The following is a 182,500-nucleotide window of genomic DNA, read 5'->3' as shown; positions in this document are numbered from 1 at the left end:
GCTAATGCGACGCGGGTCCATCCATAAGTGACAGCCGAAGCCGCCTTTCAATTTCGAACCATGCAGTTCAAAATGTTATCCGGTATTAGCCCCGGTTTCCCGGAGTTATCCCAGTCTTATGGGCAGGTTACCCACGTGTTACTCACCCGTCCGCCGCTAACTTCTTGAGAGCAAGCTCTCAATCCATTCGCTCGACTTGCATGTATTAGGCACGCCGCCAGCGTTCATCCTGAGCCAGGATCAAACTCTCCAATAAAGTTAGTTTGTCTAGCATCTAAAAATAAAAATTGACGTTTCACGTTGTTTGTTTCGTTCAGTTTTCAAAGAACTACTTGGTCGCTCGTTTGCGACTTCCTTATGTTAACATCTTCGTTTTTCGATGTCAACTAAGTTTTTCAATTTCTTTTTTGTCGTTTTCTGCGTTTCCGCATCAGCGACGGTTATTAATATATCATGGTGAAAAATGAAATGCAACACCTTTTATAAACTTTTTTAAAAACTGCCCACATTTCTTTTTTAATATCATATACTTAAACGAAATATCTCTTTCATGTATGATTAATTCCTACATATATTTTATATAAAGTTACTCTATCAAAAAACGTTTCTTTCTATAATAAGCGTTTTATTCATATACCATATCATACAAGGAGGAATATATATGGACTATACCGATTTATTAATCAAACTAGGTCTCTCGGCTATTTTAGGATTTGCCATTGGTTTAGAACGCGAATTAAAACGGAAACCACTTGGTTTAAAAACGTGTTTAGTTATTTCTATTATTAGTTGCCTCCTAACAATTGTTTCTATTAAAGCAGCTTATAACTTACCACATACCGATCATATGAATATGGATCCACTTCGACTTGCCGCTCAAATTGTATCAGGAATTGGTTTTTTAGGTGCTGGCGTAATTTTAAGAAGAGGCAACGATAGCATTGCAGGACTCACGACTGCCGCTATGATTTGGGGTGCTTCTGGTATTGGTATTGCCGTTGGAGCTGGTTTCTATATCGAGGCAATTTTCGGAATGTGTTTTCTTATGATTAGTGTCGAACTTATACCATTGACAATGAAGTTTGTAGGTCCTAGATCATTTCGTCAACGTGATATTGCAGTGAAACTTGTTGTGCGAAATATGGACAATATCCCGGTTGTAATCGAGGAGATAAAAGAAATGGATATAAACGTTAAAAATATGAAGCTTAAAACGTTAGAAAACGGTTCTCACTATTTACATCTTAAACTGTCCATTGATCAAAAAAGACATACCGCTGATGTTTATTATACTCTCCAGCATCTTGAAAGTGTCCAACAAACTGAAGTGGAAAGTATGTAGCATAAAATAAACTCTCTTTAATTAGAGAGTTTTTCTTTTTTCTATAATGGTAACAATGAATGTAGTCCTGCAAAACAAGGAGGAATTTACTATTGAAATCCCGTCCGAATTTAGTAGATACATTTCGTGATTCCATTATTTTTCGTTTAATTTGTTTTATTATTGTACTCACTGCTTTTTCTGGTTTTCTTATACATAGATTAGAACCCTCTCATTTCACTACATGGTTTGACGGAATTTGGTGGTCAATTGTTACCATTTTTACAGTTGGATATGGCGACTTTGCTCCCCATACAACGATAGGAAAACTAATAGGTATAAGTATTATTTTATTAGGAACTGGCTTTTGTTCTTATTATATGGTTCTATTCGCTACTGAGATGATTAGTAAACAATACATGAAAGTTAAAGGTGAAGAAGCCGCTACCTCTAACGGTCATATGATTATCGTTGGCTGGAATGAGCGTACAAAACATGTTGTAAAGCAAATGCATGTACTACAACCAAACCTTGATATCGTTTTAATTGATGAAACACTTTCTTTACTCCCAAAACCCTTTCATCATTTAGAATTTATAAAAGGTTGTCCGCATCACGATCAAACTTTATTAAAGGCTAATATTGCAACGGCACACACCATATTAATAACAGCGGATAAAGAAAAGAACGAAAGCTTAGCAGATACACAGTCCATTTTAAATATTTTAACTGCGAAAGGACTCAATCCAAACATTCACTGCATCGCCGAACTACTTACTACTGAACAAATTCAAAATGCAACGAGAGCGGGCGCGTCAGAAATTATAGAAGGAAATAAATTAACGAGTTATGTATTTACCGCTTCTCTTTTATTCCCTTCTATTTCAGGTGTACTATTCTCACTTTACGATGAAATCTCTGATAACAAATTACAACTGATGGAGCTTTCTCCGTCCTGCACCGGACAAACCTTTGCAAATTGTAGCTATACCCTTCTAAAACAAAACATTCTCTTACTAGGTATAAAGCGTGATGATCAATATATGATTAATCCAGTCCATACCTTCATTCTTATCGAAAGCGACATACTCATTGTTATTCACCATTAATAAAATGACGCTCTAGTTCTTGCATGAGCACTTTCCCAATATTGATATATTTTCTTTTTACATCTCCATCTGGATCTTTCGGTTCAGCAAATTGATCCATCCCACTCGTTCCAGCGGTTAAAGTATTCACATTATCATCTAGTTCGTCTTGATATACGTGCGAAAGAATATACGGCGTTTCAAGACGGACTACTACACCAGGTACATCCAGTTCACCATCTACTGCTGTAAACGGCACTCGTAAAAATTGATACCCATCTTCTTCATCGATTTTGTAATCGAAGCATCCTTTATCATAATCCCAATTACCACCAATGCTATATCCAAGTGGTTTCATAATCTCTTCTAACTTAAATAGCGCATATGTACGTCCTTCTAAATTTGATTGAATTGGAATCAAGTCCATCCCTCCAAGACTTTTCCTTTAGCATACCCACTCTAGCTTGAATATACTGATGGACTTTTCGATAAAATAATAAAAAGCGACCGGAATCCGGTCGCTTTTTATTATTTTAAACGCTCTTCTAATTCTGCTTTTAATTCTTCAAATCCTGGTTTACCAAGTAAAGCAAACATGTTCTTCTTGTATGCTTCTACGCCAGGTTGGTCAAATGGATTTACCCCTAATAAGTAGCCGCTCATCGCACATGCTTTTTCGAAGAAGTATACAAGGTAACCGAATGTGTACTCATTTAATTCAGGAATATTGACGATTAAGTTTGGTACTCCCCCGTCGCTATGTGCAAGTAATGTACCTTCGTATGCTTTTGTGTTTACAAAGTCTACAGTTTCACCAGCAAGGTAATTTAATCCGTCTAAATCGTTTTCTTCTGATTCGATTGTTAGTTCATGTGTAGATTTACCTACTTTAAGAACTGTTTCAAATAAGTCACGACGACCTTCTTGAACGTATTGACCTAATGAGTGTAAGTCAGTTGAGAAGTTTGCTGAAGATGGGAAAATACCTTTTTGATCTTTTCCTTCACTTTCACCAAATAACTGTTTCCACCACTCAGCGAAGTATTGAAGTGCTGGCTCATAGTTAACAAGCATTTCAATTGTTTTTCCTTTATTGTATAAAGCGTTACGAACTACTGCATATTGGTAAGCTGGGTTTTCTTCTAGTTCTGATGTTCCGAAGTCATCATGACCAGCAGCTGCACCTTTCATCATCTCTTCAATATTTAAGCCACTTACTGCGATTGGTAATAAACCAACTGGCGTTAATACAGAGAAACGTCCTCCAACATCATCTGGAATAACAAATGTTTCGTAACCTTCGTTATCAGCTAATGTTTTTAATGCACCACGTGCTTTATCTGTAGTTGCATAAATACGTTTGCGAGCTTCTTCTTTTCCATACTTTTCTTCTAATAACTTACGGAAGATACGGAATGCTAGTGCTGGCTCTGTTGTTGTACCTGATTTGGAAATAACGTTAATAGAGAAGTCTTTACCTTCTAATACGTCCATTAAATCTTTCATGTAAGTGGAGCTAATGTTTTGTCCAACAAATAGCACTTGTGGAGTTTTACGTTGTTCTTTAGAAAGCGTGTTGTAGAAAGAATGGTTTAACATTTCGATTGCTGCGCGTGCCCCTAAGTAAGAACCACCAATACCTACAACAAGTAAAATGTCAGAGTCATTTTTAATTTTTTCTGCGCATTTTTGAATGCGAGCGAATTCCTCTTTGTCATATTGAAGCGGAAGGTCTACCCACCCAAGGAAATCGTTCCCAGCTCCAGTTTTTTCGTGGATTGCGTGATGTGTTACTTTCACTGCATCACGTAAATAAGTGATTTCATGTTCACCGATGAAGGATAACGCTTTAGAATAGTCGAACGTTACATGTGTACTCATCTTTTTCCCTCCAATTATGGATATGTATTTCTGTATTCACTTTAGCGAAACTGAAGTTGTAAATCAAGCGATTCAACCATTGTAAACGTAACCAATATATATTTTTTAGAAAAAGTTCATTTTTTGCATAAAAATTCGTATTTTTCGGTATAGATGTATATACATCATCTTTCGAACATTTTTTATGTATAAAAACAACATAACTACCCCATTCTATAAAAGAGTTAATTAACTCATCGCTTGCTCATGCTTCACAATTAAGGGGGGCTTTTTCATGAGTACTTTGCAACGTATCGCATTAGTCTTTACTGTAATTGGCGCTGTGAACTGGGGACTAATCGGATTTTTCCAGTTTGACTTAGTAGCAGCCATTTTCGGTGGACAAAATTCAGCTCTTGCACGTATTATTTACGGCATCGTTGGTATATCTGGGCTTATCAATCTTGGTTTACTGTTTAAACCATCTGAAAATCTTGGTACACACCCAGAAACAAACGAAATTCGATAGTCAGTATGTCCTTTCACCTCCGACATACGAATATGATTGCATGCAATCATATTTGCAAATATATATCATAAGATAAAGTAAAAGAGGAACGCTCATATGCGTTCCTCTTTTACTTTGTTAACTCGGACTCTTCAATCCATTCTGCCAACTTTTCTCGCAGCGTATTAAATCCGTTTTCAGATGGGTTCGGTATAAGAATCCTTCCTTGTTTTCTTTTCGCCGCTTTTAACGATAAACTCATTTTTCTGTGCTCTTCATCAATTGAAAGTACCTTTACTTCTACTGTATCGCCGACTTTTAAAAAGTCATGAATATCCTTTACATATCCATTTGTAATTTCAGATATATGCACAAGTCCTTGTGTTTCTGCATCTAACGCTACAAATGCACCGTAATCTTGAATTCCAGTCACTTTCCCTGTTACAACCACTCCTGTTGTATATTGTTCTGACATATGAAACACTCCCATACGTTTACCATTCTCTCTACAATTATAAAGAGCAAAGCAGATATATTTATTTTAAATATCCGATTGGTTAGTACGCATTCTAGATAACGTTATCTAGAATGCGTATACCTTATATTAGTAAATTATACCACTATGACAGAACTCATTCAAAATTCATGAAAAATTTCCCTTAAAGAAGTATAATTCTCCAATATTGGGATAGACTACTAACACATGGCTTTCTAGTATTCCCCCCCTTTTATGGACAAAACGTATTACGTTTTGTCCTTTTTTTATTTTCTACAAACCGTTCCATTCTCTTCATCGCTTCCATAAGTTGTTCAAGCGACGTTGCATATGAACAACGAATAAATCCTTCACCACTTTCGCCAAATACGCTACCAGGGACAACGGCCACTTTTTCTTCCAACAATAACTGTTCTGCAAATTCCGCTGAAGATAATCCGGTTGAAGATATAGCAGGAAAAACATAAAATGCTCCGCCCGGCACATGACACGTTAAGCCCATTTCATTGAAAGATGTCGTCATGAAGTTACGACGCTTCTTATAGCTATCTCTCATTCGAATTACTTCATCGTTCCCTGCGCGTAACGCCTCAAGTGCTGCAAACTGAGACATCGTCGGTGCACACATCATTGAATACTGATGGATTTTGAGCATTAATTCTGAAAATTGAACAGGAGCTGCAATCATACCGAGGCGCCATCCTGTCATCGCAAATCCTTTTGAAAATCCTGAAATTAAAATCGTATGCTCACGCATATTTTTAATACTCGCGAAACTTGTATATACTTCGTCGTATACAAGTTCTGCATAAATTTCATCAGATAATACGATTAGATTGTACTTCTCAACAATCACTGCTATTTCTTCAAGCTCGGATTTATTTAGCATTGCACCTGTCGGGTTATTTGGTGAACAAAGCAAAATTGCCTTTGTTTTCGCTGTAATAGCTGCTTCAATTTGTTCTGGTTGTACTTTAAACTCGTTTTCTAACGTAGTCGCCACAGGAACCGGAACTCCTCCAGCTAATGTCACAAGTGGTGCATAAGAAACGAAGCTCGGTTCAATAATGAGCACTTCATCATCAGGATTTATAATGGCGCGCATCGCTACATCTAACGCCTGGCTCGCTCCAACTGTAACAATGATTTCATCACTTGGATCATAAGATACTGCAAATTGTTTTTTTAGATACTTTGCTATTTCTTGACGGAGCTCCAATAATCCTGCATTTGCTGTATATGACGTATACCCTTGTTCCAAAGAACGAATACATGCTTGCCTTACATTCCAAGGTGTAACAAAATCCGGCTCTCCTACCCCGAGGGAAATAACACCTTTCATATTTGCTGCTAAATCAAAAAATTTTCGAATACCAGATGGTTTTAAAGATTCTGCTGATCTAGATAGTTCAAATTGCTTCATGGTGTCACCACAATTCGCTTATCATCATCGTCTTTTTCATAAATAACGCCCTCATGTTTATACTTCTTCAAAATGAAATGAGTAGTTGTAGAAACAACAGATTCAATTGTTGCTAATTTCTCAGAAACAAACATCGCTACTTCTCCCATCGTTTTCCCTTCTAATGTAATAGAAAGATCATATGTCCCTGACATTAAATAAACGGATTTCACTTCTGAATAACGATAAATTTGTTCAGCAACCGCATCAAACCCAACGCCATGCTTTGGCGTAACTTTCACATCGATCATTGCCGTTAAACCTGTATGTTCTTTCACCTTCGTCCAATCAATATGTGTTACATAATCCACAATAATCTTTTCATTTTCTAACCTCGCAACCATCTTCTTTACTTCTTCTACCTCTATATTTAACAGCTTCGCTAATGTATCTACAGATAATCGACTACTCTTTTCAAGACAAGCTAATAATTCTAATTCTTTTTCTGTCACCATATAAATCATCCTTCCTTTTCGTTTGTGTTTAAATTATACAAATACCCTTTCCAGTTTGAAAAGAAGATTTTTCTATTGAATTATGTCAAAATAAAGTGAAACTTTAATCAGCGAAATGCTTCACCCCACTGATTATCAGCCCACACCAATCGGGCTTTTACGGACAGTTGCTCTCCCACCTAACCTCTTTGCTTGAGCTGCTTTTTGAGGTGGGAGACTTACTGTCCGTTAATGCGGGGTAAAGTGAAACTTTAATCAGTGGAAAAATGCGTGATAAAGCGAAAGGGGATGGAATCGTGAAACCAAAAGTTTATATTGCTGAACCAGTTCCAACATTTGTAGAAAACTATTTATCAGAACACTGTGATTATGAAAAATGGGATCAAAATGAGAAAGTACCCCGTGATGTTCTATTAGAAAAAATACAAGATAAAGATGGGTTATTAAATTTCGGATCTGCTATTAATGAAGAATTACTGACAGTGGCTCCTAACTTAAAAGTAGTGAGCAACATTTCTGTCGGTTACGATAATTTTGATTTACAAGCGATGAAAAACCGAAATGTTATCGGAACGAATACACCATACGTATTAGATGATACAGTAGCTGATCTCGTTTTCGCCCTTATGTTATCTGCTGGGCGCCGTGTTTGCGAACTCGATTCTTATGTGAAAAATGGTGAATGGAACGCTGAAATTGGAAAAGAACACTTCGGACTAGATGTACACCATAGCACAATTGGTATTATCGGTATGGGCCGAATTGGAGAAGCCGTTGCAAAACGAGCAAAATTCGGATTTGATATGAATGTTCTTTACTATAACCGCCGTCGTAAAGAAGAAGCTGAACAAAAATTCGATGCTACATATTGTGATTTACAGACGCTACTGGAGCAGTCTGACTTTATTGTTCTTCTTACTCCATTAACAGATGAAACATATCACCTTATCGGAGAAAAGGAATTTTCATTAATGAAAGAAACAGCAATCTTCATTAATGCTTCTCGCGGGAAAACAGTAGATGAAGAAGCGTTAATCCATGCTTTAACAGAAAAGAAAATCTTTGCAGCAGGTATCGATACATTTACACAAGAGCCGATTCAAAAAGATAATCCACTCTTATCATTACAAAATGTTGTGACTTTACCACACATCGGATCTGCAACATTAAAAACTAGGCAGCAAATGGCTATGACCGCCGCTGAAAATTTAGTTGCAGGATTACAAGGAAAAACACCGCCTAATATTGTTCGCGGGTAATACTGAATAAACGAAAGGCAAGATGACATCGTCATCTTGCCTTTTTTTGTTAACATATTTTCTTCTTCCTTGGAGATGATATGAACAAAAATCAATGGAGTGACAAAAAATGAATCACGAATATACTTGTCCTTATTTCACTTTTTCCACTCGCGGCACTACTATTCATTACGAATTGTATGAACACGATAACAAAACAGAACGTCCTACTTTCGTACTCGTTCACGGCTTTTTATCTTCCTCATTTAGTTACCGTCGTCTCATTCCCTTACTATCGAAAGCAGGAACAGTGATTGCTCTTGATTTACCACCGTTCGGAAAAAGTGATAAGTCTCATCTGTTTAAGTATTCTTATCACAATTTAGCAACGATTATTATTGATTTAATTGAACATTTATCTCTCTCAAACATTGTATTAGTTGGGCACTCTATGGGTGGGCAAATTTCTCTCTATGTAAACCGTATACGTCCTGAACTCATTTCAAAAACGATTTTACTATGCAGCTCTAGCTATTTAGCACGCGCAACCTTACCTTTACTATACTCTTCTTATTTACCGTTCTTTCATTTATACGTAAAGAACTGGATTATTAGACGCGGTATTGTTCATAACTTAATGAATGTCGTTCATGATCACTCATTAATTGACGATGAAATGAAAAAAGGTTACTCCGCTCCTTTTTATGACGACCGTATATTTCCCGCTTTAACTCGCATGATACGAGACCGTGAAGGTGACTTATCTTCAACTGAATTACAAAAAATCGAAACACCTATCTTGCTCATTTGGGGTGAAAAAGACCGCGTCGTCCCTGTACATATAGGTCATCGTCTACACAAAGATTTACCGAATTCAAAATTTATTTCTTACGAAAATACAGGACATTTACTACCTGAAGAAAAGCCTAAACATGTTTATGAAGAAATTATCGCTTTTTCTGCGCAATAAAGTGAAACTTTAATCAGTCCCCACCTAACTTCTTTGCTTCCGCTGAATTTTGAGGTGGGGTCTTACTACCAAGCAAATAGCGGGATAATATAAAAAAGGCTGTCGGAAATTCCGACAGCCTATAATGAACAACTTCCGCCTTCTTTTATTACAAGTAATTCCACAGCTAACTTCTCACATTTTTCAAGCGCAGGTACTTCCTCAAAAGACATAAAGTATATATGTTGAATCTTCTTTGCGATGTATTTTGGATCATCAAACACACTTATGACGTTCACAACATCGCTCGCTTCTGTTTCATAAAACTCCGGTCCCATTTGAAACGGATCCCAATTCTTCACAACCTCTATCATCTTTTCATATGTACCCATTCGCTTCCCGCCTTTTCACTTTTTAATACTTTTCTTTATCCTATCACATCAGCTATTCTATAAGAAGAGAGAGAACTTTCGTAACTTATTGGTTTTACAGAAGAAGGGGGCAAACTTATGCAACTATTTCATAAAGCAATCAATCGACGTGGAACGCATAGTATAAAATGGGATACATATAAAAACGAAGAACTTATCCATGCTTGGATTGCTGATATGGATTTTGAAGTACCAAAACCAATTCAAACTGCCTTAAAACAACGGATCGAACATCCGATTTTTGGCTACACACTTCCCCCTGAAAATATTGGGGATATTATTTGTAACTGGACAAAACAACAATACGACTGGGACATTCAAAAAGAATGGATCGTCTTTAGTGCAGGGATCGTTCCAGCTCTTAGTACGAGCATACAGGCTTTTACAAAAGAAAACGAATCCGTTCTCGTACAACCACCTATTTATCCTCCATTTTTCGAAATGGTCACAACAAATAATAGGCAGTTATGCGTGAGTCCATTACAGAAACAAAATGATACATATGTGATAGACTTCGAGCATTTAGAAAAGCAGTTTCAGCAAGGCGTCAAACTCATGCTTCTTTGTAGCCCTCATAATCCAATCGGACGCGTTTGGACGAAAGAGGAACTTGTGCAGCTCGGATCGTTATGTACTAAATATAACGTAATCGTTGTCGCGGATGAAATTCATTCCGATATCATTTATGCAGACCATACACATACACCGTTCGCTTCCTTATCTGAAGAATTAGCAGAACGCACTATCACTTGTATGGCTCCAAGTAAAACATTTAATATCGCTGGATTACAAGCGTCGATTATTATCATTCCAAACGAAAAACTCCGTCACGCCTTTACAGCTATCCAATATAGACAAGGCTTCCACGGGTTAAATATCTTCGCCTACACAGCGATGCAAAGTGCCTATACAGAATGTAATGATTGGCTAAACGAAATTCGATTATATATAGAAGATAATGCTCAATTTGCTTATGAATATATCAAAACTCACATACCTGCTCTTTCCGTAACGAAGCCAGAAGGTAGCTTTTTATTATGGATTGATTGTTCTCGTCTAAAGCTTTCTCAAAACGAGCGTACTGCATTACTTGAGGAAAAAGGAAAAATCATCGTTGAACCTGGTGAGAAATACGGGTTAGGTGGGGAAGAACATATTCGAATTAACATCGGCTGTCCACGATCTGTTTTAGAAGAAATTTTGAACAGACTGCGTCATACGTTTTCATAATAAGAAAAGAGACTGTCATAAATCATTTTAGGACAACCTCCTTTATCCATATCTTTTCAATTACGTTTCACAAAAAAAGCTACCATGCACGGTAGCTTTTACTTTTTCTTCATATCCGATGCTTTTTTTACAATGACACCACAAGCAATTCGATCACCTGATTTACCTGTCGGTTGTGTCATACCATCATCAGCGTTTTCTGTAATAATAATAGACGCTCCATCTTTTCTATGAATCGTTGTTTTACCTTCTTCAAGCGTTATGTGCGGCGCGTCGATTTCTGCCTTGATCTTTCCAGAACCGTCTGCAATTACGTTCGGTAAATCACCGTTTTCTGCACCCTTCGGATTAAGAAGACCATGTTTTTTATCATCAGGATTAAAATGATTCCCGGATGATTCAAAACGAGGTGCCTTACACTCTCCGATTTCATGTACATGTAGTCCGTGTGGTCCTGGCGTGAAACCTTCCCCTTTAATCGTAATTTTCACTCCACTTGTTTGCTGAACTACTTTCGCAGTCCCTACTTCATCTCCTGAAGCATTATGTAATTTCACTTCAATTTCTTTCGGCTTTCCTTGGTCACAACCTGCCATCAGAAATAATAAACAACAACTGAAAAAAAGCCGTTTCTTCATTCCATTCCCTCCAAAATATATTCTGCCCTTAGATTGTCCGAGCATAGAGGGAAACATACAAAAATGCGTTACTGTTTCTTTTCAGCTAATAGTTTTTCTTCAACTTTCTGTAATCGCTCTGCTTCTCTTTTTGATATACGAATAAACATGCGCCACGTGGCAATAGCACCGATAATAAATAGAACGCACACAATCCCTGGAATAATATATTCTGTTTTATCTTCCGGAAAATATAAAGGCATCATAACGAACACTCCTTAATTATAGGATTCAAAAAAACATCAGAATTTTCTGTTATATATCTTTAAATTATAGTTGAACCAGTTCATATTCTCAAGGGGCGTTCCGAAAGTGAATGATTTCTTTGACTCCTCCTCCTACTTTCCTTACTATAAACTTGAGGTGAAAAATATGAGAGAAACATTTGAAATTGGTGAAATCGTTACTGGTATTTATAAAACAGGAAAATACATCGGCGAAATTACAAATAGCCGTCCTGGTAGTTATGTCGTAAAAGTATTAGCTGTTTTAAAACATCCGGTGCAAGGTGACTTACATAACGTAAAACAAGCTGACGTACCATTTTTCCATGAAAGACGCGCTTTAGCTTTTCGTGAGCAAACGAACATTCCACAGCAAATGGTAAAGAAATATGAAGGAGAAATTCCTGATTATACCGAGTCACTAAAATTAGCATTAGAAACTCAAATGAATTCATTTTCTGAAGATGATTCACCTTTTGCAGAGCGTAGTCTAGAAACATTAGAACAGTTAAAGAAGGACTACAAACTCTAAAAAAACAAAACGACCAAATTACATAATGTGCAATTTGGTCGTTACTGTGTGCTCACTTTCTTTAACACTTTTGAAAAATCAACGAGTTCTCCTAATGTTGGTGGTGCTGGTTTTACTAAATACTCTTTATCTTTTTCTACTAGTTTAAAAATATTGTACGTCGTCATCGCATCATCAAGCGCACAATGATGCTTCCCTGTCCCTACTTTTCCGTACGCCTCAATTGCTTTCCATAATCCTGTTTGATTTCTTTCCCCAAAAAACTTCTTATACTCAAGCGATAAATCACGACACTGCCCGAAGAATGGAAAAGCTATCCCTGCCATTTCACAATTATGCTTCAGCACTTTCATATCCATATTTCCCCACGTTACAATTGTCGGTTTACATTTCGTTTCGTATTCTGCAAGCTTCTTAACGAGTTCAGGAAATGAAATCCCTTTATCCACGACTTCTTGTTTTATTCCTAAAAACTTCTTACATCGATCCGTTAAGGAGGGAAATGTTTTCGGCCTGACATGTGATGAATACGTATCTTCCACCTTACAGCCAGCAACTGAAACGAGTCCTACCTCAATAATTTCCGGAAAAAATCCTTTCGGTTTTTTTCTATGCTGGGGCATCGTAAACTCAAAGTCTAAAAATAAAAATCGTTGTTCATCCATACGATCCCTTCCTTATCATTTTTGTCATTCCTTTCTATTTGACACTCCTACACGAACAAGCTCGAATGCTAATTCCATTTTAAATATTCAGATTGGATGTATCTTATATATATGTCAAATGCCCACAAATATTTTAAAAAATAAGAAAAAATGACCTATGCAGAAAATATGACAAAATCCCTCCTTTCATTTACATCCGCAGTTTTTCTACTTTATAATGACGTTATGTGTGTTTCATCTAGTTAATATTTGACACACTAAGAAAAATGAATGAAAGGAGATGAGATTTTTGCACGAAACAACGCAAGAACTCGCTAACTGGCAGTATTATTTTGCTATCGCAGTCTTTTTAATTACATATGCCATTATTATTTCTGAAAAAATTAATCGCGCTGTCATCGCACTTCTTGGTGCAGCACTCATGGTAATTGTGGGGGTCGTCGATTTACATAACGCCTTTACGAAACATATTGAATGGGGAACGATTACGCTACTCATCGGTATGATGATTTTGGTGAACATTACGAGTAAATCAGGTGTTTTCCAATACGTTGCCATTAAAGCAGCAAAAAGGGCACAAGGAAATCCAATTAAAATTTTAATTTCCCTTTCCCTACTTACTGCGCTTGGCTCCGCATTTTTAGATAACGTTACAACTGTACTTCTTGTTGTTCCAGTTACTTTATCTATTACGCGCATACTGCAAGTAAATCCTGTTCCTTATTTACTTTCTGAAATTATTTTTTCAAACATTGGGGGAACGGCAACATTAATTGGTGATCCACCTAACATTATGATTGGTTCTGCCAATAAACATTTAGACTTCAATGCTTTCCTATTGAATCTAGCACCAATCGTAATTATTATTATTGGAGTTACAGCAACAATACTTTACTTCATGTACCGCAAACAATTAATTGCCGATCCTGTACAAGTCAAAAAATTAATGAGCTTAGATGAAAAACAATACATTAAAGATCCAGTATTAATGAAAAAATCTTTAACGGTACTTGGACTTACAATTGTAGGTTTCATGACTCATTCTATTTTCCATATTGATGCGGCTATCATTGCCTTAACTGGTGCTACTGTACTTATGTTAATTGGTGTGAAAGAGCATGAAATTGAAGAAGTATTTGCAAGCGTAGAGTGGGTAACAATCTTCTTCTTCGCAGGGCTATTCGTACTTGTTGGAGGACTTATCGATATCGGTCTTATCAAAATGTTAGCTCAAAAAGTAATTGGTATAACAGGCGGAGATATTTCTTACGCATCCATCCTTATTTTATGGGTATCTGGTATCGCCTCTGCAACAATTGATAACATCCCATTTGTCGCAACAATGATTCCACTTATTAACGATATGGCAGTTGGGCTAGGCTTATCACCATCTGACACACAAATCGATGTATTATGGTGGGCATTAGCACTAGGTGCTTGTCTCGGCGGAAACGGAACATTAATCGGAGCTTCTGCTAACGTAATCGTTGCAGGTATCGCGAGCCGCGAAGGACATAAATTTAGTTACATGGAATTCCTAAAAGTCGGTTTCCCAATTATGATCGTTTCATTAATCATTTCTCACATTTATATTTATTTACGCTACCTTATGTAGTAGAAAAAGCACCCTGATAATCAGGGCGCTTTTTTACTTATATCTAAAATATATCGACTTATCAACAGAAACGAAAAATCTACTCTTTATATCTCACCGGTTCATTTCGAATAATAAATAAATGAATCGGTAAGAAAACCGAAAATGTGATTGTATGAATAATCGTAAACAATATAGAATTCGTTCCGTATCTATCTAAAATTGCGTAGATAAGATAAATAGACAGCACAATCGATACAGCTGTTGCTAATAAATATAGAATTGGTACGAAGTTAAAAATGAAACATGCGACATATATGCCGAATACTTTCCATCCCGCTTCTTCTTTTAAGAAATCCGGTAATTTGTCTTTTGCTAAATCACCCCATATCTTACTATTTAAAAAAGGAATAAACGCAAGAGCACCATCCGTTGCACCATCATTTTTCGCCATCGTATACAGTGCAAAAGCCGTTAATAAATACGCAATAATTGCCCAAATCAATACAACAAGAATAAACGCAAAACTAAGAGCAAAGAAACCTGCTAGTACGCCTTGATCCTCCATCTTATCCTCTCCTCTCTACTTTCAACATATTTCATTACATTGCAAGTTATGTTTTAAAATTTATCCAAACTCTTTGTATAATAAGAGAAGAAAGAGAATAAGAGAGGAGAAACACGTATGCATCCATTTGTAAAAGCATTACAAGAGCATTTTACAGCTCATCAAAATCCTGAAAAAGCAGAACCTATGACTCGTTATATGAAAAATCACTTCCCATTTCTAGGTATTCAAACACCGGAAAGGCGCCAATTATTAAAAGACGTCATTCAAATACATACTCTCCCAGATAAAAAAGACTTCCAAATTATTGTACGCGAGCTTTGGGACTTACCAGAACGTGAATTCCAAGCGGCCGCACTTGATATCATGCAAAAATATAAAAAGCATATAAACGAAACTCATATCCCCTTCTTAGAAGAACTTATTGTCACAAAATCTTGGTGGGACTCTGTCGATAGCATCGTCCCTACATTCTTAGGTACTATCTTTTTTAAACACCCAGAATTAATTTCTGCGTATATTCCAAAATGGATTGCATCAGATAACATATGGTTACAACGTGCCGCTATTTTATTCCAACTGAAATATAAACAAAAGATGGATGAAGAACTTCTTTTCTGGATTATTGGGCAACTACATTCTTCAAAAGAATTTTTCATTCAAAAAGCGATTGGCTGGGTCCTTCGTGAATATGCAAAAACAAATCCAGATGTAGTTTGGGAATACGTGCAAAACAATGAACTCGCTCCATTAATTAAGCGTGAAGCAATTAAGCATATTAAACAAAATTACGGAATAAATAATGAAAAAATAGGCGAGACTCTATCATAGATAGACACGTTCCTCTATTGAGATTTAAAAAAGAACGTGTTAGAATATGTTCATTATTATTAATATAAGTAGCGATGACGGACTTATAAGTACTTGCATAAAAAGCGATTCAGGGATAGTGAAAGCCTGAAGCCGCAAGGAAACGGCAGTCCCGAGCAATACATGATAAAGTGGATGCACCTTTTGTGTATCAACTAGGGTGGAACCGCGGGCAAACGCTCGTCCCTAGGCAAATAAGCCTTGGGATGAGCGTTTTTTTATGTTCTTTTTAGCATATACTGCTCGTTTCCAAAGTATCAGAGTATATCATCGCCAATACGTTAACTTTCAAAAGGAGGATTTTCTTATGTATTCAATGGAACAAGTTGTAAACTTAGCGAAACATCGCGGTTTTGTTTTCCCTGGTTCTGAAATTTACGGTGGTCTTGCAAACACTTGGGATTACGGTCCACTTGGAATCGAATTAAAAAATAACGTTAAAAAAGCTTGGTGGAAAAAATTCATTCAAGAATCTCCACACAACGTTGGTTTAGACGCAGCTATTTTAATGAATCCTAAAACTTGGATCGCTTCTGGTCACGTTGGTAACTTCAACGATCCAATGATCGACTGTAAAAAATGTAAAGCTCGTCACCGTGCTGACAAATTAATTGAGGATGCTTTAGATGCAAAAGGCATTGAAATGGTTGTTGACGGTCTTACTTTCGACCAAATGGCTGACTTAATGAAAGAACATGAAGTAAAATGTCCTGATTGCGGTAGTGAAGAATTCACTGAAATCCGTCAGTTCAACTTAATGTTCAAAACATTCCAAGGTGTTACAGAGTCTAGCACAAACGAAATTTTCCTTCGTCCTGAAACAGCACAAGGTATTTTCGTAAACTTCAAAAACGTTCAACGCTCTATGCGTAAAAAGCTTCCATTTGGTATTGGCCAAATCGGTAAGAGTTTCCGTAACGAAATCACGCCTGGTAACTTCACATTCCGTACACGTGAATTCGAACAAATGGAACTTGAATTCTTCTGTAAGCCTGGTGAAGATTTAGAGTGGTTCGCATTCTGGCGTGAAACTTGTAAAAACTGGTTACTTTCACTTGGTATGACTGAAGAGAGCATGCGTCTTCGTGACCACGGTGAAGAAGAGTTATCTCACTACAGTAATGCAACAACTGACATTGAATTCAAATTCCCATTCGGTTGGGGCGAACTTTGGGGCGTTGCATCTCGTACAGACTTCGACTTAAAACGTCACATGGAACACTCAAACGAAGACTTTAACTATATCGATCCACAAACGAATGAGCGTTACGTACCATACTGCATCGAGCCATCTTTAGGCGCAGACCGCGTAACATTAGCATTCTTATGTGATGCATATGAAGAAGAACAATTAGAAAACGATTCTCGTACAGTTCTTCGTTTCCACCCTGCTTTAGCACCATACAAAGCAGCTATCTTGCCATTATCTAAAAAGCTATCTGAAGGTGCTACTGAAGTATTTGCAGAATTAGCTAAAGACTTCATGGTAGACTTTGATGAAACTGGTTCTATCGGTAAACGTTACCGTCGTCAAGACGAAATCGGTACACCATTCTGTATCACATACGACTTCGACTCAGTTGAAGACAAAGCTGTTACAGTACGTGACCGTGACACAATGGAACAAGTTCGTATGCCAATTAGCGAACTAAAAGGTTTCTTAGAGAAGAAAATCCAGTTCTAATTATAAGAAAAAGAGGCTGCTCATAAGAGCGCCTCTTTTTTACTTTTCACGTTTTTCTTTAATTGCTACTGTACATCTTGATATACATAGTAAATCATCATTTTCATCAATAATGCGAACATCCCAAACCATTGTCGATTGTCCTCTATGTATCGGTGTCCCAATCGCTGTTACAATTCCATCTTTCTTTGAGCGAATGTGGTTTGCATTAATTTCTAATCCGAAACAAATACATTTTTCTTGATCAATTAAATTGTATGAACCAACACTTGCCACTGTTTCTGCTAATGCAACCGATGCACCACCATGTAAAAATCCAAACGGCTGATGCGTACGCTCATCAACAGGCATCGTAGCAACCACCTTTTCTTCTGTCATCTCTAACAACTCAATTCCAAGTGAATCCATTAAAGTTTTTGCCATATCGCTTCCTCCTTCTCTTACTTTAATTAAATGTATAATTTTACCTATTTATTTTCAAACTACTTATAACACTTATATAAGGAGGCTTCACCTAAATGAAACAGAAATTTTGTATATTACTGCTTATGTTCTCCTTGCTGACTATTGTACCAAATTGTGCAATAACAGCCAAAGCATCTAACCTGACAATCGATGTTAAGACTGTAACGCAAAAAGGTAAGAAACCTTATATAGAATATCAAATAAATAGGCCTTCTTTTCACAACTTTTCTGACTCTAAATTTCAAAATAAGCTCAATTTATATTACAAAAAATCCACTGACAAATTTAAAAACAAATTAGAAAAAGAAGCAAAAAAATATTATAAAGAGACAGAAGGATCTAGTACACCATTTCATCCGTACGTAGCAAATGTCGATTATAAAGTCTCATTAAACAAACCACCTTTTCTTAGCCTATATGTGAATTACTATCAATATACTGGCGGAGCACATGGTCTTTATACGTGGAAGGCAAATACATTTGATTTAAACGAAAAAAAGCTACTGCACTTAGACGATTTATTTCAACAAAAAGATAAATATAAAGATGTAATCCGTGCAGAGATTGTAAGACAAATTAAACAAAATGAAAGTATTTATTTTCCTGATGCAACTGAAAAGGTAATGAGTATGAAAAAGTTTCACTTCTTTTTAGAGCCAGACAATCTCGTCATTTATTTCCCTTTATATGAAATTGCTCCGTATTCAAGTGGAATTCCGCAATTTCGTATTCCATATACATTGCTAAGAGACTATTTAAAGCCTTCTTATCAAAATATTTTGATTGACAACAAGTAAATATTTTCGCTACGATAATGTTAACCTAAAAACAACAGGAGGTTAACATTATGAGGAGATTTCATGTTTTAGATTTAGCATTAGCTGCCATGTTCGTCGCTCTTATGGCCATTGGTGCAAATATTGTATCTTGGGCACCATTCCTGCAAGTAGCGGGCATCCCATTATCTATGCAACCATTTTTCGCAATTTTAGCAGGTCTTCTTCTTGGAAGTAGACTTGGTGCCTTATCCATGACTGTATATATGCTCGTTGGCGTAGCCGGCGCACCAATCTTTGCTAACTTCAAAGCTGGATTTGGAGCACTTTTAGATCCTACTGGTGGTTTTATTATCGCATTTATTATCGTTGCTTACGTATCGGGAAAACTAGTAGAACAAAAAGAAAGACCAACATTCATTACATTTGCTATTGCCTCTTTCACAGGAATTATTTTAACTTATATAATCGGTACTACTTACATGTACGGGGCAGTCAATCTCTTTATGGGCGGTAATATGAGTTATAAAGCTGCTTGGATGATTATGATGTGGTTCGCAGTAAAAGATATTGCATTTACAATTATCGGTGCTATTATCGCACCTCGCATATACTATGCTGTGCGTCGTTCTGCTTATCAGCATTCTCATTCGACGATTTCATAATAAAAAAAGAGTTATTTCAACAAGCTGAAATAACTCTTTTTTATATTAAGACTCTTGATTCGCTTGTTCTTCTAAAATTTTCTTCATCATCGCAACCATGTCATCACGTAATTCTGGGTGTTGCAGGGCCATTTCAATTGTCGTTTGAACGAATCCTAGCTTTTCACCTACATCGTAGCGCTTTCCTTCGAAATCGTAAGCAAATACACGTTGGATTTCATTTAAGCTTTGGATTGCATCTGTTAACTGAATTTCACCGCCAGCACCGACATGTTGCTGTTCTAAGAACATAAAGATTTCAGGCGTTAAAATGTAACGGCCCATAATCGCTAAGTTTGAAGGTGCTGTACCTTGTGCTGGTTTCTCAACGAAATTGCGAACTTGGTAACGACGACCTTCTTGTTCTAATGGATCGATAATTCCGTAACGGTGTGTTTCTGTTTCTGGAACAGTTTGTACACCAATAACAGAAGAAAGTGTTTTTTCATACTCATCCATTAATTGACGTAAACATGGTTTCTCAGCTTGGACAATATCATCACCTAGTAACACTGCAAATGGCTCATCACCAATGAATTTACGTGCACACCAAACAGCATGTCCTAGTCCCTTCGGCTCTTTTTGACGGATGTAATGAATATCTACCATTTTTGAAGAAGCTTGTACTTTTTCAAGCAACTCATATTTTTTCTTCTCTAATAAGTTTTGTTCTAGTTCAAATGCGTTATCAAAATGATCTTCGATAGAGCGCTTTGTTTTACCAGTAACGATAATAATATCTTCGATTCCCGATTTCACTGCTTCTTCTACAATGTATTGAATCGTTGGTTTATCTACTATCGGTAACATTTCTTTCGGCATTGCTTTCGTTGCTGGTAAAAAACGTGTTCCTAATCCAGCTGCTGGGATTATCGCTTTTCTTACTTTTTTCATCACAAAATACCCTCTCTCCTGTCGGAATTAATAGCAATCATTTCCTACATAAAACAAAAGGGAGATTTCGCTCCCTTTTGTTCCTTACTACTTAAAATTACTTTGTATTATAAACGATTCATAATGTCTTCTTTAATAGTAAGTAACTTTTGTTCACTATTTTGTAAAGAACTATCTTGTACACCGAAGTAGAACTTAATCTTCGGTTCAGTTCCAGATGGACGTAGGCAGAACCATGAACCATCCTCTAATTGATATTTTAACACATTTGATTTCGGTAAGTGAATCTCTTCTTTATGTCCATCTTGTAAAGATGTAATGATGCTTGCTTTATAATCTTCAACTGCTACGACTGTTAAGCCTGCTACTTCTTTCGGAGGATTCTCACGGAACGTCGCCATCATCTCTTGGATTTGTTCCGCTCCATCTTTTCCTTTTAACGTTAACGATACAAGGTCTTCACGGAAGAAACCATACTTCTCAAATACTTCTAATAGACCATCATATAACGTTTTCCCTTGTGATTTGTAGTATGCAGCTACTTCACATGCAAATAGGACAGATTGTACTGCATCTTTATCACGGCAGAATGGACGGATTAAATAACCATAGCTTTCCTCATAACCGAATTGGAATTCGTATTGTCCGCTTTCTTCATACTGTCTAATTTTCTCACCGATAAATTTAAATCCAGTTAACGTATCAACTGTATCTAAACCGTATGCTTTTGCAATTGTACGGCCAATTTCAGACGTTACGATTGTTTTTAATACGACACCGTTCTCTGGAAGTATTCCGTTTTCTTTCTTTTGAGATAGTAAGTAATCAAGCATTAATGCACCTGTTTGGTTTCCTGTTAATACTTGGAACTCACCATTATGATTACGAACAGCTACACCAAGGCGATCTGCGTCAGGATCAGTTGCGATTAATACATCTGCGCCTACCTTTTCACCGTCACGAATTGCATACTCAAACGCGGCGTGCTCTTCTGGGTTCGGTGATTTTACTGTAGAGAAGTTTGGATCTGGTAACTCTTGCTCTTTTACAACTGTTACATCTGTAAATCCAACTTCTTCTAAACCACGGCGTACAGAAATATTTGATGTTCCGTGTAATGGTGTAAAGACGATTTTTAAGTCTTTGCCGGCCTTTTCCACCATTTCTTTATTAATGATGACATTGTTCAATTCTGCAGCATATGCATCATCTACTTCTTGTCCAATAATATGTAATAAACCGTCAGCTTTTAATTGCTCTACATCAGCGACTTCAACTGTTAATTCATCTTCTATTGCATCTACGTAGCTAATTAACTCATCCGCTTCTTTTGGCGGCAACTGTCCACCATCTTCACCGTATACTTTGTATCCGTTATATTCAGGCGGATTATGGCTTGCCGTAAGAACGATTCCACTTACTGTATGTAAATGACGAACTGCGAAAGAAAGTACTGGCGTTGGACGTAAGCTTTCAAACACATATGTTGTGATACCACGTGCACCAAGTGTAGCAGCGACTTCCATTGCAAACTCAGGTGATTTATGACGAGAATCATAGGCTACAACAACACCTCGTTTTTTCGCTTCCTCACCTAACTTTTCAATAAAGCTTGCTAATCCTTTTGTTGCTTTACGAACTGTATATACGTTTAAACGGTTCGTACCAGCACCAAGTTCACCACGCATACCACCTGTGCCGAACTCTAGGTTTTTATAAAAGCTATCCTCGATTTTCTTCTCATCTTGCTTCATGTTTTCTAGCTGTTCTTTTAATTCTGCATCTAATTGTGCGTAAGAAAGCCAGCGACTAAATTCTTGTTTCCAATTCATTCTTCTCTCTCCTCTCGCTCGTCATACCTTTATTATATGAAAAAAACATGCCGTATCTCAATATTTTATAAAATCTAGCAGGATTTTACTAGGAATATTTGTATACACTATTGTTAAATACTCCACTAAAGGGAATGAGGATTATGCACGAATGGGGCTTGTCAGAAGAGCTCAAAATACAAACAAAGCAAATGATTGAAATTGCTGAAAGAGAACTATCGATTATGAGGAACGCAATCGATAAAGAAGATGAATGCATTTTATGCAAAATGGAAGATATTCATCATATGTTGGCAAATGTACAAACATTGGCAGCTACATACTATATTCAGGCATATTTATCACCTTATACGGAAAGTTCATCTTTTATTACAACAGCTATCCAACATTTAAGCGCCAGAAAACATGGTGCTCTTATCGTTGTGGAACGAAACGAGACGCTTGAAGCTTTCATTCAAACTGGAACGACATTAAACGCTCACTTAACTGCACCATTACTCGAATCAATATTTTATCCAGGTAACCCTCTTCATGACGGTGCCGTTCTCGTAAAAAATAATCATATTGTCTCAGCTGCTAATATTCTTCCTTTAACGAAAAGTACAGAAGTTGATCCTGAGCTGGGAACACGGCACAGAGCTGCAATTGGCTTATCAGAAAAGAGTGATGCACTTATATTAGTTGTCTCTGAAGAAACGGGCCGTACTTCTTTTTCCTTAAATGGGATTTTGTATACGATTTCTTTATAAAGTGAAACTTTAATCAGCCCTCACCAATCAAGAGTTTACGAGCAGCTCGATCCACACTTAACTTCTTTGCTTCCGCTGAATTTTTGAGGTGAGGGTCTTACTGCCCGGCAAATAGCTAGATAAACAAACCTATAAAAAAGAAGACTGTTCCAAAATATTGGAACAGTCTTCACTTATACTCTTATTCTTCTCCGAAACGCTCCACAAGTGTTGCAAGTGTACGTACCATTGCACCAGTTGCTCCAGCTGGACCTAAGTCGTGCGCGCCTTTTGTTTCTGATGTTCCAGCGATATCTAAGTGTACCCACGGTGTATCTTCAGCGAATTCGCCTAGGAATGTACCTGCCATAACCGCATGTCCTTCACGGCCTGGTGAGTTATTTAAATCAGCAAACTTACTGTTTCTCACACGTTCTTTATCACGATCAAAAATCGGTAGTTGCCAAATTGGCTCATCTGTTTCCATAGAAGCCTCTAGCACTTGCTCAAATAACTCTTCATTATTTGTCATTGCGCCTGTCGTATAGTTTCCAAGTGCAACAATTACACCGCCTGTTAATGTTGCAACATCAACAAGGTAGTTTGCACCAAGTTTTTTCGCATACGTAATACCATCAGCTAAAGCTAGACGACCTTCTGCATCCGTATTTAATACTTCAATTGTCTTTCCGCTCATAGATGTGATTACATCGTCTGGCTTAAATGCCGTACCACTTACAACGTTATCAGTTGAAGGAATAACAGCGATCACATTTTGTTCTGGGCGCAGTTCTCCGATAATTTCCATCGCACCTAATACAGCAGCTGCACCGCCCATATCACCTTTCATACCAACCATGCCTTCACGTGGTTTTAAAGAATAACCACCTGTATCGTATGTAATACCTTTTCCAACGAATCCAATGACATCCGTCCACTCTTCTTTTCCTTTATAAATAAGAGCGATCATTTTTGGTGGCTCTACACTACCTTGGTTTACTGCAAGTAACGCACCCATACCAAGATTTTCCATCTCTTCTTTCTCAAGAACTTTATAGTCCATATCATACTTCTCCGCTAACTCAACAGCATACTCAGCAAGCTTTGTCGCTGTTAATACGTTTGGCGGCATATTTACAAGTGTACGAGCCGAGTTTGTTGCACGTCCATGTACGTAGCCAACTGTTAATGCGGCTTCAATTTCTTGTGCATCTTCCGCTGTAATAGCCGTGAACTTCTCTAACTCTTCACGATCCTTTTTATCTGATTTATACGTTTGTAACTCATATGTACCAAGGCCTTGTACTTCTGCTGCAATATGAGCTACATCAATCGCATCTAATTTCTCTGTTACGAAAGAATCAAGTAAGATTGCTGCATCTTGTACTTTTGCTACTTGTAATGTTTTAAACGCTTTTCCAAGAGCCGCACGTAACGTTTCTGTCGTGTAAGACTCTTTCTTGCCTAAACCAACAAAGTAATAACGTTTCACATTTGTTTTTCCTAAGCTATGTACTTTCGAAATGGCCTTTTTCTTCGTAGATAATTCTTTCTCTTCTAGTAAAACTTGTAATTGTCCTTCAAACGCTTTGTCCAGTTCTTGTACAAAACTACTCATTTTCTCTTCTTCAAATAGAGCAACAATCACTACTTCATGACCTGCTAATTCTTTTTGTACTTGAAACATGTTCAGACCCCCTAAATTTCTCTACCACCATTATAACTTTATTTTCTATAAAATGCGACAATTCCAACTACAGTTATATGACGTGTAAAATCTCCTCTATTATGAAATAAGCCAAGAAAAAAAGTCTAGCGTAATTACAACTAGACTATCTTTGTTTTAAATATTGACCACGAAACACTTGCATCGTTTCGTCTTGATTTAACATCGTTAACTCTTCTTCTGTAAACTTACCATTTCCTACTTTTACTACATACACATTTACTTTTTTCTTACCCCATTGGCTATAAACATCTTTCACCGTATCATAATATAGATCAAGACGGTTTCCTTTTATTGCACCGCCCTTATCAGCTACTACACCATACCCGTAACCTGGCACGAAGAGAATCGTTCCAATCGGGAATACGCGTAAGTCCGCAGCAATTGTGGAATATAAATCCCTTTTCACTTTAACACCTGAATATGTAATACCATACTCTGGATGCCCTGGCCTCTTACCAGTTGACTCAATCCCCGATGTATAACCTGTTGCAGTCATTTCAATTGAACGATATTTAGACCAGTCGTTTGCCTGCTCTAAAGCATTTATCACTTCTTTACTCGGAGCAACATTTCTCTTAACTTCTGCTGCATGTACTTCTTTTGCACTCGTTCCCTCATATTTCTTTACAATCTCTAATAGAGAAACTCCTGTGAAAGCATTCCATGTTACGCATAATGCAATTGCAAGTAAACAAGTCATCATAATGCGAATACAATATCGTTTTAACATTTTTACATTCCACACTCCTTCATCGTTAATCATTCCCTATACGATGAAGGAATATGCAAAAAAAATAATCTCCAAATGAATTGGAGATTAAAACATTTGATATCCGCTTTTCCGAAGTTTCTTGATCACGACTCCTGCTAAAGCAGCCCCTACTAATCCAGTAGATAGAATAAATAAGTCTGCTTGTCCTAAGTGCGATACACTTGTCCCAAATGAAGAAAATGTTTCTTTCGGCTTTGAAAAATAATCCCACATACTCGCTTTATTAATAATAAGCATACAAACAATCGGATACACAATAACCATTACCCATGTAGCCCGCAAAATCATGTTGAGTAAAAATCCAATTCCAAAGAACAAAATAAAGAATAACATCATTGAAATAAGTAGTACCGGTATACTCACTCTTTTTCCCTCTCCTTCGCACGTGCCGTAAATACGTGATAAGCTGTATAACCAAATGATTCTCCTGGATTTAATGTTTTGTCCACTTCAAGATGTAGTTCTGATCTTCCTTCTAACAAATATTTAATAAGTACAGACGTATTCGGATCGTCCGCAATCTTATCTGGATGTAAGAACGCCACTTCAGACAATTCTTTCTCCTGTACAATAATATTTTCTCCTTCAGGCTCCAAAAGGAAAATAATCATATTATCACTAATTTCATCACGAATAACACCCGATCGAACACCAATGATCCCCTTCACATGAGCGACAATGCCTGTCTCTTCTAACACTTCGCGTTTCACAGCTTCATCAACTGTCTCACCTTCATTTACAAAACCAGCCGGTAAAGACCATTTCCCTTTTAATCCACTGTATTTCTTCTTAACGAATAGCCACCTGCCATCTTTTGTAGCTACTAGACCGCTAACAGCTAGCCATACCTTCCCTCGTTTCTCCATGATGTAATAACCTCCTCCATCATAACGGACAGAATATTCTTTCTTTTTTATATATTATACTATATTTTTAATATGAAAAAAGCAGAAACAGCGCTTAGCCGTTTCTGCTTTTTCTACTATATATTAAAAGAACTTTAATTTACCTTTTTTAAGAACTAATAAAGGTCCACCTAATAAGAACAGGTAGCGGTTATCGATTACTTTCTTCATGAAGGAAGCTTTCCAACCTGTTAACTTTTTACCCATAACAACACCCATTGCATCGTCATGACCTAAAGAACATACAGATCCTTTATTATCGAATGCGAATTTTTTCATTTCGCCCTTGCCACGAACTAATACAGTTAAGTTGTGTGCAATGTTGTAACCTTGTTGAATTGCAATTTGTGCTGTTGGTGGGTATGGACGGTTAATTTCTTCGTTAATAATTAACGCGGCATCACCAACCATGAATACCTCTTCGTATCCTGGAGCGTGCATGTACTCATCAACTTTTACACGTCCGCGCATTGCTTCAAAGCCAGACTCTTCTACAATACCATTACCACGAACACCTGCAGCCCAAACTACTGTTTCAGACTTAATTAATTCCGTATCATCGCCATTTGCAACGATAATTCCTTCTTCAGTTGCTTCTTTAATTGCTGTACCGATGCGGAATTCTACGCCTTTTTTCTCAAGTTGTTTTACAGCGTATTCTACTAATGCTGGATCGAAACCTGGAAGTGCTGTTGGAGCCGCTTCTACACAAATGATACGTGCTTTTTCACGTGGTACATTGTACTGTTTGCAAAGTTCAGGAACACGGTTTGCAAGCTCACCTACGTACTCGATACCAGTAAATCCAGCACCACCAACAACGATTGTTACTAACTCATCGCGCTTCTCATCTGCATATTTAGCGAAACTAGCTTCCATATGCTCACGAATTTCACGAGTTGCATTAATGTTAGCGATTGAGAATGCATGCTCTTTTAATCCTGTAATTCCGAATGTTTCTGATTCGAAACCAAGACCGATTACTAAATAGTCATACTCTAACTCGCCGTCTTTTAAGATAATACGTTTTTCAGCAGCTTTAATTTCTACTACTGTGTCTTGTACAAAGTTCACTTTATTTGTATCAATAACGTCTTGAATATCTAGACAGATTTTTTCATCTTGTAATGTACCAGCTGCGCTCTCGTGTAACCAAGTCGCTTGGTAGTGATAGCTGTTGTTGTTTACTAACGTAATTTCAGCTTCATTTACAGATAATGCTTTTTGCAGACGAACAGTCGTAATCATCCCGCCATAACCTGCACCTAAAACTACGATTTTTGGAGTCTTCACCAAATCACAACCCTTTTCTTTATATAATAGTAATGAGAAATAATACCAAGTACTAAAAACTCTATTTGTCAAGAATGTGGAATTTATCACATTCTATATCATAACAAAACGCAGTCAAAAAATCGTACGAATTTTGTCATAGAAATTTAACATAATACTTCCCTATATTAGTCGGTTTTATTCCAGAATTCAAGCATCTGGCGAATTATCAATATTTTAAAATAACATAGCGTTTTCAAGGGTTTTTCAGCCTTTTTTTCATGTATTTTCCTTTCTGTATATTTTATACAATAAAAAAGAACCTATGCGAAAACTTACACACAATTCAGTCGTTTTCAGAAGTATTATGAACTCAAATATGCTATCATTTATTTGAAAGTGTCATCATTTGCAGGATTTTCGTGTACATATGAACAATATATGAAATCAATATCAAAATTCCATCTATAGGGGGAATGAAAGTGGCAGAAAATCAAAAAGTTTACGACATAACAATTATTGGTGGTGGTCCAACGGGACTGTTCACAGCATTTTATGGCGGTATGAGACAAGCAAGTGTAAAAATCATTGAAAGCTTACCTCAACTTGGAGGACAATTATCCGCACTCTACCCTGAAAAATACATTTATGATGTGGCTGGATTTCCAAAAGTGCGTGCACAAGAATTAGTCGATAACTTAAAAGAGCAAATGAAGAAATTTGATCCAACCGTTTGCTTAGAAGAAGCGGTTGATACGCTTGAAAAACAAGCTGATGGTATATTTAAACTTGTTACGAATAAACAAACTCACTATTCTAAATCAGTCATCATTACTGCCGGCAATGGTGCTTTCCAACCACGCCGCTTAGAATTAGAAGGTACAGCAAAATACGAAAAGAAAAACTTACATTATTTCGTTGATGATATGAATAAATTTGCTGGCAAGCGCGTCGTAGTATTTGGCGGTGGCGACTCCGCAGTAGACTGGACGATGATGTTAGAACCGATTGCTGAAAAAGTTACAATCGTTCATCGCCGTGATAAATTCCGTGCACATGAACATAGCGTCGAAAACTTAATGAATTCTCGTGCAGAAGTAAGTACACCGTATGTTCCAGTTGAACTCATTGGTGATGACAAAATTGAACAAGTCGTTCTTCAGCACGTAAAAACTGAAGAAAAAGTTATCATCGATGTTGATGACGTAATTGTAAACTACGGCTTCGTTTCTTCTCTTGGTCCAATTAAAAACTGGGGCTTAGATATACAAAAAAATAGCATCCTTGTGAATTCAAAAATGGAAACGAATATTCCTGGCATTTACGCTGCTGGTGACATTTGTACATATGAAGGAAAAGTAAAACTTATCGCTTGTGGATTTGGCGAAGCACCGACAGCAGTAAACAATGCAAAAGCTTACTTCGATCCAAATGCAAAACTTCAACCGATGCATAGCTCAAGTATGTTTTAATATGCAAAAATAAAAGCTCCTTCCATAAGTGGAAGGAGCTTTCCTTTTATATACCACGAAAGCACACTGAGTTCCATAAACTATCGAACTCAGTGTGCTTTTCGTCTAAAAAAATTATTGTTTTCTTCTTCTACCTAATACGAATAATACTCCGCCAACTAAGAATGAAATTCCCGCACCAACTGACATTATCCATGAATGTGCTGCCCCTGTTTTCGGTAATTCTTTTTCTACTTTTACTTGCGGTTCTTTAATTAACTTTTCAAGTTTTACTTCCGGTTTCTCCGGTTTCACTTCTGGCTCCTTCGGTTCTTTCGGATCCTCCGGTTTCACTTCTGGCTCCTTCGGTTCTTTCGGATCCTCTGGTTTCACTTCTGGCTCCTTCGGTTCTTTCGGATCCTCTGGTTTCACTTCTGGCTCCTTCGGTTCTTTCGGTTCTTTCGGCTTCACTTCTGGTTCCTTCGGTTCTTTCGGCTCTTCCGGCTTCACTTCTGGTTCCTTCGGTTCTTTCGGCTCTTCCGGCTTCACTTCTGGTTCCTTCGGTTCTTTCGGCTCTTTCGGCTTCACTTCTGGTTCTTTCGGTTCTTTCGGCTCTTCCGGCTTCACTTCTGGTTCCTTCGGTTCTTTCGGCTCTTCCGGTTTCACTTCTGGTTCCTTCGGTTCTTTCGGCTCTTCCGGCTTCACTTCTGGTTCTTTCGGTTCTTTCGGCTCTTCCGGCTTCACTTCTGGTTCCTTCGGTTCTTTCGGCTCTTCCGGTTTCACTTCTGGTTCTTTCGGTATCTTAAAATCTTCTTTTGTTTTCGGTAAAATTGTAACTGTAGGCTCAAGTGGCGGATTTATTTTATCGTCCACTACTGCTTTATTTGTTATCCCTTTACTTGGTGCTGCTTTTACCTTCACTTTAAAAATAATACTACGTTCTTTCGTATCTGTAATTTCTAGATACTTCGCTATTACTTTTCCAAACTCCATTTTTAACTCTACTGGATTTGGCTCCGCCCCTTCAAATCTAATGCTATCTTGCACGTACTCTAAACCGGCTGGAATTTCATCTTCTACCTTTACCTCTGCTAGTTTACCGTTTTCTACCGTATTTTTGAAACTAATTCGGTATTCTACTTCTTCTCCTAGCTTCGGTTCTTTATTATTTACTATCTTCGTCGCTTTTAACTTACCATCTTTATATTCTGGCTTTATTGTCGCTGTCGGTTCCATAACTGGATGATCTGGATCATCTACATGAATGATCGCTTTATTTGTTATTTCCTCTCCAACTTTTACTGATTCTTTTACCTTTACTTTAAAGATGATACTTCTTTCTTTCGTATCCGTAATTTCTGGATACCTCACTGTTACTTTTCCATTCTCGACTTTAAGTTCTGTTGGTACAGGCTTATCACCTACGGCCTCCAGACTTTCTTTCACATACTCTAAACCAGACGGAATTTCATCTTCAATCTTTACATCAACTAACTTCCCGCCATCTACTGTGCCGTTAAAAGTAATTCGATATTCGATTTCTTCCCCTAGCTTTGGTTCATGGTTACTTACTTCTTTCCTTGCCTCTAGTTTCCCATCTTTATATTGAGGTGTAATTGGTATAAGTGACTCAACTGGTGGATTTGTCGGATTATTATCATCCACAACGGCCTTGTTTATAATTTCTTTTCCTACTTGTACCGTTTCTTGTACTTTCACTTTAAAGATGATACTTCTTTTTTTTGTATCCGTAATTTCTGGATACTTTGCTGTTACTTTTCCATTCTCAACTTTAAGTTCTACTGGATTTGGTTCCGGCCCATCAGACTTTATACTATCTTGTACGTATTCTAAACCAGGTGGAATTTCGTCCTCTACTTTTACCTCAGTTAGTCTGCCTTTTTCTACCGTATTTTCAAAACTAATTCGATATTCTACTTCTTCTCCTAACTTCGGTTCATGGTTACTCACTGTCTTTTCAGCTTGTAATACACCCTCTTTATGTTGAGGTTGTATCGCGACATTCGGTTTCTCTGGTGGATTTATAGTATCTTCCACAACCGCCGTATTCACAATCGCTTTGCCAATTTTAGCTTTTTCTTTCACTTTTGCTTTAAAGACGATACTTCTTTCTTTCGTATCCGTAATTTCTGGATATTCTGCGAGTACTATGCCGTTTTTCACTTTTACATGCAACGGTTTTGGATTATCCCCCTCAGCTCTTTCGCTACCTTCTACAAACTCTAAACTGTTTGGTAATTCATCCTTAATTTTCACCTTCGCTAATTTTCCGTGCTCTACTACGTTACGGAAAGTAATTCGATACTCTACTTCTTCTCCTAATTTTGGAGCTGGATTATTTACTGTTTTCTCAGCTTTTAGTTTTCCGTCCTTATACTCCGGCGTAATAATCGCTTCTGGTTTTTGCGGCGGATTCTTCGGATTATCATCATCTACAATTGCCGTATTCACGATTTTCTTACCGACTTTTACTGCTTCCGTTACTTTTACCTTAAAGCGAATACTACGCTCAGCTGTATCAGTAATATTTTCATACTTCGCACTAACCTTACCAGCTTCTTCTTTTAACTCTACTGGCGCTGGCTCATTACCTTCTGATTTTAAACTATCCTTCACATACTCTAATCCATTTGGTAGTTGATCCTCAATTTTCACTTCTGCTAGTTTTCCGTTTTCTACCGTATTTTTAAAACTAATTCGGTACTCTACTTCTTCTCCTAGTTTTGGATCTTTTTTACTTACCTTTTTATTAGCTTTAAATTTACCATCTTTATGCTGCGATGTAATATCTACTTCCGGTCGCTCTGGTGGATTTTTTGTATCATCAACAATTGCTTTATTTACAATTGCCTTGTCCACTTCAACGGAATCTTTCACCTTCACTTTAAAGATAATGCTTCTTTCTTTCATGTCAGTGATATTTTCATACTTCGCACTAACCTTACCAGCTTCTTCTTTCAATTCTACTGGGGCCGGCTTATCACCTTCTGCTTTTAGACTATCTTTCACATACTCTAAACCAAACGGAATTTCATCCTCAATTTTAACCTCTGCCAGTTTTCCATCTTTCACCGTATTATTAAATGAAATTCGATATTCGATTTCTTCTCCTATCTTCGGTTTATGATTATTCACCTTTTTATGAGCAGCAATTTTACCGTCTTTATATTGCGGTGTAATTTTTGCTGTCGGATTAATTACTGGATGGTTCGGATCATCAACATGGATAATCGCTTTATTTGTAATGTCCTTACCTACTGTAACCGAATCTTTTACCTTCGCTTTAAAGACAATACTTCTTTCTTTCGTATCCATAATCTCTGAATACTTTGCCATTACCTTACCATTTTCTACTTTTAACTCCACTGGTTTTGGCTCTTCACCTTCAGCCTTTTCGCTTCCTTCTACAAACTCTAATCCAGCTGGAATTTTATCTTCTATTTTTACCTCTGCTAGTTTTCCATATTTCACCGTATTATTAAAAATAATTCGATATTCGATTTCCTCGCCTAACTTCGGTTCATGATTACTTACTTCTTTTCTTGCCTCAATTTTTCCATCTTTATATTGTGGTGTAATCGGTACATAAGGCTCTTCTGGTAGATCCTTTGTATCATCTACAATTGCCTTATTTACGATTTCTTCTCCCACTTTGACGCTTTCTTTTACCTTCGCTTTAAAGACAATACTTCTTTCCTCTGTATCTGTAATTTCTGGATACTTTGCCATTACTTTATTATTTTTCACCTGTAGCTCTACTGGTTTCGGTTTAGAACCTTCTGCTGTGATGCTTCCTTCTACATACTCTAAACCATTTGGTAATGTATCCTTTATATTTACCTCTGCTAGTTTTCCGTTTTCTACCGTGTTTTTAAAACTAATCCGGTATTCTACTTCTTCTCCTAGTTTCGGTTTATGATTATTTGCTACTTTCTGCGCAATAATTTTACCATCTTTATATTGCGGAGTAATTTCCACATGAGGCTCTACTGGCTCATTTTTTGTATCTACTACAATCGCTTTATTAACAATCTCCTTGCCTATTTCTGCCTCTTCTTTTACTTTCACTTTAAAGATAATACTTCTTTCTTTTGTATCCGCAATTTCTAGATACTTTGCCATTACCTTGCCGTTTTCAAATTTTAATTCTACCGGACTAGGCTTAAATCCTTCTGCTTGTAAACTGTTCTCTACAAACTCTAATCCAGCTGGAATTTCATCTTCTACTTTAACCTCTACTAGTTTTCCGTTTTCTACCGTGTTTTTAAAACTAATTCGGTATTCTACTTCTTCTCCTAATTTCGGTTTTTTATTGTTTACAAATTTCTCTGCTTTAAGCTTACCGTCTTTATATTCTGGCGTAATTGTTACTTCTGAAGTTGTTGGATCTTTTGTATCATCAACAACTACTTTATTGACAATGCCTTCACCAACTTTAAATTCTTCTTTTACTTTCGCTTTAAAGACGATACTTCTTTCTTCTATATCCGTAATTTCTGGATATTTTGCGATTACTTTGCCATCTTTCACTTTCAGTTCTACCGGATTCGGCTTAGATCCTTCTGCTCGTAAACTATCTTTCACATACTCTAATCCATTTGGTAAATCGTCTTCTATTTTTACCTCTGCTAGCTTTCCGTTTTCTACCGTGTTTTTAAAACTAATTCGGTATTCTACTTCTTCTCCTAACTTCGGCGTTTCATTATTTACCGTTTTCTTCGCTTCTACTTTTCCATCTTTATGCTGTGGAGTAATTTCTGCCGTCGGTGTTTCTGGCTCATTTTTCGTATCATCAATAATTGCTTTATTGACGATTTTTTTACCGACTTTCACTTCATCTTTTACTTTCACTTTAAAAGTGATACTTCTTTCTTCTGTATCCGTAATCTCTGGATACTTCGCCATTACCTTACCATTTTCCACTTTCAATTCCACTGGATCCGGCTTAGAACCTTCTGCTTTCACACTGTTTTCTACGTACTCTAAACCTTCGGGTAAAGTATCTTCTATTTTCACCTCTGCTAGTTTTCCGTCTTCTACCGTGTTTTTAAAACTAATTCGGTATTCTACTTCTTCTCCTAACTTCGGCGTTTCATTATTTACCGTCTTCTTCGCTTTCACTTTTCCGTCTTTATGTTGCGGAATAATTTCTGCTGTCGGTGTTTCTGGCGGATATTTCGTATCGCTCACAATCGCTTCATTAACAATCGAATCGCTCACTTTACCTTTTACTTTCACTTTAAAGGTAATACTTCTCTCTTTTGTATCTATAATCTCAGGATACTTCGCCATTACCTTACCGTTTTCAAATTTCAATTCCACTGGAACTGGCTTAGAACCTTCTGCTTTTAAACTATCTTTCACATACTCTAATCCATTTGGTAAATCATCTTCTATTATTACCTCTGTTAACTTTCCATGTTCTACCGTATTTTTAAAGCTAATTCGGTATTCCACTTCTTCTCCTAACTTCGGCGTTTCATTATTTACCATCTTTTTCGCTTCAAGTTTTCCATCTTTATACTGAGGAATAATTTCCGCTGTCGGATTAACTGGCTTGTTTTGTGAATCATCAATAGTTGCTTTATTAATGATTTTTTTACCAACTGTTACTTCTTCTTTTACTTTCACTTTAAAAACGATACTTCTTTCTTCTGTATCCATAATTTCTGGATATTTTGCCATTACCTTACCGTTTTCAAATTTCAGCTCTACTAAATCTGTTCCGGCACCTTCTGCTTTCAAACTATTTTCTACATACTCTAAACCTTCTGGTAAAGTATCCTCTATTGTCACGTCTGTTAGCTTTCCGTTCTTTACCGTATTTTTCATACTAATTCGGTATTCTACTTCTTCTCCTAACTTCGGTGTTTCATTATTTACGATTTTCTTCGCTTTAATTTTTCCATCTTTGTGTAATGGTGTAATTTTCGCTTCTGGTTCTTTCGGATGCTTCATATCATCAACAATTGCCTTATTGATGATTTCCTTACCTACTTCCGCTTCTTCCTTCACCTTTACCTTAAAGACAATACTTCTTTCTTTCATATCCGTAATATTGTCGTATTCAGCAATGACTTTTCCATCTTTCACACTTAACTTTAATGGAGCTGGTTTATCACCTTCAGCCTTTTCACTGCCTTTTACATACTCTAAACCGTTAGGAATTGTATCCTCTATCGTTACCTTTTCTAGTTTTCCGTTTTCTACCGTATTTTGAAAGCTAATTCGGTATTCTACTTCTTCTCCTAGTTTTGGTGATGGATTATCTACTGTCTTCTTCGAATCAATTATTCCATCCTTATATTGCGGAGTAATTCTTTCCTCCGGCTCAATCGGTGGATTTTTCGTATCATCAACAATTGCTTTATTGACAATCTCTTTATCTACTTTTGCTTCTTCCTTCACCTTTACTTTAAAGACGATACTTCTTTCTTTCATATCCATAATATCGATATACTTAGCTTTGACTATTCCATTTTCAACAGCTAATTCTACTGGTCCAGGTGCTTCTCCTTCGGCCTTGATACTATTTTCTACATATTCAAGACCTTTTGGAATTGTATCTTCCACTCGCACCTCTTCTAGTTTTCCGTTCTCAACCGTATTATGAAAACTAATGCGGTACTCGATTTCTTCTCCTAACTTCGGTTTCTTATTATTAACTACCTTTGTAGCAGCAACTTCACCTTTTTTACTTTGCGGTGTAATAACAACCTTCGATTCAACAGGCTCATTTTTCGGATCTTTTGCAATTGCTTTATTTACAATTGCCTCCCCTACTTTTGCCGAATCTTTTACTTTCACTTTAAAGACAATACTTCTTTTTTCTGTATCCGTAATTTCTGGATACTTTGCCATTACTTTGCCGTCTTCCACTTTTAGTTCTACTGGCTCTGGTTTTATACCTTCAGCTTTCAAACTATCTTTCACGTATTCAACACCTTTAGGTAGTGTATCTTCTACTAGCACCTTTTCTAGTTTTCCGTTTTCTACCGTATTATAAAATGTAATTCGGTATTCCACTTCTTCTCCTAGTTTTGGTGTTTGATTCGTTACGCTTTTTTCAACATCCACTTTACCGTATTTATAATCCGGCGTAATCTTTTCTTCTGGATGCTCAGTTTGTCCATTTGGCTCACTCACAACCGCTTTATTAACAATTGTTTCTCCGGCTTTTGCCTCTTCTTTTACTTTCACTTTAAAGGCAATGCTTCGCTCTTTTGTATCCGTAATCTCTGGATATTTGGCGATTACCTTACCATTTGCTACTTTTAACTCTACTGGATTTGGTTCAACACCTTCAGCTCTCTCACTACCTTGAACAAATTCTAAGTTAGCTGGAATTTCATCTTCTATTGTAACTGCATCTAGTTTTCCATTTTCCACCGTATTTTTGAAGCTAATTTGATATTCAACTTCTTCTCCTAGCTTCGGCTTTTTATTTGTTGCTTTTTTCTTTGCAGCAATTTTACCGGCCTTATGCTGTGGTGTAATCTTCTCTTCTAAATCCTTTGGTGGATTTGTTTTATCACTAACGGTTGCTTTATTAACAATTTCTTCACCAATTTTTGCAGTTTCTTTTACTTTTGTTTTAAAGATGATACTTCTTTCTTCCATATCCATAATTTCTGGATACTTTGCAATTACTTTGCCATTTTCAAACTTCAGCTCTACTGGCTCTGGTTTTGCACCTTCTGCTTTCAAGCTATCTTTCACGTATTCAAGACTACTTGGTAATTCGTCTTCAATTGTCAATACATCTAGACGTCCATCTTTTGTCTTATTTTTAAATGTAATACGATACTCTACCTCGTCACTTAGCTTCGGTGTTTTATTAGAAGCTATTTTTCTTGCCTCTATTTCTCCCGGAACTTCTTTCGGAAGCGTAACCGTAACATTTGCATCATCTGTAGTTTCATAATTTACCTCGGTACTATCTTTTCCCTTTACAGCAACGATATTTTTTATTGTTGTATCTGATTGTACAGAAGCTTTCACTTTTACTTTAAATGTAATAATGGCACTTTCACCAGGTTTTAAAACACCGCCGTCTTTAGCATCTGCCCCTTCACCAATACGGAAATCAATTTGATTATTTACAAACTCTGCTTCATCATCGCTTACATTATCTGTTTTATTTCCTTTATTACTTCCAGAAATATATTGTATAGATTCCGGAACATACTCTAAACGATCATCTAATTTATCAAAACCTTTTACATTAGATACAGGTGCTTGATTATTTTTCGTATCATTTTTCACTTCAATTTGATACGTAAACTCTTCACCGGATTTAATTTCCTTAACTTCTTTACCAGCACCATCTAACGCCTTTTTATCAACTTGTAAGTTTGGAGCATTATGTTCTGTTACGAATGTAGCATTGTTTAATACGTAAATATCACCAGTACCACCATTTGCTCTAAAACGCATTTTTGCTTCTTTTAAATCATTTTTTACTTGAGTGGGCCCTTCAAAGTGATATGTATGAATGTCAGTACTGAATGAATTTGTCCAATCCGGGTTATATCCTGGATATTTTTTTGTAACAAACTCGTTAGTACCGTCTACTTGTACTTCTGTCATAGACGAATCATTCGCATCATTATCTTTACCGTTAATATTCTTTATCTTTATATATCCAGCACCAAAATCATATTCTCCATAATCATATGCATATCCATCTTTCTCAGCTGGATCACCTTGCGATGAAAAATAACTAAATTTCGCCTTAAAAGCACCTTCTTTTGGTGTGTTTATTTTATTAACACTAATATCTGTCCAGGCTGTACTTTTTTGAGAGACTAACCCTTCCCAAATCTTCATGTCTTTTACTGTTTCTTTATAGTTTTCATAAACTAATATAAGATTCCAGTTACCCCAGTAATAGCCGCCACCTGTTACATCTTTAATTTGTGGCACATTCGCAACTGTCAACGTTTGAGAAATACCTTGCTGTGCAATTACATTTGTTACATCTGCATACGCAACATATCCTGCGCCACTACCTGAGTAATTAGAAATATAAGGTAGGTAATCCGCTTTTCGTATGCTATCAGCACTTACCTCTGCATATTCTTTATTTCCCATTTTCATTTTGACTGGTTGTCGTACATCATTATCACTAACTCTTTGATTAACATTTGTACTAGTTACAGTTCCCATTGCAGCTGTCCAAAACAAATACGCCTTTTTCACTTTACTTCCGGCAGGGATGTTAGGAAATGCACCTGTTGACGAATTAAAAGTACTATCATCGTTATCAACGTCCACAGTCATTTTATTCGTTTTATAACCCATACTTTGTCTTCCATAATGATCCGTAGTCAAACCAAGCGTCACATTACCAGTCTGTACTAAATTACCAGAAGCAATTGTAGAATACAGTGGATCTCCAAACCCTTGTTTATCTCCTGTTTGGATTTGAACCTTCGAAGCATTTTCTGATGCAGCTTGTACTTCTGCATCACTCTGCTTTACTGCTAAAGGTGATTGCTTTTTCTCTTTTTCTAGTTGCTTCTCAGCTTCAGGTTGTTTTATCTTCTCTATTTCTGTTTTTCGTGCAAGTTTATTTTTATCCTCTGCAGATACTTTTGCATCCACTTCTTTAACTTTTGAATCAGTTGTTGATCCGATAGCTTTCTTACTACTGTCAGCCTCATCATCGGTATTAGCTTCTAAATTCTCTCCAGAAGGAAGCCCTTCAACATCTACAGACATGTTTCCTATTTGTAGTTGATCCTTTTGCACACTAATTTTTTGCTTATACTCTTTATTAAAATGTTGTGCACGACGAGCTTTTATTAACACAGTCATTTTTTCATGTGATTTTAAATCTTTAATTTTAAGATTAGAAGAAAGAATCTTTCCTCCCTTATCTTTTTCCTCTACATAGAAATCCGCTACCTTATTTTCAGGTAACTTCTCTCCGTTTACTTTCACAGATTGCGAAGGGAACGTAATTTCATTTTCATTATTTTGTTTAAGCACCAATTCTTGAATTGGTGTAGCTCCCGTATTTTCAATCGTATATTGAAATACGTGCTCCCTCTCCGCTACTTCTCCCTTATATATTTCAGCATTTACTTGCTCTGCCTTAATTTTCACATCATTTCCTTGTAACTCATCCCAGCTTTTTTTATTTATCTTTGTAGCAAAAGCACTGGGTGAAGGCAATATGATGGATAGGAGAAGTGTGATCATCGTTACGACATTAAAACACTTCAATACTTGCTTCATATTTTCTACCTTTCTCCTTTCTATATACTTGCTATCCGTCTACTTAATTTCGTAGCCGTATACATAGCAATATATATCCACTCGCAACAATCCGACCTACGAAAATGTATCGTTGAAATCCCAATGTCAACAATATAAATCTCATAGAATATTACTATTTTAATTTATCAAAAATAGCATATATACCAGACACTTATATAAACCTATAAAAACACCTGATAATATAGGTCTATATAACAGTTTAAGGATACATAAAAAGCTTAACATATCTCTTAATCTATTCATACATACAATAGAAATTCTACCATTTTTAGTCATTTCTGTTTGTTATTTATGATTAAAATTTTCAAAAAACAATAACCGTTACATGTAAAAATATGTTATATTATTAAAGAACATATGTTCTTATTTTAAAGGAGGAATTTGTAATGATAAACGAACCCATTATCGTAAAAAAAGAAGCTTTCCAAGCAATCGGCGTTTCGGTTACGACGACTAATGAAAAAGAAGCATCTACTGAAGGAAAAATTCCCGAGCTCTGGAACCGATACTTTCAAGAACAAATGATGCATCACATCCCAAATCAACAAACGAAAGAAACACTCGCTTTCTACTCCAACTACGAATCAGTTGAAACTGGTACATATACATTTACAATCGGTATGCCCGTTTCTTCACTAAAAGAAGTTCCTGAAAATATGACAACTTTAACAATACCCGCCGCTACGTATGCGGTATTTACAACGAGAAAGGGACCAGTTGCTGAAGTCGTTTGCGAAGCTTGGGAATATATTTGGAAATGGTCGAAAGAAAATAAACGTGCTTTTACAACAGACTTTGAGCTTTATGATGAAAAAGCAACAGATCCAACCAACGTACAATTGGATATTTATATTGCATTAGCCTGAACGACAAAAAAGAAGATACCATTTGGTATCTTCTTTTTTGTCGTTAAATAGCCACTGTGCAAATTCATTATTATTGTCTACAATGAGAAAGTGCAGTATAGAAATATTAGAAACTGTATAAAGTGAAACTATAATCAGCGAGGGACATCTCTCATTGAGTATTAGCCCTCACCAATCGGGCGTTTACTGTTTTTTTAGTTTAAATTTGTCACATAGAAAGGAAGCAATATGGAGGAACTACAACAAAATAAAACTGCTTTAGAAGGAAGCGGAAAACCGTTATTAAAAAATACGAATTTCCTTTTTCTTTGGGCAGCTACTCTTTTTTCAAGCTTTGCTTTAGCCTTTTTTACTTTTTCACAAACGTGGTACATAGCAAAAACATTAAACCTTGAAGCTTCACTCGGTGTTGTTTTCGTAGCTCTTAGTGTTCCAAGGCTTATTTTTATGATTATCGGCGGCGCTGTAGCTGATAAATTCCCGAAAAAAAACATTATGTTTTACTCCAATATTATTCGAGCGATTCTTGTTGCAACCATTCTCACATGGTTTATCGTTGGTGATGTAACACTATATACATTTGCTTTATTCGCTTTATTCTTTGGACTTGCCGATGCTTTCTTCTGGTCAGCAGATGGATCTATCTTACCGGAATTGGTAGAAAAAAGCCGGTTAACACAAGCGAATTCACTTACACAAATGACGAACCAAGCATCGGTCATCTTAGGCCCTGTACTTGGCGGAATTCTTATCAAATTCACAAACTACGAGACAATATTTTCTATTACAATTTTATTACTGATTGTCGCGGCCATACTCGTTCAAAAAATACAATTTACGATGCCAGAACTAAAAGATACGGATAAAGGTATGTTCACTTCCATTAAAGAAGGAATCTTATATGTAAAGGAATCACCATTCCTTTCAACTTTCCTTATTTGTAGCGCCTTTTTAAACTTATTTTTGATCGGCCCGATGCAAGTTGGTTTCCCGCTTTTTGTTAAAAACGTGCTGCATGGTGATTCACTCCAGTTTAGTTACTTAGAAGCATCTGTAGGCGGCGGAATGGCAATCGGTGCTGTCATTGTCGGTTTAAAAAATATTAATCGTAGGCGCGGTCTTTTTTGTATTATCATGATGCTATTGTCTGGTGTATTCTTCTTAGCCATCAACTTTAGCACCGTACTTTGGCAAGCACTATTAGCCGGCATGTTTTATGGTATTACAATTGCAATGGCTATCGTTCCGCTTATGGCGATGATTCAATCGACAGTAAAAGAGGAAATGATGGGACGCGTAATGAGCTTACTTATGCTATCATCAATGGGCTTTATCCCGCTCTCTTATGCATTCACATCAATCGCACTTGCACTGGGAATTCCAATCGTAACCGTTATGAAAAGCGGTGCAATTGCTGTTATCGTCTTCGTACTATTTGTAGCGATTCGTGTTCCAGTTGTAAGAAAGTTCGACTAGCTACTTGGAGTCATGTATTATACGCATGGCTCCTTTTTAAATGGATCAAATAACGCTATCCCCTTACTTCTTCTCAGTGCCGCTCCCCATTCTAATCCAACCTCTAAAAATAAATCTCGCACTGTACTATATAAAAGTGCCTTCACATTTTTACGGATTTCCCCGTATTTATAAGCTCTCACGACACTCTTCACTCGCCAAATGAAATTTCCATACACTTCTTCATCAGCTAATATTTGCTCTAGTAAAACACCTTGCTCTAGCAATCCGCTCTTTTTATATGCAAGTTCTACCTTACTCCAAAATATATTAATCTTCTTCGGATTACTCGTCATCGGCAGAAGTGCGTATATAAAAGGCTTCGGTATATCATGACGGCAATACGTCTCATCAAGCTCGTACGTTATTTTTCTTTTCTCTTTTATTTGTGGAATGTTTTTAGAAAGAATTGTTTCCCTCTCGTTTTTTTGTTCCTTTCCGCTACAGCCAGCTGCATAATCCTCACTTTTACAAGCGGACATTTTCATACGGTCATCCATGCGGTCAATTGCAGATATAAGAAAAATATATAAATTCGCACTATACCCGCCGCGCTTATGTCTTTCTTTTGTTGCAACACGCTTTATAATTCCTAGTCCCTCTAACTTTGCAATTGAACGGCGTACTGTACGAATACTCTTTCCAACATTCTTCGCAATCGTCTCCATTAACGGACAGGCGACTCCTACTGTTTTTTGTTTCTCATTCACCGCATACTTTCCTAAAAAATGAATAATGATAGAATCATTTTTATTCAATTGAAATCGGTAGCACTTCAAAACTTGTTTTTGATATGTATTAAACTCTTCTTTACTTCGAAATTCACTATATGGTTTCATTAAATTATATAAGCTTCCCATTTATATCACCTCATTTATAAGTAAGAGGCAGGAAGAGAATTTGGCGTGGAATTTAATATTTTTTTAATGGAGATGAAAATATGATCGTAATTAGCGCTTGTTTAGGTGGTATCGCTTGTCGATATGACGGAAATGACAATCTCGTTTCAAAAATAGAGGAGCTTCTGCAAAAAGAAGATACCGTCCTCATTTGTCCTGAAGTATTAGGGGGACTACCAACGCCTCGTCCTTCCGCTGAAATTATTGGCGGGAATGGCGACGACGTTTTGGACGGAAAAGCGAAAGTGATGACAAAAGATGGTGAAGATGTCACAGAAGCTTTCGTAAATGGCGCTTATAAAGCATTAGAACAAATTAAAAATTTACAACCAGAATATATTATTTTAAAGGAACGTAGTCCATCTTGTGGTAGTTCTACGATTTATACTGGAGAATTTAACGGTAATAAGCAAACTGGTTACGGGGTAACTACTGCTTTATTTAAAAGATACGGATTTAAAGTCTTTTCAGAAGAAGAATTTGAAAGCAAAAAAAGGAATTGACCCTGTTCGTCAATTCCTTTTCTATCTGTCTTATTTCACGCCTAATTTTTCTTTCACTTTCGCTGGAAGCTCGTCTTTCTTCACTTCTTCCCAAGCTGTTACACCTTTTTTATCTGAGTTGTATACGCGTAGGAATGCTTCTTTACGAAGGTTTTTTTGTGCTGTGAATTCCAATTCTTTTTCTTCTCCACCTTTATCGAATCCTTTTAATTTATACTCGAAATATTTATGTGGCTCTCCGTTATCAAATTTCTCATTTTTTTCAATTCCATCAGCTTTAATTTGAAGATAATACTCATCTTTTCCTAAACGATTAATATCACAACCAACTAACAGACTTGCAAATACAACTAAAATACTAAATAGTGCAATGTATCTTTTCATTTCCTTCACCTCATATGTTTTTCTTATATTCTTATCTTAAAGCGCAGAGCTTAAAGAAGAAATTCAAAAACATGACATGAACATTACACTTTTGTAAGATAATAATTATTTCTTCACTTTAGAAATCTTCATTCCATCACCAATTGGAACGAGTACAGATTCTAAATGCAAGTCGTTTTCTATTATTTCATTAAACTTCTTCATAACTTCTGTATAACGTTTTTGTTTCGCACACTCATCACCTACACTACCGCCAATAACGTCTTTCACGCCAATTTCGCCATTTATCACGTAATTTCCTTATACCGTTTATTACGCCTTCTATTATGCCCTCAATTATAATCTCTATTACAAGATATCTCACTAAACTAATAATAGGTTTAATTACGTATCTCCCTATGAATTCAAGAATATCCTCCATCATATTTTCCTCCTTATTTCAAAAGGAAGCTGCTACTACGCGTCCTCTTACGTTCAGTTACAACCGCTGTCCTACTGCGATATATACCAACAAGAATAATACGACAACAACATCCACAATAACGCTATTGAATTTGGAAGAAACTTCGGTAAATACTGATACTATAGTTAACATGGCTAATAAAAACACTTTCCATCTATATTCGGGTATGCTCCCAAAAACTTTATAAAATCAACGAAAACTTTACTACAACTCTTCCCGTAACTAATTTATTATCGTGGTAAACCGTCTTCCACTACATCCGTAACAGTTCCATTCGGTTCAAAGATTACACGTAATGATCCTTCTCCACCATAACCCGTATAGTCATATACTGAATAAGATTTATATTTCTCAATCACATGTGGCTGTCCAATTGCAGCTTTTACCTGATTCGCAGGCATACCTTTTTTGATTTTCAAATAGTGATTGTAACTTACTGCTGCCGAATTGTTATTTACATCTTTATACCACGGTACACGATCGTTTTTTTCTTCATATTCCTTTACAGGCTCTTCAATACGTTTCGTAGATACCCGATTCTCTTTACCTTTCTCTGTATCTTTCTCTGTATCTTTATCTGTATCTTTATCTGTATCCTTTATAGCAGTACGTTCAATATTCACAACGTAACCATATGTATTTAATTCAACCATAATTTCATATGTACCATCCGTATCTTTTTCAGTATAAAATACGCGTTTTTCATTGTTATTATAATGTTTTATGTTCTCACCACCGTAGTCAATCGTATTAAGAATATCCGTATACATCATACCTTCCTCAATCTTTTTAGATTCATCATGAGAAATGTAACGCTTCTGTGATGATGGAGCGTCCTCATTTTTAATACTTTCACGTTTACTCGTAGTCATAGGTGTTTTCTTCTGTTCTTTTAGTACGTCACCTTCCGCCTTCGCTGGTTGCTTTACTCCTACTTTTGTTAATACGTCTGTATCGCTAGAACAAGCTCCCAAAATCGATACTGTAGTCAACGCCATCCCTACTATAAGTACTCTCTTAAATGACTTCACTCTAATCCCCCCGGTATTTTTTAATATCTAGTAATCAACGTATTTTAATTAATACGGAACTATTCAGTTCTATACAATTTGCTATAGCCTTCTCCCTCATGCACCTTTTTTATATAAAGTGAAACTTTAATCAGCCCTCACCAATCGGGCTTTTATGGAATAAATCTACCTATTAGTCATAACCGATGCAGCTACAGCTAATCCAAACATGGTCACCAATCATCTTCGTTACAAATATTAACATTAAATATAACTAATAAATAGTATATTTCTCCTATTCATTTACATTTCTGTTGCATAATCTTATCTTAAAACGAACAATATGAAACTCGATTAATCATATATCCCATATATAATAACATTTAAATTAAATTCTAAAGTAACTTTACATGCATTTTCTGTTTTAACGCCAAAATAAAAGACCTTCCTAACGATTTTATTCTATCGCTAAAAAGGTCTTTCCTATTTTGGCTAAAAACTTAGCACTCTTCTGGCTTACCAGCATTCGTCGCTGTACGGAAAGATGATCCAAATCTGCATGATGCGATTGTGTTTAGATAATCAATCTTGAATTATGCGTTCAATTTAAAGCAGGTTAAAAAATAATAATTCCTTATTCAATTAACATATGCATTAGTTTAACAGCCTAATGCTGCTGTACCAACTGATAGTTTAGTTTTCAATATGTGAAAAGGGATTTCTAAATGATGAATTGAATATATATTTATTGTTTACTCGTTTTTGAGAGGTTCCTTTATGGGAAGATAAGCTTTACTATATTCCTGTACTTCACACAGTTCTATAATAACTAATAGTGATGCTGTGACGTGATTTTCTATTAGTGAGATAAAGTATTTTTCAATTCATTTATTATAAATTGCGACTCTCGTCCTCAAGAATTATTTCTTTTGGGTGAAAGTTTTTTTATGATATAAGTTTCATTCTGTCATAATTTAAAGGTTTCGAGAGGAGAAATAATATGAATCCTATTTTATTAGATGTTCCGTTACAAATAGAAACAGACAGACTCATTCTTCGAGCACCACTTCAAGCAGGTGAAGGGAATGTAGTACATGAAGCTATTAAAGATTCAATTCGTGAATTAAAGCCATGGTTGTCTTTATTCCAGTCCATTCCTATTGTTGAAGAAACGGAAATTCTCCTGAGAAATGCGCATATAGATTTTTTGAAAAGAGAAAGCTTTCGCTATCTTATCTACCATAAGGAGACGAATGATTTTGTTGGAACGGCTAGCCTTCATCGAATTAATTGGAAGGTTTCTAAATGCGAAATTGGATATTGGATTAACACGCAATTTAGTGGCAGTGGATATATGACAGAAACAGTAAGTGTGTTAACAAACCTTGGATTTCAGTTATTCAAATTTAGAAGGATTGAAATCCAATGTGAATCTAATAACACGAAAAGTCGTGCGATTCCTGAAAAACTAGGCTTTGAACTTGAAGGGATATTGCGTAATGAAGATTTTTCAGCTGGCGGTAAACAACTAGCTGATACATGCATCTATGCAAAGATAAAGTGAAACTTTAATTAGCCCGTACCAATCAGGATTTTACGGCAAAAGAAAAGACCTCCTTAACGATTTTATTTCATCGCTAAAAAGGTCTTTCTCTATTTCTGCTAAAAACTTAGCACTCTTCTGGCTTACCAGCATTCGTCGCTGTACGGAAAGATGATCCGCATCCGCATGATGCGATTGCGTTTGGATTGTCGATTGTGAATCCGCCGCCAAGCATCGATTGTTTATAATCAATTTTTACTCCTTTAACAATTGGAGCACTTTCTGTATCGATAACAAATTCAACACCGAAAAACTCAAGAACTGTGTCGTCTTCTTTTGGTTCTACTTCAAATCCTAAGCCGTAAGAAAGGCCAGTACATCCGCCGCCGTGTACAGCAAGGCGCACGTACTTCTCTCCATCTTCAGCATCTTTTAACATATCTTTAATTTGAAAAGCTGCTTGTTCTGTTACTTCAATCATGAAATACACCATCCTTTCTGTTCTCATTCTATTATACATCTTTACGCTTCTATCTTGTACTCATACACTCCGCGGCAAATTACTTCCGCAGGCCCTTTCATCAACACGTTTCCTTCTTCAGTCCATGCAATCATTAAATCGCCGCCAGCTAAATGGACTGTAATTTCCTTACCACGTTCCATCTTTCCATTTAAAATAGCAGCGACAACTGCAGCGCACGCTCCTGTTCCGCAAGCTTGCGTTACACCAGATCCACGTTCCCAAACGCGGAAATTCATCTCTGCATCATTCAAAATCTCGATGAATTCAACATTTACTCGCTCTGGGAACATTTCATGTGTCTCCAGGACTGGACCAAGTGTTGTAAGAGGTGCTTGCTCTACATCATCAACAAAAATAACCGCATGCGGATTCCCCATTGAAACAGCTGTAAATGCATAGCGATGATTATTGTATAAGAAGTTTTCACGAATAAATGGTGTTTCACCTTCACCAAGCATCGGTATTTCTGCACGTGTTAAACGCGGTGCTCCCATATCGATTTTCGCTAATGTAACTTTCCCTTCTTCTACCGTTACTTCCGCTGTTACAATACCAGCTAACGTTTCAATTGTGAAAACTGTTTCTTCTACTAGTTTATGCTCATACGCATATTTCGCTACGCATCGTAAACCGTTACCACAACTCTTTCCTTCTGAACCATCATTATTAAACATGCGCATTTTCACCGGAGCTACGTCAGATGGACAAATTAAAATCATCCCATCTGCTCCAATACCAGTATTAATATTTGAAACCTTTTCCGCCACAAGAACTAGATCTTCTTCAGGAATTTGTTCTTCAAACATATTTACATATATATAACTATTGCCAAGACCATGCATTTTTGTAAAAGAAAATTGGCTCATTTATATTCACTCCAAAAATAATTTGTTATTTTAAGTATAGAATGCATGCTTTTAGAACACAATATGAATGTCCCCCGTTTCTCATATTTGACAACGTTTGGCGATGAGCCACTCTTACACACATTGTGTAAGAAAAAAGCCCTTCTAAAAAGGGCCTTTTTTTATTTATCTATAGTATTAAACTACCCTACGAAATAACATTTTATCTAATGAAAAAGGTGCTGCTGATTGCAACACCTTAAAACATTGGATTTTCATCCAAATAATCATATACATTATTGACCAGTTCTTCTACTGTAGCACCTTGTACAACTTCACCATTTACAAGTGCAAACGGTCCTTCAAAACAAATGCCACAATATCCTAAACAACCATACTCCATTACATCTAAATTCGGATCTTTTTCTAATTTCTCTAAAGCTGCTTGTGAACCACTTGCAAGGTTACCTACACAAAATTCAATTAATGGTTTAATCAAAATTCTCCCCCCTGTACTACAAAACAAATTACCTTCTGACTTCATCTATAAGAAGAAAACTAAGCTGTCTCTTGTTGTTTTCGTTATACATCCTAAACTATTTAGTTACTTCACTATTTCACTTCAAAGTAGATGGTTTTATTTTATATAACATGCTACTTGCAATAAAATAGTAACTAAAAAGGCAAAACAGTTTACTTTACTTTTCTTCTTATTGTACAACAGAGTATTCATTCATGCATTGTTATTTGTTCACAAATTCGATATAATTTGATTGAGTAAAGTCAAAATATTTTATTAATATAAAATTTTATGATTAGGGGATATTTCAACAGAAAAGGGGTAATCCATCATGAAACACCTCGTAATACTAGGTGGCGGCTACGGTGGAATGAGAATTCTACAAAGGCTACTTCCAAGCAACCAACTTCCAGATGATGTACAAGTGACATTAATCGACAAAGTACCATATCATTGCTTCAAAACTGAATATTATGCATTAGTTGCGGGTACTATTTCAGAAACACATATTCGTATACCGTTTCCCGAGCACCCACGACTCAATATTCAATACGGCACAATAACAAATATTAATCTCGAAGAAAAAGCTGTTCATCTCGATGGCGGCGAAGCGATCCAATATGATGATTTAATTATCGGTCTTGGCTGTGAGGATAAATATCATAACGTTCCTGGGGCGAAAGAATATACACATAGCCTACAATCGATTGAACAAACACGTAAGACATATGAACAATTAAATAGCCTAGAACCAAATGCAACAGTAGCTGTCGTTGGCGCTGGCTTAAGTGGTGTGGAAGTTGCCAGTGAACTTCGCGAAAGTCGTTCTGATTTAAAAATCTATTTATTTGATCGAAAAGATAGAATTTTATTCCCGTATCCAGAGAAATTAAGTAGATACGTAGAAGAATGGTTCGTAAAACATAAAGTTACTATTATAAGAAACTCTAACATTACAAAAGTGGAACCAAATATTGTGTATAACCACGATGAACCACTTGAATGTGATGCAATCGTCTGGACAGCTGGTATTCAAGCAAATGAAGTTGTTCGAAACCTTCCAGTTGAACAAGATGGTAGCGGACGGGTTGTCTTAACTAAATATCATAATATTCCAAATAACGAGCACGTGTATGTTGTAGGAGATTGCGCAGCACTTCCACACGCTCCATCTGCCCAACTTGCTGAAGGTCAAGGAGAGCAAATTGTCAAAATATTATTAAAACGTTGGAACAATGAACCACTTCCTGACGAACTACCTGTAATCAAATTAAAAGGTGTTCTCGGCTCTCTTGGTAAGAAGCATGGCTTCGGTTTACTTGCAAACCAACCATTAATGGGACGTGTACCAAGATTATTAAAATCCGGTCTACTTTGGATGTACAAATATCATAAGGGTTAATATCTTACAGGCTGTCTACTATGTAGACAGCCTCTTTGCATCAGTTTTTAAAAATTATCAGACACATCTTTCTCAATATGTATAATGATTTATTTTTCATTTTTATATTAAAAACTATTGATAAACAGTGTATGCTATTTGTAAGTTGTCTTATTATTTCCTTTAAGACCGAATTCATTCGGTCTTATTTTTTATGTGATAAATACTTTTGTAGGAGGCATTACATTCAACTTATGAACTTATCGAAACTAAACAATCGAATAGAAGCGAAAAAGAAAGAGTTAATCTATCTCGTTGAACGATACGGATTAACTCATAATAAAGTGATTTCTTTCAGCCAAGAATTAGATCGTTTACTTAACTTATTAATAAAACTCAAGATGAAGAAAAAACGTTGCTCTTTATAACCCTTATCCTCCCTTTTTTGATACGATATAAATAGAATCAGAAAGGAGCGATTTATGTTTATATTAAAAGACGTTATATATAAAGATATCCTACACATTCCTTATTTACAGATTCAAAATGAAAAAATCACTTGCATTATCGGTGAAAGTGGAAGTGGAAAAAGCACATTGCTTCGCATGTTAAACGATTTACAATCTCCAACATCCGGTACAATTGAATATAACGGAAAGTTAATTTCTGATTATCCGCCTATTCAATTACGTCGTGACGTAGTTATGCTTGGGCAAACTCCACCTATTTTTGATGGAACCGTTAAAGAAAACCTATTAACGGGACTTCGTCTTTCTGAAAAACCATTTCCAAATGATGATGCCCTGCGGAGTGCATTACAAACCGTTAGCTTAGACAAGCAATTAGAAGATAGCGCCTCCTCATTATCCGGCGGTGAAAAACAAAGACTTGCCTTTGCTCGTATTGTACTTATGGATCCGCCTGTCTATTTATTAGATGAACCCACTTCAGCACTAGACAATGATACAGAACGCCGCGTTATGAAACAATTTACTGAACTAGCACGAAAAAAGAAAAAAACAGTTATCTTCATCACACACTCGCAACAACTTCCAAAAGAAATTGCAGACGACATTATTGAAATTAGTAAAACAAACGGTGCAACTAGAAAGGAAGTGCTCTCTATTGAAGGGCGTTATTGAACTCCAAATTTGGCAACTGGCGGCTACCTATATTTTTATCCTTATCTTAATTGGACTTGTAAAATTAAAAGGAATACCTCGTGAAAAACAAATCGCGCTCGCAACATTCCGTATGACGATTCAGCTCGTACTTGTTGCATATGTCCTTACATACGTATTTGAAAACAGTAATCCATTTTATACAATTGCTCTCATTACTTCTATTACTACCTTTGCAATTTTTAATATTTATAAACGAGTTAATATCCCAATGTCTAAAGAATTAAAACGAGTAGCCGCCCTTTCCATGGTCGCTGGATCAATTGGGCCACTTCTACTATTTATCTTTGTTATTATCGGTCATGACCCTTGGTATGCTCCGCAATACATCGTCCCTATTACGGGAATGTTAGTCGGTAATGCCATGACTGGTGTTTCTCTCGGCGCAAATACGTTCTTAAACAATATGAAATCGCAAAGAGGTCAAATTGAAGGTGCACTTATGCTCGGCGCAACACCGAAAGAAGCAGCTGCTCCGCTCATTCGAGACGCTTTTGATTCTGCTATTTTACCAACAATTAATTCTATGGTCGGAATGGGAATTATAAGCTTACCAGGCATGATGACTGGTCAAATATTATCCGGTGTATCACCATTCACAGCCATTCAATATCAAATCGCTATCATACTCGGTATTTCAGGAAGTACCGCTTTCGCTGTCATTATCTTTTTACAGCTTGGATATAAAACGTTCTTTAATAAGCGATGTCAGTTGAAAGAGGTTGACTATGATGCGAAGTGAATCGTAACTTTCGCTCAGTAAATGATGCCCTGTTCTCGGTGAGTGAAATTATATCAACGATTTTTTCAATATATCTATCATAACTTGCAATATATCAACGATTTTTCAAATATATCTATCATAACTTAGAATATATCAACGATTTTGCACGAAATATCGATTTACCGACAAAAAGTGACATAATAAAAAGAGGAGGCTATTCGCCCCCTCTTTTTATTGTCTTACGCCTTCTTAACGAACTGTGATTTTAACTTCATAGCTCCGAAACCGTCGATTTTACAATCGATATCGTGATCGCCATCAACTAGACGGATACTCTTTACTTTCGTACCGATCTTCACAACTGAAGAAGTTCCTTTTACTTTTAAATCTTTAATAACAGTAACAGCGTCGCCATCTTGAAGAACGTTTCCGTTCGCATCTTTTACAACTTTTGCACCATCATTATTTTCAGCTTCTGCGTCTTGGCCCCACTCATGAGCACATTCTGGACATACGAAAAGAACGCCATCCTCATACGTATATTCTGAATTACATTTTGGACAATTTGGTAAAGTAGCCATAAATTCATTTCCTCCGTTCATTATTTATACGTAAAAATCAAAATTGATGTTTACATCTCGATAAATAAAATTTGTATAGCATTTCTTTATAGTGCCATAGTCTCACGTTATTGACAACCCTACCTCAAATTCTCATTTTTTATTGTATTTTACAAAATTTCAATTCGTATGCCTTTTTTCCATTTGCTCTTCTACTAATTTTAAAAATCTTCGTTGTGCATTTTTATTTTTTACCAGCAATCGAACTCTCAGCTTACTTTGTAAATATGAGCGAACTTTGTAGTTCGTAATAAATAACTTTCGATACTTCTCGTCTTCATACATCATTCGAAACCACTCATACTGCTGCAAGTAAAGTATGTTAGCATCAATCTTTTTCGTGTGTAAACCCGTACTTAAACTAATAGATCCTATTAGAGCTTCTATTAATGCTGAAATCATTTCTCTCTCCCCTAATAAACAAAAGAAGAATCTTCACAAGATTCTTCTTTTCAAAATGAACGAGTTCCCTCTAGAAACCCCAATTATTTTCTTCAATATAAATTTGATATTCTTCTACTTCTTCTTCACTTAACTTCTTATTATTTTCATATACCTCTTGCCACTCGAAATAATCTTCATCGAAATAAACAGCAAATTTAATTTTCACATTTTTCTTCTCTGTATAATCATAACCAGTAAACTCTACTACGTCATACTCTTTTTCTTTCTTCACAAACTTCCAAGTTGGATTATCAGTCATAATCTCTAAAGTAACCCCTTCATCACTTGAACGAACAACGTTTTTAATATTCGGCTCAGTTGGTAAAAAGGACAGCCCTAACGCAGCTAAACCAAACACAATCCCGACTATAATCTGTAAACCAATCATACCAGCTACACTAACGCCGCCCTTTGATTGTAAGAAATACGCCTTCTCATGATCAGACGCATCTTCTCCCTTACGAAAAACACGAACAGCATGCTTATAATATAAACGGTTTCCTTGCCATCCAGTAAATATCATCATTCCTAATTGAAGAGCTAAACTAAATGTTATATAAATCCCATCTGGAATATCTATAAAAGGGGGTATAACTATACTAGGTATAGCCAATAACGCAAATATAATAAATAACTTATACGTTTTACGATAAGCTAACCAAAAAGTTGGGAAGAAAAAGGCTACCCAATTCCATGTATTCCCTTGCACAGGATTTTCTACTTTACCCCACTTAAAATCATAATAAGCTGTATTTTTTTGAACAACTTTATGTAATTCTTGCTGAGAAATTGTTTCTTGTAAAACAGTGTCCTTCACGTACATCATCCTTTTCTTATTTCTATATACATTTATTGTATATGTACAAAATAAAGGAATCTAACAAAAAGTACACATATTTCATAAAAATGAACGGAAATCGAATATATTCCGACAATTATCCGTTTCTTATTTCATTTTACTTTTAAATATATTAAAATAATCATGTATCATACCTTTAATACACTAAGTTAATTATTTTATATATTCACTACATTTCCTCCCTCTTAATCACGTTGAAATACTATTTTATTGCTCACACATTCCCCTTCACTTTCTCAATAATATCTTCTATACGTTCCGCTATACATTCCAGCTCCCATTCTCCCTCACCGTGCATAGCTGTATAAACTGGACAATTCTCATCATTACTATCTACAAAAATCGGGTCTCCAAGATATGAATCTATGCCGATTACAATCCATCCTTCTTCATCAAAGCTATAACCAAGTTGCCCTTCTTCTATTTCTTCACTATTAAACAATTCTATCGTCATAGGTTCAGATTCATACTCTAGCTCAATTTCATTATCCTCAGCACGATCTACATGTGCTAAAAGTTGTTTAATTTTATTATGGTTAATCATGATATCTTCTCCATTCTATCTTTTAAAAATCTAATTTTATTCATAATGAGCTGCCGCAAGTAACACCTGGGCAATAAACTTCCATGGAATATTTTCTAGAAGCTTCTCCCCTTGATTTATATAAACGCCTTCATAATCACCTAACCAAGCACTTAATGCCTCTAAATAAGTCTCTATCTCTACATTCTCCCATTCATCTTTGTTCACTTTAAAATCCTTTTGGAGGTATACAAGAAATTTTAATAAATCTTCTTTAGAATTTACGTGATCGAGGTATTCATACACATCCATACTCCGTCCCTCCCTCTATTGCGTGTTATCTAAACTAACTATAATATATGACATAAGATTCTTAAAACTATTATTTGAGGTGACCGAATATGAAGAGTACAATTTGGGCAGAAGATGACTATTTAAAACTAGCACCCATTAACGACGAACTAATCAAAAAAGCAGAAGAGGTACTGAACGTAAAGCTTCCAGAATCATACATAAACCTTCTAAAAGAACAAAATGGGGGAACTCTTCGTCTTGATACTCACCCTACTTCAAAGCCAAATTCTTGGGCAGACGATCACGTTAATGTATCTGGTTTATATGGTATTTCTTTTGATGAAAATGAATCTAGTATTTTAGAGAGTCGCTATTTAATTCGAGAATGGGAAATGCCTGAGAATATCGTACTTTTATCTGGTGATGGACATACATGGATTGCATTAGACTATCGAAATGTAGCTGAAAATCCTCCAGTTATATTTATCGATAATGAGTTTGAGGAAATTATTGAATTAGCACCTAACTTTGAAAGTTTCTTACAAAACTTAACTACGTATGAATATGACGAGGAATAAGTCTCGCTCTAAAAAGGATCAAGATTTCATTACAAATTTACACGCCACTTTAAAACCACTCGGCTTTAAGAAAAAAAGACATACATTTTTCAAAGCTGAAAACGGATTTTATAAGCTCATTAACATACAAAAAAGCCAGTTTGGAGATGACTTCTATATAAATATAGGAGTCCACCCTATCGGTCTCCCACAGCTTATTACGGACCAATTACAATTAAAAGAAAACATTTCAATATTCGATTGCATTCTACAAACGAGAATAGAGCCTATGCATATCAAACAGAACCAGTTATTGCATAATGTTTCACATGAAACTATCGCTATTCCGAATTACCTTTCTACTATTTTCGACTGGTTTCAAACGTGAGCGTCTTATGAAAATCTAGTGGAAATGAATATACATTCCATTACTCCGGTACTAGCTGTCGTTCCAATATTACGAGAAAAAGCGTTTCTACTTCTTACTTGTTTTTCTTTCTACAAATTAAAACAGTACGAACAAGCTAATCGTTATTTACAGCAATATTTACATTGCGCTGTGCATCTGAATACCGAGGAAAAAAAGTTCGTATTCTTTCATGAAGTTGATATGTATATAAAAAAACTAGTAGAAAGTGCAATATGATTTCACATTTTGCTTTCTACTAGTGCTTTATATTCCTTTTGTAACTTTTTAAATTGTTCTTCATATTTTTGCATCTTCACAGTATCCGTTTTTGAATTAAGGACTGGCCTTCTTCTCCCAGTCACCATTATATTTTTCCCATCTATTGCATCGTTCATATATACGTAAGGTTTAAAAGACTCGCATACCGTATATGGCAATGCTACAGAAAGTTTTGCATACTCTTCCACCTTAAATTGATTAGATATGCTTAACTCTTTTAAATTTTTCAATTGCATTAACGGTTCTAATGAATCATCTTTAACCTTTAAATTCATCAAAGTAAGCTTTTGCAACTGCTGTAATTCAGCGAGTGGTTTTAAAGTTTGTACTTTCATCGCTGTATTTATCCCACCACCCATATAGAAAGTATTGAGTTGTGTGCACTTACTTAAAGCACTTAAATCTTCTAACTTAGAAAAATCATCAATTAGTAAGGATTTGAGCTTTTTATTATAATCAATATCCCATAACGTCTTCGCTTTTGTATTCCAGCACATATACAACTGTTGTAAATTAGACAATTTCTGAAGGCTACTTAAATCCTCGACCCTCATTTCGTAAACGTATAATATATCGGGACAAACATACGTAAGAATATGATCAAACTGCTTTTGATTTACTGTGAACACCCATAACTTTTTAACTTGCAAAGATGCTAGTCGTTCTATATTTTTTGTTTTCCCCTCAATCGCTACTTCTTCTAAATCACCAGCTATACTTGCTAAGTCTTTCATAATCTTGGGCTGATCACCAATCGGAAACATGTTATCCTCCTCTACAACTCCCAAGTAATATTCATTTCTTCAAATGACTCCTTACTAAATTCCAATCCTTCGCTATCTTCCGTTCCAATCATTGCTACTTCTTCTTTAGACAACTTAATTTCCTCATTTGGACTTTGGATTTTTTTCTCATACACGAGTTGTAAAAGCTCTATTTGTTCCTCTGTCAGTTCATACTCTTCTTCCAGTCTTTCTATTGCTGATTCTGTATCAAGTAATGGAATTTCTAATAAGAATCCGCCGTGCTCTTCCATCTCTTCAAATGAATCAATTGAATACGCACCGCTATCCTCAATCCAAAATGCAGTTGTAATAAAAGGAACTGTTTCGCCTTCTACTTCTTCTAATACGTATTGAAGTGCTTCTTCTTTCGCAATATCCATTACTTCCGAAGGTGCCCCTTCAAAATAATCTTTCGCATCAATCCACTCATCAATTCTCTCGCTATTCACATCTTGAAGACATACAATCGTGTAATTCGGATGAAACGTAATTGTCCCTTGTCCGCCTTGAGTATCTTGCATACTATAGTTAAATCCATCCCATGAACTTTCATGTAAGAAATCTGGACAATGCGCTACATTAATTGCATGGGCAATCGAATTTAAAACGCAGCCTTTCCATAGTTGTTCTTTATCTATATGTAATTTATATTTACTCATTATCTTCCCCCATGCACATATTTTTTTCTATTATCTTTCCTCTACACAATACTTGTAAATACTTTTCTATCTACTACAAAATAAAAAAGGCGTCTTTTTATAGTTGAAAATTCAATAATAAATAAAACGAATTATTTAATAAATGAATCCCAATTGGAACGAGTAAATTCTTCGTTTTCTTATATGTGTATGCTAAACATATACCCATACCAAAAATATATAAAAGACTACCCACTGTAAGGGGATGGCCTAAAGTAAATATAAAAGCACTTATAACGATACTAGTAAGTGTAGAAAAACGCTGAGATAATTTCTTAAAAAGTATCCCTCGAAATAAAAGTTCTTTCCAAATCGGTGCAAAAACGGTGAGTACAACTACGTATAAAATGATTTCACTTTTAGTAGGCTCTATTACTATATTAGATTCGTCCACCCCAAGCCCATGTGGTAGAACTAAATTTAATATGGCAAGATATATAAGCATTACAATCGCTGTCATTACTATCGTTACATAGTATTTAAAATTATTGAATTGTAATGATTTTATTAAATGTAAGCAGCAATTTCTTGCCGGTGCATACATTACGATAATCATACAAAACGTGAAAGGTGGAATAAGATAATCTACATACCATGGGTATAAGGAAGAATCATATAAAAGGTTCAAAAAACCAATTCCATGCATGACCCCAAAAATAATTAATAGAATGCTAATTACTTGGCGCATACTCATTTGTTCATTCTTTTCTTCATATGTAGCTAATTCTATATTCATCCTATCCCCTCCAGTATAATTAAACTTTTTAAACCATTATATACCAAATTCAACATAAAAAAAGACAATACACCCCTCTGTATTGTCCATTTTCGTCCCTACCATTTCTCTCTACACGTCTCAATTAAATGCAGTAAGTACCTCTTCGTCATATCTGCCCTTCTCCACCTTGAGAGCATTCGCTTTTCTTTTGGATTGTGCCGTATTCGCTCTACTTCTTTTAATAAAAGCTCCCATTCTTCCGCTGAACTTTCTAACAAGTATTGCAATCCTCTATCTTTTGAAACGATTGTTTTATAATCTAGTGTATATAAAATACGTCCCATCGTAACGACAGCTGATTCTACCCAATCTTCTATAAAAAATAAATATGGCTTCTTCGCCTTTTCACTCCAGTACTGTTCTACGTTATATTTCATCGTATTTACTACATCATTCCATTGTATTTGCAACGGAAGATCTTCTGCTTCTTTTCCGGTAACTGTAATGCCTTGATTTTTCAACGTCCACCATGTGACCGCATTAATGTCCCAATGACCAACATTAGCTTTACCATCTGCACAATACACATACTCGTTTATTTCATCATTGTATTTCCCTAAATCAACAAGCGGAATATACATACCGTCCATTCTTTTACCTAGCGTATTATCACTAAGTTTCTTATGTAGTTCCACAAGCTGCTGTTTTTCAGCTTCATTCACGGAATCACTTATCACTGTAACAAAATCAACATCGCTCGTTTCCTTATGAAATGCACCTAGTGCGATGGATCCGTAAATATATACCCCGACTATTTTTTCATCCAAAAAAATTTCTTTTAATTCTACTGTGTACCGCCCCATTAACTGTTGTACTTCCGTTGGTAACGCATGCTTCACTCCATTTTTCACATCTATCCCTCCAATAAAAAAAGCCTTTGCAAATTCGCAAAGACTTCTTGTTTTATAAATATTTCTCGATTTCTTCGTAAACATCCTTCAAACGAGGATTTCCTTCTCCAACAATTTCTCCATTTATAAGAACGACCGGATAAAATAAATCTTCTTCCACTACGCGCTCAGCGAATGCTTTCTTATCTTCATCTTCTTGTTCTTCTTGAAAATCAATATACTCGAAATTAAATTTATTTTCTTGTCCTTCATATTTACGACCAATTGCCGCTTGTAACCATTCAAACGTTTCTGTTGAAGATGGCATTCCGACGCAGCTCGCACAAATTACTTTCGTCCCATACACTTGCACATTAACCATTTCTTCTCCCCCACTTCTTGTTCCAACAGTATATTCAGATGTCTTATTACATAAGCACATCATTTTACAATCTTATCCCATACCCCTATACTGAAAAAACACGATACAATATTTCGACAATAAAACAAGAAGAGAAAAAATAGATTTTCCCCTCTATCTTGATTATAATAAAACTGATGAAAGGAGTCGATAAAAATGGAAAACCCACATATGCAAGAACAAGTATTAGAAGTATTAGATAAATTACGTCCATTCTTACTTCGCGATGGCGGAGACGTTGAATTAGTAGACATTGAAGAAGGTATCGTAAAACTACGCCTTATGGGTGCATGCGGAAGCTGCCCAAGTTCTACAATCACACTAAAAGCTGGTATCGAGCGCGCGTTACTTGAAGAAGTACCAGGCGTTATCGAAGTAGAACAAGTATTTTAATCTAAAAGCGGAAGCGGCTCGTTCAGAACAGGAGGTCATTGGAGCTCCTGACGAAGAGGCGCTTTTTGCCTCACAGGAAGGCGCGAAATGGCCGACTGTTCTAGCCGCTGGAGCTGGATAATTAAAAGCAGAAGCGGCTCGTTCAAAATGTGAGGAGGATGGAGCTTCTGACATAGAGGCGCTTTTTGCCTCGGCGGAAGAAGCGAAGCCACCGAACATTTTAGCCGCTGGAGCTGGATAATTAAAAGCGGAAGCGGCTCGTTCAAAATGTGAGGAGGATGGAGCTTCTGACATAGAGGCGCTTTTTGCCTCGGCGGAAGAAGCGAAGCCACCGAACATTTTAGCCGCTGGAGCTGGATAATTAAAAGCGGAAGCGGCTCGTTCAGAATCGCCTTCTAAAAGGAGACCAAATTTGGTCTCCTTTTTTTATTCAAATCACATTTATCCGTTAACATCATAAAACAAAATTGGAAATCCTTCTCAAAAAATGCGATAATTAATACTATATAGTGAATCGTTCACACATATACAGTAAGAAAACATAGGGGGATGACACATGCCAAAAATGGGGAACACTTTTTTAACAATTCAAGAACTAGAAAAGAAAAAAGAGTATTTATTAGGCCTTTCATCCGTTATACCAACATGGAATACAAGCTATCAATTTTTATTTAAAGAAATCCAGCAAGAATTATTGGGTAAAGTAAATGAAAAACTCGAAAAACATCAATTCGTTTTAAATATATGTACAGATCAACAGGTAGGGGCATAATGTATTACATAAAATTGTGGTATAAAAAAGAGACCTCCAGCGGTCTCTTTTTTATACGTTTAAGATAGCCAATCTAATTTTCTAATCCCAAGCTTATCTACTGGTAAACGAAGTGAGCCATAAAAATGCTTCATAAATTGCTCTGAGCGGTTCACATCGTGTAAAATGGCTTCTAAGCGATCTCTATATATGCTTTTTTGTTCTTCGTTTCCAGTTTGGTAATATCGTTCGACCGTTTCAAAATAGTGCAGCGGGAACAAGAGCCTTGCAAATAATAAGCGCCAGCCAAATGAGGATAGCGAATAATTACGTTCATAATCTGTAACAAATTGAATTATTGTTTGCTCCCAGTCTTTCTTTTTTTCTATCATCATATAGCGAATTAATTCTGCCATATCTCGAGTTGGGTGATCATACACCCAATCAAAAGGAAGTTTGAGCCGCTTCGTTTGATGCCATAATAAAGGTGTGAATCGTTCTTGGCAAATTGTTGCTGCATCCGTTAGTTGCGGCGTATCATCCATTTCTGTATCGACAACATATTGAATTGCATTTTCTGCAACTCCTAAGTAATACGGGAAGGATTCAATAAACAATTGATCGAATACATCTGAAGGGTGGTTCATCACTTGTGATTGCCAAAACTTTTCTAATTGGTCGAGCCTTTTTTCCCATAACGCTTTCCATTCACCAATACGGCTTAATTGCTCAATTTCTTCTGGAAAGAATGCACCTCGTTTATGGAATATAGAAAGCTCACTTCCTAATGACATAGCATGTCGTTCTAACGTGCGCATACCTTTTAATAAGCAGTAATTTTGTTCTTCTATCTCACTTACATAGTAGCCGTGTATAGTCGGAACGAAAGTCGCTACAGTTATATCCCCTTGCTGGTTCATATAATCACTGAGCTTTTTCATCTCTACAAGTACTTCTTCCTCCATTTCTCCAATTGGAACAAGTACATAAATTTTGTTGCGAATCCAAAAGCTTTTATAGGGGCCAAGGGGGATTAATTCTTTAACATGCATGTGATAATGCTCATAAATATGCTGAATCATCGCAGTCGCCACCTATGGTTTTTCTTTATATATATGAGCTTGTGCTCGCCTTTCATTCCTATGCACATGATAAAGCAACGAAACGTATACAAATACTAAAAAGAAAAAAAGGTGATAAACATGAAAGAATCAAATCAACTACAAGAAAGAGCATTACAACTATTACAAGAACGCGGTGTAACAATTGACGATATTGCTGAACTTGTTCATTTTCTTCAAAAAAAATATCATCCAAATTTAGAGATGTCAGAATGCCGTTATAATGTAGAACGTGTACTATCAAAACGTGAAGTACAAAACGCACTGATTACAGGTATCGAACTCGATGTTCTTGCTGAAAAAGGAATGCTAAGTGAGCCGTTACAAGATATCGTAAAACGTGATGAAGGCTTATACGGAATTGATGAAGTTATCGCACTTTCTATCGTGAATGTATACGGATCTATCGGTTTCACGAACTTTGGATATATCGATAAATTAAAACCTGGTATTTTAGAATACTTAAATGATAAATCAACTGGAAAAGTGCACACGTTCCTTGACGATATCGTTGGCGGAATTGCTGCCGCTGCCTCAAGCCGTTTAGCGCACCGAGCTGATCACTCGGAATAATAATGTTTTCTAGACCGTCAGTTTCATGCTGACGGTCTTTCGTATTCCATAAGCATAAATTCTCTTCCACGACTCAAAAAAATAGACCCTTGCTTAAATCCGATATTTTTATATAACGTAATCGCTCTTGTATTAAATGTTGCTACACTTAATCGAAACATCTTCGAATTAAATTCCTTAGCAGCAAACGCTATTCCAGCTTGAAAAAACATTTCTCCCATTCCCTTCCCTGTTAAATCTGGCTTCATGCCAAGTCCGATATCAATCACATCTTCTCCACCATATAAATTAGCATCTCTTCCACCTGGTACTTGTGCATTTTCTCCAAAACAAAAATAGCCGATGAACTCTTCTTGATCGTTACAACAGCCATAATAAGTTCCATCTAATAATTCTTTTATTACTTCTTTCTCGCCTGAAAAACTATATAAATTATATGGTTCCTCGTACGCCCACGTATTTATCTCATTTGCTTCTTCCTCTGTTAACTTATGTATATCCACATTCTCTTTCCCCCTATTATATTTCTATTAACAATATTCGATATTCATCTTATAATTCATCTTTCTCAATATATTTTTTTAATTTCTCGCTTCATTTTATGGAAGATTTTTCTTATTATGTTACGATTAAACAGAATCATTACAAATAAGGTGGTGACAATTTGAATTACTTTTCTTATCTCTCCTCAGAAGAACGGCAAAATTTTTTCTATAAAGAACCTCTTAGTTTTTCAAAAAATATAGGAAAAGAACAACTAGCTTACGCACTAGGCGCTACACTATATACTCCTGGCACAAAAGAAACGATTGCGGAAGATATAATTAGAAAGAAACATGTGGATGCTACCTCAATTATTCTTTGTCTAGAGGACGCTATCAGCGATGAAGAAGTAAAACTTGCAGAGCAAAACATCGTCGTTCAAATACAGCAAATAGCCAACTTAGTCAGTGCCAACATACTAAATCAAGCAGACATCCCACTTCTTTTTATTAGAGTTCGACAGCCAAGTCAAATGAAGACAATTGTTACTGAATTAGGTAGTGCTGTTCATTGTTTATGTGGTTTTGTCTTTCCAAAATTCACACCGATTAACGGAAAGACTTATATCGATCAGCTTGCATGTATAAACGAGTTATACTCATTATCGCTATATGGCATGCCGATTTTAGAATCACCAGAAATTATGTATAAGGAAACACGGGCAGAATCATTATTACAAATAAAAGATTTACTAGATTCTTATCACGATTACATCTTAAATGTACGTATTGGTGCTACTGATTTTTCAAGTATATTTAGTATTCGGCGCAATAAATACACACCTATCTATCATATTACTGTTGTCCGTGATTGTATTTCAGACATTATTAACGTTTTCTCAAGGGCAACAAATGAATATATTATTTCAGGATGTGTATGGGAATATTTTTCTAATGATCATGAAGAAGGGCTCATTCAAGAGGTATCACTTGACCATGCAAATGGCTTAATCGGAAAGACAGTTATTCACCCATCTCATATTAAAGTTGTACAGGCAATGCACATTGTCACAATGGAAGATTATTTAGATGCGAGGTCAATTTTACAAAATGCAGATACGTATAATGGAGTGCTAAAAAGCAGTTTTTCTAACAAAATGAATGAAGTAAAGCCGCATTATGGCTGGGCTCGCAAAACCATTTTAAAATCTAATATTTATGGGGTGCTACATGAAAACAAACAATTCACCGATCTCCTTATTACAAACGCAAAGCAACACGTATAACGTTTTAAATAATATACAAGTTCATGTAGAAGTACGTGATAATCCATATAACTTAGCGCTAGACAATCTTTTTCAAATGGCTGCTAGAATAAATAAGAAACGTAGTTTTTTATTTGTGAGTACAATCCTTGGAAAGCATCTTCCTATTAAACCTGCAGTCTCTCTATCAAGTGGATTTGCTCTCGCTACAAGATATATGGAAATGCTACATAATACTTCTCATCCATTTCAAAAAGAAATTTTAAATCTCATTTCATTAGAAATTCATGAAATCCCAGAGGAAGTATTTCGTTATCAATATCCTCTGCAAGAAGAAGTTTTGTTCATCGGATTCGCTGAGACAGCGACAGCACTTGGTCATTCTATGTTTCAATGCTTTCAAAATGCAAAGTATGTACATACAACTAGGGAATCGATACCCCACCTAGAATCTGTCATTACATTTGAGGAAGAACATTCTCATGCAACATCGCACCGTTGTTATGTGGATGAAAGCTTTTTTCAAAACAGCAATCCTATTGTTCTCGTAGATGATGAGATGACAACAGGAAAAACAGCATTAAATATTATTAGATCGATTCAAAATAAATTCCCACGAGAAGAATATATTATTGCTTCTTTATTAGACTGGCGTTCTCATACTAATAGAAGACAATTTAAACAATTAGAAGACGAACTTCAAATTAAGATTCATGTTATTTCTTTATTAGAAGGCAGTATTCATACAACTGGCCAACCATTGAATATTGCCAAAACAGATATTCAAATTGAAGAAACAAAACCTGATTTCAAAAAACATACCCTTACCTGCCCAAAATTACCCTATACATCAAATTATATAAAATATACTGGGCGATTTGGCATTTCAGCATATGAACAACAGCACATTCATTCTTTCGCTCAAGAAGCAGGAAAAACTTTAAAAAGAGAAAGAATTGGAAAACGAACACTCTGCCTCGGAACGGGTGAATTTATGTATATCCCAATGAAAATTGCTGCTGAAATGGGTGAAAATATTTTATATCAATCTACAACAAGAAGCCCTATCCATCCTGTTTCAAATGATGTGAACTACGCCATTCATAATCATTTCTCATATCCAAGTCCTGAAGATTCTACTATTACAAATTACTTTTATAATATTTCACCTCATGATTACGATGAAGTATTTGTTTTTATTGAACGTGATTTAGGAGAAGAAGCCCTATCTCCTCTTCTACAGCAGTTACAAACAGTTATTCCTTTTATTCATATCGTCTCATTTTCAAATAGCATAGAAAAGGAAGGTTGATAATTATGGTAAAAGTAAATTCTCACATTAGTAGTTATGATCCAAATGATGCTATTTTTCTATTAAAAGATATTAGTGATTTAATGAAAGAAAGTTCCACAGAAACTAGAGAACAAGCAATTCAAGCTGGCACACATTATTCTGAAATGTTACCAATGGAATATAAACCATCTAAAGCGTATATGGATTTATTCTTTTCTTCTCTGCAACAATACAAACACAAACTAGCCATCGCTGTTGGAGTTGTCGCCGAACAAATTATACAGACTAAAGGAACTAACCTTGTCCTCGTTTCATTAGCTCGTGCTGGTACACCTATTGGTATTCTTATAAAACGCTACATACGCTATCAATACAACCTTGATGTACCTCACTATTGTATTTCTATTGTTCGCGGACGCGGTATTGATGAAAATGCACTCCATTATATTTTGGAACATCACCCTAAAGAAACAATTCAATTCATTGATGGATGGACTGGGAAAGGTGCAATAAAAAAAGAATTAGAATATGCAGTACACACATTTAACGAACGAAATAATACACACATTTCTCATTGTATGGCTGTGCTTGCTGATCCCGGTTACTGTACTTCAATTTACGGTACACGTGAAGATTTTCTTATTCCTAGCGCTTGCTTAAATGCAACCGTCTCTGGACTCATTAGCCGCACTGTACTAAATGATACCTATATTGGTCCAAATGATTTTCATGGTGTTAAATATTATAAAGAGCTAGAACAAGAAGACTTATCAAATTTCTTCATTGATGAGGTGACAGATTTATTCCCTTCTGTTCATTCTCATATAGATAATCAATTACGTTATATTACTTCAACTTACACTGATCCCTCTTGGCAAGGATTAAAAGATATACAGTCTATCCAAAGTCACTTTGAAATTGACGATATTAACTTAATCAAACCAGGAGTCGGTGAAACAACTCGCGTATTACTCCGGAGAATACCGTGGAAAATTTTAATATGTAAGCAAAACAATCCCGATTTAAAGCATATTTTACTTCTCGCTAAAGAAAAGAATGTCCCTATTGAAATCTATGAGAATATGACTTATTCATGTTGCGGGCTCATTAAGCCTCTTAGGAGGGAAACGTTATGATTTTCGCCAGTGATCTTGATCAAACGCTTATTTATTCCCGGAAATCGTTTCGTGCCCCTATAGAAGATGAATCAATTCAACTCATTGAAACTTTAGATGGGAAAGAAATTTCTTTCATATCACATAAAACCATTTCACTACTAAAAAAATTACAACTGCACTCACATTTCATCCCAGTTACAACAAGAACTATTGAGCAGTTTCAGCGTATTACTTTATTCCAAAACGAAATCATTCCCGAATACGCCATTACAAGTAACGGCGGTAATATCCTTCATAACGGTAAACAAGATGGTACTTGGAACAGGACAGTAAAAGAAAGACTATCGGTTGAATGTATAGAGAGAAACGACATACTAAAGGAGTTTGGACAAATTGCTCATAAAGATTGGGTTATATCACAAAAAACAGCCGATGATCTATTCCATTATTGCATCATTAAACGGGAGAACATTCCTTATGATGAATTATCATCCTTCACTTCCTGGTTAGACAAACAAGGCTGGAATCATTCACTTCAAGGTAGGAAGCTATACTTTGTACCAAAACCAATTAACAAATGGGATGCCGTGCAATATATAAAAGAAATTTTGCAAATAGATACGATTATTACAGCTGGGGATTCTTTACTTGATTTATGCATGCTTGAAAAGGCGAACCATGCCTTCGCACCACTTCATGGTGAGTTAGGAGCAATGCATGATAACTTACAATCCCATATTTTAAAAACAGACGCAATCGGCATATATGCCGCAGAAGAAATCGTAAATAAATCACTTCAAATTATTCACAGTTCATTACCTACCTCATGATTAAAATATGCACAATTGCATACGCACCACAATTAAACAAATGGTACAATTTATTTGAATCGCTGTTGCTACACTTCTTGATTAAAGAAAAGGCGCTAACACGGAAATTAGCGTCTTATCAACCTCAAGCAATTGGCACATTTTGTCATCTTAAAAGACACTCGAAAGAGTGTCTTTTTTTCTATATCCCACAAGGACTTACTCATTTCAAATTATAAATACATAAAATAATGTAAATCATTACACGCATGAATCACTTTCTAAAAGTTATAAAGTAGATTCAAAATAAAAAAGCACTCTTAACTAGAGTGCTTTTTACTTTCAAACAAGGAGGCTACATATATGGATAGCACTCTCGTATTTAACTTCGGCATTGGTCTTGTCATTATTTTATTTGTCTTCTTTGTACTTTGTATGAGCGGGGTATAAAAAGGCGATTTTTGAGCGTCTTTTTATACATATGTATTACTTGACTTCCATAAAAGGAGTAACCATAATGGTTACATATATACAAATAACTATTCACATATCCACAAAATAGGAGGAAGAACAATGAAACATGTAATCGTTTATGCACACCCAAATACAGAAAGCTTCAACCATGCAATTTTAGAAACGGTAAAAAGTGAATTAGAAGAAAAAGGTCATGAAGTACGCGTTCGCGATCTATACGAATTAAACTTCAATCCAGTATTAGGCGCTTCCGATTTCATCTCATTTTCTCAAGAAAACACACCAGAAGATATTAAAGAAGAGCAAGAGCATATCTCTTGGGCTGATAGCATTACATTCATTTATCCAGTTTGGTGGGCGGGACTTCCTGCTATTTTAAAAGGATACGTTGACCGTGTATTTAGCCATGGATTCGCTTATGCTTACGGTGAAAAAGGCATTGAAAAGTTATTAAGCGGTAAAAAAGGATTGTTATTATCTACAATGGGCAATACGAAAGAAGCATACACAGCAGGCGGGATGTTTGACGCAATGAAGAAAACAACGGATGTTGGTATTTTTGAATTTACAGGAATTGAAACAATTGAGCATACATTCTATACGAGTGTCCCTTCTGTGGATGATGGTGTGCGTAAACAATATCTTGAAGAAGTTAAAGATGTTGTGAATCGTGCGTTTTAATAAAAAAAACAGGTAACCTCTTCGGTTACCTGTTTTTCATTACATCTTCTCAATCCATTCCGTCAAGTTATGCACAACTTGCGTTGGTTGTACTTCATATTCTGTTAACTTCTCCACAGTTGTGACTCCAGTGTGGACAAGAAGCGTATGCATGCCAGCATTTACTCCCGCTAAAATGTCTGTATCATAGTTATCCCCAACCATTAATGCTTCATCTTTTCCTATACCAAGAACTTTTAACGCTTGTTCCATGATGATTGATTCTGGTTTTCCGATAAAGATTGGATCCACACCTGTTGATACTGCTACAACTGATGTTAATGAACCGTTACCTGGTAATAATCCTCGCTCAGTTGGGATTGCAATGTCTCCGTTCGTGGAAATAAATGTTGCGCCGTTACGCACAGCAAGACACGCTTTTGCTAATTTTTCATATGTGATGTCACGATCTAAACCAACAACAACGAAATCAGGATTTTCATCCACAAGTTCAAATCCTTTTTCCACAAGTGCATCGTGTAAGCCTTCTTCACCAATCATATATACAGTTGCATCTTGTTTACGTTCATAAATGAAGTTCGCAGTCGCCATACTCGTTGTGAATACTTGCTCCGCTTTCGCTGGAATATCGAAACGAACAAGCTTTTCTGCCACTTGTTCTGGTTTGCGAGTTGAGTTATTCGTAACGAATAAATATGGAATGCCGCGCTCTCCTAATGCTTTGACGAAGTCGCTTGCTTCTTCAATTTGTTCTTCCCCGCGATACATCGTACCGTCTAAGTCAATTAAGTAACCTTTATACATCGATTATGTCTCTCCTTCTATGCTAACGTTCTCACCTTATCATACCACTCTTATATTACCCGCTTTTCCAAAAGAAAAAAACGCTTTACCTTAAAGCGCCCCATAACGTTCATTTTTTCTCTTTTATTTGGTAAGAACAACTACAATCGCCCTCGCACATGTTTGCTAGCGTTTTCACATCTGCGTTCGTAAATAAACGCTTATACATCTCTTTTTCATCTTTACATACTTGTGGGAATCTCTCTGCAATTTCTTTTAACGGACAGTTTTGTTTTTCAATTACGAAAGATTTCTCTCCATCTCTCTTTATTTGAACCATATAACCATTTTTCTCTTGCATAGCTGCTATCTCTTGCACTTTATATGCTAAATTCTTTTGATTACTCACTCGCTTTTGCAACTGTTCTTCCATACGCTTCGTTCTTTCTTTTAAAACATATTGAAGTATTTTTTCATCGCCCATCCGAGCTAAATCTTCTAGCATATCAATCGCAAATTGCTTATACTCTTTCGGGAATGTATCTTCTCCCTTTTCACTTAATCCATACAAATAAGTTGGTCTTCCGACATGTTGCCTTACCATCTTAGAATAAATGAGTCCATCTTTCTCAAGATTACTTAAATGTCTTCTGATTGCCATTTCTGTAATCTCTAAAACGTCAGCTAGTTCCGCTACTGTGTGCTCTCCCTTTACTTTCAACAATTGTACAATCTCGTCTTTCGTAGTACGTGCTTCCCCCATACTTCACCCTTCTCCCTTTTCTTTCTCACATACAATATAAGATCCCCAAAAGGCATTCTCTGGGGATCTTATAAGCATAATTATTCTGGTACAAATGCAGATACAGGTCCTAATTCTTTTTCTAAATAACTGCGAATATTTGCTGGGTATTTTTCTACCACTGCAATATGTTTTTGAATCGTCTTATATAATTCATCATGATTCATTTGAATATAATCTTGCGTAAGCATTTTTCGAAGAAGGATAATTTCTTTCATCCCTTGTCCATCTTCTTCACTTATCACTCGCTCATCCATTAAAATATCAATAATATCTTCATAGCTTCCTGGATCGCGCATAATAAATCCATCAATCATCGCATTTCCTACATCTAATACAGTATCAATAATAAGATGGGCTATGCGCTCTAATGCGTAAAATTCAAACTCGGTTTCATATATCTTTTTCTCTTGAAATGTACTTGTTGCTCGTTCTAAACATACTAGCATTTGTTCTATTTTCTTTCTGTCTACAAAATACATGAATGTCACCTACCTGGAAATTAAAGCATTTACATTTTAATTGTAACGCTTTCTTCTGAAAAAATCGACAATTTTTCGAATTCACCTTTTCTCCGTTATTTGTTATAGTTATATTTGTATGATTTTTGAAATTGGAGGAATGAAATCTTGGAACGTGAACTCGCACTAGAAATTGTCCGTGTAACAGAAGCAGCAGCATTAGCATCCGCACAGTGGATGGGCCGCGGAAAGAAGAACGAAGCAGATGATGCAGCAACTACAGCAATGCGTGATATGTTTGATTCAGTAAACATGGCAGGTACAGTTGTAATCGGTGAAGGAGAACTTGATGAAGCACCGATGTTGTATATTGGTGAAGAACTAGGAACAGGTAACGGTCCAGAAGTAGACATCGCCGTTGACCCATTAGAAGGTACAAACATCGTTGCAAAAGGTCTTGCAAATGCAATGGCAGTTATTGCAATCGCAGACAAAGGGAACCTTCTTCATGCTCCTGATATGTACATGGAAAAAATCGCGGTTGGTCCAAAAGCAGCTGGTAAAATTAGCTTAGATGATCCAATTGAAAAAACAATTGAAATTGTAGCAGAAGCTAACAATAAAAAGATTCGTGATCTAACAGTTATCGTTCAAGAACGTGAGCGTCATCAAGATATTATTGACCGTGTTCGTGCAAAAGGTGCACGCGTAAAATTATTTGGTGACGGTGATGTTGGTGCGTCAATCGCAACAGCACTACCTGGAACGGGTATCGACTTATTCGTAGGTATTGGCGGAGCTCCAGAAGGTGTTATTTCTGCAGCAGCATTAAAGTGCCTTGAAGGTGAAATGCAAGCTCGCTTAGTTCCAATGAACGAAGAAGAAGAAGCTCGTTGTCGTGAAATGGGATTAGAAGATCCTCGTCAACTTCTTATGTTAGACGATTTAGTATCTGGTGATGATGCAATCTTCTCAGCAACAGGTGTATCTGCTGGTGAGTTATTAGACGGCGTGAAATTCCTAGGCGGAGATTTAGCTGAAACATACTCTATCGTAATGCGTTACAAAACAAGAACAGTACGATTCATTAAAACGCATCACCATTTAGATCATAAACCACACTTAAACTTAGATATTTAATAAAGGAGCCATGTGTATGGAAGAACGTTTCTTTCTGTACGACGACACTGTCGCTACAAAAACTCGTTTCGTTAGCTTTATGGGAGAAAATGAGCGTCATGATTTAGCGCTTTTATACTCCGATCGTCATTACGGTAAAACAATTGTACTTGATATGCAAAGTAATAAATTTGCAATTATCGGTGCTGACGATTTAAACGAACCAGGCTACTTAGAGCACGCATTTTCTATGACTGAAGAAATTGCAGAAGAATTACGCTCATTTTTATTTGAACTTATATAATTTATCGTATGCACCAGCTATTTTAGCTGGTGTTTTTTCGCCTTTATTATTTTGAATTTTCAGTATTATATGTTATAATGAAGAATAAATCTATTTGGATAGAAAGGACGTTATCTACGTATGCCAACATTTACTTTGTAATGGACCAGCAATTGGATAGCATTACTCTCAAAAAAGCACCACGCTTTTTCAAGGGAGTAGTCTGCCCATTCCCATTACAAAGGAACGTATTGCATCTGTAGTATGATGTTTACGGAGGTTCCTCTTTGGGGAACCTCCTTTTATTTTTGTCTTTTTCTCATGTCTTCATACTACAAGACATCCAAATAGCTGTATTACGTTTCTTTGCCACTACTATAAGAGGTGAAGGAAAATGCAGAAAGTACAACTTTCTTGGAGTTTATATGAAAATCAGCAACACACAATCGAAAAATATTGTAAAAATTGCGGACGTACTACCCTATTTACTGATACGAATATTCGTAGGCATAACGCCAATGGAAAAAACATATACCGCTTTGCTATTTATAAATGTCCGAAAGATCATACGTGGAATCAAAAACTGCGTATTTATAAATCATTTACTGATCACGTTGAAACGATCGATATGACCCAGCAAGATCAAGCCGAAACAACTACTACTATTCCCATTATGCAACATAAAGAAAACGGCATAGCCGAAATCACGCTTGTATTAGACCTCATTTTCGGTTCCCACCGCATCGATAAAGCCTTATCCACATATATTTCTGACTGGAGCCGTACACTCATTGTGGATAAAATTAAAAATGGGGATATTCAATTGAACGGACAACAAATGAAGCCAAATACAATACTTTCTGAAGGCGATTATATCTCGATTTGTTTATAAGCGAGCATATGCAAAAAATCCTCTTACAATTGTAAGAGGATTTTTTTATTTCTTCGCTTTTCTTAATACGAAGTGTGCACAACCGAAGTTACAGTACTCGTATAAATACTCCGTTAACGTACTAATTTTCGTATCATATGTCGCACGTTGGTTACTATCATCAAAGAATCCGCGCAATCTAAGTTGCTCATATCCCCAGTCCCCAACGATATAATCATATTTATTTAAAATTTCTGCATAGCGCTCTTTAAATGCTTCTTCACTAAAACCGTCACGAAAGTTTTTAATTACTTCGTACTGAACATTATTAATGCTCACCGTAGCATGAATCTCTTGCTCTTGCTTTTGCTCCATCATTAACTTCCTCTCTAAGCATTCTTCTTTTTATCGTATCACAAAGCATACCAACCAACAATTTCAAATACAAAAAATTGAAAATTAGTGCATGCTATGGAGAAGGAGGTGATACATCGTGAAAAAACAAATTTTACTTTCCCTTCTCACTATTTCCTTATTTGCAGGGTGCCAATCAGCGAACAAAGCTGAAATGGAACGTGAAGAAGGAAGCCGTGTTCTTGTTTCCAATAAAAACGACATGTATCATACGGAAAATACAAATACAAGACTCACAAGAGTCGGTTATTCTTCTAAACAAAAGCATGAAGTATCTAACAAACAAGTAGGGGCCATTAATCGCGAGAAAGTCGCTGAAATGATTACAAGCATGACCGTCAAACTTCCTGACGTTACAAACGCTGCTACACTCGTTACCGATGATGAAGTATTTGTTGTATATCGTGCAAACACAACGGATCCAAAACTTGTAGCGGATCAAGTATATAGAGCTGCCTTGTCCATCGTCCCTCGCTATTATAAAGCATATGTATCAACAGACCAAAAGTTGATTTCCCAAATTCAAGGCCTTCAATCTGGCGCATTAAATGATACAGAATATACGCAAAGCCTCGATATGCTAAAACGTGAAATGAGTAAAAATCCTCATTTGAACAATACGGGAGATCAGGCCTTGAATGATATGATTAAAAAGTAAAACAGGTGGAGAAAATCTCCACCTGTTTTACTTTTTATTACGATCCGCATAAACTTCCATCGCATCACACATAAACTGCGCTAACCCCTCGCCAAACTTATCGATATTTTTCGTGAAGCGCTCATCAGCGACATACATTTGACCGAGTCCCTTAAAAGCGTCTAATGAATAGTGACTAAAGTTTTGCAAGTAATCGTACCATACTTTGATTGCTCCCTGCGCCTCTTTAGAATCTGGTGCACCGTGTCTCAGTACCGCTAAATTTCTATAAATAGTATTAAACTCTTCTTGGTTCTCTTTTGACATACCTTTTGCATATTCGTTCGCTTTATCTACAGCTGCGTCTCCCCATTTTTCACGTGCTTCTTCTTCATATGGGTTATGGCTGAAATCGAATCCTTCAAACTTCTCTTTGTTCGTCATTTCAATCTCTCCTTTTGTATGCTGAATTGTTTTATCAATCGTCGCAATCACCTTATCTAATCTGGTACGCTTTTCAAGAAGCATTTTCTTATGAAGCTGTAGTGCCTCTTCGCGATCAAATGATGGACTCATGATAATCTCTTTAATTTTTTTCAAAGGGAAGCCTAGTTCTTTAAAAAACAAAATTTGCTGCAATGTCTCTAAATTCTCATTGGAATACAGACGATATCCAGACTCTGTCGTCTCGTCTGGGGTTAACAACCCAATTTCATCGTAATGATGCAGTGTGCGCACACTAATTCCAACTAAATCAGCTACTTCTTTTACTCTCATTGTCATTTGTATCTCCCCCTTAGTACATACGATAAAGTATGACGCAACGTTAGAGTCAATAAGTAAATTCATTTTCTTTCTAAAAGTTTCATCTCTCCCGTATTTCATGCATAATAGATATGTACATATATTAGAAAGCGGTGAAAGTATGGTTTCAAATACTGTAATTGCCAGCATCATATTTCAACTCATTGTCTCGATTCTGGTCCCAATTATCGTACTCGTTTATTTCCGTAAAAAATATAATATTAATTGGAAAGTGGTCGGCATTGGTGTTCTTATCTTTATCGGATTTACCCAAATTCTTGAAACACCATTCCACCTATTTATGCGCGGTAATCCAACAATCGCTCCATTTTTAGAAAATCCGTTTGCCTTCGCAATTTATGGCGGATTGACTGCTGGTATTTTTGAAGAATTAGGACGCTTCGTTGCCTTCTTCTTCTTACTAAAAAAATATCTAGAATATAAAGATGGCTTCGCTTATGGAATTGGTCACGGCGGAATTGAATCTATTTTAATTGGCGGTTTTTCTGCATTACAAGCATTAATCTTTGCTAATTCTATTAACGATGGTAGCTTCGCTCAACTGATTGAACAAAAACCCGAACTCAGCATTTTACAAGACATGTTAATTCAGCAACCTGCCTACTTATACTTCCTTGGTAGCGTAGAAAGAATTATGGCACTCGTGCTTCAAATCGCCTTTACAATGCTTGTTTTATACGCAGTAAAACAGAAGAAATATATCTTCCTAGTATACGCTATACTATTCCACGCATTTGTAGACTTCTTTGCGGCACTTTACCAAACAAAGACAATCAATATCTTTGTTGCCGAAGGAATTACACTTCTCTGTACAATTGGTGCTGTCGTTCTTATTCGCAAAATGAAAGAGAAATTAATGAGTGTACCAGAGTAAAAAAATAACCCACCGGTTGGTGGGTTATTTTTTATAAGGACTATCACAATGATGATAACTTTTACCCTCCTTTAGCTCCCTCTTTGTTTCTGCATCTATAACGATGTACTTATGAAACTCTTCTACTTCATTTTGAGTAAAAGAAGCGAAAAAATAAACTTGGCGATCAGGGTGAACAAAAAAATCTTGAAGCACCACTCTACTTCGACAACCGAAAGCTGTTTTTTTTAGGAAAGAAAATTCTTCATCAGGCACTTCTTTAAATAAGATTTTTTTCCGAACACTATATGCTGCATTTTTATATTCTTTATAGATTTTCTTATCTAACTGTTTATAAAAAACATCCTCACTCACAAATGACTTATTTCGATTGCTTGGATAATTTAGTTTTTGGTTGGATTCTGCATATGTTGTGGACAATTGCGTAAGAAAACAAATAATGAATATGATACATATCATTTTTTTCATCATTGCACCTCAATTTTTTATTATCCACATTACTTTTCCACATATTTAAATCCATATGCCGTTTCCAATAAAAAGGAATTATTTCCACATTTGTCGAAGTATATAGCGTCAACTTGAAAGATGGGGATGAATTATGAAGAAAATTATTGTAATACGACATTGTTCAGCAACTGGGCAAAAACGTGATGCTGAATTAACGACCGATGGGAAAGATCAAGCAAATAACCTTGCTACATTCCTCTTAGAAAATCATCTACAAATCGATCATATTATTTCAAGCCCATTTGTCCGAGCTATCGATTCCATTCGGCCCTATGCGCTCCAAGCTAGCTTATCTATCCAAGAAGATGAACGATTAACTGAACGCATATTGAGCAACGTTCCAATGGATGATTGGATGCAAAAACTAGAATCCACTTTTACGAACATAGATATTGCCTTTTCAGGCGGAGAGTCAACAAAACAAGCAACAGACCGTGCCATATCGCTTATTCAAGATGTTTTACAATTAAACCATACGACAACACTACTTGTTACACACGGCAATTTACTTACACTCATTTTAAAGCATTTTGATCATACGATTGGCTTTAATGAATGGAGAGCTTTAACGAATCCTGATATTTACGAAATTACAATCGACGAACAATGTATCATAACACGCTTATGGAAAGCATCGTCCAAGTAATATCCCTTTCAAAAACATTCAGTTGACGCCACGAGAAGAGACTGTTCTAACAATAGAAAGGGGTATTATTTCATATGTACGAAGACGTACTTGCTCTACTACATAAAACAAATGTTTCTTATGAAAAGTTCGAACACGAACCGGTACTCGATTATGAGACAGATCGGATTGTACGTGAAAGACTTGGCTTACAAGGTACTCCAAGTAAAAGCTTATTTTTAAAATCAACATCTGGAAATTTTTACGTGTTTTTTACGTTAGAAGGAACTCGGCTTAACCGAGGAGAGATGAAAGAAATAACTGGAGAACGCTTATCGCTCTGTTCTCCTGATGAACTAAGAATGAAAACTGGCTGTACTCCAGGATGTGTAGCTCCTTTTGGTTATTCACAAGATGTAACAATTATTGTGGACAGTTCCGTTTATGCGTACGATAAAATTTTAATTACACCTGGTGTTCCTGAATTTACAATTGAATTATCCACAGAAGAATTAAAAAAGATTTTATTAACATGTCCAAATACCGTTTTAGAGTACAAACAAAAAGAGAGCTAATCGTTAGCTCTCTTTTTTCATTATTTAGCTTCTGCTGTTTTTTCTTTTGCAGAACGTACTTGCTCGTCCGCATGGTAAGAAGAACGCACAAGTGGGCCAGCTTCACAGTGGCTAAATCCTTTGCTAAGTGCAATTTCTTTAAGCTCTGCAAATTCTGCTGGTGGATAATATTTAATAACTGGTAAATGCTTCTTAGATGGTTGTAGATATTGTCCAAGAGTTAAAATATCCACATTGTTTGCACGTAAGTCATCCATTGCTTCAATTAAATCTTCTCTTGTTTCACCTAAGCCGACCATAATGCTCGATTTAGTTGGAATATCAGGCTGCATTTCTTTTGCTCGACGTAAAAACTCTAATGAACGGTCATATTTTGCTCTAGCGCGAACTCGGTTAGATAATCGACGTACTGTTTCAATGTTATGGTTTAAAATATCTGGTTTTGCATCCATTAACATTTTTAAGTTTTCTTCTACCCCAGCCATATCAGATGGTAATACTTCGATAGACGTGAATGGGTTTTTACGACGTACTGCTCGTACTGTTTCAGCAAAAACAGCTGCTCCGCCGTCCTTTAAATCATCACGTGCAACCGCTGTTATAACAACGTGCTTTAAGCCCATTTGTACTACTGAATCTGCTACGCGTTCTGGTTCTTGTAAATCAAGCTCAGTTGGTAAGCCTGTTTTAACCGCACAAAAACGACAAGCGCGTGTACAAACCGCACCTAAAATCATAAATGTTGCTGTTTTTCTTACAGCCCAGCATTCATGAATATTCGGACATTTTGCCTCTTCACAAACGGTATGAAGATTCTTAGAACGCATCATTTTCTTTAAGCCTGTATAGTTTTCATTCGTGTTTAACTTAATTTTCAACCATTCGGGCTTGCGCTTATATTCTGTTTGTTTTGTCATGGTTATCAACTCCGCACAATATGAAATAGTTTACCGTGTTCGCTTCTTTCAATGTAACATATCTATTCTAACGTATGAAAGCGATTTGCTCAAATGAAGATTCTAAGATTTTTTCCAATCGTTCCCTATAATGAAATACTCCGTATATCCCACACTAAAAAGAGTGATGTTGTGAAAGGAGTCTATTTCATGCTTCGAAAAATTTCTCTTTTGCTTTCTATTTGTTTTCTTCTCCACCAAAACATCGCCTACGGTGAAGATAATCAGCAAAGCATATACGAAAAGCGCATGGCACTATATAAAGAAACCGAGCAGTCTTCAGGCATTCCATGGTATTACTTAGCTGCAATGGATCAATATGAAAGAAATATACGGAGCGTAAGAAAAGATATTCCAAAAAAACCAGATGCCATCATTTCCCTTTATTTCAAACCAGAAATATGGGCTGGACCTGTTAATAGTAACGACACTCTCCCCCATACAATTTCTCTATTTGGCGGAATAGGTTTAGATGGTGACAAAGATGGATTTGCAAATGCAAATAGCGACCGTGATCTTCTGCATACCGCAGCGACTATTTTAAGGAAACAAGGAACGTCAGAAGACCGTATTAAAATTATGCTTTGGGAATATTATAGACGTGCAAAAACAGTTGATTTAATTAGCGAGTACGCCCAAATTTATAAACATTATGGACGTATTAATTTAGAAGGAAATGCTTTTCCTCTTCCGATTCGTAGTGACCATAGCTACCGTAGTACTTTCGGTGCTGGAAGAAGTTTTGGGGGCAGACGAGTTCATGAAGGAACCGATATTTTTGCCGGATATGGCGTGCCAGTAAGATCGACTTGCTATGGCATTATTGAAACGAAAGGTTGGAACCGCCTTGGTGGATGGCGCATTGGTATTCGCGACCTTCATAACAATTACCATTATTACGCTCATTTAGGCGGGTTCTCAAAAGAAATACAGCTTGGACAAATTGTTGAGCCCGGAAAAGTAATCGGGTTTGTTGGTAGCACTGGCTATGGCCCCCCTGGTACAGCCGGAAAATTCCCACCCCACTTACATTTTGGCATATATAAAGACAATGGCTATACAGAATGGGCCTTCGATCCATATATGCATTTAAGCCTTTGGGAACGCAAAGAACGAGCAAATACAAAACGATAACCGTAGCGCATTGCTACGGTTATTTTTTATCCAGTAAAAGCCCGATTGATTCAAGTTTCACTTTATATGCAATTAACTATCTGTTTTCTTTTTATCAGGTACAGCAACACTTCCGCTTCCATAATACGTAGGCACTTCCCCTTGAACGATACGCGTCGCAATCGGAACATTTTGTTTCACCGTTATCTCTTTCGTATGAAATGGAATGATTACTTGCAACGTTACTTCCATTTCCATAACAATTTGAATCGCTGTAGTGTTGATCCCGTGCGGCTCAATTTTTTGTTTAATATCTGTATTCACATGCCCAATTGGCGTGAAATGAATCGGAATATCTGGTCCTATATTACCAAGAAGCGCATTATCAGTTACACGCCCAAAAGGAACTGCCATAGTCGCCCCGTTTTTTTCAGAAATACCTAGCTCCTTCAACTTCCCTTGTTCTACTTGCTGCAAATATTTTTCTATGTACGTAGTCGTTGACGTTACGATTTCATTTACTTGCTTTGTATTTAAATTAATTGTGGATACTTTCCCGTTTTTATCATTTTGTACTTTCATTAACGAATCGACATCGAATCCTTCATTAATTCGATCCTTTACCGCCTTCGTCATAATTGCCGTCGCCATTTTCTTTGTCTCTACTTCTCCATATTTAATTAAGGTCGGCTGAATACTATTATTCACAATCCACAGCCCTTGCGTAAGTAATATAACAAAAAGACTAAACGACATAAGCAGTATATACCGAAAGGCAATAGGTCCCTTTCGAAACCGCGAGTTTTTCGAGCGAAATATACTCATAAAAAAACCTCCTTCTTATATCATTTCTATGCAAGAAGGAGGGACGATATATGCTTATTTCATTTTTAATAATGCTTCTTTTCCAATCGTTCCTGCTGGAATGCCTAATGCTTCAGCTCCAGTCGTTACCGATTCTAGTGGCGCTTCAAGAAGTTGTTCAATCGTTCTTACACCAACCGCACGGCCAGCAATAATTCCTCGATCACCTAACTTCTCATTTAAAAGACCTACATCTAATGCACCACACATAATATATCCTTTATCGCTCATTACAGCTAGCAAATTCGTCTTTGGAAGTTTGACGCTAACTGCAATAAACGTATAATTATCAATTATAATTGGCTCCACATTAACCATAGTTCACACTCCTCTCTTTCTTATCTGTATGACAAGAGAAAAATGAGTGTTACAAGTTAACTAGCCTATAGTTTAACGGAAGATGTATAAGTTATTAACATATCTGTTAACACATCTCTAAGTAGTTCTGGCATATAATATTGTTTGCTAGAAAGTGTGGATAGCTCTGGGTATAAGTATCCAAACGTAAACATATCAATTGTTCCTACTGTATATATACGGTCTAACTCCAGCGATTCGCCGTTAATCAATACATCTTCTAATAAAATTTTATTCCCAGGAATCGTATCTGGAATTACTTCTACACCAGCGTAAATCATTTTCCCCATCACTTTCCCCCGAAATCCGAATCCTTTCACCTCAAGATTCTCCATATTCGGTTTACGTGCTTTCAAAATAACTTCTCTTAATATCTTTCCTGGAACTTTCAAAGCACACGGATTAATTGGATGTGGACAAATTCTGTGAATATCTCCGCGCGTTACAACACCCTCTTCTAATCCTTCAAGAAGTACACCAGCATTCACCATTCCAATTTCTGCACCGCACCATGTTTTCAGCGCACTTGCTAACATATGAGAAAACGGCGTCTCATGAAACCAATCAACCGGTAATGACTCTTTTAAATGAACGACAGGCTCTGCCATTATATGCTTACTTTCTTCCTGCAGTATTTCAATTGTGGATAACGGCTCGCTATAAGCCCCTAACCGTTCCGTCTTAATTGCTCTACCGTCTTTTTTCAGTAGTTTCTTCGTCTCTATATCCACAGTAAGCTGTACGTGACCAACGTAACGCCCCCACTTTTCACAACAACAAAGTAACGTATTATTCATAAGAACACCACGCTCAAATAAATGATGCGTATGCGCACCTAAAATCACATCTATATCATAATGCTCTGCCATATACTCATCCATGCTTTTTCCAAGGTGAGAAAGGACAACTGTAATATGAGCCTCATCTCGCACTTCTTCTAAAATAGACTCTAAATGGATAAGCGGATCTTCAATATGCCAATCGAGCATATGATAGAACTCTGGATAAGCTACCGTTAACCCGATAAAGGCAATCGTAATCCCATCTGTCGTTGTATGTAATTTATAAGGCTTTGCCCACTCCGGACGTACACCTTCTTTTTCAAATAAATTCGCGACAAGCACTTCAAATCCAGCCTCATCATATAGACGATTCAAATGCTCCTTCGCTAACGTAATTCCTTCATTATTTCCGATCGTTACATAATCATATAACGCCTCATTTAAAAGCTTCGTATTGCCAAGTCCATTCGTCGCTTCCGAAATACTATGAAAACGATCCACATGATCGCCGATATCAACCGTCAAAACGGTCTCTCCCGCTTCCTGTCTTCGCTTTTTCTCTCCCTGTACAAACCGAGAAATTTGCGGCCAATTTTCAAAATGACTATGTATATCGTTTGTATGATAAAGGTGGATGATTGTTTCCTTATTTATATTCAGAGAAAAAACCTCCTCTCAGTTCCTTACTGCCATTTACGCTATGCGCACACAATAATCCTGTAAATACTTTTCGTCTTTTCTTGCTATTTTACATTGTACTCGCATTGTGAGAAAAAGCAAAAGATTGCCCTTTTTTATATGAGAAACTTTTGCTAATGCAGGAAAGAATTCCAGATAGTGGAGGGAGGGGTGGATTTGTCAAAAAGTTTAATATAAAATTCAGTGGTTGATTGTTCAAGTGGATTTGTCAGTCTCTTTGTCTTAAACCTAGTCGTTCTCTGTTCTTATAAAATGTTTGGGGTATGTGAGAATTTTCTTTTGTCTTATCTTGTCGACAAATCGATATTCCTTGTCGAAACGTTGATATATTGAAATAATCGTTGATATATTCCCGTTTATGATCGATATATTTGAAAAATCGTTGATATATTTAGCTGAACACCCACCCGGGTATTCTCTCCCAAGCCAAGACAAATCCGCAAAACAAAAAAGCGCCCTGCACAGCAGGGCGCTTTCTTCATACATATATTATCCAGTTCTAGCGGCTAGAATGTTCGGTGGCTTCACTTCTTCCCCCTCACATTCTGAACGAGCCGCTTCCACTTTAAATATTGTCCAGCTTTGCCTCCTAAACCCTCATGTCTAAGAACCTTCCGCACCAGAAGATAAAAAGCATCTTCTGTGCGAAAGAACCTTAGCCAACGGGTCTGAACAGTCGGCTCCGCATTTCTATTTAACCAATAGAACCTTCCATCTCAAACTTGATTAGGCGGTTCATTTCAACTGCGTATTCCATTGGAAGTTCGCGAGTGAATGGCTCGATGAAGCCCATTACGATCATTTCTGTAGCTTCTTGCTCAGAAATACCGCGGCTCATTAGGTAGAATAATTGTTCTTCTGATACTTTCGATACTTTCGCTTCGTGCTCAAGTGAAACGTAATCGTTTTTGATTTCGTTGTAAGGAATTGTATCAGATGTAGATTGGTTATCCATGATTAACGTGTCACACTCGATGTTAGAGCGAGAGTTTTTCGCTTTTGGTCCGAAGTGTACGATACCACGGTAAGTTACTTTACCACCATGCTTCGCAATCGATTTAGAAACAATTGTTGAAGACGTGTTTGGTGCTAAGTGAATCATTTTCGCACCAGCATCTTGGTGTTGGCCTTTACCAGCAATCGCGATTGATAATGTTAAACCACGAGCGCCTTCGCCTTTTAAGATAACTGCTGGGTATTTCATCGTTAATTTAGATCCGATGTTACCATCAATCCATTCCATCGTCGCGTTTTCTTCACAAACCGCACGTTTTGTAACTAGGTTGTATACGTTGTTCGCCCAGTTTTGGATTGTTGTATAACGGCAATACGCATCTTTTTTAATGATGATTTCTACTACCGCACTGTGAAGTGAGTTAGTAGTGTAAACAGGTGCTGTACAACCTTCTACGTAGTGTACGTGTGCACCTTCGTCTACGATGATAAGCGTACGCTCGAATTGTCCCATATTTTCAGAGTTAATACGGAAATACGCTTGAAGTGGTGTATCAACTTTAATACCTTTTGGAACGTAGATGAATGATCCACCAGACCAAACTGCAGAGTTTAATGCAGAGAATTTGTTGTCTGTTGGTGGGATTACTTTTCCGAAATGCTCACGGAAAATATCTTCGTTCTCTTTTAATGCGCTATCTGTATCTTTGAAGACGATTCCTAGAGCTTCTAGGTCTTCTTTCATGTTGTGGTATACAACTTCAGATTCGTACTGTGCAGATACACCAGCTAAATATTTTTGCTCAGCTTCTGGAATACCTAATTTATCAAATGTTGCTTTAATTTCATCAGGTACTTCATCCCAAGACTTCTCAGATTTCTCAGATGGTTTTACGTAGTACGTAATTTCATCGAAATCTAAGTCATTTAAGTCGCCGCCCCATTGTGGCATTGGCATTTCATAGAACTTATCCAGTGATTTTAAACGGAAGTCTAACATCCACTGTGGTTCTTCTTTCATACGTGAAATCTCTTCAACGATCTCTTTTGTTAAACCGCGTCCAGCACGGAAAATCGAAACGTCTTTGTCTTTGAAACCATATTTGTAATCGCCGATATCTGGCAGTTGCTTCGCCATGTTGGTGTGTCCCTCCTTAGATAACCTCATTTTTAGGAACCTTTAACATTACTTATCTTCGTTTAAGCCCTTTTCTAACGCTTTCCACGCTAATGTTGCACATTTAATACGTGCAGGGAACTTGCATACGCCTTGTAATGCTTCAATATCTCCTAAATCGATGCTGTCATCGTACTCTTTTCCTAGCATCATGTCAGAGAAAATTTTCGAAAGCTGAAGTGCTTCTTCAATTTTCTTACCTTTTACTGCTTGTGTCATCATTGAAGCTGAAGACATTGAGATTGAACATCCTTCGCCTTCAAACTTCGCCTCTTGCACAATACCTTCTTCTACTTTCATCGTAAGTTGAATACGATCGCCGCAAGTTGGATTGTTCAAGTTAACAGTAACACTATCTTCTAACACGCCATTGTTACGAGGATTCTTATAATGATCCATAATAACTTGACGATATAACGTATCTAAATTATTAAATGACATTTGTGAAATACTCCTTTGTCTTGATTAGCGATTCAACAAATGTATCAATTTCTTCTTTTGTATTATATAAATAGAAGCTCGCACGTGCTGTTGAAGAAGCTTTTAGCCACTTCATAAGCGGTTGTGCACAGTGATGTCCTGCGCGAACTGCAATGCCTTCTACATCTAATACAGTCGCTACATCGTGAGGATGTACGTCTTCAATATTAAATGTAACAAGACCAGCGCGATGCTTTGGACCATAAATTGTAACGCCATCTACTTCTGATAGTCTTTCTAAAGCGTATTGCGCTAATTCATGTTCATGCTTTTCAATATTATCAAGACCGATTTCTTCTAGGAAATCAATTGCCGCACCAAGTCCGATTGCATTACCGATAATCGGTGTACCTGCTTCAAACTTCCACGGAAGCTCTTTCCAAGTAGATTCTTGTAAATCTACGAAATCAATCATTTCACCGCCAAATTCAATTGGCTCCATATTGTTCAGCAATTCTTTTTTACCATATAATACGCCGATGCCTGTAGGTCCGCACATCTTATGAGCAGATAATGCGTAGAAATCACAGTTTAAATCTTGTACATCTACTTTCATGTGAGGTGTACTTTGTGCACCGTCAACGACCATAATTGCGCCATTTTCGTGTGCGATCGCTCCGATTTCTTTTACAGGGTTAATCGTTCCAAGCACGTTTGAAACTTGCATAATAGAAACGATTTTTGTATTCGGTGTAACTGTTTGACGAACATCTTCTAAAGAAATTGTACCGTCTGGTTGAAGCGGAAGGTATTTTAAAGTTGCACCAGTTTTCTTCGCAACTTGTTGCCACGGAATGATGTTACTATGGTGCTCCATGTAAGAAATAACGATTTCATCGCCTTCTTTTACATTTTCAAGACCATAGCTAGCCGCTACTGTATTTAATGCAGTTGTCGTTCCGCGCGTGAAAATAATTTCTTCCATTGATTTCGCGTTAATAAACTTGCGAACTTTCTCGCGTGCACCTTCATACGCGTCGGTAGCTTTCGTACCGAGCGTATGAACACCGCGATGCACGTTAGAATTATATTCTTTATAGTAACGTTCTAACGTTTCAATGACTTGAATTGGTTTTTGAGAAGTTGCTGCACTATCGAAATATACAAGTTGTTTGCCGTTCACTTTTTGATCAAGAATTGGAAACTGTTTGCGTATTTCATGAATATTCATTAGCGAACTTTCCTTTCAATTACCTCAACAAGCTGTGCTTTTACTCCTTCAATTGGAAGCTCATTTACTACAGGTGCTAAGAATCCATGGATGACTAAACGTTCTGCTTCGCGTTTTGGAATACCACGGCTCATCAAGTAGTATAATTGGTACGGATCTACGCGGCCTACTGAAGCTGCGTGACCTGCCATTACATCATCTTCGTCGATTAAAAGAATTGGGTTTGCATCCCCACGAGCTTTCTCATCTAACATAAGAACACGAGAAGATTGTTGTGCGTTTGATTTAGATGCACCGTGTTCAATCTTACCAATCCCGTTAAAGATAGATGTTGCACTATCTTTTTGTACACCGTGTTTTAAAATCCAACCTTCAGAGTGTTTACCGAAGTGAACAACTTTAGTTGTAAAGTTTTGTGTTTGGTTACCACGGCCAATTGTTACTGTTTTCGTATCAGCATATGAACCGTCGCCCATTAAGTTTGTAACGTTCTCGGAAATTGTATTTCCGTCATTCATAAGGCCTAGAGCCCAATCAATGCGGCCGTCGCGTCCAACAACACCGCGGCGGTTAACGTAAGTTGTTACGTCTTTTGCTAATAGATCAACCGCACCAAATTTAACTTGTGCGCCTTGTTCCACGATTACTTCTGCTACGATATTTGCAATACCTTTAGCATTTTCATTTGCAACATAGTTTTCTACATAAGTTGCAGTACTGTTCGCATCAGCTACGAATAATACATGGTTATATACGTTAGCTTCTTCGCCGTCTACTAAGAATACAGCTTGAAGTGGAGTTTCAAGAACAACGTTTTTCGGAACATATACGAATGCACCGCCGTTGATTAATGCAGCATGAAGTGCAGTTAAACGATGCTCGTCTACCTTCACGCCGTCTTTCATTAAATACTTTTGTAATAGTTCAGCATGCTCTGTTGCAGCTGTTACGATGTCTGTAAAAATAACACCTTTTTCTTTTGCTTCGTCTGCTAAAGAAACGAACGCAGTTGTACCAGTACGTTGTACTAATACACTGTTATTTTCATCGATTAAGTTTTTCACTGCTTCTGGAAGCTCTGTTAAAGAACTTACAGGCTCTTGCTTAGCAGCGTCGCCTTTTCCGATAAAGTCCCATTTTTCAATTTTCGTTTTATCAGGCGTTGGCATTGGAAGTTCTGTTGCTTGTGCAAGAGCTTGTAAGCGGAACTCAGTCAACCAAGCAGCTTCGTTTACTTCGCTTGCGCGCTGACGGATTGTTTCTTGATCGAAAGGTAATGTACCGATTGTCATGTTTATGCTCCTCTCTTACGCTTCTTGCTCTGCTGTTTCGTCTTCAATACCTAATTCTTTTTTAATCCAGTCGTAACCTTCAGCTTCTAGACGTTGTGCAAGCTCAGGGCCACCAGATTTAACAATACGACCGTTCATCATAACGTGAACGAAGTCTGGAGTGATGTAGTTTAATAAACGTTGATAGTGCGTAATCATTAGGCAACCGAACTCTTCGCCGCGCATTTGGTTAATACCTTTAGATACAACTTTTAATGCATCGATATCAAGACCTGAGTCGATTTCGTCTAAGATTGCGATTTTTGGCTCAATCATCATTAATTGAAGAATTTCGTTACGTTTTTTCTCTCCACCAGAGAAACCTTCGTTTAAGTAACGTTGTGCCATTTCTGGATCCATTTCTAGGAATTCCATGTTTTTATCTAATGTACGGATAAATTTCATAAGAGAAATTTCATCGCCTTCTTCACGACGTGCGTTAATTGCAGAACGTAAGAAGTCAGCGTTTGTTACTCCGCTAATTTCACTTGGATATTGCATTGCTAGGAATAGACCCGCTTGTGCGCGCTCGTCTACTTCCATTTCTAATACATCTTCACCGTCGATGATGATGCTACCTTCTGTTACTTCATACTTTGGGTGACCCATAATTGCAGAAGATAAAGTTGATTTACCTGTTCCGTTAGGTCCCATAATTGCGTGGATTTCTCCACCTTTTACTTCAAGGTTTACACCCTTTAAAATTTCTTTGCCGTCAATTGATACGTGTAAGTCTTTAACCGTTAATGTAGAACCAGCCATCTCAATACCTCCATTAATCCTATATATACATTTTAAAAATTCCTAAAACGTTCATATTCTCATTTTATTCTCATTCTAATTTTATATCAAATAAAATGATATCGCAAACGACGAAAAAAAGTAACCGTTTTTTCACAAATGTATATAAGTATTTCCTTTTCACCTTTATATGATACACCTTTCTTCTTATTTATATAAAGAAAAAAGGACCGGTAAATTCCCAGTCCTTTCCTTATAATTATTCACTTATCGGAAGTACAGCACCTTTATATTCTTTATTAATAAAGTCTTGAATTTCTTTTGAATGCAATACTTCTACTAATTCTTTAATTTCTTTTTTCTTCTCGTCACCTTTACGAACTGCAATGATGTTTGCATACGGAGAGTCTGATCCTTCAATCGCAATTGCATCCTTCGTTGGATTTAATTTTGCATCAATTGCATAGTTCGAATTAATAAATAAAGCATCTCCCTCATTATTTTCATACAGCTTTGGTGACAATCCAGGCTCTACATCTGTTTTAAACTTTAAGTTTTTCGGATTTTCTACAACATCTTTTACTGTCGCTTTAACAACATCTACACCGTCTTTTAATTTAATAACGCCGCCTTTTTGTAACAATGCGAGCATACGGCCACGCTCCGCTACGTTATTACTCATAATAACTGTTCCGCCATCTGGCAATTCTTTTAAACTTTTATATTTCTTAGAATAAATCCCCATTGGCTCTAAATGGATTTTTCCTGCGTTTACAATTTTATATCCCTTTTCTTGAATTTCTTTATCTAAATAAGGAATGTGTTGGAAGTAGTTCGCATCAATTTCCTTATCCGCTAACGCTTTATTTGGCAGTACATAATCCTGGAACTTTTTAATCTCTAACTTAATGCCTTTTTTCTCTAAGATTGGCTGTGCTTTCTCTAAAATAACAGCGTGCGGCACGTTAGAAGCTCCAACAACAAGCTTATTCTCTTCTTTCCCTCCGCAAGCAGCTAATGTAAATACAGACAGCGCTGTAACAACTGACAATAGAATCTTTCTCATATGATGTCCCCTTCTCCCCTATAGTTATGTAGTTATAAAAAAGGCTGGCATACACCAGCCCTTTTCAGCAATTATTCTTTTACAGGAACAACTGCCCCTTTATATTCTTTATTAATGAAGTCTTCAATTTCTTTAGAATGTAATACTTCTACAAGAGCTTTAATCTCTTTCTTATCTTTATCGCCTTTACGAACAGCTACTATGTTTGCGTACGGTGAATCATTTCCTTCAATTGCAATTGCATCTTTTTCCGGATTTAACTTTGCATCAATTGCATAGTTAGAGTTAATTAAAACAGCGTCGCCTTCTTTATTGTTATACACTTGTGGCAATAAACCAGGCTCGATATCCGTTTTGAATTTTAGATTTTTCGGATTATCTGCAATATCTTTTGGAGTTGCTTTAACTGGATCTACCCCATCTTTAACTTTTAAAATACCTTCTTTTTGTAAAATTGCTAAACCACGTCCATGGTCAGCAACAGAATTACTCATAATAATTGTCGCTCCGTCCGGAAGTTCTTTTAAGCTCTTATATTTTTGAGAATATACACCAATTGGCTCTAAATGAATTTTCCCTGCTACTTCAAAGTCATACTTTTTATCTTTAATTTCTTTTTCTAAATACGGAATGTGCTGGAAGTAGTTTGCATCTAAATCCTTATCCGCTAACGATTTATTTGGCAACACGTAATCTTGGAATTTTTTCACTTCTAATTCAATTCCTTTTTTCTCAAGTAACGGTTTTGCCTTTTCTAAAATTTCAGCGTGCGGTACGTTAGAAGCACCAACAACAAGCTTCTTTTCATCTTTATCTTTCCCGCCACAAGCAGCTAAGCCAAAAATTGAAGTTGAAATAAGTGCTGTAAGTAATAATTTTTTCATTTGAAACATCCTCCCATTTTTTATTATCGTTTATCTATTCGAGTCGTTAAACTATCACCAATCCACTGAATTAAAAATACAACTAGTAATACACAAATTGTCGCAACGATTGTTACATCGTTATTTCCTCTTTGGAATCCTTCTAAGTAAGCAAGTGTTCCAAGGCCACCAGCACCAACAACTCCCGCCATTGCTGTATATCCTACTAAAGCAATTGTCGTAACCGTAATACCAGATACTAATGCTGGTAACGATTCTGGAATTAACACTTTCAAAATAATTGTGCTTGTTTTTGCTCCCATTGCTTTTGAAGCTTCAATTACACCTTTATCAATTTCGCGAAGTGCGATTTCAACCATTCTCGCGTAGAATGGTGCCGCTCCAATAATTAAAGCCGGCAGCGCTGCACTTGCTCCAAGAATTGTTCCAAGAAGAATCTTTGTGAATGGGATTAATAAAATAATTAAAATGATGAACGGTATAGAACGGAATATATTTACGAATGCTCCAATCACCGTATTAATTGATTTGTTTTCCCATAAATTATCTTTTGCTGTCATGAAGAGTAACAATCCTAAAATTAGTCCTAAAACAAATGTCGCAAGAGCTGCGATTGCCGTCATATATAACGTTTCACCCGTTGCTTCTAACATTTGATTCCAATCAACATTTGCGAGTAACTTATCCATGTGCAATCACCTCCAGCTCTACTTGATCTTGATGAATTCCTTCTATTGCTTGCTGGATCGCTGTTTCCTCACCATTTAAATGAACAACTAAACTACCGTAAGAACCGTTATTCGTTTGTGCGATATTTCCTTGCAAAATGCTAACTTCTATATCACTGCGTTGCATCAATCGTTGAAGCACTGGTCTTTCTACAGCCTCACCAATAAACTGCAAACGAATTACTTTTCCATCTGGATATTTTTCAATTAAACATTCAATCGTTTCATTTGTATCTTCAGAATCTGTTAACTGCTGTACAAATCGTTTCGTAATATCTTGCTTCGGATTACGGAATACATCAAGTACTGGACCCGTTTCTACAATCTTTCCTCTCTCCATTACCGCCACTCGATTACAAATCTTTCGAATTACGTGCATCTCATGTGTAATGAGTACAATTGTTAAACCAAGGCGCTTATTGATGTCTAATAGTAAATCCAAAATTTGATCTGTCGTTTCTGGATCAAGAGCCGACGTTGCTTCATCACATAAAAGTACTTGTGGGTTGTTAGCTAATGCTCTTGCAATCCCAACGCGTTGTTTTTGTCCCCCGCTCAGCTGAGATGGGTACGCGTCTCCTCTTCCTTCTAATCCGACAAGATGAATTAATTCATCAACACGTTTTCTTCTCTTCGTTTTATCAACACCTGCAATTTCAAGTGGAAACTCAATATTTTCACGTACAGTTCGTGACCAAAGTAAGTTGAAGTGTTGAAAAATCATTCCGATTTCTTGCCTTGCCTTACGAAGTTCACTTCCTGTAATTGTTGATATAACACGATTCGCAATTGTAATTTGGCCAGAAGTCGGTTTTTCTAACTGGTTAAACAATCTGATTAAAGAACTTTTCCCAGCGCCGCTATATCCGATAACACCAAATATTTCGCCTTTTTCTATTTTTAAATTGGCGTTATCTACAGCAGTGACATCACCGCTTTTTGCTTTATATATTTTCTTTACATTCTCTAATAGAATCATGATGTTCACCCCTTTTTTGTTTAGGTCGACTCCGCAATTTTTTATGTTTAATGCGTGTAGTCCACCGTTATCACTACTTTTATTATTTGAATGTCCTCCACATTCAAACAATAAAAAAACCTTTCTGCTTTAGAGAAGCAGAAAGGTTTATGTGCGTATATAACAACATTATCCCTCTCTCTCATCTCTCAAAGCATTTGCTTTGCAGGAATTGGCACCATTTCAACATAAGTTGACGGTTGCCGGGCTTCACAGGGCACAGTCCCTCCACCTCTCTTGATAAGAGAAATCAGATTCAATTTTCGTCTGATTTGTAATTTATGAAATTGTCTATATTTTATGAATTGAATTGTATCAATATCCAAACACCATGTCAACAGAAATTTTCGCAAAAAATGAACCTTCAGAATTTTAAGCACCTACTGACATCGGTTTACATATATGAAACATCGATTCGACTAATAGCATCGTTCGATACGTTCCCGAATATTGTACACGTCCATCGTTCATTAACATTTGCAATCGTACATTTCCATTAACCAATTGTTCTATATCCTTTTCGTCTAAGCAAATGATTTGTTCCGTTCCTCTTTCCTCATGTACCAGCTCTATATAATCTCTTGAAATTTGTAACGAACAACTTTCATCTCCCAAACGGAAATTAACAGTTTTTTCCTCTCGTCTTAAAAGCGGCTCTAAATGATATTGACCATTAGCGTAATTTACAAATGATTGAAGCAAAGAATATAATCTCACCCTAAATCACATCCTTCATATCACTTTCTATTACATACCATTCCCTCTCACTAAAGAGCAATCCTGTTATTTTCGCTCGACAAATACTGTATCCATCCTGCATCTCGACATATTTCCCAAGAAATATGTCGAGGCGGCAAAAATTTTGCCGCCTACTTTAATTCCGTATATAAATATTCAACCGAATGAAATGCGTATATCTTCTTCATCAGTGTCCCATTTTCAAAAACAAGTAAACAAGGTACACTTTCAATCCCATACTCTTTTGCTAAATGTGGAGCATAATTTAAATCTAACATCCCAATTTTCAACTCTTCAATTGTCATCTCAACGACTGTTAACATCTTTTTTGCTAATTGGCATGTTCCACACATTGGAGTATATACATATAACACTGTTTTTTCTTCGTTCTCTATTAGGGATGTAGCTTCGGCTCCTGTCCAATCAATCACTTCTATCATTCCTTACCGTAAATATTCTGTATAAACGTCAATGTCGGCTCCCCATAATACATTTGCTAAGTGTGTAGATGGCGCAGTTGCCACTTCTCGGTACGAGCGATCAATATAGATATGCTCGGCTTGCGGAAATTCTTTTCGAAATTGTTTCCTTAACTTTTCTCCAGCATCATCAGCATCTACTAGCACATACACTTCCTTATCAAAAAACTGATCAACGAGCTCATCCATTTTCGATAAACCAATTGTACCATTTGTACAAACAATTTCCACCGGTTCACGAATAATAGATTCAATCTTTCTTCTATCTGATGTACCTTCTACAATAATGACTTTTTCTACATAAATCATATGTCATCACCCGATCACCATATACTATATAACCTTGAACTTAGTATATAGTATATTCGTTATTTTCATGTTGTTTCCTGTTTATTTTTGCAAAAGAAAAGCGAAACCGACTGTTTAGCCCTGTTGGCTAAGGTTCTTCCGTACAGAAGACGCTTTTTGTCTTCTCGTGCGGAAGGTTCTTAGACATGAAGGGCTAGGAGGTGGAGCTAGACAATGAAAAGCGCAAGCGGCTCGTTCAGATTGTGAGGGGGGATGGAGCTTCTGACGTAGAGGCGCTTTTTGCCTCTCAGGAAGAAGCGAAGCCACCGAACAATCTAGCCGCTGGAGATGGACAATGAAAAGCGCAAGCGGCTCGTTCAGATTGTGAGGGGGGATGGAGCTTCTGACGTAGAGGCGCTTTTTGCCTCTCAGGAAGAAGCGAAGCCACCGAACAATCTAGCCGCTGGAGATGGACAATAAAGAAAAGCGGCATCGACTGTTTAGGCATGAAAAGCAAAAACGGCTAAACCTGCATAAAGATTAAACGAAAATTTTTTTCAAAAAACGTTCTCCTACACGATAATTAGTATATGATTCTACATTCATTATTTTACATAAAATAAAAAAGGACAGCACAAAGGCTGTCCTTTAGTCGACTATAATTAGTCTTGGTTTGTCATTTCTGCATATTTTTCTGCAGTTAATAACTTCTCAACTTGGCTTGCATCAGAAAGTTCAACTTTAACCATCCATGCACCCTCGTATGGAGATTCGTTAACAAGTTCTGGTTGGTCACTTAATTCTTCGTTTACTGCTACAACTTTACCGCTTACAGGTGCGTATAACTCAGAAACTGTTTTAACAGATTCTACGCTTCCGAATGGCTCGTCAGCTTCGATTGTTGCACCTACTTCAGGAAGTTCAACGAATACGATATCGCCTAGCTCACCTTGTGCAAAGTGAGTGATACCGATAACAACTTCATTACCTTCAGTTTTTACCCATTCGTGTTCTTCAGAGTAACGTAAATTATTTGGAATGCTCATGACTGTACCTCCAGTGAATGTATTAATTATGTAAAAATACCTTATTGGTACTTTTTCCACACACTTTCAAACTGCTCTTCGTTAAAACCAAGTGTTACATTCGTTCCATCTGTTACAATTGGACGTTTAATCAACATGCCATCAGATGCTAAAAGCTCGTACATTTCGTCTTCGCTTGCATCTTTCAACTTATCTTTCAGACCAAGTTCACGGTAACGCATTCCACTTGTATTAAAGAATTTTTTTAATGGTAATTCACTTTTTTCATGTAAATTACGTAAATCTTCTTTTGATGGTGGATTTTCAACAATATGAATCATCTCATATGCTACATCGTTTGCCTCAAACCATTTCTTTGCCTTTTGACATGTGCCACACTTTGGATATGAATAAAATGTTACTGTCATAAATTCACCTACTTTTTTACTAACCTTTACCTTTATCATATAGAAAACGTTTTATTATTTCAAACCATTATTCGCTAAACTTTTACTTATTTCGTGATAATTTTTAATAATCCTGCGAATTTTTCTTATTTTTCCGCCATTTGTTAAGAAAAAAATAAATATATAAATTTTTTTAGATTCTGCACCAAACATATATCTTAAACAAGCGTTTGATTAATTTCTTATTTTTCTTTGTTAGCCTTTGAACTACATGAGTTTCTTTCTACCGAACATACAGCTTAAACAAACGTTTGATTAATTCTCCATTTTTCTTTCTTAACCTTTGAGCAGCATCGGTTTCTTCCTACCGAACATACAGCTTAAACAAACGTTTGATTAATTTCTTATTTTTCTTTCTTAACCTTTGAACTACATGAGTTTCTTTCTACCGAACATACAGCTTAAACAAACGTTTATTTTTAAAAAATAAGAAGCCTTTTTTACAGGCTCCTTCATCATCGACTTAAGTAATCCGAAATGGTTTGAAATACTACTATATACATATTATGAATATTTCGATCGGAAACAGTATCATTATATAATCCCATACCCCAATATTGACCTTCAGGGTTCCCCATATTTACAAACCCTTGCGTATACGTCATCGTTTTATCCTTTGGGGTATTATCATAATCTAAATCCTTGTTAGTAAAAATTAAATACGGTCTATCTTGCAAACCAATAAAAAATACCGGCTTCTTTAACGATAAAAATAAGTCCGTATACTGCTCCTTTGATGCCTCTTTAAAGTATTCTTTCATAACGAAAAAACCATCAACTTTTGCTGATTTCTCCTGCATTTCTTCTAACTTTATACTTTCAAACTTTACATTCCTAAACGTATCTTTCGGCTTTTCTCCAACAACTCCAATTACGAGTGCTCTTCCGTTATATTCTAATTTCTCTCCTTCTTTATCCTTTGCACACCCAGCACCGACTAGGCATATCAATATAAAAAATAAGAAATACGATAAACGCTTCATTTAGCACCCTCCCCCTTCTTTTTAGTCAAGTGACAAAAACGTAAGGTTAATTCAAGAAAATGTAAGTAAAATCGATAGCCCAATTCACGTTTCTATATTATAATCAATTGAATTTACTTACATTACTAAACATAGGAGATCAACATGAAGAAATTTAAACTTTCATCTTTTCTTCCGTTAAGTTATATACTTCTACTCGTACTCGTAAGTCCCCTTTACGACGTATTAAATAAATCGACTGTTCACGCAGTAGACGTTACAACTGTAGTAGATGATTGGATTCCATTTGTAAAAGCATTTATTATTCCTTATTTACTTTGGTTTCCATACTTATACGGCGCACTTATTTATTACTGCTTCGCTGACCGAAAGCAATATTATGTCACTTTAAGTAGTGTTATTTTTGGAAAGCTTGCTTGTTTTTCTATTTATTATTTTTGGCAAACAACTGTACCGCGTCCGACTGTCGTTGGAACAGATGTATTTTCTGAACTAGTTCGCTATATTTATAGTATCGATCAACCGGTAAACTGTTTCCCTAGCATTCACGTTCTTACTACATTTGTAATTATGTTAGCTGCCTTTAAGCGTAGAGAACAACATGCTTTTGAATATTACATCCTTACTTTCTTCGGTACACTTATTATTTTATCAACGCTATTTACGAAGCAGCATGCCTTTTTAGATGCCGTTTCTGGAATGACACTTGCAAGCATACTATACTTCGGCGTTCAGCTCTTATTAGCAAAAGAACCAATAAAAGTTCCAGTAAAACAAAATCATAAAATGTAACATAAAAAAGCAGACTGTGGCTCAGTCTGCTTTTATCTATTAGTAAGGAGATTTTCAATTTAAGATTGCGGTACAGTCATATCACCAGATTGAATACGACCTGCTTTTTTAAGAGCAATGTAAAGTATATAAGAAACAGCTACTGGAATGATGATATAAGTGATTACCATCGCTGGGACAACTTCCCATCCTTCGCTAGAAATTAAATTAATTGGTGCGATAAGAGAACTTAATCCAAGACCTGAAATTTCCTTTCCTGCTTCCAGTTGGAAAATTAATGCGGATACTGGACCAACTATAGCACTGGCGACGACAGTTGGGACGAGAATCATTGGATTTTTAGTAATATTTGGTAACTGCACTTTCGGAGTACAAAGTGCTTGAGCTAATATGCCACCTAAATTGTTTTCTTTCGCTGAGATAACAGAGAATCCGATAAACTGAGCAACGCAGCCTGCAAGAGCAGCACCACCTGCAACACCGTCTAAGCTAAGTGCGATCGCTAACGCAGCTGATGAAGCTGGAGAGATAAGTAATAATCCCCAAACTACTGCAATGACGATAGAAGCGATAAACGGGCTACCAGCTGAGCTATCTTTAATAAATGCTCCAACTGTATTTAAAACAGGAGTAATATTATGAGATAACCAAATACCTACTAAACCAGAACCTAATATTGCCGCAAATGGAACGAGCATCATATCTAACGCAGTTTTTCCGCTTAAACGTTTACCAATATATACAGCTAAAGTTGCTGTTAATAAAGCACCGATTGGCTCACCTGTTTTAATAATTAGACCTGCTTCAGTAATTGAAATGGATCCGGCACCAATTGCTCCAGCCACCATAGCCGAGAAGATTACAAGACCATTTGCACCGAGCATAAAAGCAATTCCGGCACCAATTGCTGGTGCCATAAGTGATTTTGCAACAACTCCGATTGTAATAAGTAATGGTATATCAACAATTCTTCCTATATTTTCGATCAGTAAACCAATTCCGAGGGATACGAAAATACCTTGTGCGATTCCAGCAGATGCTTTAAATACACGAGACATTATATATTCCTTCATTTGTTTCACCTTCTTCTATAAGTTAGTAACCAATTGTTTTCATATAATCACGTAAAATATCGTTTGATTTTGCGAATCGAGATTCTTCATCCTCTGTTAAATTGAGTTCTACAACTTCTCTTATACCGTCTCTAGTAATAATAGCTGGTACTCCTGTACAAATATCATATTCACCATACTCACCATCTAAAATGGCTGATACAGCAATGACACGGTGATCATCATTAAAGATTGAACTCGCAATATATGCTAGAGAATTTCCGATTCCGTAATAAGTAGTTCCTTTTCGCTTATAAATTTCCCATCCAGCTTTCGCAGTCTTCTCAACAATTTCATCTAAATCTATTTCACCAAATCGTTCTTTTTGTTCTTCTAAAATTTGCAGAATTGGCTTTCCACCAACAGTTACGTGAGACCAAGCAACCATTTGAGAATCACCATGTTCTCCTAATGAATACCCATGAATACTACGAGGATCTACATGTAACATTTCAGATAAAATTGTTCTTAAGCGAGAAGAATCTAATGATGTACCTGTACCGATCACACGATTTCTAGGTAATCCAGATAATTTCCACACTTCATATGTAATAATATCAACTGGGTTCGATGCGAGTAAGAAAATACCATCAAATCCACTTTCCATTACCCCGCCAACAACACTTTCCATAATCTTTGCACTTGCTCCTAAAGTATCTAAGCGACTTTGTCCAGGTTTTGGTGCTGGCCCTGCAGTAATAATAACGATGTCCATATCTTTGCAGTCTTCATAGCTTCCTGCATATACTTTTGTTCTTGTATTTGTAAAGTTAATGCAATGTGATAAATCCATCGCTTCCCCAACTGCACGTTCATGATTTATATCAATTAATAATAGCTCTTCGCAAATGCCTTGATTCACAATAGAATACGCACAACTTGATCCAACTAATCCAGTACCGATAATTGCAATTTTTCTTGTATGTCTTTTCATAGCAATCTCTCCTAATTGATCATATAATCTATTTCTTTTGTTCTTTACATTCTTAATTATAGAGGTTCCCACGATAGAAACCATGGATACTTTGTGAAATATTGAACAAAGTTTTTGTCCTTTTTGTGAATTGTTATATTCAATTTTCGTCATATTTGTTACAACTGGAAAAATATTTATTATGTATTTATTGACATACAAAAAATAAAACGAGCGAATTCATTTTCGCTCGTTTTTTCATCCTATTATTCTGCACTTAACTGACTTTTCAATTGCTGCACAATCATCGGATTCGCAGGTGCTGCTGGTTTATAATAACTCTTTTGCTTTGCGTACTCATACATATTACGTTGACGCATTTCATCTTGATTACGAATTTGGATTAACGTTTGATGTAACTGTTCATTATCAGACTGAGCAATATAATTTGCATAACTTGTTAAACTTGCATTTAATCCTGCTAAATAATCATTTACCATATCTTTTTCATTCATCTTTCTCTTCCTCCTATCCTAGGAAAGTCATTAATTGCTGTTTCGTATTTCTTGCATCTTGCGCATCTTTTTGTAGCATTTGTTTCAGTTGTGGATCTGTACACGTCTGTGCATACTGCTCCAACTTGTTAATAATTGTTGCGTGTCCACCAATTAAATGACGTAAGTTTTCTACTTCAAGCTCTGTTAAATTTTGCATGGAATACTCCTACCTTTCTTCTTTCATTCTTCTTTCATTCTTCTTTAGTATTCTGTTTTTTTCAAATCGTATTCATTAAAAAGTCTGCTAAATAATCATTTAACTAAAAAGAGCCTCTAAACGATTAGAGGCTCTTTCTACTTAAATTCCTTTCCGCTTCTTCAATCGCCCGTTGCATTTGTATTAACGGATTTTCAATCATTTTCCCATGTCCTGTCGCCAATAAAGACGGCTTATACTCCAGCAATTTCTGCGCGCTTGCTAATGAAACTTCTGCATCCCACGTACCAAACATAGGAAACGGGAAAAGCCACTTCAACTGTCCTGCTACCGCTAATCCTCCTCTCGTTTGAAATGCATCTCCAACAATGAGTGCATCATTTCTTGTGTCTAAAAACGCCATTGATCCCGGTGTATGACCTGGAGCTCCAATCGCTACAAGAGAACCAACTTTATCTCCCTCTTGAAGAAGAATATCTGGAATCGTATTTATCTGTTTTGACACTCCCACTTTTATTGGTGTATTTCGTTCTCCCTCTTGCAGTACCTTATCTCCTTCAAGTAAACATGCATCTCTTTTTGAAATATAGACCGGAACATCCGGCAGCACTTGTTTTATAACATCAAGCGCTCCTACATGGTCATCATGCGCATGTGTAATAACGATATTCGTAATCGGTTTTCCTATTTTCCGAGCTGATTGTAAAATCTTCTTTGCACAAAACGGTAAAGCCGCATCAATTAAAGTTAATCCTGTCTCTTCTTCAACGAAGTAACAGTTAATTGGAAATAGACGCGGTAAAAATGCGATTTGATGAACTGTTCCTACACTTATTACCTTCATCTTCTTTACCTCCATAAAAAAGAGCTGTTTACACATACATATGTAAAACAGCTTTATTCAAGAATTCAGCAATAAAAAACCAGTAGCCAATCGGCTACTGGTTCTCTTTCATCTATTAAACTGTATAACGCTCATCTTCTAAAATTTTCGCAGCAATTTCACGTTTCTTCGGAATTACGTTAAGTGGTGTGTGGCGAGTTAATTTACGTAACGATGATAACATCATGCGCAGCATGTCGCCGTTTTCAACTGCGATAAGTGTTTCTTTCGCATCTGCTTCGATTTCGTTGAATGCTTCTTGGCAGAATACTTCAGTGTATAACACTTTTTGTTTATTCTTTTCAAGACCAGTTGTTTTAATTGCTTTTTCTGTACGAAGAACAGCTGATTCCATTGCATATAGGTTACTTACGATGTCAGCGATATTCACAAGAATTTCTTGCTCTTTATCTAATGCTTTACCGTATTTTTGAGCCGCTAATCCAGCTACCATTAAACCAATTTTCTTCGCATTAGTTACTAAATACTTTTGAAGTGCTAATGGCTCATCGCCTACTTCTTCTGGCATCATCATCATTAACTCTTCTTGTAATTTTTGTGCTTTTTGAAGAAGTGGTAATTCACCTTTCATCGCTTTACGTAAGAACGTACCTGGTACGATTAGGCGGTTAATTTCATTCGTTCCTTCGAAAATACGGTTAATACGAGAATCGCGGTACATTCTTTCAATCTCGTACTCTGCCATAAATCCGTAACCACCGTGAATTTGAACACCTTCATCTACTGTATAATCTAGTACTTCAGAACCGAATACTTTATTTAAAGAGCACTCGATTGCATATTCAGCGATAGAAGCTGCTACCGCTTTACCGTCTTTTACTTCTTCTTCAGATAATGTGCTCATGCGGCTTTCGAATAAACCTACTGTACGATATACAGAACTTTCAGCTGCATATGTTTTTGCTGCCATATTCGCAAGTTTCTCTTGAATTAATGGGAAGCGAGCGATTGGTTGCTTGAACTGTTGACGTTGGTTTGCATATTGTGCTGAAATTTCTACTGCACGTTTCGCAGATCCAACTGTACCAACACCTAATTTATAACGACCGATATTTAAAATGTTGAATGCGATAATATGACCTTTACCGATTTCACCAAGTAGGTTTTCTTTCGGTACTAACGCATCTTCTAAAATTAACGTACGAGTTGAAGAACATTTAATACCCATTTTCTTCTCTTCAGGGCTTGTAGATACGCCAGCATATTCTTTCTCTACGATAAATGCTGAGAAGTGCTCTCCATCAATTTTTGCATACACGATAAATACGTCAGCGAATGCAGAGTTTGTAATCCATTGTTTTTCACCATTTAATACATAATGTGTACCTTCTGCATTTAAACGTGCAGTTGTTTTTGCACCTAATGCGTCAGATCCTGAACCTGGCTCTGTTAATGCGTATGCAGCTAATTTCTCACCAGTTGCAAGTAATGGTAAATACTTTTTCTTTTGCTCTTCGTTACCGAATAATACGATTGGTAACGATCCGATACCTACGTGAGCACCGTGAGTAATTGCAAAGCCGCCAGCGCGAGAGAATTTCTCTGCGATTAACGCTGAGCTTACTTTATCAAGACCAATCCCGCCGTACTCTTCTGGTACGTCAGCGCCTAATAAACCAAGCTCCCCAGCTTCTTTTAAAAGACGAACAGAACGATCAAACTCATGTTGTTCTAAATATTCAAGCTCTGGAAGAACTTCATTTACGATAAAGTCCTCTGTCGTTTTTGCAATCATTTTATGCTCAGATGAAAAATCTTCTGGCGTAAACACTTGATCAATCGTAATCTCATCAACTAAAAAGCTACCGCCTTTAACCGCATTTCCTACTGTTTTTTCCATGAAAATTTCCTCCTTCATATTTTCATGAGCCGCTTCTCTCTTTTTGAAAGAAGCTGGCTCTCAATTTTATTTTTTATAAACCTTGGTTGCTTCCATTCTTTGCTTTAGCGTCGTCTCGTTCTGAGCGAACCGCTTGCACTTTTTTTATAATCCAGTTCCAGTGGCTAGAACAGTCGGTCGTTTCACCCCTTCCTGTGAGGCAAAAAGCGCCTCTTCGTCAGGGCTTCCAACGCCCTCCTGTTCTGAGCGAGCCACCTCCTGTTCTAAACGAGCCACCTGCACTTTTTAAAGTAATTCAAATACTCCCGCTGCTCCCATTCCGCCGCCGATACACATTGTTACGATACCGAATTGTTCGTTGCGGCGTTTCATTTCGTGAATAAGAGATAGTGTTAGTTTTGCTCCTGTACAGCCAAGTGGATGTCCAAGTGCGATTGCACCACCGTTTACGTTTACTTTTTCTTCATCTAAACCAAGTTCACGAATAACTTGAATTGATTGAGAAGCGAATGCTTCATTTAGTTCGAATAAGCCAATATCAGATAGCTCTAAGCCAGCTAGTTTTAATGCTTTTGGAATTGCAGCGATTGGGCCGATTCCCATTACTTCTGGTGGTACGCCAGCTACTGCAAATGAACGGAATTTCGCAAGCGGCTTCATGCCATCGCTCACTGCTTTTTCACGATCCATTAATAGTACAGATGCTGCACCGTCACTCATTTGTGAAGAGTTACCAGCTGTTACAGAACCGCGAACGTTAAATGCTGGACGTAATTTACCTAAAATGTCTAGCGACGTTTCTGCTCTCACACCTTCGTCTTGTGCGAAAATGATTGTTTCTTCTTGCAGTTTATTGTTTGATCCAACAGTACGTAACGTCACATCTACAGATACTGTTTCATCAGCGAAGTTACCTGCCGCTAATGCTTTCGCAGCGCGTTGATGACTTCTTACTGCAAATGCATCTTGCTCTTCACGAGAAATTCCATATTTCACAGCAACTTGCTCTGCTGTATGTCCCATACCCATATAATATTCTGGAGCTGCTTCTACAAGGCGACTATTCGGACGAACAACGTGTCCCATCATTGGAACTAAACTCATTGATTCTGCCCCGCCTGATAATACAGCTTCAGAGTGACCAAGCATAATACGCTCTGCTCCGTAAGCGATACTTTGTAAACCTGAAGAACAGTAGCGGTTAATCGTAATAGCTGGAACATCGTAAGAAAGTCCTGCTAATCCGCCGATATTACGAGCCATATTTAAACCTTGCTCTGCTTCTGGCATCGCACAACCGAAAATTAAATCATCGATTGGTCCTTCATAATTCGCACGCTTTAACGTTTCCTTTACTACTAATGCCCCTAGATCGTCAGGACGAACTGTTTTTAATGAACCCCTCTTTGCTTTTCCAATTGGTGTTCTTGCTCCCGCAACAATGACAGCTTCTCTCATGAACGATATCTCCCCTCGTTATTAGTTACGTAATGGCTTTCCTTTTACAAGCATGTGCTGCATTCTTGCTTGTGATTTCATCTCACTCACTAAGCTAATAAATGCTTCACGTTCTACATCTAATAAATATTGCTCATCAACTTCTGTTCCGTACGGCACTTTTCCGCCCGCAATGACATATGCAAGTTTCTTCGCAATGTGAAGATCATGTTCAGAAATGTAACCTGATAAATGCATTGCTTCTGCACCAAGTACAAGAGTTGCATATCCTGTTTCACCAACAACTGGTATCTTTTTACGAATCGGTGCTTTATAGCCAGCTTCATATAAAGCAAGTGCTTTCTGTTTCGCATCATATAGTAAGTGATCACCATTCACACTAATACCGTCTTTATCGCCTAAGAAGTTGTTCGATACAGCTTCTTGTGCTGACGTAGAAACTTTCGCCATCGCTACAGATTCGAACACTTTATTCGCAACTTTTTGCAGGTCAAACTCTACACCGTTTGGCATTTTATTTAAGTGTTTAATGTATAGCTCTTTATTACCGCCTCCGCCAGGAATTAAACCAACACCAACTTCTACTAAGCCCATATACGTTTCACTAGAAGCTTGAATGCTAGCTGCTGGTAAGCAAACTTCTGTACCTCCGCCAAGCGTCATACCGTATGGTGCTGCTACAACTGGCTTAGAAGAGTACTTAATTTTCGTCATTGCATCTTGGAAGTTTTTCACAACCAACTCAATTTCAAAGTAATTGTCGTCTTGTGCTTCCATTAAGATCATTGCTAGGTTCGCACCAACGCAGAAGTTCTTCGATTGGTTACCGATAACAAGACCTTTATAATTCTTTTCTACTTCATCAACAGCGTAGTTAATCATTTGCGTAATATCCATACCAATTGCATTGCTCTTCGAATGGAATTCTAAGCAAAGGATACCGTCACCTAAATCAATTAAGCTCGCTCCGCTATTTTTCTTTAATACGCCATTTTTCGCTTTTAATTGCTTAAGAGAAATTGCCTTTTTATTACGTTCGATTCGCTTATATTCGCCATTATCGTAATAGTAGCTATCTCCGTTATCATGTTTGTAGAAAGTAGTGAAACCTTTCTCTAACATTTCTTTCACCCAAGTAGGAACAACTACGCCGTTTTCTTCCATCTTTTGAACAGATTTTTCAACACCAATTGCATCCCACACTTCAAATGGCCCTTGCTCCCAGCCGAAGCCCCACTTCATCGCTTGGTCAATTGCAACGATATCGTCAGCAATCTCTTTATGAAGTTTTGCAGAGTATAAAAGAGTTGGTGTAATGATGTTCCATAACAACTCTCCTGCACGGTCTTTCGCGTATACAAGCGCTTTCAATTTATTCGCTAATCCTTTTTCTTGTTTACTTAACTCTACGGATGCAGCTTTTAATTTTTTACGCCCTTCGTATTCCATCGTTTCAGGATTTAATTCTAAAATTTCTTTTCCTTGTTTTAAGAAGAAGCCTTGACCCGTTTTACTTCCAAGCCATTTTTTCTCAAGCATGTCATGCATGAAAGCTGGTACTTTAAATACATCACGCTCTTCTTCTTGTACGTTTTCATATACGTTATTTGCAACGTGTACGAATGTATCTAAACCGACAACATCTAATGTACGGAACGTCGCGCTCTTCGGACGACCAATAAGTGGGCCTGTTACAGAATCAACTTCCCCAATGCTATAGCCGCGTTTTATCATCTCTTGAAGAGTTACTAATAAACCGTACGTACCGATGCGGTTTCCAATAAAGTTTGGTGTGTCTTTTGCGATAACAACGCCTTTTCCAAGAACGTCTTCGCCAAATAGTTTCATGAAGCTTAATACTTGTGGATCTGTTTCTTTCGTCGGTATTACCTCTAGAAGTTTTAAATATCGTGGTGGGTTAAAAAAGTGTGTGCCTAAGAAGTGTTTCTGGAAGTCGTCTGAACGACCTTCTGCCATTTTTTCAACTGAGATGCCTGACGTATTCGAGCTTACAATAGAACCCGGTTTACGAACAGCGTCTACTTTTTCAAATAATTTCTTTTTAATATCTAAGTTTTCAACTACTACTTCAATAATCCAATCTACATCAGCTAGACGCTCAAGATCATCTTCTAAGTTACCTGCTTCAATCAGTGCTAAATTTCCTTTCACTGTCAGAGGAGCTGGTTTTTGCTTTAATAATTTTTGCACAGCCGTATTACTAAAACGATTTCTCACACTTTTATGTTCTAATGTAAGTCCCTTCGCTTCCTCTTCTTTTGTTAGCGCAGGTGGTACAATATCAAGCAATAATGTCGGAATACCAATATTAGCTAAGTGTGCCGCAATCCCTGAACCCATTACGCCTGAACCTAGAACAGCAGCCTTTTTAATTTGGAACATCCAATTCTCCCCCTATTCTTGAATGAATGCTCATTCAATTTTTCGACATAAGTCGCAATCAATGAGTGAGCCTCTACTAATAAATATATGATACTGTTTAAATTTTCGCAATATATTTATTGATAAAATTTTCTGAAATAAATATTTTTCTTTCATTTGGCTATGCTATACATGTGTATTTTCTTTGTTTAAATGCACTTTTCCTTTTTATAATCTGACGAAACTGGAGGAATATATATGGCAAAACTTAAGAAGAACCCTTCAAAGGCTGGAATTAGTGCAGCTAGTGTAACTGGAAACGCAGGTCCACATAATCACGGTGTTGAAAAAGGACGCCAAGGTAATAACCAACAATATAAGAAGCATAATATGGGCGAAAAATAACGCTATATTTTTGGGCAGAGAACGTGGCATAATGATTAATGGCTGCTTTTTCTGCCCAATTTATTTGTACATATGGAAAACAAAAGAGGGAACGATGATGAAACGAACAATAGTTATGATTGTAATGATTGCTACACTATTTACAGGGATGATTTTCTTCTCTTATGCACAAAGGCAACAAGCTGTAAGAGCTGATCAACCTAAGATTACTGGGCAATATGGCGTTACAATCGATGCAGACACAGGTGAAATTTTGTATGGGAAACGCGAAGACGAACGTTCTTATCCGGCTAGTATAGCCAAAATGATGACAACCCTTCTTTTACTAGAGAATGTAAAAGAAGATGAAGAAATTACAGTTACAGAAAACGCAATTAAAACAGAAAGTCAAAGTAAGAAAATTAAACTTCGTGCTGGGGAAAAATTAAAGCGTGATGAGGCATTAAAACTTATGCTTATCATTAGTGCAGATCCAATAGCTGAATCAATTGCAGAACATATCGCAGGATCAAAAAGTGAATTTGTGAAGATGATGAATGCTAGAGCGAAGGAACTTGGTACAAAGCATGCGACTTTCAAGAATGCAAGTGGTGCTGATGCAATTGGGAATAAAGTATCACCGTATGACATTGCTATTATTACGAAAGAAGCATTAAAGTATCCAGTTGTTTTAGAATATATGAATTCAACACGTACAACTCTACATACTTCAGAACGCTCTCCAAACATCGCAAACTATGGACGAGAAGAACTATATGACGATCCATATGCGATTGGAAGTAAAAGTGGTCTATCAGCACTTGGCAAATATACAGTCGTAACAGTCGATGAAAAAGACGGTAAACGCGTCATTAACGTCGTATTATCTTCTACTCGCGCGCAACTATATCCTGATACGAAGAAAATGGCACATTATGCATTTCAGCAATTAAAATAACCAAGGAGTATTTTCTCCTTGGTTATTTTTTAACCATACCTTTTAATACGAACGCAACGTTTGCTGGACGCTCTGCTAGACGACGCATGAAGTAGCCATACCAGTCGTTTCCATAAGGTACGTAAACACGCATTTTGTAACCTTCTTTTACTAGCTCAAGTTGACGCTCATTACGAATACCATATAACATTTGGAATTCAAATTGATCCCTTGGAATGTTGTGTTCTTCAGCAAGTTTTTTTGTATATTCAATAATCGCTTCGTCGTGTGAAGCAATTGCAGTATAATTTCCATTTAATAAGTGCATTTTAATAATTTTTTTATAATTGTCATCTACATCTTTCTTATCTGGGAACGCCACTTCTTCAGGTTCTTTATAAGCACCTTTTACAAGACGTAAATTAGGATTATAAGCATTTAAATCTTCAATATCTTTTTCTGTACGATATAGGTAAGCTTGAATAACAGTACCAATATTATCGTATTCAGATTTTAATTGTTTAAAGATATCAATTGTTTTACCACAGCGTGTATAGTCTTCCATATCAATGGTAACGAACACACCATTTTCTTTTGCAGCTTCTAAAATACGGCGCATATTGTTCATTACGATTTCATCAGAGATATCTAATCCCATAGAAGTCATCTTTAAAGAAAGCTGCGAATCAAGACCTTCTCTTCCAATTGCACGGATCGCTTCAATCGATTGGTTAGCCATTTCATTTGCTTCCGCTTCATTATCAACGAATTCACCTAAATAATCGATTGTTACACAAAGACCTTGCTTATTTAATGCCTGAATGGCAGCTGTCGCTAATTCAATCGTCTCCCCTGCGACGAAGCGACCTGCACCAAAGCGTAAACCGTACTTTTTAGCCAGTTTTGTTAGCGCTTTATTTTTAGATAAGAAAAGAAACGAATTTCGCATTAATTGTTCCATGTAATTCACCCCTATGACTGTAATTTATCTGTTTTTTACCCCTCTTCAAAATTATATCACTGTTTAAAATTATTGGATACAAATAATTATTTAGATAATTTATAAAATACTATAAAAACATTTAAAAACCTATATTCTCGCATGCAAATATGAAGGGAATATTTTTCGACATTTAGAAAAAACGGGTTTACTAGGGCAAAAATAGGCATACCGAAAATATTCGACATGCCTATAAAACCCTTAATATTCCATGTAAATTATATAAGGATATTAATAAGAAAAACTTAGAGTAGCATCACCTAAGTTTTTTAATTCTCATTTCGCTTCTCTTCATTCAGCCTTTTAATATCCGTAATTAACTGCACCATCTCTTCTTTCGCATCTGGATAAGTTTCATTCCAATGCTTCACTAAAGCTGGCATCGTCTTCGCTATGTAAGAATAAAGTGCCCACTTCTTTACCTGTTCTTTTCGCTCTTCATTACTCTCGCCAAGTAACAGCTCAGTGTATTTCTCTAGTAAACCGTCAAACTGCTCGTTAAACTTTTCACTCATTTTATTTACCTCCTATATGAAAAAAGCAGCGAAGATCGCTGCTTTTTCTTATAATTTTGATCGGACAGAGTTTAATTTTTTCTCCATTGTGCTTACTTTATCACGTCGATCATCAATACGAATCGTTGTTGCAACACGCTGTGCACCTTTCGTATATGGAACTTCATGCATTTGTTGAATTACTTCTAGAATGACAGGAAGATCTCCTTCAATAATTGTATTCATCGGTGTTAATTGATACTTCACGCGATCCGCATTTTTCTCTAGCACCTTTTGTACTTCTGCTACATATTCACTAACACTTGGATTACCTGTTCCTACCGGAATAATCGATACGTCAACAATTGCCATAGTAGTCTTCCTCCTATAATCGCTTCTTATATATCCATTGTCTATTTTACCGAAATCCTCATCATTTTACTAATATGTTACTCTTCCACTTTAAACTGCTCAACTAATATTTCTAAATCTTTCATATGCTCTGTCAAACTTTCCATCGTGTGGGCTACCTTTTCTAGATGATTAACCTGTGATTCCGTTGCAGCATGTACCTCTTCAGAAACAGCTGCACTTTCTTGACTCGTACCAGCAATTGTATGCATTACCGCTGTAATTTCTCCTTGCTCGTAACCTATGTTATGTACCTCTTCTACAATTTTTTCAACTGAAGTACTAATCGTATTTACAACTGACATAATTGTGCGGAACTCCATTTCTGCCTCTGTCGTCACTTTATTTTGCACATCTGCAATGTCTTTCAATTTACTTACAACTTCTACAACCCTTTTTACTTCTAATTGCACATCACCAATCATCGTTGTGATTTCTCCTGTTGCCTCTTTTGATTGTTCCGCTAATTTCCGAACCTCTTCAGCAACAACCGCAAATCCCTTACCTTGCTCACCTGCACGGGCAGCTTCAATCGAGGCATTTAAAGCAAGTAAATTTGTTTGATCCGAAATACCTTTTATAAGCTCAACAACATTTTGAATCGATCCAACTCTTTGTTCTAACTTATCCGATGCTTCTTCTGTATGAACAACAATCGAAGATGATTGTCCCCTCGTACGGACTAAGTTCCTCATTGTATTTAATCCTTGCTTAGATGCCTCTTCCGCTTTGCCAGTCACTCCTTTTATTTCACCAACGGAGCTATTCATTTGTTCCACTGACTCTGCCATATTCTCGAGCTGAGCTGAAACTTCATCCACACTATTCGCAAGAGTAGAAGCTCCCCCGCTCACATCATCCATTGCTCCGGAAACTTCTCTACTAGCCGCTACTGTTTCGTTCGTTAAATAATGTAAACTATTCGTTGATTGTTGCACTGTTGATACGCTGTTTTTAATTTTACTTACCATTTCATTCATTTGTTCAACCATATCATTAAAGTGCTTCGTCAACTCTCCAACTTCATCTTTACTTGTCACCTTCATTCGCAGCGTTAAATCGCCTTCTGCTACTTTTTGAACGTGATTCTTTAATAATTGCAGTGGTCTTGCTAATCTTCTTGAGAACAAGTAGGAAGCTACGATTCCAACTAATAAACTAATACACGCCATCATAATGACTGTATTTCTCGTACTATTTAATAGCCCATCGATCGTTTCTTTCGGATAAAAGATTCCTATCGTCCATTTCATCGTATCAAATGATTGACTATAAACAACTACATCTTCACCTTTTATTGTAGTGACCGCATATTTTGTTACCTCTTTATTTAAGCTCTTTATAAGTGGCTCTTTAGAAACATCTTTCCCTATCTTTTCTGGATAAACAAGAGCCATATTTTTATCATTTATAATAAACATTTCTCCGTCATTATTATATTGAATATTGTGAAGCAACTTCTGAATCGTCCCAAGCGATACATCCATCGCAACAACGCCTAATACAGATCCATCTTGAGCTGTAATTGCTTTAGAAACACCTACACTTAACTTTCCTGTTGCAATTTCATAAGAAGGTTGTCCCCAATGGACCTTTTTTACATCAGCCTCTGAATCTTTATACCATGGTCTTGTCGTTGGATCATATCCTTCTGGCACTTGCCCACCTTCAGCAAGATTGGCACTTAATGTTTTTTTATCTTTCGTACCAATATATAAATCTAAAATACCAGGATGATTCTTTTTATACTCCGCAAACTCTTTCGTTAAAAACGCTTCCTCTTCTGGAGTAACCCCACCTTGAAGCATATTACGAATCATCTCACTGTTCGCGTAATACCCCATATCTTCATCCGTTCTTTGAACAAATGTCGTAAGTTGCTCTGTCACAAGATCCATCGCATTTTGAGAATACTCGTCTAAGGAACGCACTTCCTTTTCTTTCTGTAATTGATACACAGCTGTACCCAATATTACGAACATCATAGAAATAAGTACTGAAAACACTACCGCAATTTTTAAACGTAAACTTCTTAACATCTTCCCCCCAGCATCCCCTTCGCATTAAATTGAAATATTATTAATCATTATATTAAGTATAATAGATAAAATTAAAAAATTGAAATTAATTCTCACCTTAATACAATTAGAAAACGGACTACCACTTGTGCAAAAACAAATAGTTCATTATCCTTAAAATATAATCTCATTCGTTCGGAGGGAACTATGTTACAAAAATTCGGTTTCTCACAATATGAAAGCCAAGCTTATGAAGTTGTCGTATCAAGCAATGAACCATTAGATGCTACAACAATTGTGAAGCATTCAGGTGTTCCAAAAGCAAAAATATATGAAGTACTAGCACGCCTAATCGATAAAGGAATGGTAATGGATTCTGTTTCAGAAAAGAAAAAATTGTATACAGCATTACCACTAAAACTAGCAATTGAAAAATTAACGACAGAATTCCAATCAAATATTAAAGAACTGGAAACAAACATATCAAAAAAATCATTTACAGATGACCGTGTGTGGAGCTTAAAAATGCAATCTTCTATTCGAGTTCAAAGTAAAGAACTCATTGAAAGTGCAAAAGAATCAATCCGTATTTCAGCTTGGAATGATACTCTTTTAGAATATCTCCCTTTACTAGAACAAAAAGCAAAACAAGGTGTTCAAATTGAATCTCTTATTGTTGGAGAAGTAGAAACAGACTTAGAAAACATGCATTTTCTAATCCCAGCTGAAGAGCCTAATGCATTAGAGCGCTACTTGCTACTCATCGTTGACGATCGTGAAATTTTATTTGCTGGCGTAGAACAAGAATCATGGCAAGCGATGAAAACAATGTCACAACCTTTCGTAAAGTTCTTTACAGAATTTTTCTATCACGACGTTGCACTTGCAAAGATTACTCAGAAACATCATGATCTCTTTATGGAAGATGAGGAAATTAAGAGTTTGTTGATGAAGTTAAGATACTAATTAAATAATAAACAGGAGTCTAGTTTTTCACTTAGACTCCTGTTCGTTTTGTTCCTTTATCTCCCTCAAAAGCTCAATAATTTTCTCATTTTGCTCCACTTGTTTCTCTGAATTTTGATAGATAAAACGAATCCATCTAAGTATAAAAATAATAAGAAACAACGGAAGTATCGAAATTAGAAGACCAATAATTGAAAAATTCGTATACATATACCTCACCTCGCTATACACCCTTTCTCCATTTCTCTACTAAAACCTGCAATTTTTTACAAATAAAAAAAGAACCTATCAAACGATAGATTCTCCTTTCGCAAACTGAGTAGAGCGTCCTCTCGTAATCGAGAAAATCGCGCAAAGCAGTGCTAATATAATAAAGCCACCGCCTACCCAAGCGTTATATATAACAGATGATTTTTCAATAACAACTCCGCCTACTGTTGAACCGAGTGCAATTCCTAAATGAAGCGCAGAGTTATTTAAACCTTGCTGGATACCAGCTGATTCCGGTGCAATTTCAATTAAATAATTTTGCTGTGCTGGTGAAATCGCCCAGCTCAGCATACTCCAAAGTCCCATCATAATGATGAAGAGTGGAAATGAGAATGTCATTAATGGCAACATGAAGATTGCACATGCAAATACGATAATAATCGAGATAATACTTTTCTTCGATCCCCATTTATCAGCAAGCCATCCACCGAATCCACCGCCGATTACTGCTGCGATTCCGAAAATGAAGTAAAACACACTAATCCAATTTGCTTCAACATGCATAACATCTTTTAAAAACGGTGTTAAATATGCATACAATGTTAAATGCCCCGTTAAAAACAAAAATGATGTTAACTGTGCACTTACAATTTTTTTATCTTTTAAAGTAGCAAGTTGTTCTTTTATTGATAATACCGATGTCGGTGGTACTTTCGTTAAGAACAATGAAATACAAGCAATTGCCATAACTGTTAATACTGAAATCAATACAAATGGCGCACGCCATCCGTATGCATTTCCGAGTACAAGACCGAGCGGTACTCCAAGTACAAGTGATCCACTAATTCCCATAAAAATGATTCCAATTGCACGCGCACGAAAATGCGGTTCTACTACACTAGAAGCAAGTGTTACCGATAGTGCAATAATTAATGAACCACTCGCCGCACAAATAACCCTTGAGAACATTAGCATTCCGTAATTCACACTAAATGCCGAAATAATATTTCCGATTAAGAAAATCGATAATGCTCCAACATACAATGTTTTTCTTTCAAACTTCCCTGTCAAAGCTAATAGAACTGGACCTGACAAAGCAAATACTACCGAAAATATTGTTATAAGCTGACCAGCTGCGCTAATAGATACTCCTAAATCATTGGCAACTAAATCGAGCGTTCCTCCTATAATTAGCTCAACCGTTCCGACTACGAAAGCCGCGATAGCTAAAATATAAACACGAAAATTCAAGTCTTTCCCCACGCTTTCTATTTTGGTTACTACGATTATAGTAACCAAAATAGAAAGTGGACGCAAGTACAATTTTTTTACAGTAAAAAAGGTAGGCGTATTATACGCCTACCCTTCCATCATTCTGTTTCTTTCTTCTTATTCAAGTACCAATACACCGGAAGTCCCGTAAAGACAATTCCAATTGATAAGAAACAACTTACCGGATCATTAATAATCGCACTACCGATTACAAAGAACGAACCTAAAATCGCAACGATTGGTACGATTGGGAATAACGGTACACTATATGCACGCTCTTTATTCTTATTACGTTTCCTTAAAATGAAGACACCAATAAACGTCATTACATAGAAAATATAAATAATGAATACGGAAATCTCAGATAGCTTATTTGGATCACTAATAATCATTAAAATAATTCCTAAAATGATTTCAACAGTAATTGCATTTGCTGGTGTTTTAAATCTCGGACTTTCCTTTGCAATAAACTTAGAAAATGGAAGTTGTCCACGTTCTGCCATAGACATTGGAATACGTGGGAACGTTAAAATCTTTCCATTTAAACAACCGAAAATAGAAACGATAATACCGATACTAATAATTTTCCCACCATATTCTCCAAGTAACATACCAGCAGCTGTCGCTGTTGCATTTTCTCCAAGGTCTACAATTTTTGCTGCTGGTAATACATTTAATAACGCCAAGTTAATTAATACGTAAGCAGCAGTTACGATTAAAATCCCCACTGTCATTGCTTTCGGTAATAACTTTGTTGGATTCTTCATTTCTCCACCAATCGAAGCAAGTAAAATCCAGCCGTCATAAGCAAATAACGTTGCTAAAATTGCCATACCGATACTTTGATTTTCCGATATTGGCACAACTACGTTAAAAATATCGCTATTCCCTTTCCAGAAACCTAGCACAACAATTAACACAATTGGAATCATCTTCCCAATTGTCGTGATTGTTTGAACGATACCTCCGTATTTTGTTCCCATACTATTTACAACGCCAAGGAACACAACCGTTCCAATTGCGATTGGTAAATTCCATACTCTATCTAAATAGAAAAAATTAATCATTAAAGAACTAAAGTATAAACCTAATGTTCCGATAATAGCAGGTCCATAAACAATTGTTTGCATCCAACCTGATAAATATCCCCAAAAACTCCCGTAAATCTCCTCTAAATACGTATACAACCCACCATTTTTCGGGATTTGCGCTCCAATTTCAGCTACTGTTAAACCACTTGCTAGCGTCAACAGACCACCAATTACCCAAGCAAGAATGGCCATATTAGAACTCCCCGAGTAATCTAATACGCTCCCTGGTTTCATAAACACACCAGATCCAATAATCGTTCCTACTACGATAGAAAGTGCTACCGTTAAACCAATTTTGTTCTTCTCATCATGATGCATGCTGCGTATCCTCCTTCCAATCCTAGTGTGATGCAAAAATGAAATAAAAAAACACTCCTCCCTAAAAAGGGACGAGTGTTGTATTCGTGGTTCCACCCTTGTTTCAATTCGTAAAGTAACACACTTCACCAATTTCTCAAGTCTAAATAACGGTTTTTGCCGGCAAGCAATTACTAGATGTTCGTTCACTGCTGCAGTTCAGAGGTGGTAATCTATTTTTCCGTATTAGGAAGCTCACAGCCAAAGGCTTCCCTCTCTGGGAATCGTAAAAAATTAATCGTGTCCTCATCATCACTTCTTGATGTCGAATTTTGTAGTTATTGTTCATTATATTGAATTGTTATAAAAAATCAATATAATTTTTTATATAACATAGGAAATATTTCTCTTCTTATATTATAACAGAAGATACAAAACTTCTCTAATTCCCTAAAAATGGTATAATTAATTTAGGAGGTGTACCAATAATGATTGCTGTCTTTTGTATCATCGCTACGTTTCTCTCTGTTCTATTCGCTATCATGTATCGAAACAAGTATCCTGGTTATAGCATTTTAGCGGTAGCTATTATACCAGCTGTTTCCTTCTACGTATTGGGTAAATATCAATATACGGAAGTGTTTATCGGTTTTGCAATCTTCTACTGCGTCTTCGGATACATACTAACAATGAAAAGAATCTTATTGAATCATTAAAAGAGACCGATTTCTATAAGTAGAAATCGGTCCTCGCATGTACCTTCCGGTTGCCCCACGAAAGATACATAAATCAATTATTTATCTTCTTTTTTCATAAAAAACTTGTGATGCGGAAGATCCACATTTAATTCCTCTAATTGTTTCTTTTCATTGTCTAAAATCGCTTTTGCTTTTGTTTTTGTTGCTTCATCTAATCCCGCAAAGATGTCTTCACGCTTCTCTTTTTCTGGAAGTTTCACACCTAATTTTGTTAATTCTTCTTTTGCTTGCTCATGCGTTAATTTTCCAGATTTCTTTTGCTCTAAAATCGACTTCGCTTTCTCTTTCGCCTGTTCATCTAAGTTAGCAAACATGTCTCCATGCTTACCTTTCTCCGGCATTTTCACGCCTAACTTTGTTAATTCCTCTTGCGCTTGTTCACGTGTTAATTTACCGGACTTTTCTTGCTCTAAAATCGACTTCGCTTTCTCTTTCGCCTGTTCATCTAAGTTAGCAAACATGTCTCCATGTTTACCTTTCTCCGGCATTTTCACGCCTAGCTTTGTTAATTCCTCTTTTGCTTGCTCATGCGTTAATTTTCCAGATTTCTTTTGCTCTAAAATCGACTTCGCTTTTGCTTTCGCCTGATCATCTAATCCTGCAAACATGTCTTTACGCTTCTCTTTCTCCGGAAGCTTTACACCTAGTTTCTCTAACTGTTTCTTTGTATCGTCCATAATTGTTTTTACTTTTTGTTTTGTAGCGTCATCCAAATCCTTTTTCGCCGTTTTTGTAGACTGTTCAGCTGCTGGAGTATTCGTTGCCGCGAATGCCGGAATACCGACTCCTCCAATGATTCCGAATGATAAAGCACCTGCAATCGCTAAATACCCAACTGTTTTCTTCTTCATAGGAAATTTCCTCCTTCATATTTCTAAAGCATGTACACTTTCGTATACAATGCCAATAGTAATGTTGGTTTCTTAAAATTTCCTTAACGATTCGAATAAAAAACACCGCTCATAATGAGCGGTGTTTCTCTATGCTTTTTGTAATTGTAACTCTTCACGTTCCATTATTTTTCTTAATACGATTGTTTGTGTCATTGTAAATAAGTTACCTGTTATCCAGTACAATACAAGTCCTGATGGCGCCGCAAACCCCATAAATAGAATCATTGCCGGCATCATAATTTGCTGTATCTTTAGCATCTGTACTTGTTCTCCAGGTGTAATATTAGATTGGAAAACTTTCATCTGAATAAATGTCGTTAACGCTGCAATAATCGGTAATATATGATATGGATCTGCATGTCCTAAGTTCACCCATAAAAAAGAAGATGTGCGAATCTCTTCCGTTCTGCTAATCGCATAATACAAAGCAGAGAAAATCGGCATTTGTATAAAAATTGGCCAGCAACCAGCAAGTGGATTCCAACCGCCTGATTTCATTAGCTCTGACATTTCTTTTTGATACTGCTTTTGTTTTTCAAGATCTTTGCCTACATCACCGTACTTTTTCTTTAGCTTCTGCAATTCAGGTTGCATTTTCTTCATTTTCGCTTGGCTACGATATTGTGAAACAGCTAATGGAATCATTGCTGAACGAATAACGAGCGTCATAATAATGATTGCAATCCCAAAGCTAGCTCCAGGTATATGATGAGCAACAAATTGAATCATAAACGAGATTGGATATACGAAATAATGATCCCAAATCCCAGTACTATGTGCATCAATTGGGGCTGCATTACTGCAGCCAGATAAAACAAAAACAAGTAATAATGATAAACTAACGAGCACAGCTCGGTATGATTTTAACATGTTCATTCCTCCAATGTTTCGTAATTATTTAGCGAAACATTGGTGTATACGGACCGACCTCATCATTCTCTTCACTTGATTCTTGTCTACGTACAGAACGAATCATTCCATATTTATAAAAAATAGAAAATAGCGGTACATTTCCCGCACTATCTTCACATGTATCAACTAACGCAAAAGCTCTTTGTCTACCGCTTGATGCTTGTTGACGCACAAAGCGAGAAACATTAGCAAGGAAGAAAACTTCTAATAAACAAAGTGCCGTCGTTACAAACGATATATATAGAATTGCATCCTGCAATAAAAATTCCATCGCTTCACATCCTTAATAAGGTCATTTTAGCACATTAGGCAAACATTCTCTATTTCCTTTTATTTTCAAAAAAAGTATTTTGCATATTTTCTCAAGAAAACAATAATTAAGAAACGTTGTATTCGCTTTCTTTAGTATATTCACACACATCAATGAATAGGCTTGATTTATTAGAAATTTATAAAATTTTTGCATTATAATAAAACTATTGCCAGTTTTTGAAAAAACCTTTATTCTCTTCTTGTAATCAAAAATGAATATGGAGATGAAACATACTATGGGTCAACTAGGAGACGCCGATTACGTTCCCGACACCGCCTTTTTATCCTTCCCAGCAGCTAAAACATTTCATTTAGAATTTATGATACAGTTGGTTGTTATTTTTATAGCTTCTATTTTGTATGCAATTTCTATGAATATGTTTTTTATCCCGCATAATATGATTAGCGGTGGATTCGCTGGTGTAGGGATGATTATCGGTTATTTAATGCACTACAATATCGGTGCACTTATCTTTTTACTAAACATTCCTCTTCTTATTTTAAGTCACTTTTACTTAGGCAAGAAGACAACCTTTTTAACAGCGTACTTTGTAGCTGTGTCATCTTTAGCGATGAATATTATCCCGGTACACCAAGTTTCAGACGATATTTTACTTTCTTCTGTATTCGGTGGTGTTATCTGCGGAGCAGCTTCAGGAATTATATTCCGATTTGCTTCTTCAACAGGTGGTTTTGATGTTGTTGGATTGATTGTAGCAAAATATCGAGATGTTTCAATTGGAGCAATCATATTTGTATTCAACTTAATCTTACTTGTCGCAGCAGGTTTTATTTTCGGATGGGATATTACACTTTATACGTTAATTAGTCGATTTGTAGTCAGCAAAGTTATCGATGCTGTGCATACGAAACATATTAAATTAACGATAATGACTATTACAGAAAAAGGCGAGGAAATAAAAAGCGCACTACTACATCACGGCATACGCGGGGTGACAATGGTAGACGCTGTCGGCGGCTATACAAACCATAAGAAAAAAATGATTTACACTGTCGTGACTCGCTATGAGTTAGGCGAAATGAAACGTATTATCCGTCAAGTGGATAACAAAGCATTTATGAACATTACTGAAACAGTTGAAATTGTCGGCCGTTTCAAACGTATATAAAAAAGGTTAATACATTAAAGGGCATAACATATTAGTCATATATACTATGTTATGCCCTTTGTTATTCAACTAACGCACCCTTTAGCATAATAAAATCACGAAGTTTATTACTACAAATCGGAGGATAACATTCCATATACAAAACTATCTGTCCATTCATTTTTATTCCAAAAATCTTGTATGAAATGGGCTTCCTTTCTCATACCTATTCGTTCACACAATTTTTTTGAAGCTGTATTACGTGCATCAAGATTAGCTTGTATACGATGTACATTACATTCATTAAATAATTTAAACACCAAACTACTTACTGCTTCTGTTGCCAAACCTCTTCCAACTACTTCATTTGAAAAACTATAACCAATCTCAACAGTATCCTTCATATTTGTGTACCATACGGATAAGTCACCAACTACTTTAGTCTTGTATATAACTGCCAAACTTAATATTGATTCTTCAGTAAGTGCATTGTTTGCTAGCTTCTTATTAAATCTTTTCTGCATGTCTTCATGAGTCCACTTATTATGTAATAGGAACTTACATGTATCATCATTATTATAAATAGCAAATACATCCTGTAAATCAGTACTCTTAAAAGGTCTAATTATTAATCTTTCTGTTGTGATCTCCAAGTTAGCTCCCCTCCCTTACATTCATGCTACAAAACATTTTTTATTGTATTTAAGCCTCCTTCTTAGATCTCACCTTGATTACATATTTCATCATAATAAATTAAAATCCTTCTTCCACTAAACTGCATTGTTAATGGTATTTCCTTACGCTTTTTATTTTTTACACTTATTACAAAATCAGATAATTCTATTATTATGTCCCTAAATGTGTTATAATGAAAGCAGACTCACAAAAAAAGAGTATATAGACTTGGAAGTTTCTCTTATTTTACAAGCAAAAAGAAACGAGCAGTCGGGTATATTTCAGACACCATACACGTAACGGTTTAAACAACCGATCATCTTAGTTACTCTTCAATGATCTTTTTATAAAAAGATACGTACAATTAAAACTCACTTCAATATACTATACCTACCTTTTTGACTTCCAAATCATCTTATTACATAGGGAGATGAACATATGAATCAATATATACGATATACAATAGCTGTCCTGTTTGCTATTATCGGCGGTACGATTTGTTTCTGGACAAACACACAGCTTGGAGAGAATATCATTTTTAATGGAATCGAAACACTTGTAAGCGCTTCAATTTTAGGCGGATACATTTACTTCCTCTTCAATCCAGAAGAAAATGCTCAGAAAACAATGTTATTAACAATGATTGGAATCGTTGGTGGATGTATTTCCTACTCAATGACAAACTATACATTACCACTTCAATTAAGCTCAGCTTTCTTCCACGGTCTATGGACTTGGTTCATTGCATTCTGCTTAGCAGACGTATTCAACCTATTACAAGACAATGAAGAAGATAGCGGTCGCCAAATTGAAAGTAACTCTTAAGCTGGAAGGAATTCTTCCAGCTTTTTTATGTTGGTTTGCATACACCGGCACTACAATAAAAAGAAGCTACCCAACGGCAACTTCTTTTCCACATACCCCACTTCGTATTCACTTAAATATATCAACGATTTTTCAAATATATCGATCGTTTCTCCACTTATATCAACGATTTTTTCATTATATCAACGATTCGGCACAAGATATCGATTTAACGACAACCTTAGACATCCAAAACGTACAACATACCCTATCCCCCAAGCAACTTACTGCCGAACTCTACGATTAAAAAGATAATCAATAGGATCGCGAGTATCTTTAATGCTACATATGCTACTTTAAAAACAACATAAATGAGCAAGACTATCAAAATAATTGATAAAATTTCCATATTTACTTCCTCCAAGCTTTGCTCTTCTTATCTCATTTTACTCGCCCTAGGCTGTTTATGGAACGGCATAAGATGACATATAAAAAAGAGGATACCTCACCCATCGTAAGATACCCTCTCTTTCAGCTGCTTAAACCATTCTCTTTCTAATTGTAAATATCCCATCTCACTCTTCTCGGCGCTCTTTAATTCTTGATCGGCTTTCTTCATATAAGTACGGGACGCTTCCATATTGCCCTCTACATATTTAATAATCCCTTGTGTACGGTAATATCCACTTAGGTCCATTTTTGTAATAGCCTTTGCATGTTCCTTTGCTTCTTGCAAAGAAAGACTATCCATCTGATAAAGGGCTTTATATAAAAGGTACCAACTATGAAAACTACTAACGAAAAACTTATTTTCTTTCGTTACAGGTAATTGAACAATTCGTTCTATATACGGTATCGCTCTTTCCATTCCCTCTTGATCTGCACGAGCAAAAAAGACGAGCATAAGTCTACTCATTATCTCCCTTATCCCTTTATTCTCTTTTATTTTCTCCTCACTCAATTCTACTAATCTTTCATCCCAATCTTTCGGTCTTTTATAACTAAATAACTCACTCGATATTTGAATCTCATATAAGTGATTTCTAGCTCTTTCATCATCTTTAATTAAAATAAGAAATTGCATCCCATCACTCATAAGCATTCCTTTTATCGGCACAATTGTAACCGCAAAGATTGCAAAATGGAAAAAGGAAAAATATAAAAGATATTGATAATAACTCACCATGTATATGTAACCGGAAGTAATACCAAATAGTAAACTCGTAATCGGTCCACCTAAAGTGAGCCACGCCCACTTTTTCGAAAGATTCGGTGTCTCTATAGAAGGTGGTACTAATGTTGCAACACCTCCAAAGTACGCCCATAATTTATTTTCTCGAATGCGTACTTTCCCCTTCTCTTTTTGGAAAGTAATCGGCCCTACTGTCATAAATTTAAAATTCAAACCACCTATTACACCAAATACTACATGTCCTAACTCATGAATGGCTAACACTAACAATGCAATTCCAACTATTGCCCATAGGTTCAAAATTACTTCTAATTTCCCAGTTCGGATTACTCCGTATAAAATGGACAGAATTAGCGCCACTGTCATTGAGCCAGCTGGCCTTCTTAAAATATCCACCTTTTTCTCCCCTTAATAAATCATTTTTCTCTGCATTTCGTACATGAACTTCCCGAGATGCAATATCCAAATAAATGAGATTAAACCAATTAACACAAAATCGATATCACTAGCAGCTGTATATATAACGGCAGCCCACCATACATATGCCAATATTGTATTCGTAAATTCATACGCTTTATATCCAGCCTCATGCACAATGTGCTTTAATCCTTCATCTGCGTTTTTCGTCCACATTTTCATAGATTCCATATACGTTACACCTTGTTCAGGGTATAGCTTATTATAACGATTTTTTGTTATGAGCCCGATAATCACTACAGTAGTTAAACAAACAATAGAAGCTACTAAATTCCACACCGCAAATGAAACATTAGTATCCTGCAACAGTGCACGTCTACATGTAATAACTGCATATACAAACCATGCCTGCGTCACTATATCACCTACACGTAAATATATACTTATAATGCCTAATTTTCTGCCTTGTACGCTCTCTTCTTCATCGCGTGCCTCCGCTAACATACGCGTATTCTTCCAAGTGTAGTACATCATTAAGATTCCAAAAATAGTACATATGCCTATAAATGTATTGGATGATAATTTTCTCGGTTCATCCGAGAGTAAATTTAAAGCTATATAAGACGTTAAAAAGCCACCCATCATACTTAATGCTATTTTCCCCACAGAATCAAATTGTTTTTTTCGTTTACTCTTCATCATCCTCTTCCCCCTCCACTAACGTGAATATTTCCTCCACCGATACATTGAAAATTTGTGCGATTTTTAACGACAATACAATAGATGGTGCATAATCCCCGCGCTCAATTAAACTAATCGTTTGCCGTGATGATCCAATCGCTTTCCCTAAATCCCCTTGTGATAAACGATGCTTTGCTCGCAATTCCCTCACTCGATTTTGAAGCTTCATGTCTTCCCTCTTTTTCATTTATTTAATTAAAATTGTAAATAATATCCTTATTTTTGTCAATTATAATTGTCATTTTGACGTTAATAATTGACAAAAATAAATATGTATTATGATGGAAATAACCTATATAATGAATGTGAAATATTAAACAAAGGAAGTGACATATGAATAAAATATCTACTTTTTCCTATATTCTTACTAAGCTTACAGCGACTTTCTTGTTATTATCACTTATTAGCACGCTTCTCTTAACAACTAGTCAACAAACATTATATAGTTTCTTAGCTGGATTACGAGAACTACTATTTGTTCCCTTCGTTCCTATTCTTGCTGCATATGCAATTTTTTGTTCTATTTGCATCGATAAATTGAAATTAAAAACACATACAAGAATGAAGACAATATTACTTTATATTTTTTGCGGCTATTTATTTTTTCTTCCCTTCCTAATATTTAAAGAAGCTAGTCTAATACAGTTCTTGTTACTCGGATCAATTGGAGCAGTATGTTCTCTTTCTTTCTTTTTATTTACAGTCATAGCAACAAAATTTAAGTGGGTACAATATTTCGTACCAAGCATTATGTTTATTATATTTATTACAATCAACTTAGTAGATTTAGAAAGGTTTGGAACATCAAAAGAACAATGGGTCGAAACAAAAACAGATAACTCTTTCGAAGCATCTTTTCAACATTTTAGTGGTGAACATAAAGTCCCAATTGAACTAAAACGAGGTGACATATTAGAATTCACCATTGAATCACGAGCTGATAATTCGAATGGCTACATGGGAGACGTAAAAATGGCTAGTGAATTTCAAGAGGAAGAAAATTACTTAGCTCCAGCTGGCCCTAATACATATCATTTCGCGGCAATTAAGACAGGAACTTATTACATTATAGTTAGTGGAAATCAGCTAAAAGGAAAGTTAAAAATAGATTGGAATATAAAGTAAAACTTTAATCAACCCTCACCAATCGGGCTTTTACGGGCAACAGGGCCCCCACCTAACTTCTTTGCTTCCGCTGAATTTTGAGGTGGGGGTCTTACCGCCCGGCAAATAGCGGGATAAAATAAAAAAGGCAGTGCTTTTGCACTGCTCTCCTAAATTCTGACATAGAATGGATTTCATATTAGCTTGCGTTTTGTAGTAATACTCGTTTTAACTGCTTACGGAAACGAATACTTAACGTAACCGCTACAATCACAATCACTCCAAAAATGATTTTACCGATATGACCTTCTAACGCTCCAAAGATATCATGTAAGTTTCCACCTAACCAGTAACCACCGATTAAGAAGAATGATACCCAAAATAGAGCGCCTGAATAAATTGTAATGGCAAAACGACGGAATGGTAAATTAATAATTCCTGCAAAGTATCCTGTGAAATGACGTACACCAGGAATAAAGAAACCAATAAAAATCAGGAAGTACCCATACTTATCAAACCACATTCTCGTTAAATCAATTTTTCTTTGTGTTAAAAATACGTATTTTCCATACTTTTGAATGAAAGGCATACCTAATTTATTTCCTAAAAAGTATTGAATCGTCATTCCTACACTTGTCCCAATAAAGGATAGAATGATTAAAATCGGTAAACTTAAATCACCCTTCTGCGCTAAAAATCCCGCATATGCTAATGTGGGCTCTCCCGGAAACGGAAGTGCAATATATTCTAACAGCAAGCCGACAAGTACAACATAGTATCCGTATTGCTGAAATAATTCATGAATCCATTCCATGTCATCTCTCCTTTCAATCACGTACAACTTCTTACTATTATTGTATAAAAAAATTGTCGAAATAACTATCACAATAGCTTACATTTTTATTACATTTTTGTAAGGGTCACACTAATGATTTCTGTTCTTTATTAATTAGTAAAAATCATTTTTTAAGTCAAAATAACAAAAAGACGCATTAATATCATGCAAATTTTATCCATTTTTTAACACTTAAAAACCCCTCTAATTTTGTTCTCAATAAAAAACCACCACAAACTCATCCTAACTTCATATTAGCTTCATATACGTATTGTAAGATTATATCGGAATTTGTTGAAAAATTTAACCAATATATGACTAAGCATTAATTTGAATAAATATAAGTCGTTTTCGAAATTGAAAAAAGGGTGAATACGAAATGGAAGCATATAAAATGCACGATTTTATTAATACAAATGTTGAATCTCATCAAAATGAAACCGTTTTTAATTTACACATGTGTGAAACAAGTGAATTTGACGTAAGTTTAACAAAATCTACAACACTATCTTTTATCGTTTCAAAAAAGAATATTAAAATTGTCACGAAAAAATGGATTAATTCAAATCAAGAAAGCATGATTGGCAAAAGCTACATCATTCCAACAAAAGCTTTTCATTATTTCTTACCAATCATTTCTGAAAATGAAGATGAGCTAAATATTCAAGTTCAAAGTTTTGGACTACGTGGTGAGCTTTTATTAAATGAAAGATTACTTATTGATAAAAACAACAAACACAACAGCAAAATCACTGCATTCTTTGAAACATTAGATGAAAATGTAAATAAAGCTTTACGAGGATTACAACTTCATTGTATGTAAGACTATTACGATAGTAAAAGGAGAATAACAATGAAAAAATTATTATTAAGCGCACTATTATCATTAGGATTTTTAACTCTTCCATTAGCTAGCGCAGAGGCCGCTACAACGAAAGATCAATTAATCGTAAACACTCAGTTAAATAAAATGGATTATTATCAGGATGGAAAATTTATAAAAAGTTTTACTGTCGCTACTGGAAAAGCAGCAACACCTACACCTAAAGGAACTTTTCAAATCGTAAATAAAATTAAAAACCGCCCTTATTATACAGGCAAAATTAAAGGCGGCGATCCACGTAATCCACTTGGTGACCGTTGGCTCGGATTAAATATGGCAGGAACTTACGGAACAACTTATGCAATTCACGGAACTAACAATAATCAAGCAATCGGCAAAGCAACAACACTTGGTTGTATTCGTATGTATAACAATGATATACACTGGTTATTTGAGCGCGTTCAGCAGCAAGCTACTGTCACTGTAAAATAGCCTAAAAACAAGATTTATGTGTAGCCAAGAATTTTATGTCTTGGCTTATTTTATTTATTCATTTACAGTAGCAAAACAACTGTATTTACATATATAATAGGAATAGATTTGATTAGCTGATATTTAAACATTGATAAACGTAGATATTAAAATTATACAGTTATAATGTTTTATAAATTTTATAATACATACTATAATAGAACTACTGTAATTCTGAACTATTCAGTAACACTAAACTATTCCCCTTGCTACCTTCATGATTATTTTATAGCGGGGGCTTATTATATGTATAAACAATCTGAGTCACTCGAAAAATGATGAATTCGAATATTGCAGTAAAAAGCGTTATTTAGGAGGTGTTACTATGACGCATATACTGGTGATTGAAGACAACCCAGATATACAAGAACTAATTCGTGAATTTCTAATGGCACAAAACTTTACTGTTGATGTAGTTGGTGCTGGAACAGAAGGTATTCTTCTTTTCCAAAAAAATTCATACGATCTTGTCCTCCTCGATGTAATGTTACCAGATATAGATGGCTATAGTATTTGTAAAATTATGCGAGGACAATCTGATGTACCAATCATTATGTTAACAGGCTTACATAATGAAGAAAGTGAAATTAAAGGATTTGAGTTAGGTATTGATGACTATATTACGAAACCGTTCCATTACACTGTATTTATTAAGCGTGTAGAGGCTGTATTAAGAAGGGCAGCAACGAAGGAAGCAGAAGCTGCAACTATACTACAATTCCATGAATTGATGTTAAACTCTACAGCATATGCAGCTTATGTTCATGGTAATCAAATTGAATTGACAACAAAAGAATTTGAAATTATTTATACTTTACTGCAAAATCGAGGAAAAGTATTATCAAGAAGTGATTTGTTGAATAAGGTATGGGGCTATGAACATTATGGTGATGTAAGAGTTATAGATACACATATTAAAAACTTAAGAAAAAAATTAGGAATTACTTATATTAAAACGGTGAAAGGCATTGGCTACAAAATCGAATCGTAGCAAAGACAACATCACCAAAAATATTTTCATCAAAACCTTATTATTTTGTATTCTTTTATCACTTTGTCTTTATCAAATTATTTACTTTCTAGCTTCAAACTACGATAAAGAACATTTTGCGAAAGAAAATGGAACGCCGACTACAGAACAGGCGGATTTAGATAGGCAAAACAATCAAAGTAAAACGAATCAAAATAAAGCTGTGTCAGAGGGAAGCATTTCCAATTTCCAATCTTCTATTATAGATTATAAATCTCTTTCTACAGCTATCAATCACCTTTTGCAGCCTAGCCAAACTGCAAAAGCAAAAGAACATACACAAAACCTTTCGGGGAAAAATAGCACTTCTAATCCGCTTACAGAAGCAGAAAAGAAAGCCGCTAATAATGATGCCTTACATACACAAAATGCAGCAAGTAAAATAAATGATATAAATGATAATCCAAAGTTAGCAGATGCGTTGCAGCAATTAGCTCCACATATTGGCGCGACAATGCTTGCATTATCACTACTCGGATCTTTAATTTATACAAAACTAATTGCCAAACCTTTTCAATATATGAGCGATGCTTTAAAAGATATTATGAATCTTGATTTCTCAGATAAAAAACTACTTAACAAAAATACAGATCAAACAGATTTTAATTTGCAAGTAGCCGCTTCACAAGTACCAAATATTGTGAAGAATTTACATGCAAGCAATCAAGATTTAAGAAATGAGCTCAAAAAGGAACAACAATTAGAGCAATCTCGTAAAGAATTTATGTCTATGGTATCCCATGAATTAAAAACACCAATCGCAGCCGTTATGGGACAACTAGATGGCATGATTCACGGGATTGGAGCTTATAAAGATAGAGATAAATATTTAAAACGTTCCTATGAAATGATGCAAGATATTAACATATTAACGGAAAAAATGTCGGAATTATCCAAAATACAAAACCCTCAATTTAAACCGAATTTAGAAGTCATTTCTTTATCTAATATTATTGAGGATGTTATGAAGAAAGTAGATTACTTTGTATCTGTAAAACAATTAAATGTACAATCTAATATTAAACACGACGTACAAATTTTAGCTGATCCTAAATTTATTCAAACTGCTATTTTTAACATTATTTCAAATGCAATTCATTATACAATTGACCACCAGCACGTATATATAAAGCTTTATGAAAAACCAAACGGTTACGCATTAGAAGTATTAAATACAGGTTCACAAATTGATGAAGATAAACTTGCTCATTTATTTGAGCCTTTCTATCGTGCAAACCCTGATAAACACGGTTTAGTACAAGGTAGCGGTCTTGGATTATATATCGTGAAACAAATATTAGATAAACATCAATTTCCTTACGGAATACAAAACACAGCTCAAGGTGTAAAATGCTCCATTGTATTCCCAAAAGCAATGTAGCATTCACTATAATTACATACCCCAAACTCATACTTTATGTGTGAGTGGCGGAATTTTGTAGAGTGTCTTACTCTGTTTCGTTCGCCCGTTATCCTTATTTGGATAGCGGGCGTTTTTTATTACTTAAAAGGAGGATTTTTTATGGATAAGTTTAAATATTCATTGCTCGTTTTATTCGGTGCTTGCAGCTACGGCATACTTTCAACTATTTTCAAACTCGGATTCCTAAGTGGATTTTCAGCACATCAACTATTAGGGGGACAATATGTCTTCGGATGGATTGGACTATTTCTACTCGTTCTTTTCTTTTCACGTCATAAAGTAACAAAAAAACAATTCTTTTCATTACTAACCGTCGGAACAACAATGAGTATGACTGGAATTTTCTACGCTATTTCTGTAGAAGAGCTACCCGCATCTATCGCTGTCGTCCTACTCTTTCAGTTCACTTGGATTGGTGTCATTATCGAAGCAATTGCAAATCGAACATTTCCAAGCCGCGATAAGATCATATCTATCCTTATTTTATTTGCTGGTACATTGTTTGCAGGTGGTATATTTGAAGGCCTCGGACAAAGTTTTTCTACGAAAGGGATTATCTTTGGACTATTAGCTGCTGTCTCTTTTTCATTCTATGTTTTTGCAAGCGGACGCGTTGCTACAGATGTTCCCCCTTATACGAAAAGCTTTCTTATGACAACAAGTGCAACTCTTATCGTATGCCTATTCTTCCCGCCGACCTTTTTAACAGATGGTGCCCTGCAAGCTGGTCTATGGAAATATGCTTTTTTCCTCGGATTATTCGGCGTTGTTGTACCTGTCATTTGTTTTTCAATCGGTGTACCAAAAGTTGGAACAGGACTTAGCACGATATTAGGTGCAGCTGAATTACCAACTGCTATTATCGCTTCTATTACACTTGTACATGAAGTCGTAACCTTCATGCAGTGGATTGGAATTATTTTTATATTGCTTGGAATTTTCACTCCCCAGCTGCTTACGGCTAGGAAAGAAAGGAAACATAATCGCGTGCATAGCGCTTGAAAAAAATACAGAATTTATATAAAGTAAAACTTTAATTAGTGGGGGTTTTGTTCATCCCCCACTGATTATCAGCCCTCACCAATCGGGCTTTTACGGGCAGTTGATCCCCACCTAACTTCTTCGCTTTCGCTGAATTTTGAGGTGGAGTCTTACTGCCCGTTAATGCGGGATAAAAATATAACTACAATTAAAATAAGTAAATTTATCGGGAGGTATAAATGACTATTTTAAGCATCGTATTTTTTGCTATTATGTGTATCTTCTTCCTAATAAGATATATGAAAGAAAAGAAATTTTACGATTTACTTCTCATTCCCGTTTGTATATATGCAGGAGCAGTGAAAACTCCTTTCGTAGAGTACTTAAACTTTAATACTACATTTAAAATAACGTATGATATTGCAGCTATTATTCTTGTAATCCTTGCTGTACTTTTCTTTTTGAAAGATAAGAAAGAGAATCATACTGCATAACAAAAGACCTTTCATTTACTTGAAAGGTCTTTTTCTCTATCTCATTTTGCCGCTACATACAGCTTCTCTATCTCATGCTCAATTTGTTTTACATCGATTCGCTCAAATAATGGCTGCACGCTATCAATTCTATTCGGCAACGTATTTTGCGGTTCCCAATTTCGGTTCACAATCGACAATGTGCTTCGAACTCTTTCACTTGAAAATGGTAAAAATGGTTCAAGGAGATTTGCAAAATTAGCAATAAGATAAATACAATTATAAATCATTTCTTCACATGAAACTGGATTATCTTCTCTTTCTTTCCAAGGCTGCCTCTCATCAAAGTATTTATTTGCAAAACGTACGGCATCGAATATTGTTTCTAGCGCCACCTTAAATGTAGTTTGCTCAATCGCCTCTCCTACATTTTTATATAATCCTTCTACTTTATCCTTCAGTTCTACATTGATAGTTCCCTGCGGCACAATGCCATCATAATATTTTTCAATAAACTTTAATGTCCGGTTCACGAAGTTCCCGTATGCACCTAACAGTTCACTATTATGACTGTAAATAAATTCACGCCATGAAAAATCAGTATCACGATTTTCTGGTGCATTTACTGTTAAAAAGTAACGAATAGAATCTGGATTGTAACGTTCTAATATGTCAGGCACCCATACTGCCCAGTTTTTACTCGTAGATAACTTTCTTTTTTCAACTGTTAAATACTCATTCGAAACGATATGACGCGGGATTGCTTCCTCTCCTATTCCAAGTAAAACCGCTGGCCAAATGATGGAGTGAAATGGAATATTATCCTTGCCGTGTACATAATATGTTTGCGCATCGCTATTCCAAAACTCATGATCATCTTTTCCTGTTTCTTCAGCCCAATATTTACTCGCTGAATAATATCCTGCCACTGCTTCTATCCATACGTAAATTTTCTTATCTTCATACCCTTTCACTGGAATTGGTACCCCGATTGGTAAATCTCTTGATACAGCCCTATCTTGTAACCCTTCCTTTACATATCTTTCCGTTAATTGAATTGCATTATCACGCCATGTTCCTTTTTCTTTTGCGATTTCTACAACTTTTTTAATTTGCTGCTGAAATGTATGCAATGCAAAATAAAAATGCTCTGTTTCCTCTACAGATGGTGTACTACCACATAACTTGCATGTCTTTTCTAACAAATCGAGTGGATCTAAAATAGCTGAACACGCATCGCATTGATCGCCTCTTGCTGCTTCATGGCAATGTGGACATATTCCTTCTACATAACGATCCGGTAAAAACTGCGTACACGTTTTACAGTACGCTTGTTCCACTGTTTTTTTATAAATATAGCCTTCTTCCAATAAACGTAAAAAAACTTTTTGAACAGTTTCATGATGATGCTCGCTATCGGTACGTGTATAGCAATCATACGTAAAACCGAGATCACGAAAACATCGCTGGAATTCTTCATGGTACTTATTAGCAATTTCTTTTGCTGTCACACCTTCTTGTTTTGCTCTAATTGCAATCGGTGTTCCATTACAATCACTGCCCGAAACATACAACACATTCTCACCTTTTGCCCGGTAATAACGTGCTAAAATATCTCCAGGTAACAAACTCGCAATATGACCAAGATGTAACGAGCCATTTGCATACGGCCAAGCGCCTCCAATAAAAATACTCATCTTACATTCCTCCTTTTAAATATAAAAAAGCCCCGCCCTTATCTTAAAAAAGATAAGGGCGGGGCTGTATAAACAGTCGCGGTACCACCTTATTTCGCCAATTACTCACATAATTAGCCTTAACAAGTACGGAGCTATATGCTCTTATACTGTGGTTTTGATAACGAGTACCAACTCTCGTCGCCGCCTACTATTATCATTTGATAAGTTCAGGACGAAGCTCAAAGGCCATTGTTCAAATGAATATTCTTGCTTCTTCTCAGCTACCGAAGCTCTCTGGAAAGAATGTGTTCATCCTACTTTTCCTTTTCAACGCTTTTACGTATAAAAAGTATTGTACGACTTAATCACAGAAAAATCAAACTTTTATTCAGAAAGAAAAGGAAATCCCATCCCCCTGCCGAATAACTATACGTTCACAAAAGGAGTGATAACATTGAACCAAAAACAACTAAGCACTATTAATGAAAAAAGCTGGAATACAGCTGCTTATGAAGCTTGGACGAATCGCCATGGGGCACCGGAGGATTATGCGAAAAAAATCATGGAAGACCCTATGCGCGAGGTAGATCACTATTTACCTTACATACAATCTCCGAAAGGAAAACGTATTATTAATTTACTAGGATCAAAAGGGAATAAGGCCGTTGCTCTCGCCCTTTTAGGCTCTGACGTAACAGTTGTTGATATTTCAGCAAGTAATGCAAAATATGCAAATGAACTTGCTGATGCCGCAGGCGTTTCTATTCATTACATCGTTTCTGATGTACTAGATGTAAATCTCTCCAAATCATTTGATATCGTATTACTGGAGCTTGGTGTACTTCATTACTTTCTAGATTTAAAACCACTTTTCACCAAAATCTCTCAACTACTAAAGCCAGATGGAATACTTATCCTCCGCGATTACCATCCAATATACACAAAGCTATTAGGAGTAGACCACCCATCGTTTCGGGCCAATGGAAATTATTTCGATGAAGAATTGATTGAAGATGATGTTGCTTATAGCATTCTTCTTACAGAAGCGCAGAAAGAATCGTTACCGAAAACAACCATCCGTCGCTGGACATTAGGAGAAATTATTACAACACTCGCCGAAGAACATTTTAAGATTGAAAAACTAATTGAAGAACAGGGACCTCATCAAAAGTGGGTCTTCCCTTCTACTGCCCCAGAAGGAATTGAAGAACAAATACCCGGTCTATATACAATAATTGCGCGAGCATGCAAAAAAGGATCCCTTCACGGATAGGATCCTTTTTGCATGCTCGCGCATATAAGTTGAGGTTGGAGATTACCATAATTCTGTAGAATAGGACACAAGATATTTCAACATTTCGTCTCTGACTTACGTCGTCAAAAAGGGGTATGACCAACATAACGAAGAGTAATGTTTTAGTTGATACTGATAATCGTTATCAACTAATTAGAAGTATACATGATGTTATTTCAAATTTCAATAGCATTTCTAATATTTATTTATGGATTTTATGATATACAAATGTATACATTTTAAGAACTTTTTCTAATACCAATCTGACTCCTTCCATTATCTGCTATAATTTTCATTGAACAGATTAATAACTTCATAATAATGTTTTTATTAATTTCGCTTCAAATATCTATAAATCATAATAAACAGTTTAAATGAGGGTAGGGGTAACGATGAAATATGTTAGTATTCGAAAAAAACTACTGTTCACACTCTTAAGCATTTCTTCTTTATTTAGCATTGCTCTTATTGTTATTCTTTCATTCGCCATGAATCAAGCAAGTGAAATCGAAACGTTAAAAAATGATGTATCGAAAAGAGCGACGATTTTAAAAGAACGTGGCGATTGGTTCCAGGCACAAGTTGCTGGTTTACAAGAATATTTGCTATCACATGATCAAAAAGGATTAGATAAGTTCAACCGAGAAGGGAAAAAATTAGCTGATACTAGAGAGAAAGTAACAAGTGACAAGAAGCTCCCAGAAGGAATGAAAGAAGCCATTTTAATGGGAGGAAAATGGCGTAGCGTCATAGATAATGAGGTACTACCTCTTGCGCATGAAGGAAAATGGGACGAAGCATCTAAAATTGCTTTAGCACAAACAGATTATGTAAATGATCTGTTAGGTCGTTTTAATAAATATACAAATGAAGAGAATGAGAAACGTGACGCATTAATTGCTGACGTCGAGTCTTCTTCATCACTTATTCAATATATTATTTTCTTCTCACTCATTACATGTACATTAACGTCTATTTTATTAGCATGGTGGTTCTCTGGTAAACTCGTTAAACCAATTCGACAAATTGATGAGAAGTTGAAAGAATTAGCTTCTCAAGATGGAGATTTAACGGCTAGATTACACGTAACGAGTAAAGATGAAATTGGTGACATTGCAAATTCCTTTAATCAAATGCTCACTAACTTACAGCATATAATAAAACAAGTTCAACAAACATCAACAAGTGTAAAAGAAGCTTCCGAAAATGTATTTATCGAAACAACCGCTTCTATGGAAAATACCGCAAGGACACAAGAAACTATGAATGCTCTTGAACACAATATTCGTTCACAAGTTTCTAGCATTGAAGAAAGTTCAACCTCAATGGATGACATGGCAACGAGTGTTCAGCGTATTGCTGAGGCCGCCTCTTCTGTTACTAGTTTAGCTGTCACAACCTCAGAAAAAGCAGATGATGGGAATAAAGTCATTGAGAAATCTATTACACAAATGCATACAATTAACGAAGCTGTTAACGCTACATCACAAGTAGTTGAGCGACTCATTACACATACAAATCATATCGATACTGCACTTCAATCTATTTCTAATATCGCCGAGCAAACAAATTTACTCGCTTTAAATGCTTCTATTGAAGCAGCTCGTGCTGGTGAACACGGCAAAGGATTCGCTGTTGTTGCTGATGAAGTTAGAAAACTTGCTGAACAATCTCAACTAGCCGCAACTGACATTAACCATTTACTGCATCAAATTCAAGCCGATACAAAAATAGCAAATGACATGATGACACAAGGTCAAGCAGAGGCTTCTGAAGGAATTACGGTTATTCGTACCGCTGGATCTTCATTCTCAGAAATTGTTAACCACATTAACAAAGTCTCTACGCAAATGCAAGAAATGTCTGCAACTGCTGAAGAGATGGCTGCAAGCTCTGAAGAAATGAACGCAGCTTTAAATAATATCGCTTCTATTTCAAACGAAGTTGCTGCAGAAACATCACAAACAGCACATTCAGCTGGTGATCAAGTAAACAAAATGAGTATCGTGGCTAACAAATCATCTGAAATGAAAACAATCGTACAAGAACTTGAAATTCTCGTTTCTCATTTCAAAACAAACGCTTAAAGTGAAAATGACACAAGCTCAAAGGTATAGGAAAGAAAGTTTTACAGTCTCTCTTTTTTCACTTTAAAATATATCTTTCTATCTCTCATTCCGTCTGCTATAATTCCTAAAGGAAATAAGAAAGCTTTATTCCAACTGGAGTAAAGCTTTCTTTCATTTTTTACATTAATTAATTCTAATACTAAGATTTCACAAAGGAGGCTTTTTATCATATGAATTTTGTAAGTATCAGAAAAAAACTTATGTTCATGATGGGAACGATTTGCGCTTTATTTGGTATCGCCTTAGCATTTATTTTATTTTTTGCTATTGACCAATCTCGTAAAGCTGAAACATTACAAAAAGAAATTTCTCCACTGGCAACAGAATTGAAAGAACGTGGAGATGCTTATCAAGTACAGCTCTCTGCTTTAAGAGGTTATTTACTACAACATGATCAAGTCGAATTAGACAAGTTTAATGAGATGAGTAAACGTCTTGAGGATTCAAAAGATAAACTTCTTTCTAATCCAAATCTTTCTTCATCCGTAAAAAGCACAATGGAATTAGGGTCTACTTGGAGAAAGTTCGTTGAAGAAAAAGTATTCACTCTTGCAAAAGAACAAAAATGGGAAGAAGCTTTACAAGTAGCTTCTTCAGAAAACGGAACTGTCTATAAAGTAATTGGTGACTTCACAAATTATAGTAATGAACAAGCTACATTACGTGAACAATCTATTGAAAAAATTGACCAATCTGCACTCTTAATCGAATATGTTATTTTCTTATCACTTGTTATTTGTATTGTCGCTGCAATTATTCTTGCATGGTGGTTCTCTGGTAAACTTGTGAAACCAATTCAACAAATTGACACGAAACTAAAAGAGTTAGCTTCTCAAGAAGGTGACTTAACGGCACGTCTACAAGTAAATAGCAACGATGAAATCGGTGCTATCGCAGCATCATTTAATAAAATGTTAGAAAACCTACAACATATTATTAATCGTGTTCAAAAAACATCAGTGGAAGTACAAACCGCTTCTGAAAACATGCTAGAAAAAACGAATACATCACGTGAGGCGACAGTAAGAGTCCAAAGCTCAATGTCTAACTTAAACGCAAGTATTCAATCACAAACTTCTAGTATGGAAGAAAGTTCAACTGCAATGGACGATATGGCAGTAAGTGTTCAACGTATTGCTGAATCTGCTTCATCTGTAGCGGAACTTGCTGTTGCCACATCTGAACATGCTAGCGATGGAAGTACCATTATCCAAAAATCCGTTTCACAAATGACAACGATACACGAAGCTGTAAATGCTACGTCAGAAGTGGTTGAACGTCTAATCACTCATACGAAATATATCGATACCGCTGTACAATCTATTTCTAATATCGCTGAGCAAACAAACTTACTTGCTTTAAATGCTTCTATTGAGGCAGCTCGTGCTGGCGAGCAAGGAAAAGGATTTGCTGTCGTAGCTGACGAAGTTCGAAAGCTTGCTGAACAATCTAAAACAGCTGCAACAGACATTAATCAATTACTACATCAAATTCAAAATGATACAGAAACTGCTAGCTCTATGATGTCTCAAGGCCGTTCTGAAGCATTTGAAGGCATTCATGTTATTCGTGAAGCTGGTACTTCTTTCACAACAATTGTAGAACAAGTAAATAAAGTATCTACTCAAATGCAAGACATATCAGCAACTGCTGAAGAGATGGCTGCAAGTGCTGAAGAAATGAATGCTTCACTTAATAACATCGCTTCTATCTCGACTGAAGTATCCAGCGAAACCGCCGCAACGGCACAATCTGCTGAACAGAAAGTTATCGTTATGAATGAAATGACAGTAACTGCTGGAAAAATGAAACAAACAGTTGAAGAGTTAGATCAACTCGTATCTCATTTTAAAACAGAATAGATTTTCAAAAAATATCCCTCTTTCAAAGAGGGATATTTTTTTTGAGCTCATTTCCTGCACATTATGCTCATTTCCGTTATAATGAGAATCGATATCATTAAAATATAGGAGGGGCTGCTTATGTCACAAGAAGCATTTGAAAATAAATTATTGGATAATTTAGAAGCTGTTATTGACCCTGAACTAGGTGTTGATATCGTTAATCTTGGATTAGTGTATGATGTTACAGCAGATGAAAATAATAATGCTGTCATTACGATGACTATGACTTCTATCGGTTGTCCAATGGCTGGGCAAATCGTATCAGACGTTAAAAAAGTATTATCAACAAACGTACCTGAAGTTAATGAAATAGAAGTAAATGTCGTTTGGAATCCACCGTGGTCGAAAGAACGTATGTCACGTATGGCGAAAATCGCATTAGGTATTCGCGACTAGCGGAATAAAGTGAAACTTTATTCCGTGGGGGTTTTGTTCATTCCCCACTGATTATCAGCCCTCACCAATCAGGCTTTTACGGGCAGCAGGGCCCCCACCTAACTTCTTTGCTTCCGATGAATTTTGAGGTGGGGGTCTTACTGCCCTGCAAATAGCGGGATAAAGAAAAAAACCTGACATTCTAGTCAGGTTTTTTTCCTATTATTTTACGCCTACTGCATCATAAGCTTTCGTTACAGCTTGTACAGCTTTAGAATCTTTACCGTATAAATCTTCGGCTGATTGAAGAGCAGCTTGACGCATCATTTTGAAGTCAGAGTTTGCAGTTAAATATTTCGTAAGAGCGCGGTAGTAAATTTTTTCTGTCGCTTCACGGCCCACTCCAGCTACTTTCACGTCGTAATGATCTCCGCCTTCAGATACTAAATAAGCAGCTTTATTATTAATACTACTGTTAATATGAACGCCACCATTATCAGCTGTTCCAGTATAACGTTTACTATAGTGATCTGGGTAACCTTCACCTGGTTTTAATGGGTTTGGAATAGACGCTGGATCTTTTAGTGAACGAAGTGCATCGCCTGGTTTACCAGGTGTATAAATGTCAGCACCTAAATCCCAGCTCTTCTTCTCAACCATAACACCCATAATATCGGATAACGATTCATTTAACGCCCCTGACTCATTTTTATAAACAAGGTTTGCTGTATGTTCAGTTACAGCATGCGTTAATTCGTGACCGATAACATCAAGTCCAGCAGATAATGGAATGAATGTTTTTCCATCGCCATCACCATACATCATTTGCACACCGTTCCAAGCTGCGTTATTCCAGCTCTCCCCTACGTGAACAGTTGAAATAAGCTTCGCACCTTTATCATCGAAAGAGTTACGATTAAATGTTTTTTTGTAGTAATCATATACTTTTCCTGCATTTACATGCGCATCAACTGCAGCTTTATCTTCGAAGAACTTAGATTTACTTTCAACTTCTTCGCCTGTATATCCAAGCCATTGTGAGAATAAATTAAACAAGTTTTCATCCATATTTTCTGCATCAAATGTGTGAATACCTTGTCCTCGTTTACCGTCAAATAAGTTGAATACTCCCGTTTTTTCATCTTGGGCAATTTCAAATGATTGTCTAGCACCTAATACTCCGTAGCCAAACCCTGTAACGTGATCTACAGCATTATATTTCTCAATAACATTTCCATTTGTTGCATCAACAAAATAATGCCAATACCCTGGAGCTGGTTTTGAAATCGATGCCTTAACTAAGTATGCAAGGTAGTAATTACCGTCCTTTTCATATACAAATAAATCTTTTTTCACACCGTCATAATTCTTTACTTTACCAATTTCTTTCTCAATATCTGCCTTTGCAATTGTTTCTGCTTGTTCCGCACTAATGCTTGCAGATGCAGGGATATTTTTATCATCTAAATTCGGAATAACTTGTCCGAAGAATGCTTTTACATTATTCTCTTTATCAAGTGTAACAGTTTGATCAGAACCGTACACAGGAATGTTATTATGTTTCTCAACTAGCTTCACATGTGTCGTGTCAGATTCAGCGTCTTTTTCTTCTCCAACGATATTAAAATGCTTTTCAATATTTCCTGCTAATTTAAACATATCTTTCTTACTCTCTAAGTATTGAAAGACCGTCTCTTTTTTATCTAGTCCTTCCGGTGCTTTCCATTCTTCACCTATGTATGCAGGTGTTTTAAATTCTTGATGATATTGAATTTTTTGTTCTTCCGCTTTCGTTGTCGTTGCCCCAAACGCTCCAAATCCCCCGGCGATAACAGTTAACGCTAATGCTGATGAAATGACTTGCTTTTTCACTATAACATTCCCCATTCCCATAAAGATTTTTGACACTTTTATAAAATTCTGATTTTTACAGCCGATACCTCTACCGAAAATTTGAGAAACATTTTTCAGATAATTCCAATCAAAAAAGAGGACATCCTATCAGATGTACTCTTTTCTATAAGCCTTTTATTGTTTTTTCAATTCAATTGCTAAATAGTGTGATTGCTCTTTCGCTTGAATGTGAGTATCTTCTTCTACAGATTCTGCTGCATCACGCATAACAAACGTTTCACCATTTATTACACTGCTTCCTTCAATTTGAACAAGATACAATTGACGGCCTTCTCGCACAGGAAAATGAATTTCTTTTCCGGCATCTAACGATAAAGAATATAAATTTGCATCTTGGTGAATTTGAATTGGTGCCTCTCCTTCTACTGGAGATACCATATGGAACCATTCGTTTTCACGCTCGCTCCAATCAAATTTAAACTCACCATAGTTTGGTTTATGATCCGCACGATCTGGTAAAATCCAAATTTGTAATAAACGTAGTGTTTCATTTCCTAAATTATGCTCGCTATGAAATACACCTGTGCCAGCACTCATATATTGAACATGTCCTCGCTCAATTGTTCCGCGGTTCCCCATGCTATCCTCATGTGTTAAAGCACCATCTACAACGTACGAAATGATTTCCATATCACGATGCGGATGCATATCAAAACCAGTTTGTGCCGCTACTAGATCATCATTAATAACACGTAACGCTCCGAAGTTCATGTTATTTGGATTATAGTAATTGGCAAAAGAAAAATGAAAATGTGTATTTAACCAACCATGATTTGCTCTGCCCATATTTTTATGATCAACTTTTCTAAACATATCCTTCACCTCATACTATATCGAATTCGGGATTTATTTTAAAATTTTTTCTCACTGTAATTTTTTTAGTAATTGTAATAATTGATGTTGTTCTTCTACATTTAATTTTTGAAACTGCTCCGCTTGGAATGTTTCTTGAGGCGGGACGATTTCTTCATATAAAACTTTTCCCTTTTCTGTTAACGAAATATATTTTGTAGTACCTTCTTGTTCACGACGAATCCACTCTAGCTGCTCCATTTTATTTAAAAGCTGCGTGATATTTCCCTTCGTAACAAATAGCTTATTTCCAAGCTCTTGCTGCGTTAGACGATTATGCCCTCCAACTTGAGCTAGTACATCAAACTGAGCGGCAGATACATTCCATTCTTTCAAATGCTGATTCGTCTCACGAATACTCTTATTATAAAAGCGTGATAAACGAAACCATAATAGTAATCCGAGTCTATCTTCTGTTTTCATTTCATCACCTCGCTCGTTTCATATCATTAGTTTAGAACTAAACTTTATAAAAGTCAAATACTTATTTTTAATAAGTATAAAGAAAGCACAGCGCTATTTCTCCACTATGCTTTACATTAACTTTCTATTCTTATATTCATCCAATTTCCTCTCCGCGAACTTCCTCGCATCTTTTTCAATCCATCTATCTTCGTACACTTCACTTCCAACATACAATACTTCTCTCTTATGCTGCATCGCATGACGAAACTCATGCAGTAGTGTTTTGAGCACCTGCTCATACTCTTCCCACATACAAACAAAAATTAATTGTCTTTCTTTATGATAAAAACCACCTACTGGGAATAGGAATTCTTCTTCCTCTTCCCCTAATGATAGAAGCACATCGTTTGCATCACACGTATCACAAAAAATAACGGGCGTTTTACATGCTTCAATAAGAGAGAACAAATCCTCTCTCAGCTTTTTGACATCCCAATGAAGCTCCGAATCCAACACATACCAATTCTCTACCTGTTGATATACATTTTGAAACTGGAGTTCCATTTCTCTTTATTCCCCTTTCCAAGCACCCTTTTTCTATATGTATGCCACAATATGGTAAATATTAAACGTATTCTTTCATCCTTGAAAAAATGCCAATAAAAAAAGAACCTATGTCGACATAGATTCCTTTTCCGTAATCACTTTTTTTTCATCACTTTTTTTAATACAAAATAACCAATTGCACAAACAATAGCAGCAAGTGCAAAGTATTTCACATATGGCCCCGCAACTTTATTAATGCTTTCCCACTCTGTTCCTAATTTAAACCCTAAATATACAAACACAATTGACCACGGAATAACAGCTAATGTAGTTAGCGTAATAAACTTAGCATGTGACATTTTTGCAATACCCGCCGGTATCGAAATAGCATGACGCACAACCGGAATAAAACGTGCGGTAAAGATAACGCCAGTTCCGTAACGATTAAACCAATCTTCAGCATAATCAATATGTTTCTTCTGAATTAAAATATATTTTCCATATCGCTCAAGAACAGGTCTTCCTCCGTATCGACCGATCCAATAAATGAATAGTTGTGCAATTACACCACCAATTGTACCAAACGCGACAGCGCCCCAAAATGTAATGCTTCCTGTTGATACTAAATAACCTGCATAAGACAATACGATTTCACTTGGAATAACCTCTAGCATTAATCCAAGCATAATTCCCCAATAACCAAGTCCTTCTAAAAAAACTAAAACCGAATGAATCAACTCTCCTAACATCATTTACCTCTCTTTACTGTTTTCATTGCAAAAATAAAAGTACAAGCAGGAAATATCTTGTACTTTATTTTTTTAAATTTAGTTAGTCTTCGTATCCCACTTAAAGATTTTATTTAAGAATTTATATACATTCTTCGACTCTTTTGTCAGAAGTGGGCCTAAAATGGATAGTATAAGCACGTATAGTGCTGAGAAGGGTTTCAGTACTGACATTAAACCACCGGCGATACCGATATTAGCCATAATGATGGAGAACTCTCCTCGTGAAACGATTGTTAATCCGATATTTGTTGATGCTTTATGAGATAACCCTGCTTGTCTTCCTGCAATCATTCCTGCTACAAAGTTGCCGATTATTGTAAGAAGGACAGCACCTAACGTTAACCATATCGCTCCTCCTAATGAGAACGGATCAATACTTAACCCGAAGCTGAAGAAGAAAATAGCTCCGAAAAAGTCTCTAAATGGAACAACAAGATGTTCAATTCGATCACTATGCTCTGTCTCAGAGAAAACTAATCCTAGAAGAAGTGCCCCAATCGCTTCTGCAACGTGAATTGTTTCTGAAAAACCAGCAATGAAGAATAACGAAGCAAATACTACAATAATAAAGATTTCATCTGAGCTAATATTGAGCAATTTATTTAATAACGGCGTAGCCTTTCTAGCTACTATAAAGAATAGAAGCATATATCCTAAAGCAATTCCAATTGAAGTAAGGGCGCCTAAGAAGGAAGCGTGATCCCCTAGTACTAAACCAGAAACAACTGATAAATATACAGCAAGGAATATATCTTCAAACATAATAATTCCTAAAATTAATTCGGTTTCATTATTACCAGTTCTTCTTAAGTCCACTAACACTTTAGCAACGATAGCGCTAGAAGAAATCGTAATAATACCCGCAATAATTAAGATTTCTAGTAATGGGAATCCCATTATAAATCCGTATAACAAACCAAGTGAAAAGTTAATTAAAATATAAATCGTTCCGCCAATCGCAATAGAGCGTCCAGATTTAATTAGTTTTTTCATTGAAAATTCTAATCCTAGATAGAATAGAAGGAATAGAACCCCAATCCGTCCAAGGAAGGAAATTACACTTGCACTTTCAATAAATTTGAGATCGATAACACCTATTGTCGGTGCATGCGGTCCTACTAACATTCCGAGAACAATTAGAAAAGGAATTACTGAGAATTTAAATTTTCCAGCAATTACCGCTGCAATTGCCACTAAAACTAAAGCTGTACCAACTTCAAAAATTAACGTATCCATCTAGTCAGTCCCCCCTATTTGAAAGTAATTCATTAATGATTTTTTTAATTTCTTCTCTCTCACCTGAAACTACAAGCATATCTCCTTCTTCAATTACTGTTTCTGGCCCTGGATTAAATAGCTTCTTCATGTTCTTCTTCATAACTGCGATTATCGTTACGCTATATGTTTTTCTTATTTCAAGATCGCCAATTGTTTTTCCGATTGCTGGAGCTGTATTCTCCACTTTGAACCACTCAATCGCTAAACCTTCAAAAACCATCTCAACATTTTCTAACGCCCTAGGCTTATATACCATTCCACCTAATATTGCTGCGATTTGCCTTGCCTCTGAGTCACGTAGTGAAATACTTGAGATGCTTTCTTCATGGTCTGAATCAAAATGATACATTTCTCTACGCCCATCATCATGAATGACAATTACCATCTTTTCGTTACCTTTCGTAACGATTTGAAACTTATAACCAATACCCGGAAGTTCACTTTCTCTAATATTCATTTTTAGCTCCTCCATAACTTATTTATTTTAATTTTCTGTTTTTCTGTCTTTTATTCATCCAATCAACTTTAGAAATTCTAACCACTCAGGATATTTGTGATTTGGAAATCTTTTATTGTAATAATAAGTTGCCCCTAAAAAGATACTTAAAGATGTAATGATAAAAAACATATTACTTCTCATTTTCAAACTCTCAAGGCTTACTTTCAATAAAGAATCTTCTTTCAAATTATCCCCACTTTCTCGCTTTAAATTTAGTTTTTTAAAATGTAAATAATTCTAAAAATATTACTATGTAACATAATCATAACACAAAATTGATTTAAGTAACATAATTTTTTAGAAAAATTGATTCTCGTATATTTTTTGCATATAATTTTCTTATTACGAAAAAAAGGAAGTGTATTATATGGTTGATATCTTTAGCAGATTCCTTGAGGTAACGAATAATATTTTATGGTCATATATTCTTATTGCAATGCTAATCGGCTTCGGTCTTTACTTCTCTTTTAAATTAAAATTTGTCCAAATTACTCATTTCAGTGAGATGGTCAGCTTAATTAGTAAAGGGTTTAATCGAAAAGAAAAAAAGAAAGATAGCATCTCTCCATTCCAAGCATTTTGCTTAAGTGCAGCAGCACGTATCGGTATCGGGAACTTAGCCGGTGTAGCACTAGCAATTTCAATGGGTGGACCTGGCGCAATATTTTGGATGTGGTTTATCGCAATTATCGGAGCAGCTACTAGTTTCGTAGAATGTACGCTCGCTCAAATTTATAAAGTAAAAGATGGTAGCAGGTTCCGTGGTGGGCCGGCATATTACATGGAAAAAGGATTAAACAAACGCTGGATGGGTGTTTGGTTCTCACTTCTTATTACAGTTGCGTACGGATTAATTTTCAATTCAGTACAAGCGAATACAGTAACAATAGCGTTTGAAAATGCTTTTGGACTAGAGCGAACAATCGTAGGAGCTCTATTAGCCTTATTAGTTGCAGTCATTATTTTTGGTGGTATTAAGAGCATTTCACGTATTACAGAAATGATTGTTCCGCCAATGGCAATCGTTTATATCGGCGTGGCTATTTTTGTCGTTATTAACAACTTCAATATGTTACCAAGCATTTTCATGGAAATCTTTAACGGTGCATTCGGTTTAGACCAAGCCATCGCTGGTGGTATTGGAGCAGCAATCAAGTTCGGAATTCAGCGCGGTTTATTCGCGACAGAAGCAGGTATGGGTAGCTCTCCTAACGCAGCAGCAACATCAGATGTATCTCACCCTGTAAAACAAGGACTTGTTCAAGCATTAGGTGTTTTCGTAGATACATTCTTAGTATGTACATCAACAGCATTTATCGTATTATGTTCTGGACTTTACAAAGGATCAAATTTAGAAGGTATCGAATTAACACAAAACGCTTTAAGTTCACAAATCGGACCGTGGGCAAGCACTTTCTTAGCGATTATTATTTTCCTATTCGCTTTCAGTTCTCTACTAGGAAACTACTATTATGGTGAAACAAATATTGCATTCATTAAAGAAAGCAAAACATGGTTAATGATTTATCGTGTTGCAGTTGTCGGAATGGTATTCTTCGGATCAATCGCTGCTCTTAAAACAGTTTGGAGTTTAGCTGATTTATTCATGGGACTAATGGTATTCACAAACTTAATTGCCATCTCATTCCTTAGCAAATTTGCTTACGCTGCATTAGTAGACTATTTGAAGCAAAAGAAACAAGGAAAAGATCCAGTTTTCGTTGCAAGCTCTATCCCTGGTTTACAGAATACAGAGTGCTGGGATGGACAGGATGTAGAAGAAAAACAGAAGGTTGTGTAATAAATTAAAAGCAGAAGCGGCTCGTCCAGAATCGCAGGACACTTCAAGCTCTCGACCTTGAAGCGCTTTTTGCTTCGAGTGAGAGAGCGAAATGACCGGAGATTCTAGCCGCTGGAGCTGGACATCATTAAAAGCGGATTCGGCTCGTCCAGAATCGCAGGACATTGGAGCTCTCGACCTTGAAGCGCTTTTTGCTTCGAGTGAGAGAGCGAAATGACCGGAGATTCTAGCCGCTGGAGCTGGATATCGCCTAAAAGCGGAAGTAGCTTGCTCAGAATGTGAGGGGGATGGAGCTTTTGACGTAGAGGCGCTCTTTGCCTCGCAGGAAAAAGCGAAACCACCGAACATTCTAGCTACCGGAGCTGGATATTATATAAAAGCAGAAGCGGCTCGTTCAGAATCGCAGGACATTGGAGCTCTTGACCTTGAAGCGCTTTTTGCTTCGAGCGAGAGAGCGAAATGACCGGAGATTCTAGCCGCCGGAGCTGGACATCATTAAAAGCAGAAGCGGCTCGTTCAGAATCGCAGGACATTGGAGCTCTCGACCTTGAAGCGCTTTTTGCTTCGAGCGAGAGAGCGAAATGACCGGAGATTCTAGCCGCCGGAGCTGGACATCATTAAAAGCAGAAGCGGCTCATTTAGAACAAGAGCTATATATCAAACAAAATCCCTATTACCTCACCGTAATAGGGATTTTTATTTACAACAGTTCATAATTTGTTCAAATTAATTTCAGCAAAAGGGTTGTTTTATATCAATTATTAGATTATAATAATTATAAATTAGTAATTGATATAACATAACAACTCAAAAGGAGATTGATCATAATGAACAAACAAGTAATCGAGGTATTAAACAAACAAGTAGCAGACTGGAGCGTTTTATTCACAAAACTTCACAACTTCCATTGGTACGTAAAAGGGCCTCAATTCTTCACATTACACGAGAAATTCGAAGAACTTTACACAGAATCAGCTACTCACATCGATGAAATTGCAGAACGCATTTTAGCAATTGGCGGCAAACCAGTAGCAACAATGAAAGAATACTTAGAACTATCTTCTATTCAAGAAGCAGCATACGGAGAAACTGCAGAAGGGATGGTCGAAGCAATTATGAAAGACTACGAAATGATGCTAGTCGAACTGAAAAAAGGCATGGAAATCGCTCAAGACTCTGACGACGAAATGACATCTGACCTACTACTAGGCATCTACACAGAACTAGAAAAACACGCTTGGATGCTACGCGCGTTCTTGAATCAATAATAGATTTTAAAGCGGAGGTGACTTGCTCAGAACAAGAGGGCATTGGAGCGCCTTCCTGTGAGGCGCTTTTTGCCTCACAGGAAGGCGCGAAATGACCGACTGTTCTAGTCACCGGAGCTGGATATCATTAAAAGCAGAAGCGGCTCGCTCAGAACAGGAGGGTGTTGGAACTCCTGATTACGAGGCGCTTTTTGCCTCGAATGAAGGAGTGAAACAACCGACTGTTCTAGCCGCTGGAGCTGGATATCATTAAAAGCAGAAGCGGCTCGCTCAGAACAGGAGGGTGTTGGAACTCCTGATTACGAGGCGCTTTTTGCCTCGAATGAAGGAGTGAAACAACCGACTGTTCTAGCCGCTGGAGCTGGATATCATTAAAAGCAGAAGCGGCTCGCTCAGAACAGGAGGGTGTTGGAACTCCTGATTACGAGGCGCTTTTTGCCTCGAATGAAGGAGTGAAACAACCGACTGTTCTAGCCGCTGGAGCTGGATATCATTAAAAGCAGAAGCGGCTCGCTCAGAGTCGCTTTTTTCTGTAATGGTTGCACTTAACGGTACACGAAATTATATCAACGATTTTTCAAATATATCGATCATTACCCTTAATATATCAACGATTTTTTCATTATATCGATCATTAGATTCGACAAGGGATATCAATTTACCGACAAATCACGACAGTATTAACACACAATTCGCCCCCACTTTTATCACTATATTACAATCCTTTTTATGTTAAAATATAGGAAACACCCTTTAGTATCATAGATCCAAAAGGCTTTTCCAAATTCATCATTTACTACTTAAATGACGGGAGTGGTTCAGTTGAAAGACTACTTAATTAGAGCGTTTTTTGCGTTAATAACAGTTGGGATTCTCTTACTTATAGCTAATATTTTCAATATACGTGTCGAGGTTAAGGACTATGCTTTCCTCGTTGTCGTAGCAATTGGTGGCGGCTGGGGTGGCTGGTACCTGTATAAAAAACAAAGCAATCAAAATGATAAAGGCATTCCAAAGTAATATGGAATGCCTCTTTTATTGCCTTCTGTAATAAATAATGAAATTCAGACCACTAATACAACCAATCGCAATAAACATACAAAACGATTGTGGATCTCCACCTAGATTATACTCATCAACGATAAATCCGGACATAAACAACGTTATCGCGGAAACACCGATACACAATACCGAGATAAACCAAAGCGAAAATTCATTAATCAACTCTTTCTTCTGTCTCAAAACAATTAGCATAACAAGAATAGATGCTGCTAAAATACTTTTAAAAACCGGACGTAAATATACGAAATCCTCCATCTATTTCTCCTTTCCCCAAAACATTACATCTAAAAATTAATATATTTAACCAAATTAAAAACACATGCCATCTTAAATTAAAACGACATGTGTTTCCGTATTTGCTATGATAGTTGCTTCCACTTCGTTCCCAAAACAGGACGCTCATAATTTTGGATTGCATGAATTAGTTTATCTGCTGTCTCAGCTGAAACGATCAATTCTTTATTTGATGGATTCATAAATCCTTCTTCTGCTGCACGTTCAACCATTTGCAAAATTGGTCCGTAAAAACCTTTTATGTTTAATAAACCAACCGGCTTATTATGTATACCAATTTGTGACCAACATACAACTTCAAATAGTTCTTCAAACGTTCCGTATCCGCCTGGAAGCGCGATAAAAGCATCCGCAAGCTCTGCCATTTTCGCTTTACGTTCGTGCATTGTTTCTACTTCAATTAATTCTGTTAATCCTGTATGTACAATTTCTCCTCGAAATAGACCGCGCGGCATAACACCTGTTACACGTCCACCTAAACGAAGAACTTCGTTTGCTACTTCTCCCATTAATCCGACACATGAACCACCGTATACGAGCTCATAGTCGTTCTCAACAAACATTTTACCTAACTGAATTGCCTGCTCTTTGAATTCTGGTCTCTCCCCTAAATTAGAACCTGCAAACACACAAATCTTTCTCATTCCTACACCCCGAAACTATATATTGTTATGATACAATGAATATTGTACAACATATTGAAGGGATGAGGAAGAAATGGATATCGTCGCATTTCAAAGATGGGTGGAGGAATTTTACGAAAAACGAAGCTGGTCACAGTATAATGCCTTTATTCGCTTAAATTTCTTAAACGAGGAAGTTGGGGAAGTTTCACGAGTCGTTCGTGCTATTGAAATCGGCCGCGATCGCCCTGATGAAGATGCGAAAACAGAAGAAGAGCTAAAACAAGAACTAAAAGAAGAACTTGGCGATGTACTATCTAACCTTATTATTCTTTCGCAAAAATATGATTTAGACTTACAAGACATTATGGACGCACACGTCACAAAGCTTTCAAAAAGGTTCGAAGTATCTAAATGAGAACATTATCAATTATGGTATAATATTCTTGTCACAATATTAAGGGGGATTTTATGTTATCAAAAAAATTACACGACGCATTAAATGAACAAATGAACTTTGAATTTTACTCTGCCCATGCTTATATGGCAATGGCTGCTTACTGTACAGCCGAGAGCTATGATGGATTCGCTAACTTTTTCCTTGTACAAGCTGAAGAAGAACGTTTCCACGCGATGAAGCTTTACAACTATATTAATGACCGTGGTGAGCGTGCTATTATTACTGGATTTGATAATCCAAATAACGAATATGAATCTGTATTGAACGCTTTTGAAGTGGCACTTGAGCACGAGCGTGAAGTAACGAAGCGTATTTATAACTTATCTGATATCGCTTGGGATGAGCGTGAACACGCAACAATTACATTTTTAAAATGGTTCGTCGATGAGCAAGTAGAAGAAGAAGCTTCATTTGATAGCATCATCCAAAAACTAAAACGTATTACAAGTGATTCAAACGCACTATTTATGCTAGATGCTGAATTAGAGAAACGTACATTTACACCTCCAGCTCAATAATATTTCAATCACCTTAATACATGTATTAAGGTGATTTTTTATTTGCTCTCTATCTTAAAATCACCTTAAATTTCCTCATATTTGACATAGCGCCAGCTATAAAATGGTATTATTTTCAATATAAAAACAATATACGAGGAGAGAAAAAATGAATCAACGTGTAGAAGCTGTCGATGCAATTCGTGGTTTCGCTTTGTTTGGCATTTTACTAGTCAATATGACATTAATTCAATTTGGGTTCTTCACCAGTGAAAAACCCACTTATCTATTCGGCAATCTTGATAAAGGCGCTAATTGGTTTATTCAATTTTTCGGCACACACAATTTTATATCCCTATTTTCTTTTCTATTTGGGCTTAGCATTATTTTGTTACAAAAAAGTATTATCGCAAAAGGAAAAAAATTCTTCCCTACATACATAAGACGTATTATCATTCTTTTACTACTTGGCTACATTCACGGCACTTTTGTTTGGGAGGGAGATATTTTATTTGCATACGGAGTTATCGGGATTTTCTTAATGATGTTCATCAATCGAAAACCGAAAACTTTGCTCATTTGGGCGATTATTCTACTCGCACTTATTACACTTATGTCCTATCAAACTGATCCATCTACAAATATAAATGATTTCGCACCTTATACTGAAAAAGAACATAAAGTCCATCAAACCGGAGGCTATATGGATCACGTCAACTTTAGATTGACTGAAAATCCTTTTGATTACATAGGAATTAACGGTGTATCTGGATTAGTTTTCATATCAATTTTCGCAATAATTTTTATGTCTCCACTTTTCTTTCTTGGAATGTATGTAGGTAAAAAAGGCTGGCTATTTGAGATCAATAAACATATACCTGCTGTCAAAAAAATATGGTTTGTCACCGGTCCCTTCTCTTTTACAATTAAAATCTTAGCTATGTTCGTAAAGCATCCGATTTTAATTATGTTACAAGATGGCCTTACACCAGTAACTATGACCTTCTTTTACGGAAGTACGATTATTTTATTATTCCATTACAAAAAAGCATCTCGTCTACTAACATACATGGCGAACATGGGAAAAATGTCCGTTAGTAATTACTTAGCACAATCTATTATCGCAACAACTATTTTTTACGCATATGGATTTGGCCTATACGGTAAAATCGGTTATTTCTTCGGTATTCTTTTAACCATTGGAATTTATACGATTCAATTATTCGTTAGCACCTATTGGCTCCAGAAATACCGGATGGGTCCAGTGGAATATGTGTGGAGACTGGGAACTTATTTAGAGAAACCACGTTTTAAAAGAGATTTGGATAAAGCAAGTTAAACAAAAAAGCAATGAGCTTACGCTCATTGCTTTTCTTAATTTATTAAAGCATAACCCCAACGATAATCGCTGATAATATACTTACTAACGTTGCACCGTATACAAGTTTTAAACCGAATGATGATACAACGTTTGCTTGTTTGCCATCGATACTCTTCGTTGCACCTGCGATAATTCCGATAGATGAGAAGTTCGCAAATGATACAAGGAAGATAGATAAAATACCTACTGTACGAGCTGATAAATCGCCAGCTACTTTTCCAAGGTCAAGCATTGCAACGAATTCGTTCGTCACTAATTTTGTTGCCATAATTTGTCCTGCTTGTAGCATCTCTGATGTTGGAATACCCATTACGAATGCTAATGGTGAGAAAATGTATCCTAAAATGCTTTGGAATGTGATTCCGAAAATTGAATCGAATACACCGTTAATTGCTGTAATTAATGCTACGAAACCGATTAACATCGCCGCTACTGTTACAGCGATAGAGAAACCAAGCATAATATATTCGCCTAACATTTCAAAGAATGTTTGTTTCTTGTCTTCTTGTAATTCTAAAATATCGTCTTCTTCTTTTACTTCATATGGATTAATGATATGAACGATAATGAATCCACTGAATAAGTTTAATACAAGTGCTGTTACTACATATTTTGGATCAATCATTTTCATATAAGAACCGACGATTGACATCGATACTGTAGACATTGAAGATGCACAAAGTGTGTATAAACGATTTTTCGGTAATTTGCTTAGTTGATCTTTTACTGTAATGAATACTTCCCCTTGACCAACGATTGCAGCCGCTACCGCATTATATGATTCTAGTTTTCCTAAACCGTTAACTTTACTTAATAGGAAACCGACTGCACGAATGATAATCGGTAAAACTTTAATATGTTGCAGGATCCCGATTAATACTGCTAAGAAAATAATCGGTAATAATACTGTTAAGAAGAATGGTGCTTGTCCATCGTTTGCTAGACCACCAAATACGAAGTTAACCCCAGCTTCCGCAAATTTTAAAATAGAACCAAATCCATCTGCGATCCCTTTTACTAATACAAATCCGACCTTTGTATTTAGTAAGAAATACGCAAGTACCAATTGAATGACAAGCATAAGTGCAATTGGTTTATATTTAATTTTCTTACGATCTGAACTGATAAGGAAACCTAGTACAAACACTACAAGTAAACCGACTAGAAACATTACTATTTTCATATGTGAATCCCCCACTTCTCCCACGAGTTATTGGTCGTATAACGTATAACGAATGACGTCTGACCATTGTTGTTAAAAAAATTTAAAACCCCTAAAAACTATTCAACTGTCATCTAAAATCAGTAAGCGTTTACATAAATTGCAATTTATAAAAGGTAGCTTCTTCTCTCCTACCATACTTGAAAGTCTGAAATTGATACCACCTACAAATCAAATTGTAAGCGTTATCTAGGTGAAATGCAATATAAATTTTAAAAGATTTTTATATGTTAATATATTCCTAATTAATTGGTTTTTTCATGCAAATTTACCATAAAAAAATAGCCCTAGCTATGAGCTAGAGCCATCCTTTTTTTACCCCGCTTTAACGGGCAGTAAGACCCCCATCTCAACATTCAGCGAAAACAAAGAAGTTAGATGGGTGATTAACTGCCCATAAAAGCCCGATTGGTGAGGGCTGATAATCAGCGGGGGATAAAGCTCCCCCCACTAATTAAAGTTTCACTTTATAACATAACACCAACGATAATCGCTGATAAAATACTTACTAATGTCGCACCGTACACAAGGCGTAGGCCGAATGATGATACAACATTTGATTGATTTTCATCTATACCTTTCGTTGCACCTGCGATAATTCCGATAGATGAGAAGTTCGCAAATGATACAAGGAATACAGAAAGAATACCAACTGTACGAGCCGATAAATCACCAGCTACTTTTCCAAGATCAAGCATCGCAACAAACTCGTTTGATACTAATTTTGTTGCCATAATTTGTCCCGCTGTTACCATTTCTGCTTGCGGGATGCCCATTACGAATGCTAATGGTGAGAAAATATATCCTAAAATAGCTTGGAATGTAATACCGAACATTGAATCAAACAAGCTATTGATTGCTGTAATTAATGCTACGAAACCAAGTAACATTGCCGCTACTGTGATCGCGATTGTGAAACCAAGCATAATATATTCGCTTAGCATTTCAAAGAATGATTGTTTCTTCTTATTTTCTAATTTCAGTGTATCTTCTTCTTCTGTAATATCGTACGGGTTAATAATATGAATGATAATGAAACCACTAAATAAATTTAATACAAGTGCTGTTACTACATATTTTGGTTCAATCATTTTCATATAAGAACCAACAATTGACATCGATACTGTCGACATAGAAGATGCACATAATGTATATAAACGATGTTTTGGGATTTTACTTAATTGATCTTTTACTGTAATAAATACTTCTGCTTGTCCAACAATGGCAGCTGCTACTGCGTTATATGATTCTAGTTTTCCTAGACCATTTACTTTACTTAACAACGTACCAATAGCACGAATAAATATTGGTAAAATTTTAAAGTGTTGCAGAATTCCGATTAAAACCGCAAAGAATACGATTGGTAATAGCGCTGTTAAGAAGAATGAAACCTCTCCTTTATTAACAAGACCACCAAATACGAAAACGATTCCAGCTTCCGCATATCCAAGAAGTGCGCCAAATCCATCTGAAATTCCTTTTACTAAAATATAACCAACTTGCGTATTTAATAAGAAATAAGATAATACTAGCTGAATAATAAGCATAATTGCGATTGGTTTATACTTAATCTTCTTTCGATCGGCACTTATAAGAAAACCGAGTACAAATACAACGAGTAATCCTACAAGGAACATAACAAACTTCATTAATAAAATCCTCCATTTAACTCTTCATTAACGTTGAACGTCTGACCATTCGAAACAAGAAATAATCCGAACTTTCCATTTCTCCTCCAAAACCTTCAATCGGATAGGAAAGATCATAAAACCTCTTATTTCAAAGGCATTTTCCATTCTAACATAAATCATAATTCATATCCGCATTTTTCTTAAAAAAATACGTTTTATTATGAAACATTCATGAATGTTCGTCTTTTTCATTATAAAGCGAAACTTTAATGAACGGGAGTTTCACTTCACACAAATAGCTGAACCAACAAAAAATGAACATCAAGTTTCACTTGATGCTCACCTCATTATACTGCTTTTTCTTTATCAGCTACCTCTGGCTTATCCCAACACTCTGTATTGTTCAAACCTGGAATAGACTCCGCATAAAAGACTGGATCTTTCCCTTGTTTCTTTTGCTTAATATAATCTGATAACGCTGCGAAAGCGTACTTAGAAAGGAATACAATTGCTACTAAGTTAATAACAGCCATAATTCCCATAAATAAATCTGCTAAATCCCAAACGATTTGAATTGTCGCCACGGACCCTAGCATAACCATACCAAGTACAGCAATGCGGTATGCATTTAATAGCACTTTACTTCCATTTAAGAACTCAATATTCGTTTCACCATAGTAGTAGTTACCTACTAATGAACTGAATGCAAACAAGAAGATTGCAACTGCTACAAATATAGAAGCCCATGGACCGATATGTTGACTTAACGCCTGCTGCGTTAATTGAATTCCATTTAAATCAGCTGCATTATGCACATCTGATAAAAGAATAATAAATGCTGTACAACTACAAATTAATAATGTATCTGTAAATACCCCTAAAGTTTGAATGAAACCTTGTTTAACTGGGTGCGTTACGTTTGCAGTCGCTGCTGCGTTCGGCGCACTACCCATACCTGCTTCATTTGAGAATAATCCACGTTTTACCCCTAATAAAATCGCAGCTCCTAATCCTCCACCTACTACTTCTTTAATTCCGAAAGCATGTAAGAAAATTTCTTTAAATACATATGGAATTGCCGTAATGTTTGTTACAACAACGAATAATGCCACTGCTACATAAATAATTGCCATTACTGGAACAATCATTTCAACCGCGCGAGCAATTCGTTTTACTCCGCCGAAAATAATAACTGCAAGTAAACCAGCCATAACAAGACCTACTAATCTACTATCTGTTTTGAACGCCCCATCAAAGGCAGCCGCTACAGTATTAGACTGTACAGCGTTAAAAATCAATCCGAAACTTACTGTTATTAGAACAGAGAACACAACACCTAACCAGCGTTTCTTTAAACCCTTTTCCATATAATACGCTGGGCCCCCACGGAATGCATTCCCATCTTTTACTTTATAAATTTGCGCTAATGTGCTCTCTACAAATGCAGAAGCACCCCCAATTACCGCGATTAACCACATCCAAAATACTGCTCCTGGACCACCTGCTGAGATTGCAATAGCTACACCAGCTAAGTTACCAGTACCTACACGAGAAGCTGTACTCATACAAAACGCTTGAAATGATGATACGCCGCTCTTCTCTTTTTGCGCTTTTCTCGTTTTCGAGCTTGCTCCATCCCCAAGCAAACGAATCATTTCACCGAAGTAACGAACTTGGACAAATTTCACACGAAATGAAAAATAGAGCCCTAACCCAATTAACATCGCAATAATGACATATGACCAAAGGATATTATTTACATCCCCAATTACCCTAGCTAAAAAATCCATATTTGCATTGCCCCCTCTTCCTAACAATAAGAAAATTATATTCTAAAAACTTTAAGTAATCAAGAACTTTATGTAAGGTTTTATAACATGAATATGTTAATAAAATTAACATACGTGTTTTTTTTACATAAAAATATAGCCATTACATACATTTATCCAATACTCAATCACTTATCCTCTTCGACCAGTCATACTTTTAATACAGCACGTTCCCCACAAATAACGAGAGAGAAATAAACAAAAAAATTATATTAATAATTACCTCTCACCCTTTTCATCATTTCCTACAACAAAAAAGGCGAGCATCGAATTCACCTCGATGCTCGCCTTTTCATTTACACTGCTTTTTCTTTATCTGTTACCGCTGACTTATCCCAACACTCTGTATTCGTTAAACCAGGAATAGAATCTGCACTGAAGACTGGATCTTTTCCTTGTTTCTTTTGCCTTACATAGTCTGCCAATGCAGCATACGCAAATCGGCCGAGAAGTGTAATCGCAATTAAGTTCGTGATTACCATTAGCCCCATAAATAAGTCCGCCATATTCCATACAACTTGAAGCGTCGCAACAGAACCGAATAATACCATTCCAACTACCGCAATACGATAAATTGTTAACCACGTTTTGCTTTGCTTAATGAATTCAATATTTGTTTCACCATAATAGTAGTTTCCTAGAAGTGAACTAAATGCAAATAAGAAAATAATAATCGCTAAGAAACTGCTCGCCCATGGGCCAATTTGTGAACTTAATGCATTTTGTGTTAATTCAATACCTTCTAAATTCGTTGCTTTATATGCACCAGAACATAGTACGATAAATGCTGTTGATGTACATACTAAGAATGTATCTACTAATACTCCAATCGTTTGAATAAAACCTTGTTTCGCTGGATGCGTTACATCAGCTGTTGCTGCCGCATTCGGCGCACTACCCATACCTGCTTCGTTCGCAAATAATCCGCGCTGAATACCATATTTCATCGCAGCACCGATACCGCCACCTACAGCTGAATCTAAACCAAATGCACCTTTAAAGATTTCCGTAAACACATCTGGTATTAAATAGAAGTTTTTAATGACAACAAAAATAGCTACGGCAATATAAATAAGCGCCATTGGCGGAACAATCATTTCCGACATACGTGCAATACTTTTTACACCACCAAAAATAATAACCGCAACTAATGCAGCTAATACAATACCAACAATATAACGCTCTAAGCCAAATGCATTTTCAAATGCTAATGTTACTGTATTTGCTTGTACTGAGTTGAAAATTAAACCGTAACTAATTGTAATCAGAATAGAGAACCAAATCCCCATCCAACGTTTATTTAAACCTTTTTCCATATAATAAGCAGGACCACCACGGAAGCCACTGCCATCTTTTATTTTATAAATTTGCGCAAGCGTACTTTCTACGAAACTTGAAGAAGCACCGATAATCGCAATAACCCACATCCAAAATACAGCTCCAGGTCCTCCCATAGAAATAGCTAACGCTACACCAGCTAAGTTCCCGATACCAATACGAGCTGCAGAACTCATACAAAATGCTTGGAACGATGATACACTGCCCTTTTTACGTGTCTTGCCAGTTAGTCCATCACTCATTAAACGAATCATTTCTCCTAAATGAGTAAGCTGTACGAATTTCAATTTAATAGAAAAATAAAGCCCTAAACCAATTAACATTGCAATAAGAATATATGACCAAAGAATCGTATTCGTTGATGAAACGAATTGTTCCAAAATATTCATACAATTAACCCCTCCTTTTCTCCATAAAACGAATTATATTTAAAAAACATTCAAAAATCAACATTTTTCGACAATTTGCAATTTCCAAATATTAGCCAAGCGCGAAGTAACAATATCTTTATGATTCTCCTCCCTCTAACTGTGCATACTAAAACAAAAAACAAATCTACAAACTACCCCATTGACAAAAACACCTAACTGTAACTATAATGATTACAACATGTTGTAACAAACCTAATTACAATACATTCATTCACTTTCAGATATACAATTTAACAAAACACTTTGGAGGGATTTATTATGAAAATCGGAATTATCGGAGCAACTGGTAAAGCAGGAAGTCGTATTTTAAAAGAAGCATTAGATCGTGGACATGAAGTAACTGCAATCGTAAGAAACGCTGCAAAAATTACAGAAGAAAACGTAGAAGTTTTAGAAAAAGACGTATTTTCTCTTACATCTAACGACCTACAAGCATTCGACGTAGTTGTAAATGCATTTGGCGCTCCAGCAGGGCAAGAACACCTTCACGTAGATGCAGGAAACGTACTTATTGAAGCTGTGAAAGGTGCACCAAATACAAAATTACTTGTAGTTGGCGGAGCAGGAAGCTTATTTGTAGACGAAGAAAAAACAACACGTGTATTTGATACACCAGGTTTCCCAGGCGAATACCTTGCAACAGCTCAAAACCAAGGTAAAAACTTAGAAATCTTGCAACAAACAAATGATATCACTTGGACATTCATCAGCCCTTCTGCACTATTCGCATTAGGAAAACGCACTGGTTCTTACAAAGCTGGCAAAGACAATCTTCTTGTTAACTCAAAAGGTGATAGCTACGTAAGTTACGAGGACTTCGCAGTTGCAGCACTTGATGAAATCGAAAATCCAAAACATGTAAACGAACGCTTCACAGTTGTTTCTGAAGCTGAATAATAAAAAAGCTCGTAAAACATAATGTTTTACGAGCTTTTTCTTATTATCGTACTTGCTCTAAGTCATTTTGAGTAATCTTAAAGAATATTTCTTCACCCTTCATTGCACCCTCTTTTTTATCTAGCACATTCTTTTTGTACCAATTCAAACGACTCGGTTCCGCATGGTATACTTTCAACACGTCTCCATACTCAAATGCCGTTCCATTTACTTGCTCAGCAAAATTCTTTGAAGTCTCTTGTCCTTCTGCCGTTACATGCTTTTTCTCTTTTCCATTTTTATCATAAATCGTAAGTCCTATATACTGTTCATTTACAAAACGATAATGTATTTCATCATCGGTAAATGTTGCATGTAATTTCTTCGCATCATGATTTACGGTAACGATTGAACGCGTTACATCAGCCACACCTTGGTATACTATACTATCTCCATACGTCACTTCTAATGAAACTTCCGTCACTTTCTTATTACCAAAGCGATCTTTCGTTTCTACTTTTACTTTTTGTTCACCAATCTTTGTCGTATTCGGTTTTTCTACAAATCCAACTACTTCTCCGTCTTTGACTTGCACAAAATCTTTTGCTTCTAATTTTTCAACGTCAGTTCCAATAACTACTTTTTGTGGTACTGCTGTTACTTCTTGCAGAGCTTCTAATCTCTCAAATCCATTTTCAGTAATTTTGAAGAATAATTCTTTTATTTCTTTATTTTTTCCTTCTCCCACATATAAACCTTTTTGATACCAATGTAAGCGTGAAGATTCTGCATGATATACTTTCACCACATCTCCATATTCAAATGCTAATCCATTTACTTCCTTGGCAAAAGCTTCTGTATTCTCCAAGCCTTTTACCTCTATATTTTTCTTCTCTTTTCCCTCTTTATTGTACAAGGTGAATTCAAAATACTTCTCATCTCCAAAGTAATCATGAATCAAATTATCCGTATCTGTCGCACTCATTTTTTTCGTATCATGATGTAACGTTATAATCGATTTCATATCGTCACTACCATAACTTAATCCATATACAAATAGGCTATCTCCATAAGTTACTTCTACTGGCACTTCCGTCACTTTCTTATTTCCGAAACGATCTTTCGTTTCTACTTTTACTTTTTGTTCACCAATCTTTGTCGTATTTGGTTTTTCTACAAAACCAATTACTTCTCCACCTTTTACTTGAACAAAGTTTTTCGCTTCTAATTTTTCAGCGTCTGCCCCGATTAATACTTTTTGCGGTACTGCTTCTACTTCCTGTATACCGTCTATTAGTTCATATCCTTGTGGAGTAATCTTAAAGAACTTTTCTTTTTTATTCTTAGCTCCACCTTGATCTACAAGTTTATTACTTTGATACCAATCGAAACGACTTGGTTCTGCATGATATACTTTCATAATATCGCCATATTGAAGTTCAACACCTTCAAGTTGCAAAGCAACCTTTTTAGAATTTTCTTGCCCTTCTATAGAAATATTTTTCTTTTCATTTCCATCCTTATCATATAAGGTAATCTCTACATACTTTTCATTTTTAAAGCGCTCATGAAACTCATTACCAACGAAAGAAACGTTGATTTTCTTTTCATCATGAAGGAGCGTTATAACAGAATTTACCTCATCACCGTAACCTTTAAATACCATAGTATCTCCATAAAGACTGTTAACTGGAACAGAAATGAAATTTCTCTGTCCTTTCTCATCCTCAATTTCTACTAATACCGCTCTTTTTCCAACCTCTAAATACGGCCACATAATTCTACCTGTTACTTTTACATTTTCACCTAAATTTTGAACAAGACTATTTGCTAGATTTTCATTAAAATTCGCACCAACGATGAGATCTTGTACCACAGTAGACGCTTCACCATAAGGAAGCCCGCCGTATGGTTTCACTTGTTTTTCACGAATAATATTACTATCTGTTGCTTTCCATATTTCTTTTTCTAATTTAGGTAAATTTAAATTTTCGATTTTCCCTCTAACCTCATCATTTGGACCTAATCCCCATTTCTCAAAAAACGGCACTAAGTTTTGTTTAGCCGCTTTCGATGCCATATAAATAAACATTTGCTTTTTATCTTCATCTGAAGCAGGCATTTCAGATTCTGGTAATAAGCGATACATTTGATGTAAATTAGGGTAAAAATGCTCTCCATAAGCTAAATCAAGTTGCCAAAACATTACTAGTTTCTCGAATTCTTCCATCTTTTTTTGAGCATCAGGATTATCTAAGTAAGCAAAAGCTTTTTTATAATGACCATCTTCTTCTAGACTTGATTTATTGCCTAACATTCTTTGAACCGATAATGAATATATATTTACTGTTACTTCTCCTACACCTGACCAAAACCAAGGAGCTTGCTGATGTAAATGCCCTACTTCATGCCACGGTCCCCAGCCATCTCCTTGTAATCTCTTTATATTTAAAACCCTATCCATAGTCTCTGGAACATACCCTGTATGATAATGAGTAGCAAACATCCAATCATCTTTATCTGGTTTTCTCTTTTCAACAAATTGGATATAGTGGTTTGGAGCTTTTGACACCCCTATACCATCTTCAGATAATCCTGCTACAGAATTTTCAAAGCGAATAATCTTATCATGTAGCCTCATTAATTCTACTGGATCCGTCTCTCCCATATAGTTTGCCACTGCTTCAGGACTTGCAGTAATTAAACTTCTCTCACCCTTCAATTCAACTGCATAAGGATTTTTATACTTTTTTAACATTGCATCCCAATCTTTTTTTGTGCGTTTCCCTAATACAAATAATGGAAAATGACTTCCTCCATGCATAACTGAAGCTGTTACTTCGCCATCATTATTCATGTTATAAAAATATAGTATTCCACCTCTTGAAGATGAAATATTATTTTCACCAGGTTTTAACTCAAATTCTTCAAACCCTTTTTCATCATATGACTTCGTTCCTATGAACGCTTTAATAGATTGTGTTCCTTTTATTTCAATTTTAATTTCTTCATTTGGACCAGCATAAATTCCAGTTGGTTCATTTGTTGAAAGTACATAACGTACTTTTAAGCGTTTTTGCTCTTCTTCAACACTACCTTTCCCAGGCAAATGAAACGTTCTCTGCTCCAAACGATTCTCTTTACTCTCTTCCAACTGCCCGCCCTTATTCTCTTCCAAAGGCGCCGCATATCCTTTCGATGCTTCGAAAGCTACTGGTGATAATAATGTAGATATACAAATACCAGCTACTAATACCCTACTCTTTTTCTGCTTTGACATAATCTGTGTCCCCTGTCCTTTTTTTAGACAAACCATCCTATATATTCATTTAATAAGAAATCCTATTATTTTTATAAAAACATTTAATGAATAGACTAACACCTCTCGCACCTATATCAATTACTACCGCATTTCTCTAAATGTATTCGCTTTCTTATATTGTAAATTTTTTTATGTATTACGCCCTCCTCACTTCGCTCTACTTGTGATGAGTTCTCTTCTTACATAAAAGGAAAATAGTAAAAGATATATTTTAGTCTCGTCATCTATACATCTAAAAATAAAACCTTACATTTTCTTCATATATGACCATCTATAGGTAGTTTTTCCAACTGAATTTTACACGCTTTTACCTGTATTTAATAGCCTCCCCCCCAAGAATAATATTACAATTTTGTGAATTTAATCTATTAATCGTAACGTTAGAATTTTGTCATATTTATATTATTTTAAAATATAATTTACTCTGTAAAAACACTATTTTATCTATTTTATTATTTTCTTAATATAACTTTAATCCTCGCATATAAAAAGCATTGGCATAGGCCAATGCTTTTATTTACCTTTTATATTGATTCGGTTTATGCGGTTCATTTGGAGTATATGGCTTATTTGGTTTATTTGGAGCCTCAGCCTTTTTCCAACTTACCGCTAACTCAGGGCTCGTTTTCTCTTCACTACGCTCAAGTAATACTACTGCATTTTGAATAGTCGGTGTACCTTTATGCGCAATCCCTTGTAATTTCGTTAAATTTCCTGATACTTTAAAGCTAAATCCACCAGCTGGTGTTTGTTTCGGAATTAAAATGCGGAACTTCTCTCCTACATTAAATTCTGTTTTTGTTTCGCCTTTTTCATTTGCAAACTTCACGCCCGCTGGTGCACCTGTTGCTTGCACTTTATACGTTCCGCTTTTTGCATTTGTTTCTACTGTATATAAACCTGTTTCAAAGAAATCATTTTTTAATACTGCTTCTTGTTCTTCTGTAGGAGTTACACTCATCGTAATTTCTTGTAACTCTTCACTAGCGTTTGCTTTTGCAACGATGTCTTTCGTTACTTTCTCTACATTTTTATTGCGGAAATCTAAATCATTAACATCAATTTGTTTTAACGCATTCCACACTGCCAGTTGCGTTGCGTAATGCGCCTCTCTCCAATCAGATACCCCTAATTCTTGTGGGCTCTTTTGTGGATATCCATTCAACAGTACACGGTACACGTTAATATCTACTTTACCCATTTCTGGTAAGTCTTGACCGCTCGGAGATTTTAAGTCTACATTTAAGCAAAATGCAATTTTTCCATCTGCCGTTTTAATAAGTTCTGTTCGGATTGGTTTCTTCTTTGACCTACTATAACTCCAATCCATTTCATACTTTGTATGGTCCATAACCTCTGCGAATGCTTTTTGAAGTGGGAATAATACAAATAAGACACTTAAAAACATAGCTAAAAGTTTGAACGATTGCTTTATATTCATATTTACAGCCCCTTAATAACAAACTTAATACTAAGTAGTATTTAATTAGAAAATATTTTTATGCACAAAAAAAGAGTGCATAAAAGCACTCTTTTTTCTTTCTTACTTTAATCTTAGAAATCGAAGTTATCAGGATCTGGACCAACGCGGTGATTTTCGTTTAACGCATCAATTGTTTCCATGTCTTCTTTTGTTAATTCAAAGTTAAATACATCCGCATTTGCAATAATGCGGTGTTCTTTCGTTGATTTTGGAATAGTGATTACTCCATTTTGAAGATCCCAACGTAAAATAACTTGCGCTGTTGTTTTACCGTGTTTCTCAGCAATTTCTTGTAATTTTTCATTATCTAATAATTGACCTTGCATAAGTGGTGACCATGCTTCCATTTGAATATCTTGTTCTTTACAGAAAGCTTGTAATTCTTTTTGTGTTAAACGAGGGTGGTATTCTACTTGGTTAATCATTGGTTTAATTTCTGCATCTTTCATTACATCTTGTAAGTGATGAATTTGGAAATTACTTACCCCAATTGCACGTACGCGTTTTTCTTTATAAAGTGTTTCTAACGCTCTCCACGTATCTTTGTATTTCCCTTCTACAGGCCAATGAACAAGGTATAAATCTAAATAATCCAGCTCTAATTTTTTTAAGCTTTCTTCATATGCAGCAAGTGTCGTTTCATATCCTTGATCCGAATTCCACACTTTTGAAGTAATGAATAAATCTTCACGAGAAATGCCTGCTTCTTTTATACCTGCGCGAATTCCTTCACCTACAGCTTTTTCATTTCCGTAAATTGCAGCTGTATCAATGCTGCGGTATCCTGCTTTAATCGCCGATTTCACTGCTTCTACAAGTTCTGGTCCATCCTCTACTTTAAATACACCTAAACCGAACCAAGGCATTTCTACACCATTATTTAATACTGTTTTACTTTGTAAGTTTTTCATTTTATTTTCTCTCCTTTTATTTTACTTGATCTCTTTTTTCTAATGTCATACTCCACGCAGTTAAAACAACAGCACCTACTACCATAATTCCACCTACCCAAGCCGTATGAATTAATCCTAACGAGTTCGTTACAATACCGCCCAAGTAAGCACCAAGAGCAATTCCTGCGTTAAATGCTGCAATGTTAATCGCTGATGCTACATCAACAGCGCTAGGTACAAACCTCTCAGCCAAGATAACGACATACACTTGTAGCCCTGGGACATTCATAAACGCAAATAGTCCCATAAAAATAATTGTAATGAATCCAGCAACTTTAAATGGCGCTGTAAATGTTAAAACAAATAATACAATCGCTTGAATAAAGAACATGTAAAATAACGCTCGAATCGGATTATAATTTGATAATTTTCCGCCGACCATATTCCCAATCGCAATTGCAATTCCGTATACTAACAAAATAATTGTAACGGTACTTGCTTTAAATCCTGTTACTTCTTGTAATAACGGAGATAAATACGTAAATGTTACGAATGTTCCCCCGTATCCTAATGCAGTAATGATAAATACAAGTAATAGTCTTCCGTTCGTAATCAACTTAAATTGATCGTGAAATGATACAGACGTACCCTTTTTTAAGTTAGAAGGAATTAGCATACTGTTGGCGATTAAAGCAACGACTCCAATTGCCACAATAACCATAAACGATGCTCTCCAGCCAAATTGTTGACCGATAAATGTTCCAATTGGTACACCTGTAATAGTCGCAACAGTTAAACCAGTAAACATAAATGCTATTGCACTTGCACGTTTATTCTCAGGTACAAGCGCAGCCGCAATTGTAGATCCAATTGACATAAAAACCCCATGCGCAAACGCAGATACAACCCTCGCGATAAGTAGCACAGTAAAACTTGTTGCTACTGCCGCAATACCATTGCCAATAATGAAAATAATCATAATCCACATTAACAACGTCTTTCGCGACATACTAGCTGTTAATGACGTCAATACTGGAGCACCAAACGCTACTCCTAATGCATATAAAGAAACGGTTAAACCAGCTGTTGTAACCGAAACATTTAAATCTTTCGAAATAGATGGTAGTAAACCGACACTAATAAACTCGGTCGTACCAATCCCAAATGCACTAATTGCTAGTGCTAATAAAGCAAACATACTTCTTCGATTCGTCTGAACTTCTGAAGATGGTACTGTATATGAACTCAATTGAATTCCTCCTTATTACAAGAAATCCAATCATAATAGTGTGATAAAAAGGCCCTTTTATCTTCTAAAAAATATATTTTATACTTACAAATGCTATTATGAATGGTTTCATTCCTTTTTTGAAGAACGCACTTTAAAGTACGATAGGCACTAAAAAGTAACATAGTCACTTTTTGGTACCGTACTACTTACTTGCTTCTCACATGTGCTATTATGAAACATATTTAACATGATAAAAAGTACGTACTTTAAAGTGCTATAGGTACTAAAAAGTAACATTTGTATTATTAAGCTTACTTTACTCATAAAAGGAGGGTTTCATATGAAGAAATACAATATTCCTGTAGAGGCGACTTTAGAGGTTATCGGTGGAAAATGGAAGGTTGTTATCCTTTGTCATCTAACGAAAGGCACAAAAAGAACGAGTGAACTAAAACGTTTAATGCCTGGTATTACACAAAAAATGTTAACTCAGCAATTACGCGAATTAGAGGACGACGGGGTCATTCAAAGAAAAGTCTACAACCAAGTCCCGCCAAAAGTAGAATACTCCCTTACTGATTACGGTTGGTCTTTAGAATCAATTCTTGACTCTCTTTGTACTTGGGGCGAATGTCATCTTGAAAAAGAAGGTAATACATCGATGCTAATTGCAGAAGGTGAATAATAGGAAAAAGGAAAAAACGAACATGAATTTGTTCGTTTTTTCCTTTTTTTCTATATATATATGTACATTTCTAACTAAAACAAAATATTTTATACGCTTTCATACCTTGTCAGCACTAGGTTATACACTCAATATCAAATAATTAGGAATCATTTTTATGTTAACATAGGTGCATATAGTATATAATATAGGATATATATTATATACACTTTCCGGTAGCGGAGCTTTTCCATTATGCGGACAAGCCATGTATCGGACAGTTCATAAACAATAGGTAAGAAAATGTGGTTTTAGATCTATGTCAGCTTGTTTGCTGCCATATATTTAAAGGCATTTTATTGTGTTTTGTGAAACTTTGCATAAAGTTTCGTAAACGTTTACTATCTTACTTATAAAAAATAAGAGTATTGCTATCGTAAAGGAGAATTGGAGATGCCAGAAACTATGACTCAAACAAAGCCAGAACAAGAAACTGTACAAATTTCTGCTAGCCAAGGACAACTTGATGTACTTGATCAGTTGTTAAAACCTGAGGTACAAGAATCATTAACAACACTAGTAGAACAGCTTCCAAAATTAACTGAGCTTGTTAACATTTTAACTAAGTCTTATGACTTCGCTCAAACTGTTGCTACTGATGAAGTATTAAAAAGCGACACTGTTGGTGCAATTACAGAGCTTGTAGAACCTGTAAAAGATACAGTGAAAAGCATGGCTGCAACTGCAATCGAAGCGAAAGATCGTGCTGACGAAAGTACTGAAGTTATCGGCCTATTCGGTCTATTAAAATTACTAAAAGATCCACAAGCACAAAAAATGTTCCGCTTTGTGAACGCATATCTTCAAATTAGTGCAGAACGTAACAATAAATAATTTAACTTATAACAACAATTAGTAAAGACGGGGGATATCATACTATGTCAAAACAAATTGTCATCTTAGGCGCTGGTTATGGCGGTCTTCTTGCCGCTTTAAACGTACGTAAATATTACAGCAAATCAGAAGCACAAGTTACAGTGATTAACCAATACCCAACACACCAAATCATCACTGAACTACACCGCCTTGCAGCTGGTAACGTTGCTGAGCAAGCAATTGCAATGCCACTTACAAAGCTTTTCAAAGGCAAAGATATCGATCTTAAAATCGCAACAGTTGAGTCATTCTCTGTTGATAGCAAAGAAATCAAACTAGCTGGCGGCACTACTTTATCTTACGATGCACTTGTAGTTGCTTTAGGAAGTAAAACTGCTTACTTCGGTATTCCAGGACTAGAAGAAAACAGCATGGTATTAAAATCTGCTGCTGATGCAAACAAAATCTACAAACACGTTGAAGACCGTATTCGTGAATACGCGAAAACGAAAAACGAAGCTGATGCTACAATCGTAATCGGTGGTGGCGGATTAACTGGCGTTGAGCTAGTTGGTGAGCTTGCTGACATTATGCCTAAACTTGCAAAAAGCCACGGCGTAAATCCAAAAGAAGTTAAACTTCTTCTTGTTGAAGCAGGTCCAAAAATCCTTCCAGTATTACCAGACCACTTAATCGAACGTGCAACTACTAGCCTAGAAGCACGCGGTGTTACATTCTTAACAGGTCTTCCTGTAACAAACGTTGCTGGCAATGAGATCGACTTAAAAGACGGTCAAAAACTTGTTGCTAACACATTCGTTTGGACAGGTGGCGTACAAGGTAACCCATTAATCGGTGAATCAGGTCTTGAAGTTAACCGTGGTCGTGCAACAGTTGATGCATACCTACAATCTACTTCTCACAAAGACGTATTCGTTGCTGGAGACAGCGCTGTTGTCTTCTCTCCAGACGGTCGTCCATACCCACCAACTGCACAAATCGCTTGGCAAATGGGTGAGTTAATTGGATACAACTTATACGCAGCACTAGAAGGCAAAGCATTCGAAGAGTTCGCACCTGTAAACTCTGGAACACTTGCTAGTCTAGGACGTAAAGATGCGGTTGCTACAATTGGAGCAAGCAATACTCCACTTAAAGGCTTACCAGCATCATTAATGAAAGAAGCAAGTAACGTTCGTTACTTATCACACATTAAAGGTCTATTCAGCTTAGCTTACTAAGCTGAATATAAGCCCGAATCATGCCCTGCATGGTTCGGGCTATTTTTATCCCGCATTAACGGGCAGTAAAACCTCCACCTTAAAATCCAGTGAATGCAGGGATGAAGTCGGAAGATTAACTGCCCGTAAAAGCCCGATTGGTTCAACTAATAATCAGTGGGGAGGAACACCCCCCCACTGATTAAAGTTTCACTTTATCCGTAATTTTCTCTAACTTATATATTCGGCAGAAGAATAATATAATCCTTTTAATTATCTAAATTTACTGATTATTTTATGTCTAAATTGTGTATATGAAAGGGGTGGAAGTATTCTTCCTACTCCCACCCCTTTCACACAAACTATTCTCCTAATTTCACAAGGCTGTAGTTCTTCTTCCCTTTACGAATAATAATAAATCTTCCATCAAATGAATTTTCTACAGTAACATCCGTACCCACATCTGTTACTTTCTCACCATTCATAGAAATCGCACCATTATTAATGTCCTCGCGTGCTTGTCGTCTGGATGGTTCAATTCCTAAATCAACTAGCCACTCTACAATATTTTTTGTCTCTTTTGAAGAATGGAATGTTGGCATTTCTTTAAAACCTTGTTCAATTTCATCAGCTGTTAACGATTTAATATCTCCGCTAAATAACGCTGCTGTAATTTTCTCAGCTTGTAATAACGCCTCTTCTCCATGAACGAATTTCGTCATTTCTTCCGCTAGCACTTTTTGCGCTTCACGTTTATGAGGCTCGGCTTCTACCTTCGCTGCTAATTCATCAATACGCTCTTTCTTTAAGAACGTAAAGTATTTCAAGTATTTAATTACGTCACGGTCATCTGTATTTACCCAGAACTGGTAAAATTCAAACGGTGTCGTTTTTTCAGGATCAAGCCAAACTGCACCACCTGCTGATTTACCAAACTTCGTACCGTCCGATTTTAATAATAACGGAATCGTTAATCCGAATACTTTAGCCTCATGACCTTCTAACTTACGAATTAAATCTAAACCACTCGTAATATTTCCCCATTGGTCACTACCACCAATTTGAAGTTGAACATCCTCTTTCGTGTATAAATGGTGAAAATCCATCGCTTGCAAAATTTGATATGTGAATTCTGTGAAAGAAATACCTGTATCTAAGCGGCTTGCTACAATATCCTTCGCTAACATGCTATTGATGCTAAAGTTTTTCCCGTAATCACGTAAAAACTCAATAATATTTATTTCATGTGTCCAATCATAGTTATTTACCATCTTCACTTCGCTATTTCCACCAAAATCAAATAGCTTTTTCATTTGTGCTGTTAACGCATCTACATTATGCTGAACCACTTCTAACGTTTGAAGTTGACGCTCTGATTGTCGTCCACTCGGATCACCAATTGTTCCTGTTGCCCCGCCAATTAAAATAACAGGATGATGGCCAGCTAATTGGAATCTCTTCATCATCATAAACGGAATCAAATGTCCGATATGCATACTATCACCAGTTGGATCAACTCCGCAGTATAGTGAAATCTTTTTCTCTTCTACTAGCTTACGTAAGCCTTCTTCGTCAGTCTGCTGATTAACGGCGCCGCGCCATTCTAATTCATCAATAATATTCATCTTTTGTCATCCCCTTTATTTTTTAAAAACAAAAAAGCCCCTATGTCTACGATAGACATAGGGACGATTATTCACCGTGTTACCACCCAGTTTGCATAAATAGCATAGCTACTCATACCACTCTTAGCAATAATATCGATTGCTAGTCCGCTTAGCATTACCTAAGATACTCCAGAGTGTAATTCGCAAGTTTGTTTGTGCTAGGTTCCAGCAACCCCTAGCTCTCTCGTTAACAGTGACAAACTGCTACTGGGCTCTTTCAACGTATGTTATTTGTTAAATTATTAGCCATTATATTGAATTGAAAACAAATTGTCAACAATACCCAAATATTATTTTAAAATAATTCATATCTTCATACGTATTTCGTTATTCCTTATCTTCTCCAATAATCCTTACTTCTCGCTCTAACTTCACGCCAAATTTCTCTTCAACTGTCTTTTGTACGAAGTGAATTAAATCGATGTAATCTTGTGCTGTTCCGTTATCAACATTCACCATAAATCCAGCATGTTTTAAAGAAACTTCTACTCCACCAATTCGCTTACCTTGTAGTCCTGAGTCTTGAATCAACTTACCAGCAAAGTTATTTGGTGGGCGCTTAAATACGCTACCACAAGAAGGGTATTCTAGAGGCTGTTTTGACTCACGCTTAAACGTTAAATCATCCATTTTTGCTTTAATTTCTTCACGTACACCTTCTTCAAGTTCAAATCTCGCTTCAAGAATAATGTAATGGTTGTTCGCAAATACACTCTTACGATATCCAAATTCAAATGCTTCTTTCGTCAAAGTACGTAGCTCTCCATCACCTGTCATTACGACAGCTTCTGTTAATACAAACGAAATTTCACCGCCGTATGCACCAGCATTCATATATAATGCTCCGCCAACTGAACCTGGAATACCACAAGCAAACTCAAGACCCGTTAAATTATGATCTAATGCAATGCGTGATACATCAATAATTGCTGCGCCACACTGTGCTACAATCGTCGTTCCTGTTACAGTAACACCTGTAATATGAATTAAACTTACTGTAATCCCGCGAATTCCACCATCTTTAATAATGACATTCGATCCATTTCCTAAAAACGTAACTGGAATATTATATTCGTTCGCATATTTGATAACTTCTTGAATTTCATCATAATTTGTAGGCGCAACGAAAACATCTGCTTTTCCGCCAACTTTAATATGCGTATGATTCTTTAACATTTCATCTTGTTTAACATGTCCTTCAGGCAATACCGTACTTAAATATTTATAAACCTCTTGCATATTCATTTTACGATTCCTCTATTTCTATATTCATTTTATCCCGTTATACGGGCCCATAATATCCCCACGTACATGAAAGAACCTAAAGTGGTGGATACAGTGTACCCAAAATCAATTCGAGACACCTATAAACCTCTTAATTTATAAGAGGTGCCACTCATATTAAAATATATATTGCATAATAAAGCAACCCAAATGGACTACTAAACTTGACATGTCATCAGAAAGACAACAATTTGTAAAATATGTGACTTTTTCAAAACACTATCCCTCAGTATCTTACTATACCATACAAAAAGAAAGTGGTATTTTTTTGTACTTTTTACTTTATTTACATCAATGAAAAAAGAGCACATTCCACAGAATGTGCTCTTTCTATACTCATTAAATTATTTTTCGTTCTCTTCTTTTTCCTTATCAAACCATAATAGCTCATCGTCATCCACTTCACCATTATAATTGATTAAAATTTCTTCTCCCGCTTTTATATCCTTATACGCGAAGAAGTTAAAAGTATGATTCTCGAAGACAATTTCATACGTTGCATTCGGATTATATGCATGATTAAATAACATGCCGTATCCTAACAGGAATGCCGTATGATTTACCCCATACTCAAATGCGTAGTCAGCAAGTAACGTTTTTTCAATGTGTTCATGCTGTTCATTCGGATAAGAGATAACTGGTGCTGAGTGAATCAACTCACCCTTTTTAATATCACGAGTTGCAAATACACCTCTATTAAATTCTCCATCACTAAGTTCAGAAGTCTTAACTTCAATCATATTCGTCACCTATATAATTCTTTCTTTGAAGTATTTTATCCCGCTATTTGCGAGGTTCAACTAATAATCAGTAGGTATTAGTCTCACTTTATCTCCTTAAGCTTGGCAGAAAACACGCAGAAAAGCAATTAAATTACTATCAAGTATTCATTTAAATGAAAAAAGAGCACACATGGTGTGCCCTTTTCAAGAAATATTACTTTTCTAGAATATCTTCTAGTAACTTCACTTGCTCGCTAACAGTATGTAACGTCTTCACCGATATATCATTTCGATGTTTTTCTTCTTCCACACTCGCTAGCACTTCTTCTGTAGCTGTAGAAGTTTGCTGAATTACGTTAGAAGCATGCGTAACATCCTTTACAATATTCGTCGTTTTAACTTGGAAACTTTCTTGATGAATAACAACCTCTCGCATTACTTTATTAATCGCATCAATAAACTTCCCTAAATCAGTTACGTTTGTTAAAACGCTTGCTAACATTTCGTTACACTCTTCTTGTACTCTTTCTGACTTCTCTACCTGCACTTCTACCTTACTTGCTTGATTACTAAACTCCTTCAAAATCCCCTGAATTCTTCCCGCAGAACGATTTGATTCTTCAGCAAGCTTTAACACTTCACTCGCTACAATAGCAAAACCTTTTCCATGCTCACCTGCCCTCGCAGCTTCAATATTTGCATTTAAAGCTAGCAAACTCGTCTGACTTGAAATATTCGTTATTACATCTACAATTTCATTAATTTGTTTCGATTGCATCATTAAATCTCTAAATATAATTCCAGACTGTGAAACAACATCATTTAAACTTCTCATGTTAGCTTCAAAATTTCTTAAAGTATGTACACTACCTTTTGAAATGTCTAAACTTTCATCCACACGAGCCGATGCAGTTCTTACTTGAGAGATGATTTGTTCAATATTTCCCTCCATATCATTCAATACCTCTACCGAACGATACATCATCTCTGATTGTGATTGCGTACCAACTGCTACCTCTTCAAAGGCAAAATTAATTTCACTCATCGATTCCATCGACGTGTTCATATTTTGCCTTAAATGATTGAAATTACTATCTAGTTTCACAACTGTTTCTTCAATAAGCCTTTGCGTCTCTTCTAGCTCCTGAGCTTTTCTCATTACTTCTTGCTTCTCATCACTTAAACGAAGGAGCAGATTAGAACCGATTTTCGTGACGCCCCACATAGCAATTGTTACAATCGCTAACAAACTTGCAAAATTAGCAGCTTCAGACGAGGCTGTATAAGCAAAAAATTGCTTCGGCCAATAGCTACAAAGAATAAATGTGATCACAACAGCTACCCCGCCAAGAATTAAAATGAGGCGCTCACTTAAGTAAATAAGTGAAACAGCTAATGTAAAATAAACCATTTGAAATACAGCCGGGCTTTCATTAAAAGCTTGTACCATGATGTAAGACATGGTAAGCAACATAAATGTCATGATATATTTATACGCTGATTCCATATTTTTTATAAAAGTAAAAAGCGTTCCAAATGCAACGACAGAAATACCACAAATCCAAAACGCTATTGCTCTCTCTGTAAAAATATATCCATAATACCCAATCGCGATTATCCCAAGGCAGAAACTACAAATCGTTATAAACAGTAATAAATGATTTTTCTGTGATTCTTTCTCAAGGTTAGAAAAACAAGTCCTCTTTAACCACTCCATATGAAGCCCCACCTTCTACTTATACATATCAATTACTTCAGTTTAAATACCGCACTCACTGGGTTATGATCGCTATTTTCAAACTTTAAATCTTTCCCTTGTACATTTACAATCTCTACATTCGGTGAAACGATAAAGCCATCAATAATAGTGACGAAATTTTCACCTTCGACATATTTCTTTACATCATCTCTCACAGTCATAACAGACGGATCTACAGCCCACTTAAAGCCACCGTCCGTAAAATCCTTCGGTAACTCTACTAACCACTCAGGACGCTCTTTCACAAACTTCGGATCACTTAATTGAGCGTTCGAAACTAATTGATTCCAATCTCCGCCCATTATTACGTAATCACCATTTTCATAATGCTTGTTCATATATTCTTTTAAATACTCTACTTGCTGTTTTCTAATTTTCCCGCCTTCATCATAAGCAGACAAATGTAGATTTACGAGTCTAACATGTTTCCCATTATTAACAGGAATTTTATATTCCACAATTGCTCGATCTAAATCAAACAAACGCTTTGGCCAAGGCTCCATTCCAGGCAGCTGGAACCTCTTCGCTTCTTGAACAGTGTATTTAGAAAACGTACTTAATCCAGCCTCCGCATATCCCATTGGATTTGTTATTGGCACTGGAACCCATTTCGTATCGTAGTTCTTGCCAAATGACGAAACATAATCAGGTAATCCTTTTTTCAAAAATTCATGTCCATTTACATCAAATGAACGAAGTGACTTTATATCAACTTCTTGTAATAGCGCAAAATCACTATTCTCATTTTGTAAAAACGAAAGCATATTCTTTAAATTAATTTCCGTTTGCTCTTTACTACTTGAACCAGATCCCTTTCCACCATCCATAAAGAAATCTTGATCCTTATCTAACCCAGCATATCCAATATTAAATGTTGTAACTTTAAATTCATTTCCAGTCGCTAATACGCGCTCCTTATTATTCTCCACCTTCAAGCTTATAACATCAGCAGGCTGTTCTTTAGTAAGTGTCATATACGCTAGAAATCCTCCTACAATGCCCGCTAATACTAAAACACATATAAATACGATTTTTAAAAATTTCTTCAAATAAATGACTCCTTTTCACGCGAATTTATTTTTCTTTATTTTCAGTCAAATAAAATAAAACGACACACATAAGAAACATTTTATCATAATTAAAACTGTATATCACTATATTTAGTTGATAAGTAATCGATCTCATTTTAATTACTAAAAAACCTTCAGACATCAAAAAAAGAAAAGTTACACCCACCTCCTCACTAGAAATTAGACGGTATATTTAGTACACTATATGTAATAATCAGAGGCGATGGAGTTCGCCATAACTGCTGCTTAGCTAATGACTCCTACCAGTATAACTACTGGTAGGAGTCATTTTTTTGAGCAAGCTATTTAAAGAGGTGAAGAAATTGATTTATATTATCGTTGGCATAGCCGGTATATTAGGAGCCCTTTCTCGCTATTATTTAGGTCTTACTATTCATACTTCATGGAATCATTCATTTCCGCTAGCTACATTGCTCATCAACTTACTCGGCTGCTTCCTATTAGCGTGGCTAACTACCTATATCGCTCGGCGAAACATCTTACCATTAGAAATTATCACAGGCATTGGGACTGGATTCATCGGTTCCTTTACGACGTTTTCAACATTTAGTGTAGAAACTGTGCAACTAATCAATCATTCTGAATGGGATACGGTTTTCTTATATGCATCATGCAGCATACTTGGTGGTCTCATTATGTCTGGTCTTGGCTATACACTAGGTGATTTCTTAATTAAGAAACATCTTACGGAAGGTGATCACTTATGATAGAAGCTTTATTAGTGGCAACAGGTGGATTTTTCGGCGCGATTACACGATTTGCAATTAGCAATTGGTTTAAGAAAAGAAATAAAACACAATTTCCAATTGCTACATTCCTTATTAATATAACAGGGGCATTTTTACTTGGATATATAATTGGCAACGGAGTCACTACAGGCTGGCAACTATTATTAGGTACTGGATTTATGGGCGCATTCACTACATTTTCTACGCTTAAATTAGAATCTGTTCAGCTTCTCAATCGTAAAAAACTGTACATCTTCCTTTTATATTTAAGTGCTACTTACATAATTGGTATCGCCTTTGCCTTCCTTGGAATGAAGCTAGGCGGAATATAAAAAAAGCGACTCTAACCAGTCGCTTTCTTTCATAAGAAGTATGTCCCGCCATATGGAATGGAAAATAAACCAGCTGGATGTACATCGTAATGTACAATTTGCATCGGAAGTTGTGAATACGGCATATACTGACTTTGCATCATTTGTGCAAAATATGCTTGTTGTTGCATTTGAATAGCCTGATTCACAGCATGAATTGTCCCTTGTGCCCCAGCCAGCGTAATAGCTGCTCCTACTTGTCTACCATTATAAAAATAATGATTCATCATGATTCATCTCACTTATTCTTTTTCTTCCATATGGTATGTTTCTATTTCATAGTGAGTGTTTTGTCCCTATTGGTAGCTCCTATCTATTGCCCTTTTTCAGCTTTGAAGTAATAAATCCAAATAGTAATACACCAATACCACTAAGGAACAATACATAACTTATCGGTACTAGGAAAAAGAAAGGTTCTTCAAGGAATCCATCCGCTCCTATTTTACTGTTTGAAGCATGTATAGTTAAAGAAATAATCGCTAAAATCATTAAAGAAATAGCTACTACGTATTTATTTTTCATTTCACATTCTCCTCTACTCATGTAATTCTCCTTAGATCGTTAACATCATATTATCTAAAACAACATTAACAGTCAATAATTATTTATCGTTTAACAATAAATAATTATTAACTAAACTAATAACAAAAAGGTTTACGAAGCATCTTAAATCACTTCGCAAACCTTCTAAATCATAAATATTTACACTTCAAACCTCTTGCTTAATACAACATACATTGCGCAAAATAGCACGAATATCCCAGCATAAATTAATAAAATCTCTACACTAAACATATCCGACAATGGACCAAATATTATTATTCCTAAAGGAAGCGCGCATGAATTCGCAATTTGTACAAGGCTAAACATCCGCCCGTGCATCGATGGTTCTACTTTCTCCTGCAATAACACAGTAACTGATGTATTGAAGCACGGCATTGTTATACCAATTAAAAAATTAAATACTAAATACATAGTAAATATCGGTGCTATTCCGAGTCCAATCATAAGCAGTCCATATAATGCACAAGCTAGCGCTGTTGTATGCATACGATTACGAAAACCACCCCACGCCGCAATCAATACGCCACCAGCTGCCGCACCCGCACTAAAGGTCATCTCACTCGCAGTAAGTCTCCACATTTCGGCCCCGAAAGAACGAGTTACCATTAAAGGCGTTAAAAAAGCAGCTGGACTTATTAAAATCATGACGATAATCAATAAAAGGATTAGCCTTTTAATAAATACATTTTCTTTTAAATAAGAGAACCCTTCTTTAATTCCTTGTAGATTAGATTTTTGCTTACTCTCTACATTCACATGTCCTTCGACCTGAATAACAAACATAATACTAATTCCAAACATGGCTGTAATAACATCAATAAAAAATGTTGTTTCAATGCTGGCAATAGAAAGAATCGCCGCACTTGCTGCTGGAGAAAGAAACATAATTAAAGATGTAATACTGCTATTTATTCCATTTACTTTCATCAGATACTCTTTCGGAACGATTTGCGGAATTAACGCATTCACAGCTGGCGTTTGTACTCCTGTTCCAGCTGAACGAATGAGTAACACAATAAAAAGTAACCAAATACTTTTATATCCTGTTAAAAATAAAATTGCTAAAACTAACGTCGCAATCGCTATAATCCCGTCCGATAACATAATCATCTTTTTACGGTCATAACGATCAACCCAAACACCTGCAAACAAAGATATCGCAATTTGTGGTAGAAAACCGCAAACAGTTGAAATAGTCAACATCACTCCTGATGATGTTGTAAGGGTGATATACCATATAATCGCGTATTGCACGAGAGAGGAACCGAACAACGAAATAGTTTGAGCGGTCAAAAATAATATAATTTTCGTTTTCCAATTGTTTTCACTCATATGTTTCACACCCCCTTAACTAATCCTGTCTCTATATCAAAGATGCTATCTGCCCAATCAAGATAAAAACTTGCTTCGTGAGATACGAGTATAATGCTGCCCTTAAACTGAATTAGCGCCTTTTGCAAAGCTTCCTTCGCTTCTGCATCTAAATGATTTGTCGGCTCATCTAAAATTAAGAAGTTACAAGGTGATAGTAATAATCCGCACAGTTTCACCTTCGATTGTTCACCACCACTTAACGTACGAATTTCTTGCGAAACGTGCGTATCCTTCACACCACACGCAGCTAAATGATGGCGTATTTCCTTCATATTCAGTTTAGGAAACTGTTCTGAAATAATTTGAAGCGGCGTTAAAGAATCATTGCTCCAATTTAAATCTTGCTCATAATATCCAATGTTTATTTGCTCTGAAAAGTGAAACTCTCCAGAAATGCTAGCAATATTTCCAACGACTGTTTTTAATAAAGTAGATTTCCCTACTCCATTGAACCCTGTAATAACAAGTTTTTGCCCACCTATCACTGAAAAATTCAATTTTGGTAAGAGAGCGAAATCGTAACCAACTTCAAGGTTATTTACTTCAAGAACTGTCTGAACTGAAATGGGAAGTTCCTGAAAATGAATAGACGGTTTATGAGTAAAACTTGGTGGCGCAATTCTTTCCATACGCTCCAATTGTTTTCTACGACCTTGCGCTATTTTTGAATTCACCCCAGCAATATTTCTACGAATATACTCTTCCGTTTTTTCAATTTTCTTTCGCTGTGCATAATATTGGCGAATATAATCTTTTCGCAAATGCTCCTTTTGTCTTACAAAATCTGAGTATTTTCCGTAATACTTCTTAACCGTTCCGAACTCTACATCACATATGCAAGAAGTTACCTTTTCCAGAAAATCAAAATCATGTGATACGACAATAAACGCTCCTTCAAAATTCATTAAATAATTAGCAAGCCACTCCACATGCTCCTTATCGAGAAAATTCGTCGGTTCATCTAGTAATAAAATAGTAGGCTCTTCTAATAAAAGCTTTGCTAAAATTACCTTTGCACGCTGCCCTCCGCTTAATTCACCAATAACACGATCCATCCCAATCGCATCAATACCTAAACCGGCTGCCACCTTATTTATTACGCTGTCTACTGAATAAAAATCACGAGCCTCAAGCTTCTCTTGCATTTCAGCTGCTTTTAGTAGTTGATTCTCATCTCCAGTCATCGCACTTTCTTCATATAACTTGTTCATTCTCTTTTCCATTTCATACAAATCATAAAAGGCTCTCTTTACATATTGTGAAATGGTATAACCCTCATCAATTTCTGCGTATTGATCAAGATGTCCAATTTGAATATTGGGTTGCCACTTTATGTCTCCCTTATCAGAAATAATTTCTCCCACCAATATTTTCATTAATGTGCTTTTCCCTGCACCATTCTGTCCAACAATTCCCATATGCTCGCCTTTATGCAAATCAAAAGAAGCATTTTCGTATAATACTTTATCAATAAAACTATGTGATAAACTTTCAACTTTAAGTAAACTCATTTTTATTCCTCTTTTCCTGAAATTAAAAAAAGCAGAGAGATAGCGTCATTCGACACTAGCCCTCTGCTTCGTGGTTTTTCCTATACTACTCCAATTTACAGTAAATACTCATCGGAATAATATACACAAAGGGCCATAGACAAAGCATTGTCTATGGCCCCTTAATCTATTTTATACATCAACTGAAAAACCATAACCAAATAAGCATAGATAAACTATACTTTTTTAGAAAAGTTATTCAGTCGATGAATATAGGGATTTATGCCCCTTGATTAAGCTCCGTACAACGCTTCACCGTATACATTTGTGCGGAGCAAAGTTTTCTAATGAGTTTTACAAATTTTATATAAAGCATGTTCTGCACCTTCCTTAATACTTAAAAGGGATTTTAGCATACAGTTTTACGAAGCGTCAACATTACCTCCAAATCATTCAACTACTTATTTTTAAAATATTCCTTCTGAAACATACACATTCTTATCGCATTATGATAGTTACCATCAACGAAAAACTCGTCTAAAAGCTCGCCTTCCACTATAAATCCAACCTTTTTATACACATGGACTGCTTTCTCATTTTCTTTATCCACAACTAAATAAATCTTATGCATATTTAATACAGAAAAAGCGTAATCCATCGCTAAACGCGTCGCCTCTGCTGCATAACCATATCCTTGATAATTTGGATCAATAATAATTTGGAATTCTGTTCTACGATGAATATAATCGATTTCTACTAACTCAACTAATCCAACCATCTCATTGTCTTTCTCAACGATAAATCGGCGTTCGCTTTGATCATGTATATGTTTATCGTATAAGTCTTGCAGCTCCACAAATGCCTCATACGGCTCTTCAAACCAATACGACATAATATGGGCATTATTATTCAGTTCGTGTACAAACTTTAAATCTTCTCGTTCTAATGGACGTAACTTCAATTCCTGATTCATTCCTATAACCTCCAAGTAAAAGAAACCTCTTCACTTAATTTCTCAATTTTTTTCGATTTCAAACGCCCTAATTTCATTGTAAACTTTCAAGCAACTTGAAGGTCAAGATGTAAAAACTAATGTAAAAATATTATGCCGAAATTTATAACTAATTAATAAAGAATGTAGGTATTTACAGTAACTTAACGAAAAAAGAACAGTCTTTTTGCTTTCCAAAAAGCTCATTAAGATAAAATAAAATTATAAATATATCATCGTTAAAAATTAAGAAAAGGAGCTGAATCTATGAGAATACACTATAGAAAATATGCGTTATCTGTAATTTCATTAGCCTTATTTACTCTTATTGGTTGTACTAATAATGAGCAAAAAAACGATAAAAACGAGACATATACTTTTGAGGCTTCCAAAAAACGTGGTGATATTATTGAGAAAAACGATGAAGTTTATAACATAGAGAAATTAGATACTTTCGTAAAAAACTATAATTCAAATAAAGACGATTCAGTTAGAATTACTAAATTTAATAACAAGAACGAGCCTATTATTATTGATTTAACTGTAAAAAAAGAAAAGGAATCTACCTCCGTCTATTATGATGTCGACTACACAAAAACAAATGAGAAACATAATGAAAACCAAGAGATACAATATTCGAATACTACATGTCAAAAGATAAAGAAAGATATTGAAGACAACAAAGTAACTTATAAATTAGAATGTCCTGACACTATTCATTTGATTACAGCCCCAAAATCATAGGGTGGAAAATTCCACATAAAAAAGTAGTGCAAACTTACGTCTGCACTACTACTCTTTTCTCAAATCTCTCATATTCGATATGTATAAAGTAATAACTAAAACAAGAATTGCTCCTGCGTATAATAACGTCTCCATCGGTTCCTCATGAGACACAATAATCAACCGAATTAAAGCCGTAATTCCGATATAAATAAAATAACGTAACGGAAAATGATAATTCGATTTAAAATACTTAATAATTAATGCAATGAACTCGAAGTATAAGAAATAGACGATGATACTTTCAACCAATTTATAAGACGTATACTCTTTTGACGAAAAAATATACTGCACAAACGTGATCGTCTCATTCACTAAGAAAATCGATAACACAATGGATAATATAATTAAAGCTATATTTAATATCCATTGCAAAATACTAGCTATAACATGATCGATATTAAACGACTTCATTTTATCTTTAAACTCCCCTTCGTATAAGTACTTATTTATTATAGCAAAATTACGATTGGAAAGAAGTTAAATCATATATTCGTCCTTTGTTGTTGCCAGTATAGGCCAGATTTAGTGTGTGGAGAATTCTGTTTACAACCATACCTGACGAAACATGGAGAAACTCTTTCAAATTACCGTTCGTACATGTCGTACTAATGAGCAATGCATAATCTCGTATAGCACCCTCATGCGCCACTTTTAGAAAATCTTTACAACTTGTACAACGCCAACCCTTCTTAACTTTAACCATTGGAATAACTAAGCATTTCTCACATTGTACTCCATTTAGCAACTCCTCTTTTTCTATTTTATATTGCTCAAGTATATTTTGTTGAAGTGGAGAATGCTCCGCTATTATTTGATGAATGAGCCTATCTACATTATCTATAACTTTTCTCTTATATTTACTTTTAAACCACTTTATTTTATGAGGTAGATTTGCACTATGAATAATTGTATGAAGAAGATTGTCATCTGAAGATTTTATAATGGTACGAGGCGAGCTAATAACAACGAGGGACTCGATTGGAAGACTAGAAGAAACTCCATGTAAGCTTAACCATTTTTTAAGTTGTATTTCCTGCCTTTTTATTTGTAAAACAGGGTCTGGAAATCCCTCTGAATTTCCTTCTGTTATTCGGATAAGTTGATTAAACTTTGTATCAAATATTAATGTACCTGCTATATTTTTTATCTCAAGAAACAGAAGAAACTTTGTGGAAATGATAATAGTATCAATTTGAAAGTATTGATCATGATTAGATAAGCGAACATCATGTAAAACACTGTACTCTTTCTCAGAAATAAAACTAAGTGGATAATCAATCGCTTGCTCCCCTTTATACCCCGCCATGTGTTTTGCCAAGTTTTCTCCAATTATATTTCGTTTCGGATGATATACAGGTAACCTTCTAAGAAGCGCTTCTAACTGTCTTATATAAATCGGTATTTTTCTTTCTTTCACAATCACCTCAAACACCCCTTTACAAATATATCAACGATTTTTTCAATATATCTATCACAACTAGCAATATATCAACGATTTTTCCAATATATCTATCATAACTCACAATATATCAACGATTTTTCTAATATATCGATCGGTCGACAATATCCGACACTACCTCACTTCAATCACTCACAGCATATCCTAGAAAAACATCTTCAGCAAAAACTTAAAATCGCATTTCCTCATAAAAAAACCATAACCCGATCCTCCAGCAATGAAGTGAACCCAAATAGTGGTACATGAAAAAAACACCTCCTGAATTCGCATACTAAGTATGCAAATTCATTGGAGGTGTTTTTCGTTTGAAGACAAGAGTTCATTACCCAGAAGAAGTAAAGTGGAAAGTGATTGAAAT

General features: G+C 36.2%; 188 protein-coding genes, 1 rRNA gene, 2 pseudogenes, 2 riboswitches and 3 other annotated features (1 of these 196 cut by a window edge). Of the genes and pseudogenes, 72 read left to right on the top strand and 119 right to left on the bottom strand.

Features of this window, described 5'->3' with window-relative positions; genetic code table 11:
- Positions 1-256, bottom strand: a 16S ribosomal RNA gene (locus ACYFX0_RS25735) (it extends 1,296 nt beyond the left edge of the window).
- A gap of 405 nt (positions 257-661) precedes the next feature.
- Between ACYFX0_RS25735 and ACYFX0_RS25730 the strand changes: the two genes are divergently transcribed.
- Both ACYFX0_RS25730 and ACYFX0_RS25725 read left to right on the top strand, forming a co-directional pair.
- A complete protein-coding gene (locus ACYFX0_RS25730; protein WP_000386682.1) occupies positions 662-1,342 on the top strand; it encodes an MgtC/SapB family protein in 681 nt (226 codons plus the stop codon).
- A 92-nt stretch (positions 1,343-1,434) separates the two neighbouring features.
- Positions 1,435-2,430, top strand: a complete 996-nt coding sequence (locus ACYFX0_RS25725) for a potassium channel family protein (protein ID WP_106082560.1) — start codon at positions 1,435-1,437, stop codon at positions 2,428-2,430.
- Here the strand turns inward: ACYFX0_RS25725 and ACYFX0_RS25720 are convergent.
- Positions 2,417-2,830, bottom strand: a complete 414-nt coding sequence (locus ACYFX0_RS25720; protein WP_000612326.1) for a YugN-like family protein — start codon at positions 2,828-2,830, stop codon at positions 2,417-2,419. The genes ACYFX0_RS25725 and ACYFX0_RS25720 overlap by 14 nt on opposite strands.
- A gap of 107 nt (positions 2,831-2,937) precedes the next feature.
- The gene (locus ACYFX0_RS25715; protein WP_000103654.1) at positions 2,938-4,290 is read right to left on the bottom strand and encodes a glucose-6-phosphate isomerase; all 1,353 of its coding nucleotides are present in this window, start codon (positions 4,288-4,290) and stop codon (positions 2,938-2,940) included.
- Between the two features lie 274 nt (positions 4,291-4,564).
- Between ACYFX0_RS25715 and ACYFX0_RS25710 the strand changes: the two genes are divergently transcribed.
- Positions 4,565-4,798 (top strand): DUF378 domain-containing protein, encoded by a 234-nt coding sequence (locus tag ACYFX0_RS25710; protein ID WP_000105788.1) that lies wholly within the window; start codon positions 4,565-4,567, stop codon positions 4,796-4,798.
- Between the two features lie 109 nt (positions 4,799-4,907).
- Here the strand turns inward: ACYFX0_RS25710 and yugI are convergent, their stop codons facing one another.
- The 3 genes from yugI to ACYFX0_RS25695 all read right to left on the bottom strand — a co-directional run bounded on the left by yugI (position 4,908) and on the right by ACYFX0_RS25695 (position 7,190).
- Positions 4,908-5,252, bottom strand: coding sequence for a S1 domain-containing post-transcriptional regulator GSP13 (yugI, locus tag ACYFX0_RS25705; protein ID WP_000003764.1), 345 nt, complete (start codon positions 5,250-5,252; stop codon positions 4,908-4,910).
- 253 nt (positions 5,253-5,505) lie between these two features.
- Positions 5,506-6,696 (bottom strand): aminotransferase, encoded by a 1,191-nt coding sequence (locus ACYFX0_RS25700; RefSeq protein WP_000808529.1) that lies wholly within the window; start codon positions 6,694-6,696, stop codon positions 5,506-5,508.
- Positions 6,693-7,190, bottom strand: coding sequence for an Lrp/AsnC family transcriptional regulator (locus tag ACYFX0_RS25695; RefSeq protein ID WP_000255696.1), 498 nt, complete (start codon positions 7,188-7,190; stop codon positions 6,693-6,695). The genes ACYFX0_RS25700 and ACYFX0_RS25695 overlap by 4 nt, the downstream gene beginning before the upstream one ends.
- Positions 7,191-7,456: 266 nt before the next feature.
- Here ACYFX0_RS25695 and ACYFX0_RS25690 point away from each other — a divergent pair, with 266 nt between their 5' ends.
- Together ACYFX0_RS25690 and ACYFX0_RS25685 are read left to right on the top strand one after the other, a co-directional pair.
- Complete coding sequence (locus ACYFX0_RS25690) at positions 7,457-8,449, top strand: 2-hydroxyacid dehydrogenase (RefSeq protein WP_001205003.1); 993 nt, start codon at positions 7,457-7,459, stop codon at positions 8,447-8,449.
- Positions 8,450-8,558: 109 nt separating this feature from the next.
- On the top strand, positions 8,559-9,398 hold the full coding sequence (locus ACYFX0_RS25685) for an alpha/beta fold hydrolase (protein ID WP_001015202.1): 840 nt from the start codon (positions 8,559-8,561) through the stop codon (positions 9,396-9,398).
- Between the two features lie 119 nt (positions 9,399-9,517).
- Here ACYFX0_RS25685 and ACYFX0_RS25680 read toward each other — a convergent pair whose 3' ends face one another.
- Positions 9,518-9,769, bottom strand: coding sequence for a YugE family protein (locus ACYFX0_RS25680; RefSeq protein ID WP_000537641.1), 252 nt, complete (start codon positions 9,767-9,769; stop codon positions 9,518-9,520).
- A gap of 117 nt (positions 9,770-9,886) precedes the next feature.
- Between ACYFX0_RS25680 and ACYFX0_RS25675 the strand changes: the two genes are divergently transcribed.
- Positions 9,887-11,038 (top strand): MalY/PatB family protein, encoded by a 1,152-nt coding sequence (locus tag ACYFX0_RS25675; protein ID WP_001175811.1) that lies wholly within the window; start codon positions 9,887-9,889, stop codon positions 11,036-11,038.
- 98 nt (positions 11,039-11,136) lie between these two features.
- Here the strand turns inward: ACYFX0_RS25675 and sodC are convergent, their stop codons facing one another.
- Together sodC and ACYFX0_RS25665 are read right to left on the bottom strand one after the other, a co-directional pair.
- On the bottom strand, positions 11,137-11,676 hold the full coding sequence (gene sodC / locus ACYFX0_RS25670) for a superoxide dismutase [Cu-Zn] (protein ID WP_000746518.1): 540 nt from the start codon (positions 11,674-11,676) through the stop codon (positions 11,137-11,139).
- 68 nt (positions 11,677-11,744) lie between these two features.
- Positions 11,745-11,921, bottom strand: coding sequence for a hypothetical protein (locus ACYFX0_RS25665; RefSeq protein WP_000982756.1), 177 nt, complete (start codon positions 11,919-11,921; stop codon positions 11,745-11,747).
- Positions 11,922-12,087: 166 nt separating this feature from the next.
- Between ACYFX0_RS25665 and kapB the strand changes: the two genes are divergently transcribed.
- Entirely contained in the window at positions 12,088-12,471 is a 384-nt protein-coding gene (kapB, locus tag ACYFX0_RS25660) for a kinase-associated lipoprotein KapB (RefSeq protein ID WP_001209326.1), read from the top strand.
- Between the two features lie 41 nt (positions 12,472-12,512).
- Here the strand turns inward: kapB and kapD are convergent, their stop codons facing one another.
- Positions 12,513-13,136: a 3'-5' exonuclease KapD gene (gene kapD / locus ACYFX0_RS25655; RefSeq protein WP_000344356.1), complete on the bottom strand. Its 624-nt coding sequence runs from the start codon at positions 13,134-13,136 to the stop codon at positions 12,513-12,515.
- A 289-nt stretch (positions 13,137-13,425) separates the two neighbouring features.
- On the opposite strand from kapD, the gene ACYFX0_RS25650 reads away from it, so the two are divergent.
- Positions 13,426-14,751 (top strand): ArsB/NhaD family transporter, encoded by a 1,326-nt coding sequence (locus ACYFX0_RS25650; RefSeq protein WP_460272007.1) that lies wholly within the window; start codon positions 13,426-13,428, stop codon positions 14,749-14,751.
- Between the two features lie 79 nt (positions 14,752-14,830).
- Here ACYFX0_RS25650 and ACYFX0_RS25645 read toward each other — a convergent pair whose 3' ends face one another.
- Positions 14,831-15,298 carry a hypothetical protein gene (locus tag ACYFX0_RS25645; RefSeq protein WP_000390065.1) on the bottom strand — a complete coding sequence of 156 codons (468 nt, stop codon included), beginning with the start codon at positions 15,296-15,298 and terminating at the stop codon, positions 14,831-14,833.
- A 117-nt stretch (positions 15,299-15,415) separates the two neighbouring features.
- On the opposite strand from ACYFX0_RS25645, the gene ACYFX0_RS25640 reads away from it, so the two are divergent.
- Together ACYFX0_RS25640 and ACYFX0_RS25635 are read left to right on the top strand one after the other, a co-directional pair.
- A complete protein-coding gene (locus ACYFX0_RS25640) occupies positions 15,416-16,129 on the top strand; it encodes a DNA alkylation repair protein (RefSeq protein WP_106082559.1) in 714 nt (237 codons plus the stop codon).
- A 346-nt stretch (positions 16,130-16,475) separates the two neighbouring features.
- Entirely contained in the window at positions 16,476-17,852 is a 1,377-nt protein-coding gene (locus ACYFX0_RS25635) for a glycine--tRNA ligase (RefSeq protein ID WP_000287148.1), read from the top strand.
- 39 nt (positions 17,853-17,891) lie between these two features.
- Here the strand turns inward: ACYFX0_RS25635 and ACYFX0_RS25630 are convergent, their stop codons facing one another.
- Positions 17,892-18,275 carry a hotdog fold thioesterase gene (locus ACYFX0_RS25630; protein WP_001140616.1) on the bottom strand — a complete coding sequence of 128 codons (384 nt, stop codon included), beginning with the start codon at positions 18,273-18,275 and terminating at the stop codon, positions 17,892-17,894.
- Positions 18,276-18,370: 95 nt separating this feature from the next.
- Here ACYFX0_RS25630 and ACYFX0_RS25625 point away from each other — a divergent pair, with 95 nt between their 5' ends.
- Together ACYFX0_RS25625 and ACYFX0_RS25620 are read left to right on the top strand one after the other, a co-directional pair.
- Positions 18,371-19,114, top strand: coding sequence for a DUF3298 and DUF4163 domain-containing protein (locus tag ACYFX0_RS25625; RefSeq protein ID WP_000810328.1), 744 nt, complete (start codon positions 18,371-18,373; stop codon positions 19,112-19,114).
- Between the two features lie 50 nt (positions 19,115-19,164).
- Positions 19,165-19,758, top strand: coding sequence for a biotin transporter BioY (locus tag ACYFX0_RS25620; RefSeq protein WP_001252163.1), 594 nt, complete (start codon positions 19,165-19,167; stop codon positions 19,756-19,758).
- Positions 19,759-19,803: 45 nt separating this feature from the next.
- Here ACYFX0_RS25620 and galU read toward each other — a convergent pair whose 3' ends face one another.
- Together galU and ACYFX0_RS25610 are read right to left on the bottom strand one after the other, a co-directional pair.
- On the bottom strand, positions 19,804-20,691 hold the full coding sequence (gene galU / locus ACYFX0_RS25615) for a UTP--glucose-1-phosphate uridylyltransferase GalU (RefSeq protein WP_000757823.1): 888 nt from the start codon (positions 20,689-20,691) through the stop codon (positions 19,804-19,806).
- Between the two features lie 107 nt (positions 20,692-20,798).
- The gene (locus tag ACYFX0_RS25610; protein WP_001104214.1) at positions 20,799-22,523 is read right to left on the bottom strand and encodes a phospho-sugar mutase; all 1,725 of its coding nucleotides are present in this window, start codon (positions 22,521-22,523) and stop codon (positions 20,799-20,801) included.
- Positions 22,524-22,666: 143 nt separating this feature from the next.
- Between ACYFX0_RS25610 and cdaS the strand changes: the two genes are divergently transcribed.
- Complete coding sequence (gene cdaS, locus ACYFX0_RS25605; RefSeq protein ID WP_098829142.1) at positions 22,667-23,272, top strand: sporulation-specific diadenylate cyclase CdaS; 606 nt, start codon at positions 22,667-22,669, stop codon at positions 23,270-23,272.
- Between the two features lie 181 nt (positions 23,273-23,453).
- On the opposite strand, the gene pepA is transcribed toward cdaS, so the two are convergent.
- From pepA to ACYFX0_RS25580, 5 genes are all read right to left on the bottom strand, one after another.
- On the bottom strand, positions 23,454-24,938 hold the full coding sequence (gene pepA, locus ACYFX0_RS25600; RefSeq protein WP_106103679.1) for a cytosol aminopeptidase: 1,485 nt from the start codon (positions 24,936-24,938) through the stop codon (positions 23,454-23,456).
- 145 nt (positions 24,939-25,083) lie between these two features.
- Positions 25,084-25,710, bottom strand: coding sequence for a 3D domain-containing protein (locus tag ACYFX0_RS25595; RefSeq protein ID WP_000920103.1), 627 nt, complete (start codon positions 25,708-25,710; stop codon positions 25,084-25,086).
- Between the two features lie 87 nt (positions 25,711-25,797).
- Entirely contained in the window at positions 25,798-26,115 is a 318-nt protein-coding gene (locus ACYFX0_RS25590; protein ID WP_000027012.1) for a YuiB family protein, read from the bottom strand.
- The gene (locus ACYFX0_RS25585; RefSeq protein WP_000415307.1) at positions 26,112-26,618 is read right to left on the bottom strand and encodes an NUDIX hydrolase; all 507 of its coding nucleotides are present in this window, start codon (positions 26,616-26,618) and stop codon (positions 26,112-26,114) included. Before ACYFX0_RS25585 ends, ACYFX0_RS25590 begins: the two co-directional genes overlap by 4 nt.
- 123 nt (positions 26,619-26,741) lie before the next feature.
- Positions 26,742-27,950, bottom strand: a complete 1,209-nt coding sequence (locus tag ACYFX0_RS25580) for an NAD(P)/FAD-dependent oxidoreductase (RefSeq protein ID WP_000856602.1) — start codon at positions 27,948-27,950, stop codon at positions 26,742-26,744.
- 461 nt (positions 27,951-28,411) lie between these two features.
- Between ACYFX0_RS25580 and ACYFX0_RS25575 the strand changes: the two genes are divergently transcribed.
- Positions 28,412-29,401, top strand: coding sequence for an NAD(P)/FAD-dependent oxidoreductase (locus ACYFX0_RS25575; RefSeq protein ID WP_000829785.1), 990 nt, complete (start codon positions 28,412-28,414; stop codon positions 29,399-29,401).
- Between the two features lie 114 nt (positions 29,402-29,515).
- Here the strand turns inward: ACYFX0_RS25575 and ACYFX0_RS25570 are convergent, their stop codons facing one another.
- Positions 29,516-39,643, bottom strand: a complete 10,128-nt coding sequence (locus ACYFX0_RS25570; RefSeq protein ID WP_460272006.1) for an isopeptide-forming domain-containing fimbrial protein — start codon at positions 39,641-39,643, stop codon at positions 29,516-29,518.
- A 428-nt stretch (positions 39,644-40,071) separates the two neighbouring features.
- Between ACYFX0_RS25570 and ACYFX0_RS25565 the strand changes: the two genes are divergently transcribed.
- Positions 40,072-40,551: a GyrI-like domain-containing protein gene (locus ACYFX0_RS25565; protein WP_460272005.1), complete on the top strand. Its 480-nt coding sequence runs from the start codon at positions 40,072-40,074 to the stop codon at positions 40,549-40,551.
- A 228-nt stretch (positions 40,552-40,779) separates the two neighbouring features.
- Positions 40,780-42,027, top strand: coding sequence for an MFS transporter (locus ACYFX0_RS25560; protein ID WP_247727601.1), 1,248 nt, complete (start codon positions 40,780-40,782; stop codon positions 42,025-42,027).
- Positions 42,028-42,044: 17 nt separating this feature from the next.
- Here ACYFX0_RS25560 and ACYFX0_RS25555 read toward each other — a convergent pair whose 3' ends face one another.
- Positions 42,045-42,926 carry a helix-turn-helix domain-containing protein gene (locus tag ACYFX0_RS25555; protein WP_460272004.1) on the bottom strand — a complete coding sequence of 294 codons (882 nt, stop codon included), beginning with the start codon at positions 42,924-42,926 and terminating at the stop codon, positions 42,045-42,047.
- An 80-nt stretch (positions 42,927-43,006) separates the two neighbouring features.
- On the opposite strand from ACYFX0_RS25555, the gene ACYFX0_RS25550 reads away from it, so the two are divergent.
- A complete protein-coding gene (locus ACYFX0_RS25550; protein WP_000635492.1) occupies positions 43,007-43,468 on the top strand; it encodes a 2-thiouracil desulfurase family protein in 462 nt (153 codons plus the stop codon).
- Positions 43,469-43,498: 30 nt separating this feature from the next.
- On the opposite strand, the gene ACYFX0_RS25545 is transcribed toward ACYFX0_RS25550, so the two are convergent.
- The 4 genes and pseudogenes from ACYFX0_RS25545 to ACYFX0_RS25530 form a co-directional block, all read right to left on the bottom strand.
- Positions 43,499-43,852 (bottom strand): YxeA family protein, encoded by a 354-nt coding sequence (locus tag ACYFX0_RS25545; RefSeq protein ID WP_000833121.1) that lies wholly within the window; start codon positions 43,850-43,852, stop codon positions 43,499-43,501.
- A 105-nt stretch (positions 43,853-43,957) separates the two neighbouring features.
- Complete coding sequence (locus ACYFX0_RS25540) at positions 43,958-44,143, bottom strand: O-methyltransferase (protein WP_044783984.1); 186 nt, start codon at positions 44,141-44,143, stop codon at positions 43,958-43,960.
- Positions 44,144-44,545: 402 nt separating this feature from the next.
- The gene (locus ACYFX0_RS25535) at positions 44,546-45,346 is read right to left on the bottom strand and encodes a hypothetical protein (protein WP_247727628.1); all 801 of its coding nucleotides are present in this window, start codon (positions 45,344-45,346) and stop codon (positions 44,546-44,548) included.
- Between the two features lie 479 nt (positions 45,347-45,825).
- Positions 45,826-45,918, bottom strand: a pseudogene (locus ACYFX0_RS25530) (iron-sulfur cluster assembly accessory protein); the annotation flags it as partial.
- 407 nt (positions 45,919-46,325) lie between these two features.
- Here ACYFX0_RS25530 and ACYFX0_RS25525 point away from each other — a divergent pair.
- Positions 46,326-46,889 (top strand): GNAT family N-acetyltransferase, encoded by a 564-nt coding sequence (locus ACYFX0_RS25525; RefSeq protein ID WP_460272003.1) that lies wholly within the window; start codon positions 46,326-46,328, stop codon positions 46,887-46,889.
- Between the two features lie 106 nt (positions 46,890-46,995).
- On the opposite strand, the gene ACYFX0_RS25520 is transcribed toward ACYFX0_RS25525, so the two are convergent.
- From ACYFX0_RS25520 to ACYFX0_RS25510, 3 genes are all read right to left on the bottom strand, one after another.
- Complete coding sequence (locus tag ACYFX0_RS25520; protein ID WP_000573830.1) at positions 46,996-47,349, bottom strand: HesB/IscA family protein; 354 nt, start codon at positions 47,347-47,349, stop codon at positions 46,996-46,998.
- Positions 47,350-47,390: 41 nt separating this feature from the next.
- Positions 47,391-48,257 (bottom strand): diaminopimelate epimerase, encoded by an 867-nt coding sequence (gene dapF / locus ACYFX0_RS25515; protein ID WP_000077409.1) that lies wholly within the window; start codon positions 48,255-48,257, stop codon positions 47,391-47,393.
- Positions 48,258-48,495: 238 nt separating this feature from the next.
- Entirely contained in the window at positions 48,496-48,735 is a 240-nt protein-coding gene (locus tag ACYFX0_RS25510; RefSeq protein WP_000595025.1) for a YuzB family protein, read from the bottom strand.
- A 352-nt stretch (positions 48,736-49,087) separates the two neighbouring features.
- Between ACYFX0_RS25510 and ACYFX0_RS25505 the strand changes: the two genes are divergently transcribed.
- From ACYFX0_RS25505 to ACYFX0_RS25490, 4 genes are all read left to right on the top strand, one after another.
- Positions 49,088-50,158 (top strand): NAD(P)/FAD-dependent oxidoreductase, encoded by a 1,071-nt coding sequence (locus tag ACYFX0_RS25505; protein WP_460272002.1) that lies wholly within the window; start codon positions 49,088-49,090, stop codon positions 50,156-50,158.
- 233 nt (positions 50,159-50,391) lie between these two features.
- Positions 50,392-50,565 carry an aspartyl-phosphate phosphatase Spo0E family protein gene (locus ACYFX0_RS25500; protein ID WP_001054092.1) on the top strand — a complete coding sequence of 58 codons (174 nt, stop codon included), beginning with the start codon at positions 50,392-50,394 and terminating at the stop codon, positions 50,563-50,565.
- Positions 50,566-50,619: 54 nt separating this feature from the next.
- A complete protein-coding gene (locus ACYFX0_RS25495; RefSeq protein ID WP_000470267.1) occupies positions 50,620-51,279 on the top strand; it encodes an ABC transporter ATP-binding protein in 660 nt (219 codons plus the stop codon).
- Positions 51,263-52,060, top strand: a complete 798-nt coding sequence (locus ACYFX0_RS25490; RefSeq protein WP_460272001.1) for an ABC transporter permease — start codon at positions 51,263-51,265, stop codon at positions 52,058-52,060. The genes ACYFX0_RS25495 and ACYFX0_RS25490 overlap by 17 nt, the downstream gene beginning before the upstream one ends.
- A 221-nt stretch (positions 52,061-52,281) precedes the next feature.
- Here ACYFX0_RS25490 and phnA read toward each other — a convergent pair whose 3' ends face one another.
- The 5 genes from phnA to ACYFX0_RS25465 form a co-directional block, all read right to left on the bottom strand.
- Positions 52,282-52,623 carry an alkylphosphonate utilization operon protein PhnA gene (phnA, locus tag ACYFX0_RS25485; RefSeq protein WP_000212735.1) on the bottom strand — a complete coding sequence of 114 codons (342 nt, stop codon included), beginning with the start codon at positions 52,621-52,623 and terminating at the stop codon, positions 52,282-52,284.
- A gap of 159 nt (positions 52,624-52,782) precedes the next feature.
- Positions 52,783-53,064: a hypothetical protein gene (locus tag ACYFX0_RS25480; protein WP_000622255.1), complete on the bottom strand. Its 282-nt coding sequence runs from the start codon at positions 53,062-53,064 to the stop codon at positions 52,783-52,785.
- Between the two features lie 70 nt (positions 53,065-53,134).
- Entirely contained in the window at positions 53,135-53,932 is a 798-nt protein-coding gene (locus ACYFX0_RS25475) for a DUF2628 domain-containing protein (RefSeq protein ID WP_460272000.1), read from the bottom strand.
- Between the two features lie 247 nt (positions 53,933-54,179).
- Positions 54,180-54,509, bottom strand: coding sequence for a hypothetical protein (locus tag ACYFX0_RS25470; protein ID WP_081144091.1), 330 nt, complete (start codon positions 54,507-54,509; stop codon positions 54,180-54,182).
- Between the two features lie 36 nt (positions 54,510-54,545).
- Positions 54,546-54,800 carry a DUF7660 family protein gene (locus ACYFX0_RS25465; RefSeq protein ID WP_460271999.1) on the bottom strand — a complete coding sequence of 85 codons (255 nt, stop codon included), beginning with the start codon at positions 54,798-54,800 and terminating at the stop codon, positions 54,546-54,548.
- An 89-nt stretch (positions 54,801-54,889) separates the two neighbouring features.
- Between ACYFX0_RS25465 and ACYFX0_RS25460 the strand changes: the two genes are divergently transcribed.
- Positions 54,890-55,360: an SMI1/KNR4 family protein gene (locus tag ACYFX0_RS25460; RefSeq protein ID WP_000843112.1), complete on the top strand. Its 471-nt coding sequence runs from the start codon at positions 54,890-54,892 to the stop codon at positions 55,358-55,360.
- Positions 55,347-55,985, top strand: a pseudogene (locus ACYFX0_RS25455) (DUF4304 domain-containing protein). The gene ACYFX0_RS25460 and the pseudogene ACYFX0_RS25455 overlap by 14 nt, the downstream one beginning before the upstream one ends.
- A 2-nt stretch (positions 55,986-55,987) precedes the next feature.
- Here the strand turns inward: ACYFX0_RS25455 and ACYFX0_RS25450 are convergent.
- From ACYFX0_RS25450 to ACYFX0_RS25430, 5 genes are all read right to left on the bottom strand, one after another.
- Complete coding sequence (locus tag ACYFX0_RS25450) at positions 55,988-56,791, bottom strand: leucine-rich repeat domain-containing protein (RefSeq protein WP_000483947.1); 804 nt, start codon at positions 56,789-56,791, stop codon at positions 55,988-55,990.
- A gap of 11 nt (positions 56,792-56,802) precedes the next feature.
- The gene (locus ACYFX0_RS25445; RefSeq protein ID WP_098829147.1) at positions 56,803-57,471 is read right to left on the bottom strand and encodes a hypothetical protein; all 669 of its coding nucleotides are present in this window, start codon (positions 57,469-57,471) and stop codon (positions 56,803-56,805) included.
- A 97-nt stretch (positions 57,472-57,568) separates the two neighbouring features.
- Positions 57,569-58,246 (bottom strand): CPBP family intramembrane glutamic endopeptidase, encoded by a 678-nt coding sequence (locus tag ACYFX0_RS25440; RefSeq protein WP_098829148.1) that lies wholly within the window; start codon positions 58,244-58,246, stop codon positions 57,569-57,571.
- Between the two features lie 98 nt (positions 58,247-58,344).
- Entirely contained in the window at positions 58,345-59,139 is a 795-nt protein-coding gene (locus ACYFX0_RS25435) for a nucleotidyltransferase domain-containing protein (RefSeq protein WP_142338619.1), read from the bottom strand.
- A 52-nt stretch (positions 59,140-59,191) separates the two neighbouring features.
- Complete coding sequence (locus tag ACYFX0_RS25430; protein ID WP_000248589.1) at positions 59,192-59,500, bottom strand: YuzD family protein; 309 nt, start codon at positions 59,498-59,500, stop codon at positions 59,192-59,194.
- A gap of 195 nt (positions 59,501-59,695) precedes the next feature.
- Between ACYFX0_RS25430 and ACYFX0_RS25425 the strand changes: the two genes are divergently transcribed.
- Positions 59,696-59,932 (top strand): NifU family protein, encoded by a 237-nt coding sequence (locus tag ACYFX0_RS25425; RefSeq protein WP_000431159.1) that lies wholly within the window; start codon positions 59,696-59,698, stop codon positions 59,930-59,932.
- Positions 59,933-60,488: 556 nt separating this feature from the next.
- The gene (locus tag ACYFX0_RS25420) at positions 60,489-60,704 is read left to right on the top strand and encodes a hypothetical protein (RefSeq protein ID WP_001125497.1); all 216 of its coding nucleotides are present in this window, start codon (positions 60,489-60,491) and stop codon (positions 60,702-60,704) included.
- A gap of 59 nt (positions 60,705-60,763) precedes the next feature.
- Here ACYFX0_RS25420 and yutH read toward each other — a convergent pair whose 3' ends face one another.
- Complete coding sequence (gene yutH, locus ACYFX0_RS25415) at positions 60,764-61,765, bottom strand: spore coat putative kinase YutH (RefSeq protein ID WP_000614219.1); 1,002 nt, start codon at positions 61,763-61,765, stop codon at positions 60,764-60,766.
- Between the two features lie 120 nt (positions 61,766-61,885).
- Here yutH and ACYFX0_RS25410 point away from each other — a divergent pair, with 120 nt between their 5' ends.
- Positions 61,886-62,377, top strand: coding sequence for a phosphatidylglycerophosphatase A family protein (locus ACYFX0_RS25410; protein ID WP_000665102.1), 492 nt, complete (start codon positions 61,886-61,888; stop codon positions 62,375-62,377).
- Positions 62,378-62,400: 23 nt separating this feature from the next.
- On the opposite strand, the gene ACYFX0_RS25405 is transcribed toward ACYFX0_RS25410, so the two are convergent.
- Positions 62,401-62,880 (bottom strand): GNAT family N-acetyltransferase, encoded by a 480-nt coding sequence (locus tag ACYFX0_RS25405; RefSeq protein ID WP_000351142.1) that lies wholly within the window; start codon positions 62,878-62,880, stop codon positions 62,401-62,403.
- Between the two features lie 161 nt (positions 62,881-63,041).
- Between ACYFX0_RS25405 and ACYFX0_RS25400 the strand changes: the two genes are divergently transcribed.
- The 5 genes from ACYFX0_RS25400 (at position 63,042) to ACYFX0_RS25380 (ending at position 68,500) form a co-directional block, all read left to right on the top strand.
- Positions 63,042-64,145 (top strand): HpcH/HpaI aldolase/citrate lyase family protein, encoded by a 1,104-nt coding sequence (locus ACYFX0_RS25400; RefSeq protein ID WP_001106085.1) that lies wholly within the window; start codon positions 63,042-63,044, stop codon positions 64,143-64,145.
- Entirely contained in the window at positions 64,090-65,436 is a 1,347-nt protein-coding gene (locus ACYFX0_RS25395; protein ID WP_000856295.1) for a phosphoribosyltransferase family protein, read from the top strand. Before ACYFX0_RS25400 ends, ACYFX0_RS25395 begins: the two co-directional genes overlap by 56 nt.
- 5 nt (positions 65,437-65,441) lie before the next feature.
- Positions 65,442-66,554, top strand: coding sequence for a cysteine protease StiP family protein (locus ACYFX0_RS25390; protein WP_000241494.1), 1,113 nt, complete (start codon positions 65,442-65,444; stop codon positions 66,552-66,554).
- Positions 66,551-67,366, top strand: a complete 816-nt coding sequence (locus ACYFX0_RS25385; protein WP_136983618.1) for an HAD family hydrolase — start codon at positions 66,551-66,553, stop codon at positions 67,364-67,366. The genes ACYFX0_RS25390 and ACYFX0_RS25385 overlap by 4 nt, the downstream gene beginning before the upstream one ends.
- 552 nt (positions 67,367-67,918) lie before the next feature.
- On the top strand, positions 67,919-68,500 hold the full coding sequence (locus ACYFX0_RS25380; RefSeq protein WP_106103293.1) for an NAD(P)H-dependent oxidoreductase: 582 nt from the start codon (positions 67,919-67,921) through the stop codon (positions 68,498-68,500).
- A gap of 39 nt (positions 68,501-68,539) precedes the next feature.
- On the opposite strand, the gene ACYFX0_RS25375 is transcribed toward ACYFX0_RS25380, so the two are convergent.
- The 3 genes from ACYFX0_RS25375 to ACYFX0_RS25365 form a co-directional block, all read right to left on the bottom strand.
- Positions 68,540-69,304, bottom strand: a complete 765-nt coding sequence (locus ACYFX0_RS25375) for a TIGR01457 family HAD-type hydrolase (protein WP_000276470.1) — start codon at positions 69,302-69,304, stop codon at positions 68,540-68,542.
- 109 nt (positions 69,305-69,413) lie between these two features.
- Positions 69,414-70,046 (bottom strand): helix-turn-helix transcriptional regulator, encoded by a 633-nt coding sequence (locus ACYFX0_RS25370; protein WP_000503340.1) that lies wholly within the window; start codon positions 70,044-70,046, stop codon positions 69,414-69,416.
- Between the two features lie 80 nt (positions 70,047-70,126).
- Positions 70,127-70,567 carry a DUF86 domain-containing protein gene (locus ACYFX0_RS25365; RefSeq protein ID WP_000274010.1) on the bottom strand — a complete coding sequence of 147 codons (441 nt, stop codon included), beginning with the start codon at positions 70,565-70,567 and terminating at the stop codon, positions 70,127-70,129.
- 147 nt (positions 70,568-70,714) lie between these two features.
- Between ACYFX0_RS25365 and glpX the strand changes: the two genes are divergently transcribed.
- The 3 genes from glpX to ACYFX0_RS25350 all read left to right on the top strand — a co-directional run bounded on the left by glpX (position 70,715) and on the right by ACYFX0_RS25350 (position 72,840).
- Positions 70,715-71,686 (top strand): class II fructose-bisphosphatase, encoded by a 972-nt coding sequence (glpX, locus tag ACYFX0_RS25360; RefSeq protein ID WP_000439090.1) that lies wholly within the window; start codon positions 70,715-70,717, stop codon positions 71,684-71,686.
- A gap of 16 nt (positions 71,687-71,702) precedes the next feature.
- Complete coding sequence (locus ACYFX0_RS25355; RefSeq protein ID WP_000392611.1) at positions 71,703-71,969, top strand: DUF3055 domain-containing protein; 267 nt, start codon at positions 71,703-71,705, stop codon at positions 71,967-71,969.
- A gap of 373 nt (positions 71,970-72,342) precedes the next feature.
- A complete protein-coding gene (locus ACYFX0_RS25350; RefSeq protein ID WP_106103292.1) occupies positions 72,343-72,840 on the top strand; it encodes a cytoplasmic protein in 498 nt (165 codons plus the stop codon).
- A 45-nt stretch (positions 72,841-72,885) separates the two neighbouring features.
- Here ACYFX0_RS25350 and ACYFX0_RS25345 read toward each other — a convergent pair whose 3' ends face one another.
- Entirely contained in the window at positions 72,886-73,197 is a 312-nt protein-coding gene (locus ACYFX0_RS25345; RefSeq protein WP_000970507.1) for a YutD family protein, read from the bottom strand.
- A gap of 115 nt (positions 73,198-73,312) precedes the next feature.
- Here ACYFX0_RS25345 and ACYFX0_RS25340 point away from each other — a divergent pair, with 115 nt between their 5' ends.
- On the top strand, positions 73,313-73,891 hold the full coding sequence (locus ACYFX0_RS25340) for a YhcN/YlaJ family sporulation lipoprotein (protein ID WP_000744127.1): 579 nt from the start codon (positions 73,313-73,315) through the stop codon (positions 73,889-73,891).
- Positions 73,892-73,918: 27 nt separating this feature from the next.
- On the opposite strand, the gene ACYFX0_RS25335 is transcribed toward ACYFX0_RS25340, so the two are convergent.
- Positions 73,919-74,653, bottom strand: a complete 735-nt coding sequence (locus ACYFX0_RS25335; RefSeq protein WP_000178782.1) for a MerR family transcriptional regulator — start codon at positions 74,651-74,653, stop codon at positions 73,919-73,921.
- A gap of 100 nt (positions 74,654-74,753) precedes the next feature.
- Here ACYFX0_RS25335 and ACYFX0_RS25330 point away from each other — a divergent pair, with 100 nt between their 5' ends.
- Positions 74,754-75,569, top strand: coding sequence for a YhfC family intramembrane metalloprotease (locus ACYFX0_RS25330; protein ID WP_002083707.1), 816 nt, complete (start codon positions 74,754-74,756; stop codon positions 75,567-75,569).
- Positions 75,570-75,593: 24 nt separating this feature from the next.
- On the opposite strand, the gene ACYFX0_RS25325 is transcribed toward ACYFX0_RS25330, so the two are convergent.
- Positions 75,594-76,028: a hypothetical protein gene (locus tag ACYFX0_RS25325; protein ID WP_106103302.1), complete on the bottom strand. Its 435-nt coding sequence runs from the start codon at positions 76,026-76,028 to the stop codon at positions 75,594-75,596.
- A 142-nt stretch (positions 76,029-76,170) separates the two neighbouring features.
- On the opposite strand from ACYFX0_RS25325, the gene ACYFX0_RS25320 reads away from it, so the two are divergent.
- Both ACYFX0_RS25320 and ACYFX0_RS25315 read left to right on the top strand, forming a co-directional pair.
- The gene (locus ACYFX0_RS25320; protein ID WP_000721045.1) at positions 76,171-76,725 is read left to right on the top strand and encodes a histidine phosphatase family protein; all 555 of its coding nucleotides are present in this window, start codon (positions 76,171-76,173) and stop codon (positions 76,723-76,725) included.
- A gap of 74 nt (positions 76,726-76,799) precedes the next feature.
- Entirely contained in the window at positions 76,800-77,279 is a 480-nt protein-coding gene (locus tag ACYFX0_RS25315; RefSeq protein ID WP_000272755.1) for a YbaK/EbsC family protein, read from the top strand.
- 20 nt (positions 77,280-77,299) lie between these two features.
- On the opposite strand, the gene lipA is transcribed toward ACYFX0_RS25315, so the two are convergent.
- Positions 77,300-78,196 carry a lipoyl synthase gene (gene lipA / locus ACYFX0_RS25310; protein ID WP_000166367.1) on the bottom strand — a complete coding sequence of 299 codons (897 nt, stop codon included), beginning with the start codon at positions 78,194-78,196 and terminating at the stop codon, positions 77,300-77,302.
- Between the two features lie 189 nt (positions 78,197-78,385).
- Between lipA and ACYFX0_RS25305 the strand changes: the two genes are divergently transcribed.
- A complete protein-coding gene (locus ACYFX0_RS25305; RefSeq protein ID WP_000944682.1) occupies positions 78,386-79,369 on the top strand; it encodes a M23 family metallopeptidase in 984 nt (327 codons plus the stop codon).
- Positions 79,370-79,441: 72 nt separating this feature from the next.
- Here ACYFX0_RS25305 and yunB read toward each other — a convergent pair whose 3' ends face one another.
- The 18 genes from yunB to ACYFX0_RS25215 form a co-directional block, all read right to left on the bottom strand.
- Positions 79,442-80,173, bottom strand: a complete 732-nt coding sequence (gene yunB, locus ACYFX0_RS25300; protein ID WP_460271998.1) for a sporulation protein YunB — start codon at positions 80,171-80,173, stop codon at positions 79,442-79,444.
- A 54-nt stretch (positions 80,174-80,227) separates the two neighbouring features.
- Positions 80,228-80,530, bottom strand: a complete 303-nt coding sequence (locus ACYFX0_RS25295; RefSeq protein ID WP_460271997.1) for a YunC family protein — start codon at positions 80,528-80,530, stop codon at positions 80,228-80,230.
- 65 nt (positions 80,531-80,595) lie between these two features.
- Positions 80,596-81,987: a bifunctional metallophosphatase/5'-nucleotidase gene (locus ACYFX0_RS25290; protein ID WP_080546894.1), complete on the bottom strand. Its 1,392-nt coding sequence runs from the start codon at positions 81,985-81,987 to the stop codon at positions 80,596-80,598.
- Positions 81,988-82,744: 757 nt separating this feature from the next.
- Positions 82,745-84,142 (bottom strand): Fe-S cluster assembly protein SufB, encoded by a 1,398-nt coding sequence (sufB, locus tag ACYFX0_RS25285; protein WP_001118824.1) that lies wholly within the window; start codon positions 84,140-84,142, stop codon positions 82,745-82,747.
- A gap of 48 nt (positions 84,143-84,190) precedes the next feature.
- Positions 84,191-84,622 carry a Fe-S cluster assembly sulfur transfer protein SufU gene (gene sufU / locus ACYFX0_RS25280; RefSeq protein ID WP_000009525.1) on the bottom strand — a complete coding sequence of 144 codons (432 nt, stop codon included), beginning with the start codon at positions 84,620-84,622 and terminating at the stop codon, positions 84,191-84,193.
- Positions 84,612-85,832: a cysteine desulfurase SufS gene (gene sufS, locus ACYFX0_RS25275; protein ID WP_001020767.1), complete on the bottom strand. Its 1,221-nt coding sequence runs from the start codon at positions 85,830-85,832 to the stop codon at positions 84,612-84,614. The genes sufU and sufS overlap by 11 nt, the downstream gene beginning before the upstream one ends.
- A complete protein-coding gene (gene sufD / locus ACYFX0_RS25270; RefSeq protein ID WP_000152177.1) occupies positions 85,832-87,124 on the bottom strand; it encodes a Fe-S cluster assembly protein SufD in 1,293 nt (430 codons plus the stop codon). Before sufD ends, sufS begins: the two co-directional genes overlap by 1 nt.
- A 15-nt stretch (positions 87,125-87,139) precedes the next feature.
- Positions 87,140-87,925: a Fe-S cluster assembly ATPase SufC gene (sufC, locus tag ACYFX0_RS25265; protein ID WP_000929162.1), complete on the bottom strand. Its 786-nt coding sequence runs from the start codon at positions 87,923-87,925 to the stop codon at positions 87,140-87,142.
- A 238-nt stretch (positions 87,926-88,163) separates the two neighbouring features.
- Entirely contained in the window at positions 88,164-88,970 is an 807-nt protein-coding gene (gene metQ / locus ACYFX0_RS25260) for a methionine ABC transporter substrate-binding lipoprotein MetQ (protein WP_001226751.1), read from the bottom strand.
- A gap of 71 nt (positions 88,971-89,041) precedes the next feature.
- The gene (metQ, locus tag ACYFX0_RS25255) at positions 89,042-89,854 is read right to left on the bottom strand and encodes a methionine ABC transporter substrate-binding lipoprotein MetQ (RefSeq protein ID WP_000735090.1); all 813 of its coding nucleotides are present in this window, start codon (positions 89,852-89,854) and stop codon (positions 89,042-89,044) included.
- Between the two features lie 23 nt (positions 89,855-89,877).
- Complete coding sequence (locus ACYFX0_RS25250) at positions 89,878-90,543, bottom strand: methionine ABC transporter permease (protein WP_000359401.1); 666 nt, start codon at positions 90,541-90,543, stop codon at positions 89,878-89,880.
- A complete protein-coding gene (locus ACYFX0_RS25245) occupies positions 90,536-91,561 on the bottom strand; it encodes a methionine ABC transporter ATP-binding protein (RefSeq protein WP_460271996.1) in 1,026 nt (341 codons plus the stop codon). Before ACYFX0_RS25245 ends, ACYFX0_RS25250 begins: the two co-directional genes overlap by 8 nt.
- 178 nt (positions 91,562-91,739) lie before the next feature.
- A riboswitch (SAM riboswitch) is annotated at positions 91,740-91,847 on the bottom strand.
- 125 nt (positions 91,848-91,972) lie between these two features.
- Complete coding sequence (locus tag ACYFX0_RS25240; RefSeq protein ID WP_001242143.1) at positions 91,973-92,317, bottom strand: hypothetical protein; 345 nt, start codon at positions 92,315-92,317, stop codon at positions 91,973-91,975.
- Positions 92,318-92,469: 152 nt separating this feature from the next.
- On the bottom strand, positions 92,470-92,778 hold the full coding sequence (locus ACYFX0_RS25235) for a thioredoxin family protein (protein WP_003280640.1): 309 nt from the start codon (positions 92,776-92,778) through the stop codon (positions 92,470-92,472).
- Positions 92,779-92,781: 3 nt separating this feature from the next.
- Entirely contained in the window at positions 92,782-93,126 is a 345-nt protein-coding gene (locus tag ACYFX0_RS25230) for a toprim domain-containing protein (protein WP_000640870.1), read from the bottom strand.
- A gap of 641 nt (positions 93,127-93,767) precedes the next feature.
- Positions 93,768-94,151 (bottom strand): glycine cleavage system protein GcvH, encoded by a 384-nt coding sequence (gene gcvH / locus ACYFX0_RS25225; RefSeq protein WP_000026896.1) that lies wholly within the window; start codon positions 94,149-94,151, stop codon positions 93,768-93,770.
- A 41-nt stretch (positions 94,152-94,192) separates the two neighbouring features.
- A complete protein-coding gene (locus ACYFX0_RS25220; RefSeq protein ID WP_000218968.1) occupies positions 94,193-94,558 on the bottom strand; it encodes an arsenate reductase family protein in 366 nt (121 codons plus the stop codon).
- A 494-nt stretch (positions 94,559-95,052) separates the two neighbouring features.
- On the bottom strand, positions 95,053-95,580 hold the full coding sequence (locus ACYFX0_RS25215) for a hypothetical protein (protein WP_106103289.1): 528 nt from the start codon (positions 95,578-95,580) through the stop codon (positions 95,053-95,055).
- A 144-nt stretch (positions 95,581-95,724) separates the two neighbouring features.
- Here ACYFX0_RS25215 and ACYFX0_RS25210 point away from each other — a divergent pair, with 144 nt between their 5' ends.
- Complete coding sequence (locus ACYFX0_RS25210) at positions 95,725-96,372, top strand: phosphatase PAP2 family protein (protein ID WP_000713769.1); 648 nt, start codon at positions 95,725-95,727, stop codon at positions 96,370-96,372.
- Between the two features lie 59 nt (positions 96,373-96,431).
- Here ACYFX0_RS25210 and ACYFX0_RS25205 read toward each other — a convergent pair whose 3' ends face one another.
- From ACYFX0_RS25205 to ACYFX0_RS25170, 8 genes are all read right to left on the bottom strand, one after another.
- Positions 96,432-97,445 (bottom strand): PTS transporter subunit IIC, encoded by a 1,014-nt coding sequence (locus ACYFX0_RS25205; protein ID WP_247727633.1) that lies wholly within the window; start codon positions 97,443-97,445, stop codon positions 96,432-96,434.
- A gap of 22 nt (positions 97,446-97,467) precedes the next feature.
- Entirely contained in the window at positions 97,468-98,418 is a 951-nt protein-coding gene (locus ACYFX0_RS25200; RefSeq protein WP_000820650.1) for an L-lactate dehydrogenase, read from the bottom strand.
- A 245-nt stretch (positions 98,419-98,663) separates the two neighbouring features.
- Positions 98,664-98,912, bottom strand: coding sequence for a spore coat protein (locus tag ACYFX0_RS25195; RefSeq protein ID WP_001002987.1), 249 nt, complete (start codon positions 98,910-98,912; stop codon positions 98,664-98,666).
- Between the two features lie 13 nt (positions 98,913-98,925).
- On the bottom strand, positions 98,926-99,111 hold the full coding sequence (locus ACYFX0_RS25190) for a hypothetical protein (RefSeq protein WP_001180555.1): 186 nt from the start codon (positions 99,109-99,111) through the stop codon (positions 98,926-98,928).
- A 124-nt stretch (positions 99,112-99,235) separates the two neighbouring features.
- Positions 99,236-99,955 (bottom strand): MBL fold metallo-hydrolase, encoded by a 720-nt coding sequence (locus tag ACYFX0_RS25185; protein ID WP_000864824.1) that lies wholly within the window; start codon positions 99,953-99,955, stop codon positions 99,236-99,238.
- Positions 99,956-100,070: 115 nt separating this feature from the next.
- A complete protein-coding gene (locus tag ACYFX0_RS25180; protein WP_000416287.1) occupies positions 100,071-101,855 on the bottom strand; it encodes an acyl-CoA dehydrogenase family protein in 1,785 nt (594 codons plus the stop codon).
- Between the two features lie 285 nt (positions 101,856-102,140).
- Complete coding sequence (locus ACYFX0_RS25175; protein WP_001206339.1) at positions 102,141-103,313, bottom strand: acetyl-CoA C-acetyltransferase; 1,173 nt, start codon at positions 103,311-103,313, stop codon at positions 102,141-102,143.
- Positions 103,314-103,334: 21 nt separating this feature from the next.
- Positions 103,335-105,716 carry a 3-hydroxyacyl-CoA dehydrogenase/enoyl-CoA hydratase family protein gene (locus ACYFX0_RS25170; protein WP_460271995.1) on the bottom strand — a complete coding sequence of 794 codons (2,382 nt, stop codon included), beginning with the start codon at positions 105,714-105,716 and terminating at the stop codon, positions 103,335-103,337.
- A gap of 237 nt (positions 105,717-105,953) precedes the next feature.
- Here ACYFX0_RS25170 and ACYFX0_RS25165 point away from each other — a divergent pair, with 237 nt between their 5' ends.
- Positions 105,954-106,100, top strand: coding sequence for a YuzL family protein (locus tag ACYFX0_RS25165; protein ID WP_001096344.1), 147 nt, complete (start codon positions 105,954-105,956; stop codon positions 106,098-106,100).
- A gap of 97 nt (positions 106,101-106,197) precedes the next feature.
- Positions 106,198-107,037, top strand: coding sequence for a D-alanyl-D-alanine carboxypeptidase family protein (locus ACYFX0_RS25160; RefSeq protein WP_106103286.1), 840 nt, complete (start codon positions 106,198-106,200; stop codon positions 107,035-107,037).
- A gap of 22 nt (positions 107,038-107,059) precedes the next feature.
- Here ACYFX0_RS25160 and ACYFX0_RS25155 read toward each other — a convergent pair whose 3' ends face one another.
- The 4 genes from ACYFX0_RS25155 to ACYFX0_RS25140 all read right to left on the bottom strand — a co-directional run bounded on the left by ACYFX0_RS25155 (position 107,060) and on the right by ACYFX0_RS25140 (position 110,960).
- A complete protein-coding gene (locus ACYFX0_RS25155; RefSeq protein WP_000436780.1) occupies positions 107,060-107,977 on the bottom strand; it encodes a proline dehydrogenase family protein in 918 nt (305 codons plus the stop codon).
- A 308-nt stretch (positions 107,978-108,285) separates the two neighbouring features.
- Positions 108,286-108,531, bottom strand: coding sequence for a YusU family protein (locus tag ACYFX0_RS25150; RefSeq protein ID WP_001290589.1), 246 nt, complete (start codon positions 108,529-108,531; stop codon positions 108,286-108,288).
- A 48-nt stretch (positions 108,532-108,579) separates the two neighbouring features.
- The gene (locus tag ACYFX0_RS25145) at positions 108,580-108,882 is read right to left on the bottom strand and encodes an MTH1187 family thiamine-binding protein (protein WP_001018860.1); all 303 of its coding nucleotides are present in this window, start codon (positions 108,880-108,882) and stop codon (positions 108,580-108,582) included.
- A 77-nt stretch (positions 108,883-108,959) separates the two neighbouring features.
- The gene (locus ACYFX0_RS25140) at positions 108,960-110,960 is read right to left on the bottom strand and encodes a methyl-accepting chemotaxis protein (protein WP_106103285.1); all 2,001 of its coding nucleotides are present in this window, start codon (positions 110,958-110,960) and stop codon (positions 108,960-108,962) included.
- 186 nt (positions 110,961-111,146) lie between these two features.
- Here ACYFX0_RS25140 and ACYFX0_RS25135 point away from each other — a divergent pair, with 186 nt between their 5' ends.
- Positions 111,147-111,905 (top strand): TrmB family transcriptional regulator, encoded by a 759-nt coding sequence (locus ACYFX0_RS25135; protein ID WP_000939479.1) that lies wholly within the window; start codon positions 111,147-111,149, stop codon positions 111,903-111,905.
- A gap of 27 nt (positions 111,906-111,932) precedes the next feature.
- Here the strand turns inward: ACYFX0_RS25135 and ACYFX0_RS25130 are convergent, their stop codons facing one another.
- The 3 genes from ACYFX0_RS25130 to ACYFX0_RS25120 form a co-directional block, all read right to left on the bottom strand.
- A complete protein-coding gene (locus ACYFX0_RS25130; protein WP_460271994.1) occupies positions 111,933-112,115 on the bottom strand; it encodes a hypothetical protein in 183 nt (60 codons plus the stop codon).
- A gap of 78 nt (positions 112,116-112,193) precedes the next feature.
- Entirely contained in the window at positions 112,194-113,378 is a 1,185-nt protein-coding gene (locus ACYFX0_RS25125; protein ID WP_074790675.1) for an MFS transporter, read from the bottom strand.
- A gap of 107 nt (positions 113,379-113,485) precedes the next feature.
- On the bottom strand, positions 113,486-114,796 hold the full coding sequence (locus ACYFX0_RS25120; protein ID WP_460271993.1) for an APC family permease: 1,311 nt from the start codon (positions 114,794-114,796) through the stop codon (positions 113,486-113,488).
- A gap of 64 nt (positions 114,797-114,860) precedes the next feature.
- Positions 114,861-115,097: a binding site (T-box leader), on the bottom strand.
- Positions 115,098-115,263: 166 nt separating this feature from the next.
- Between ACYFX0_RS25120 and ACYFX0_RS25115 the strand changes: the two genes are divergently transcribed.
- Positions 115,264-115,491, top strand: a complete 228-nt coding sequence (locus ACYFX0_RS25115) for a hypothetical protein (protein ID WP_000562245.1) — start codon at positions 115,264-115,266, stop codon at positions 115,489-115,491.
- Positions 115,492-115,568: 77 nt separating this feature from the next.
- On the opposite strand, the gene ACYFX0_RS25110 is transcribed toward ACYFX0_RS25115, so the two are convergent.
- The 3 genes from ACYFX0_RS25110 to ACYFX0_RS25100 form a co-directional block, all read right to left on the bottom strand.
- Positions 115,569-116,384, bottom strand: a complete 816-nt coding sequence (locus ACYFX0_RS25110) for a hypothetical protein (RefSeq protein WP_247727636.1) — start codon at positions 116,382-116,384, stop codon at positions 115,569-115,571.
- 129 nt (positions 116,385-116,513) lie between these two features.
- Positions 116,514-117,296 (bottom strand): membrane protein insertase YidC, encoded by a 783-nt coding sequence (gene yidC / locus ACYFX0_RS25105; protein WP_000920528.1) that lies wholly within the window; start codon positions 117,294-117,296, stop codon positions 116,514-116,516.
- Between the two features lie 28 nt (positions 117,297-117,324).
- On the bottom strand, positions 117,325-117,609 hold the full coding sequence (locus ACYFX0_RS25100) for a hypothetical protein (protein WP_000394930.1): 285 nt from the start codon (positions 117,607-117,609) through the stop codon (positions 117,325-117,327).
- Between the two features lie 277 nt (positions 117,610-117,886).
- Between ACYFX0_RS25100 and ACYFX0_RS25095 the strand changes: the two genes are divergently transcribed.
- On the top strand, positions 117,887-118,780 hold the full coding sequence (locus tag ACYFX0_RS25095) for a YitT family protein (protein WP_000530044.1): 894 nt from the start codon (positions 117,887-117,889) through the stop codon (positions 118,778-118,780).
- Between the two features lie 110 nt (positions 118,781-118,890).
- Here ACYFX0_RS25095 and ACYFX0_RS25090 read toward each other — a convergent pair whose 3' ends face one another.
- The gene (locus tag ACYFX0_RS25090; protein ID WP_000406909.1) at positions 118,891-119,412 is read right to left on the bottom strand and encodes a GNAT family N-acetyltransferase; all 522 of its coding nucleotides are present in this window, start codon (positions 119,410-119,412) and stop codon (positions 118,891-118,893) included.
- A 460-nt stretch (positions 119,413-119,872) separates the two neighbouring features.
- Here ACYFX0_RS25090 and ACYFX0_RS25085 point away from each other — a divergent pair, with 460 nt between their 5' ends.
- The gene (locus ACYFX0_RS25085) at positions 119,873-120,259 is read left to right on the top strand and encodes a DUF3938 domain-containing protein (RefSeq protein ID WP_001077773.1); all 387 of its coding nucleotides are present in this window, start codon (positions 119,873-119,875) and stop codon (positions 120,257-120,259) included.
- Positions 120,260-120,506: 247 nt separating this feature from the next.
- Here ACYFX0_RS25085 and ACYFX0_RS25080 read toward each other — a convergent pair whose 3' ends face one another.
- The 4 genes from ACYFX0_RS25080 to ACYFX0_RS25065 form a co-directional block, all read right to left on the bottom strand.
- Complete coding sequence (locus tag ACYFX0_RS25080) at positions 120,507-120,647, bottom strand: DUF3985 family protein (protein WP_000404758.1); 141 nt, start codon at positions 120,645-120,647, stop codon at positions 120,507-120,509.
- 96 nt (positions 120,648-120,743) lie between these two features.
- A complete protein-coding gene (locus tag ACYFX0_RS25075; RefSeq protein ID WP_137073847.1) occupies positions 120,744-121,796 on the bottom strand; it encodes a site-2 protease family protein in 1,053 nt (350 codons plus the stop codon).
- Between the two features lie 42 nt (positions 121,797-121,838).
- Positions 121,839-122,546 carry a DUF3169 family protein gene (locus ACYFX0_RS25070; RefSeq protein ID WP_000837717.1) on the bottom strand — a complete coding sequence of 236 codons (708 nt, stop codon included), beginning with the start codon at positions 122,544-122,546 and terminating at the stop codon, positions 121,839-121,841.
- On the bottom strand, positions 122,536-122,757 hold the full coding sequence (locus ACYFX0_RS25065) for a helix-turn-helix transcriptional regulator (RefSeq protein ID WP_000776170.1): 222 nt from the start codon (positions 122,755-122,757) through the stop codon (positions 122,536-122,538). The genes ACYFX0_RS25070 and ACYFX0_RS25065 overlap by 11 nt, the downstream gene beginning before the upstream one ends.
- 164 nt (positions 122,758-122,921) lie before the next feature.
- Here ACYFX0_RS25065 and ACYFX0_RS25060 point away from each other — a divergent pair, with 164 nt between their 5' ends.
- The gene (locus ACYFX0_RS25060) at positions 122,922-123,713 is read left to right on the top strand and encodes a hypothetical protein (RefSeq protein ID WP_106081641.1); all 792 of its coding nucleotides are present in this window, start codon (positions 122,922-122,924) and stop codon (positions 123,711-123,713) included.
- A 178-nt stretch (positions 123,714-123,891) separates the two neighbouring features.
- Here the strand turns inward: ACYFX0_RS25060 and ACYFX0_RS25055 are convergent, their stop codons facing one another.
- Positions 123,892-124,506 carry a DedA family protein gene (locus ACYFX0_RS25055; RefSeq protein ID WP_000454763.1) on the bottom strand — a complete coding sequence of 205 codons (615 nt, stop codon included), beginning with the start codon at positions 124,504-124,506 and terminating at the stop codon, positions 123,892-123,894.
- Positions 124,507-124,906: 400 nt separating this feature from the next.
- On the opposite strand from ACYFX0_RS25055, the gene ACYFX0_RS25050 reads away from it, so the two are divergent.
- The 6 genes from ACYFX0_RS25050 to ACYFX0_RS25025 all read left to right on the top strand — a co-directional run bounded on the left by ACYFX0_RS25050 (position 124,907) and on the right by ACYFX0_RS25025 (position 129,809).
- Positions 124,907-125,350 carry a DUF3978 domain-containing protein gene (locus ACYFX0_RS25050; protein WP_000388763.1) on the top strand — a complete coding sequence of 148 codons (444 nt, stop codon included), beginning with the start codon at positions 124,907-124,909 and terminating at the stop codon, positions 125,348-125,350.
- 30 nt (positions 125,351-125,380) lie between these two features.
- Complete coding sequence (locus ACYFX0_RS25045) at positions 125,381-125,842, top strand: L,D-transpeptidase (RefSeq protein WP_016078144.1); 462 nt, start codon at positions 125,381-125,383, stop codon at positions 125,840-125,842.
- Between the two features lie 364 nt (positions 125,843-126,206).
- Positions 126,207-126,872 carry a response regulator transcription factor gene (locus tag ACYFX0_RS25040; RefSeq protein WP_000148834.1) on the top strand — a complete coding sequence of 222 codons (666 nt, stop codon included), beginning with the start codon at positions 126,207-126,209 and terminating at the stop codon, positions 126,870-126,872.
- Positions 126,850-128,292, top strand: a complete 1,443-nt coding sequence (locus ACYFX0_RS25035) for a sensor histidine kinase (RefSeq protein ID WP_000201951.1) — start codon at positions 126,850-126,852, stop codon at positions 128,290-128,292. Before ACYFX0_RS25040 ends, ACYFX0_RS25035 begins: the two co-directional genes overlap by 23 nt.
- A 141-nt stretch (positions 128,293-128,433) precedes the next feature.
- The gene (locus ACYFX0_RS25030) at positions 128,434-129,336 is read left to right on the top strand and encodes an EamA family transporter (protein ID WP_000357151.1); all 903 of its coding nucleotides are present in this window, start codon (positions 128,434-128,436) and stop codon (positions 129,334-129,336) included.
- Positions 129,337-129,554: 218 nt separating this feature from the next.
- On the top strand, positions 129,555-129,809 hold the full coding sequence (locus tag ACYFX0_RS25025) for a hypothetical protein (RefSeq protein ID WP_000154129.1): 255 nt from the start codon (positions 129,555-129,557) through the stop codon (positions 129,807-129,809).
- 41 nt (positions 129,810-129,850) lie between these two features.
- Here ACYFX0_RS25025 and metG read toward each other — a convergent pair whose 3' ends face one another.
- Positions 129,851-131,485, bottom strand: a complete 1,635-nt coding sequence (gene metG, locus ACYFX0_RS25020; RefSeq protein ID WP_460271992.1) for a methionine--tRNA ligase — start codon at positions 131,483-131,485, stop codon at positions 129,851-129,853.
- Between the two features lie 51 nt (positions 131,486-131,536).
- Positions 131,537-131,807 (bottom strand) — a binding site (T-box leader).
- Positions 131,808-131,921: 114 nt separating this feature from the next.
- Between metG and ACYFX0_RS25015 the strand changes: the two genes are divergently transcribed.
- From ACYFX0_RS25015 to ACYFX0_RS25000, 4 genes are all read left to right on the top strand, one after another.
- Positions 131,922-132,740, top strand: a complete 819-nt coding sequence (locus ACYFX0_RS25015) for a class I SAM-dependent methyltransferase (protein WP_001072257.1) — start codon at positions 131,922-131,924, stop codon at positions 132,738-132,740.
- A 413-nt stretch (positions 132,741-133,153) separates the two neighbouring features.
- Positions 133,154-134,848 (top strand): methyl-accepting chemotaxis protein, encoded by a 1,695-nt coding sequence (locus ACYFX0_RS25010; RefSeq protein WP_000878434.1) that lies wholly within the window; start codon positions 133,154-133,156, stop codon positions 134,846-134,848.
- A gap of 212 nt (positions 134,849-135,060) precedes the next feature.
- Positions 135,061-136,752, top strand: coding sequence for a methyl-accepting chemotaxis protein (locus tag ACYFX0_RS25005; RefSeq protein WP_460271991.1), 1,692 nt, complete (start codon positions 135,061-135,063; stop codon positions 136,750-136,752).
- 120 nt (positions 136,753-136,872) lie between these two features.
- Positions 136,873-137,190, top strand: a complete 318-nt coding sequence (locus tag ACYFX0_RS25000) for a metal-sulfur cluster assembly factor (RefSeq protein WP_000076424.1) — start codon at positions 136,873-136,875, stop codon at positions 137,188-137,190.
- Between the two features lie 201 nt (positions 137,191-137,391).
- Here ACYFX0_RS25000 and nprB read toward each other — a convergent pair whose 3' ends face one another.
- The 7 genes from nprB to ACYFX0_RS24965 all read right to left on the bottom strand — a co-directional run bounded on the left by nprB (position 137,392) and on the right by ACYFX0_RS24965 (position 143,412).
- The gene (gene nprB, locus ACYFX0_RS24995) at positions 137,392-139,041 is read right to left on the bottom strand and encodes a neutral protease NprB (RefSeq protein ID WP_000745125.1); all 1,650 of its coding nucleotides are present in this window, start codon (positions 139,039-139,041) and stop codon (positions 137,392-137,394) included.
- A 156-nt stretch (positions 139,042-139,197) separates the two neighbouring features.
- Positions 139,198-139,896, bottom strand: coding sequence for a pirin family protein (locus ACYFX0_RS24990; RefSeq protein ID WP_000488932.1), 699 nt, complete (start codon positions 139,894-139,896; stop codon positions 139,198-139,200).
- Positions 139,897-139,947: 51 nt separating this feature from the next.
- Entirely contained in the window at positions 139,948-140,358 is a 411-nt protein-coding gene (locus tag ACYFX0_RS24985) for a MarR family winged helix-turn-helix transcriptional regulator (RefSeq protein ID WP_000845462.1), read from the bottom strand.
- A gap of 111 nt (positions 140,359-140,469) precedes the next feature.
- A complete protein-coding gene (locus tag ACYFX0_RS24980) occupies positions 140,470-140,904 on the bottom strand; it encodes a DUF3920 family protein (RefSeq protein ID WP_000422792.1) in 435 nt (144 codons plus the stop codon).
- A gap of 137 nt (positions 140,905-141,041) precedes the next feature.
- On the bottom strand, positions 141,042-141,635 hold the full coding sequence (uptA, locus tag ACYFX0_RS24975; protein ID WP_000900216.1) for an undecaprenyl phosphate transporter UptA: 594 nt from the start codon (positions 141,633-141,635) through the stop codon (positions 141,042-141,044).
- Between the two features lie 78 nt (positions 141,636-141,713).
- Positions 141,714-142,913: a cation:proton antiporter gene (locus tag ACYFX0_RS24970; protein ID WP_000380223.1), complete on the bottom strand. Its 1,200-nt coding sequence runs from the start codon at positions 142,911-142,913 to the stop codon at positions 141,714-141,716.
- Positions 142,914-142,917: 4 nt separating this feature from the next.
- A complete protein-coding gene (locus ACYFX0_RS24965) occupies positions 142,918-143,412 on the bottom strand; it encodes a cation:proton antiporter regulatory subunit (protein WP_001026075.1) in 495 nt (164 codons plus the stop codon).
- Positions 143,413-143,821: 409 nt separating this feature from the next.
- Between ACYFX0_RS24965 and ACYFX0_RS24960 the strand changes: the two genes are divergently transcribed.
- The 4 genes from ACYFX0_RS24960 (at position 143,822) to ACYFX0_RS24945 (ending at position 147,543) form a co-directional block, all read left to right on the top strand.
- Positions 143,822-145,255, top strand: coding sequence for an alanine/glycine:cation symporter family protein (locus ACYFX0_RS24960; RefSeq protein WP_000227588.1), 1,434 nt, complete (start codon positions 143,822-143,824; stop codon positions 145,253-145,255).
- A gap of 827 nt (positions 145,256-146,082) precedes the next feature.
- Entirely contained in the window at positions 146,083-146,523 is a 441-nt protein-coding gene (locus tag ACYFX0_RS24955; RefSeq protein ID WP_001041895.1) for a Dps family protein, read from the top strand.
- A gap of 91 nt (positions 146,524-146,614) precedes the next feature.
- Positions 146,615-146,776, top strand: coding sequence for a hypothetical protein (locus ACYFX0_RS24950; RefSeq protein WP_000128781.1), 162 nt, complete (start codon positions 146,615-146,617; stop codon positions 146,774-146,776).
- 569 nt (positions 146,777-147,345) lie between these two features.
- Positions 147,346-147,543 (top strand): hypothetical protein, encoded by a 198-nt coding sequence (locus ACYFX0_RS24945; RefSeq protein ID WP_000656312.1) that lies wholly within the window; start codon positions 147,346-147,348, stop codon positions 147,541-147,543.
- A 15-nt stretch (positions 147,544-147,558) separates the two neighbouring features.
- Here ACYFX0_RS24945 and ACYFX0_RS24940 read toward each other — a convergent pair whose 3' ends face one another.
- A complete protein-coding gene (locus ACYFX0_RS24940) occupies positions 147,559-147,840 on the bottom strand; it encodes a hypothetical protein (RefSeq protein ID WP_106081645.1) in 282 nt (93 codons plus the stop codon).
- 104 nt (positions 147,841-147,944) lie between these two features.
- The gene (locus ACYFX0_RS24935) at positions 147,945-148,523 is read right to left on the bottom strand and encodes an LOG family protein (RefSeq protein WP_001225751.1); all 579 of its coding nucleotides are present in this window, start codon (positions 148,521-148,523) and stop codon (positions 147,945-147,947) included.
- Between the two features lie 73 nt (positions 148,524-148,596).
- Here ACYFX0_RS24935 and ACYFX0_RS24930 point away from each other — a divergent pair, with 73 nt between their 5' ends.
- From ACYFX0_RS24930 to ACYFX0_RS24920, 3 genes are all read left to right on the top strand, one after another.
- Entirely contained in the window at positions 148,597-148,920 is a 324-nt protein-coding gene (locus ACYFX0_RS24930; RefSeq protein ID WP_000355741.1) for a MazG nucleotide pyrophosphohydrolase domain-containing protein, read from the top strand.
- A 53-nt stretch (positions 148,921-148,973) separates the two neighbouring features.
- Positions 148,974-149,480, top strand: a complete 507-nt coding sequence (locus ACYFX0_RS24925) for a ferritin (protein WP_044783112.1) — start codon at positions 148,974-148,976, stop codon at positions 149,478-149,480.
- Positions 149,481-149,628: 148 nt separating this feature from the next.
- Positions 149,629-150,798: a DUF418 domain-containing protein gene (locus tag ACYFX0_RS24920; protein WP_001076362.1), complete on the top strand. Its 1,170-nt coding sequence runs from the start codon at positions 149,629-149,631 to the stop codon at positions 150,796-150,798.
- A gap of 43 nt (positions 150,799-150,841) precedes the next feature.
- Here the strand turns inward: ACYFX0_RS24920 and ACYFX0_RS24915 are convergent, their stop codons facing one another.
- The 4 genes from ACYFX0_RS24915 to ACYFX0_RS24900 all read right to left on the bottom strand — a co-directional run bounded on the left by ACYFX0_RS24915 (position 150,842) and on the right by ACYFX0_RS24900 (position 157,249).
- Entirely contained in the window at positions 150,842-152,023 is a 1,182-nt protein-coding gene (locus ACYFX0_RS24915) for a NupC/NupG family nucleoside CNT transporter (RefSeq protein ID WP_000706853.1), read from the bottom strand.
- Between the two features lie 506 nt (positions 152,024-152,529).
- Positions 152,530-153,711, bottom strand: a complete 1,182-nt coding sequence (locus ACYFX0_RS24910; RefSeq protein ID WP_000673845.1) for a NupC/NupG family nucleoside CNT transporter — start codon at positions 153,709-153,711, stop codon at positions 152,530-152,532.
- Positions 153,712-154,040: 329 nt separating this feature from the next.
- Entirely contained in the window at positions 154,041-155,483 is a 1,443-nt protein-coding gene (locus ACYFX0_RS24905; RefSeq protein ID WP_000346410.1) for an alanine/glycine:cation symporter family protein, read from the bottom strand.
- 335 nt (positions 155,484-155,818) lie between these two features.
- Positions 155,819-157,249, bottom strand: coding sequence for an alanine/glycine:cation symporter family protein (locus ACYFX0_RS24900; RefSeq protein ID WP_001022952.1), 1,431 nt, complete (start codon positions 157,247-157,249; stop codon positions 155,819-155,821).
- A 300-nt stretch (positions 157,250-157,549) separates the two neighbouring features.
- On the opposite strand from ACYFX0_RS24900, the gene ACYFX0_RS24895 reads away from it, so the two are divergent.
- On the top strand, positions 157,550-158,188 hold the full coding sequence (locus ACYFX0_RS24895; protein WP_000689884.1) for an NAD(P)-dependent oxidoreductase: 639 nt from the start codon (positions 157,550-157,552) through the stop codon (positions 158,186-158,188).
- 43 nt (positions 158,189-158,231) lie between these two features.
- Here the strand turns inward: ACYFX0_RS24895 and ACYFX0_RS24890 are convergent, their stop codons facing one another.
- The 4 genes from ACYFX0_RS24890 to ACYFX0_RS24875 form a co-directional block, all read right to left on the bottom strand.
- Positions 158,232-161,447 (bottom strand): putative mucin/carbohydrate-binding domain-containing protein, encoded by a 3,216-nt coding sequence (locus ACYFX0_RS24890; protein ID WP_460271990.1) that lies wholly within the window; start codon positions 161,445-161,447, stop codon positions 158,232-158,234.
- A 559-nt stretch (positions 161,448-162,006) separates the two neighbouring features.
- A complete protein-coding gene (locus ACYFX0_RS24885; protein ID WP_001022528.1) occupies positions 162,007-162,930 on the bottom strand; it encodes a thioester domain-containing protein in 924 nt (307 codons plus the stop codon).
- 113 nt (positions 162,931-163,043) lie between these two features.
- Positions 163,044-163,883: an aldo/keto reductase gene (locus ACYFX0_RS24880; RefSeq protein ID WP_106081650.1), complete on the bottom strand. Its 840-nt coding sequence runs from the start codon at positions 163,881-163,883 to the stop codon at positions 163,044-163,046.
- 16 nt (positions 163,884-163,899) lie between these two features.
- Positions 163,900-165,063 (bottom strand): MFS transporter, encoded by a 1,164-nt coding sequence (locus ACYFX0_RS24875; RefSeq protein ID WP_187299000.1) that lies wholly within the window; start codon positions 165,061-165,063, stop codon positions 163,900-163,902.
- A gap of 373 nt (positions 165,064-165,436) precedes the next feature.
- Here ACYFX0_RS24875 and ACYFX0_RS24870 point away from each other — a divergent pair, with 373 nt between their 5' ends.
- The 3 genes from ACYFX0_RS24870 (at position 165,437) to ACYFX0_RS24860 (ending at position 167,877) form a co-directional block, all read left to right on the top strand.
- The gene (locus tag ACYFX0_RS24870) at positions 165,437-165,781 is read left to right on the top strand and encodes a winged helix-turn-helix transcriptional regulator (RefSeq protein WP_000760473.1); all 345 of its coding nucleotides are present in this window, start codon (positions 165,437-165,439) and stop codon (positions 165,779-165,781) included.
- Between the two features lie 432 nt (positions 165,782-166,213).
- Positions 166,214-166,654 (top strand): DUF1641 domain-containing protein, encoded by a 441-nt coding sequence (locus ACYFX0_RS24865; RefSeq protein ID WP_001115310.1) that lies wholly within the window; start codon positions 166,214-166,216, stop codon positions 166,652-166,654.
- Between the two features lie 44 nt (positions 166,655-166,698).
- Entirely contained in the window at positions 166,699-167,877 is a 1,179-nt protein-coding gene (locus tag ACYFX0_RS24860; RefSeq protein ID WP_000043197.1) for an NAD(P)/FAD-dependent oxidoreductase, read from the top strand.
- Between the two features lie 341 nt (positions 167,878-168,218).
- Here the strand turns inward: ACYFX0_RS24860 and tyrS are convergent, their stop codons facing one another.
- The 5 genes from tyrS to ACYFX0_RS24835 form a co-directional block, all read right to left on the bottom strand.
- Positions 168,219-169,481, bottom strand: coding sequence for a tyrosine--tRNA ligase (tyrS, locus tag ACYFX0_RS24855; RefSeq protein WP_106081652.1), 1,263 nt, complete (start codon positions 169,479-169,481; stop codon positions 168,219-168,221).
- Positions 169,482-169,537: 56 nt separating this feature from the next.
- Positions 169,538-169,753 (bottom strand) — a binding site (T-box leader).
- 97 nt (positions 169,754-169,850) lie between these two features.
- Positions 169,851-170,768: a UDP-N-acetylmuramate dehydrogenase gene (murB, locus tag ACYFX0_RS24850; RefSeq protein ID WP_001057103.1), complete on the bottom strand. Its 918-nt coding sequence runs from the start codon at positions 170,766-170,768 to the stop codon at positions 169,851-169,853.
- A 383-nt stretch (positions 170,769-171,151) separates the two neighbouring features.
- Complete coding sequence (locus ACYFX0_RS24845) at positions 171,152-171,547, bottom strand: SET domain-containing protein (RefSeq protein ID WP_000573651.1); 396 nt, start codon at positions 171,545-171,547, stop codon at positions 171,152-171,154.
- A gap of 196 nt (positions 171,548-171,743) precedes the next feature.
- A complete protein-coding gene (locus tag ACYFX0_RS24840) occupies positions 171,744-173,246 on the bottom strand; it encodes a DUF4077 domain-containing protein (protein WP_106081653.1) in 1,503 nt (500 codons plus the stop codon).
- A 32-nt stretch (positions 173,247-173,278) separates the two neighbouring features.
- Positions 173,279-174,337, bottom strand: coding sequence for an endonuclease/exonuclease/phosphatase family protein (locus ACYFX0_RS24835; RefSeq protein WP_000714043.1), 1,059 nt, complete (start codon positions 174,335-174,337; stop codon positions 173,279-173,281).
- Between the two features lie 231 nt (positions 174,338-174,568).
- Positions 174,569-174,628: riboswitch (Fluoride riboswitch) on the top strand.
- Positions 174,629-174,681: 53 nt separating this feature from the next.
- Here ACYFX0_RS24835 and crcB (ACYFX0_RS24830) point away from each other — a divergent pair.
- Entirely contained in the window at positions 174,682-175,086 is a 405-nt protein-coding gene (crcB, locus tag ACYFX0_RS24830; protein WP_187299001.1) for a fluoride efflux transporter CrcB, read from the top strand.
- A complete protein-coding gene (gene crcB, locus ACYFX0_RS24825; RefSeq protein ID WP_000568584.1) occupies positions 175,083-175,439 on the top strand; it encodes a fluoride efflux transporter CrcB in 357 nt (118 codons plus the stop codon). The genes crcB (ACYFX0_RS24830) and crcB (ACYFX0_RS24825) overlap by 4 nt, the downstream gene beginning before the upstream one ends.
- 29 nt (positions 175,440-175,468) lie before the next feature.
- Here crcB (ACYFX0_RS24825) and ACYFX0_RS24820 read toward each other — a convergent pair whose 3' ends face one another.
- The 5 genes from ACYFX0_RS24820 to speG form a co-directional block, all read right to left on the bottom strand.
- The gene (locus ACYFX0_RS24820; protein WP_000980956.1) at positions 175,469-175,708 is read right to left on the bottom strand and encodes a DUF3947 family protein; all 240 of its coding nucleotides are present in this window, start codon (positions 175,706-175,708) and stop codon (positions 175,469-175,471) included.
- A gap of 79 nt (positions 175,709-175,787) precedes the next feature.
- Positions 175,788-176,021: a DUF3955 domain-containing protein gene (locus ACYFX0_RS24815; RefSeq protein ID WP_000086300.1), complete on the bottom strand. Its 234-nt coding sequence runs from the start codon at positions 176,019-176,021 to the stop codon at positions 175,788-175,790.
- 159 nt (positions 176,022-176,180) lie between these two features.
- Positions 176,181-177,374, bottom strand: a complete 1,194-nt coding sequence (locus ACYFX0_RS24810) for an MFS transporter (RefSeq protein WP_140161834.1) — start codon at positions 177,372-177,374, stop codon at positions 176,181-176,183.
- A gap of 5 nt (positions 177,375-177,379) precedes the next feature.
- Positions 177,380-178,927, bottom strand: a complete 1,548-nt coding sequence (gene abc-f, locus ACYFX0_RS24805; RefSeq protein WP_460271989.1) for a ribosomal protection-like ABC-F family protein — start codon at positions 178,925-178,927, stop codon at positions 177,380-177,382.
- A 436-nt stretch (positions 178,928-179,363) separates the two neighbouring features.
- The gene (speG, locus tag ACYFX0_RS24800; protein ID WP_001071085.1) at positions 179,364-179,879 is read right to left on the bottom strand and encodes a spermidine N1-acetyltransferase; all 516 of its coding nucleotides are present in this window, start codon (positions 179,877-179,879) and stop codon (positions 179,364-179,366) included.
- 285 nt (positions 179,880-180,164) lie between these two features.
- Between speG and ACYFX0_RS24795 the strand changes: the two genes are divergently transcribed.
- Positions 180,165-180,641 carry a DUF4362 domain-containing protein gene (locus ACYFX0_RS24795; RefSeq protein ID WP_086396204.1) on the top strand — a complete coding sequence of 159 codons (477 nt, stop codon included), beginning with the start codon at positions 180,165-180,167 and terminating at the stop codon, positions 180,639-180,641.
- Positions 180,642-180,689: 48 nt separating this feature from the next.
- Here ACYFX0_RS24795 and psiE read toward each other — a convergent pair whose 3' ends face one another.
- Entirely contained in the window at positions 180,690-181,094 is a 405-nt protein-coding gene (psiE, locus tag ACYFX0_RS24790; RefSeq protein WP_106081656.1) for a phosphate-starvation-inducible protein PsiE, read from the bottom strand.
- Between the two features lie 49 nt (positions 181,095-181,143).
- The gene (locus tag ACYFX0_RS24785; protein WP_106081721.1) at positions 181,144-182,100 is read right to left on the bottom strand and encodes a nuclease-related domain-containing protein; all 957 of its coding nucleotides are present in this window, start codon (positions 182,098-182,100) and stop codon (positions 181,144-181,146) included.
- Positions 182,101-182,500 lie beyond the last annotated feature (400 nt).

It is taken from the genome of Bacillus sp. NEAU-Y102 (assembly GCF_054788175.1).
Note: the sequence above shows the minus strand (reverse complement) of the source record. Positions and strands in the feature narration are given on the sequence as shown.

Coding starts and splice junctions, on each gene's coding strand:
- ACYFX0_RS25730 (WP_000386682.1), top strand. CDS start 662: ATGGACTATACCGATTTATTAATCAAACTAGGTCTCTCGGCTATTTTA.
- ACYFX0_RS25715 (WP_000103654.1), bottom strand. CDS start 4,290: ATGAGTACACATGTAACGTTCGACTATTCTAAAGCGTTATCCTTCATC.
- ACYFX0_RS25710 (WP_000105788.1), top strand. CDS start 4,565: ATGAGTACTTTGCAACGTATCGCATTAGTCTTTACTGTAATTGGCGCT.
- yugI (WP_000003764.1), bottom strand. CDS start 5,252: ATGTCAGAACAATATACAACAGGAGTGGTTGTAACAGGGAAAGTGACT.
- ACYFX0_RS25700 (WP_000808529.1), bottom strand. CDS start 6,696: ATGAAGCAATTTGAACTATCTAGATCAGCAGAATCTTTAAAACCATCT.
- ACYFX0_RS25695 (WP_000255696.1), bottom strand. CDS start 7,190: ATGGTGACAGAAAAAGAATTAGAATTATTAGCTTGTCTTGAAAAGAGT.
- ACYFX0_RS25690 (WP_001205003.1), top strand. CDS start 7,457: ATGCGTGATAAAGCGAAAGGGGATGGAATCGTGAAACCAAAAGTTTAT.
- ACYFX0_RS25685 (WP_001015202.1), top strand. CDS start 8,559: ATGAATCACGAATATACTTGTCCTTATTTCACTTTTTCCACTCGCGGC.
- ACYFX0_RS25680 (WP_000537641.1), bottom strand. CDS start 9,769: ATGGGTACATATGAAAAGATGATAGAGGTTGTGAAGAATTGGGATCCG.
- ACYFX0_RS25675 (WP_001175811.1), top strand. CDS start 9,887: ATGCAACTATTTCATAAAGCAATCAATCGACGTGGAACGCATAGTATA.
- sodC (WP_000746518.1), bottom strand. CDS start 11,676: ATGAAGAAACGGCTTTTTTTCAGTTGTTGTTTATTATTTCTGATGGCA.
- ACYFX0_RS25665 (WP_000982756.1), bottom strand. CDS start 11,921: ATGATGCCTTTATATTTTCCGGAAGATAAAACAGAATATATTATTCCA.
- kapB (WP_001209326.1), top strand. CDS start 12,088: ATGAGAGAAACATTTGAAATTGGTGAAATCGTTACTGGTATTTATAAA.
- kapD (WP_000344356.1), bottom strand. CDS start 13,136: ATGGATGAACAACGATTTTTATTTTTAGACTTTGAGTTTACGATGCCC.
- ACYFX0_RS25645 (WP_000390065.1), bottom strand. CDS start 15,298: ATGGAGGATCAAGGCGTACTAGCAGGTTTCTTTGCTCTTAGTTTTGCG.
- ACYFX0_RS25640 (WP_106082559.1), top strand. CDS start 15,416: ATGCATCCATTTGTAAAAGCATTACAAGAGCATTTTACAGCTCATCAA.
- ACYFX0_RS25635 (WP_000287148.1), top strand. CDS start 16,476: ATGTATTCAATGGAACAAGTTGTAAACTTAGCGAAACATCGCGGTTTT.
- ACYFX0_RS25630 (WP_001140616.1), bottom strand. CDS start 18,275: ATGGCAAAAACTTTAATGGATTCACTTGGAATTGAGTTGTTAGAGATG.
- ACYFX0_RS25625 (WP_000810328.1), top strand. CDS start 18,371: ATGAAACAGAAATTTTGTATATTACTGCTTATGTTCTCCTTGCTGACT.
- ACYFX0_RS25620 (WP_001252163.1), top strand. CDS start 19,165: ATGAGGAGATTTCATGTTTTAGATTTAGCATTAGCTGCCATGTTCGTC.
- galU (WP_000757823.1), bottom strand. CDS start 20,691: ATGAAAAAAGTAAGAAAAGCGATAATCCCAGCAGCTGGATTAGGAACA.
- ACYFX0_RS25610 (WP_001104214.1), bottom strand. CDS start 22,523: ATGAATTGGAAACAAGAATTTAGTCGCTGGCTTTCTTACGCACAATTA.
- cdaS (WP_098829142.1), top strand. CDS start 22,667: ATGCACGAATGGGGCTTGTCAGAAGAGCTCAAAATACAAACAAAGCAA.
- pepA (WP_106103679.1), bottom strand. CDS start 24,938: ATGTTTCAAGTACAAAAAGAATTAGCAGGTCATGAAGTAGTGATTGTT.
- ACYFX0_RS25595 (WP_000920103.1), bottom strand. CDS start 25,710: ATGTTAAAACGATATTGTATTCGCATTATGATGACTTGTTTACTTGCA.
- ACYFX0_RS25585 (WP_000415307.1), bottom strand. CDS start 26,618: ATGGAGAAACGAGGGAAGGTATGGCTAGCTGTTAGCGGTCTAGTAGCT.
- ACYFX0_RS25570 (WP_460272006.1), bottom strand. CDS start 39,643: ATGAAGCAAGTATTGAAGTGTTTTAATGTCGTAACGATGATCACACTT.
- ACYFX0_RS25565 (WP_460272005.1), top strand. CDS start 40,072: ATGATAAACGAACCCATTATCGTAAAAAAAGAAGCTTTCCAAGCAATC.
- ACYFX0_RS25560 (WP_247727601.1), top strand. CDS start 40,780: ATGGAGGAACTACAACAAAATAAAACTGCTTTAGAAGGAAGCGGAAAA.
- ACYFX0_RS25555 (WP_460272004.1), bottom strand. CDS start 42,926: ATGGGAAGCTTATATAATTTAATGAAACCATATAGTGAATTTCGAAGT.
- ACYFX0_RS25550 (WP_000635492.1), top strand. CDS start 43,007: ATGATCGTAATTAGCGCTTGTTTAGGTGGTATCGCTTGTCGATATGAC.
- ACYFX0_RS25545 (WP_000833121.1), bottom strand. CDS start 43,852: ATGAAAAGATACATTGCACTATTTAGTATTTTAGTTGTATTTGCAAGT.
- ACYFX0_RS25525 (WP_460272003.1), top strand. CDS start 46,326: ATGAATCCTATTTTATTAGATGTTCCGTTACAAATAGAAACAGACAGA.
- ACYFX0_RS25520 (WP_000573830.1), bottom strand. CDS start 47,349: ATGATTGAAGTAACAGAACAAGCAGCTTTTCAAATTAAAGATATGTTA.
- dapF (WP_000077409.1), bottom strand. CDS start 48,257: ATGAGCCAATTTTCTTTTACAAAAATGCATGGTCTTGGCAATAGTTAT.
- ACYFX0_RS25505 (WP_460272002.1), top strand. CDS start 49,088: ATGAAACACCTCGTAATACTAGGTGGCGGCTACGGTGGAATGAGAATT.
- ACYFX0_RS25500 (WP_001054092.1), top strand. CDS start 50,392: ATGAACTTATCGAAACTAAACAATCGAATAGAAGCGAAAAAGAAAGAG.
- ACYFX0_RS25495 (WP_000470267.1), top strand. CDS start 50,620: ATGTTTATATTAAAAGACGTTATATATAAAGATATCCTACACATTCCT.
- phnA (WP_000212735.1), bottom strand. CDS start 52,623: ATGGCTACTTTACCAAATTGTCCAAAATGTAATTCAGAATATACGTAT.
- ACYFX0_RS25480 (WP_000622255.1), bottom strand. CDS start 53,064: ATGATTTCAGCATTAATAGAAGCTCTAATAGGATCTATTAGTTTAAGT.
- ACYFX0_RS25475 (WP_460272000.1), bottom strand. CDS start 53,932: ATGATGTACGTGAAGGACACTGTTTTACAAGAAACAATTTCTCAGCAA.
- ACYFX0_RS25470 (WP_081144091.1), bottom strand. CDS start 54,509: ATGATTAACCATAATAAAATTAAACAACTTTTAGCACATGTAGATCGT.
- ACYFX0_RS25465 (WP_460271999.1), bottom strand. CDS start 54,800: ATGGATGTGTATGAATACCTCGATCACGTAAATTCTAAAGAAGATTTA.
- ACYFX0_RS25460 (WP_000843112.1), top strand. CDS start 54,890: ATGAAGAGTACAATTTGGGCAGAAGATGACTATTTAAAACTAGCACCC.
- ACYFX0_RS25450 (WP_000483947.1), bottom strand. CDS start 56,791: ATGTTTCCGATTGGTGATCAGCCCAAGATTATGAAAGACTTAGCAAGT.
- ACYFX0_RS25445 (WP_098829147.1), bottom strand. CDS start 57,471: ATGAGTAAATATAAATTACATATAGATAAAGAACAACTATGGAAAGGC.
- ACYFX0_RS25440 (WP_098829148.1), bottom strand. CDS start 58,246: ATGAATATAGAATTAGCTACATATGAAGAAAAGAATGAACAAATGAGT.
- ACYFX0_RS25430 (WP_000248589.1), bottom strand. CDS start 59,500: ATGGTTAATGTGCAAGTGTATGGGACGAAAGTAATTTGTGCGAGCTGC.
- ACYFX0_RS25425 (WP_000431159.1), top strand. CDS start 59,696: ATGGAAAACCCACATATGCAAGAACAAGTATTAGAAGTATTAGATAAA.
- ACYFX0_RS25420 (WP_001125497.1), top strand. CDS start 60,489: ATGCCAAAAATGGGGAACACTTTTTTAACAATTCAAGAACTAGAAAAG.
- yutH (WP_000614219.1), bottom strand. CDS start 61,765: ATGATTCAGCATATTTATGAGCATTATCACATGCATGTTAAAGAATTA.
- ACYFX0_RS25410 (WP_000665102.1), top strand. CDS start 61,886: ATGAAAGAATCAAATCAACTACAAGAAAGAGCATTACAACTATTACAA.
- ACYFX0_RS25395 (WP_000856295.1), top strand. CDS start 64,090: ATGAAAACAAACAATTCACCGATCTCCTTATTACAAACGCAAAGCAAC.
- ACYFX0_RS25390 (WP_000241494.1), top strand. CDS start 65,442: ATGGTAAAAGTAAATTCTCACATTAGTAGTTATGATCCAAATGATGCT.
- ACYFX0_RS25385 (WP_136983618.1), top strand. CDS start 66,551: ATGATTTTCGCCAGTGATCTTGATCAAACGCTTATTTATTCCCGGAAA.
- ACYFX0_RS25380 (WP_106103293.1), top strand. CDS start 67,919: ATGAAACATGTAATCGTTTATGCACACCCAAATACAGAAAGCTTCAAC.
- ACYFX0_RS25375 (WP_000276470.1), bottom strand. CDS start 69,304: ATGTATAAAGGTTACTTAATTGACTTAGACGGTACGATGTATCGCGGG.
- ACYFX0_RS25370 (WP_000503340.1), bottom strand. CDS start 70,046: ATGGGGGAAGCACGTACTACGAAAGACGAGATTGTACAATTGTTGAAA.
- ACYFX0_RS25365 (WP_000274010.1), bottom strand. CDS start 70,567: ATGTATTTTGTAGACAGAAAGAAAATAGAACAAATGCTAGTATGTTTA.
- ACYFX0_RS25355 (WP_000392611.1), top strand. CDS start 71,703: ATGGAAGAACGTTTCTTTCTGTACGACGACACTGTCGCTACAAAAACT.
- ACYFX0_RS25350 (WP_106103292.1), top strand. CDS start 72,343: ATGCAGAAAGTACAACTTTCTTGGAGTTTATATGAAAATCAGCAACAC.
- ACYFX0_RS25345 (WP_000970507.1), bottom strand. CDS start 73,197: ATGATGGAGCAAAAGCAAGAGCAAGAGATTCATGCTACGGTGAGCATT.
- ACYFX0_RS25335 (WP_000178782.1), bottom strand. CDS start 74,653: ATGACAATGAGAGTAAAAGAAGTAGCTGATTTAGTTGGAATTAGTGTG.
- ACYFX0_RS25330 (WP_002083707.1), top strand. CDS start 74,754: ATGCATAATAGATATGTACATATATTAGAAAGCGGTGAAAGTATGGTT.
- ACYFX0_RS25325 (WP_106103302.1), bottom strand. CDS start 76,028: ATGATATGTATCATATTCATTATTTGTTTTCTTACGCAATTGTCCACA.
- ACYFX0_RS25320 (WP_000721045.1), top strand. CDS start 76,171: ATGAAGAAAATTATTGTAATACGACATTGTTCAGCAACTGGGCAAAAA.
- ACYFX0_RS25315 (WP_000272755.1), top strand. CDS start 76,800: ATGTACGAAGACGTACTTGCTCTACTACATAAAACAAATGTTTCTTAT.
- lipA (WP_000166367.1), bottom strand. CDS start 78,196: ATGACAAAACAAACAGAATATAAGCGCAAGCCCGAATGGTTGAAAATT.
- ACYFX0_RS25305 (WP_000944682.1), top strand. CDS start 78,386: ATGCTTCGAAAAATTTCTCTTTTGCTTTCTATTTGTTTTCTTCTCCAC.
- yunB (WP_460271998.1), bottom strand. CDS start 80,173: ATGAGTATATTTCGCTCGAAAAACTCGCGGTTTCGAAAGGGACCTATT.
- ACYFX0_RS25295 (WP_460271997.1), bottom strand. CDS start 80,530: ATGGTTAATGTGGAGCCAATTATAATTGATAATTATACGTTTATTGCA.
- sufB (WP_001118824.1), bottom strand. CDS start 84,142: ATGGCGAAGCAACTGCCAGATATCGGCGATTACAAATATGGTTTCAAA.
- sufU (WP_000009525.1), bottom strand. CDS start 84,622: ATGTCATTTAATAATTTAGATACGTTATATCGTCAAGTTATTATGGAT.
- sufS (WP_001020767.1), bottom strand. CDS start 85,832: ATGAATATTCATGAAATACGCAAACAGTTTCCAATTCTTGATCAAAAA.
- sufD (WP_000152177.1), bottom strand. CDS start 87,124: ATGACAATCGGTACATTACCTTTCGATCAAGAAACAATCCGTCAGCGC.
- sufC (WP_000929162.1), bottom strand. CDS start 87,925: ATGGCTGGTTCTACATTAACGGTTAAAGACTTACACGTATCAATTGAC.
- metQ (WP_001226751.1), bottom strand. CDS start 88,970: ATGAGAAAGATTCTATTGTCAGTTGTTACAGCGCTGTCTGTATTTACA.
- metQ (WP_000735090.1), bottom strand. CDS start 89,854: ATGAAAAAATTATTACTTACAGCACTTATTTCAACTTCAATTTTTGGC.
- ACYFX0_RS25250 (WP_000359401.1), bottom strand. CDS start 90,543: ATGGATAAGTTACTCGCAAATGTTGATTGGAATCAAATGTTAGAAGCA.
- ACYFX0_RS25245 (WP_460271996.1), bottom strand. CDS start 91,561: ATGATTCTATTAGAGAATGTAAAGAAAATATATAAAGCAAAAAGCGGT.
- ACYFX0_RS25235 (WP_003280640.1), bottom strand. CDS start 92,778: ATGATAGAAGTGATTGATTGGACAGGAGCCGAAGCTACATCCCTAATA.
- ACYFX0_RS25230 (WP_000640870.1), bottom strand. CDS start 93,126: ATGATTTATGTAGAAAAAGTCATTATTGTAGAAGGTACATCAGATAGA.
- gcvH (WP_000026896.1), bottom strand. CDS start 94,151: ATGAGCATTCCAAATAATTTACGTTACTCTGAAGAACACGAATGGGTA.
- ACYFX0_RS25220 (WP_000218968.1), bottom strand. CDS start 94,558: ATGACAGTAACATTTTATTCATATCCAAAGTGTGGCACATGTCAAAAG.
- ACYFX0_RS25215 (WP_106103289.1), bottom strand. CDS start 95,580: ATGAAGCGTTTATCGTATTTCTTATTTTTTATATTGATATGCCTAGTC.
- ACYFX0_RS25210 (WP_000713769.1), top strand. CDS start 95,725: ATGAAGAAATTTAAACTTTCATCTTTTCTTCCGTTAAGTTATATACTT.
- ACYFX0_RS25205 (WP_247727633.1), bottom strand. CDS start 97,445: ATGAAGGAATATATAATGTCTCGTGTATTTAAAGCATCTGCTGGAATC.
- ACYFX0_RS25200 (WP_000820650.1), bottom strand. CDS start 98,418: ATGAAAAGACATACAAGAAAAATTGCAATTATCGGTACTGGATTAGTT.
- ACYFX0_RS25195 (WP_001002987.1), bottom strand. CDS start 98,912: ATGAATGAAAAAGATATGGTAAATGATTATTTAGCAGGATTAAATGCA.
- ACYFX0_RS25190 (WP_001180555.1), bottom strand. CDS start 99,111: ATGCAAAATTTAACAGAGCTTGAAGTAGAAAACTTACGTCATTTAATT.
- ACYFX0_RS25185 (WP_000864824.1), bottom strand. CDS start 99,955: ATGAAGGTAATAAGTGTAGGAACAGTTCATCAAATCGCATTTTTACCG.
- ACYFX0_RS25180 (WP_000416287.1), bottom strand. CDS start 101,855: ATGGAAAAAACAGTAGGAAATGCGGTTAAAGGCGGTAGCTTTTTAGTT.
- ACYFX0_RS25175 (WP_001206339.1), bottom strand. CDS start 103,313: ATGAGAGAAGCTGTCATTGTTGCGGGAGCAAGAACACCAATTGGAAAA.
- ACYFX0_RS25170 (WP_460271995.1), bottom strand. CDS start 105,716: ATGTTCCAAATTAAAAAGGCTGCTGTTCTAGGTTCAGGCGTAATGGGT.
- ACYFX0_RS25165 (WP_001096344.1), top strand. CDS start 105,954: ATGGCAAAACTTAAGAAGAACCCTTCAAAGGCTGGAATTAGTGCAGCT.
- ACYFX0_RS25160 (WP_106103286.1), top strand. CDS start 106,198: ATGAAACGAACAATAGTTATGATTGTAATGATTGCTACACTATTTACA.
- ACYFX0_RS25155 (WP_000436780.1), bottom strand. CDS start 107,977: ATGGAACAATTAATGCGAAATTCGTTTCTTTTCTTATCTAAAAATAAA.
- ACYFX0_RS25150 (WP_001290589.1), bottom strand. CDS start 108,531: ATGAGTGAAAAGTTTAACGAGCAGTTTGACGGTTTACTAGAGAAATAC.
- ACYFX0_RS25145 (WP_001018860.1), bottom strand. CDS start 108,882: ATGGCAATTGTTGACGTATCGATTATTCCGGTAGGAACAGGTAATCCA.
- ACYFX0_RS25140 (WP_106103285.1), bottom strand. CDS start 110,960: ATGTTAAGAAGTTTACGTTTAAAAATTGCGGTAGTGTTTTCAGTACTT.
- ACYFX0_RS25135 (WP_000939479.1), top strand. CDS start 111,147: ATGTTACAAAAATTCGGTTTCTCACAATATGAAAGCCAAGCTTATGAA.
- ACYFX0_RS25130 (WP_460271994.1), bottom strand. CDS start 112,115: ATGTATACGAATTTTTCAATTATTGGTCTTCTAATTTCGATACTTCCG.
- ACYFX0_RS25120 (WP_460271993.1), bottom strand. CDS start 114,796: ATGCATCATGATGAGAAGAACAAAATTGGTTTAACGGTAGCACTTTCT.
- ACYFX0_RS25115 (WP_000562245.1), top strand. CDS start 115,264: ATGATTGCTGTCTTTTGTATCATCGCTACGTTTCTCTCTGTTCTATTC.
- ACYFX0_RS25110 (WP_247727636.1), bottom strand. CDS start 116,384: ATGAAGAAGAAAACAGTTGGGTATTTAGCGATTGCAGGTGCTTTATCA.
- yidC (WP_000920528.1), bottom strand. CDS start 117,296: ATGTTAAAATCATACCGAGCTGTGCTCGTTAGTTTATCATTATTACTT.
- ACYFX0_RS25100 (WP_000394930.1), bottom strand. CDS start 117,609: ATGGAATTTTTATTGCAGGATGCAATTCTATATATATCGTTTGTAACG.
- ACYFX0_RS25095 (WP_000530044.1), top strand. CDS start 117,887: ATGGGTCAACTAGGAGACGCCGATTACGTTCCCGACACCGCCTTTTTA.
- ACYFX0_RS25085 (WP_001077773.1), top strand. CDS start 119,873: ATGAATCAATATATACGATATACAATAGCTGTCCTGTTTGCTATTATC.
- ACYFX0_RS25080 (WP_000404758.1), bottom strand. CDS start 120,647: ATGGAAATTTTATCAATTATTTTGATAGTCTTGCTCATTTATGTTGTT.
- ACYFX0_RS25075 (WP_137073847.1), bottom strand. CDS start 121,796: ATGACAGTGGCGCTAATTCTGTCCATTTTATACGGAGTAATCCGAACT.
- ACYFX0_RS25070 (WP_000837717.1), bottom strand. CDS start 122,546: ATGAAGAGTAAACGAAAAAAACAATTTGATTCTGTGGGGAAAATAGCA.
- ACYFX0_RS25065 (WP_000776170.1), bottom strand. CDS start 122,757: ATGAAGCTTCAAAATCGAGTGAGGGAATTGCGAGCAAAGCATCGTTTA.
- ACYFX0_RS25060 (WP_106081641.1), top strand. CDS start 122,922: ATGAATAAAATATCTACTTTTTCCTATATTCTTACTAAGCTTACAGCG.
- ACYFX0_RS25055 (WP_000454763.1), bottom strand. CDS start 124,506: ATGGAATGGATTCATGAATTATTTCAGCAATACGGATACTATGTTGTA.
- ACYFX0_RS25050 (WP_000388763.1), top strand. CDS start 124,907: ATGGAAGCATATAAAATGCACGATTTTATTAATACAAATGTTGAATCT.
- ACYFX0_RS25045 (WP_016078144.1), top strand. CDS start 125,381: ATGAAAAAATTATTATTAAGCGCACTATTATCATTAGGATTTTTAACT.
- ACYFX0_RS25040 (WP_000148834.1), top strand. CDS start 126,207: ATGACGCATATACTGGTGATTGAAGACAACCCAGATATACAAGAACTA.
- ACYFX0_RS25030 (WP_000357151.1), top strand. CDS start 128,434: ATGGATAAGTTTAAATATTCATTGCTCGTTTTATTCGGTGCTTGCAGC.
- ACYFX0_RS25025 (WP_000154129.1), top strand. CDS start 129,555: ATGACTATTTTAAGCATCGTATTTTTTGCTATTATGTGTATCTTCTTC.
- metG (WP_460271992.1), bottom strand. CDS start 131,485: ATGAGTATTTTTATTGGAGGCGCTTGGCCGTATGCAAATGGCTCGTTA.
- ACYFX0_RS25010 (WP_000878434.1), top strand. CDS start 133,154: ATGAAATATGTTAGTATTCGAAAAAAACTACTGTTCACACTCTTAAGC.
- ACYFX0_RS25005 (WP_460271991.1), top strand. CDS start 135,061: ATGAATTTTGTAAGTATCAGAAAAAAACTTATGTTCATGATGGGAACG.
- ACYFX0_RS25000 (WP_000076424.1), top strand. CDS start 136,873: ATGTCACAAGAAGCATTTGAAAATAAATTATTGGATAATTTAGAAGCT.
- ACYFX0_RS24990 (WP_000488932.1), bottom strand. CDS start 139,896: ATGTTTAGAAAAGTTGATCATAAAAATATGGGCAGAGCAAATCATGGT.
- ACYFX0_RS24985 (WP_000845462.1), bottom strand. CDS start 140,358: ATGAAAACAGAAGATAGACTCGGATTACTATTATGGTTTCGTTTATCA.
- ACYFX0_RS24980 (WP_000422792.1), bottom strand. CDS start 140,904: ATGGAACTCCAGTTTCAAAATGTATATCAACAGGTAGAGAATTGGTAT.
- uptA (WP_000900216.1), bottom strand. CDS start 141,635: ATGTTAGGAGAGTTGATTCATTCGGTTTTAGTTTTTTTAGAAGGACTT.
- ACYFX0_RS24970 (WP_000380223.1), bottom strand. CDS start 142,913: ATGGATACGTTAATTTTTGAAGTTGGTACAGCTTTAGTTTTAGTGGCA.
- ACYFX0_RS24965 (WP_001026075.1), bottom strand. CDS start 143,412: ATGAATATTAGAGAAAGTGAACTTCCGGGTATTGGTTATAAGTTTCAA.
- ACYFX0_RS24960 (WP_000227588.1), top strand. CDS start 143,822: ATGGTTGATATCTTTAGCAGATTCCTTGAGGTAACGAATAATATTTTA.
- ACYFX0_RS24955 (WP_001041895.1), top strand. CDS start 146,083: ATGAACAAACAAGTAATCGAGGTATTAAACAAACAAGTAGCAGACTGG.
- ACYFX0_RS24950 (WP_000128781.1), top strand. CDS start 146,615: ATGACCGACTGTTCTAGTCACCGGAGCTGGATATCATTAAAAGCAGAA.
- ACYFX0_RS24940 (WP_106081645.1), bottom strand. CDS start 147,840: ATGGAGGATTTCGTATATTTACGTCCGGTTTTTAAAAGTATTTTAGCA.
- ACYFX0_RS24935 (WP_001225751.1), bottom strand. CDS start 148,523: ATGAGAAAGATTTGTGTGTTTGCAGGTTCTAATTTAGGGGAGAGACCA.
- ACYFX0_RS24930 (WP_000355741.1), top strand. CDS start 148,597: ATGGATATCGTCGCATTTCAAAGATGGGTGGAGGAATTTTACGAAAAA.
- ACYFX0_RS24925 (WP_044783112.1), top strand. CDS start 148,974: ATGTTATCAAAAAAATTACACGACGCATTAAATGAACAAATGAACTTT.
- ACYFX0_RS24920 (WP_001076362.1), top strand. CDS start 149,629: ATGAATCAACGTGTAGAAGCTGTCGATGCAATTCGTGGTTTCGCTTTG.
- ACYFX0_RS24915 (WP_000706853.1), bottom strand. CDS start 152,023: ATGAAAATAGTAATGTTTCTAGTCGGTTTACTTGTAGTGTTTGTACTA.
- ACYFX0_RS24910 (WP_000673845.1), bottom strand. CDS start 153,711: ATGAAGTTTGTTATGTTCCTTGTAGGATTACTCGTTGTATTTGTACTC.
- ACYFX0_RS24905 (WP_000346410.1), bottom strand. CDS start 155,483: ATGGATTTTTTAGCTAGGGTAATTGGGGATGTAAATAATATCCTTTGG.
- ACYFX0_RS24900 (WP_001022952.1), bottom strand. CDS start 157,249: ATGAATATTTTGGAACAATTCGTTTCATCAACGAATACGATTCTTTGG.
- ACYFX0_RS24895 (WP_000689884.1), top strand. CDS start 157,550: ATGAAAATCGGAATTATCGGAGCAACTGGTAAAGCAGGAAGTCGTATT.
- ACYFX0_RS24890 (WP_460271990.1), bottom strand. CDS start 161,447: ATGTCAAAGCAGAAAAAGAGTAGGGTATTAGTAGCTGGTATTTGTATA.
- ACYFX0_RS24885 (WP_001022528.1), bottom strand. CDS start 162,930: ATGAATATAAAGCAATCGTTCAAACTTTTAGCTATGTTTTTAAGTGTC.
- ACYFX0_RS24880 (WP_106081650.1), bottom strand. CDS start 163,883: ATGAAAAACTTACAAAGTAAAACAGTATTAAATAATGGTGTAGAAATG.
- ACYFX0_RS24875 (WP_187299000.1), bottom strand. CDS start 165,063: ATGTTTGCTTTATTAGCACTAGCAATTAGTGCATTTGGGATTGGTACG.
- ACYFX0_RS24870 (WP_000760473.1), top strand. CDS start 165,437: ATGAAGAAATACAATATTCCTGTAGAGGCGACTTTAGAGGTTATCGGT.
- ACYFX0_RS24865 (WP_001115310.1), top strand. CDS start 166,214: ATGCCAGAAACTATGACTCAAACAAAGCCAGAACAAGAAACTGTACAA.
- ACYFX0_RS24860 (WP_000043197.1), top strand. CDS start 166,699: ATGTCAAAACAAATTGTCATCTTAGGCGCTGGTTATGGCGGTCTTCTT.
- tyrS (WP_106081652.1), bottom strand. CDS start 169,481: ATGAATATTATTGATGAATTAGAATGGCGCGGCGCCGTTAATCAGCAG.
- murB (WP_001057103.1), bottom strand. CDS start 170,768: ATGAATATGCAAGAGGTTTATAAATATTTAAGTACGGTATTGCCTGAA.
- ACYFX0_RS24845 (WP_000573651.1), bottom strand. CDS start 171,547: ATGATTGAAGTTAAGACTTCTGAACTTAGTGATGGAGAATTTAATAGA.
- ACYFX0_RS24840 (WP_106081653.1), bottom strand. CDS start 173,246: ATGGAGTGGTTAAAGAGGACTTGTTTTTCTAACCTTGAGAAAGAATCA.
- crcB (WP_000568584.1), top strand. CDS start 175,083: ATGATAGAAGCTTTATTAGTGGCAACAGGTGGATTTTTCGGCGCGATT.
- ACYFX0_RS24820 (WP_000980956.1), bottom strand. CDS start 175,708: ATGATGAATCATTATTTTTATAATGGTAGACAAGTAGGAGCAGCTATT.
- ACYFX0_RS24815 (WP_000086300.1), bottom strand. CDS start 176,021: ATGAGTAGAGGAGAATGTGAAATGAAAAATAAATACGTAGTAGCTATT.
- ACYFX0_RS24810 (WP_140161834.1), bottom strand. CDS start 177,374: ATGAGTGAAAACAATTGGAAAACGAAAATTATATTATTTTTGACCGCT.
- abc-f (WP_460271989.1), bottom strand. CDS start 178,927: ATGAGTTTACTTAAAGTTGAAAGTTTATCACATAGTTTTATTGATAAA.
- speG (WP_001071085.1), bottom strand. CDS start 179,879: ATGAATCAGGAATTGAAGTTACGTCCATTAGAACGAGAAGATTTAAAG.
- ACYFX0_RS24795 (WP_086396204.1), top strand. CDS start 180,165: ATGAGAATACACTATAGAAAATATGCGTTATCTGTAATTTCATTAGCC.
- psiE (WP_106081656.1), bottom strand. CDS start 181,094: ATGAAGTCGTTTAATATCGATCATGTTATAGCTAGTATTTTGCAATGG.